Annotated in this window: 232 protein-coding genes, 2 pseudogenes and 1 riboswitch (2 of these 235 cut by a window edge); of the genes and pseudogenes, 114 read left to right on the forward strand and 120 right to left on the reverse strand. The window is 63.3% G+C overall.

All coding sequences use genetic code 11. The features are described 5' to 3' along the window. Window positions 1-85, reverse strand: the start of a protein-coding gene (locus ACPPVP_RS36850; protein ID WP_426528445.1) for a TonB-dependent hemoglobin/transferrin/lactoferrin family receptor. The gene continues 2207 nt to the left of window position 1, outside the view; the window shows 85 of its 2292 coding nt (coding positions 1-85); its start codon is at window positions 83-85; the stop codon falls past the left edge of the window. A gap of 322 nt (window positions 86-407) precedes the next feature. On the opposite strand from ACPPVP_RS36850, the gene ACPPVP_RS36855 reads away from it, so the two are divergent. The 5 genes from ACPPVP_RS36855 (at window position 408) to ACPPVP_RS36875 (ending at window position 4929) form a co-directional block, all read left to right on the forward strand. Next, window positions 408-614: a hemin uptake protein HemP gene (locus tag ACPPVP_RS36855; protein ID WP_426538255.1), complete on the forward strand. Its 207-nt coding sequence runs from the start codon at window positions 408-410 to the stop codon at window positions 612-614. A gap of 7 nt (window positions 615-621) precedes the next feature. Then, complete coding sequence (locus ACPPVP_RS36860) at window positions 622-1572, forward strand: heme/hemin ABC transporter substrate-binding protein (RefSeq protein ID WP_426528446.1); 951 nt, start codon at window positions 622-624, stop codon at window positions 1570-1572. After that, complete coding sequence (locus ACPPVP_RS36865) at window positions 1569-2666, forward strand: FecCD family ABC transporter permease (RefSeq protein ID WP_426528447.1); 1098 nt, start codon at window positions 1569-1571, stop codon at window positions 2664-2666. The genes ACPPVP_RS36860 and ACPPVP_RS36865 overlap by 4 nt, the downstream gene beginning before the upstream one ends. Beyond that, window positions 2663-3469, forward strand: a complete 807-nt coding sequence (locus tag ACPPVP_RS36870) for a heme ABC transporter ATP-binding protein (RefSeq protein ID WP_426528448.1) — start codon at window positions 2663-2665, stop codon at window positions 3467-3469. Before ACPPVP_RS36865 ends, ACPPVP_RS36870 begins: the two co-directional genes overlap by 4 nt. A 107-nt stretch (window positions 3470-3576) precedes the next feature. Next, complete coding sequence (locus ACPPVP_RS36875; protein ID WP_426528449.1) at window positions 3577-4929, forward strand: esterase-like activity of phytase family protein; 1353 nt, start codon at window positions 3577-3579, stop codon at window positions 4927-4929. 53 nt (window positions 4930-4982) lie between these two features. Here the strand turns inward: ACPPVP_RS36875 and ACPPVP_RS36880 are convergent, their stop codons facing one another. Then, window positions 4983-5849, reverse strand: coding sequence for a hypothetical protein (locus ACPPVP_RS36880; protein WP_426528450.1), 867 nt, complete (start codon window positions 5847-5849; stop codon window positions 4983-4985). Window positions 5850-6127: 278 nt separating this feature from the next. Between ACPPVP_RS36880 and ACPPVP_RS36885 the strand changes: the two genes are divergently transcribed. Beyond that, entirely contained in the window at window positions 6128-6703 is a 576-nt protein-coding gene (locus ACPPVP_RS36885) for an alpha-ketoglutarate-dependent dioxygenase AlkB (RefSeq protein ID WP_426528451.1), read from the forward strand. A gap of 78 nt (window positions 6704-6781) precedes the next feature. On the opposite strand, the gene ACPPVP_RS36890 is transcribed toward ACPPVP_RS36885, so the two are convergent. The 12 genes from ACPPVP_RS36890 to ACPPVP_RS36945 all read right to left on the reverse strand — a co-directional run bounded on the left by ACPPVP_RS36890 (window position 6782) and on the right by ACPPVP_RS36945 (window position 19304). Further along, window positions 6782-8464, reverse strand: a complete 1683-nt coding sequence (locus tag ACPPVP_RS36890) for a mucoidy inhibitor MuiA family protein (RefSeq protein WP_426528452.1) — start codon at window positions 8462-8464, stop codon at window positions 6782-6784. Between the two features lie 176 nt (window positions 8465-8640). Further along, window positions 8641-10230 (reverse strand): phosphoglycerate dehydrogenase, encoded by a 1590-nt coding sequence (serA, locus tag ACPPVP_RS36895; RefSeq protein WP_426528453.1) that lies wholly within the window; start codon window positions 10228-10230, stop codon window positions 8641-8643. Between the two features lie 18 nt (window positions 10231-10248). Next, window positions 10249-11019, reverse strand: coding sequence for an enhanced serine sensitivity protein SseB C-terminal domain-containing protein (locus ACPPVP_RS36900; RefSeq protein WP_426528454.1), 771 nt, complete (start codon window positions 11017-11019; stop codon window positions 10249-10251). A 181-nt stretch (window positions 11020-11200) separates the two neighbouring features. Continuing rightward, window positions 11201-12373: a phosphoserine transaminase gene (locus ACPPVP_RS36905; RefSeq protein WP_426528455.1), complete on the reverse strand. Its 1173-nt coding sequence runs from the start codon at window positions 12371-12373 to the stop codon at window positions 11201-11203. Window positions 12374-12452: 79 nt separating this feature from the next. Continuing rightward, window positions 12453-12644: a hypothetical protein gene (locus ACPPVP_RS36910; RefSeq protein ID WP_426528456.1), complete on the reverse strand. Its 192-nt coding sequence runs from the start codon at window positions 12642-12644 to the stop codon at window positions 12453-12455. A gap of 257 nt (window positions 12645-12901) precedes the next feature. Then, window positions 12902-13372 (reverse strand): GNAT family N-acetyltransferase, encoded by a 471-nt coding sequence (locus ACPPVP_RS36915; protein ID WP_426528457.1) that lies wholly within the window; start codon window positions 13370-13372, stop codon window positions 12902-12904. Between the two features lie 17 nt (window positions 13373-13389). Continuing rightward, complete coding sequence (locus ACPPVP_RS36920) at window positions 13390-13980, reverse strand: glutathione S-transferase family protein (protein ID WP_426528458.1); 591 nt, start codon at window positions 13978-13980, stop codon at window positions 13390-13392. Between the two features lie 81 nt (window positions 13981-14061). Continuing rightward, window positions 14062-14829, reverse strand: a complete 768-nt coding sequence (locus tag ACPPVP_RS36925) for an outer membrane protein (RefSeq protein ID WP_426528459.1) — start codon at window positions 14827-14829, stop codon at window positions 14062-14064. A gap of 212 nt (window positions 14830-15041) precedes the next feature. Then, window positions 15042-15875 carry an outer membrane protein gene (locus ACPPVP_RS36930; RefSeq protein ID WP_426528460.1) on the reverse strand — a complete coding sequence of 278 codons (834 nt, stop codon included), beginning with the start codon at window positions 15873-15875 and terminating at the stop codon, window positions 15042-15044. A 294-nt stretch (window positions 15876-16169) separates the two neighbouring features. Next, window positions 16170-17429, reverse strand: coding sequence for an MFS transporter (locus ACPPVP_RS36935; protein ID WP_426528461.1), 1260 nt, complete (start codon window positions 17427-17429; stop codon window positions 16170-16172). A 146-nt stretch (window positions 17430-17575) separates the two neighbouring features. Further along, the gene (gene glmM / locus ACPPVP_RS36940) at window positions 17576-18922 is read right to left on the reverse strand and encodes a phosphoglucosamine mutase (protein ID WP_214487732.1); all 1347 of its coding nucleotides are present in this window, start codon (window positions 18920-18922) and stop codon (window positions 17576-17578) included. A gap of 205 nt (window positions 18923-19127) precedes the next feature. Then, window positions 19128-19304 (reverse strand): hypothetical protein, encoded by a 177-nt coding sequence (locus ACPPVP_RS36945; protein ID WP_426528462.1) that lies wholly within the window; start codon window positions 19302-19304, stop codon window positions 19128-19130. 114 nt (window positions 19305-19418) lie between these two features. Here ACPPVP_RS36945 and ACPPVP_RS36950 point away from each other — a divergent pair, with 114 nt between their 5' ends. Then, window positions 19419-20555 (forward strand): alpha-hydroxy acid oxidase, encoded by a 1137-nt coding sequence (locus ACPPVP_RS36950; protein ID WP_426528463.1) that lies wholly within the window; start codon window positions 19419-19421, stop codon window positions 20553-20555. Between the two features lie 157 nt (window positions 20556-20712). Here the strand turns inward: ACPPVP_RS36950 and ACPPVP_RS36955 are convergent, their stop codons facing one another. The 8 genes from ACPPVP_RS36955 to ACPPVP_RS36990 form a co-directional block, all read right to left on the reverse strand. Then, entirely contained in the window at window positions 20713-21312 is a 600-nt protein-coding gene (locus ACPPVP_RS36955) for a hypothetical protein (RefSeq protein WP_426538257.1), read from the reverse strand. Window positions 21313-21416: 104 nt separating this feature from the next. Then, on the reverse strand, window positions 21417-22043 hold the full coding sequence (locus ACPPVP_RS36960) for a hypothetical protein (RefSeq protein ID WP_426528464.1): 627 nt from the start codon (window positions 22041-22043) through the stop codon (window positions 21417-21419). Between the two features lie 87 nt (window positions 22044-22130). Next, window positions 22131-22973, reverse strand: coding sequence for a shikimate dehydrogenase (locus ACPPVP_RS36965; RefSeq protein WP_426528465.1), 843 nt, complete (start codon window positions 22971-22973; stop codon window positions 22131-22133). An 83-nt stretch (window positions 22974-23056) separates the two neighbouring features. Beyond that, on the reverse strand, window positions 23057-25105 hold the full coding sequence (locus tag ACPPVP_RS36970) for an elongation factor G (protein ID WP_426528466.1): 2049 nt from the start codon (window positions 25103-25105) through the stop codon (window positions 23057-23059). A gap of 197 nt (window positions 25106-25302) precedes the next feature. Then, window positions 25303-25920 (reverse strand): TetR/AcrR family transcriptional regulator, encoded by a 618-nt coding sequence (locus ACPPVP_RS36975; protein WP_426528467.1) that lies wholly within the window; start codon window positions 25918-25920, stop codon window positions 25303-25305. Then, window positions 25913-26791 (reverse strand): class I SAM-dependent methyltransferase, encoded by an 879-nt coding sequence (locus ACPPVP_RS36980; RefSeq protein ID WP_426528468.1) that lies wholly within the window; start codon window positions 26789-26791, stop codon window positions 25913-25915. Before ACPPVP_RS36980 ends, ACPPVP_RS36975 begins: the two co-directional genes overlap by 8 nt. Before the next feature lie 89 nt (window positions 26792-26880). Further along, on the reverse strand, window positions 26881-27669 hold the full coding sequence (locus ACPPVP_RS36985) for an alpha/beta fold hydrolase (protein ID WP_426528469.1): 789 nt from the start codon (window positions 27667-27669) through the stop codon (window positions 26881-26883). Between the two features lie 152 nt (window positions 27670-27821). Beyond that, on the reverse strand, window positions 27822-28295 hold the full coding sequence (locus ACPPVP_RS36990) for a DUF992 domain-containing protein (protein ID WP_426528470.1): 474 nt from the start codon (window positions 28293-28295) through the stop codon (window positions 27822-27824). A 210-nt stretch (window positions 28296-28505) separates the two neighbouring features. Here ACPPVP_RS36990 and ACPPVP_RS36995 point away from each other — a divergent pair, with 210 nt between their 5' ends. Both ACPPVP_RS36995 and ACPPVP_RS37000 read left to right on the forward strand, forming a co-directional pair. Further along, entirely contained in the window at window positions 28506-28718 is a 213-nt protein-coding gene (locus tag ACPPVP_RS36995; RefSeq protein ID WP_426528471.1) for a hypothetical protein, read from the forward strand. Window positions 28719-28721: 3 nt separating this feature from the next. Then, the gene (locus tag ACPPVP_RS37000) at window positions 28722-30209 is read left to right on the forward strand and encodes a PAN domain-containing protein (protein ID WP_426528472.1); all 1488 of its coding nucleotides are present in this window, start codon (window positions 28722-28724) and stop codon (window positions 30207-30209) included. 86 nt (window positions 30210-30295) lie between these two features. Here ACPPVP_RS37000 and ACPPVP_RS37005 read toward each other — a convergent pair whose 3' ends face one another. Together ACPPVP_RS37005 and ACPPVP_RS37010 are read right to left on the reverse strand one after the other, a co-directional pair. Then, the gene (locus ACPPVP_RS37005) at window positions 30296-30811 is read right to left on the reverse strand and encodes a DUF992 domain-containing protein (RefSeq protein ID WP_426528473.1); all 516 of its coding nucleotides are present in this window, start codon (window positions 30809-30811) and stop codon (window positions 30296-30298) included. A gap of 236 nt (window positions 30812-31047) precedes the next feature. After that, window positions 31048-32250, reverse strand: a complete 1203-nt coding sequence (locus tag ACPPVP_RS37010; protein ID WP_426528474.1) for a pyridoxal phosphate-dependent aminotransferase — start codon at window positions 32248-32250, stop codon at window positions 31048-31050. Between the two features lie 667 nt (window positions 32251-32917). Between ACPPVP_RS37010 and ACPPVP_RS37015 the strand changes: the two genes are divergently transcribed. Continuing rightward, the gene (locus ACPPVP_RS37015) at window positions 32918-33568 is read left to right on the forward strand and encodes a glutathione S-transferase family protein (protein WP_426528475.1); all 651 of its coding nucleotides are present in this window, start codon (window positions 32918-32920) and stop codon (window positions 33566-33568) included. A gap of 192 nt (window positions 33569-33760) precedes the next feature. Here the strand turns inward: ACPPVP_RS37015 and ACPPVP_RS37020 are convergent, their stop codons facing one another. After that, window positions 33761-33934: a hypothetical protein gene (locus ACPPVP_RS37020; RefSeq protein ID WP_426528476.1), complete on the reverse strand. Its 174-nt coding sequence runs from the start codon at window positions 33932-33934 to the stop codon at window positions 33761-33763. A gap of 76 nt (window positions 33935-34010) precedes the next feature. Here ACPPVP_RS37020 and ACPPVP_RS37025 point away from each other — a divergent pair, with 76 nt between their 5' ends. Further along, a complete protein-coding gene (locus ACPPVP_RS37025) occupies window positions 34011-35171 on the forward strand; it encodes a PQQ-dependent sugar dehydrogenase (protein WP_426528477.1) in 1161 nt (386 codons plus the stop codon). 39 nt (window positions 35172-35210) lie between these two features. Here the strand turns inward: ACPPVP_RS37025 and ACPPVP_RS37030 are convergent, their stop codons facing one another. Continuing rightward, a complete protein-coding gene (locus ACPPVP_RS37030; protein WP_426528478.1) occupies window positions 35211-35564 on the reverse strand; it encodes a DMT family protein in 354 nt (117 codons plus the stop codon). Between the two features lie 203 nt (window positions 35565-35767). Here ACPPVP_RS37030 and ACPPVP_RS37035 point away from each other — a divergent pair, with 203 nt between their 5' ends. The 3 genes from ACPPVP_RS37035 (at window position 35768) to ACPPVP_RS37045 (ending at window position 38535) form a co-directional block, all read left to right on the forward strand. After that, window positions 35768-36580, forward strand: coding sequence for a PAS-domain containing protein (locus ACPPVP_RS37035; protein WP_426528479.1), 813 nt, complete (start codon window positions 35768-35770; stop codon window positions 36578-36580). Between the two features lie 264 nt (window positions 36581-36844). Next, window positions 36845-37306 (forward strand): N-acetyltransferase family protein, encoded by a 462-nt coding sequence (locus ACPPVP_RS37040; protein WP_426528480.1) that lies wholly within the window; start codon window positions 36845-36847, stop codon window positions 37304-37306. Between the two features lie 290 nt (window positions 37307-37596). After that, the gene (locus tag ACPPVP_RS37045) at window positions 37597-38535 is read left to right on the forward strand and encodes an aldo/keto reductase (RefSeq protein ID WP_426528481.1); all 939 of its coding nucleotides are present in this window, start codon (window positions 37597-37599) and stop codon (window positions 38533-38535) included. A 163-nt stretch (window positions 38536-38698) separates the two neighbouring features. On the opposite strand, the gene ACPPVP_RS37050 is transcribed toward ACPPVP_RS37045, so the two are convergent. The 3 genes from ACPPVP_RS37050 to ACPPVP_RS37060 form a co-directional block, all read right to left on the reverse strand. Beyond that, on the reverse strand, window positions 38699-39043 hold the full coding sequence (locus ACPPVP_RS37050; RefSeq protein ID WP_426528482.1) for an endonuclease domain-containing protein: 345 nt from the start codon (window positions 39041-39043) through the stop codon (window positions 38699-38701). Window positions 39044-39116: 73 nt separating this feature from the next. Next, entirely contained in the window at window positions 39117-40352 is a 1236-nt protein-coding gene (locus ACPPVP_RS37055; RefSeq protein WP_426528483.1) for a DUF1501 domain-containing protein, read from the reverse strand. Between the two features lie 5 nt (window positions 40353-40357). Beyond that, window positions 40358-41923, reverse strand: coding sequence for a DUF1800 domain-containing protein (locus ACPPVP_RS37060; RefSeq protein ID WP_426528484.1), 1566 nt, complete (start codon window positions 41921-41923; stop codon window positions 40358-40360). Window positions 41924-42036: 113 nt separating this feature from the next. Here ACPPVP_RS37060 and ACPPVP_RS37065 point away from each other — a divergent pair, with 113 nt between their 5' ends. From ACPPVP_RS37065 to ACPPVP_RS37075, 3 genes are all read left to right on the forward strand, one after another. Next, the gene (locus tag ACPPVP_RS37065) at window positions 42037-42240 is read left to right on the forward strand and encodes a cysteine-rich CWC family protein (protein WP_426538259.1); all 204 of its coding nucleotides are present in this window, start codon (window positions 42037-42039) and stop codon (window positions 42238-42240) included. Then, complete coding sequence (locus ACPPVP_RS37070) at window positions 42237-42917, forward strand: HAD family hydrolase (protein ID WP_426528485.1); 681 nt, start codon at window positions 42237-42239, stop codon at window positions 42915-42917. Before ACPPVP_RS37065 ends, ACPPVP_RS37070 begins: the two co-directional genes overlap by 4 nt. 210 nt (window positions 42918-43127) lie before the next feature. Continuing rightward, the gene (locus ACPPVP_RS37075) at window positions 43128-44441 is read left to right on the forward strand and encodes a serine hydrolase domain-containing protein (protein WP_426528486.1); all 1314 of its coding nucleotides are present in this window, start codon (window positions 43128-43130) and stop codon (window positions 44439-44441) included. 100 nt (window positions 44442-44541) lie between these two features. Here the strand turns inward: ACPPVP_RS37075 and ACPPVP_RS37080 are convergent, their stop codons facing one another. From ACPPVP_RS37080 to ACPPVP_RS37105, 6 genes are all read right to left on the reverse strand, one after another. Next, on the reverse strand, window positions 44542-44718 hold the full coding sequence (locus ACPPVP_RS37080; RefSeq protein WP_426528487.1) for a hypothetical protein: 177 nt from the start codon (window positions 44716-44718) through the stop codon (window positions 44542-44544). 205 nt (window positions 44719-44923) lie between these two features. Then, window positions 44924-45343, reverse strand: a complete 420-nt coding sequence (locus ACPPVP_RS37085; RefSeq protein WP_426528488.1) for a VOC family protein — start codon at window positions 45341-45343, stop codon at window positions 44924-44926. Window positions 45344-45351: 8 nt separating this feature from the next. After that, window positions 45352-46044 carry a glutathione S-transferase family protein gene (locus ACPPVP_RS37090; RefSeq protein ID WP_426528489.1) on the reverse strand — a complete coding sequence of 231 codons (693 nt, stop codon included), beginning with the start codon at window positions 46042-46044 and terminating at the stop codon, window positions 45352-45354. 335 nt (window positions 46045-46379) lie between these two features. Beyond that, window positions 46380-47087: a glutathione binding-like protein gene (locus ACPPVP_RS37095; protein ID WP_426528490.1), complete on the reverse strand. Its 708-nt coding sequence runs from the start codon at window positions 47085-47087 to the stop codon at window positions 46380-46382. A 131-nt stretch (window positions 47088-47218) separates the two neighbouring features. Further along, window positions 47219-47455, reverse strand: a complete 237-nt coding sequence (locus ACPPVP_RS37100; RefSeq protein ID WP_426528491.1) for a hypothetical protein — start codon at window positions 47453-47455, stop codon at window positions 47219-47221. A gap of 29 nt (window positions 47456-47484) precedes the next feature. After that, window positions 47485-48246: a TSUP family transporter gene (locus ACPPVP_RS37105; protein ID WP_426528492.1), complete on the reverse strand. Its 762-nt coding sequence runs from the start codon at window positions 48244-48246 to the stop codon at window positions 47485-47487. Window positions 48247-48557: 311 nt separating this feature from the next. Here ACPPVP_RS37105 and ACPPVP_RS37110 point away from each other — a divergent pair, with 311 nt between their 5' ends. The 5 genes from ACPPVP_RS37110 to uvrB all read left to right on the forward strand — a co-directional run bounded on the left by ACPPVP_RS37110 (window position 48558) and on the right by uvrB (window position 54312). Beyond that, window positions 48558-49463: a LysR substrate-binding domain-containing protein gene (locus ACPPVP_RS37110; protein ID WP_426528493.1), complete on the forward strand. Its 906-nt coding sequence runs from the start codon at window positions 48558-48560 to the stop codon at window positions 49461-49463. Further along, the gene (locus ACPPVP_RS37115; RefSeq protein WP_426528494.1) at window positions 49453-50673 is read left to right on the forward strand and encodes an NAD(P)-binding domain-containing protein; all 1221 of its coding nucleotides are present in this window, start codon (window positions 49453-49455) and stop codon (window positions 50671-50673) included. Before ACPPVP_RS37110 ends, ACPPVP_RS37115 begins: the two co-directional genes overlap by 11 nt. Before the next feature lie 119 nt (window positions 50674-50792). After that, complete coding sequence (locus ACPPVP_RS37120) at window positions 50793-51005, forward strand: hypothetical protein (protein WP_025589094.1); 213 nt, start codon at window positions 50793-50795, stop codon at window positions 51003-51005. A 68-nt stretch (window positions 51006-51073) separates the two neighbouring features. Beyond that, entirely contained in the window at window positions 51074-51229 is a 156-nt protein-coding gene (locus tag ACPPVP_RS37125) for a hypothetical protein (protein WP_426528495.1), read from the forward strand. A gap of 110 nt (window positions 51230-51339) precedes the next feature. Further along, on the forward strand, window positions 51340-54312 hold the full coding sequence (gene uvrB / locus ACPPVP_RS37130; protein WP_426528496.1) for an excinuclease ABC subunit UvrB: 2973 nt from the start codon (window positions 51340-51342) through the stop codon (window positions 54310-54312). Between the two features lie 54 nt (window positions 54313-54366). Here uvrB and ACPPVP_RS37135 read toward each other — a convergent pair whose 3' ends face one another. Further along, the gene (locus ACPPVP_RS37135) at window positions 54367-56148 is read right to left on the reverse strand and encodes an MASE1 domain-containing protein (protein ID WP_426528497.1); all 1782 of its coding nucleotides are present in this window, start codon (window positions 56146-56148) and stop codon (window positions 54367-54369) included. Between the two features lie 420 nt (window positions 56149-56568). Here ACPPVP_RS37135 and ACPPVP_RS37140 point away from each other — a divergent pair, with 420 nt between their 5' ends. After that, window positions 56569-57591, forward strand: a complete 1023-nt coding sequence (locus ACPPVP_RS37140; RefSeq protein WP_426528498.1) for a D-cysteine desulfhydrase family protein — start codon at window positions 56569-56571, stop codon at window positions 57589-57591. Window positions 57592-57672: 81 nt separating this feature from the next. On the opposite strand, the gene ACPPVP_RS37145 is transcribed toward ACPPVP_RS37140, so the two are convergent. Both ACPPVP_RS37145 and ACPPVP_RS37150 read right to left on the reverse strand, forming a co-directional pair. After that, on the reverse strand, window positions 57673-58047 hold the full coding sequence (locus tag ACPPVP_RS37145; protein ID WP_426528499.1) for a hypothetical protein: 375 nt from the start codon (window positions 58045-58047) through the stop codon (window positions 57673-57675). Window positions 58048-59175: 1128 nt separating this feature from the next. Then, entirely contained in the window at window positions 59176-59355 is a 180-nt protein-coding gene (locus ACPPVP_RS37150; RefSeq protein WP_426528500.1) for a hypothetical protein, read from the reverse strand. A gap of 133 nt (window positions 59356-59488) precedes the next feature. On the opposite strand from ACPPVP_RS37150, the gene ACPPVP_RS37155 reads away from it, so the two are divergent. The 6 genes from ACPPVP_RS37155 to ACPPVP_RS37180 all read left to right on the forward strand — a co-directional run bounded on the left by ACPPVP_RS37155 (window position 59489) and on the right by ACPPVP_RS37180 (window position 63941). Beyond that, entirely contained in the window at window positions 59489-60316 is an 828-nt protein-coding gene (locus tag ACPPVP_RS37155; protein ID WP_426528501.1) for a hypothetical protein, read from the forward strand. A gap of 195 nt (window positions 60317-60511) precedes the next feature. Beyond that, a complete protein-coding gene (locus ACPPVP_RS37160) occupies window positions 60512-60961 on the forward strand; it encodes a nuclear transport factor 2 family protein (RefSeq protein ID WP_426528502.1) in 450 nt (149 codons plus the stop codon). A gap of 449 nt (window positions 60962-61410) precedes the next feature. Continuing rightward, window positions 61411-61845 (forward strand): nuclear transport factor 2 family protein, encoded by a 435-nt coding sequence (locus ACPPVP_RS37165; RefSeq protein WP_426528503.1) that lies wholly within the window; start codon window positions 61411-61413, stop codon window positions 61843-61845. Between the two features lie 256 nt (window positions 61846-62101). After that, a complete protein-coding gene (locus ACPPVP_RS37170) occupies window positions 62102-63004 on the forward strand; it encodes a hypothetical protein (RefSeq protein ID WP_426528504.1) in 903 nt (300 codons plus the stop codon). Between the two features lie 182 nt (window positions 63005-63186). After that, window positions 63187-63603, forward strand: coding sequence for a hypothetical protein (locus tag ACPPVP_RS37175; RefSeq protein WP_426528505.1), 417 nt, complete (start codon window positions 63187-63189; stop codon window positions 63601-63603). Window positions 63604-63725: 122 nt separating this feature from the next. Beyond that, window positions 63726-63941 (forward strand): hypothetical protein, encoded by a 216-nt coding sequence (locus ACPPVP_RS37180; RefSeq protein ID WP_426528506.1) that lies wholly within the window; start codon window positions 63726-63728, stop codon window positions 63939-63941. On the opposite strand, the gene ACPPVP_RS37185 is transcribed toward ACPPVP_RS37180, so the two are convergent. The 3 genes from ACPPVP_RS37185 to ACPPVP_RS37195 all read right to left on the reverse strand — a co-directional run bounded on the left by ACPPVP_RS37185 (window position 63938) and on the right by ACPPVP_RS37195 (window position 65240). Continuing rightward, window positions 63938-64078 carry a hypothetical protein gene (locus tag ACPPVP_RS37185; RefSeq protein WP_426528507.1) on the reverse strand — a complete coding sequence of 47 codons (141 nt, stop codon included), beginning with the start codon at window positions 64076-64078 and terminating at the stop codon, window positions 63938-63940. The two genes, ACPPVP_RS37180 and ACPPVP_RS37185, sit on opposite strands and share 4 nt — an antisense overlap. A 218-nt stretch (window positions 64079-64296) precedes the next feature. Next, window positions 64297-64776 carry a MaoC family dehydratase gene (locus ACPPVP_RS37190; RefSeq protein ID WP_426528508.1) on the reverse strand — a complete coding sequence of 160 codons (480 nt, stop codon included), beginning with the start codon at window positions 64774-64776 and terminating at the stop codon, window positions 64297-64299. Window positions 64777-64778: 2 nt separating this feature from the next. Further along, the gene (locus tag ACPPVP_RS37195; RefSeq protein WP_426528509.1) at window positions 64779-65240 is read right to left on the reverse strand and encodes a MaoC family dehydratase; all 462 of its coding nucleotides are present in this window, start codon (window positions 65238-65240) and stop codon (window positions 64779-64781) included. A 206-nt stretch (window positions 65241-65446) separates the two neighbouring features. On the opposite strand from ACPPVP_RS37195, the gene ACPPVP_RS37200 reads away from it, so the two are divergent. Further along, window positions 65447-65740 (forward strand): DUF4282 domain-containing protein, encoded by a 294-nt coding sequence (locus ACPPVP_RS37200; protein ID WP_426528510.1) that lies wholly within the window; start codon window positions 65447-65449, stop codon window positions 65738-65740. Between the two features lie 132 nt (window positions 65741-65872). On the opposite strand, the gene ychF is transcribed toward ACPPVP_RS37200, so the two are convergent. The 4 genes from ychF to ACPPVP_RS37220 all read right to left on the reverse strand — a co-directional run bounded on the left by ychF (window position 65873) and on the right by ACPPVP_RS37220 (window position 68973). Next, window positions 65873-66970, reverse strand: coding sequence for a redox-regulated ATPase YchF (gene ychF, locus ACPPVP_RS37205; protein WP_426528511.1), 1098 nt, complete (start codon window positions 66968-66970; stop codon window positions 65873-65875). Window positions 66971-66997: 27 nt separating this feature from the next. Continuing rightward, window positions 66998-67612, reverse strand: coding sequence for an aminoacyl-tRNA hydrolase (gene pth / locus ACPPVP_RS37210; protein ID WP_426528512.1), 615 nt, complete (start codon window positions 67610-67612; stop codon window positions 66998-67000). A gap of 21 nt (window positions 67613-67633) precedes the next feature. Then, window positions 67634-68356: a 50S ribosomal protein L25/general stress protein Ctc gene (locus ACPPVP_RS37215; RefSeq protein ID WP_426528513.1), complete on the reverse strand. Its 723-nt coding sequence runs from the start codon at window positions 68354-68356 to the stop codon at window positions 67634-67636. Between the two features lie 323 nt (window positions 68357-68679). Further along, window positions 68680-68973 carry an accessory factor UbiK family protein gene (locus ACPPVP_RS37220; protein ID WP_426528514.1) on the reverse strand — a complete coding sequence of 98 codons (294 nt, stop codon included), beginning with the start codon at window positions 68971-68973 and terminating at the stop codon, window positions 68680-68682. Window positions 68974-69172: 199 nt separating this feature from the next. Between ACPPVP_RS37220 and ACPPVP_RS37225 the strand changes: the two genes are divergently transcribed. The 4 genes from ACPPVP_RS37225 to pgeF are packed head-to-tail and all read left to right on the forward strand — an operon-like array spanning window position 69173 to window position 72666. After that, window positions 69173-69907, forward strand: a complete 735-nt coding sequence (locus tag ACPPVP_RS37225; RefSeq protein WP_426528515.1) for a dienelactone hydrolase family protein — start codon at window positions 69173-69175, stop codon at window positions 69905-69907. A 13-nt stretch (window positions 69908-69920) separates the two neighbouring features. Continuing rightward, window positions 69921-70778 carry a prolipoprotein diacylglyceryl transferase gene (gene lgt / locus ACPPVP_RS37230; protein ID WP_426528516.1) on the forward strand — a complete coding sequence of 286 codons (858 nt, stop codon included), beginning with the start codon at window positions 69921-69923 and terminating at the stop codon, window positions 70776-70778. Continuing rightward, window positions 70775-71902: a class I SAM-dependent methyltransferase gene (locus ACPPVP_RS37235; RefSeq protein ID WP_426528517.1), complete on the forward strand. Its 1128-nt coding sequence runs from the start codon at window positions 70775-70777 to the stop codon at window positions 71900-71902. Before lgt ends, ACPPVP_RS37235 begins: the two co-directional genes overlap by 4 nt. Then, window positions 71899-72666, forward strand: coding sequence for a peptidoglycan editing factor PgeF (gene pgeF / locus ACPPVP_RS37240; protein ID WP_426528518.1), 768 nt, complete (start codon window positions 71899-71901; stop codon window positions 72664-72666). The genes ACPPVP_RS37235 and pgeF overlap by 4 nt, the downstream gene beginning before the upstream one ends. Here pgeF and ACPPVP_RS37245 read toward each other — a convergent pair whose 3' ends face one another. Then, a complete protein-coding gene (locus ACPPVP_RS37245) occupies window positions 72667-73668 on the reverse strand; it encodes an NADP-dependent oxidoreductase (protein ID WP_426528519.1) in 1002 nt (333 codons plus the stop codon). A gap of 133 nt (window positions 73669-73801) precedes the next feature. On the opposite strand from ACPPVP_RS37245, the gene ACPPVP_RS37250 reads away from it, so the two are divergent. Then, window positions 73802-74422 carry a hypothetical protein gene (locus ACPPVP_RS37250; protein ID WP_426528520.1) on the forward strand — a complete coding sequence of 207 codons (621 nt, stop codon included), beginning with the start codon at window positions 73802-73804 and terminating at the stop codon, window positions 74420-74422. A gap of 172 nt (window positions 74423-74594) precedes the next feature. Next, entirely contained in the window at window positions 74595-75548 is a 954-nt protein-coding gene (locus ACPPVP_RS37255; protein WP_426528521.1) for a ribose-phosphate pyrophosphokinase, read from the forward strand. A 180-nt stretch (window positions 75549-75728) separates the two neighbouring features. Here ACPPVP_RS37255 and ACPPVP_RS37260 read toward each other — a convergent pair whose 3' ends face one another. From ACPPVP_RS37260 to ACPPVP_RS37315, 12 genes are all read right to left on the reverse strand, one after another. Beyond that, window positions 75729-76538: an SDR family NAD(P)-dependent oxidoreductase gene (locus tag ACPPVP_RS37260; RefSeq protein ID WP_426528522.1), complete on the reverse strand. Its 810-nt coding sequence runs from the start codon at window positions 76536-76538 to the stop codon at window positions 75729-75731. 112 nt (window positions 76539-76650) lie between these two features. Beyond that, window positions 76651-77625, reverse strand: coding sequence for a Bug family tripartite tricarboxylate transporter substrate binding protein (locus tag ACPPVP_RS37265; RefSeq protein ID WP_426528523.1), 975 nt, complete (start codon window positions 77623-77625; stop codon window positions 76651-76653). Between the two features lie 244 nt (window positions 77626-77869). Continuing rightward, window positions 77870-78376, reverse strand: coding sequence for an SRPBCC family protein (locus tag ACPPVP_RS37270; protein WP_426528524.1), 507 nt, complete (start codon window positions 78374-78376; stop codon window positions 77870-77872). 10 nt (window positions 78377-78386) lie between these two features. Next, a complete protein-coding gene (locus tag ACPPVP_RS37275; protein ID WP_426538261.1) occupies window positions 78387-79223 on the reverse strand; it encodes an XdhC family protein in 837 nt (278 codons plus the stop codon). A gap of 12 nt (window positions 79224-79235) precedes the next feature. Continuing rightward, the gene (locus ACPPVP_RS37280; RefSeq protein WP_426528525.1) at window positions 79236-80438 is read right to left on the reverse strand and encodes a vWA domain-containing protein; all 1203 of its coding nucleotides are present in this window, start codon (window positions 80436-80438) and stop codon (window positions 79236-79238) included. Next, the gene (locus ACPPVP_RS37285; RefSeq protein WP_426528526.1) at window positions 80435-81307 is read right to left on the reverse strand and encodes an AAA family ATPase; all 873 of its coding nucleotides are present in this window, start codon (window positions 81305-81307) and stop codon (window positions 80435-80437) included. The genes ACPPVP_RS37280 and ACPPVP_RS37285 overlap by 4 nt, the downstream gene beginning before the upstream one ends. 143 nt (window positions 81308-81450) lie before the next feature. Next, window positions 81451-83871: an aerobic carbon-monoxide dehydrogenase large subunit gene (locus ACPPVP_RS37290; RefSeq protein ID WP_426528527.1), complete on the reverse strand. Its 2421-nt coding sequence runs from the start codon at window positions 83869-83871 to the stop codon at window positions 81451-81453. Further along, the gene (locus ACPPVP_RS37295) at window positions 83868-84368 is read right to left on the reverse strand and encodes a (2Fe-2S)-binding protein (protein ID WP_426528528.1); all 501 of its coding nucleotides are present in this window, start codon (window positions 84366-84368) and stop codon (window positions 83868-83870) included. The genes ACPPVP_RS37290 and ACPPVP_RS37295 overlap by 4 nt, the downstream gene beginning before the upstream one ends. 13 nt (window positions 84369-84381) lie before the next feature. Continuing rightward, window positions 84382-85245 (reverse strand): FAD binding domain-containing protein, encoded by an 864-nt coding sequence (locus ACPPVP_RS37300; protein ID WP_426528529.1) that lies wholly within the window; start codon window positions 85243-85245, stop codon window positions 84382-84384. 187 nt (window positions 85246-85432) lie between these two features. After that, window positions 85433-86647, reverse strand: a complete 1215-nt coding sequence (locus ACPPVP_RS37305) for an MHYT domain-containing protein (protein WP_426528530.1) — start codon at window positions 86645-86647, stop codon at window positions 85433-85435. A gap of 165 nt (window positions 86648-86812) precedes the next feature. Beyond that, window positions 86813-87394, reverse strand: a complete 582-nt coding sequence (locus tag ACPPVP_RS37310; protein WP_426528531.1) for a 6,7-dimethyl-8-ribityllumazine synthase — start codon at window positions 87392-87394, stop codon at window positions 86813-86815. Between the two features lie 78 nt (window positions 87395-87472). Further along, window positions 87473-87625: riboswitch (FMN riboswitch) on the reverse strand. 116 nt (window positions 87626-87741) lie between these two features. After that, window positions 87742-88038, reverse strand: coding sequence for a hypothetical protein (locus ACPPVP_RS37315; protein ID WP_426528532.1), 297 nt, complete (start codon window positions 88036-88038; stop codon window positions 87742-87744). Between the two features lie 190 nt (window positions 88039-88228). Between ACPPVP_RS37315 and ACPPVP_RS37320 the strand changes: the two genes are divergently transcribed. After that, entirely contained in the window at window positions 88229-89206 is a 978-nt protein-coding gene (locus tag ACPPVP_RS37320; RefSeq protein ID WP_426528533.1) for a Bug family tripartite tricarboxylate transporter substrate binding protein, read from the forward strand. Between the two features lie 10 nt (window positions 89207-89216). Here ACPPVP_RS37320 and ACPPVP_RS37325 read toward each other — a convergent pair whose 3' ends face one another. After that, window positions 89217-89912 carry a class I SAM-dependent methyltransferase gene (locus ACPPVP_RS37325; RefSeq protein WP_426528534.1) on the reverse strand — a complete coding sequence of 232 codons (696 nt, stop codon included), beginning with the start codon at window positions 89910-89912 and terminating at the stop codon, window positions 89217-89219. A 274-nt stretch (window positions 89913-90186) separates the two neighbouring features. On the opposite strand from ACPPVP_RS37325, the gene ACPPVP_RS37330 reads away from it, so the two are divergent. Together ACPPVP_RS37330 and ACPPVP_RS37335 are read left to right on the forward strand one after the other, a co-directional pair. Then, window positions 90187-91230 (forward strand): glycosyltransferase family 2 protein, encoded by a 1044-nt coding sequence (locus ACPPVP_RS37330; protein ID WP_426538263.1) that lies wholly within the window; start codon window positions 90187-90189, stop codon window positions 91228-91230. Then, on the forward strand, window positions 91230-91829 hold the full coding sequence (locus ACPPVP_RS37335; protein ID WP_426528535.1) for a class I SAM-dependent methyltransferase: 600 nt from the start codon (window positions 91230-91232) through the stop codon (window positions 91827-91829). Before ACPPVP_RS37330 ends, ACPPVP_RS37335 begins: the two co-directional genes overlap by 1 nt. A 9-nt stretch (window positions 91830-91838) precedes the next feature. On the opposite strand, the gene ACPPVP_RS37340 is transcribed toward ACPPVP_RS37335, so the two are convergent. Continuing rightward, window positions 91839-93353: a hypothetical protein gene (locus tag ACPPVP_RS37340; RefSeq protein ID WP_426528536.1), complete on the reverse strand. Its 1515-nt coding sequence runs from the start codon at window positions 93351-93353 to the stop codon at window positions 91839-91841. A gap of 242 nt (window positions 93354-93595) precedes the next feature. Here ACPPVP_RS37340 and ACPPVP_RS37345 point away from each other — a divergent pair, with 242 nt between their 5' ends. The 3 genes from ACPPVP_RS37345 to proC all read left to right on the forward strand — a co-directional run bounded on the left by ACPPVP_RS37345 (window position 93596) and on the right by proC (window position 97128). Continuing rightward, the gene (locus ACPPVP_RS37345) at window positions 93596-95155 is read left to right on the forward strand and encodes a glycosyltransferase family 87 protein (protein WP_426528537.1); all 1560 of its coding nucleotides are present in this window, start codon (window positions 93596-93598) and stop codon (window positions 95153-95155) included. A 475-nt stretch (window positions 95156-95630) separates the two neighbouring features. Beyond that, window positions 95631-96131, forward strand: a complete 501-nt coding sequence (locus tag ACPPVP_RS37350; RefSeq protein WP_426528538.1) for a YbjN domain-containing protein — start codon at window positions 95631-95633, stop codon at window positions 96129-96131. A gap of 172 nt (window positions 96132-96303) precedes the next feature. Continuing rightward, window positions 96304-97128 carry a pyrroline-5-carboxylate reductase gene (proC, locus tag ACPPVP_RS37355; RefSeq protein ID WP_426528539.1) on the forward strand — a complete coding sequence of 275 codons (825 nt, stop codon included), beginning with the start codon at window positions 96304-96306 and terminating at the stop codon, window positions 97126-97128. A 121-nt stretch (window positions 97129-97249) separates the two neighbouring features. Here proC and ACPPVP_RS37360 read toward each other — a convergent pair whose 3' ends face one another. The 7 genes from ACPPVP_RS37360 to ACPPVP_RS37390 all read right to left on the reverse strand — a co-directional run bounded on the left by ACPPVP_RS37360 (window position 97250) and on the right by ACPPVP_RS37390 (window position 103124). Then, entirely contained in the window at window positions 97250-97645 is a 396-nt protein-coding gene (locus ACPPVP_RS37360; RefSeq protein ID WP_426528540.1) for a thioesterase family protein, read from the reverse strand. 162 nt (window positions 97646-97807) lie between these two features. After that, window positions 97808-98011, reverse strand: coding sequence for a tautomerase family protein (locus tag ACPPVP_RS37365; RefSeq protein WP_025590867.1), 204 nt, complete (start codon window positions 98009-98011; stop codon window positions 97808-97810). Window positions 98012-98130: 119 nt separating this feature from the next. Then, entirely contained in the window at window positions 98131-99906 is a 1776-nt protein-coding gene (locus ACPPVP_RS37370; protein WP_426528541.1) for a histidine--tRNA ligase, read from the reverse strand. A 139-nt stretch (window positions 99907-100045) separates the two neighbouring features. Beyond that, a complete protein-coding gene (locus tag ACPPVP_RS37375; protein WP_426538265.1) occupies window positions 100046-100564 on the reverse strand; it encodes a YegJ family protein in 519 nt (172 codons plus the stop codon). A gap of 246 nt (window positions 100565-100810) precedes the next feature. Beyond that, entirely contained in the window at window positions 100811-101704 is an 894-nt protein-coding gene (locus ACPPVP_RS37380; RefSeq protein WP_426528542.1) for a branched-chain amino acid aminotransferase, read from the reverse strand. 125 nt (window positions 101705-101829) lie between these two features. Then, window positions 101830-102906, reverse strand: a complete 1077-nt coding sequence (locus ACPPVP_RS37385) for a branched-chain amino acid aminotransferase (RefSeq protein WP_426528543.1) — start codon at window positions 102904-102906, stop codon at window positions 101830-101832. 80 nt (window positions 102907-102986) lie between these two features. Continuing rightward, on the reverse strand, window positions 102987-103124 hold the full coding sequence (locus ACPPVP_RS37390; protein ID WP_426528544.1) for a hypothetical protein: 138 nt from the start codon (window positions 103122-103124) through the stop codon (window positions 102987-102989). Window positions 103125-103261: 137 nt separating this feature from the next. Between ACPPVP_RS37390 and ACPPVP_RS37395 the strand changes: the two genes are divergently transcribed. From ACPPVP_RS37395 to ACPPVP_RS37405, 3 genes are read left to right on the forward strand one after another with little or no spacing between them, the layout of a single operon-like run. Continuing rightward, complete coding sequence (locus tag ACPPVP_RS37395; RefSeq protein ID WP_426528545.1) at window positions 103262-103816, forward strand: MarR family winged helix-turn-helix transcriptional regulator; 555 nt, start codon at window positions 103262-103264, stop codon at window positions 103814-103816. A gap of 20 nt (window positions 103817-103836) precedes the next feature. Continuing rightward, window positions 103837-104553 carry a response regulator gene (locus ACPPVP_RS37400; RefSeq protein ID WP_426528546.1) on the forward strand — a complete coding sequence of 239 codons (717 nt, stop codon included), beginning with the start codon at window positions 103837-103839 and terminating at the stop codon, window positions 104551-104553. Window positions 104554-104555: 2 nt separating this feature from the next. Then, window positions 104556-105938, forward strand: a complete 1383-nt coding sequence (locus ACPPVP_RS37405; protein WP_426528547.1) for an ATP-binding protein — start codon at window positions 104556-104558, stop codon at window positions 105936-105938. 204 nt (window positions 105939-106142) lie between these two features. On the opposite strand, the gene ACPPVP_RS37410 is transcribed toward ACPPVP_RS37405, so the two are convergent. Beyond that, complete coding sequence (locus tag ACPPVP_RS37410) at window positions 106143-106688, reverse strand: DUF3617 domain-containing protein (RefSeq protein ID WP_426528548.1); 546 nt, start codon at window positions 106686-106688, stop codon at window positions 106143-106145. 106 nt (window positions 106689-106794) lie between these two features. Next, window positions 106795-107115 carry a hypothetical protein gene (locus ACPPVP_RS37415; RefSeq protein ID WP_426528549.1) on the reverse strand — a complete coding sequence of 107 codons (321 nt, stop codon included), beginning with the start codon at window positions 107113-107115 and terminating at the stop codon, window positions 106795-106797. 166 nt (window positions 107116-107281) lie between these two features. Here ACPPVP_RS37415 and ACPPVP_RS37420 point away from each other — a divergent pair, with 166 nt between their 5' ends. Then, window positions 107282-107743: a hypothetical protein gene (locus tag ACPPVP_RS37420; RefSeq protein ID WP_426528550.1), complete on the forward strand. Its 462-nt coding sequence runs from the start codon at window positions 107282-107284 to the stop codon at window positions 107741-107743. A 121-nt stretch (window positions 107744-107864) separates the two neighbouring features. Beyond that, a complete protein-coding gene (locus ACPPVP_RS37425; protein WP_426528551.1) occupies window positions 107865-108545 on the forward strand; it encodes a ribonuclease T2 family protein in 681 nt (226 codons plus the stop codon). Between the two features lie 157 nt (window positions 108546-108702). Here ACPPVP_RS37425 and ACPPVP_RS37430 read toward each other — a convergent pair whose 3' ends face one another. Then, entirely contained in the window at window positions 108703-109836 is a 1134-nt protein-coding gene (locus ACPPVP_RS37430) for a calcium-binding protein (RefSeq protein WP_426528552.1), read from the reverse strand. Between the two features lie 184 nt (window positions 109837-110020). On the opposite strand from ACPPVP_RS37430, the gene ACPPVP_RS37435 reads away from it, so the two are divergent. Together ACPPVP_RS37435 and ACPPVP_RS37440 are read left to right on the forward strand one after the other, a co-directional pair. After that, the gene (locus ACPPVP_RS37435) at window positions 110021-110881 is read left to right on the forward strand and encodes a 23S rRNA (adenine(2030)-N(6))-methyltransferase RlmJ (RefSeq protein WP_426528553.1); all 861 of its coding nucleotides are present in this window, start codon (window positions 110021-110023) and stop codon (window positions 110879-110881) included. A gap of 262 nt (window positions 110882-111143) precedes the next feature. Continuing rightward, complete coding sequence (locus ACPPVP_RS37440) at window positions 111144-111359, forward strand: cold-shock protein (protein ID WP_028350729.1); 216 nt, start codon at window positions 111144-111146, stop codon at window positions 111357-111359. A 176-nt stretch (window positions 111360-111535) separates the two neighbouring features. On the opposite strand, the gene ACPPVP_RS37445 is transcribed toward ACPPVP_RS37440, so the two are convergent. Continuing rightward, complete coding sequence (locus ACPPVP_RS37445; RefSeq protein WP_426528554.1) at window positions 111536-112159, reverse strand: outer membrane protein; 624 nt, start codon at window positions 112157-112159, stop codon at window positions 111536-111538. A 225-nt stretch (window positions 112160-112384) separates the two neighbouring features. Between ACPPVP_RS37445 and uvrC the strand changes: the two genes are divergently transcribed. The 10 genes from uvrC to ACPPVP_RS37495 all read left to right on the forward strand — a co-directional run bounded on the left by uvrC (window position 112385) and on the right by ACPPVP_RS37495 (window position 122596). After that, complete coding sequence (gene uvrC / locus ACPPVP_RS37450) at window positions 112385-114463, forward strand: excinuclease ABC subunit UvrC (protein WP_426528555.1); 2079 nt, start codon at window positions 112385-112387, stop codon at window positions 114461-114463. A 105-nt stretch (window positions 114464-114568) separates the two neighbouring features. Next, the gene (pgsA, locus tag ACPPVP_RS37455; RefSeq protein WP_426528556.1) at window positions 114569-115183 is read left to right on the forward strand and encodes a CDP-diacylglycerol--glycerol-3-phosphate 3-phosphatidyltransferase; all 615 of its coding nucleotides are present in this window, start codon (window positions 114569-114571) and stop codon (window positions 115181-115183) included. Beyond that, the gene (gene moaD / locus ACPPVP_RS37460; protein ID WP_426528557.1) at window positions 115180-115431 is read left to right on the forward strand and encodes a molybdopterin converting factor subunit 1; all 252 of its coding nucleotides are present in this window, start codon (window positions 115180-115182) and stop codon (window positions 115429-115431) included. Before pgsA ends, moaD begins: the two co-directional genes overlap by 4 nt. Window positions 115432-115499: 68 nt before the next feature. Continuing rightward, window positions 115500-115967: a molybdenum cofactor biosynthesis protein MoaE gene (locus ACPPVP_RS37465; protein ID WP_426528558.1), complete on the forward strand. Its 468-nt coding sequence runs from the start codon at window positions 115500-115502 to the stop codon at window positions 115965-115967. Then, the gene (gene prmB, locus ACPPVP_RS37470; RefSeq protein WP_426528559.1) at window positions 115967-116932 is read left to right on the forward strand and encodes a 50S ribosomal protein L3 N(5)-glutamine methyltransferase; all 966 of its coding nucleotides are present in this window, start codon (window positions 115967-115969) and stop codon (window positions 116930-116932) included. The genes ACPPVP_RS37465 and prmB overlap by 1 nt, the downstream gene beginning before the upstream one ends. Window positions 116933-117035: 103 nt before the next feature. Further along, a complete protein-coding gene (locus ACPPVP_RS37475) occupies window positions 117036-118382 on the forward strand; it encodes an aspartate aminotransferase family protein (RefSeq protein WP_426528560.1) in 1347 nt (448 codons plus the stop codon). An 85-nt stretch (window positions 118383-118467) separates the two neighbouring features. Then, window positions 118468-119049 (forward strand): phage holin family protein, encoded by a 582-nt coding sequence (locus ACPPVP_RS37480; RefSeq protein ID WP_426528561.1) that lies wholly within the window; start codon window positions 118468-118470, stop codon window positions 119047-119049. A 35-nt stretch (window positions 119050-119084) separates the two neighbouring features. Beyond that, a complete protein-coding gene (locus ACPPVP_RS37485) occupies window positions 119085-120134 on the forward strand; it encodes a YihY/virulence factor BrkB family protein (protein ID WP_426528562.1) in 1050 nt (349 codons plus the stop codon). Window positions 120135-120265: 131 nt separating this feature from the next. Then, window positions 120266-121726: an EAL domain-containing protein gene (locus ACPPVP_RS37490; RefSeq protein WP_426528563.1), complete on the forward strand. Its 1461-nt coding sequence runs from the start codon at window positions 120266-120268 to the stop codon at window positions 121724-121726. Between the two features lie 15 nt (window positions 121727-121741). Then, the gene (locus ACPPVP_RS37495) at window positions 121742-122596 is read left to right on the forward strand and encodes a TIGR01459 family HAD-type hydrolase (protein WP_426528564.1); all 855 of its coding nucleotides are present in this window, start codon (window positions 121742-121744) and stop codon (window positions 122594-122596) included. Between the two features lie 139 nt (window positions 122597-122735). Here the strand turns inward: ACPPVP_RS37495 and ACPPVP_RS37500 are convergent, their stop codons facing one another. Next, a complete protein-coding gene (locus tag ACPPVP_RS37500; RefSeq protein ID WP_057835874.1) occupies window positions 122736-123131 on the reverse strand; it encodes a response regulator in 396 nt (131 codons plus the stop codon). Between the two features lie 238 nt (window positions 123132-123369). Here ACPPVP_RS37500 and ACPPVP_RS37505 point away from each other — a divergent pair, with 238 nt between their 5' ends. From ACPPVP_RS37505 to arfB, 8 genes and pseudogenes are all read left to right on the forward strand, one after another. After that, window positions 123370-124341, forward strand: coding sequence for a bifunctional riboflavin kinase/FAD synthetase (locus ACPPVP_RS37505; RefSeq protein ID WP_426528565.1), 972 nt, complete (start codon window positions 123370-123372; stop codon window positions 124339-124341). After that, window positions 124338-124889, forward strand: a complete 552-nt coding sequence (locus ACPPVP_RS37510; RefSeq protein ID WP_426528566.1) for a sugar O-acetyltransferase — start codon at window positions 124338-124340, stop codon at window positions 124887-124889. Before ACPPVP_RS37505 ends, ACPPVP_RS37510 begins: the two co-directional genes overlap by 4 nt. A 194-nt stretch (window positions 124890-125083) precedes the next feature. After that, window positions 125084-128068: pseudogene (ileS, locus tag ACPPVP_RS37515) on the forward strand (isoleucine--tRNA ligase); the annotation flags it as partial. Between the two features lie 555 nt (window positions 128069-128623). Next, on the forward strand, window positions 128624-129139 hold the full coding sequence (gene lspA, locus ACPPVP_RS37520) for a signal peptidase II (protein ID WP_426528567.1): 516 nt from the start codon (window positions 128624-128626) through the stop codon (window positions 129137-129139). A gap of 91 nt (window positions 129140-129230) precedes the next feature. Then, window positions 129231-129944, forward strand: a complete 714-nt coding sequence (locus ACPPVP_RS37525) for a hypothetical protein (RefSeq protein ID WP_426528568.1) — start codon at window positions 129231-129233, stop codon at window positions 129942-129944. Window positions 129945-130124: 180 nt separating this feature from the next. Beyond that, entirely contained in the window at window positions 130125-131513 is a 1389-nt protein-coding gene (locus tag ACPPVP_RS37530) for a M16 family metallopeptidase (RefSeq protein ID WP_426528569.1), read from the forward strand. A gap of 11 nt (window positions 131514-131524) precedes the next feature. After that, window positions 131525-132880 (forward strand): M16 family metallopeptidase, encoded by a 1356-nt coding sequence (locus ACPPVP_RS37535; RefSeq protein ID WP_426538267.1) that lies wholly within the window; start codon window positions 131525-131527, stop codon window positions 132878-132880. Window positions 132881-133032: 152 nt separating this feature from the next. Continuing rightward, on the forward strand, window positions 133033-133452 hold the full coding sequence (arfB, locus tag ACPPVP_RS37540; protein WP_426528570.1) for an alternative ribosome rescue aminoacyl-tRNA hydrolase ArfB: 420 nt from the start codon (window positions 133033-133035) through the stop codon (window positions 133450-133452). A gap of 75 nt (window positions 133453-133527) precedes the next feature. Here the strand turns inward: arfB and ACPPVP_RS37545 are convergent, their stop codons facing one another. From ACPPVP_RS37545 to ACPPVP_RS37555, 3 genes are all read right to left on the reverse strand, one after another. Next, entirely contained in the window at window positions 133528-134061 is a 534-nt protein-coding gene (locus ACPPVP_RS37545; RefSeq protein WP_426528571.1) for an RNA polymerase sigma factor, read from the reverse strand. Then, window positions 134058-134282, reverse strand: a complete 225-nt coding sequence (locus ACPPVP_RS37550; protein ID WP_426528572.1) for a YgaP family membrane protein — start codon at window positions 134280-134282, stop codon at window positions 134058-134060. The genes ACPPVP_RS37545 and ACPPVP_RS37550 overlap by 4 nt, the downstream gene beginning before the upstream one ends. 182 nt (window positions 134283-134464) lie before the next feature. Beyond that, the gene (locus ACPPVP_RS37555) at window positions 134465-134755 is read right to left on the reverse strand and encodes a hypothetical protein (protein WP_426528573.1); all 291 of its coding nucleotides are present in this window, start codon (window positions 134753-134755) and stop codon (window positions 134465-134467) included. A 420-nt stretch (window positions 134756-135175) separates the two neighbouring features. Here ACPPVP_RS37555 and ACPPVP_RS37560 point away from each other — a divergent pair, with 420 nt between their 5' ends. From ACPPVP_RS37560 to ACPPVP_RS37575, 4 genes are read left to right on the forward strand one after another with little or no spacing between them, the layout of a single operon-like run. Beyond that, window positions 135176-135496 (forward strand): c-type cytochrome, encoded by a 321-nt coding sequence (locus ACPPVP_RS37560; protein WP_426538269.1) that lies wholly within the window; start codon window positions 135176-135178, stop codon window positions 135494-135496. Then, window positions 135497-135892: a VOC family protein gene (locus ACPPVP_RS37565; protein WP_426528574.1), complete on the forward strand. Its 396-nt coding sequence runs from the start codon at window positions 135497-135499 to the stop codon at window positions 135890-135892. Window positions 135893-135925: 33 nt separating this feature from the next. Further along, complete coding sequence (locus ACPPVP_RS37570) at window positions 135926-136474, forward strand: gluconate 2-dehydrogenase subunit 3 family protein (protein ID WP_426528575.1); 549 nt, start codon at window positions 135926-135928, stop codon at window positions 136472-136474. A gap of 37 nt (window positions 136475-136511) precedes the next feature. Beyond that, entirely contained in the window at window positions 136512-138080 is a 1569-nt protein-coding gene (locus tag ACPPVP_RS37575) for a GMC family oxidoreductase (RefSeq protein ID WP_426528576.1), read from the forward strand. Between the two features lie 67 nt (window positions 138081-138147). On the opposite strand, the gene ACPPVP_RS37580 is transcribed toward ACPPVP_RS37575, so the two are convergent. Beyond that, the gene (locus ACPPVP_RS37580) at window positions 138148-138465 is read right to left on the reverse strand and encodes a ribbon-helix-helix domain-containing protein (RefSeq protein ID WP_426528577.1); all 318 of its coding nucleotides are present in this window, start codon (window positions 138463-138465) and stop codon (window positions 138148-138150) included. A gap of 248 nt (window positions 138466-138713) precedes the next feature. Between ACPPVP_RS37580 and mutL the strand changes: the two genes are divergently transcribed. Both mutL and ACPPVP_RS37590 read left to right on the forward strand, forming a co-directional pair. Further along, entirely contained in the window at window positions 138714-140525 is a 1812-nt protein-coding gene (gene mutL / locus ACPPVP_RS37585) for a DNA mismatch repair endonuclease MutL (protein ID WP_426538271.1), read from the forward strand. A 187-nt stretch (window positions 140526-140712) separates the two neighbouring features. Beyond that, complete coding sequence (locus tag ACPPVP_RS37590) at window positions 140713-142353, forward strand: 3-(methylthio)propionyl-CoA ligase (protein ID WP_426528578.1); 1641 nt, start codon at window positions 140713-140715, stop codon at window positions 142351-142353. Here the strand turns inward: ACPPVP_RS37590 and rsmD are convergent, their stop codons facing one another. Both rsmD and ACPPVP_RS37600 read right to left on the reverse strand, forming a co-directional pair. Continuing rightward, on the reverse strand, window positions 142354-142911 hold the full coding sequence (gene rsmD / locus ACPPVP_RS37595) for a 16S rRNA (guanine(966)-N(2))-methyltransferase RsmD (RefSeq protein ID WP_426528579.1): 558 nt from the start codon (window positions 142909-142911) through the stop codon (window positions 142354-142356). 7 nt (window positions 142912-142918) lie between these two features. Then, complete coding sequence (locus tag ACPPVP_RS37600; protein WP_426528580.1) at window positions 142919-145105, reverse strand: pseudouridine synthase; 2187 nt, start codon at window positions 145103-145105, stop codon at window positions 142919-142921. Window positions 145106-145270: 165 nt separating this feature from the next. Here ACPPVP_RS37600 and ACPPVP_RS37605 point away from each other — a divergent pair, with 165 nt between their 5' ends. Then, window positions 145271-145717: a nucleoside deaminase gene (locus ACPPVP_RS37605; protein ID WP_426528581.1), complete on the forward strand. Its 447-nt coding sequence runs from the start codon at window positions 145271-145273 to the stop codon at window positions 145715-145717. Window positions 145718-145867: 150 nt separating this feature from the next. Here the strand turns inward: ACPPVP_RS37605 and ACPPVP_RS37610 are convergent, their stop codons facing one another. Beyond that, window positions 145868-146773, reverse strand: coding sequence for an alpha/beta fold hydrolase (locus tag ACPPVP_RS37610; RefSeq protein WP_426528582.1), 906 nt, complete (start codon window positions 146771-146773; stop codon window positions 145868-145870). Between the two features lie 102 nt (window positions 146774-146875). On the opposite strand from ACPPVP_RS37610, the gene ACPPVP_RS37615 reads away from it, so the two are divergent. Further along, window positions 146876-148108, forward strand: coding sequence for an acyl-CoA dehydrogenase family protein (locus ACPPVP_RS37615; protein ID WP_426528583.1), 1233 nt, complete (start codon window positions 146876-146878; stop codon window positions 148106-148108). Between the two features lie 150 nt (window positions 148109-148258). Next, window positions 148259-150430, forward strand: coding sequence for a hypothetical protein (locus tag ACPPVP_RS37620; RefSeq protein WP_426528584.1), 2172 nt, complete (start codon window positions 148259-148261; stop codon window positions 150428-150430). 9 nt (window positions 150431-150439) lie between these two features. Here ACPPVP_RS37620 and purD read toward each other — a convergent pair whose 3' ends face one another. The 4 genes from purD to ACPPVP_RS37640 form a co-directional block, all read right to left on the reverse strand. Further along, complete coding sequence (gene purD, locus ACPPVP_RS37625) at window positions 150440-151720, reverse strand: phosphoribosylamine--glycine ligase (protein ID WP_426528585.1); 1281 nt, start codon at window positions 151718-151720, stop codon at window positions 150440-150442. Window positions 151721-151828: 108 nt separating this feature from the next. Beyond that, entirely contained in the window at window positions 151829-152131 is a 303-nt protein-coding gene (locus ACPPVP_RS37630) for a winged helix-turn-helix domain-containing protein (RefSeq protein ID WP_426528586.1), read from the reverse strand. A gap of 1 nt (window position 152132) precedes the next feature. Beyond that, complete coding sequence (locus tag ACPPVP_RS37635; RefSeq protein ID WP_426528587.1) at window positions 152133-152684, reverse strand: hypothetical protein; 552 nt, start codon at window positions 152682-152684, stop codon at window positions 152133-152135. Window positions 152685-152709: 25 nt separating this feature from the next. Continuing rightward, window positions 152710-153720 (reverse strand): alpha/beta hydrolase, encoded by a 1011-nt coding sequence (locus ACPPVP_RS37640; RefSeq protein WP_426528588.1) that lies wholly within the window; start codon window positions 153718-153720, stop codon window positions 152710-152712. A 137-nt stretch (window positions 153721-153857) separates the two neighbouring features. Here ACPPVP_RS37640 and xseA point away from each other — a divergent pair, with 137 nt between their 5' ends. Next, the gene (gene xseA / locus ACPPVP_RS37645) at window positions 153858-155480 is read left to right on the forward strand and encodes an exodeoxyribonuclease VII large subunit (RefSeq protein WP_426528589.1); all 1623 of its coding nucleotides are present in this window, start codon (window positions 153858-153860) and stop codon (window positions 155478-155480) included. On the opposite strand, the gene ACPPVP_RS37650 is transcribed toward xseA, so the two are convergent. Continuing rightward, window positions 155477-156310: a dienelactone hydrolase family protein gene (locus ACPPVP_RS37650; RefSeq protein WP_426528590.1), complete on the reverse strand. Its 834-nt coding sequence runs from the start codon at window positions 156308-156310 to the stop codon at window positions 155477-155479. The genes xseA and ACPPVP_RS37650 overlap by 4 nt on opposite strands. Before the next feature lie 185 nt (window positions 156311-156495). On the opposite strand from ACPPVP_RS37650, the gene ACPPVP_RS37655 reads away from it, so the two are divergent. After that, the gene (locus ACPPVP_RS37655) at window positions 156496-156723 is read left to right on the forward strand and encodes a DUF2093 domain-containing protein (RefSeq protein ID WP_426528591.1); all 228 of its coding nucleotides are present in this window, start codon (window positions 156496-156498) and stop codon (window positions 156721-156723) included. A gap of 98 nt (window positions 156724-156821) precedes the next feature. Here the strand turns inward: ACPPVP_RS37655 and lpxK are convergent, their stop codons facing one another. The 6 genes from lpxK to ACPPVP_RS37685 all read right to left on the reverse strand — a co-directional run bounded on the left by lpxK (window position 156822) and on the right by ACPPVP_RS37685 (window position 162358). Next, window positions 156822-157817, reverse strand: coding sequence for a tetraacyldisaccharide 4'-kinase (gene lpxK / locus ACPPVP_RS37660; protein WP_426528592.1), 996 nt, complete (start codon window positions 157815-157817; stop codon window positions 156822-156824). After that, window positions 157810-159144, reverse strand: a complete 1335-nt coding sequence (locus ACPPVP_RS37665) for a 3-deoxy-D-manno-octulosonic acid transferase (RefSeq protein ID WP_426528593.1) — start codon at window positions 159142-159144, stop codon at window positions 157810-157812. The genes lpxK and ACPPVP_RS37665 overlap by 8 nt, the downstream gene beginning before the upstream one ends. After that, window positions 159107-159820, reverse strand: a complete 714-nt coding sequence (locus ACPPVP_RS37670) for a lysophospholipid acyltransferase family protein (RefSeq protein WP_426528594.1) — start codon at window positions 159818-159820, stop codon at window positions 159107-159109. The genes ACPPVP_RS37665 and ACPPVP_RS37670 overlap by 38 nt, the downstream gene beginning before the upstream one ends. Beyond that, the gene (locus tag ACPPVP_RS37675) at window positions 159817-160065 is read right to left on the reverse strand and encodes a DUF4170 domain-containing protein (protein ID WP_426528595.1); all 249 of its coding nucleotides are present in this window, start codon (window positions 160063-160065) and stop codon (window positions 159817-159819) included. Before ACPPVP_RS37675 ends, ACPPVP_RS37670 begins: the two co-directional genes overlap by 4 nt. Before the next feature lie 93 nt (window positions 160066-160158). Further along, on the reverse strand, window positions 160159-160968 hold the full coding sequence (locus tag ACPPVP_RS37680) for an inositol monophosphatase family protein (RefSeq protein ID WP_426528596.1): 810 nt from the start codon (window positions 160966-160968) through the stop codon (window positions 160159-160161). Continuing rightward, the gene (locus ACPPVP_RS37685; RefSeq protein WP_426528597.1) at window positions 160955-162358 is read right to left on the reverse strand and encodes a TldD/PmbA family protein; all 1404 of its coding nucleotides are present in this window, start codon (window positions 162356-162358) and stop codon (window positions 160955-160957) included. The genes ACPPVP_RS37680 and ACPPVP_RS37685 overlap by 14 nt, the downstream gene beginning before the upstream one ends. Window positions 162359-162645: 287 nt before the next feature. On the opposite strand from ACPPVP_RS37685, the gene ACPPVP_RS37690 reads away from it, so the two are divergent. Next, window positions 162646-163176 carry a DUF6101 family protein gene (locus ACPPVP_RS37690; RefSeq protein WP_426528598.1) on the forward strand — a complete coding sequence of 177 codons (531 nt, stop codon included), beginning with the start codon at window positions 162646-162648 and terminating at the stop codon, window positions 163174-163176. An 853-nt stretch (window positions 163177-164029) separates the two neighbouring features. On the opposite strand, the gene ACPPVP_RS37695 is transcribed toward ACPPVP_RS37690, so the two are convergent. The 6 genes from ACPPVP_RS37695 to ACPPVP_RS37720 all read right to left on the reverse strand — a co-directional run bounded on the left by ACPPVP_RS37695 (window position 164030) and on the right by ACPPVP_RS37720 (window position 169272). Then, window positions 164030-164611: a TetR/AcrR family transcriptional regulator gene (locus ACPPVP_RS37695; protein WP_426528599.1), complete on the reverse strand. Its 582-nt coding sequence runs from the start codon at window positions 164609-164611 to the stop codon at window positions 164030-164032. Between the two features lie 32 nt (window positions 164612-164643). After that, window positions 164644-164970: a hypothetical protein gene (locus tag ACPPVP_RS37700; RefSeq protein ID WP_426528600.1), complete on the reverse strand. Its 327-nt coding sequence runs from the start codon at window positions 164968-164970 to the stop codon at window positions 164644-164646. 67 nt (window positions 164971-165037) lie between these two features. Then, window positions 165038-166504, reverse strand: coding sequence for an amidase family protein (locus ACPPVP_RS37705; protein ID WP_426528601.1), 1467 nt, complete (start codon window positions 166502-166504; stop codon window positions 165038-165040). A gap of 350 nt (window positions 166505-166854) precedes the next feature. After that, on the reverse strand, window positions 166855-167781 hold the full coding sequence (gene ubiA, locus ACPPVP_RS37710; protein ID WP_426528602.1) for a 4-hydroxybenzoate octaprenyltransferase: 927 nt from the start codon (window positions 167779-167781) through the stop codon (window positions 166855-166857). Between the two features lie 10 nt (window positions 167782-167791). Continuing rightward, on the reverse strand, window positions 167792-168448 hold the full coding sequence (locus ACPPVP_RS37715) for a hypothetical protein (RefSeq protein WP_426528603.1): 657 nt from the start codon (window positions 168446-168448) through the stop codon (window positions 167792-167794). 245 nt (window positions 168449-168693) lie between these two features. Further along, window positions 168694-169272, reverse strand: coding sequence for a hypothetical protein (locus ACPPVP_RS37720; RefSeq protein WP_426528604.1), 579 nt, complete (start codon window positions 169270-169272; stop codon window positions 168694-168696). 195 nt (window positions 169273-169467) lie between these two features. Between ACPPVP_RS37720 and ACPPVP_RS37725 the strand changes: the two genes are divergently transcribed. The 6 genes from ACPPVP_RS37725 to ACPPVP_RS37750 all read left to right on the forward strand — a co-directional run bounded on the left by ACPPVP_RS37725 (window position 169468) and on the right by ACPPVP_RS37750 (window position 175454). Further along, a complete protein-coding gene (locus ACPPVP_RS37725) occupies window positions 169468-170235 on the forward strand; it encodes a 16S rRNA (uracil(1498)-N(3))-methyltransferase (protein ID WP_426528605.1) in 768 nt (255 codons plus the stop codon). A 151-nt stretch (window positions 170236-170386) separates the two neighbouring features. Then, complete coding sequence (locus tag ACPPVP_RS37730; protein ID WP_426528606.1) at window positions 170387-171553, forward strand: ATP phosphoribosyltransferase regulatory subunit; 1167 nt, start codon at window positions 170387-170389, stop codon at window positions 171551-171553. After that, complete coding sequence (gene hisG / locus ACPPVP_RS37735) at window positions 171550-172527, forward strand: ATP phosphoribosyltransferase (RefSeq protein WP_426528607.1); 978 nt, start codon at window positions 171550-171552, stop codon at window positions 172525-172527. The genes ACPPVP_RS37730 and hisG overlap by 4 nt, the downstream gene beginning before the upstream one ends. Before the next feature lie 75 nt (window positions 172528-172602). Beyond that, the gene (locus ACPPVP_RS37740) at window positions 172603-173649 is read left to right on the forward strand and encodes a glycosyltransferase family 2 protein (protein WP_426528608.1); all 1047 of its coding nucleotides are present in this window, start codon (window positions 172603-172605) and stop codon (window positions 173647-173649) included. Beyond that, entirely contained in the window at window positions 173646-174488 is an 843-nt protein-coding gene (locus ACPPVP_RS37745; protein WP_426528609.1) for a ChbG/HpnK family deacetylase, read from the forward strand. The genes ACPPVP_RS37740 and ACPPVP_RS37745 overlap by 4 nt, the downstream gene beginning before the upstream one ends. A 129-nt stretch (window positions 174489-174617) precedes the next feature. Then, window positions 174618-175454: a DUF2076 domain-containing protein gene (locus ACPPVP_RS37750; protein WP_426528610.1), complete on the forward strand. Its 837-nt coding sequence runs from the start codon at window positions 174618-174620 to the stop codon at window positions 175452-175454. A 160-nt stretch (window positions 175455-175614) separates the two neighbouring features. Here the strand turns inward: ACPPVP_RS37750 and ACPPVP_RS37755 are convergent, their stop codons facing one another. Then, entirely contained in the window at window positions 175615-176397 is a 783-nt protein-coding gene (locus ACPPVP_RS37755; RefSeq protein ID WP_426528611.1) for a L,D-transpeptidase, read from the reverse strand. 304 nt (window positions 176398-176701) lie between these two features. Here ACPPVP_RS37755 and ACPPVP_RS37760 point away from each other — a divergent pair, with 304 nt between their 5' ends. Continuing rightward, complete coding sequence (locus ACPPVP_RS37760; protein ID WP_426528612.1) at window positions 176702-177478, forward strand: protein phosphatase CheZ; 777 nt, start codon at window positions 176702-176704, stop codon at window positions 177476-177478. Window positions 177479-177656: 178 nt separating this feature from the next. Here ACPPVP_RS37760 and ACPPVP_RS37765 read toward each other — a convergent pair whose 3' ends face one another. After that, a complete protein-coding gene (locus ACPPVP_RS37765; protein WP_426528613.1) occupies window positions 177657-178169 on the reverse strand; it encodes a hypothetical protein in 513 nt (170 codons plus the stop codon). Window positions 178170-178510: 341 nt separating this feature from the next. Here ACPPVP_RS37765 and ACPPVP_RS37770 point away from each other — a divergent pair, with 341 nt between their 5' ends. The 4 genes from ACPPVP_RS37770 (at window position 178511) to ACPPVP_RS37785 (ending at window position 182851) form a co-directional block, all read left to right on the forward strand. Continuing rightward, window positions 178511-178807 carry a co-chaperone GroES gene (locus ACPPVP_RS37770; protein WP_092515237.1) on the forward strand — a complete coding sequence of 99 codons (297 nt, stop codon included), beginning with the start codon at window positions 178511-178513 and terminating at the stop codon, window positions 178805-178807. Window positions 178808-179011: 204 nt separating this feature from the next. Continuing rightward, on the forward strand, window positions 179012-180658 hold the full coding sequence (groL, locus tag ACPPVP_RS37775; protein WP_426528614.1) for a chaperonin GroEL: 1647 nt from the start codon (window positions 179012-179014) through the stop codon (window positions 180656-180658). 173 nt (window positions 180659-180831) lie between these two features. Further along, window positions 180832-182031, forward strand: a complete 1200-nt coding sequence (locus ACPPVP_RS37780; protein ID WP_426528615.1) for a hypothetical protein — start codon at window positions 180832-180834, stop codon at window positions 182029-182031. 145 nt (window positions 182032-182176) lie between these two features. Beyond that, entirely contained in the window at window positions 182177-182851 is a 675-nt protein-coding gene (locus ACPPVP_RS37785; protein WP_426528616.1) for a hypothetical protein, read from the forward strand. Between the two features lie 69 nt (window positions 182852-182920). Here ACPPVP_RS37785 and ACPPVP_RS37790 read toward each other — a convergent pair whose 3' ends face one another. After that, window positions 182921-183391 (reverse strand): GNAT family N-acetyltransferase, encoded by a 471-nt coding sequence (locus ACPPVP_RS37790; RefSeq protein ID WP_426528617.1) that lies wholly within the window; start codon window positions 183389-183391, stop codon window positions 182921-182923. 23 nt (window positions 183392-183414) lie between these two features. Continuing rightward, window positions 183415-183831, reverse strand: a complete 417-nt coding sequence (locus tag ACPPVP_RS37795) for an META domain-containing protein (protein WP_426528618.1) — start codon at window positions 183829-183831, stop codon at window positions 183415-183417. A gap of 204 nt (window positions 183832-184035) precedes the next feature. Here ACPPVP_RS37795 and ACPPVP_RS37800 point away from each other — a divergent pair, with 204 nt between their 5' ends. Then, window positions 184036-185490 carry an acetamidase/formamidase family protein gene (locus ACPPVP_RS37800; RefSeq protein ID WP_426528619.1) on the forward strand — a complete coding sequence of 485 codons (1455 nt, stop codon included), beginning with the start codon at window positions 184036-184038 and terminating at the stop codon, window positions 185488-185490. 75 nt (window positions 185491-185565) lie between these two features. Here ACPPVP_RS37800 and ACPPVP_RS37805 read toward each other — a convergent pair whose 3' ends face one another. Beyond that, complete coding sequence (locus tag ACPPVP_RS37805; RefSeq protein WP_426528620.1) at window positions 185566-187230, reverse strand: L-lactate permease; 1665 nt, start codon at window positions 187228-187230, stop codon at window positions 185566-185568. A gap of 287 nt (window positions 187231-187517) precedes the next feature. Here ACPPVP_RS37805 and ACPPVP_RS37810 point away from each other — a divergent pair, with 287 nt between their 5' ends. Continuing rightward, window positions 187518-189260, forward strand: a complete 1743-nt coding sequence (locus ACPPVP_RS37810) for an ABC transporter ATP-binding protein/permease (RefSeq protein ID WP_426528621.1) — start codon at window positions 187518-187520, stop codon at window positions 189258-189260. A gap of 9 nt (window positions 189261-189269) precedes the next feature. On the opposite strand, the gene ACPPVP_RS37815 is transcribed toward ACPPVP_RS37810, so the two are convergent. The 7 genes from ACPPVP_RS37815 to ACPPVP_RS37845 all read right to left on the reverse strand — a co-directional run bounded on the left by ACPPVP_RS37815 (window position 189270) and on the right by ACPPVP_RS37845 (window position 197147). After that, window positions 189270-189782, reverse strand: a complete 513-nt coding sequence (locus ACPPVP_RS37815; RefSeq protein ID WP_426528622.1) for an HPP family protein — start codon at window positions 189780-189782, stop codon at window positions 189270-189272. Window positions 189783-189849: 67 nt separating this feature from the next. Further along, window positions 189850-190863, reverse strand: coding sequence for a TorF family putative porin (locus tag ACPPVP_RS37820; protein WP_426528623.1), 1014 nt, complete (start codon window positions 190861-190863; stop codon window positions 189850-189852). Between the two features lie 432 nt (window positions 190864-191295). Continuing rightward, a complete protein-coding gene (locus ACPPVP_RS37825) occupies window positions 191296-191652 on the reverse strand; it encodes a hypothetical protein (RefSeq protein ID WP_426528624.1) in 357 nt (118 codons plus the stop codon). A 233-nt stretch (window positions 191653-191885) separates the two neighbouring features. After that, the gene (glcF, locus tag ACPPVP_RS37830; RefSeq protein WP_426528625.1) at window positions 191886-193199 is read right to left on the reverse strand and encodes a glycolate oxidase subunit GlcF; all 1314 of its coding nucleotides are present in this window, start codon (window positions 193197-193199) and stop codon (window positions 191886-191888) included. Further along, entirely contained in the window at window positions 193196-194434 is a 1239-nt protein-coding gene (locus ACPPVP_RS37835; RefSeq protein WP_426528626.1) for an FAD-binding protein, read from the reverse strand. The genes glcF and ACPPVP_RS37835 overlap by 4 nt, the downstream gene beginning before the upstream one ends. 11 nt (window positions 194435-194445) lie before the next feature. Further along, on the reverse strand, window positions 194446-195621 hold the full coding sequence (locus tag ACPPVP_RS37840; protein ID WP_426528627.1) for an acyltransferase family protein: 1176 nt from the start codon (window positions 195619-195621) through the stop codon (window positions 194446-194448). 32 nt (window positions 195622-195653) lie between these two features. Continuing rightward, window positions 195654-197147: an FAD-linked oxidase C-terminal domain-containing protein gene (locus ACPPVP_RS37845; RefSeq protein ID WP_426528628.1), complete on the reverse strand. Its 1494-nt coding sequence runs from the start codon at window positions 197145-197147 to the stop codon at window positions 195654-195656. Window positions 197148-197377: 230 nt separating this feature from the next. Between ACPPVP_RS37845 and cycA the strand changes: the two genes are divergently transcribed. Further along, window positions 197378-197770 carry a cytochrome c-550 CycA gene (gene cycA, locus ACPPVP_RS37850; RefSeq protein ID WP_426528629.1) on the forward strand — a complete coding sequence of 131 codons (393 nt, stop codon included), beginning with the start codon at window positions 197378-197380 and terminating at the stop codon, window positions 197768-197770. Between the two features lie 57 nt (window positions 197771-197827). Here the strand turns inward: cycA and ACPPVP_RS37855 are convergent, their stop codons facing one another. Then, the gene (locus tag ACPPVP_RS37855) at window positions 197828-198121 is read right to left on the reverse strand and encodes an antibiotic biosynthesis monooxygenase (protein WP_426528630.1); all 294 of its coding nucleotides are present in this window, start codon (window positions 198119-198121) and stop codon (window positions 197828-197830) included. 186 nt (window positions 198122-198307) lie between these two features. Further along, entirely contained in the window at window positions 198308-199270 is a 963-nt protein-coding gene (locus ACPPVP_RS37860; protein ID WP_426528631.1) for an alpha/beta fold hydrolase, read from the reverse strand. A gap of 263 nt (window positions 199271-199533) precedes the next feature. Here ACPPVP_RS37860 and ACPPVP_RS37865 point away from each other — a divergent pair, with 263 nt between their 5' ends. Further along, window positions 199534-199713, forward strand: coding sequence for a hypothetical protein (locus tag ACPPVP_RS37865; RefSeq protein WP_212417885.1), 180 nt, complete (start codon window positions 199534-199536; stop codon window positions 199711-199713). Window positions 199714-199763: 50 nt separating this feature from the next. On the opposite strand, the pseudogene ACPPVP_RS37870 reads toward ACPPVP_RS37865, so the two are convergent. From ACPPVP_RS37870 to ykgO, 3 genes and pseudogenes are all read right to left on the reverse strand, one after another. After that, a pseudogene (locus ACPPVP_RS37870) lies at window positions 199764-200045 on the reverse strand (hypothetical protein). Window positions 200046-200306: 261 nt separating this feature from the next. Continuing rightward, the gene (locus ACPPVP_RS37875) at window positions 200307-200921 is read right to left on the reverse strand and encodes a tetratricopeptide repeat protein (RefSeq protein ID WP_426528632.1); all 615 of its coding nucleotides are present in this window, start codon (window positions 200919-200921) and stop codon (window positions 200307-200309) included. A 152-nt stretch (window positions 200922-201073) separates the two neighbouring features. Further along, a complete protein-coding gene (gene ykgO, locus ACPPVP_RS37880; RefSeq protein WP_002718645.1) occupies window positions 201074-201199 on the reverse strand; it encodes a type B 50S ribosomal protein L36 in 126 nt (41 codons plus the stop codon). A gap of 333 nt (window positions 201200-201532) precedes the next feature. Here ykgO and ACPPVP_RS37885 point away from each other — a divergent pair, with 333 nt between their 5' ends. Further along, the gene (locus ACPPVP_RS37885) at window positions 201533-202558 is read left to right on the forward strand and encodes an acyl-CoA desaturase (RefSeq protein ID WP_426528633.1); all 1026 of its coding nucleotides are present in this window, start codon (window positions 201533-201535) and stop codon (window positions 202556-202558) included. A 184-nt stretch (window positions 202559-202742) separates the two neighbouring features. Next, window positions 202743-203159, forward strand: a complete 417-nt coding sequence (locus tag ACPPVP_RS37890; RefSeq protein WP_426528634.1) for a DUF1236 domain-containing protein — start codon at window positions 202743-202745, stop codon at window positions 203157-203159. Between the two features lie 117 nt (window positions 203160-203276). Here the strand turns inward: ACPPVP_RS37890 and ACPPVP_RS37895 are convergent, their stop codons facing one another. Together ACPPVP_RS37895 and ACPPVP_RS37900 are read right to left on the reverse strand one after the other, a co-directional pair. Further along, entirely contained in the window at window positions 203277-203711 is a 435-nt protein-coding gene (locus ACPPVP_RS37895; RefSeq protein WP_426528635.1) for a MaoC family dehydratase, read from the reverse strand. Between the two features lie 14 nt (window positions 203712-203725). Beyond that, window positions 203726-204217, reverse strand: a complete 492-nt coding sequence (locus ACPPVP_RS37900; protein ID WP_426528636.1) for a MaoC family dehydratase — start codon at window positions 204215-204217, stop codon at window positions 203726-203728. A 102-nt stretch (window positions 204218-204319) separates the two neighbouring features. Here ACPPVP_RS37900 and ACPPVP_RS37905 point away from each other — a divergent pair, with 102 nt between their 5' ends. The 4 genes from ACPPVP_RS37905 to ACPPVP_RS37920 are packed head-to-tail and all read left to right on the forward strand — an operon-like array spanning window position 204320 to window position 207332. Continuing rightward, the gene (locus ACPPVP_RS37905; protein WP_214487901.1) at window positions 204320-205204 is read left to right on the forward strand and encodes an amidohydrolase family protein; all 885 of its coding nucleotides are present in this window, start codon (window positions 204320-204322) and stop codon (window positions 205202-205204) included. 40 nt (window positions 205205-205244) lie between these two features. Next, window positions 205245-206087, forward strand: a complete 843-nt coding sequence (locus ACPPVP_RS37910; RefSeq protein ID WP_426528637.1) for a dienelactone hydrolase family protein — start codon at window positions 205245-205247, stop codon at window positions 206085-206087. After that, complete coding sequence (locus ACPPVP_RS37915) at window positions 206084-206830, forward strand: haloacid dehalogenase type II (protein WP_426528638.1); 747 nt, start codon at window positions 206084-206086, stop codon at window positions 206828-206830. Before ACPPVP_RS37910 ends, ACPPVP_RS37915 begins: the two co-directional genes overlap by 4 nt. Before the next feature lies 1 nt (window position 206831). After that, window positions 206832-207332: a YbaK/EbsC family protein gene (locus ACPPVP_RS37920; RefSeq protein WP_426528639.1), complete on the forward strand. Its 501-nt coding sequence runs from the start codon at window positions 206832-206834 to the stop codon at window positions 207330-207332. Here ACPPVP_RS37920 and ACPPVP_RS37925 read toward each other — a convergent pair. Beyond that, entirely contained in the window at window positions 207314-207685 is a 372-nt protein-coding gene (locus ACPPVP_RS37925) for a hypothetical protein (RefSeq protein WP_426528640.1), read from the reverse strand. The two genes, ACPPVP_RS37920 and ACPPVP_RS37925, sit on opposite strands and share 19 nt — an antisense overlap. Before the next feature lie 126 nt (window positions 207686-207811). Continuing rightward, a complete protein-coding gene (locus ACPPVP_RS37930) occupies window positions 207812-208801 on the reverse strand; it encodes a tripartite tricarboxylate transporter substrate binding protein (RefSeq protein ID WP_426528641.1) in 990 nt (329 codons plus the stop codon). Window positions 208802-209076: 275 nt separating this feature from the next. Between ACPPVP_RS37930 and ACPPVP_RS37935 the strand changes: the two genes are divergently transcribed. Continuing rightward, complete coding sequence (locus ACPPVP_RS37935) at window positions 209077-209517, forward strand: DUF1353 domain-containing protein (RefSeq protein ID WP_426528642.1); 441 nt, start codon at window positions 209077-209079, stop codon at window positions 209515-209517. A gap of 57 nt (window positions 209518-209574) precedes the next feature. On the opposite strand, the gene ACPPVP_RS37940 is transcribed toward ACPPVP_RS37935, so the two are convergent. After that, on the reverse strand, window positions 209575-210486 hold the full coding sequence (locus ACPPVP_RS37940; RefSeq protein ID WP_426528643.1) for a LysR family transcriptional regulator: 912 nt from the start codon (window positions 210484-210486) through the stop codon (window positions 209575-209577). A 116-nt stretch (window positions 210487-210602) separates the two neighbouring features. On the opposite strand from ACPPVP_RS37940, the gene ACPPVP_RS37945 reads away from it, so the two are divergent. From ACPPVP_RS37945 to ACPPVP_RS37965, 5 genes are all read left to right on the forward strand, one after another. Continuing rightward, entirely contained in the window at window positions 210603-211355 is a 753-nt protein-coding gene (locus ACPPVP_RS37945; protein ID WP_426528644.1) for an SDR family NAD(P)-dependent oxidoreductase, read from the forward strand. 71 nt (window positions 211356-211426) lie between these two features. Then, window positions 211427-212125, forward strand: a complete 699-nt coding sequence (locus ACPPVP_RS37950) for a pirin family protein (protein ID WP_426528645.1) — start codon at window positions 211427-211429, stop codon at window positions 212123-212125. A gap of 148 nt (window positions 212126-212273) precedes the next feature. Further along, a complete protein-coding gene (gene wrbA / locus ACPPVP_RS37955; protein ID WP_426528646.1) occupies window positions 212274-212873 on the forward strand; it encodes an NAD(P)H:quinone oxidoreductase in 600 nt (199 codons plus the stop codon). Between the two features lie 69 nt (window positions 212874-212942). Then, window positions 212943-213074: a hypothetical protein gene (locus ACPPVP_RS37960; RefSeq protein ID WP_426528647.1), complete on the forward strand. Its 132-nt coding sequence runs from the start codon at window positions 212943-212945 to the stop codon at window positions 213072-213074. A 75-nt stretch (window positions 213075-213149) separates the two neighbouring features. Further along, window positions 213150-214097 (forward strand): DUF5996 family protein, encoded by a 948-nt coding sequence (locus tag ACPPVP_RS37965; RefSeq protein ID WP_426528648.1) that lies wholly within the window; start codon window positions 213150-213152, stop codon window positions 214095-214097. Between the two features lie 106 nt (window positions 214098-214203). Here ACPPVP_RS37965 and ACPPVP_RS37970 read toward each other — a convergent pair whose 3' ends face one another. Further along, window positions 214204-214398 carry a hypothetical protein gene (locus ACPPVP_RS37970; RefSeq protein ID WP_426528649.1) on the reverse strand — a complete coding sequence of 65 codons (195 nt, stop codon included), beginning with the start codon at window positions 214396-214398 and terminating at the stop codon, window positions 214204-214206. Between the two features lie 350 nt (window positions 214399-214748). Beyond that, window positions 214749-215354 (reverse strand): 3-keto-disaccharide hydrolase, encoded by a 606-nt coding sequence (locus tag ACPPVP_RS37975; RefSeq protein ID WP_426528650.1) that lies wholly within the window; start codon window positions 215352-215354, stop codon window positions 214749-214751. 149 nt (window positions 215355-215503) lie between these two features. On the opposite strand from ACPPVP_RS37975, the gene ACPPVP_RS37980 reads away from it, so the two are divergent. The 8 genes from ACPPVP_RS37980 to ACPPVP_RS38015 all read left to right on the forward strand — a co-directional run. Then, a complete protein-coding gene (locus tag ACPPVP_RS37980) occupies window positions 215504-215929 on the forward strand; it encodes a hypothetical protein (protein WP_426528651.1) in 426 nt (141 codons plus the stop codon). Further along, entirely contained in the window at window positions 215926-217593 is a 1668-nt protein-coding gene (locus ACPPVP_RS37985; protein WP_426528652.1) for a glycosyltransferase family 39 protein, read from the forward strand. Before ACPPVP_RS37980 ends, ACPPVP_RS37985 begins: the two co-directional genes overlap by 4 nt. 141 nt (window positions 217594-217734) lie before the next feature. Beyond that, window positions 217735-218715 (forward strand): UbiA family prenyltransferase, encoded by a 981-nt coding sequence (locus tag ACPPVP_RS37990; protein ID WP_426528653.1) that lies wholly within the window; start codon window positions 217735-217737, stop codon window positions 218713-218715. Next, the gene (locus tag ACPPVP_RS37995) at window positions 218715-219401 is read left to right on the forward strand and encodes an HAD family hydrolase (protein ID WP_426528654.1); all 687 of its coding nucleotides are present in this window, start codon (window positions 218715-218717) and stop codon (window positions 219399-219401) included. The genes ACPPVP_RS37990 and ACPPVP_RS37995 overlap by 1 nt, the downstream gene beginning before the upstream one ends. A 240-nt stretch (window positions 219402-219641) precedes the next feature. Further along, the gene (locus tag ACPPVP_RS38000; protein ID WP_426528655.1) at window positions 219642-220109 is read left to right on the forward strand and encodes a cupin domain-containing protein; all 468 of its coding nucleotides are present in this window, start codon (window positions 219642-219644) and stop codon (window positions 220107-220109) included. 48 nt (window positions 220110-220157) lie between these two features. After that, window positions 220158-221261: an amidohydrolase family protein gene (locus ACPPVP_RS38005; RefSeq protein WP_426528656.1), complete on the forward strand. Its 1104-nt coding sequence runs from the start codon at window positions 220158-220160 to the stop codon at window positions 221259-221261. A 154-nt stretch (window positions 221262-221415) separates the two neighbouring features. After that, entirely contained in the window at window positions 221416-221655 is a 240-nt protein-coding gene (locus ACPPVP_RS38010) for a DUF2171 domain-containing protein (protein ID WP_426528657.1), read from the forward strand. Window positions 221656-221715: 60 nt separating this feature from the next. Further along, on the forward strand, window positions 221716-221845 hold the beginning of the coding sequence (locus ACPPVP_RS38015) for a hypothetical protein (RefSeq protein WP_426528658.1). Its footprint extends 212 nt past the window's final position; 130 of the gene's 342 nt are visible here — the first part of the coding sequence; it begins with the start codon at window positions 221716-221718; its stop codon lies off the right edge, out of view.

Here is a 221845-nt window from a genome sequence, read left to right on the forward strand (position 1 = left end):
TGGCCTGCTTCTGCTTTTTCTGTTCGGCAGAGCGCGTGACGGCCTCCGCTTCCAGCGCCTGCGTGAACGCAGCGCCTGACGACATCAATGCAAACGAAAATGCCGACGCGCCCACAACCAAGGCGCGCGAATGCCTAGCCCCGAAAGCCATACTGCCCCAACCTGTTATTTGTGTCTTGGGTTTGGCTGGCGGGCACCGCGGTGATGCGCGGCTGCTTGCTGGCTAACAATTTTCGCGACCGGGCACCCCCGCTCGTATCGCGTTCATCTTGGTTACGCCGCGTTGCGGGAACGGTCAATAACGGCACGGCGCAGTTTATATCGATTGTAAAATGCAGCAGTTGGATTGCGCGTCGATCGAATTATACAAGCAACTGGTTGGGAACAGCGGGGGCGCAACAGCAATTATGACGGCACCTTCAGAAGATAATATCGGAGGCGCCGGGAAAAATGCCGAAAATCCGCCGTCTGCGACGCGCCTTCTCACCATGAACGGCAGCCGAATCGACAGCCGCGAATTGTTCGCGACCGAGCGGGAAATCATTATCGCGCATGGTGGAGACAATTATCGCCTGCGGCTGACGTCGCAGAACAAGCTGATCCTGACCAAGTGAACCGACAATGACAATTTGTCGCACGCTCGCAATTTCGGCCGTCACGGGCTGCTTCATGCTCGGCGGCGCGGCCGTTGCCGCGGGCATTACCGTGCATGACGCCCGCAACCGCGACGTCACGATATCGGACCCCGCGCGGATCGTGTCGATCGGCGGCGCGATCACCGAAATCCTCTACGCGCTCGGTTTCGAAGGCCGCCTCGCTGGCGTCGACACCACCAGCCTCTATCCGGCCGCGGCGCGCGACAAGCCGAATGTCGGCTATATGCGCCAGCTTTCGGCCGAAGGCGTGCTCGGGCTCAATCCTTCGCTGGTGCTCGCCGTACAGGGCTCCGGGCCGAAGGAAACCATGGACGTGCTGGAAGCGGCCAAGGTGCCGCTGGTGCTGGTGCCCGAAACCTTTTCCGAACAGGGGTTGATCGAGAAGATCAAGCTGGTCGGCCACGCCATGGGCGCGGACAAGCAGGCCGAATGCCTGACCGCGGCGGTGACGGACGATCTGACGCAACTGCGCGAGCTGCGCGCCAAGGTGACGAAGCCGGTCCGCGTGATGTTCGTGATGTCGCTATTGAACGGCCGGGCGATGGCTGCGGGCCACAAGACCGCCGCCAACGAGATCATCGCGCTCGCCGGCGCCGTCAACGCGATCGACGGCTATGACGGCTACAAGATCATCAACGACGAGGCGATCGTCGCTGCAAAGCCCGACGTGGTGCTCTCGATCCAGCGCGGCAAGGATTCGGTGGAGGCGGAGACGGTGTACCTCCATCCGGCCTTCGCGCTGACCCCGGTCGCGGCCAACAAGACTTTCATCTCGATGGAAGGCCTCTATCTACTCGGCTTCGGGCCGCGCACGGCGGTCGCAGCGCGCGACCTCTCGATCCAGCTCTATCCGGCGCTGGCGCCGCATGCCGAGAAATTCAAGCCGGCGGCAGTCAACGCAAACTGCCGGCTGTGACGGCCCTCTCCGACAGCACGGAACGTGCCAAGCAGCGCAGCGGATACGCGTTCCGTCCGCCCGCGTCCCTCACCGTCATTTGCCTGCTCGCCGCGCTTGCCGCCGCGGCGCTGATCGCGCTGACGATGGGCGCTGCCGGCATTCCGCTGGCGCGGCTGCCGGCCGCGCTCGGCCTGTGGGCGGACGCTGCAGCGGGACCAAGCCTCGCGCGCGACCAGCTCGTATTGTGGTCGATCCGGATTCCGCGGATCGCGGCAGCCGCGATGGTCGGCGCCCTGCTCGCGACATCGGGCGCCATTATGCAGGGACTGTTTCGAAACCCCCTCGCCGACCCCGCACTGGTCGGCGTTTCCTCCGGCGGCGCGTTTGCAGCGGCGGCAGCGATCGTCTTCACCGACAGCCACCCCGGCGAGAGCCTCCGCTTCATGCAGAATCAGTTGCTGCCGATCGCGGCCTTCGCCGGCTCGCTGGGGACGACGATCGTTCTGTATGGGATCGCGAGCCGCTCGGGGCGGACGTCGATTGCGATCTTCCTGCTGGCCGGCATTGCGATTGCCGCCATCGCCAATGCCGGCATCGGGCTCCTGGTGTTCATCGCCGACGATCGCCAGTTGCGCGATATCACGTTCTGGATGCTGGGCTCGCTGAGCGGCGCGACCTGGCCCAAGCTCGCCACGCTGGCGCCGGTGCTGGGGCTTGCTTTGATTGCCTGCGTCTCGATCGCGCGCGGGCTTGATGTGCTGGTGCTCGGCGAGGCCGAGGCTTTTCACAACGGCGTCGACGTCGAGCGGCTGAAGCGGATTTCGATCGTGCTGGTGTCGGCGATGACCGGCGTTGCGGTATCGGTCTGCGGCGTGGTCGGCTTTGTCGGCATCGTGGTGCCGCATCTGCTGCGGCTGGTGATCGGGCCGGCGCACCGGCTGCTGCTGCCGACCTCGATGCTGTTGGGCGCGGTGCTGATGGTGGGCGCCGACACGCTGGCGCGCACCATCGTGGCGCCGGCGGAAATGCCGATCGGCATCCTGACGGCGGCGATCGGCGCGCCGTTTTTCTTAGGCATGCTGTTGCGCCAGCGCGGGCTGGTTCCGCTATGACCGCCATTCTCGAAGCCCAATCGATCTCGATGACGATCGGGGGCGCCACGCTGGTCGACGGCATCGACCTGCGCATCAAGGCCGGCGAGATGGTCGCGATCGTCGGTCCCAACGGCGCCGGCAAATCGACGCTGCTGCGGATGCTGTCCGGCGACCTCCGCCCGACGCGCGGCCAAATCCGGTTGAAGCAGCGCGAGATCCACCTCTATCCGCCGCGCCAGCTCGCCTATCACCGCACGATGCTGTCGCAGCATGTCAACGTCACCTTCCCGTTCACCGTCGAGGAGATCGTCCATATGGGCGCTGGCGACGCCGGCCGCTCCGCCGCGCAACGGCTGGTCGATGCCGCACTCGACGAGGTCGGACTGGCCCCATTCAGTCACCGGCAATTGCCGACGCTTTCCGGCGGCGAACAGCAACGCGCGCATTTTGCCCGCGTGCTGGTGCAACTCGCCTGCGGCGAACAACAGCACGGCCCCGGCCTGCTATTGCTGGACGAGCCGACTTCCAGCCTCGATATGCGCCACCAGATCGATCTGGTGGAGACGGCGCGGCGGCGCGCGCAGAACGGTACGGCCGTGATTGCCGTGCTGCACGACCTCAATCTGGCGATGCGCTTCGCCGACCGGATCGTGCTGCTGCATCGCGGCAAGCTTGCCGTCGACGGCGGCCGCGCGGAGGCGATCACGGCCGAGACCATCCGCCGGATTTTCGAGGTCGACGTCACGATCGACTATACCGACGGCGGCGTGCCGTTCCTGCTGCCGCAGACGATGCGGCCCGCAGGCCCGCCAACGGCATAACGCCGCAGCCTTATCCAACGGCGTTACAGGTTCTTCACAGAACTGTCAGCCAGCTGTAACAGCCGCTCCGCAAGACACTCCGCATCGTCATCATGAGGAGATCCGCCATGCGCGTGTCATTGCTCTGCTCCGTCGCGTCCATCTTTCTGGCCAGTGCTGCATTTGCACAGGGCGAAGGCGAGTTTCCCGCCACGCTGAAGAGCCACGCCGTGCTGCCGGCGCAGAGCTTCATCGATGCGCCCGTGGATGCGCCGGACGATCTCAAGACCGCGGGCAAATACACCACCGGCAAGCGCGTCGATACCGTCGGCAGCGTGATGGGCAAGTCTTACGAGCGCCCCACCGGCGTATCGCTGCCGTTCAAGGGCCAGCCGCTGCAGGGCCATTCCGGCATCAAGGTGATGCCGGACGGTTCGTTCTGGGTGCTCACCGACAACGGCATGGGCTCGCGCTACAACTCGGCCGACTCGATGCTCTATCTGAACCGCCACAAGATCGACTGGGCGAGCGGCAAGATCGAGCGACAGGAAACCGTCTTCCTGCACGATCCCGACAAGAAGGTGCCGTTCCGCATCGTGCATGAGGACACTGCAAAGCGCTATCTCACCGGTGCCGATTTCGACACCGAGGGCTTTCAGGTCATCGGCGACACCTTCTGGATCGGCGACGAGTTCGGACCCTATGTGCTGAAGGCCGACAGGATGGGCAAGATTCTCGCCGTGTTCGAAACCATCGCCGACGGCAAGCCGGTGCGCTCGCCCGACCATTGGTCGGTGCAGTCGCCGGGCGCACCCGGGGCGACCTACACCAGTGTCAATCTGCGCCGCTCCAAGGGCTATGAAGGTTTTGCGTCGTCGAAGGACGGCAAATTCCTCTATGGTCTGCTCGAGGGCCCGCTGTGGGATGCCGAGAAAAAGGACTGGGAAAAGCTCGACGGCAAGGAAGCCTCGCGGATTCTCGAATTCGACGTCGTGAACGAAAAATTCACCGGCCGCTACTGGCAATATGTGTTCGAGCAGAACGGCAACGCCATCGGCGACTTCAACATGATCGACGCCTCCAGCGGCCTGATCATCGAGCGCGACAATGGCGAGGGCACCGCCGACAAGGCCTGCCCGGCCGGCCAGCGCGGCGAGAACTGCTTTCCGGATCTCGCCAAATTCAAGCGCGTCTACAAGGTCGAACTGTCCGACGCCAATGTCGGCAAGCCGGTGCGCAAGATCGCCTATATCGATTTGATGAAAATCCGCGATCCCGACAACAAGGCCCGCAAGCCGCTTAACGACGGCGTGCTGACCTTCCCGTTCTTCACCATAGAGAACGTCGACCGCGTCGATGAGACGCATATCATCGTCGGCAACGACAACAACCTGCCGTTCTCGTCGAGCCGCGATCCCAACAAGGCGGATGATAACGAGTTCGTGCTGCTGGAAGTCGGCGAGTTTTTGAAGGCGAAGTAAAGGTGCTTCTCCCTCTCCCCGCTCTTTCGCGGGGGGAGGGAGAAGACCAAACGCTACGGCAGCACGGTGGCTCGCCGTCGGCCGAGTGCATTCGATCGATCCATCCACTCCGGCAGGGGCGCACCGTCGCGATGCCGTCCGCCGGCGCACGCCGCGGCCCAGGCAGCCACAGCACCGAGCAGGATCGCGGTCGCGACCGAGAAGGCGAGGATCACGGTGCTGCGCCGTGACCTTGCAATGGCTGTCGTGGCGCTCGCAATGACGCCATCGACCCTGCGTTCCGCGTCGGCTGCGGCGAGGCCGGTCAGCGCACCGACTTGCTGGACAAGGTAGGTTCGGTCGTCCGCGCTCATGCCGCTATGACTTGAAGTGGTGAGCAGGATCCGGCCGGCTTCGGCGCGCTCGGCGCTGAGATCCACGTTGGGTGCGCGGCGGCCGGCGCGAAATAGCCGATCCAGTTCATAGCTCAAGAGCGGCTCGGCCGCACTCGCCTGCGCTGCGCCACGCGCCGACGATGTCCGACTAACGGTAGCCGCGCCAATCCAGGTGACCAGAAGGGCACCCATGACAACGGCTAGTGCCCAGGTACCCAGCCCATGGGCGCCGTCAACGTGCTCTGTTTCGCCGACCGCATCCGTACCGATCGGGGTACGGGTATGCCCGGCGATGTAGCCGCCGACGCCGAAGCTGAGCACGGCCTGGATGATCAGATAGAGGCCCGACAGGATCGCAAGTGCCGTGGACGTGTCGCGCCAGGTTGGCGCCGTCGACGTGACGCCGAGGCCAATCGTGACTGCAAACGTCAGCAAAACCGAGGACAGCGCAGTGGCCGCGAGCGCGCCGAGCACGATCGGCGACCATTGCAGAAACCGTGGCGCGACATCGCTTCGCGTCCCCGGTGAGATATTTTCCATCGACATGTGCATGGCCTCAGCGGAGGCCGAAGAAGGACAGCACTGCCAGAATCACGACAACCAGGCCGACAAGATAGATAAGACCGTTCATGATTTTTCCTCCGTATGTCCCGCCGCCATTTCTCAAGCGACAATCTTCCCAAATCGGCAAAGTTCCCCGCGCGCACAGGAAAAACTTGCAAACCGTAATCCCCGGTTGCCGGGTCAACCCATTGGGGGCGTATCTTTATTTGCCTGCCTCGATCCCCATATCGGATTCACAATTACATTCCGAGGACGGCGGCGTGACGCAGCAGCTCGCACTTTTTCCGCAACAGAAGACTTCGCCGCAGGGCCTTGCGGTCGCTGAAGAGTTCATCTCGCCCGCGCTCGAGCGCGAGCTCATCGGCCATGTCTCGGCGTTGCCGCTGCAGCCGTTTCAGTTCGGCGCCTTCGAAGGCAAGCGCCGAGTGGCCTCGTTCGGGTTCCGCTACGATTACACGCTGCAGCGCTTGCAGCCGGCCGCGCCGATTCCCGGCTGGCTTCTTCCGCTGATAGAAAGCGTCGAGGCCTATGGCGGGCCGTCAACGCGAATTGCGCAGGTGCTCTGCACTGAATACGACGTCGGCGTTGGAATCGGTTGGCACCGCGACAAGCCGCATTTCGACCGGATCTTCGGCCTCTCGCTTGGGTCACCGTGCAAGTTCCGGTTTCGGCGCGCGGTCGGCGAAAAATGGCAGCGCTACACGCTCGAGGCCGCGCCGCGTTCGCTTTATCTCATGTCAGGCGAATCGCGGCGCATCTGGGAACACAGCATTCCCGCCGTCGAGGCGCCGCGATACTCCATCACCTTCCGCACCATGGCTGACGGAAAGGACTAGCGGCGCCCGAATTTGAGCTCCCTCCGCCCGTTCGCGGGGGGAGGGAGACCCGCGGTGTCAGCGAGCGTAAAGCAAGCTTCAGCCCGCCGGCACCATCACGACGCCCTTGTCCTTGGGCCAGCGTATCCGCCAGGCGAAGTTGATGTCCCTGACTTCACCTGCCTTGGCCTCAAACGCCCATTCCAGCACGCCGCGTTTATCGCGGATGTTGCTTGCGGTCGGCGCGGTCGTCGACGGCAGCATGTCGACCACGATGTCCTCGTGCTCGCTGACCGGCAACTGATCCTCGATCGCGATCCGGATCGGGAAGTCGTGGCCGTTGCGTACCGTGGTCTTGAACGCGCGTTCGTCGGTCTTCGACGTCGTCACGATCAGCCCGGCCGATCCCTCGTTGCGTTTGACGACGGCGCGCTCGATCTTGACCTTGTCGTCGGCGCCAAAGCCGAGCCGCACGGTTTCGTCCTTGCTGGCGGCCGCCATCTGGCCACGGCCGACGAACACGCCGTCGCGATAGATCGCGACCCGGCCGGGCAGCAGCGGCGCATCCTCGGTCTGCTTGAAGCTCGCTTCCAGGAACGCGGTCGGGTCGAGCACCGGCACGGCGCGGACCGCGAGGTCGGGCGCAATGCTCGCACTGGAGACACGCAGGCTCTTGGCGCCTTCGCTGGCACCAAGGCTGACGCGGCCCGGAATCTTGAACACCACCTGGAAGCCGCTGACATCGGCCGCAGCCTGTTGCTCGGCCGCCTTCTCCATCACGGGCTCCTCGCTCTTCCCCCCGCTGGAGCGGAGCAGCCTCTGCCTGTCCGGCGCGGGTGCCGCCGAGGGCATTGCAGAATCCAATAAGCCCGCCGCCATCGGACGCGGTACTTGCGGGTATTGAACGACGAGGGACTTCAGGTCGGGCGCGTGGCCGCCGCGTGCGGTTCGCACGGTGGAAACGGCGAGCGCGACATTCGACCAGTCCTCGCCGGTGTTTTGGGTGATTTCGGCGCGGCGTACCAGTTCGAGCGCGGGCTTGCGGTCGTTCGCGCCGGTGTCGAGGCGGGCGTCGTAGAGCGGCACCCAGCGCGCGTTGCGCACCGCATAGGTCACGCGCAGCGTCGCTTTGGTCGCGGCGGCAGCCGCGAGTTCGATCCGGACTTCCAGCTTGCCCGCCGGCTTCTGCGCCCGGTCCTGCTCGAGACGCGCAATTTCGCGGTCGAGTTCGCGCTGCTTGCGTTCGGCATCGCGGATGGCAGCCTCGGTGCTGGCGACTTCCTCGCCGACCGCGGCAAACGCCGCGCGCCATTCGGCGATCGGCCGCGCCTCGCCCTTGTCGCCGATCCCTACCGGAGAAATATTCGCGAATCGTTCGGCGAATTTACGCCGGGCGGTGGCGGCATCGATCGCGCCCTGCAGATTGACGCGCTCGTCCTTCAACGCCTCGATGCGCTTGTCGAGTTCGGGCAAATTGACCGGCGGCGCCGCGCGCGGCGGTCTTGCGTCGATCGCGCCGATCGTAAGTTTCGCGCCCGCCTCACCCTCCACCCGCAGCGAGGACGGATCGAGCGTCAGCGAAAAATCCTTCAGAACGGCGGAATTCTCGCCGGCCGGCAAATCGAGCGAGATGACCCGCGTGACGCTGGCGCCGTCGGGATAGACTGTGACCGCATCGACCGCCGAGCTGGCCGCTATGTCTGCCGCCCGCACCGGGCCGCCCGCAAGCGCCGTGAACACGACAAGGCTCGTCGTCCAAAAACCGTTCGTAATCAATCGCATGGATACCCTCCTGAACCGGTCGCCTGATGGCAACGCGCAATAGCCGCCCACCACTCCCGGTCATGAGACGCAGCGACGGAGAAACCGGTTCGATCGGAACTTCCATGTGACTTCGCCGCGGCGGGACCGCGGCGAAGGATAGGCAATCCCCTTGAAGGGAAAGAAACGACGCGTGGTTAGAACACCAGCGCCTTGGCCTGCTTTACCTGGGGCAAGGCTTGCACCTTCGTCAGCACGTCCGCCGGGACCGGCCCGTCGATCTCGACCAGCGCGATGGCGTCGCCGCCCTGCTTGACACGGCCGAGATGGAAGGTGGCGATGTTGATCCTGGCGTCGCCGAGCAGTCCGGCGAAGCTGCCGATGAAGCCGGGCTTGTCCTCGTTGGTGACATAGATCATCGACTTGCCGAACTCGGCGTCAACCCGGATGCCCTTGATGTCGACCAGCCGCGGCTTGCCATCGTGATAGACGGTGCCGGACACCGAGCGTTCCTGCCGTTCGGTGGTGACGGCCACCGTGATCAGGCTTTCGTAATCGCTCTGCGCCGCACGCACGATCTCGTCCACCACCATGCCGCGCTCTTTCGCGACAACCGGCGCGGAGACCACGTTGACGTCGCCGAGCATCGGCCGCAGCAGGCCCGACAGCACCGCCGAGGTGATCGCCTTGATCTTCATCTCGGCGACCTGCCCCTCATAGGTGATCTCGACTTTCAGGATGCCGCTCTCGGTGAGCTGGCCTGCGAACGAGCCGAGCTTTTCGGCGAGCTCGATGAACGGCTTCAGCTTCGGCGCTTCCTCAGCGGTGATCGACGGGAAATTCACCGCATTCGAGATCGCACCGGTCAGCAGATAATCCGACATCTGCTCGGCGACCTGAAGGGCGACGTTCTCCTGCGCTTCCGTGGTGGAGGCGCCGAGATGCGGGGTGCAGATCACGTTGGGATGGCCGAACAGCACGTTCTTGGTGGCGGGCTCCTCGACGAACACGTCAAAGGCGGCGCCCGCGACATGCTTGGAATTCAGCGCGTCGACCAGCGCCTGCTCGTCGACCAGGCCGCCGCGGGCGCAGTTGATGATACGCACGCCCTTCTTCATTTTCGCAATCGCTGCTGCGTCGATGATGTTCCTGGTCTTCTCGGTCAGCGGCGTGTGCAGCGTGATGAAATCGGCGCGCTTGAACAATTCGTCGAGTTCGACCTTCTCGACGCCGATGTCCTTGGCGCGCTCGGGCGACAGGAACGGATCGAACGCGATCACCTTCATGCGCAGGCCGAGCGCGCGGTCGGCGGCGATTGCACCGATATTGCCGCAACCGATCACGCCCAGCGTCTTGCCGGTGATCTCGACGCCCATGAAACGGTTCTTCTCCCACTTGCCCGCCTGCGTCGAGGCGTCGGCCTGCGGAATTTCACGCGCCAGCGCCAGCATCAAGGTAATGGCGTGTTCGGCGGTCGTGATCGAATTGCCGAACGGCGTGTTCATCACGATGATGCCCTTGGCGGTCGCCGCCGGGATCTCGACATTGTCGACGCCGATGCCGGCGCGGCCGATCACTTTCAACCTGGTGGCCTTGTCGATGATCTTGGCGGTGGCCTTGGTCGCGGAGCGAATTGCAAGGCCGTCGTAATTGCCGATGATCTCGGCGAGCTTGTCCTTGTCCTTGCCGAGATTGGGCTGGAAGTCGACCTCGACGCCGCGGTCTTTGAAGATCTGCACGGCCGCGGGAGACAGCGCGTCGGAAATGAGAACTTTGGGTTTTGTCATCTGGGTCTACCTGCAGAGCTAATGGAGAGAGCCGCGTTTGGCGGCGGTGACGGGAATTCCGGTACGCAAGGTGACGGCGAGTGAACTGCCGTCGAGAGGCATGGCATCGAGCACGCGTCCGCCGAGGATATCGCCGACGATGGCCCGGCCGATCGCATCGCGAACTTCCTGCCACGCCCCCGTGTGGTCGACGCCGAGCATCCAGCTTTGTTCGGCCTCGCCACCGCGCATCGCCAGCATCAGCCAGGCGCCGCGAACGGATTTGACGCCGGCGAATTCGCGCGCGAGCGCTTCGATCAGCGCGGTGGGGATTTCACTGGGATGTGCCAGCATGATCTGTTGCGGCGTCTGCGTCGTGACTGCCTGCGGGGCGCTCAGGTCGAAATCGCCGGCCAGCAGCCGTGCCACCTCGCCCGGCGTATAATCCTTGCCATAGTCGGAGCCGGGATTGAGCACGAACGGCGCGCCGGGGTAGCGGGCAAACAGATCGCGCGTCCGCTCCGGCACCGCAACGTGGTCATTCCTGTACCAGGCTTGCGCCCGCGATCGGGCGGTGAAGAACGGAATCAGCCGTTCCTCGCCGCGCACCGCGCTCGGCAAGACCATCTTGGTGCCCTCGGGGATAACGGCGTTTCCGTCCGGCCCGGGGACGATCGGATCACCGCCTTCCGGAACCAGCACCAGGACAATTTCCGCATCCATCAACGCGCGGGCGAAAGCCGGCCGTTCAGCCGGCTCCGCCGATGCACTCATCAGCAAGCGCTCGATGTCGTTCTCAGGTTCGAACATGGGATGGCCTGTGAGACCTGCTGCAATGGAGACGGAGCGAGTTCTTCTCCCTCTCCCCGTTCTTACGGGGAGAGGGTCGGGGTGAGGGGCGGCCACAAGCGAGGTGCGCGCGGAGAGAGCCCCTCACCCGGCGCCATGCGCCGACCTCTCCCCGTAAGAACGGGGAGAGGCAAAAAGAAAGCTAAGCCGCCTTCGGCAACGCGGCCTTGGTCTCGGCGAACGCCCAGTCGATCCACTGCGTCAGCAGCGCGACGTCGGAGGCTTCCACGGTGGCGCCGCACCAGATCCGCAGGCCCGCCGGCGCATCGCGGTAATACGCAAAATCGTAACCGGCGGCTTCCTTCTCCACCAGCGCGACCAGCTTCTTCGAGAAGTCCGCCTGCGCATCCGCCGTCAGCGAGGTGATAGCGGGATCTGTGAACTTCAGACACACCGAGGTGTTGGAGCGGATCGAGGTATCCTTTGCCAGGAAATCGATCCACGGCGTCTTTGCCTTCCAGTCCGACAGCACCTTGGTGTTGGCATCGGCGCGCGCGATCAGGGCCTTGAGGCCGCCGATCGATTTCGCCCAGTTCAGCGCATCGAGATAATCCTCGACGCACAGCATCGACGGTGTGTTGATGGTCTCGCCTTCGAAGATGCCCTGGTTGAGCTTGCCGCCCTTGGTCAGGCGGAAAATCTTCGGCAGCGGCCAGGCTGGCTTGTAGGTCTCGAGCCGTTCCACTGCGCGCGGCGACAGGATCAGCATGCCGTGCGCGGCTTCGCCGCCCAGCGCCTTCTGCCAGGAGAACGTCACCACATCGAGCTTTGCGAAATCGAGCGGCTGCGCGAAAGCGGCCGACGTCGCATCGCAGATGGTGAGGCCTTCCCGGGTCGCGCTGATCCAATCGGCGTTCGGCACGCGCACGCCGGAAGTGGTGCCGTTCCAGGTGAAGACGATGTCGGACGCCGGATCGGCCTTGGACAGATCGGGAAGATCGCCATAGCCGGCATGCAGCTTGGTGACGTCCTTCAGCTTCAATTCCTTGATGATGTCGCTGACCCAGCCCTCGCCAAAGGATTCCCAGGCGATGGTGGTGACGGGGCGCGCGCCGAGCAGCGACCACAGCGCCATTTCGACCGCGCCAGTATCGGACGCCGGCACGATCCCGATCTTGTAATCGGCTGGCACTTCAAGCACTTCGCGCGTCAGTTCGATCGCGAGCTTGAGTTTGGCCTTGCCGACCTTCGCACGGTGCGAACGGCCGTGAGCAGCGTCCTTGAGATTTTGGGGGTTCCAGCCGGGGCGCTTGGCGCAGGGGCCGGAGGAAAAATGCGGCACGTTCGGCCGCGAAGCGGGCTTCGCTACGGTCATAATCTATCCTTCCAGATAGTAAGCCTCCCGTTGGGGGGAGGTGTCCCGCCGCGGTGATTAAGGGAATCGTGCCCGATCGTCAAGGAACTTTGGGAGCTTCACGCTCCATTGATGGCTGTTCGTCCGTAGAAGGCGCCGGCTCCTGCTGCAGGAGTTCGGCGGCATCGACCAGTTTGGCCGCCTCCCGGCGGCTCGAAACCTTCAGAATGCTGGTCTCTCCGGCCTGAACGACATATTCGCTTCCGATCCGGATAATCGAATATTTTTTCATCGGAAATCCCCCAAGCTGCCCAAAGCCCCATGGGAGACGCTGGCATAGCGGAGACGTTCCGATCCGTAAAATCACGGACGCACGCGTAGTTTATCGGTTGTTAACCGGATCGCACAGTGACGACTACCTCAGGCATTCATCGCAAATTCGCTTCAACCGCAATTGGCCGACCTTCCTTCTGACGCGTTCTTTACGTGAACCGGATTCCACCCCCGGATCGAGTCCGAAGGCATGCTTCGCTCGAAACGCTATGCCGATCAAAATCGCATGGTCATTCCGACGTGGCTGCGCGCAAAGCCTAGCCGCTCGTAAAATCGCTGCGCATCGACGCGGGTGTGATGCGTCAGCAATTCGACCAGTTTGCATCCCTTGGCGCGTGCTTCCACGACCGCCCATTGCACCAACTGCTCGCCGATGCCGCGGCTGCGGCAGTGCTTGGCGACGCGGACATCTTCGATCAGGCCGCGCGAGGCACCTTGCGAACTCAGCCCCGGCAGGATGCAGAGCTGCAGGCACCCGACCACGGCGCCCTCGCCGTCCTCGGCAACGACGAGGAGGATATTCGGATCGTGGGCGAGCCGATCGAACGCTGTGAAATAGGATTGCGGCAGCGGGTCTTCGATCTGCTCACGGGCGCCGCCGAGCGGATCGTCCGCCAGCATGGCGACGATGACGCCGACATCCTCGCGGCGGGTACGGCGGATGGTAACCTCTGAAATGGCAGACATGATAATTTCCGGTGTCGTCAGCGCGCCGGCGGGAGCCTAAGGAATTTTTCGGTCGCGCCGATCCAGCGGCGCACCGCGGCGTAGCCGTCGAGGTGAAAGCCGCCTTCATGCGCAAGGCGCGTATAGGCCAGCAGCGAAATGTCGGCGAGCGAGACGGCATCACCGGCCAAAAATGGCGTCAGCGCGAGCTGGTGCTCCATCCGCGCCAGCGCCGCATAGCCGCGCTTGACCTTGTCGGCGTCGAGATCGGAGGCCGGCTTTTTCAGATAAAACATCTGGAAGCGGCATACGGCGACATAAGGCTCATGGCTGTACTGTTCCCAGAACAGCCACTCGTCCATCTTGCCTTCCGCATACCCATCTTGCGGGATGAGACGAGAACCGCGTGCGAGATAGCGGATGATGGCGTTGGATTGCGCCAGCGTGCGGCCGTCGTCGAGTTCGACCACAGGCACCTGGCCGGCGCCGTTGAGCTTGAGGAACTCCGCGGTACCCGTTTCGCCTTTCAGGGTGTCGACCGCGATCCAGCTGTAGGGCAGCGCGAGATGGTCGCACACCCACTTCACCTTCAGGCAATTGCCGGAATTGGTATCGCCGTAGACCTTCATGTGCCGCCCTCGTTACGACGACACTGCAACAGGCGGCGACAAATCTGTCAACGGCGCCGGATCGGCGCCGTTGCAAGGGGATCAGAATTTATAGCCGAGGCCGGCGCGGACGGTGTTGATGTTGGTTTCGATATCCGTCGTCACCCGGCGATATTCGTATTCGGCGCGCATGAACAAGCCGCCTACCAGCATCACATCGAGGCCAGCGCCCACGCTGTAGCCATAGACCAGCTTGGTCTTGCTGGCGGCGGTCGTTGGCGTCAGCACCGGATCCGGGAACGCCGAAACGGTACGATCGACGGTCTGGCTGCCGAGGCCGGTGCCGGCAAAGAGATATGGCAGGAAGCATCCCATGACATAGCCGGCGCGGATGCGCGCCGAGCCGAAATCGGAGAGCTTCACGATCGCGTTCGAATGGGTCAGGCTCTGCAGCGTGACGTTGTCGAGCTGATAGCGCAGCCCCACCGAATCCGAAATCGTACGGATTCCGTCATGGATGTAGTTCGCCTCGAAACCGACGACGACGTCTTCCCATTGCGAATTGTATCCGACAAAGCCGCCAAAGCCGGTGGGGTTGCTGTTGCCGATAGGCAAAGGCTGCCAGTTATAGTCGGCGTTAGGAGGACGGCGATATGTCGATTGCAGGTCGCTATTGGCGCCGGGCGCCACCTTCGAAGTGACCGAGCCGTAGCTCACCTGGCCACCGACATAGTAGCCCTGCCAGTTGACCTTGGCGCTGGTCAGGCCGTCGGTCAAGCCGCCGCGGAGAAACGGCAGGTCCGGCATATCCGCCGCCTGGGCGACACTCGCCGCTCCGCACATCACAGCCACCAGCAAAAATCGACGCATCGCAACGCTCCTTCAGACACTCTGAACTTGGCGTCGATCATCGCCTGTTAACCTTAACCAATCGTTGTCGCGTGCACCGTTTGGGCAAGATCTTGTCGGAAAGCCGGCAAAGATTTTGGCGCACCCGCAGCTCGCGCATCGCCACGCGCAAAAGCGAACGGCGCGGGAAGTGCCCGCGCCGTTCGGCAACCGTTAACGAATGGAAGTCGCGATTAACCCTTGGTCACCAGCGGCGGCGGCGCGTAGACCGGCGGGGTGCTCAGATCCCAGCGCACGCCGAGCTTCAGGTCATGCGACGTGAGGTGTTTGAAGGTCATCGGGTTGTTGACGTTGTTGGTGCCGTCGAACGTGCGGAGGTCGCCCGTCAGGCCATCACCCATATCGAGATAGCGATAGGCGAGTTCGACGGTAAAGTTCGGCGTGACCCTGTAGGCGAGACCGGCATGGGCCGCCCAAGCAAAATTCCACTTCGCCACATTGTCGCCGAAGGCGAGACCCGCCAGTGCGGGACCGGGCTGCACTGGATTGCTGGCGATGCCCTGGTCGGTGAAGCCGTTGATCGCAACCCGCGCGCCACCGACGCCGGCGCCGATGAACGGGGTGATGCACCACCAGGTGCCGAGATCGACATAGGCGTTGGCGAGAACGACCCATTCGTTCTTGGTGGCGTGATAGGTGTCGGTGCCGACGCCGCCCACATAGGTGATGCGGTCAGTGCCGAAGAAACTTGAATTGCCGCGATATTCACCGGTGACGTCGGCGCGGAACCAGTTGTTGACCTTGTAACCGACGCCGAGGCCGAAGATGCCCGCGGAGTTGAAGTTGTTGGTCTGAACCGACGAGGTGTTGTTGCGGTCGAGCACGTTGTTGAGACGATCGACGCGCTGGTTGCTGAAGCCGATGTCGCCGCGCAGATACCAGCCGCCGAATTCCTCGACCACGGGGGGCGCATAGGGCGGCGGCGCGATCGCCATGTCGGCAGCAAACGCCGCCGTCGACAACAGAGTCGCCGCTCCTGCGGCAAGCAGAGACTTAACGCTACGCATGGGCTTCGTCCTTTTGCACGGTGAGGCTGACTGCGACGAGCCCCACTTCAAAAACTCACGGGAGGACGATGGCATTAAATGTTTAAGCGCCGCTTAACCCTAATTATTAAGGTTGATAATCTGTGACCATTTCTCTGCGCGGTCGTTTGCAGCGTATGCGCTGAAACGTTTGCAACAAAGAATTAACCGCGGAAAAGCCGTCACATTTCCTAACCGGGTATTGACGGCAACTCGCTCGCGATCAGGGCATTAAGGTTTTGTTGATGGTGTCGCTGCGGCGCGCGCGTGTTGTGCTCAGCGAGAGTGCTTCGGCATCTTCGGCAGAAACACCGCGAGCAAACCGAGCGCGGGCAGGAACGCGCAGAGGTGATAGACGAACGCAATCCCGGTGTGATCGGCGAGCTTGCCGAGCACCGCGGCGCCGAGTCCGCCGATGCCGAAGGCGACGCCGAAGAACACGCCCGAGATCATGCCGAAACGGTGCGGCATCAATTCCTGCGCGAACACGATGATCGATGACGTCGCCGACGAGAGGATGAGGCCGATGAAAACGGTCAGCACCGCGCTTCCGGCCAGGCCGGCATAGGGCAGCGCCAGCGTGAACGGCAGCGCGCCGAGGATCGAGAACCAGAGAACGTATTTGCGGCCGTAGCGGTCGCCGAGAGGGCCGCCAAAGAATGCACCTGCCGCGTTGGACGCAAGGAAGATGAAGAGATAGAACTGCGCCGCCTGCGTCGACACCTGAAACCTGTCGATCAGATAGAAGATGTAATAGCTCGACAGGCTCGACACGTAGAGCTGCTTCGAGAACAATAGCGCGACCAGCACCGCGAGCGCGATTTTGACGCGCCGCGAATCCGGGTGGTCTGGATGGCGCTCAATCACCGCAGACTTCTTGGTCGCGATCTGCGGCTTGTACCAGACGCCGATCCGCCACAGGATCACGATTGCCAGAAACGCGATCGATGAAAACCAGGCAATGCTCGGCTGTCCGAACGGCACCACGATCAGCGCCGCGAGCAGCGGCCCCATCGACGTGCCAAAGCTGCCGCCGAGTTGAAACACCGACTGCGCAAAACCATAACGCCCACCCGAGGCGAGCCGCGCGATCCGCGCCGACTCCGGATGGAACACCGCCGAGCCGAGGCCGACCAGCGCGGCTGCGATCAGGATGATGGGATAGAGATGCGCGACGCTTAGCAGCAGCAGGCCGAAGAAGGTGAATCCCATGCCGATCGCCAGCGAGAACGGCTGCGCCTTCTTGTCGGTGAAATGGCCGACGACGGGCTGCAGCAGCGAGGCGGTGAACTGGAACGCCAGCGTGATCATGCCGATCTGCCCGTAGTCCAGCGCGTAAGCGTCCTTCAGGATCGGATAGACCGAGGCGATCAACGACTGCATGGTGTCGTTGAGGAAATGCGAGAAGCTGATGCCGGTCAGCACGACATAGGCCGGCCCCGCGACCGCCACCCTGGCGGCGAGGCCCGGCGCCGCGTCCTGCACGACCACCGGTGCGGTCGCGATTTCCTCAGAGACGATGACGGGCTTGTTCAAGGGCGCATTCCCGAAAAGAATCGCGGACAGGCAATGTCTCGTGTTCTACGGCCGGGCCATTGCTGCGACCAGCATCAATAGCTTATGGCTGCGATGCGTTGTCGCAGCACCAATCAGCGCCCCCGCGCCATCAGGATAAAGCTGGCTTATGCCGCCGCGGCGTGGCCGAGCGCGGTGACGATCTGATCGACGACGTCCTCGACCAGGATGCGGTCGTCGCCCTCGCCCATCACGCGGATCACGGGCTCGGTGCCGGACGAGCGGACCAGCAGCCGGCCGTGGCCGTTGAGGCGGTTCTCGCCGTCCATGATCGCCGATTTCACCTCGGCATGGTCGAGCGGCTTGCCTGAGCGATAGCGCACGTTCTTCAGGATCTGCGGCAGCGGATCGAAACGGTGGCAGACTTCCGACACCGGACGGCGAAGCTTTTGCACCACGGCCAGCACCTGAAGTGCTGCGACGAAGCCGTCGCCGGTCGTGGCGTAGTCGGAGAGAATGATATGACCGGAAGGCTCGCCGCCGAGATTGTAGCCCTGCTTGAGCATCTGCTCGAGCACGTAGCGGTCGCCGACCGGCGTGCGCACCATGCCGATGCCCTGCCCTTCGAGGAAACGTTCGAGCCCGAGATTCGACATCACGGTGGCGACGATGCCGGGCTTGGCGAGACGGCCGTCGTCCTTCCAGCTCTGCGCGATCACCGCGAGCAACTGATCGCCGTCGACGACATGGCCGCGCTCGTCGACCAGGATGACGCGATCGGCGTCGCCATCGAGCGCGATGCCGATATCGGCGCGCATCTCGCGCACCTTTTTCGCCAGCGCTTCCGGCGAGGTCGAGCCGCATTCCTTGTTGATATTGAAGCCGTCAGGTTCGACGCCGATCGCAATCACGTCCGCGCCCAATTCCCACAGCGCTTCCGGCACCACCTTGTAGGCGGCGCCGTGCGCGCAATCGATCACGACGCGCAGGCCATCGAGCGAGAGCTCGCGCGGCAGCGTGCGCTTGGCGAATTCGATGTAACGGTCATGCACGCCGTCGATGCGGCGGGCGCGCCCGAGGCTGGCGCTCTGCGCCAGTCGACGGTCGATCGGCTCGTCGAGCAACTGCTCGATCTGCTTTTCGACATCGTCGGACAGTTTGAAACCCTGCGGACCGAACAGCTTGATGCCGTTGTCCTCGAACAGATTGTGCGAAGCCGAGATCATCACGCCGAGATCGGCGCGCATCGACTTGGTCAGCATCGCGACCGCCGGCGTCGGCATCGGGCCGAGCAGCAGCACGTCCATGCCGACCGAGGTGAAGCCGGCCACCATGGCGTATTCGATCATGTAGCCGGAGAGCCGGGTGTCCTTGCCGATCACGACACGGTGGCGGTGATCGCCACGCTGAAACACCAGGCCGGCCGCCTGCCCCACCTTGAGCGCGAGCTCCGGCGTAATCAGACCATTGGCACGGCCCCGAATTCCATCGGTACCGAAATATTTGCGGCTCATGTAACCCCCACCGGGACTTCTTCCGGCCGTCAAAGCCGAATCCCCACGCCACCATCGTAGCGTGCAGCGGTTATAGTCCCTCGGCCGCTAAAATGGCTTCAAAAAATATGATGAATCATTACCGTCGCGGGCGACCGCGATTGGCGCATAACCATTTGTAAGGAATGGACATTTCCTCGAAAGCGACTGAACCCGCGCGGGGGCGCTAGTTCCGCCGCTTGACGTGGCTATCGCCCTTCGAGGGCGCCGGCTGGGTGACATTGACCGGGTCAGACCCCGGAAAGGTCTCTTCCAGCCCCTCCTCCAGGGCGTCGTCCAGCTGGCGCTTTTCCTCGCGATCAGAGCCGGTCTCGACGGGAGTAACGGTGCGCGGTCGGGTCATGGGATGTCCTCCCGTCGGAATGGCGCCGGAGATGGATGAGATGCGATTTGGCTGACCACCCAACCATGCTAGATGACAACGCAGCGAAGAAGTTCAAGAAGGGCCGGAACGTCCATGAAGCACATCACCTGCATTGAGGATCTGCGCCAGTTGCACAAGCGCCGGGTTCCCAAGGCGTTTTTCGACTACGCCGACCGCGGCTCCTACACCGAGGACACGCTGCGCGCCAATTCCGAAGATCTTGCGCAGATCAAGTTCCGCCAGCGCATCCTGGTCGACGTCTCCAAACGCGATCTCTCCACCACGATCCTCGGCGAGCCCGCGACGATGCCCTTGATCCTGGCCCCTGTCGGCCTGCTCGGCATGCAGCATGGCGATGGCGAGATTCATGCCTGCCGCGCTGCGCAGGCCGCCGGCATTCCCTTCACCCAGAGCACGATGTCGATCTGCTCGATCGAGGATATCGCCGCCGCCGTCGACAAGCCGTTCTGGTTCCAGCTCTACGTGATGAAGGACCGCGGCTTCATCAAGGCGCTGATCGAGCGCGCCATCGCGGCGAAATGTTCGGCGCTGGTGCTGACGGTTGATTTGCAGGTGATCGGCCAGCGCCACCAGGACATCAAGAACGGCATGTCAGTGCCGCCGGAATGGTCGCTGTCGAAACTGCTCGACTTCGCCAGCAAGCCGTCATGGGTCGCCGGCGTGCTGCGCGGCAAGCGCCGCAGCTTCGGCAACATCGTCGGCCACGTCAAAGGCACCGAGGATCTCACCAAGCTGTCGGAGTGGACGGCGTCGCAGTTCGACACCTCGCTGAACTGGAAGGACATCGACTGGATCCGCTCGATCTGGCCAGGCAAGCTGATCCTGAAAGGCATTTTGGACGTCGAGGATGCCGAGCTCGCGGCGAAAACCGGCGCCCAGGCGCTTGTCGTCTCCAACCATGGCGGCCGTCAGCTCGACGGCGCGCCGTCGTCGATCGAGGTGCTGCCCGAGATCGTCGACGCCGTCGGCTCGCAGATGGAGATCATGTTCGACGGCGGCATCCGCACCGGCATGGACGTGGTGCGCGCGCTCGCGCTGGGCGCCAAATCCTGCATGATCGGCCGCGCCTATGCCTATGGCCTCGGTGCCGGCGGCGAAGCGGGCGTCGCCAAGGCGCTCGACATCCTCGCCAAGGAAATGCTCACCACGATGGGATTGTGCGGGGTGAACACGGTCGCCGAAATCGACGATAATTTGCTCGCGGTGTAGGACGTGGACTTACTTCCTTCTCCCCTTGTGGGAGAAGGTGGCGCGCAGCGCCGGATGAGGGGCTCTCTCCGCGGAGACAGACCCCTCACCCGTCTCGCCGCCGCTACGCGGCGTCGATCCACCCTCTCCCACAAGTGGGGAGGGGAAGAAATATCCCTCACATCGGCGGCGTGATCCCGTCGCGGCCGACATTGACGCGATTGGCTTCGAGCGTGCCATCGTCCTTCTTCACCGCGCCGAAGATGATGATCTTCGCGCCCGGCTTCAGTTCGGACTTGTCACCGGCGACGAAGGTGACGATCGGCGTACCTTCCGGCACCACGACTTTCTTTTCGCCGTCCTTGTATTTGACCAAAATGTTCTGACCCTCGGTGCCCTTCACCGTCTGGGCGACGGTGGCATTCGTCATGGTGGAGTTCGGCCGCTGATCCCAGGGCCTGAAGCCTTCGGCCGCGCCGCGCTGGTTCTCCGGAAAAATATGCACCGCGACCGCCTTCTGGGTGCCGTCCGGCTCCGGCAATGCGGTGACGCCGATATAGGACCCTTCCTTGATCTCGGAGAGTTCGGTCTTGGCGACGCCGAACACCGCGACATTGTCGGTGAGGCGCACCTTCATGTCGGTGCCTTCGCGCGACTTGATCGACAGCGTGGGCAGGTCTACGGCCTCGATGGTGCCGCGAATCCGGACCGTCGGCGGCTGCTGCGCCCAGGCCCCCGATCCCAGCAGGGTGGCAATGGCCAGTGAAGCCGCGAGCATCCGCGGCCATGACGAAGATTTCAGCATGGTATTCCTCCCAGGGTGTATTTGGCGCCCAACTAAACGGAAACACCGCACGGGAGCGGGTATTCCAGCAGGCGAGATCACATCGGCGGGGTCAGCCCGTCGCGGCCGACGCTGACGCGGTTGGTCTCGAACGAGCCGTCCGGCAGCTTCTTCATAAAGGCGATCACCTTGGCGCCGGGCTTGAGGTCGGACTTGTCGGCGGGAACGTAGGTCACGACCGGCGTCTCCGGCGAGACCACGACTTTCTTCTCGCCGTCCTTGTACTTGATCATCAGGGTGTGACCGTCATTGCCGACCACGGAGTCCGCCACGGTGGCATTGGTCATGGTGGAGTTGGGACGGAGATCATAGGGCCGCGAGCCCTCGCCGGTGCCCCGCATGGCTTCCGGAAACACATGCACCTCCACCGCGTTCTGGCCGCCGTCCGGGCCCGGCACCGTAGTGGTGCCGATGAAGGAACCGACCTTGATGTCCGCCAGCGAGATTTTAGTGATCCCCACGACCCTGAGATCGCCGGTCATATGCAGCTTCACATCCTCGCCGCCGCGCGACTTCACGACAAGTACGTCGCCGTCGACGGCCTCAATGGTGCCGCGAACGCGTGTCGGTGTGGGCGGTTGCTGGGCGATGGCGTAAATCGTGGAGCCCGCGACCATCACGACGGCGGCAAGCAGGCGAACGAGTTGAAAGCGACGGACGGACATGGCGGGAATCTCCGGTGGCGGCAGTGACGTAACCATTGACCCCGGCCTTTCAAAAAAATTCCGGCTCAAGTCTCCGCGACCAGCCGATCATGTATTCGTGAGATCGGCCTCAACCAGGGCGCGAAGTTCTGCCGTCACCTCGGGACGCCGGCCAAACCACAATTCGAAGCCGCGCACCGCCTGGTGCAGCAGCATGCCGAGCCCGTCGGCCGTTTTCAGGCCATGGGCACGCGCGGCGGAGAGCAACGGGGTATCGAGCGGCACGTAGACGAGATCGGCAACGACGGCGTGTGATGGCAACCGCCCGACGTCGAGCTCGAGCGGTGGCTGACCCTTCGTGCCGAGCGAGGTCGTGTTCACCAGAAGCCCGGCGCGCGGCAGGATATCGCCCTGCGCATCCCACGCCACCGGCAGAACGCCCGCGCCGAACTGATCCGCCAGCACGCGGGCCCGCGCGATCGTGCGATTGGCGAGATGCACGCGCTTGATGCCGCGGTCGAGCAAACCGAACACCACCGCGCGCGCCGCACCGCCGGCGCCGAGCACCAGCGCATCCTCGCAACCGTCCCAGCCGGGCGCGCTGGCGTCGAGATTGTTGATGAACCCTTCGACGTCGGTGTTGGTCGAGCAGAGTTCGCCATTCTCGAACCACAACGTATTGGCCGCGCCGACCGCACGCGCCCGCTCATCCGGCGTCGACAGCGCAAGCGCGCGCTCCTTGTGCGGAATGGTGACGTTGGCGCCGACGAAGCCGCGCAGCGACAGGCGGAAGATGAAATCCTTGAACTCGTCGGGCGGCACCGCCTCGATGACATAGCCGCCCGCGATATCAAGCGTGCGCAGCCAGTAATGATGGATCACCGGCGAGCGCGAATGCGCAGCCGGCCATCCGATCAGGCACGCGGCGGGGGGGTTGGTGGCACTTGTCATGCCCGTCACATCGGGCAAGCGGCGCGCGCTGTCAATGACCATGGTCCGGAGACCACGATCATCGACATCTCATAAGCCGCACCTCACGCCGCGACACGGTGCGCGGCGATGATCTGATCGGCGGCGCGGCCGGTGACCTCGGCCATGCGATCGAACTGCCGCGTAAAGCTGCCGGCGCCGGCGGTGGCCGAGCGCAATTCCACGATCAGGTCGCCAATCTCGGCTTCCGGCATGGTGGCGCGGACGCAATCCCATCCCGGCCAGTTGTCGCGGGTGTCGAAGCCCAGGATCTGGCCGCGCCGCGCCGACAGGATGGCATTGACCTTCGCCGTCGCCTCCGTCGGACAGACGATCTCCACGATGTGGATCGGCTCCAGCAGCACCGGCTGGCACTGCGGCAGCGCTTCGCTCATGCCGGCCCGCGCCGCCGTACGGAACGCGAGATCGGAGGAATCGACGCTGTGGTAGGAGCCGTCCGTCAGCGTGACGTGGATGTCGATGACGGGGAAGCCGAGCGGCCCGCGCGCGAGACTGTCGACCACACCCTCTTCGACCGCGCCGATATAATTGCGCGGTACCGCACCGCCGACGACCTTTTCGTGGAATTCAAAGCCCGCGCCGCGCGGCACTGGCTTGATATCCAGCACCACATCGCCGAACTGGCCGTGGCCACCGGATTGCTTCTTGTGCCGGCCGCGCTGGGTAATCGATTTGCGAATCGTCTCCAGATAGCCGATCGCCGGTGGCTGCGATTTGACGTTGACGCCAAAACGGTCCTTGAGCCGCTCGAGCGCGACGCGCAGATGCATCTCGCCCTGCCCCCATAATACGGTATCGTGGGTACGCTGGTTCTGGATCATCGTCAGCGACGGGTCTTCCTCGTTGAGCCTGAGCAGGGCCTGGCCGAGTTTTACGTCGTCCTTGCGGTCGGCCGACGAAAGCGACATCGCCAGCACCGGCGGCACCGGTTCGACTTTCAGCAGAGACGATGGCGCAGTCTTGCCGCTCGACAGCGTATCGCCGGTCTTGATCGCATCCAGCTTGCCGAGGGCGACGGTATCGCCGGCCTCCGCCGCTGGACGCTTGCTGTCATGCGCGCCGCTGACCGCGAGGATGCCGGATACCCGCCCGGCTTCGCCGGAGGAAGATTGCAGCGTCGCGCCGTCATCAAGATGACCGGCCAGCACCCGCGTCAGCGACAGCTTGCCGCCGTGCTGCAAATGCACGGTCTTGAACACATAGGCCAGCGCATCCTTCTGTGAAGACGCACCGAGGCGTTTTGCGGTCTCGCCAATTCCCGGCGCTTCGTGCCGCAGCGCCTTCATCAGCCGCAGCACGCCGTTTTCCCGCGCCGCAGCACCCAGCAGCACCGGGCAGATCAGGCCTTCGCGCAATTCGCGGGCGAGATCGTCGAACACCGCGTCGCGCGGCGGCTGGATGTCCTCCAGCAACTGCTCCATCAGCGCGTCGTCATGGTCGGCGAGTTTTTCCAGCATCGAGAACCGCGCTTCCTTCTCGCGGTGGAGATTGCCGCCTTCCAGCGCCATGACTTCGGAAGGCTTGTGTTCGCGATAGACAAAGGCGCGCTCCAGCGCGAGATCGACAAAGCCTTCGATCAAGTCGCCGTTCCAGATCGGAATCTGCCGCAGCACCAGCGGCACGCGCGAGGCCGGCTGCAGCGTCGCCAGCGTCTCGCGGATGCGCTTGTTGGCGCGATCGATCTTGTTCAAAAACAGAAAACGGGGAATCCCGAGATCCTCGAGCTCACGCAGGATGATCTGCAGTTGCGGCAGCTTCTTCTCATCCGCCTCGCAGACCACGACGGCGGCATCGACCGCGGGCAACGCGGCGCGCATGTCATGCGCGAACTCGATCGAGCCGGGACAGTCGATAAAGGTGTAACTGTCGCCCATGAAGGTGGTGGTGGCGGCGGAGAGGCCCACCCCCATCTTGTGGTGGCGCGCTTCCGGGCTGGCATCGCCGACGGAAGTTCCGGCATCGACGCTGCCGGCATTTTTAATGGCCCCTGTTCGGGCCAATATGGCTTCTAGGAGTGTTGTTTTACCGCTCTGGAAAGGGCCCACCAGCGCTATGCACCGTGGACCGCGGGGACTTCTGACGTCTTGTCCCATTGCCGCCTCCTTATCTCTGGAGCTCGGCCCGTGATTGGGTCGGCGACTGCTGATGGTCCGCCTGTCCTGAGGATTTGGCAAGCGGGAAAAATTCGCTGCACTGCATCCAGTTGATTTCTCGACATCGACCTTGGGGACGTCGGATCATGTGGCCCCGCTACCGTCTCCCCGATCTGGAACTCAAAAGATAATTCCGCTCAGCCGGTCGCACCCACTCCGTCCGAACGCGGATCGAGCATGATGCGCAGCGCGACGGCGAAGCGCTCGATATCGACGCGCTCGTCCCAGGCAAGCTGTAACGAAATGCCTTGCAGAACCGCGACCATAACGCGGGCGGCCGAAGGCGGATCGAGATGCCGCGGCCAACGCTTCTGTCGTTGCGCCTGCGCGATCATCGGCGCCAGCACGTCGACGGCCTGGGAAACCCCCGCGAGCGCTTCGCGCTTCAATCGTGGATTGGAAAGGCTCTCCGCCCAAAGCTGCACGGCCAGATGACGCCATCGCCTTTCCTTCGGGTTGCGCAATTCGAGCACGAAGCCTTCGACGAGGCGCTGCAGGCCGGTGTCGATATCAGGCGCGGCCAGCGCAAATTCCATGCGTCGGCGTTCCATTGCGTGGCGCTCGGCAGCGATCGCCATCGCGATCTCGGTCTTGCCTTTGAAATAGCCGTAGATCGCGCCGGGACTAAGTCCAGACTCCTCGACGATGTCCTGCACAGTCGCGGCATGAAAGCCTTCGCGCGCAAAGCATGTCAGCGCGGCATCGAGGATGCGCCCGCGCTGCTCGTTGGCGCGCGCCGCCGATATCCTAGGCATCGCCTGTTTCCGCAAGCACCGTGTGATAGAAGCTGTAGCCCTGCATGTGGCGGCCGGCCTGCCCCATCACGCGCTCGCGGTATTGATCGGCGCCGAGATCGCTCACCAGTCTCAGCCCGCGCTCGCGCAGGAAGTCCGGCAATTCGCCCGGCAGCAAGCCGAACCGCCAGGGTTCGCCCGACCCGTCGACCTTGGCGATCACCTTGTCCGCGCCATCGAACGCGACGCTGCCGTCGATCGCGCCCTCATGAACATAGGTGAAGATGAAGCGGCTGCGCGGCGCAAGCCGGCCCGCCCAGCGCATCACGCCGCAAACCGCGTCGCCGGTCAGATACTGGCTGACGCCTTCCCACACCACCATCGTGCGCAGCAGCGGATCGAAGCCGGCATCGCGCAGACGCTGTTCGAAATCGTCGATCTCGAAATCGACGGCGACAAAGGTCACCCGATTCAGATCGGCACCGGCAGCCTGCAGCCGCTCCCGTTTCACCTTGGCCGTCGCCGGGTGATCCACTTCGAAAACCCTGACGGAATCCAGCGCGGCAAGCCGCCAAGCCCGCGTATCAAAACCCGCGCCGAGCAACACGACCTGCTCGGCCTGTCCGACCGATTCCCCGATCCAGTCGTCGATCAGCCGCGTGCGGGCGATGCCGGAGGTTCGCGCGCCCGGCCATTGCCGGTCGATGTAGCGGTTGAGCATTTCGCCCACGGGACGCACCGCGAGCAGTTTGGCCGGCAGCCGTAGGCTTCCCGGCAACAATGCCGCGGCCAGTGGATCGGTAAACACGCGTCGTCCGGCACCTTTCGCATGCTCTGACGCCCGGAACATGGCCATGTATTCGGCGGTCCGGCTGGGCTGATGCTGCAGCATTTCGCGGCCTCCACAAAAAGAACGTTTATTCTTTTTAAGACCAATCACGGTCGCAAGTCAAGACGCCCCGTGGCAAAAATGAAGTGCGGCTAACTCAGCGCGTAGCGCTGGCCGGAACAGCCATCGACGAACGCCGCGACGAGGTTCGTGATCTCGGCTGGTCGCTCCAGGCTGGGCAAATGGGCCGTGCCAGCCAACATATGGCCTGACCCGTTCGGCATCGTCATTGCGATATGACGGCATCGTTCCTGAATATGCGGGAAATCGAGGTCACCCCAGATCACAAGCGATGGCACCGATATCTCGCCCAGACGATGGAAGGCGGGCGCGGCATCGAGGTTTTGCCCGATCGGCGGCGACCGTAGCGCAATGTCGTTCATATCGAGGAACAACCGGCGCGCCTCACCTGTGACACGCCCCTCGGGCTGCAGTGGACCGTCGAGCCAATGATGCGCCTTGATGGCGTTCACGCGATCGAGATCACCGACTTGTTCGGTGTCCTTGAGCCTGGCCATCAGGCCCTCGATATCAGGCGGATGGATCGGCTCTGGCGCACCGCTTACGGCAGGCGCAATGAGAACGAGGGCGCGGACGTGGGATGGATGCAGGAGCGCTGTGTCGAGCGCGACCCGTCCACCCTGAGAGCATCCAACGAGGATCGCCGGCGCGCCGTTTCCTGCGGCGTCAATCACCGCAAGCAAATCTGCGACTGCAGAAAAGTCCTCCTTTTCCGCGCGAGTCTCGCCAAAGCCCCGCCGGTCATACGCGATCGCCTTGTTGCCTGCGCCGACTGCATCCAGTTGCGCGCTCCACATGCGGCTATCGCAGACCGCCGCGTGCAGAAAGACGACAGGGTCGCCGTCGCCGACGACTTTCACAGCCAGTCGGGCTTGGCCGGACGCAATTTTATGATTTGAACTCATGGTTCATGCTAGCCGGCGCCGGAGCGGACGGCCAGCAAGCAGCCCGCGTGAGCACAACGATATGCGCGTGGATCGCTTTGCTCGCAATGACTGAGAAGCAGCGTTAGCTACCGTCCCGGCCTCAGTTCCAGGCTTTCCAATCCGGCAGCAACGCTGACGCCGACCTGGCCCTGCACGCTCAGGGGTTGCAGCGCGATCGAATTGGCGGAGCCGCCGACCAGCACGTTGCCGCCGACACCGACGCCAAGCGTCGCGCTCCCCTGCGCACCGACATAGTCGCCGGACAGACCGCCCGGCCCGAGCCGCGCGACCGGCGCGAACACGCCCCAGGCCAGCGCCGATTCCTGGGTGATGCCGAGATCGAGCCCGACTTTCCGGATGGTGGCGATATAGCGGTCTTCCGGCATGCCCTCGGCGCGCAGCACGCAGCCGAGATTGGTGACGGAGCCGACGATGAAGCCGATGCTGGCACCGCCGCGGCACTCCAGCACGCCGACCTGCACGCGCTGCAACTGCTGTGCATTGGCGCCGATCGACGAAGCCAGCGTGGCGAGCGCGGCAAGGATGATAAAGCGACGCATGAAGTAATCTCCGGCTGAAAATGTGATGCGAGCAGAGAAGAAGAAGAACAAAGCCGTGCCCACGGCGCTCGCGTTCTATGCCACAGCAAGCCAGGCGGGACCATAATTTGCTAACGAAAAATCTTCGGACACACCCTTTCCCGTTCTAGCCGAACTCCTCATGCTGTGCCAGTATGGTTGCATGGCCCCAGTATTGCACGGAGGCTGATCATGTCGCGTATAATCCAGATTTTATTCTTTTTCCTGCTGGGAGCGCTCCTGTGGTGGACCTTCCAAATCACCAAGCCGCTCCCGGGCGTTGAGCCGAAGGGTGGACCCGAAAGCTGGATGCCGTGGCTCTCGCTGGCGGGTTCAATTGTCAGCTTGCTAACCGCCATCGTCACCCTCGCGCTCAAATTGATAGAAACGCGCAAGAAGGCCTGACATATGCGAATTATTCGCATCTTGGCGCTGCCAATCCTGTTGCTAGTGAATGGATCGGCCACGGCTGGCATAGACGAAACTTACAACAGGAGCGGCCCAACGATCTGGTCGACAGATTTCTATGCACGGCTTGTCGGACGCAATGCATTTCAAAAAAGCATCGCCGTCCTTGTCGGCGTAGGCAACTATGACAAATTCCCTTCGCTCTCGGCTCCGGCCGCAGACGCCTTGCGCGTTCGCGACTTTCTGCGCGACGAAGCTGGCTTCGATCAAATCATTACCCTGACCGACGAGAAGGCTACATACGCGCGGATCGCCGAGTTGATGGAAACGACCATTCCAAATGCGCTCGGTCAAAATGACCGTTTCTTGTTCTATTTTTCCGGCCATGGGGTTACGCGGGCTCTTGCGACAACAAAGCGCGGTTATCTCGTGCTGAAAAATTCGGGACGCGGCGAATGGCAAAACATGATCGACATGGAAAGAATGAAACAGTGGACTGAAAATGTCGCGCAAGCGCGACACTCCCTGTTCCTTCTCGATGCCTGCTTTAGCGGGTTAGCGGCCTATGAAACCAAAGCTGGAGACGTCAGAGAGAAAACGCTAAATCGCCTGATGCAGCCTGGGCACTACATAGTCACCGCTGGAACTGAAGGAGAAGAAACGTACATCTACAAAGGCGAGAGCCTTTTCACTCAAGCATTCCTGTCTGCAGCTCGTGGCGAGGACTTTGCGCCGAACGACGGCATAGTTCCCCTTAACGAAATGATGACGCGCATCAATCGCACGCTTGATGCCAAGCAGGCCGAGATTGGCGATCAGATTCGCATGACCCCACGCCAGTACCGTGCACGGATCACCAACAATGCCGGTGAGTTCTTTTTTCTGCCGAAGGAAAGACCAAGGAACTCCGTCGCGAATACTCCGGTCGCCTCCAGAATCGAACCCAAAACCGGCACTGATGTCGTTACCGCTGTTCCCAGGCTGACAGATCCACTACAGCAGACCGCTCCGCAAAGGGCGAACCCTGCATTCGAAATCAGGAGCGGGACGGAGGCCAACGGCCTCCAATTAGGCGCCGGATCCTACAACGGCTCGATAGGTGAGTGCGAGCAGAGATGCGCAGAGACGAAGAATTGCAGTGTCTTCACCTATAGTCGGGCCGCTCGAGCATGCTACCTCTACCCAAAAGCTGATTTTGTATCTAATCAGAACTTTGAGAGCGGGATTCGCAATCTGACGTCTTCATCTTCGCAGACCGCTCCGAAAACGGCGATCCCTGCATTCGAGATCAGGGGCGGGACGGAGGCCAACGGCCTCCAGTTGGGCGCCGGATACTACAACGGGTCGATAGGTGAGTGCGAGCAGAGATGCGCAGAGACGAAGAATTGCAATGTCTTCACCTATAGTCGGGCCGCTCGAGCATGCTACCTCTACCCAAAAGCCGAGTTTGTATCTAATCGCAGCTTTGAGAGCGGGATTCGCAAGTAAGGGTATTTGTTACAACGAGGGTGCTACGCGCCTCGCATCATGAAAAAAGGCCCGCTTGCGCGGGCCTTTTCCTCAACGTCTCATTCTCAGCCGCGACGGTGATGCCGGCGATGGTGGGGCCGGCGCGGGCCGAAATCGACCGGTTGAAGTTCGAGGCCGGCGATGCCGGCGGCGACGTTCAGGCCGGTCTGGCCCTGCACGCTGAGCGGCTGCAGCGCGTAGGCGTTGGCGGGACCGCCGACCAGGAAGTTGCCGCCGCCGCCGATGCCGATCGACGCATTTGCGCCGACGCCGCCATAGCTGCCGGCGAGTTCGCCGCGGCCGAGCCGGGTGTTCGGCGCGTTGACGGCCCAGGACAACTGGGTCTGCTCGGTGACGCCGAGGTCGAGACCGATGCGCTGCACCTTGGCGATGTAGGGTTCAGGCCGGCGGCCTTCGCTCTGGAACACGCATTCGAGGCTCGTCACCGAGCCGACCACGAAGCCGACATTCTGGCCGCCCTGGCATTGCAGGATACCGGCGCGAACCGGCGGCGCCGCGCTGGCGCTTGCGAGCGGCGCGATCAGCGAAAGCGTGGCGAGTGTCAAGGTCAGGAAGCGCATATGTCCCAGTCTCCGCATCATGTTGATGAACAAATTCAGCGGGGCGGACAGGATGGAAGCGCCGTGTCGAAAACATGGCGCTTCCCCAAAAAAAATGGCGCTTTGAGAAGAAGCGATCAAAACATCGCGAGGTTCACGTGTGATGTGGCGCGACACATTTTTTGCCGCGCTTTCCTTGCGCAAAAAAAGGCCGCCCCGCATCGGGTTGCGGGACGGCCCGGGTTGTAAAACGCGCCTTATCTCAAATTGCCGCAGAAGCGCTGAATGCGCTTGCAGGCTTCCTCGAGATCGGAGGTTTTGGTCGCGTAGGAAATCCGGAACGCCGGGCCAAGCCCGAACGCGGAACCCTGCACGACCGCGACCCCTTCGCTCTCCAGCAGTTCGGTGACAAAATCCTCGTCATTGCCGATCACCTTGCCGGACGGAGAGGTCTTGCCGATGGTGCCGGCGCAGGATGGATAGACGTAGAACGCGCCCTCGGGCCGCGGGCATTCGATGCCCTTGGCCTGGTTCAGCATCGAGACCACGAGGTCGCGCCGCTCCTTGAACACCTTGTTGTGCGCGGGGATAAAATCCTGCGGACCGTTCAGCGCTTCCACCGACGCCCACTGCGCGATCGACGACGGGTTCGAGGTCGACTGCGACTGGATCGTCTGCATCGCCTTGATCAGGTCGGCGGGGCCGCCGGCATAGCCGATGCGCCAGCCGGTCATGCAATAGGCCTTCGAGACGCCGTTCACCGTCAGCGTGCGCTCGTACAGTTTCGGCTCGACCTGCGCGGGCGTTGCGAACTGGAAGTCGTCATAGACCAGGTGCTCGTACATGTCGTCGGTCATCACCCAGACATGCGGATGCTTCACCAGCACGTCGGTGATCGCCTTCAGCTCAGCGCGCGTGTAGGCGGCGCCGGTCGGGTTCGACGGAGAACAGAGAATGATCCACTTGGTCTTCGGCGTGATCGCCTTTTCGAGATCCTCGGGCCGCAACTTGAAGCCGCTCGACGCCGGGCACACCACTGCGACCGGCTCGCCGCCGGCCAGCGCCACCATCTCGGGATAGCTGACCCAGTACGGCGCGGGAATGATGACCTCGTCGCCGGGGTTAAGCGTCGCCATCAATGCGTTGTAGAGCACCTGCTTGCCACCGGTGCCGACGATGATCTGGTTCGGCTTGTAGGTCAGGCCGTTCTCGCGCTGGAATTTCGCGATGATGGCTTCCTTCAACTCGGGAATGCCGCCGACGTCGGTGTACTTGGTCTTGCCGGCCTCGATGGCGTGGATCGCCGCCAGCTTGATGTTGGCGGGCGTGTCGAAATCCGGCTCGCCGGCGCCGAGGCCGATGACATTGCGCCCCGCCGCTTTCAGCGCGCGCGCTTTATCCGTGACCGCGATCGTCGCGGACGGCTTCACACGGTCGAGCGCAGCGGACAGGAAGGGCATCATCATCTCCTGGCAAACGTCGTGACCTCTGGAATTCACGACTCTTTTTGATGGGAACGCCGCACCCTAAGGCGCGGCGCGCTGCATCGCAAGAAGCTTGGCCGGATACTGGTCAAACTTTAGGGAACGTCGCGCAAGCCTCGGTACGATCGGTGCAATATCGGCGCAATATTCGCAAAGTTCCGCAACGATTGACTCATATCTGGCAAGGGCAGCGGGCGCTATTACGGGAAGCGGAGGCCCCTTCCAGGATATCCAGTCGTGTCCGTCGACTCAACGTCAGGATGTCTTACCGCGATTCGCATCCGTCTTGATCACGCTCGGCGAACATCACTTCCCGGTGTATGTTGGCGACCGTTCGCCGGACGCTGCGCAGCGCCGCAGAGCCTGAGCCCACACGCTGGATCCAATACTTGTCAGCTGAGGCGGCGTATTTCATCGAGAAGGCTTGAGCCGGCCAGTTCCTCCGCTCCCGACTACGTGATCCCTGACGCCGTGGCATGGCATGCTGCGCGCGTGCAGTGCAGTAGAGGTTTTCGACTTTTTCCATTCCGCGGGTCTTGCGACGCATTCGTAACGGCATCATTGTTTAGCCGCGTTGCGGCGCGAGAGCTTTCCGCAGTTCGCCCACCGCGTGCGCCCTTCGACTCCGAGTGACCCAACGACGATGTACAAACTTTATTCGATGCAGCGCTCCGGAAACAGCTACAAGGTCCGCCTTGCGCTGGCGCTGCTCAACGCTCCGTATCAGGCAATCGAAGTCGACATTCTCCGCGGCGAAAGCCGCACGCCGGATTTTCTGGAGAAGAATCCCAGCGGCCAGGTGCCGCTCTTGGAAGTCGCCGACGGGCGCTATCTTGCCGAGTCCAACGCCATCCTCTGGTATGTCTGCGGCGGCACGTCGCTGGCGCCGGAGTCACGGGTCGAACGCGCCGAAGCGCTGCAATGGATGTTCTTCGAGCAGCACGCGCTCGAGCCCAATATCGGTGCCGCCTATTTCTGGCTGTCGCTGGTCAAGGGCGGCCGTGACCTGCAGACGCATGCGCTCGAGGACTGGATGGAGCGCGGCTATGCCGCGTTGCAGGTGATGGAAAACCATCTCAAGACCCGCGCCTATTTCGCCGCGGGACAACTGACCGTCGCCGATATCGCGCTGTACGGCTACACCCATGTTGCCGACCGCTGCGACTTTGATCTGGCGACCTTCCCCGCCATCCGCACCTGGCTGCGGCGGGTCGAGCAGACCCCCGGCTTCGTCACCATGGACTCGCGGCCGGCCGAGGTCGACGACCAGGCCGGCGTCGCCGCCGGGGCATAACCGCCGCGACGCGCAGCCTCCTCACTTTCGCGCGAGCACGCCGCCAAAGGTTAACAATAGCGGGCACGACGTTAACCTTTGCCGCGATTCCGCCATTTTCAGCGTTCGGCCGCCGTATTGTTGCCAGTGAACGTTGCAAGAAGTTCCTGACGTCATGAGTCGCTGGGTGATTCGTCACCCACGTTACAAGGATCAGAAGATGATGCGGTCGCCCGGCACGGCCGGCTTCGAAAGCCGTCGTGCGCACATTGCTTCTTCCCGACTGGCTGGTGCCATCGCCACCTCGCTCGCGATCGGCACCCTGTCGCTTTGCTTGGTGGTCACCTTGACGATGCTATCGATCAGGGCAACCGTCGCGATGCCCATGCCATAATGGGTGCGGCTTTTTCGTTTGCATCATTAGCGAACGCGCGATGATCGACATCGCGATTGGACGACCAGGATGAAAACCCCTGTCGGCCTTGTGACCGCCGCCCTGGCGGTCGCGACCTTGCTTGCCGTCTCGTTCCTGATCGCCACCGGTACACGTGGCGAAGAGCCGGCGTTCGGCTCGTCGGCGGGCGAACTCGAGGTTCGCACCATCGCAAGGGGCCTCGTCAATCCGTGGGCGCTGGCGTTCCTGCCCGACGGCACGATGCTGGTGACGGAACGGCCGGGCCGCATGCGCATCGTAACGAGCGAAGGACAGGTCTCGCCGCCGCTCAAGGGCGTGCCTGACGTCTGGGCATCGGGCCAGGGCGGCCTGCTCGATGTCGTCACCGACAAAGCCTTTGCGCAGAACAAGACCGTCTATTTCTGCTTTGCCGAGCGGACCGAGGGCGGCGGACGTACCGCGGTGGCGCGCGCCAAACTCGACAGCGGCAGAGGACGGCTCGACGAGGTCAAGATCATCTTCCGCCAGCAGGGGCCGCTGTCATCGGGCAATCATTACGGCTGCCGCATCGCGCAGGCCGACGACGGCAATCTGTTCGTTACGCTGGGTGAGCATTTTACCCACCGCGACAAAGCGCAAGCGCTCGACAATCATCTCGGCAAAGTGATCCGCATCGCGCCCGATGGTTCGGTGCCGGCGGGCAATCCGTTCGCCGGCCGCGCCGACGCCAAGCCGGAGATCTGGAGCTACGGTCATCGCAATTCCCAGTCGCTCGGCATCCATCCCACCTCCGGCGAACTCTGGGAAATCGAGCATGGCCCGCGCGGCGGCGACGAAGTCAACCTGATCGGCAAGGGCAAGAATTACGGCTGGCCGGTGATCGGCTACGGCATCGATTACTCCGGCGCCAAGATCCACGATACGACCGCCAAAGACGGAATGGAGCAGCCGCTCAAATACTGGGTACCTTCGATCGCGCCGTCAGGCATGGCGTTCTATACCGGCAAGCTTTTTCCGAAATGGAACGGCAGCCTGTTCACCGGCGCGCTACGCGGCGAGATGCTGGTGCGGCTGACGCTGAACGGTAACGCCGTGACAGCGGAGGAGCGCCTGCTGGAAAATCTGCACGAGCGTATCAGGGACGTCCGCCAGGGGCCGGACGGCGCGCTGTGGCTGCTGACCGACAGTTCGAACGGACGCATCTTGCGGGTAGCGCCGGCCGCGAAGTGAGCGAAGCGTCCGCTGCCGTCCTCACCGGCCGCAGTTAACTCACCCCCATTTGTGGAAAATCAAAAACGCACCGATGGCGATGAAGAGAAAACCGAGCGCGTGATTCCATCCCAGCGGCTCCTTCAGATAGAGCACCGAGAAGCCGGCGAACACCACCAGCGTGATCACCTCCTGCATGGTCTTGAGCTGCGCCGCCGAATAGACCGCGCTGCCCCAGCGGTTGGCCGGCACCGCCAGCCAGTATTCGAAAAAAGCGATGCCCCAGCTTGCCAGCACCACGATCGGCAGCGAGCTCTCCTTGAATTTCAGATGGCCATACCAGGCAAAGGTCATGAAGACGTTGGAGGCGAACAGCATCAGGATCGGCAATATCGTCGGGGAAACGGTAGGCATCGATGTCCTCTTTGCAAAATGTCGTGCAGCTCAATCCGGGGGCACGGTACCCCGTTCCCTGCTTCGATAGCATTTGATTTCAAAAATGCGAAAACCCGCCGCATCCCGGCAACACCCGCTTAAGACTGGCGGCAGAAAGGCGTGCACAATCGCAACAATCAGGCATGCTCGCGTCTTATTCCCGGCAAGTGGCGAGAACGGGCATGCAGTTAAACTGGCACGCAATCTCCGGTCCGACTCTGACGGCAGCGACGGCGCTGCTCGCCTTCCTCGTCGACCGGCATTTCTTTCCAATCCCCAATCCCGCCCCGCTGTTCGTCTGCATCGTCGCGTTTGTCGCGTCCGTCAGCGGCATCGTCTCCGGGATGGCCAGCGCCGTCATTGCGGTGGCGGCTTCCGCGCTGTTCTTCCTCAACCACCGCGCCGCGCCCGGTTACGACCCGTCGGACCTGGCGCGCATGCTGCTGCTGGCGGCGACCGCGGGCGGCACCGCGCTCATCACCGGTCTCCTCCGGCAGAAATGGGTCGACGCCTTCGCGTGGGAGAAGAAGCATCATGCGACCGCCGACCGCCTGTCGGCCGCGCTCGATCAGGTTGACATCGGCATCGTGCTGCTCGATGCCGATACCCGCGCCGAATTCATCAACCGCGCCTTCCGGCATTACTTCAAGCTGTCCGACGAGCAGGCCGACAGCAAGCCGCCCTTCATCGCGCTGATGTATCACGGCCGCGACACCGGCGCCTGGCAATTGCCGGAAGACGAGCTGAACGCGTTCATCGCCAAGCGCACCGAAATGATCCGGACCGGCGATTCCACGCCGATCAACATCAATCTCGCCGACGGGCACGTGCTGCGCTTCATTTGCACGGCGCTGCCCGATGGCGGGCGCATGCTGAGCTATACGCCGGTCACCGATCTCGTTCGCCACAACGACGACCCCGGCAGCGGCGACTACTACCGCGCGCTGCGCGGCAGCGATCGCAGCCTCGCCCACCAGCTCGGCGCCGCGGAATAGCGGCGGCTCTTTCTCAACCTCGCCCCGCTTGCGGGGAGAGGTCGGATTGCGAAGCAATCCGGGTGTGGGGGTACAAGTCTATCGATCGAGATCAACTCGCGGAAGCAGCCCCTCACCCTACCCCTCTCCCCGTGAAGAACGGGGAGAGGGGTCGATCGAGCGCGCGACATTGATCCCCTCCTGCCCTGTCTGTAGTAAAGAGCGGGCACCGCTTCCGCGCATCATCCCTGAGCGCGTCACCTCTCACCAAATCGGAATCGCTCAATGTCCGGCGACCTCACCATCCGCTTCGTCACCCGTCGGGACTACGCGCAATGGCTGCCGCTATGGGACGGCTACAACGCCTTCTACGGCCGCTCCGGCGCGACCGCGCTGGCGCCCGAGATCACCGCGATGACATGGGCGCGCTTCTTCGACGCCTACGAGCCGGTGCATGCGCTGGTCGCCGAGAGCGGCGGCGCACTGCTTGGTCTGACGCATTATCTGTTTCACCGTTCGACGACCATGATCGAGCCGAACTGCTATCTGCAGGATCTGTTCACCGCCGCCGCCGCGCGCGGCAAGGGCGTCGGCCGCGCCTTGATCAACGGCGTGTACGAACAGGCCAGGCGTGCCGGAGCGTCGCGTGTCTATTGGCAGACGCATGAGACCAATCACACCGCGATGCAGCTTTACGACAAGGTGGCGGAGCGCTCCGGCTTCGTCGTGTACCGCAAGCTGTTCTGACACGGTTTCGTGAATATGGTCGCTGCGGACCGGCTGTGGATAAGTCCTGATGTCACGGCCGCGTAACAAAGCACGGATAGGTTGCGCCTGCGTTTGATCAGGCCCCCCGTCTCAGATCACGCGCCCCAGCGGCCCCCGTCAGTCGCCGCGTCTGACCGGGGCCGCTTCTTTTTTATATGCCGCATAGCTGCCAAGCGTGGCGGCCGATGGCTCCGCTGCTTGCGGGGCGAAGTGGCGCGGGCCACAATGCCGGCCTTCTCTCCCCGCGACCAATCCCACAGGATCGATCCATGCAAATTCGCAACCTCGGCGGCTCCGGCCTGCGTGTTTCCGCCGTCGGCCTCGGCTGCAACAATTTTGGCCAGCGCACCGATCTGGAGACCTCGCGCAAGGTGATCCACAAGGCGATCGACCTCGGCATCACGCTGTTCGACACCGCCGACATCTATGCCGGCATGGGCGGCTCCGAGACCGTGCTCGGCACCGTGCTCGGCGACCGCCGCAAGGACATCGTGCTGGCGACGAAATATTCCAAGCCGATGGCAACCGACGGCACCAAGCAGGGCGCCTCGCGCCGCTACATCATGTCCGCGGTGGAGGCCAGCCTGACGCGGCTGAAGACCGACTACATCGATCTCTACCAGCAGCATGACTACGATCCCCTGACGCCGATGGAAGAGACGCTGCGTGCGCTCGACGACCTCGTCCGCCAGGGCAAGGTCCGCTATATCGGCAATTCGAATTTTCCGGCCTGGCGGATCGCGGAAGCCGAAATGCTGGCGCGGCAGATGAACGTCAGCCGCTTCGTCTCCTGCCAAGACGAATACAGCCTCGTCGTGCGCGGCATCGAAACGGATCTGCTGCCGGCGGCAACCGAATACAAACTTGGCCTGCTGCCGTTCTTCCCGCTGGCGAGCGGGCTCCTCACCGGAAAATACAAGCGTGGCGCCGCCGTGCCCGACGACACCCGCTTCGCCAAGGCGCCGGCCTTGAAGGATCGCTACGTCACGTCGCGCAACGAGGACATCGTCGAAAAGCTGCAGACGTTCGCGCAGGCGCGCGGCCACACCATGCTGGAGCTCGCGTTCTCATGGCTGGCGTCGCGCCCGCAAGTCTCCAGCGTCATCGCCGGCGCGACGCGTGTCGAACAGGTCGAGCAGAACGTGAAGGCCATCGGTTGGAGCTTGAGCGCGGAGGAGATCGCGGAGATCGATCAGATTACGAAGTGAGCGGAAACGGCTCTCTCGCTCCCTCTCCCCGTCCTTCACGGGGAGAGGGTTGGGGTGAGGGGCTTTCTCCGCGAGCGGAGTTCTATCGATAGACCTGTACCCCCTCACCCGGCGCTGCGCGCCGACCTCTCCCCGCAAGCGGGGCGAGGTTAAAGACGCGGCGTTACATCGATAGCTCGATTTGAATCATGGTGAGCACGCCTTCCGTATTTCCGAGAACGTCGTTGTTCCAAAATCTGAGCACTCTATAACCTTCATCTATCAAGCGGCGATCGCGGATCGCGTCAGTGGCAGACTCATTGTGCTGCCCGCCGTCTACCTCAATAATCAGTCGCCTTTCACGACAAACGAAATCGCAGATATAACCAAGTATCGGTTCCTGCCTGACAAACTTATGCCCGTCGATCTGCCGGTTGCGAATGCGATTCCAGAGAACGGTCTCTGCGTCTGTCTGATTGACCCGTAACCGCCTCGCGATTCGGACGGTCTTTTCGTTGCGGCCGCGCATTGCCCTGCCCATCACCCGCCGCGCAAGAGCGCGGCGACCTCTCCCCGCAAAAGAGCGGGGAGAGGTTAAAAACTCACCCCACCAGCCCCTGCATCGGCTTCACAGCGCTGCTATCCGGAAACACACTCTCCGCCAGCGCCCGCTCCGCAATCCCAAACTGATCCTTCAGCACGCCTTTCATCACCGCGCGCAGATCGGTGGTCGGCGCGAGGTCGCGGCCCTGGTAGAGATTGGCGGACTTCAGCCCCGGCCAGTCCGCGATCACGCGGCCGCCCTTCACCGCGCCGCCAGCGAGCAGCGCGATGGTGCCGGTGCCGTGGTCGGTGCCTTGCGTGCCGTTGATGCGCGCGGTGCGGCCGAATTCGGTGGCGACTACGATCACGGTGTCGCGCCAGCGCGCCCCTAACCCGCTTTCGAACTCCGCCAGCGCGCCGTCGAGGCCGCCGAGCAGTTGCGCCAGCCGACCGACAGGCCCGCCTTCATTGGCATGCGTGTCCCAGCCGTCGAAGGCGAGCGCGGCGATCCGCGGGCCGTCATCGGCCGCCATCAATTTGGCGGCGCCGCGCGCCACCAGCCGCATCGCCCCGGTGCCATTGGTGCCGGGTTTCGGCTTCATGTCGTCGCCCTGCGCGGCCTTGTCGAGCGCAAGCCCCTGCTTCAACGCGCTCGCCAGCGCGGGATCGCGGTGTTGATAAAGCTCGACGAGCCGCATCGCGGTATCTTCCGCGGCCTGCGGCAGCGCTACCGGCGCCCAGCCGACGGTTGGCGCCGCGCCGCGCAACACCAAGGGCGTGGTCGGGCCGACCGCCAGCGCGCTCGTCACCCGCTCGCCTTTCGGCAGGCCTTCCAGCGCGCGGTTGAGCCAGCCGGACTGCACCCGGCCAGGCCCGGCAAAGCCGCTTTCGAGCACGTCCTGTCCGTCGAAATGCGAGCGGTCGCGATACGACGTCGCCACCGCGTGAACAACGGCCGCCTTCTTCTCGCGGTACATCCGCGCAAATTCCGGCATCGCCGGATGCAGCGAGAAGAAATTGTCGAGCCCCACGGCCGCGTTCGGCCCGCTCGACGTGAGCGCGATCGAACCATGCAGGCCCGCGTAGTCAGGGTCACCGATCGGTGCGACGGTGGCGAGCCCATCCAGTGCGCCGCGCAGGATCACGACCACCAGCCGCGGATCGCGGCCATCGCCAGCGCGCGCGAATTTCGGCAAATAGGCCCATGCCGCAAAGGAGGCGCCGCCGAGCAACACGCCACGCCGCGAAATCGCCGACGATCCGATGCCTTCGCAGCAATCCATTATCGTTTCCATGGACGTCATCTCCTCTGGAATTCCGGCGACATCAGCAACAGCGCCAGCGCCTGCTGCCGCGATTCCGCGCGCTCGATGGTTCGTCGTGTCTCCGATGACGCCGCATCCGCGGCAACGAGTTCGAGCAGGTCGCGCGGATCGATGCCGTCCGCGAGCCGGGAGGCGATCTGCGCCGAGATATCGAGCCGCAGTTTCATGCCTTCCGGCGCCGCCCAGGCCGCGTTGCTGTCGGGGAAACCATTCGGCCCGGCGGGGGACCATAATGGCTGGCCCAAGGTGTTGAGAGCGCCGAGATAACGGCCGGGATCGTTCGGGATCTGCGCCAGCAGCCGGCCCGACGCGACCATGAATTCGTAAGGAGAGCGCATTTTCGCAAGCGGCGCTTTCCAGGCATCTTCGGAATCCACCAGCGCCATCGCCAGCGCCTTGAGGTCGCCGTCGGTTCTCGCAAAGACATCGGCGAGCCGCGCCACCAGCGCCGGTGACGGATCGTCGGCCACGAAGTGGCGCGCGAATTTGCCGGCGATGAATTTCGCCGTCGAAGGATGGCGCGCGAGATCCGCCAGCACCGCCTCGCCCTGCGTTACGTCTGACGCGTCGTAGATCTTTCCCATCACCCGCTGCGCGCCGGGCTGATGCGCATTCGCGTTGAACACGAAGGTGCCCGGCGCACCCAATTGCCCGAGCCTTCCCGCATAACTCCAGCCCGTGATGATGTTCGCCAGCGATGTCACGTCCTCCTGCGAATAGCCGCCGCCGACGCCAAGCGTATGCAGTTCCATGATTTCGCGGGCGAGGTTTTCGTTCAGGCCGCGGTTGCGGTTTTTCCCGGCGCGCGAATCCGGGCCCAGCGATTGCTGGTTGTCGAGAAAGAACAGCATCGCCGGATGCTGCTCGACCGCCTTCAGCATGTCGCCGAAACGCCCGAGCACATAGGGGCGGATCGCTTCGCGCTCGAACGAGCCGGCCCACATCCGCGCCGGCCCGCCCTTGTTGGCGGAGATGCAGAAATGATTGGACCAGAACGCCACCAGCCGCTCGGTGAATCCGCAATCAGCGATGACGGCCCGCTGCAGCCGCGCCAGCGCTTCGGCACGAAAGGTTTTCTGGATGATGTTGAGCGGCGCCGGCGGCGATTTTGGCGCATTGGGCCGCATGGTCTCGGCGGCCGCCATCGCCGCATCGCGATTTTCCGGCGGCTTCGCCGGCGGTTCCGCCGATGGTTCTTTGGGCGCCATATCCATGGCGATGCGGTTGAGCGACAGGTTCCGCCGCTGCGCCTTTGCATCCGGCGGCGGTTGACCTTCGGTCGCGGGCGAAGGCGCAGCCTTGGCGGCGGCGTCGCGGGCCTGCTGAATCTCGAACTGATAGTCGAACACGGCCTTGCCGAGCGCCGCCGTCGACTGCAATCCCGGCACTTCGAGCAGCACGCCGTTGGGACGGCTGAGTTCCGCCTTGACGAAGCCGCGCGGATCGGAGGCTGCATTGAGGAAATCGCCGGATGCCCCGCCCCGCGCGCCCAGTCCGAAGCGATGGAGCGCAACAAGGGCAGCTTGCGAATCGCGGGCCATCGGATTTCCCTTGAGATTTCCCTTGGAATTTCACAGGCGTATAGTCGCTGCGAAGTATAACGCGGTTCGATATGAACCCGGGATTAATTCCGCGTCAGGATGTTGCTCCGTTGATGACAAATCGGTTGGAAAATCAGACCTCGCGCCGCCTCGCGTGCGCCAGATGCGGCACTGAATTCAGTTGCAGCCTGTCGGGGCCGTGCTGGTGTTCCGACGAGGCGTTCCGTCTGCCGATGCCCACCGACGGCGGCGATTGTTTGTGTCCAAATTGCTTGCGCAAGCTGGCGCAACAAAGCACCGGCGCAGGTGCAAGGTGACCGGAAGATGGAATGTCGGCGCCGTCCTGCTCGACATGGACGGCACGCTGCTCGACACCGAGCGGGTCTATTTCGACAGCCTGGTCGCGGCGCTCAATACGGGTGGCTACGCCGATGACGCCGTTACGCTCTGCCACGCCATGGTCGGTCTTCCTGGACCGGCCTGCGAGGCCATGCTGCTCGATCGCTACGGCAAGAACTTTCCGCTCGCCCAGATCAACCGCGCCTTCCTCGCCAATCGCGACAAGTTCATGGAGGCCGGTCTGCCGCTCAAGCTCGGCACGCTGGAACTGCTCGACGGGCTCGCCGCCGCTGATTGCCCGATGGCGATTGTGACCTCGTCGTCGCGCCGCTCCGCCGAGCGCAATCTTTCGCTCGCTGGAATCCGTTCCCGCTTCGATACCATCCTGACACTCGACGACGTAACATGCGGGAAACCGAGCCCGGACCTCTATCTCCTCGCCGCGACACGCCTTGGCTTCGCACCGCAGGTCTGCGTCGCAGTGGAAGATTCCAATCACGGCGTGACCGCTTCCCACGCCGCCGGCGCGATCACCATCATGGTGCCGGACATGGCGCCGCCGACCGACGAGACGCGCGCGAAATGCGCGGCCGTGCTGCCTGATCTTGGCGCGGTACTGGCCATGCTGCGCGAGCGCGGCGCGTTTGAACGGTAGTCACAGTACAACTGCCGTAGAGTGGGCAAAGGAGCGAAGTGACGTGCCCACCATCCAACACCGGTCGAACTGCGCATGGTGGGCACGCTTCGCTCTGCCCACCCTACGAGACGCCGCTCCCACCCATACGCCTCTTCATACGAAGCATCGGACGCGTTATGCTGACGGCGGAGATGAGAACTCCGCGAAGTCGGCAGGGGACGGAATGCCATGGCGTTGACGGCACTTGATCTTGGTTTCCGTGGCGCAGCCGTTGGCTTGGCTCTCAACCTGGTCATCGCCGGTTTGACGTCATCGGCACACGCGCAAGTCATGCCGGGCGCGGCGAACGACGGTGCGGCTGCGGCCGGGCCTGTGTTTTCGGATACCGGCCCCGACGCAGCCTCCTACGGCGCGGCGGCGGGCTTTCCAGTTGGTACCCGGACGACCTCAAGTCAGCTCGAAAACCTCGTCGGCTCCTACAGCCATTTCGGCGAAATATTCTCCTCGCGCCAGGTCCGGCGTGCGACCACACCCTGGCTGTTCAAGCGGGCGGCGGAGCCCGCGATCTCCTACAAGTTCGGATCCGAGCAGCGCTCGATCGCAGACTATCTCGGCCACAACCCGACCACGGGCCTCCTGATCGCGAAAGACGACACGATCCTGTATGAGCACTATCAATATGCCCGCACCGACCGCGACCGCTTCCTCTCACAGTCCATGGCGAAAACGATCACGTCGATGCTGATCGGCATTGCTGTCTCCGAGGGCAAGATCAAGTCGATCGACGACCCTGTCTCGACCTATGTTCCCGGCCTTGCGGAGGCGGAGTATGGCAAGACCTCAATCCGCGACCTCCTGCACATGTCATCGGGCGTTGCCTTTTCGGAGATCTATGACGGGCAGGACGACATCGCGCGACTCGCACGCGACCTGTTCATTGAGCCCGGAAAGAACCCCGTCACCAGCGTCGCCCAGTTCAACACGCGCGCTACTCCACCGGGGACCAAATGGCACTACGCCAGCGTCGAGACCGAAATCCTGGGCCTTGTGTTGCGCTCTGCCACGGGTCAGCCCGTCGCGGACTATCTGCACGACAGGGTCTGGGACGCAATCGGCGCGGAAGCCGACGCGGCCTGGGCCGTCGATAGTACCGGCCAGGAGATTGCCTTCTGCTGCTTTAACGCGACCTTGCGCGATTACGCGCGTCTGGGCCGGCTGCTCGCGCATGACGGCGCATGGGAAGGACGCCAACTGATTCCACGGCAGTGGGTGCTGGACGCCACCACGGTGAGGCCAGCCGACGGGCATCTCGCCCCGGGAACGGCAACTTCCTACTTCGGCTATGGATACCAGGTGTGGCTACTCCCCGGTGAGCAGCGCAGATTTGCGCTGCTTGGCATCCGGGGACAGATCATCCTGGTCGATCCGACCACCAAGCTCGTCATGGTCCATACGGCTGTTCGCAACCAACCGTCGGAACCGCGCGCTTATGCCGAGACGCTTGCGTTGTGGTTCGCCGTGCTCGGCCAGCTTGGACGATGACCGTCCATGCTAGCCGAACGCGTTGATGCCGCAGCGCGGGCAGAAGCCGGCGCGCCTTACCCTGTCAAAAGCTGTGACGGCGCGCCAACGAGGCAACGCGCTAAGCCGCATTTTTGGTCGCTATCACCGTCCGCATGTCATCGGCCAGTTCGCGGTAATGCTGGCCGAGACGCAGATACAACTGGCGCTTCGCCGCGTCCGCCGACAACTTGCCGATCAAATCGCATTCGGCAGCAAGAGTCTCAAACCGCTCCAACTTGGCTTCAAAGTCGGTCATGACGCCCCTCCCCTGATGGCCATCAAGGGAACAAGACTACGCCTTCAATTTACGTCACAGCTAACATCGTTATCGGATAGAACTAATTTACAGCCTCGGCGATAGACCGGACAGTCGCGCAATCACTGCCTGCTGATTTGCATCAGCGAACGTCACCATTGCTGCCGTTAATCAACGCACGAAGGTACCGACTGACATCGCGCCGTCACTCGGCCGGGCCTGCAAACAGCAAGAGGTTACCGTCGGGATCTCTGATGATGAAATCGCTGGCGCCCCACGGTTCGCGCTTAAGCGTCTGAAAGAACGTCGCGCCCGCAGCCTGGAACTCCAGGAAGAGTAGCTCGATCTCTTCCGCGCTCGCGACGGTGAGCGAGGCGGAAAGCAATTCCTCGCGGTCACGCAAAACCGGGTCGATCACGGATTGCTCGACGCATCGCAAATTCAGCCGTGCGCCATCGCGTGCGACCTGCGCGTAGAATGGCGGTTCGCCGTACGTGAACACGGTGGTGAAGCCGAGCGTCTTCACGAAGAAATCGCAGGACGCCTTGATGCCGGCGACGAAGAGTTGCGGCTCTGCGGCCATGATGACGGCCCCGGAGAATTTCGCATCTGCCGAACCCGACATCGGCGAACCTATCCGTGATAGCTTGGCGACTTTCGTGCCAGCCCGTCGAAGGCATCGAGCAGCCGCTCGCGCCAGGCATAGACCGGATCGTCTTCCACCAGCAGCTTGAACGGGCTGACCACCCGCGCCCACTGGAACGCGCCGAACACGATGTAGTCCGCATAGTTCGCTACGGTGCCGCCGAGGAAAGACTGCGTCCGCAATGTCAGCCGCAGCGGATCGAGCGATTTGCGAAAACCCTCGACCGCCTTGTCGCGGCTGGCCATGATCTCTTCCAGAGGCTTGCCGAAACGCGCCTCGCGGCTGTTGCGGAAATAGGCCGCGTCCTCCGGCTTCAGGTTGAGCGGGATGTCGGCGATGATGAGCGGAAACATGCCGCCGATTACGCCGTCGCCCCACCAGTTCAGCATCCGCCCCATGGCGCGGCCACCCTCGCCGCCGAACAGCGACAGCCGGTCCGGATAGGTGTCTTCGAGATAATTGGCGATGGTCCAGGAATCGACGATCGCACTATCGCCGTCGAGCAGTACCGGCACTTTCTCGGAGCCATGCGGCGCGATCGCGCTTTTCTCGGTGAAGCACCACGGGATGGTTTCCGCCGACAGTCCCTTATGCGCCAGCGCCATCCGTGTGCGCCAGCAGAACGGGCTGAACGGGCGGGAGGCGTCGGTGCCGACAAGTTCGTAGAGTTTGAGGGGCATGTCGTGGCCTGTTCCAAAGACGACTGCCAGCCTAGCCGTCATTGCGAGGAGCGCAAGCGACGAAGCAATCCATCTCTCCGTTATGCCGCGATATGGATTGCTTCGCTAACGTTCGCAATGACGGCGGGTGGTCGTGCTTGAAGGGGAATCTCGCCGCGTCTCCAACCTCGCCCCGCTTGCGGGGAGAGGTCGGATTGCGAAGCAATCCGGGTGAGGGGGTACAGGTCTCACGTCGCTCACAGCTCGCGGAGAGAGCCCCTCACCCCAACCCTCTCCCCGTAAAGGACGGGGAGAGGGAGTGGAGCAAGCGCCTTTACCACGAAGAGACGTGAATCCTACCGCACCACCGCCGCGGTCTGGCCGAACAGGATCCTGCGTTCTTCTTCGGTGCGATTAACGGGCTGGCCGAAATTCGGATTGACCTCTTTGGCCTTGGCGTAGGCGCGCACGGTAGCCGGCCGCGCCTGAATCGTTTCCAGCCAGCGCTTCAGATGGGGGAAGTCGTCGATGTTCTGGCCCTGGTTCTTGTGGCCCACGACCCAGGGATAGCTCGCCATGTCGGCGATCGAATAGTCGCCGGCAATGAACTCGCGGTCGGCAAGGCGTTTGTTGAGCACGCCGTAGAGCCGGTTGGTTTCATTGACGTAGCGGTCGATGGCGTATTTGATTTTTTCTACCGCGTAGTTCCTGAAGTGATGGTTCTGCCCGGCCATCGGACCGAGCCCGCCCATCTGCCAGAACGTCCACTGGATCGCGTCGTAGCGACCGTAGAGATCGGCGGGAAGGAATTTTCCGGTCTTCTCGGCGAGATACAACAGCATCGCGCCCGACTCGAAGATCGAGATCGGCTTGCCGCCGCCCTTCGGCGCATGATCGACCATCGCGGGAATCCGGTTGTTGGGCGCAATCGCCAGAAACTCCGGCGTAAACTGTTCGCCCTTGCCGATGTTGACCGGAAAGATCTTGTAGGGAAGCCCGGTCTCTTCGAGGAACATCGTGATCTTGTGGCCGTTCGGCGTGGTCCAGTAATGGAGATCGATCATGGAGCGTTTCCCGTCTTGCTGCGGCATGTCATCTGGATAGGATCGCCATTTGCATGCGATTGCATGAATTTGGCCCGATCGCTCCATGCGAGTCAATGCCGCCGGACGTCCCGCGCGCGAATGTGATTGCGTCAGCCGATGCGGCCGTGATCGCGCAAGAATTTTTCACCTGATGCCGTGATTGCGACATGAACGCCCTGACCGGCCGCCGCCTGCCGCGCCACATAGCCGCGATCGACCGCGTCCTCCCAGATGGTCAGGCGCGGGCATGAGGTGCGCCACGTCTCGATCACCTCGGCATAAAGCCGCGGCTCGCGGCCGATCCATTCGACGAGGTCGAGCACCAGTGCGTCCGTGGTCCCGGTCATCAGCGCCTCCGCATCCGAAGCGGTCAAACTCAAAACGCCATCGCGCTTCCGCGCGTGAACAACAGCCAGCCGCCGTAGAGGATGTAGTAGCCCGCGACGGTGGTGATCAGCCGGTTCGCCCAGCTGCGAAACTGCGCGTCGCTCATCGCTTCCAGGATGCGCCGCGCCAGCGTGGTGCCGAGCATCGAGGCGGCGATCGCGACGCCGGCCAGCACCGGATCGAGCGTCGCCGCCTGGTCGACGATGCCACCGAAATAGATCAGCTTTGTGAGATGGCTGGCGACCTGGCAGGTGGCCTTGGTGGCGACCACCTCGCGGCGGCCGAAATTGCCGCCGAGGAAGAACGTGTCCATCAAGGGGCCGGAGACGCCGGTCATCAGCATCAGGCCCATGCAGATGAAGCCGTAGAACGAGCCCTGCGCGATGCTGTCGGGATTGGGCTTGAGGTTCTTCGGCATCAGCCGCGCCATGAACGGCGTCACGCCGAGCAACAGTAATGCAATGGGCTTGTCCGGCACGTAGCGGATGATCGACCAGGCGCCGAGCGCGAGCGCGCAGCCGATCAGATAGACGAACACCGGCCGCCAGCGGATATGCGCCCGCCATAGAAAGGCGCGCCACCCGTTCGACGCCATCTGCGTGATCGCATGCAGCACCATCGCGGTCGGCAGCGGCATCAGCATCAGCAGCACGCCGATCAGGATCATCCCGCCGGCCATGCCGAACAGCCCCGACAGGAAGGCTGTCGCGACCATCAACACACCGAGGGCTGCAATCATGAGGGGCGTCAAGGAAAGTCTCCTGTATCGGCCAGGCTCGAATTGAAGCGGCGGCTGCCCTCTTCTCCCTCGCCCCGCTCTTGCGGGGAGAGGGTTGGGGTGAGGGGTGCTTCCGCAAACTCGCCAGCAGTCGGACTCGCGGAGAGAGCCCCTCACCCGGCGCTTCGCGCCGACCTCTCCCCGCAAGAGCGGGGCGAGGTTTGGAGCCAGCCGCACCAATTCAACGATTCACGACATCTATTCCTGTGCATTCTTCTGCCTCGCTTGTGACACGTGCGCAAACTGAGTTATCTTGCCCTGGCATCAGTTTTCCTGAGGGTTACGTGCGGCGGCTGCTCTTTCTCAACGGTATCAAGGCGTTCGAGGCCGCAGCCAGGACCGGCAGCTTTGCCGCCGCCGGCGCAGAGCTCAACGTCTCCGCCGCCGCGGTCAGCCGGATGGTGCACCTCTTGGAAGAGCGGCTGGGGGTCGCGCTGTTCGAGCGCAAGGCCAACCGCCTTGCCACCACGGCGGCCGGCCGTGCCTACCAGAGCGGACTGACGCCGATCTTCGACTCGCTGGCGAGCCTGACCGCGCAGGTCACCGCCCCCTCCAGCGTCCGGGTGCTGACCATCGGGGTCGGTCCCACCTTTGCGATGAAATGGCTGATTCCGCGGCTGACGGATTTCCGCAAACATGAGCCGGATATCGACGTCCGCATCACCACCGGCGGCGTCGCGGTGCCGTTTGGCGAGGACTGGAGCTGCGGCATCAAGCTCGGCGACGGCGAATGGCCCGGCCTGATCGCCGAACCGTTATTCGCCGCCGACCTGCTGCCGGTATGCGCGCCGCGCCTTGCCAACCCCCTCAAGCGCGCCGGCGACCTGAAGGGGCCGACGCTGCTCCGGGTGGCGCATTCGCCCGACGATTGGCCGTCATGGCTCGAGGCCGCCGGCATCCCCCGCGTCACCGCGCGCGGGCCGGAATTCGCCCAATACGGCCAGGCGTTGCAGGCCGCCGTTGACGGCCTCGGCATCGCCATGGGCATCCGCCCCTATATCGACGACGACCTCGCGGCCGGCCGGCTGGTCGCGCCATTTGCGTTAAGCGTGCCGAAAGGCATGCGCTGGTATTTGGTGTATCGGGGCTTCAGCACCGGGCAGCGCGATTTCGCCGCGTTCCGGCGCTGGATTATCCGCGCGGCGGTAGAGCCCGCCATGCGCCGCAGGGGCCAGAAACATGCCGGATGAAAAGATCGAAACGCTCGTGATCGGGGGCGGCCAGGCTGGCCTCGTGATGAGCCACCGGCTGAAGGAGCGCGGGCTTTCGCACCTCGTGCTGGAGCGCCACCGGATCGCCGAACGCTGGCGCAGCGAACGCTGGGACGGGCTGAAATTCCAGTTTCCCAACTGGTCGGTGCGGTTGCCGGACTTTCCGTTTCCGCACAGCGATCCGGATGCCTTTGCAGCGACCTCCGACATTATCAAATTCATCGAGGCCTATGCCGGCTTCGTCGACCCCCCGATCCGCTGCGGCGTCGCGGTGACGCGGCTGTTGCGGCGTGGCGGCGCAGGCTTCATCGCCGAGACCACCGACGGCACGATCGCGGCGGACAATGTCGTCGTCGCCACCGGTCCCTATCAGCGTAACCTCGTCCCGGATCTGCCGGGCGATCATCCCGTGTTTCAGGTCCATGCCGCCGACTACAGGAATCCCGGACAGCTTCCGCCGGGCGCGGTGCTGGTGGCCGGCGCCGGTGCGTCGGGCGCGCAGATCGCCGAGGAATTGTTGCAGGCCGGCCGCCGCGTCTACCTCTCGGTCGGACGGCACCGCCGGCTGCCGCGCCGTTACCGTGGCCGCGACCTGATCTGGTGGCTCGCCGAGATGAACCTCGATCAGGTCACGCCGGAGGAGCGCGGGCCGGCGCGCCTGGGCCCTGTCATTTCCGGCGCCTATGGCGGCCGCACCATCGATTTCCGCAACTTCGCCGCCGACGGCATGATCCTGGTGGGGCGCATCGAGGCGGCGCATGACGGCGTGTTCGAGATTGCACCCGGCCTTGCCGAAAGCCTTGCCAATGGCGACCTCGTCTACACCACCTTTCTCGATACGGTGGACGCCTATGTGAAACGCCGCCGCATGGAGCTGCCCGAAGACCCCGACGCCCGCGCGACGTTCGCCGCCCCGCCTTGCGTCACCGCACCGCTGACGCGCCTCGACCTCGCCGCGGAAGGCATCTCGGCGGTGATCTGGGCCACCGGCTACGGCGTCGATTTCGGCTGGATCGATCTCCCGGTCACCGACGCCAAAGGCGAGGCAGTGCACCGCAACGGCATATCCACCGAGCCGGGCCTGTATTTCCTCGGCCTGCAATGGCTGTCGAAGATGAATTCCTCGTTCCTGTCCGGCGTCGGCGACGACGCGGCCGTGCTCGCCGATCATATTCTCGGGCGGCGGTGACAAGCGACGCCGAATCCAGGCGCTGCCTCTCAAAAATCAGCTGACATGTGAACCCGTTCACAAAGTTCCCGACCCAGCCGTGCTCTCCTGCGGCGATGGGACAACCCGGGGGATACGCCATGATCTATGGCGGCTTTGAAATTCAGTCGTTCGAAGCAGGGAGAGGGCTATGGCACGCCAGGATTCAACGGGCCGACCAGGCGCCGGTGGTGATCGATGGGATGGCGTTTCCGACGCTCGAAGTCGGTTTCGCGTGGTCGGATCCAGAAGCGGCGATTGCGGACGCGAAGGCCCATATCGATCGTTTCAAGCCGCGGTTCGCGAACCCGTAAGCGCGAGCGGCGGAGCCGCCGGCCGAATCTCCCTGCCCCTTCCCGAACAGACCCTGCAGGCCACCCCGGTGCTCTCGAGCTGTCCGGATTGCAGCGCCGCGCTCGCGGTCCTGCGCATCATCCCCGGCCGCGCCGGCGCCGAATACTGGACCATGCGCTGCACGCGCTGCGGCGGGATCCATCTGGATATCGTCAACCCCTCGACGGCCCCGCTGACGGCGTAACGAGACGGTTCCGAGTCGGCTTGCTGACATCTGCTGACACAACACCCGCAGCATTGCGCGCGAGCCCGTTTGCCCTTTCCTCGCTGGCTGACTCATCCCATATTCGCCGGATGGCGAAGAAACCCGACACTCCCAAAAAATCAGGCAAAACTCCCAGATCCAAGGCGCCAAATTCCAAGGCGTCGAGGCCTGACGTTCAGCCGATCGGACCCGCGTTGGCGGAACTGCTCAATCCCGCGATCAACCGCGGTGACGCCGGCATGGGCTCGAGCACCGGCCTGCAGCCGCCGCCGGACAATTCGTGGGACCGCCGCGCCGGCGGCGAGGCCGCGGCGCATCGCGCCCGCGCCTCGACCAGGGGAACCAGCGATGATGTCGCCAAGCGCGATGCATCGACGCAGGGCCTCGAGGAAGCCCCCCAGGCCAACTACGGCACCTCGGCCACCATCCCGACGCTTGATCCCGAAATCGCGCGCCAGCTCGGCCTGCCGACGGCGGAAGACGACGACGAGGCCTTGGCCCGGCCGCCGCGCAGCAAGATGGAGGCATTCGGCGTCAAGGCCACCGCCGACGCGCTCGAAAATCTGATCCGCGACGGCCGCCCGGAGTTTAAGGACGACGACGGCCAGATCAGGATCTGGACCCCGCACCGGCCGCCGCGCCCGGAAAAATCCGAAGGCGGCGTGCGCTTCGAGATCAAATCCGAATACGAACCGAAGGGCGACCAGCCGACTGCGATCAAGGAACTCGTCGAAGGCATCAACCGCAACGACCGCACCCAGGTGCTGCTCGGCGTCACGGGCTCGGGCAAGACCTACACCATGGCCAAGGTGATCGAGGCGACGCAACGCCCCGCCATCATCCTGGCGCCGAACAAGACGCTGGCCGCCCAGCTCTATGGCGAGTTCAAGAGCTTCTTTCCCGACAACGCGGTCGAATATTTTGTCAGTTATTACGACTACTACCAGCCCGAAGCCTATGTGCCGCGCACCGACACGTACATAGAGAAGGACTCGTCCATCAACGAGCAGATCGACCGCATGCGCCACTCGGCGACGCGCGCGCTCCTGGAGCGTGACGACGTCATCATCGTCGCCTCGGTGTCCTGCATCTACGGTATCGGCTCGGTCGAGACCTATACCGCGATGACCTTCGCGCTGAAGAAGGGCGAGCGCATCGACCAGCGGCAGTTGATCGCCGACCTCGTGGCGCTGCAATACAAACGCACCCAGGCCGACTTTACCCGTGGCACTTTTCGCGTCCGCGGCGACGTCATCGACATCTTCCCGGCGCACTATGAGGACCGCGCCTGGCGGGTGAACCTGTTCGGCGACACCGTGGAAAATATTGAAGAATTCGATCCGCTCACCGGCCACAAGCAGGACGATCTCGAATTCATCAAGATCTACGCCAACTCGCACTATGTGACGCCGCGCCCGACCTTGGTGCAGGCGATCAAGTCGATCAAGAGCGAGCTAAAACTGCGGCTCGACGAGCTCAACAACCACGGCCGCCTGTTGGAAGCGCAGCGGCTGGAGCAGCGCACCACCTTCGACCTCGAAATGATGGAGGCGACGGGAAGCTGCGCCGGCATCGAGAACTATTCGCGCTATCTTACGGGCCGCCGCCCCGGCGAGCCGCCGCCGACGCTGTTCGAATACGTGCCTGATAACGCGCTGGTCTTCGCCGACGAAAGCCACGTCACCGTGCCGCAGATCGGCGGCATGTTCCGCGGCGACTTCCGCCGCAAGGCGACGCTCGCCGAATACGGTTTCCGCCTGCCCTCCTGCATGGACAACCGTCCGCTGCGGTTCGAGGAATGGGACATGATGCGCCCGCAGAGCGTCGCGGTGTCCGCGACCCCGAGCGGCTGGGAGCTGAACGAAAGCGGCGGCGTGTTCGTCGAGCAGGTGATCCGACCGACCGGGCTGATCGATCCGCCCGTCAACATTCGCCCCGCCCGAACGCAGGTCGACGACCTCGTCGGCGAAGTCCGCGCCACCGCGCAGGCGGGTTACCGCTCGCTGGTCACGGTGCTGACAAAACGCATGGCGGAAGACCTCACCGAATATCTGCACGAGCAGGGTATTCGCGTCCGCTACATGCACTCTGACATCGACACCATCGAGCGCATCGAGATCATCCGCGACCTCCGCTTGGGCGCATTCGACGCGCTGGTCGGCATCAACCTGCTGCGCGAGGGCCTCGACATTCCCGAATGCGCGCTGGTCGCGATCCTCGACGCGGACAAGGAAGGTTTTCTGCGCAGCGAGACCTCGCTGATCCAGACCATCGGCCGCGCCGCGCGCAACGTCGACGGCAAGGTGATCCTCTATGCCGACCAGATGACCGGCTCGATGGAGCGCGCCATCGCCGAGACCGACCGCCGCCGCGAGAAGCAGGTCGAATACAACACCGCGCACGGCATCACGCCGGAGAGCATCAAGAAGTCGATCGGCGACATCATGAACTCTGTCTACGAGCGCGACCACGTGCTGGTCGAGATCGGCGACGGCGGCATGGCCGACGACGTCATCTCCATCGGCCACAATTTCGAGGCGGTCCTCTCCGACCTCGAAACCCGCATGCGCGAAGCCGCCGCCGACCTGAATTTCGAGGAAGCCGCGAGACTCCGCGACGAAGTCAAACGCCTCCGCGCGACGGAAATGGCAGTGGTGGACGACCCCACCGCCAAACAACGCACCGTGCAAGGCAAGGCCGGCGCCTATGCCGGGACGAAGAAGTACGGCGAGGCCGCGAACTTGCCGACATCAGCGATGAAGAAGCGCGGTGGCCCTTCTTCTCCCTCGCCCCGCTCTTCGCGGGGAGAGGGTCGGGGTGAGGGGCATCCCTCCGCGAGTCGTGCCGGTTCAAAGGTCCACAAACCCCACCTCGACGAAATGCACGGCCCGGAATCCTTGCCCTTCCGCCCCGGCGGCGCCAAACCAAGCAAGCCCGAACTCCCCGGCGGCACCAAAATCTTCCAGCCCACTGACTCGCGCCAATCCGGCCCCGAATTCGGCCCCTCACCGCGGTCGAGCGGCGGCGCACCGGGACATCGCGGCGGATGGAAGAAGCGGTAGTCGATCAGCGATCGCAGCCGCAGTCGCCGTACCGCGCGACGGCAGCGCCATCGACTATGTGTTGAGGCGCCCGGCCGTATTGGTTGGCTCTGCCAGGCCGGGGGCGAGCACGGGAAGTGTCATGTAAATGGTCGTGCCTTTTCCCAAAGCGGAGACGAGCGTGATTCTACCGCCGAGCTGCTGCGTCACGAGATTATGGACGATATACAGGCCGAGCCCGGTACGGCCCTGCGCACGTCTGGTGGTGAAGAACGGATCGAAGACCTGACGCTGAACTTCCTCCGGAATGCCACTACCGTCATCCGAGAAAATGATCTCCACCTGTTCCATGCCGAAGCGACGCGCCTTGATCAGCATGTGTCCGCCAGGTCCATCGGTGAAGCCGTGGGTGACGGCGTTGAAGATGAGGTTGGTCAACACCTGCCCGTAGGCGCCCGGGTAGCTGTCGAGGGTGATGTCGGAGGGTATCTCGAGTGCAAGTGAAGCTCGGGATTTCGGCAGCCCCGGCAGCACACTGGCCACGATCTGCTCGGTCGCAAGCTTGAGGTCAAAGGTACGCCGATCAGCGTGGCTGCGATCGGCGGTGACCTGCTTGAATGATTGAACCAGTTCTCCGGCGCGCTGGAGGTTCGCGACGAGTTGGTTTGCAGCATCGCGACAAGAATCGGAGAACTCTGCGAGCAGGGAACGGCGCACCGGACCTGAGACGATCTGGTCGGCGAAGTTCGCGGAGCGGTGCGCGAGTGTCGAGGCCACCGTGAGGCTGATGCCGACCGGGGTATTGATCTCGTGTGCAACCCCCGCGACGAGACGGCCGAGTGCGGCTAACCTCTGGGTTTCGATGAGATAGCGTTGCGTTTCGCTGGCGAGCAGAGCCGCTTCGGCCAACCTCCTCTTCTCCCGGATTTCGGCAAACAGCGCGGCAAGAACCGATGCGCTGACCGTCACAAGTAGAATGCTGACTTGGGCCGCCATGACGCGCTCGGCCACTGAAAGAGCCGGATTACCGAAATAGCCAATGCCAAAGGTGGTCGTCCAGACGATTGAAAGGCTGACAATGAAGGCGGCTGCCGCAGCAAAAACCGGCCGGCAGCGAGCTGCAAGCCACAGCAGCGGCGCGAACAACACGGCGACCGGCCCAACGGTCGCCAACAGTTCCGAATGCAGGAAAATGCCAAGTCCACTTACCAGGGCTAGTGCGGCGACCGCCAAAGCACCTTCGGCGAGTTCGCTCGGCGACGGCCGGTCGCGCCAGGCTGAGGCAAGCTCGATCAGCAACGGTGCAACCGTGATTATTCCCAGGCCGTCTGATGCGAACCAGTGCTGCCATGTCGTCAGCATCGACGTCGTCGTACTGTGAAACAGTTTGTACGCTACGGCCCCCCCGATCCCCGAGACAGCGGTCCCAATGATCGCCGCCGCTGCCAATCCCAGCACGTTGCGCAGCTTGTCCAGTCTGAAATCCAAACCGAAGTAATGCTCAATGAGCCACGCCGCGAGCACAGCTTCCCCTGCATTGCATAAGGCAAATAGAACGGCGCTCCAGAGATTCCGGTCGCCAAAGAGATTCGCCGCGATGGTTGCAGCCATGGTGCCGACAACGACCGGCCATCGCGCCCGGGACCCGAGCGCGATCAGGACGCCGGCGGACACACCTGCGGCAGGCCAGAAAACGGCAACGCCCTCTGGTTTGGTCAGCAGGGCAAGGCTAAGCCGCGCTGCCACGAAATATACGATGCCGACCGCGACAGCGAGCCCAATCCAGCCAACCCACCGCGTCAGGTCGACGCCGGTAGAAAGCTCATGCTGAACCTGTCTTCGTAGATTCTGCCACACCGGGTGCTCCTTCCCCGCATGGGCCAATTTAGCACAAGAATCGCGTGACTTGCTGCTATCGCGGATGAAGAAGAACCCTCAAAACTGAACGAAGAAAATCATACACAGGACAAACCCCATCGCAAGAAACGACAATACAACGTTGAACCAGTTGTACTATATGCCCGCGTCTTGACGACGCCCCTGAGCGAACGTTGGGGCGGGTTGCGGTGGACGCAGCAGTGCCGGACGCGAACGTGATCGCAGGGCGGGCTTTCCGTGAGCGACTAGACGACGCGCAGGCTCAGCAGCGAAACGGCGCGATGGGCCACGAGGAGACTTCCATCGTTCGCTTGACTGATGCAGCTATCGTCGATTGGGCCATAATAGCGGCCGTCGGGCCATTGTCAGAACATCACGCGTGAGTCAGACCACAGAACGATGCAAACCAACCGCACCCCATTGTCCGACCGGCTCGCCGTCTTTCCCCGCCTGGGTCTCGCCACCCTGCCGACCCCGCTCGAGCCGATGAAGCGGCTGACGGCGCATCTCGGCGGACCGCGGCTGTGGGTCAAGCGCGAAGACGCCACCGGACTCGGCTTTGGCGGCAACAAGTTGCGCAAGCTCGACTACGTGCTGCACGAAGCCATTTCGAGCGGCGCCGATACGATCGTCTCTGGCGGCGTGGTGCAATCGAACAGCCAGCGGCAGGTCGCGGCGGTGGCGGCAAAGTTCGGCCTCGCCTGCCATCTTGCCGTCTACCACGGCCGGCTCGAACCGCCGACGCCGGAATACAAGACCTCGGGCAACGCGTTTCTCAACCGGCTGTTCGGCGCACATCTTCATGACGTGCCGTGGACCGGCGACCGCAATGCCGCCATCCGCGCACTGGTCGACGATCTCCAGGCAAAGGGCCACAAGCCCTACTTCGTGCCCTACGGCGTCTCGAATGCGTTGGGCGCGGTCGCCTATGCCACGACGATTGCCGAGATCGAACCGCAGGCCGCGCAGTCGGGTTTCGCGCCAGCCGCGATCGTCCACTGCACCGGCAGCGCCGGCACGCAGGCCGGCCTCGTCGCCGGCGCCGCCGTGGCGATGCCGGCGACGCGCATCGTCGGCATCGATATCGACGCCGAGCCCGCGCGGGTGCGCGCCGATGTCGTGGCGTTCGCGCAAGAAGCGTCCGATCTGCTCGACGTTCCCTTCGGCGAAGCAAGCGTGGAAGTCGTCGCTGGCCACGCGGGCCCTGCCTACGGCGTCCCGCACGAAGCCACCATCGAAGCGATCCGCCTTGCCGGCCAGCTCGAGGCGCTTCCGCTCGATCCCGTCTATTCCGGCAAGGGCCTCGCCGGCCTGATCGCCCTGATCCGCCAGGGCCGTTGGCGCAAGGACGACAATGTCATCTTCCTGCACACCGGCGGCGCACCGGCGCTGTTCGCCTATCAGAGCGCGCTCGGTATCTGAAGTGGCGAGCCAGACCCGCAGTTACCGGACCTCCCCGCAGTTGGGAGGTCGTCCAAGAAATAACGCACCCGTAGTGCACCCTCACCTCACACTCATCACGCCCACCGCCAGCAGCGACAGCAACAGCACGTTCGTCACCAGTTGAAGCGACGTCGTGGGCTGGGCGCGCCACTTCTCGATCTTTTCGACAAACGACAGGCCGGCGTTGAAGAACAGCGGCTCGTAGCCGTGCTTGAAGAATTTTGGAAACTTTGGCGCGAGCCAGGGCGTGAGCAGGGCATGGAAGATCGAGGCCAGCACGACGAACAACACGACGCCGCCGGCGATCTCGTGATGGGCGAGTTTCAAGAGCAAGGCTGCGCTGACGAAGGTCGGGAAGCCCTGCAGGAGGAATGTCAGCGCAAAGCCTTCGAGGCGGTTCAGCGCGGATGATTTTGGGGCGGCAATCGCGTTCATGGCGGCGGCTCCTGCGCTTTACGTCCTCGGCGAGGACGGTCATGAGCGCGAGAATGAAAGGTCGGGAAGCGGCATGCCGTGACGGGGATCACGCTGTCTGAAGCATGGGGGCGCATAACAAGAGCCCCTCACCCGCCGCTTCGCGCCGACCTCTCCCCGAACCCAGGGCGACGTTCGCGAGATCACCGCTACCGGTTGCGCTGTCCGTCGGGCAAATCACGCTTGCGGTTGGTCCAGCGCTCGCGGCAAAGATATTCCGCTTCGCGAATACCCCAAATCACCCCTACAAGCCCGCCATCCCGCACCCGCTAGAGGGGCGTATCGCGATCGTCACGGACGTTGGGCGCGGGATGCGATGGACGCGGCAGCGTCGGGCGCGCGACGTGTTCGCAGGGCGGGCTTCGGCCTGTGAGCGATCGAACGGCGCGCAGACGACCGGCGCTTAAACGCCTTCGCCGGAATTTCGGTCGGCAGCACATGAGCCGGTCGAAGCGTTTTGGTGGAGGAAGCCGCGGACGGTAAAGGCGTGTGGTTCTGGCACCCGTGGCTGGTGTCAAGCTGGCGGAGATGTGTCGAGCCCAACCGGGCTTCGGCGGATCAATTCGTCAGCGATGGAGGCAAGAGGAATTCGTCTCCAGGGAGAGCGCGCTATAAGCCGTAAAACCATTGCGCAGGGAAGGCCGGGTGTTCCGGCGCACCTTGCGGTCACCCGTGTGCACTTTGTGCGCACGATCGCGGGTGCTGAGGGCACCCGGCTTTCCCTGCGCCCTCTTCGTTTTCGAGGGCATCGCCGATCGCATCCCTCCGGGCGCTTCGCGCCGCGAGAATGCGAAGGCGTGTCTTGTAGGATGGGTAGAGCGAAGCGAAACCCATCGGCCGAATCCGCCTCATTGATGGGTATCGCTTCGCTCCACCCATCCCTACGGATCACCTTCGCGGGTGATGGCTGTTTGAAATTCGAAATCGAACGTGCGGCACACTCGCCGTCGTCCCTGCGAACGCAGGGACCCATAGCCACCGGCAGAGGTTTTGCGAAAGGCGTCCGCCGCACTGCCTTATCGATAGATCACGCGGTATGGGTCCCTGCGTTCGCAGGGACGACATCGAGAGTGCGGGGCTACCCTGCCCTCACCCCGACCGGCGGTTGCTCGTGTTCTGTGTCAGATTGCCGTGGCTGGCCTGTTCGCGAATGTTGTTCTTCTCGTCGTCGCGATGGCCCTTGGTGGTGTCGAGGGGGACGCTGGGCGCGCTGCCGGGGCCCTTGTGGCTCTGGTTGTCCTGCGGGATGGGAGGAACGGGTTTCGTCATCATGGTCTCCGTTAGCAACGGACGGAATCAACGCCGGCCGTGGCGGGATCGTTCCCCGGCGCCGCGGCATGCATTGTCGCCGGACGCAAAACCCGGTTTAGTGCCGGCACGGCGGCCACCACAGGAGACCCTCTTGAAAGCAATCGGCGCGGCGATCCTACTGGCATTCGGCGGCCTGAGCGGACCAGCCTTCGCGCAGACAAAAGACAAGGCGCCGAATGCGGACCGGCCGTTGCTCGCGACATTCTGCGATGCCGCCAACATCAAGGGATCGGCCTGCAGCCGGGCCAAGGGCTATCGCAGCGGCAAGCGTTGCGACGTCAAGCTGACGCCGGACCGGCACAGCGGCAAATTCCTCGCTGACGGCAGCACGCTTCTCGTCGTCAATTACGAAAGCGGCTGCGAGCCCCACGCCACGAATTTCGGCGGTGCGGTGATCTTCGAACAGAAGGACGGCGCCACCCTCTTCAGGGGATATCAGCCGGGCTTTCAGGCGAATGACTGCATCACCCTTGCGCGGAATGAGAAGCAGGATCGCCTGATCTGCATCACTGGCTATCTAGGGCAGGGCCATCTCGAATCCGGCGTCGCGGAAATGGTGTTCACGCAGGATTTCTCCGGCAACATCGCTGTGTCGCTGAACTATTTCGTGAGGGCGGAGGACGCGACCGGCGCCTATGGCTCCAACGTCGTCGACTGCAAGGAAACGTCGGTTTATTTCAGCCTCGCCAAACTCGGCACCGGGCCGGGGCGCGATACCGTCGCTGTCGACATCGCCCACGCCGACAAGGACACGATCCAGACCGCATGCACGAAAGGCTTTCCGCGCCCGAAGCAGATCTTCGGCGAGCTTGGGCCCGGCGAGGCCTATGTCCCGCCCGGCCATGAGAAGAAGGCAAGGTTCGTGATCGACCTCACAACCAGCAAGGCCGTGCCGGAAGCGGAATTCGGCAAGCCGTAACGTGTGCCGGTGTGATCGCCGTTCGCCGGCCGGAAGCGCAACCCGCGGCCTGAACCTTCTTCGCGGCGGCCGCGTCAGAATACCTTCAGAAACATACTTTCAGAAACTTTAAATCCTTTTGCTGATTGATAGCTCCGCGGTTCCGTTCACAATGGGTCCGGCAAGAGCCGGGTCGAGCACAGGCAGGATGGGCGAATGACCGAGGGACCAAATCGTCAGCACGTGCTGGATTTTCTCGACGTCCTGTATTCCGGCGACGTCGAAGCCACGCTGGAGCGCTGCACCGACGACATCGAATTCCTCGCCAACGCCCCGATTGACATCCTGCCGCATATGGGCCACCGCCGCGGCAAGGCCGAAATGCGCGAGATGTGGGACGCGGTCCGCGCCCGTTATTCCGAGCTGCGCTGCGAGGTGCCGATGCTGGTCGTCGACGGCGACAAGGCAGCCGCGTTCATCCGCGTGTTCTTTCGCAAGAGCATCAATCAGCGCATGGTGCAGTTCGACGTAGCCGGCTTCTATACCCTGCGCGACGGCAAGATCAGCCAGATCAGGGAAGTCATCGACACCTTCGATCTGGTCCAGCAGCTGCTCGAACGCGACGTCGCCGCGATCCTGACCGGCCGGCGGCCGGACCCGATCTAATCTGGCGTCGTCGCCTCGTCATTCCGGGACGCTGAGTGAAGCGGCGGCGATCGCGTAGCTGCACATCATAGGTGCACGCCAAAGCATCGCTCATTTTCCGTGCACCGTTGAACCTCAGCGCGCTTGCCGTGACACACCTCAGGGCTGTCTCCGGACACGCCGCCTGTGGCCGCGATCGCCGGTATCCGGGCGCCCTGCTGTTCGGCGTCATCGCGATTCGCGACGCCGAAATCGCCATCTTGCGCAGGCCGGCCGCCGGCCATGACGGTTAAGTGATCGTTAAAAGCACGGGCAAGTTGCATTTGTGCAATGCAAAAATCGCAATTGCGATTCGGCCGAAAGCACCTATTGTTAGTGTACGAACGAATTTAGCAATCTGGCACGGCGTCGATGCTGACGCCCGATGGGCCGTTGCTGTTTGAAATCCAGTTTTCAAGGACCAAACCAAAATGACAGAGCATTGTCTCTGGCGTTTTTCGCGCGCATTGCATCGCGCGATCAATGAACGCCAGCCCGCCGATCTCGAAGCCCTGCTCGACGAGGACGTCGACTGGGCGATCTATGGACCGATCGACATGTACCCGTTCTTCGGTTCGCGCCGCGGCAAGTCGGCCGTGATCGATGTGATCAGGCAGATCGCGGACAACTTCCGCGTCCACCGCTTCGACCGCGAATCGATCATGCTCGGGGTGGATTCGGCCTCCTCGATGATGCGCTATTCGCTGACCGCGCTCGATTCGAACAAGCCGATCTCCTTGCGGATCGCGCATTTCGCCCAGTTCAGGGCCGGCCGGCTGACCAACTTCCGCGTGCTGGTCGATACCTTCGATCTGGTCGAGCAGACCGTGGGCTATCCGATTAACCTGCCGCGGATGGCGGTGTAGCTCACGACGATCGATTCCCATCGTCATGCCCGGGCGCGCGAATTGCATTTCCGTGTCCGGGCATCCACGTCTTCCTTCACCAGCCCCAAGGAGGCGTGGATGGCCGGGTCACCTGGCGCGATGACGCGCTGTGCCCGGCCATGACGTTCGCGTTCGCGTGAAGTGAGAGCAAGATCGCACCACCCGCCATAATTTCGCAACAGAGCGAACGCATTCTGGACGCGACTTGGAATGCGGGCGGGCAATGATTCCCAAAATGCGATTTGGCTGGGCGCGGCTGCCAATGCTGGTGGCCGGCATCAGTGTAGTTTCGACACTGGCGGCAGCGGCACAAACGCCGCCGGCTAACGATGATCCAGACGAGCCTGCGGCGGAAGAGACCGAGGCGGCTCCCGGCGTCAACGACGTCGACATCATGAAGGACATCGACGTCAGCAAGCTCGACTGGAGTCTGCTCAGCGTCGATGCGTCGACCCTGAGCGGTCCGGCGCCGAAGGGAAGCGGCGCATCGAAAGCGGCTGGCGGCGTGGATACCGCGTGGTCCGCCAATGAAAGGGCGAACGGCACCTCCGCGGTGTCAGTCAAGCAATCCATCACGCCGTTCTGGGATACGCGCATCGGCGCCGACATGACGGTCGCGCGCCAGGGCACGGTGACGACGTCCGAACAGCTCTCGGAAAAACTCGCCAATGGCGGCAGCCTGCCGCAATCGTCCGGCACCGCCTGGGCGGCGGTCACGGCCCCCGGCGTGGCCTCGATCTGGGACAAGACGTCGGTCGAAGCCCGCGTCGATCCCGGATCCGAGCAGAGCAAGCTCGGTACGTCCCTGAGCAAATCGCTGCCGCTCGGCGAGCAATACTCGCTGACCCTGAAGAACGACTACAACCTGATTCAGCAGGGCCTTGTGCCGGTGCCCGGCATCATCAGCCATCCGGCGCGCAGCCACGAGACCGACCAGTCGGCGAGGCTCAGCATCGCCGACACCGGCACCAGCCTGATCGCGGGCCAGACGCTATCGACGTCGGACGACAAATGGCTGCGCAAGGTCGGCGCCGAGCAGAAGCTGTTCGATGGCGTCACCATCTCCGGCTCGATCGGCGAGACGCCGTCCGGCGCCGCCAACAAGAGCCTCAGCGCCGGGTTCAAACGCAGCTGGTAAAGGCGGGAGTTGTCTCAATTTGACGCGTTTTCAGCCCTGAAAGGGCCCTCCCGCGAGAATGATCCACCATTGCCGCAGATTGGCCCAGATGCGGCCAAAATCGGCGGTGCAGATGGGAACGATCTACTTCGTCGTGCGGGGGACTTCCGCGCTCGCCTGAAAGCGAAACAGAGGAATTGACGATGAACGCCACCACTCGCCCCGACCAGATTGATGAGACTCCGGAAGCCGAGGGCGATCTCGCCGCGGTATCCGAAGTCGAGGCCGGCATCCGCGAATTCGTTCGCAACGACATTGCCTATCTGCGCCGGCCGGCGGTTGCTGCCGAGACCGCGCCGCTCGAAGCCAATGCCGAAGCGACCGTCAACAACGTCAATTCGCTGATCCAGCGCGTCGCCGGTACTTCGCTGGCGGAAATCGAGAAGCTGATTTCCGAACTCGAAAGCCTCCGCGATCTCCTGCATGCCGAAGGCCAGCGCGTCCAGCGCGAGATCTCGGGCTATGCCCAGCTCAGCCAGGCCGCGATGAAGTCGACGCGCATGATCGCCGACAACGTCACGCAGTGGAAGCGTGCCGCCGACGGCCTGCGCAACAGCTAAACGCGATCGTTGCAAAAATCTGACACTCCGCCGTGTTCCGTCCAGGAGCGCGGCGGTTTCGTTTGGCAGGATTCGATCCGAACTTTATAAACACGGTCGCGTCCAGGGACGGATGTCGTCACGTGGCGACAGGCACCTTTTGGGGACACACCGGCGATGCAGAACGTTCAGCCAGACAACATGAATTCAATGCCGGTGCGGCAATCATCGTCGCAAAGCATGGGCACGATCGTGATCCGCTTCGTCGGGTTGCTGGCGGTTGCGGTCGTGGCAATGACGTTGATCTGGAGCCGCTGAACTTCTTCAGCGCTCACTTCTATTCGGTCCGCAACTACTAGCGGACGAACGCGGTGTCCTCGATCGTGTAGACACCATCGGCATAGGACTTCACCACCATCGTGGCGGTCAGCATCACCGCCATCGTGACGGTTGCAAAGACAAAACCGACGAATTTCAGGCCGCTGCGATCTGCCATGGTCATCCCCTCGGTACGTCCCCTATGACGCATATGGCAGGCAGAAAGTTCAAAATGCGTTAGCAAGAAATCCGTGCCGTTGCGTCATGGATTACGAAGCACTAACGGAACAATTCGCTAACCATGTGCCGGGCTTGGGGCGGAGCACGTAGCCCGGATGAGCGAAGGGGACCACTCCCCCACCACCCCGGATATCGCTGCGCTGATCCGGGCTACGATTAACCCGCATTCCGTCGCGGCACGAAGGCGGTTGCGAGGAACGAAAATACCACCTCGCCACGCTGGTTGATGCCGGTATTGCGGGCCTGCAGGATGCCCCATTCGGGACGCTTCTCCGAAGTCCGCTTGGTTTCGACCTGATTGGAAAAGCTGATGGTGTCGCCGGCCAGTACCGGCTTGATCCAGCGCAGCTCACGAAACCCAGGCGACGGCCCCCACACCGCGACCTTCTCGCCGCGCGCGACGGTCTCCGCCGTCAAGCGCTTGCCGTCGGCGACCAGCAGCTTCATGCAAACCGCGGCGACGTGCCAGCCCGATGCAGCCAGTCCCCCGAACAGGGATTTGCGCCCTTCCTCCTCATCGAGGTGAAAGCGCTGCGGATCGAACTGCGTGGCAAACTCCTTGATGTCGTCGGCGGTGAAGGTGAACGAGCCGAACTCGCGCTGCGCGCCGATCTCGATGTCCTCGAAGAAACGCATCGCTACTTCGCCCCCGCTTGGTCACGCCGGCGCACGATGATCGGCGACTCCATCTCGCACAGCACCATGCCGGCCGCGTTGCGGATCGTGCCCTTGAAGGTCACGATGCCGGTCTCGGGACGGCTGTTCGAAATCCTGGCTTCCGCCACGTAGACATCCAGCGTCAGGTCGTCGCCCGGCCGGAGCGGCGCCATCCAGCGCATCTCGTTGACGCCCGGCGAGCCGAGCGAGGCGGTACGGCCGATAAAGCCGTCAAACAGCATCCGCATCATGATCGAGCCGAGGTGCCAGCCCGAACCGGACAGCCCCTTCAGCATCGACGCGTTGGCGGCGGCCTCGTCCAGATGCATCGGCTGCGGATCATATTCGGCGGCAAAGGCCAAAATCTCCTCGCGCGTGACGTGGCGCGGTCCGAACGTGCCGAAGTGGCCGGGCGGGAAGTCTTCGAAGGTCAACGTTGTCATCTATCTACGATTTGGATTGAGGATTACGGCGGGGAAGCCCGAATGTGGCCGTTATTTACGGCAATCTCAACCCGTCCACCCGCATGGCTTGTTCGCCAGAGGCGAGTACCGCTCCCGGCGCTCACCCCTGACTTGCCCGAAACAATTTTCGGGGCTAGCCCTGTGCCGTCTGGAATCAGGTTTCTTGACTCGCCGGAGAACCATCGATGCTCGATTTTCAGGATCTGTTTCAGTGGGACCGCTTCATCACGCCCACGATCATCAAGACTTTCTACTGGCTGGTCATCGGCTTGATCGTGCTGTTCGGCCTGTCCGGAATCTTTTCGGCGCTTGCCACGATGGCGATCAGCCCATTCGGCGGGTTCATCCTGCTGTTGTCCTCGATCGCCGGTGTCGTGGTAGGCGTGGTGTTTTCGCGCATCGCCGCGGAATTCATCCTGATCGTCTTCCGCATCAACGAGCATCTCGGCGCAATCCGGGATCAGGGGCAGATGCGGTAATTTCACCGGTGCCGTAGGGTCGGCAAAGCGCCGCGTGCCCACCATTTCGCTCGTGCTGGCGGAAAGGTTGTGGGCACGGCGCGATGCGCCTTTGCTTACCCTACGGTGTCCGCATTCGCGGGAGCCAATATCTCAGTTATTAAACCGGAAATGCATCACGTCGCCGTCGGCGACGACATATTCCTTGCCCTCCAGCCGCAGCTTGCCGGCATCCCGGGCGCCGGCTTCGCCGTTCAGCGCGACATAGTCGGGATAGGCGATGGTCTCGGCCCGGATAAAACCCTTCTCGAAATCGGTATGGATCACGCCGGCCGCTGCAGGCGCCTTGGTGCCGCGATGGATGGTCCAGGCGCGGGCCTCCTTCGGGCCCACGGTGAAATAGGTGATGAGGTCGAGCAGCTGGTAGCCGGCGCGGATCAGGCGGTCGAGGCCGGCCTCTTCGAGGCCCAGAGTCTCCAAAAACTCGACGCGCTCCTCGCGTGACAGGGTCGCGATCTCGGATTCGATCTTGGCCGAGATCACCACGGCGACCGCGCCTTCTTTCTTGGCGTGCTCGAACACATGTTTTGAGAAGCTGTTGCCGTCCTTGGCCGAGCCCTCCTCGACATTACAGACATAGAGCACCGGCTTCGACGTCAGCAGGCCCAGCATATTGAACGCGCGCTCTTCCTCGGGCTTGCGCTCGAGAAATCGCGCCGGCTTGCCGTCGCGCAGCAGCACCAGCGCCCGGTTGACGAGGTCGAGCGCCTCCTTGGCGTCCTTGTCGTTGCCCTTGGCCTTCTTGGCGAGGTTGTCGACGCGCTTTTCCAGGCTGTCGAGGTCGGCGAGCATCAGCTCGGTTTCGATGGTCTCGATATCGGCCAGCGGCGCGATCTTGCCTTCGACATGGGTGATGTCGGAATCTTCAAAGCACCGCACCACATGCGCGACCGCGTCGACCTCGCGGATGGTGGCGAGGAACTGGTTGCCGAGGCCTTCGCCCTTCGAAGCGCCACGCACCAGGCCCGCGATATCGACGAAGGTCAGCCGCGTCGGGATGATCTGGGCGGACTTGGCGATATCAGACAGTTTGTCCAGCCGGGGATCAGGCACGGCGACCTCGCCGACATTCGGCTCGATGGTGCAGAACGGATAGTTCGCCGCCTGCGCCGCTGCCGTCTCGGTCAGCGCATTGAACAGCGTCGACTTGCCGACATTGGGCAGGCCAACGATACCGCATTTGAATCCCATAATACGTCCTGAAGTCCGTTCGCGATGTCAGCTGTCGCCCTTGGCGTCACCATCGCCCTTGTCGAAAATTCCCTTGGCCTGCAGAACCAGATGAACCTTGTTCTGGAACGTCGAGTCCTTGCCTGTCGTCAGCAGCCCGGCATTGTCGGCCACCGCCGCGCACAAGGCTTCCACCCAGGGGCGGTCGCTCTTGGCAAAATCCGACAGCACGTGGCTGTGCACCAGTTCCTTGATGCCGGGATGACCGATCCCGAGCCGCACCCGGCGGTAGTCGTTGCCGATATGCGAGGAGATCGAGCGCAGCCCGTTATGACCGGCGATGCCACCGCCGATCTTCACGCGTACCTTCGCCGGCGGCAGTTCGAGTTCGTCCTGAAACACGGTGATGTCGGAGGCAGCGAGCTTGAAGAAGTTCGCGGCTTCCTGAACCGCGCGCCCGGACTCGTTCATGAAAGTGGTCGGCCGAAGCAGAACGACCTTTTCACCATCGAGCGTGCCATCGGAAGCCTCGCCCTGAAAACGGCGGCGCCACGGTGCGAAACCGTGACGCCGCTGTATCTCATCGACGGCCATGAACCCGATGTTGTGCCGGTTGTTCGCGTATTTCGAACCGGGATTACCGAGACCGACAAACAGGCGCATGACGCGGCATCCCGCCGCTGTTTACTTCTTCTTGTCGCCGCCAGCCGGCGCTTTCGCGCCAGCCGCCGGAGCAGCAGCACCCGCCGCAGGGGCAGCAGCAGCCGGCGCGGCAGCACCCGCTGCCGGAGCAGCGGTGCCCGCAGCGGCCGCAGCCGCCGCAGCCTTCTGTTCTTCAGCGTAGCCCGACGGCGGCACGATGGTCACCAGCGTCGCGTCCTCACGCGACAGCGACTTCACGCCGGCCGGCAGCTTGATCTCGGACAGATGCAACGAATGGCTGATTTCCAGCGCGCCGACATCGGCCTCGATGTACTGCGGAATATTGTCCACCGAGCATTCGAGATCGATGGTGTGGGTGACGATATTGACGGTGCCGCCGCGCTTGACGCCGGGCGAGGCTTCGCCGTTCACGACGTGCAGGGGGACACTGACGCGGATGGTGGCACCTTCACCGAGGCGCATGAAATCGACATGCAGCGGGAAGTCACGTACCGGATCGAGGTGGAAGTCGCGCGGAATCACGCGGTGCTTCTTGCCCTCGAGATCGATGTCGTAAATCGTGGTCAGGAAGCGGCCGGCAAGGATGCGCTGGCGCAGTTCCTTGTCGTCGACCGAAATGGTCACGGGGGGCTGGTTGTTGCCATAGATCACTCCGGGCACTCTCCCGGCGCGACGCTCTGCCCGGGCGGCCCCCTTGCCGCTCTGCGGACGCGCGGTCGCCTTCAATTCCTTGACGGTCGCCATCGTGTTAAGTCCTTGTTTTCTAAAAGTTAAAGGCCGCATCGCGGCCCGTTGGCATCCTACAGCAAGCCTCCAGGGGTGCGGGGGCTGCGGACGTGGCGGGCTTTTAGCCCCAAAGGGACGAAATGACAAGGAAATGAAGGGATTTTTTGGCGGTTCAGGGCACATGGCGGCCCCAGAGCCGTCATGCCCGGCCGCAGCAGTCTGTTGTACGCAGACTGCGTAAACTTGTCTGCGATACCGGGCATCCACGTCCTTGCCGCCGCGACGAAGGTCGTGGATGGCCGGGAATGTACCCGGCCATGACGATGGGTGATTGAAATCCCCTAGCCGTCCGTCTTCGTACTGCCGGCATCCGGCGCGGCCGGCGAAATGCCGAGCTTGGCCTCCAGGGCCGCGATCCGGCCCTTCAGCGCCTCGTTCTCCTCGCGCGCCAGGCGGGCCATGTCCTTGACCGCGTCGAACTCCTCGCGCTTGACGAGATCGAGGTCGCGCAGGATGCGTTCGGCCTGGTTGCGCACGACCGTGTCGACCTCGCGCTTGACGCCCTGGGCGGCGCCGGCGGCGTCGTTCATCAAACGGCCGATCTCGTCGAAAAACCGATTGCTGGTCTGGGTCATCTCAAAACGCTCCGGTCGCTGCAAATTGATCGTCACCGGCATGACAATGGCGATCCCAAGGCCAAGGTTCAAGGCCAAGGTTCAAGAGCGCCGTTCAAGGCCGACGCAATCTCCCTTTGCCTTGTCATGCCCCAGTTTCCTTGCAATCGTATCAAGCGCTTAACCAGAAACCAGAATCACAACGCAAAAAGAAACGCCCATGATCGACCAGCAGATCGATATTGCGACCAAGGACGGCAAGACCACCACCTTCATCACGCATCCCGAACGCGGCGGGCCCTTTCCGGTCATCATCTTCTACATGGACGCGCCGGCGATCCGCGAGGAACTGCGCGACATGGCGCGGCGGCTCGGCACTTCGGGCTATTACGTGATGCTGCCCAACATGTATTACCGCTCAGGCGTCATGGAGATCGGGCCGATCAATCCGGATCCAAATTCGCCCGAACGCAAGAGGATGTTCGAACTGATGAACTCGATCAACATCCCCCTGGTGATGGAAGACACCAAGGCCCTGCTCGCCTACGCCGAGACGCAAGAAGCCGCGAATACCAAGATCGTCGGCACCGTTGGCTACTGCATGAGCGGCCGCTACGCGGTCAACGCGGCGACGCATTTTCCAGATCGCGTGAAGGCGGCGGCTTCGATCTACGGCACCCATCTGGCGACCGACCAGCCCGACAGCCCGCATCTGGCTGCAAGCAAGACCAAGGCTGAACTCTATTTCGCCTGCGCCGAGACCGACATTTATGCGCCGCAGGAGATTATCGACAAGGTCGCGGCCGGCATGAAGGGATCGAACAACGAGGTCGAGGTCTACCCCGGCACCCATCACGGTTTTGCCTTCCCGAAACGTCCGGTCTACCACCGCGACGCCGCTGAGCGGCACTGGGAGCGGCTGCTGGCGCTCTATCGCCGCAACCTCGTGCCGTAGACGTCAGGGCCCGATGCCGTTTCTCACCATCACCTTTCCGGCCATCGATCCCGTCGCCATCTCGATCGGACCGCTCGCGATCCGATGGTATGCGCTGGCCTATATCAGCGGCATCGTGCTCGGATGGATCTATGCGCGCGCGCTGGTCAGAAACGAGAAATTGTGGGGCGGACCGGCGCCGATCGCGCCGGTGCAACTCGACGACTTCATTCTCTGGGTCACCCTCGGCATCATCCTCGGCGGCCGCACCGGCTACGTGCTGTTCTACAACCTCCCCTTCTTCATCGAGCATCCGGCCGCCGTTCTCAAATTGTGGGAGGGCGGCATGTCCTTCCACGGCGGCTTTCTCGGCTGCGTCGCCGCGGTGATGCTGTTTGCGCTCAAGAACAAGATCTCCATCCTGTCGCTTGGCGACATCACGACCGCGGTCGCGCCGATCGGAATATTCCTCGGGCGCCTCGCCAACTTCATCAAGGGCGAGTTGTGGGGCCGTGAGGCGGATGCCAGCGTGCCCTGGCGAATGGTCTTTCCCGATGATCCGTCTCACCTTTTCCGTCATCCAAGCCAGCTATACGAAGCGGCGCTCGAGGGCGTCCTGCTGTTTGCGATCCTGGCGGTCATGGTGCGGATGGGTGCGCTGAAACGACCGGGCCTGATCCTCGGCAGCTTCATCGCGATCTACGCGCTCGCGCGCATTACCAGCGAGTTTTTCCGCGAACCGGACCCGCAGCTCGGATTTTTGTGGGGCGGGCTGACCATGGGTATGCTGTTGTCGGTGCCAATGATCATCGTCGGCGCCATCCTGATCGTGATGGCATGGCGCCGCGAGGCGCCCGAGCCTATACAGAAGTCGATTCAAGGCAGGCCGTGACCGAATTTTCACCGTTGCAGGCGGAGATCCAGAAGCTGATCAAATCGTCAGGACCGATGCCGGTCTGGCGATACATGGAACTGTGCCTGGCGCATCCCGAGCACGGCTATTACGTGTCGCGCGATCCACTGGGCCGCGAGGGCGATTTCACCACCGCGCCCGAGGTCAGCCAGATGTTCGGCGAGCTGCTCGGTCTATGGACGGCTTCGGTGTGGAAGGCGATCGGATCGCCGCCGTCACTGCGGCTGGTCGAACTCGGCCCCGGCCGCGGCACCATGATGGCGGACGCGCTCCGCGCGGTACGGGTGCTGCCACCGCTCTATGAATCGCTCCAAGTCCATCTCGTCGAGATCAATCCTGTGCTGCGCGAGAAGCAGCGGGCGATGCTGTCCGGTGTACGCAACATCACCTGGCACGACAACATCGACGACGTGCCGGAGGGCCCCGCGGTCATTCTCGCCAACGAATATTTCGACGTGCTGCCGATCCATCAGGTGGTCAAGCGCGAGACCGGCTGGCACGAACGCGTCGTCAACCTCGATGACAATGGCAAGCTGGTATTTGGAGCCTCGGACGAGCCGATGCCGCGCTTCGAGGTGTTGCTGCCGCCGCTGGTACGCGCGGCCCCTGTCGGCGCCGTGTTCGAATGGCGGCCGGATACTGAGATGATGAAGATCGCCGCGCGGGTGCGCCACCAGGACGGCGCGGCGCTGATCATCGATTACGGCCATCTGCGCAGCGACGCCGGCGACACCTTCCAGGCGATCGCCCGCCACAGCTTTGCCGATCCGCTGAAGAATCCCGGCCAGGCCGACGTCACCGCCCATGTCGATTTCCAGGCGCTGGCCCGCGCAGCCGAAGACGTCGGCGCGCGCGTTCATGGCCCGGTGACGCAAGGCGAATTCCTCAAGCGGCTCGGCGTCGAGACGCGGGCCGTCACGCTGATGGGAAAAACCACGCCGGAGGTTTCCGCCGAAATTTCCGCCGCGCTGAAGCGGCTGACCGACAGCGGCCGCGGCGGCATGGGATCGATGTTCAAGGTGCTTGCGGTCACCGAACCCAATCTCACCATGGTCGCGGGTCTCAGCGACGAACCGCCCGCGCGGGGAGACGAAACGGCATGACGTTCGGATCGTCGCTGCTATCAGCCATTCCGGGGCTGCGCCACGCCTTCTTCACCCGCGAGGGCGGGATATCCAGCGGAATCTACCAAAGCCTCAATGGCGGGCTCGGCTCCAACGACGATCCGAACAGCGTAGCGGAAAATCGCCGCCGGATGGCCGAGCAGATGGGCGTCGCGCCCGAGCGCCTGCTGAGCGCGCACCAGATCCATTCACCCGACGTCGTGGTGGCGAGCGGACCCTGGCAAGGCGACAAGCCGCGCGCGGACGCGCTCGTCACCCGCACGGAAGGCATCGCCATCGGCGTTACCGCCGCCGATTGCGGGCCGATCCTGTTCGCCGACGCCAGCGCGCGCGTGATCGGTGCGGCGCATGCCGGCTGGAAGGGCGCGTTGACGGGCGTGCTGGAATCGACCATCGACGCGATGGAGAAACTCGGCGCCGACCGCTCCGGCATCGTCGCCGCGATCGGCCCGCTGATCCGCCAGCACTCCTATGAAGTCGGCAGCGAATTCGTCGAACGCTTTCTGAATTCCGACGCGGAAAATGGGGCGTTCTTCATCCCCTCTCATCGCGCGGGTCATTCGATGTTCGACCTCGCCGGATTCATCCGGATGCGGCTGGAAAACGCCGGCGTGCTGATGATCGACGACATCGGCGTCGACACCTATTCCGATGAGCGCTTCTACAGCTACCGCCGCTCGGTACACCGGAAAGAGCCGGACTACGGCCGCCACGTCCACGCAATTGCGCTGGAGCGCGAGTAGTTACTTCACGCGCAGCACCACCTTGCCCCGCGCACGCCCTGTTTCGAGATAGCTGAGCGCCGCCGGCAATTGCTCGAAGGCGAATTCGCGGTCGATCACCGGCTTGATCGCGCCGCCGTCAACCAGGGCGGCGATGTCGCGCAACTGGTCGCCGTTGGATTCCGTGAAGGACCATTCGTATCGCGCCCCGGCGGCCGCGCTGGCGGCGTAGACCTTCCGTCCCATCAGCCAGACGGCGATGCCCACCAGCAGGCCAGCGCCTTCGCGCCGGGCGAAATCCCGATCCGGCGGCCCGCTGAGCGAGATCACCACGCCGCCGCGCTTCACCACCTTGAAGGCATCGACGGTGAATGCGCCGCCGAGCGTGTCGTAGACGATATCGTATTTGCCGTCCTGCTGAAGATAGTTCTCGCGGTCGTAGGCGATGACGCGGTCAGCGCCGAGGGAAGCGACGAAATCCGCGTTTTTCGCACTGGTCGTCGACGTCACGTGAAGACCGAGATGCTTCGCGTATTGAACCGCGAACGTGCCGACGCCGCCGGAGCCGGCATGGATCAGGATCCGCTGCCCGGACTTCGCACCGGCACGTCCGAACATCTGCACCGTGGTCAGCCCGACGAGCGGCAGCGAAGCCGCTTCCGCGTGTGAAATTGTGGCCGGCTTGAGCGCGACGAGATTCTCGCCGAGGGCGATCTGCTCGGCAAATGTACCGATCGTGTCGCGCGATGCGCGGACAAAGACCGCATCGCCCGGTTTGAATTTCGATGCCCGGGCACCCACCGTGGTCACGACACCACTGGCATCGAAGCCGAACGGGCGCGGCAGTTGATATTTCGAGACGCGCTTCAGGTCGCCGTGCGCGATCTTGAAGTCGATCGGATTGAGGCTGGCGGCATGGATTTCGATTCTGACGTCGCCGGGGCCGGGGACCGGATCGGCGATGTCGACCAGGCGGACATGGTCGGCGATCGCGCCATAGCCATCGAGAACAAAGGCTCGCATGGATCATCCAGCCGGGTTGAAGAATTCTGGCAACAAAAAGGAGAACGGGGGCGAAACCGACGCGATCTTTTTGGCGGGCCGGCGTACCCGCTGCCCTAGACCTTAACACATTTTAACGATATCGCAGGGAGCAATGAGCGACACCATTCCAGCTTCGTGCCTGCAAGCGCCGCGCGCCATGATCGCGGCGGTGCTGCTTGTCGTCGCCACGGCGCTCGGCGGCTGTGCCGGCGGTGGTGCAACGGGCAGCGGCTCGTATGCGATGGCTTCGACGGGCAGCGGACCGACCGTGGCGTTCGAATCGATCGACGGCCCGCCGCCGCAGGTTTTCGACCGGATGGTAAACGTGCTCGACAGCGAATCGAAGCTGCGCAACCTGTCGATCGTCTCCCGCGAGGGTGGGGCGGCCTACCGCGTGCGCAGCTATCTCTCGGCGCAAGTGGTGCGCGGCAAGACCATGATCGCCTGGGTCTGGGACGTCTACGACAACAACCAGCAGCGCGCGCTGCGGCTTTCCGGCGAAGAAGCGGCCGGCAAGGCCGGACGCGACGCCTGGGCGGCGGCCGACGACCTCGTCTTGCGAAAGATTGCGCAGGCCGGCCTCGCCGGCCTCACCGGCATGATCAACGGAACGCCGGACGCGGCGCCTACCCCCGCACCGGCCCGCGGCGGCCCCGCGGTGGCAAGTGCGGATGGGATCGTTCCCGCTCAGGATGCTCCCGCCGTCGCTGCGCTTGGCTTCAGCGCCCAATAAAGCGGTCGATAAGGTCCCGTAACGGCCCATTTTTGGTCGGGAAAACGGCGGCAATGGGTTGCCAGCCGCGCCCCTCGCCTGATATCTCCTCGCCCATCGAAAAGCGCCGGTTTCCCGAGGATTTCTCGATATGCTGAACGTCGTATCCAGCAAGGCGCGAGGAGAAGCGTCAATGTCGGCCAAGAACGGCTCGATCAAGCTGGTCGCCGGCAATTCCAATCCCGTGCTGGCCCAGGAAATCGCCAACTGGCTGCATATGCCGCTGACCAAGGCCAGCGTCCGCCGGTTTGCCGACAACGAGATTTTCGTCGAGGTTTTGGAGAACGTGCGCGGATCGGATGTCTACATCATCCAGTCGACGTCGTTTCCGGCCAACGACCATCTGATGGAATTGCTGATCATCACCGATGCGCTGCGCCGCTCGTCCGCGCGCCGCATCACCGCTGTCATCCCCTATTTCGGCTACGCCCGGCAAGACCGCAAGGTCGGCTCACGCGCGCCGATTTCGGCCAAGCTGGTGGCCAACCTGATCACCCATGCCGGCGTCGACCGCGTCATGACGCTCGATCTGCACGCCGCCCAGATCCAGGGCTTCTTCGACATCCCGACCGACAACCTCTTCGCCTCGCCAGTGATGGTGCGCGACATCAAGGAGCGCTTCGACCTCGCCAACGTCATGGTGGTGTCGCCCGACGTCGGTGGCGTGGTACGCGCGCGCGGGCTTGCCAAGCGCATCAACACTTCGCTCGCCATCATCGACAAACGCCGCGAGCGCGCCGGCGAATCCGAAGTCATGAACGTGATCGGCGACGTCGCCGGGTTCACCTGCATCCTGGTCGACGACATCGTCGACTCCGGCGGCACGCTGGTGAACGCCGCCGACGCGTTGCTCGCCAACGGCGCCAAGGACGTCTACGCCTATATCTCCCACGGTGTGCTATCCGGCGGCGCTGCGGCGCGCATCTCCGGCTCGCGGCTGAAAGAGCTCGTCATCACCGACTCGATCCTGCCGACCGATGCAATCAACAAGGCCCCCAACATCCGCACGCTGTCGATCGCGCCGCTGATCGCGGAAGCCATCAGTCGCACTGCGGCGGAAGAATCGGTGTCGAGTTTGTTCGACTGAGATGCCTTCGTAGGGTGGGCAAAGCGAAGCGTGCCCACCATTCTTCTTCCCTTACATGCCCCTGCCAGACCTCGTCCTGAGGAGCGCGTCTTCGCGCGTCTCGAAGGATGAATGGCACCAGCCGGGCTACATGGTTCGAGACGCGCGCAAATGCGCGCTCCTCACCATGAGGATCGATAATTATTCAAATCCTGGCCGCGGCACCAGATTCATCAGCATGTTCGCATAGCCGCCATCGACCATGATCTCGTCACCGTTAACGTAGGACGCGCGGTCGCTGGCGAGGAACAGAATCGCGTCGGCCATATCCTGCGGCATGCCCACCCGGCGCATCGGCACCACCGCCGAGCGCCGCTCGGTTACCCCCGGCGTATCGTAAAAGGCCTGGCTCATCGGCGTGATCACCATGCCGGGGCTGACGACGTTGCTGCGGATGCCGTACGGCCCCCATTCGTTGGCGAGCTGCCGCGACAGCATGATCACGCCGGCCTTGCTGACACTGTAGGCGCCGCTCTGCCCCTGCGCATTGCTGCCGGCGATCGACGACACATGAACCAGGCTGCCGCTGCGATGTGTGCGCATCTGCCGGCTGAAGGCTTGCGCGCAAAGGAAGTAACCGGTCAGGTTGACGGCGAGAACGCTGTTCCATTCGGCAAGCGACAAGGTGTCGAGCGCGCCGGGACGCAGGATGGCCGCGGTGTTGACCAGCACGTTGCATGGCCCGAGCGATTTCTCGATCGCCTCGGATGCGGCGGTGACGCTCTCGGCGCTGGTGGTGTCGCAGCTGACGACGAGATGGCCATCGCCCAGTTTGCGCAGCGCCGCTTGCGTCACTTCAAGCCCGCGTTCGTCGCGATCGATCGCCGCCACGCGAGCACCCGCACTGGCGAAACTGAGGGCCGTGGCACGGCCGATGCCGCCGCCCCCGCCTGTCACGACGCAAACGCGGCCTGACAGGCCGAGCCAATCCGACGAATCCGTCCCGGTCATGTGTGATCACTCTTATCTGGTGAACTGACGCCGAACAGCTTAACCGAAAGCGCAGGCAGACCAAGCGGGATTCGAAGTCTTGCCTCGTTGAGCTGGCGCATGACACGCAAGATCAGTTGCCGAGCTTGATGCCGGCGTCCTTGATCACCTTGGCCCACTCGGGCGTTTCTTTCTTGATGACCGCTGCAAACTCGGCTGGCGTGTTGCCCACCGGTTCTAACCCGAGTTCGTCGAACTTCTTGCGTACCTCCGGCATCGTGAGCGTCTTGACGGTCTCGCCGTGCAGTTTGTCCAGAACATCCTTCGGCGTACCCGATGGCGCGAGCAGGCCGAACCATGGCACGGCCTCGAAGCCGGGGAAGCCGGATTCCGCCATGGTCGGCAGGTCGGGCGCCAGCGCCGAGCGCTTGATCGAGGTGATGGCCAGCGCGCGCAATTTCCCCTCGCGCGCCAGCGGCACCACGTTCACGATATTGGCGAACGACATGGTGATGCGGTTGGCGAGCAGGTCCGGCATCAGTGCCGTGGTGCCGCGATATGGCACCGGCGCAATATCGACATGCGCCATGTATTTGAACAATTCGGCGCCGAGATGCTGCGACGTGCCCACCCCGGCATGGCCATAGGAAAGCTTGCCGGGCTGCGCCCTGGCGAGCGCCACCAGCTCCGCCACGGTCTTGACCGGCTGCTCGGGTGGAACGGCAAGCACGTTCGCCGCGATGAACACCTGCGAGATCGGCGCAAAATCCTTGATCGGGTCGAACGGCAGTTGCTCATAAAGGCTCGGACTGATGACGAGCGACGGATTGCCGCCCATCAGCAGCATGTAACCATCGGCGGCCGCCTTGGCGACGCGATCGGTGGCGATGTTGCTGCCGGCGCCGGGAACGTTCTCGACCACGAACGGCGTGCCCCAGACATCGGAAAACCGGTCGGCAAGAATGCGCGCCGCAAGGTCCGGCGCCGTGCCGGGTGTGAAGCCGACCAGGATTTTCACCGGCCGGTTCGGGTAACTGGATTGCGCGGATCCCGGCTGCGCCATCAACAACACAAGCGCCATGGCGAACAGGTTCGCAACGAGCCTCATCGTTCCCTCCGTCGCATCCAGCATGCCCGTTTGGCCAGGCCATTGCCGCAGGACTTGGAGGGAAGTCTGACACGCCAGTCGCGCGTCGTACAGATCAGGGCTGCGAACTGCGGCCCATCCACGTCATTGCGAGGAGCGACGCGACGAAGCAATCCATCTTGCCGCAAAGAAAGAATGGATTGCTTCGCTTCGCTCGCAATGACGGTGGAGCTCGCAGCGAAAGACGGGCAAGCTATACTGGTCGCTAGACCGCGCCAGTCAGCTTGCCCAACCACCCCTTGGGCGCCGCTTCCGCAGGAGCCGCCGAAGCCCCGCCAACAACTTGTCCAAACGACGCAAAGAATTCGCCCGCCAGTTTCCTTGCAGTGGAATCGATCAGGCGCGCGCCCAGTTGCGCGAGCTTGCCGCCGATCTGCGCGTCGACGTCGTAGAACAGCACGGTCACGTCAGGGCTCTCCGCGCTGAGCTTCACCACGGCGCCGCCCTTGGCAAAGCCGGCCACCCCGCCGGAGCCTTCGCCCGAAATGCGATAGCTGTTGGGTGGATCGAGATCGGACAGCGTCACCTTGCCGCCAAACGTCGCCTTCACCGGTCCGACCTTAAACACGACGGTCGCGGTCATTTCGGTCGGCGATGACATCTCGAGAGACTGACAGCCGGGGATGCACTGCTTCAATATCTCGGGATCGTTGAGCGCGGCCCAAACCTTTTCCTTTGGCGCCAGGATGCGCTGGCTGTCGTTCATCTGCATGATTAAGTCCTTATCTGCTGGAAACGGTATTGGCTGCGCGCTGGCCGCGCCGGCGCTCGATGGTGATTTCGGCGAGGATCGACATCGCGATCTCTTCCGGCGTGATGGCGCCGAGATCGAGCCCGGCGGGCGCCTTGATGCGATCGAGCGCGGCCGCCTCCGATCCGCCAGCCACGAGCTTATCGCGCAGCGCCGCCATCTTGCGGCGGCTGCCGACGAAGGCGTGGTACTCGGCCTTGATGGCGAGCGCCGCGCACAAGGCGGCTTCATCGCCCTTGCCCTGGGTCGAGACCACGACGAAACGCCGGGCTTCGTTGAGGTAGCGGGGCGCGAAGCCGTCGACGATGACATGAGCATCGGGCTCGGCGGCGATATCGGCGGCGGGCGCAGCCAGCGTGACGTGATAGCCGAGCTGGCGGGCCTGGGCAGCCAGCGACATCGCGACCGGGCTTGCGCCGAAGATCACCAGCGAGGGGTGCGGCAGCACCGGCTCGACGAAAATATCCATGGTGCCCTTGCTCGGACACATGTTGCTGGCGAAGCGGATGCCCTCGCGATGATCGCCCGGCTTGACGCCGAGTTCCGCGAGTAGATTTTCGGGCTGCACCGACACCATGCGCGGCTCCCCGTCCAGCAGCGCTTCGCGGGCGGCTTTCAGCACCGCGCCCCGCGCACAGCCGCCGCCGATCCAGCCCGCGACGATGCTGCCGTCCGGGCGAATGATCGCCTTGGCGCCGGCTTTGGCCGCCGTCACCGACACCGTACGCACCACGGTCGCCAGCACGAACGGCTGCTCGGCGGACTTCATCTGCGCGACCAGATCCATCACTTCGACATGCGCGCTCATCGGCTGGCCCATCTATAGTTTCGCCAAATAGGGTTCGAGCGCGGTCAGGCTGCTCAGCGTATTGGCCGGCGCGTAGAAATCGACATGCGGCAGCGCCGCCTTGATGCCCGCGGCTTCAGGCGCGTAGCCCTGCCACGCCATCATCGGATTGAGCCAGACGATGCGGCGGCAGCGGCGGCCGAGCGCCGCCATCTCGCGGCCCAACAGCGCGGCATCGCCGGTCTCGTAGCCGTCGGACACGATCATCACGACGGTGCGCGAATGAATGACGCGCGCGGCATGCCAGCGATTAAAAGTCTGCAGGCTCTCGCCGATCCTGGTGCCGCCGCCGGCCCCCTGCGCCAGGATCGAGAGCCGATCAAGCGCACGCGCGGCGTCCCTTTCCTTCATCGCGTCGGAAACGTGCGCCAGCCTGGTGTGGAACAGGAACGCCTCGGCCTCGCGAAACTGGTCCAGCACACCATGGATGAAACGAAGGAATACGCCCGTGTACATGCTCATCGAGCCGGAGGCATCAAGCAGCATGACAAGCCGCAGCGGCTTTGTCTTGCGCTGCCGCTTGACGAGGTCGATCGGCACGCCGCCATGGCTGATGTTGCCGTGAATGGTTCGCCTGAGATCGAGCCGGTAGCCGCGCCGCCGCGCCAGGTCACGACGGGTCAGCCGGGTGCGCATGGCCCGTGCGAGCCGGGCGGCCGCTTCATGCGCCTGCTCGATCTGCACGGGATCGGCCAGTTTACGAAAATCCACCTCGGCCAGGTTGTCGGCGCGTGAGGCCCCTTCCATGCGGCCTTCGCCGGCGCGATCGGAGCCGGCGTCGTCGGTGGACGGAACCTGATCCATCGCCGTCTCGCCGCCGGACCGCTGGCCGTCGGCCAGCGTCTTGAGCGACGGATTGTTTGCGGCCTTCGACGAGCCCGTGATCATCGACCGCGACCGCACGCGTTTGCCGAGCCAGAATGCGTCAAAAATGCCGTCGAATTTTTCCCAGTCGGATTTGCGCGCCGAAAACAGATGCTTGAACGCCGAACGCAGCAGGCCCGGCCTGGCCGCGTAGCCCGCCGTCATCAGTTCCGCCGCATCCTGGCCTTCGGCTAGGCCTACGGCGAATCCGCTGTCGCGCAGGGTTTTGAGAAATGCGGCGAGCCTTGACGAGACCAGGCGCGAAACCTCGTCGAGCTCTTCGTAACCGGGGCTGGTGCCGCAGCAGCTCATGCGACCTTCCCCAACAGGCGTTCACTGACCTCGCGCGTGACCCGTGACTTGTCCTCATGGGTCTTGAGCAGGCACATCAGGGTCTCGTGGACCGTTTCGGGCGCGTCGTGGAGATCGCGCACATCGAGGCCGACCAAGGCCGCCGCCCAGTCCAGCGTCTCGGCGACGCCCGGCACCTTGCGCAGCTCCTCTTTGCGGATGCCTTCGACCATCCGCGCGATCTGCAGCGACAGCGACGCGCTGGCGCCATCGATTCGGGCCACGATGATGCGCGCTTCGCGATCGACGTCGGGATAATCAACGTAATGATAGAGGCAGCGGCGGCGCAGGGCATCGGAGAGTTCCCGCGTCCCGTTCGAGGTCAGCACCACATGCGGGATCGCGGTTGCCTTGATCGTGCCGAGTTCGGGGATCGAGACCTGAAAGTCCGACAGCAATTCGAGCAGGAAAGCCTCGAACTCGTCGTCCGCACGATCGATCTCGTCGATCAGCAGCACCGGCGGCTTGTCGCGGCGGATCGCGGCGAGTAACGGCCGCTCCAGCAGGTATTTCTCCGAGAAGATCTGGTGCTCGACATCATCAGGGTTATCGCCGCGATGCGCCTGGATCGATAGCAATTGCCGCTGGTAGTTCCACTCGTACAGCGCGGACGATTGATCGAGCCCCTCGTAGCATTGCAAGCGGATCAATTCCGTCGCGTGCACGGTGGCAAGCGCTTTCGCCACCTCGGTCTTGCCGACGCCCGCCTCACCTTCCAGCAGCAGCGGACGCCGCAGCAATTGCATCAACGAGATCGCGGTCGCGAGTTCGCCGTCGGCGATATAGCCTGACGCCGCCAACGCTTGCGCGATCTCGTCACGATTCTTCATTGCTTCTCCCGTGGCCTTCATGGTTCGAGACGCGCGAAGACGCGCTCCTCACCATGAGGGGTCTAAAGCTGGTGGACCTCATCCTGAGGAGCGGCGCCTTCGCCGCGTCTCGAAGGATGAAAGCCCCCGCTCTGGCAACCGCCCTAAGCGAACACTCCCAGATCCTTCGCGGCCTTCCAGTTGCGCCAGTAGTCATGCGGCATCTGGATATGGGTGGAGCCAAGGAACGAGAAGGCGTCGTTGACGGCGTTGGAGAACGCCGGCACACCGCCGACATTCGGGCTCTCGCCGACGCCCTTGGCGCCGATCGGGTGATGCGGCGACGGCGTGACGGTGAAGTCGGTTTCCCAGTGCGGGGTCTCGACCGCGGTCGGCATGAAGAAATCCATGAACGAACCGGTCACCACATTGCCTTCGTCGTCGTAGCGGATTTCCTGGCCCATCGCGATCGCGAAGGCTTCGGTGAGGCCGCCGTGCACCTGGCCCTCGATGATCATCGGGTTGATGCGGGTGCCGCAATCGTCGAGCGCATAGAAGCGCCGGACCTTGTAAACCCCCGTATCGACGTCGATGTTCATGACGCAGATATAGGCGCCGAACGGATAGGTCATATTGGGCGGATCGTAGTAGCTCACCGCCTCCAGCCCCGGCTCCATGCCCGGCGGCACCGAATTGTAGGCCGCCCAGCAGATGTCCTTCATCGACATCGTCTTCTCCGGCAGGCCCTTGACGCGAAAACCGTCGATATCCCATTCGAGGTCGTCTTCGTGGACTTCGAGCTTGTACGCCGCGATCATCTGCGCCTTGGCTTTGATCTTTCGCGCGGCCATGGCGATTGCCGCGCCAGCAACCGGCGTCGAACGCGAGCCGTAGGTGCCGAGCCCGTAGGGCGCGGTATCGGTGTTGCCCTCCTCGACCATGATATCGTCGGCGGGAATGCCGATCTCGGTCGCGATGATCTGCGCCCAGGTGGTCTCGTGGCCCTGGCCCTGGCTCTTGGAGCCGACGCGCGCGATGCCTGCACCGGTCGGGTGCAGGCGGATCTCGCAGGAATCGAACATCGCAATGCCGAGAATGTCGCAGTTCTTCGACGGCCCGGCGCCGACGATCTCGGTGAAGAACGACACGCCGAGCCCCATGATCTCGCGGGTCTCGCCGCGCTTGAACGCCGCGCGCTGTTCCGCCTGCTCCTTGCGCAGGCCGGCATAATCAACGGTCTCCATCATCTTGCGCATGGCGGTGTGGTAGTCGCCGGAATCGTATTCCCAGCCGAGTGCCGAGTGATACGGGAACTGCTCCGCCTTGATGAAATTCTTCAGCCGCAGTTCGGCCGGATCCATGTTGAGCTTCTGCGCCAGAATATCCATCGCGCGCTCGATACAGTACGCCGCCTCAGTAACGCGGAATGAGCATCGATAGGCGACGCCGCCCGGCGCCTTGTTGGTGTAGATGCCGTCGACCGCGAGATGCGCGGTCGGGAAATCATACGACCCCGTGACGATATTGAAGAAGCCGGCCGGCCATTTAGACGGATCGGCGCAGGCATCGAACGCGCCGTGATCGGCCAGCACATGCACGCGCAAGCCCGTCACCTTGCCCTCCTTCGTGGAGGCGATCTCGGTCGTCATGTGGTAATCGCGCGCGAACGAGGTCGCGGTCAGGTTCTCGATGCGATCCTCGACCCATTTCACCGGCTTGCCGGTAACGATCGAAGCCACCGCCGCGCAGATATAGCCGGGATAGGCGCCGACCTTGTTACCGAAGCCGCCGCCGATATCGGGCGAGATCACATGGATCTTGTGTTCCGGAATTTTGGCGATCAAGGCTACGACCGTGCGGATCACATGCGGGGCTTGAAAAGTGCCCCAGATCGACAACTCGCCCCTGATCTTGTCGAACGAGCAGACGCACTGGCATGTCTCCAGCGGCGACGGATGGGTGCGGTGATAGGAGAGCATCTCCTTGATCGTCACATCCGCCTTCTTGAACGCGGCGTCCGTCAAGTCCTTGTCGCCGACGGTCCACTCGAAGACGTGGTTGTGATGCTTGCGCGGGCCATGCGCGCCTGACGTCTTGCCGGCGAGATCCTCGCGCAGCACCGGCGCATCCTTGTCCATCGCCTTGAACGGATTGATCACGACCGGCAGCGGCTCGTATTCGACCACCACCTTGTTGATGCCGTCGTCGGCCGCATAGCGGTCGGTGGCGACGACGAAGGCGACTTCCTGATTCTGGAACAGTACCTTGCCGTCGGCCAGCACCATCTGCACGTCGCCGGCGAGCGTCGGCATCCAGGCGAGATTGACGGTCTTCAGCGTCTCGGCGGTGATGACCGCGAGCACGCCGGGCACTTTCAGCGCTTCGGTGTCGTCGATCTTCTTGACGCGTGCATGCGCGTGCGGCGACCTGACGAAATCGCCGTGCAGCATGCCCGGCAGTTTCAAATCGTCGACGTAATTGCCCTTGCCTTGCGTGAAGCGGATATCCTCGACCCGCTTGCGCTTGCAGCCCATGCCTTCGAGTTTTGCTTCGCGTTGTTCCCGCGTGGGAGTCATGTCGTTCATTCCGCAGCCTCCTTGAATTCGACGCCATTGATCTTGTCGGCAGCGTATTGAATGGCCTTGACGATGTTCTGGTAGCCGGTGCAGCGGCAGATGTTGCCTGAAATGCCCATCCGGATTTCCGCCTCCGTCGGTGACGGGTTCTCCTGGAGCAGGCGGTGCGCGCGCAAAATCATGCCGGGCGTGCAGAACCCGCATTGCAGGCCGTGCATCATTCGAAACCCTTCCTGCAGCGCCGACAGCGAGCCGTCAGCATTGGCGACGCCCTCAATGGTCATGATGTCGGAACCCTGGGCCTGCACCGCGAACATGGTGCATGACTTCACTGACATGCCGTCGATATCGACGGTGCAGGCGCCGCAATGGGTGGTCTCGCAGCCGATATGGGTGCCGGTGAGCGAGAGATTTTCGCGGATGAAATGCACCAGCAGCGTGCGCGGTTCGACGAGGCCTTCGACCTCGGCACCGTTCACCTTCATGGTGACGTGAGTCTTTGCCATTGTTGTCTCTCCCCTATCTTGCGCGGCCGGCGGCGCGCTGCAGCGCGCGCATCACCATGATGCCGCCGACATGTTTGCGGTATTCGACGGGGCCGCGGGCATCCGCGGCCGGCGACATGATCGCTTCCGCCGCAGTGGCAGCCTTTTTCAGCGAGGCCGGATCGAGGCTGGTGCCGATCACCGCTTTCGCGGCGTCCTCGGCCAGCAGCGGCGTTTCCGAGAGATTGGTCAGGCCGATCTTGCAGGTGGCAACCTTGCCGCCCGCCATCGTCAGCACGACCGCAGCGGCCGCGGTGGCGTAATCGCCGACCTTGCGCTTGAGTTTCTCGTAGGCATAGCCGTGACCGGCGGCGGGTACGGGGATGGAGATCGACGTCAGGAGTTCGCCGGGCTCCAGCGCGGTGAAATAGGCGCCCTGGTAGAACTCGCTGGCAGCGACCTCGCGTGCGCCGGACGCGCCTTCGAGCCGATAGCTCGCGCCCAGGGTCATCATCAGCGCCGGCATGTCGTTGCCGGGATCGCCATTGGCGACGTTGCCGCCGATGGTGCCGCGGTAGCGGACCTGGGGATCGGCGATCAGAAGTGCGGTTTCGTCCAGAATAGGCAAAGACATGCCGATCTCGTCGGACGCCAGCAATTCGTGCTGGGTGGTCATCGCGCCGATCACGATGGTGTTGCCGTCGCAGTGGATGCCCTTGAGACCGGCGACACCATGCAGGTCGACCAGATGCTCAGGGCTCGCGAGCCTGAGCTTCATCATCGGCACCAGGCTGTGGCCGCCGGCCAGCGGGCGGGCCTCGTCGCCCAGGGTCGAGAGCAGTTTGACCGCGTCGGCCACCGTCGCCGGCCGATGATAGCTGAATGGGCAAGGGATCATGGGTCTCCTCCATTCGTCCTTGGGGCGCTTCTCTTTGGCGCGTGGACGTTGGTGGGAGGCTGGTTGGAGTGATTCTAAAACGCAATCACGCGGGCACAAGGTCGGAAAAAGCGCACGAAATGCGGATAACCGCGCACGAAATGCGTCAGCCTTGTCTACCTATTGGCGATCTGGTGGCGCGATGCGGTCAAGCGTGGCGCCGTGCGAGACCAAGCCGGGCTTTGACTTCGGCGATCTTGGCGCGGCTAACGGGGACCCGGTGCGGCGACGGGCCGTCGAGTTCCACGATCGCGCCGTCGCCTTCCTTGCGGACGAGCGTGACGTGCGCCATCGCCACGATGTGGCTGCGGTGCACCCGGACGAACAGTCCGGGGTCGAGCTGGGCTTCGGCTTCCGATATCGACCACGGGCACATCCGCTCCCGGGTTCCGTCATGCACCTTTGTATAGTGAGCGTCGGCCCGGACGCTCCGGACGTCGGCGCTGTCGATGAAATGGGTGCCGTCGGCGCCTTCGACCGGCAATCGTGGTGCCGGTGGGGCGCGGGGCGGCTGTCCGATGCCGCCGAGCGGCGTCGGCCGGAGCCGCGGGCTGGTCGTGGCAGCGCCGGAGTCCGCCGGCGGGATATCTGCGACGAAGGCGACTGCCCCGGGAATGGCGGCGACCACATCCGTCGTCGCTGCGGCCTTCTTGCGCGGATCCGGCACCAGCGACAGCAGGAAGCCGGCCGCAATCACGAAGCAGAGCAAGGCTACGACCAGCGACAGGATTTGCGGCGACGCAGCCAGCCCGTCGACGTGCTGATGCGAGCCTTGCGCCGGCGGAACCAGATGCATGCCGGCCATCGCGGTATAGTGCATGCCGGCCACCGCGAAACCGTAGGCGACCGCACTCAGTGCCAGCTGCACGCCGCCCTGCCGCGCCAGAAATGCACGCAGGCCGCCATAGGCCGTGGCGATCGCAATCAGGACCGACAGGAGGACCATGGCGCCGTCATGTGTCATGGCGAAATTGCCTGACAATCCATGCATGCCGACATAGTGCATGCTGGCGATACCGACCCCGAGCAGCACCGCCGAGGACACCACGCGCAGCATGGACGGCTCGCCGACGCTGACGAAGAACAGGGAAATACCCACGACCAGCGCGCAGATCAGGAACGACACGATGGTCGGCAGCACCAGATAGACGGCGCCCGCCGGCAATGGCGCCGCCAGCATGCCGACGAAGTGCATGGTCCAGATGCCGATGGCGAGAAAGAAGGCGGCGCCCGCCAGCAGCAGGCGATGACTGGCATCCGGCGTCCCGCGGATGCGCGCGGCGAGGCCGAAGCCGGTGTATCCTCCCAGGATCGCGATCACCACCGAGAGCGCGACGAGATAGGGATCGTGTCCTTCGAACATGATCGTCTCGGCCGCCCGTCTCCACGGGCGTGCCTCCTCCCACCGCCGAGTTTATAGACGCGGCGGGGGAATTGACAATCAGCCGATCGTGACTTGACCCGCGGCCCAGCCAGGCTGGACCGCGACTTGGTGTTTGACGCGCTTTCGCTGGAAATCGTGACGATCTTACACGATCCCCGCGGCCACCTGTCCGCGCAGTCTTTCCAGACTGTGCAGCGTGTTGGCGCAGGCCTCCGCGACCTCGATGCCCTTGATGACAAAGTGCTTGCGGAAGAAGTCGTGGTGTACGGCGCTGTCGTGGAATTGCTGCGGCGTCAGCACTGCCGAGAATATCGGTACCTCGGTTTTGAGCTGTACGTCCATCAGCGCCTTGATCACGGTGTCGGCGACGAATTCGTGGCGGTAGATGCCGCCATCGACCACGAGGCCGGCGGCCACGATCGCGGTGTAGCGCCGCGTCTTGGCAAGCAACTGCGCATGCAGGGGTATCTCGAACGAACCCGGCACCTCGAACAGATCGACCTGCGCACGCGTGATATGACGCGCCTCGATCTCCTCAAGGAAGGCGATGCGGCATTCCTCGACCACGTCACGATGCCAGGACGACTGCACGAAAGCGATGCGCTGCGGCTTGACAAAACGCGGATGCACGGGCGCCGGCGGACGCTCCGGGACGTCATGAACGCCACCCGCTTCGACAGTTTGGGCTTGGGATTGGACTTCAGGCTCTTGCAACATCTGATTCATGGCTTTCCTCTTTCAGGACCAGAATCAGGGCATACGGAACGACGTCAGCCCACGCGCAAACGCGCGAAGGCCGCCGCAAACCGTTCTCTTTCATCCGGACTGTAACCGTCGGCTTCGGAATCACACCGAATCTGCTGACCCTTCTTCTCGGGAGAGAAGAAGGCGCTCGCGGGCTCGGGCTACGTCACCCTTACCGCCGGTGGGGATTTTCACCCCGCCCTGAGAACATCGGCCGCCCGGAATGGACGACCTGCCAAGGAATATGGCCAAACACCGGGGCGTCAGCAAGCACCTTTGGCATGGGGTTTCGGCATGTCCCCATGCCCCCGGAACAGGGCAGCTGCGCGCTATTCGATGTCCGTTCTCTCCGGCTGACCGGCAGCACGAAAGCCGACCTGCATCCGCGATCTCTCCTGCGCGGCCTCGTCGAGACCGAAGTCGATCTGCGAGCGGTAAAGCCCAAAGTCCCTCAATTCCCGGTCATTGAAGCGGCGCAGCACGACCAGCGCCGCGTGACGCTCGCGGCGCGCGATCTCGGCAGCAATCAAGCGGTTGATAAGACGGCGCGTGCGCGCCAGGAACACGGTGGTTCGGCGCCAGGCAATCGGTCTGGTAGCTGTGGAAAAAGCCTCGAGCACAGTCATCGGCGTATCTTTCAAGTGGCTGGAGCTCGGGCGAACTGTCTTCACTCCAGCGCCGTGGGAACGTCTCAACATGCTCCATTGAAAAACCTGAGACTTTCAGACAGCAGTGATTTATCGTCCAGACCTTCTTGAGATATGCCGAGGGCTCCCAAGGGCCGCAGCACCGGCAAACTGCGAAAGCCTTCGCTTCATGAAACTTCTTCGCCGGCAATTTCTGAAATTCGTCGCCGCCACGATCGCTGCTCCCGTTTTGCCGCGACCCGCCTCCGCGCTCGATTATCCGACACGGCCGACGAAAATCGTCGCCGGTTTCGCCGCCGGCGGCGGCGTCGACATCACCGCGCGCCTGATCGGCCAATGGCTGGCCGACCATCTCGGCCAGCCCTTCGTGGTCGAGAACCGCACCGGCGCCGGTGGCAACATCGGCACCGAAGCGGTGGTGAACGCCGCTCCCGACGGCTACACACTGCTGCTGGCAACCGTCCCGAACGCGGTCAACGCTTCGCTCTACGAGAAACTCAACTTCAATTTCGTCCGCGATATCGCACCCGTCGCTGGCGTCATCCGCGTGCCGATGGTGGTGCTGGTCCACCCCTCCGTGCCTGCACAAACGCTGGCCGAATTCATCGCCTACGCAAAGGCCAATCCCGGAAAGGTCAACATGGCCTCGGCCGGCAGCGGCAGCGCGCCGCACATGGCGGGCGAGCTGTTCAAGATGATGGCGGGTGTCGACATGGTCCACGTCCCCTATCGCGGCCAGGGGCCGGCGCTATCGGATTTGCTCGGCGGCCAGGTGCAGATCCTGTTCGCGGCTGCGCCCGGCACCGTCGATTACGTCAAGACCGGCAAGCTGCGCGCGCTCGCGGTGACCACGGCAACGCGCATGCCGGATCTGCCCGAGGTGCCGACGGTGGCGGATACCGTGTCGGGTTATGAAGCGAGCCAGTGGTACGGCTTCGCCGCGCCAAAAAACACGCCGGCCGAGATCGTCGACAAGCTCAACAAGGAAATCAATGCGGCGATCGCCGATCCCGGCATGAAGGCAAAGCTTGCCGCCATCGGCGGCGACCCGATGCCGGGCCCGGCGGCCGATTTCGGCAGACTGATCGCAGACGAAACCGAGAAGTGGGGCAAGGTGGTGCGCGCGGGCGGCCTCAAGCCGGAGTAATATCTACGCCCTACGTCCTGCGCGCGAAGGCCACATATTGCGCGCCGAACGGAAGCCAGCCGAGGCTGGCTTCGAGCGGACGTAGTCGCGCGAGGCCGCGCGGGAAAAACAGATTGTATTGAATGCGGGGCGATGCCCATCCCGCGGCACGCAACCGCGTCGCCAGACTGCGCGCAAAGATCAATTTAGCGTTCTCGTCGAACGGACACGTATTCACCGCATGAACCGTCAGCGGGTTCAACGGATTGTGCTCGAAGATCGCGATCAGGCCACCCGCACGCGTGATCCGGTGCAGTTCCTTCAGCCATTTCACATGCTCCTCGTGGGGGATGTGATGAAACACGCAGGCCGAGAATGCGACATCGAACGCGCCGGCTTCGCAGGGGATGCGGCTGTCCTCGATCAGAACATAGTTGCCGTCGCCGGGGTAACGCTGTTTGCCCAGCGTGAGGCTGCGTTCCGACACGTCTGATGATGTCAGCGCCGCATCCGGAAAGTATTTCCGGAAGAACGGAATTGAATTGCCGATGCCCGAACCGAAGTCGCAGATCCGCGACACGCCGATCTGCTCGCGCTCGACGATCTGCCGGAGCTGCCTGATCTTGTATTCGGCGAAATATTCCGGGCCCTCGCCGGTGACCGCAACGTTCTCACGATGCTGATCGTAATAGGCGTCGGCAAAGCGATCGAACTCGGCCTTGTCCATGTCAGATATCCAGGTTCCGTAAATGCCGCCGGCCTTCCGAGCAGCTGCGAGAGGACCGGTATTCCATCGTGACGCAACGTTTAGATAGCGCCTAAACATTTGATTAAGTTAGCCGCAGCCGGCTTCGACGAATCGTATCCCGGCCGGTCTAAAAATTGATGAACAATTAACCGGGCTTCATCGATTATCGCAGACTGCGAGTCGAACCAATTTCATTGCCGGACAGGCTGCCAAACTCATGGAAATTCAGGACGGGACGCCACGCCCTGGCAAGATGTTTCTGTCCATCGTTGTACCCTGCTACAACGAAGAGGAAGGCCTGCGCGAATTCCATCACCGGATGACGGCCGCGGCGCGTGCGCTGTGCGGCCAGCGGTTCGAGCTGATCCTGATCGATGACGGCTCGACCGACGACACCTGGAAGCTGATCAACCAGCTCTCGGCGGAAGACCGCAATGTCGTAGCCGTACGGCTGTCCCGCAACCACGGACATCAACTGGCGCTGACCGCGGGGCTGTCGACAGTGCGCGGTGACCTGGTGCTCGTCATCGACGCCGACCTGCAGGATCCGCCGGAACTGCTGACGCCGATGTACGAGATGATGGCGCAGGAAAGCGCCGACGTCGTTTACGGCCTGCGGCGCAGCCGCGCCGGTGAAACCCGCTTCAAGAAGAAGTCGGCCGAAGCCTTCTATCGCCTGCTCGCCCGGATCACGCGGGTCCAGATCCCGGTGGACACCGGCGATTTCCGGCTGATGAGCCGGCGCATTTCCGACCAGCTTGTGCAGATGCCGGAGCATGACCGCTTCATCCGCGGCATGGTGGCATGGCTCGGCTACAAGCAGGTCGCCTATGAATATGACCGCAATCCGCGTTACGCCGGCTCGACCAAATATCCGCTGGCGAAGATGATCAGCTTTGCGGGCGACGCGCTGATCAGCTTCTCGATGGTGCCGCTGCGGATCGCGACCTATGTCGGCGCGCTCCTGACCGCCGTCCTCACCTTCGTCGGCATCGGCGCGGTGATCAGCTGGATCCTGTCGGGCACCGTTCCCGGATGGACCAGTCTGACGCTGTTGGTGGTGATGATCTCCTCGGTCCAGCTTCTCGTGCTGGGGCTGATCGGGGAATATATCGGCCGCATCTACATCCAGTCGAAGAACCGTCCGCTGTTCGTGATCTCGCACATCCACCGGCGCGGACGGCTGCCGCACAGCGCGGCCGACGCTGAAGGCGACATGGAAACGACAGCGTTCAAAACCCTGCTGGCCCAGTCGGGACCGAAGGTGCGCAGCCACGCCTACGACGAGGCCTCCTGATGAAAGCAATCCTGAGCCATCCCGCGCTCTATCAGGCCTACCAGAATGCCGGTGGATTCTTCGGCGCCCGTATCAAGGCGATCGCCGATTACCTGACGCTGCGGCCGGGAATGCGGGTGATCGATATCGGATGCGGGCCCGGCCATATCCTGCGCCATCTGCCTGATGGCATCGAATATACCGGCTTCGACATCGACGAGGCCTATATCGCCTATGCGCAGCGCACATTCGGCCATCTCGGCACCTTTCATTGCCGCCATTTCGATGCGACGGCCGCCCGCGAATTCGCCGGCGCCGACGTCGTCATGATGAACGGCGTGCTGCATCACCTTGCGGATGACGGCCTGCAGGTCACGCTCGCCGACATCCGCGACGTCCTCAAGAGCGACGGCGTTCTGTTCACCCTTGACGGCTGCTACCGCGAAGGCCAGTCGCGCATCGCCAAATGGCTGCTCGACAATGACCGTGGCGAATTCGTCCGAAATCGGGACGGCTACGACCAGGTGCTTCGGCGCGCATTCGGAAAAGTGAACCTCGCCATTCGCGATGACTATTCGCGCGTGCCTTACACGTTCATCATCGGCGTCTCGCAGAAATAGCCGAAGCGGCTAGTCGCTCCGGCGCAGGATGTCGATCCCCTCGACCGAACGCACCAACGTGTACGGCTTGAGCAGCTGCGATATTTCGGCGTCGGCACGCGCCCAGGCGCCCCACTTGTTGCGCAGATTGTCGACCAGGACGAGGTCGGGCGGGAGCTTCTTGAAATCCTCGATCAGCCATTTGCGCTCCAACGCGAGATAGTCGTTCAGCTTGGCATCGGTCGCGGCATCGACAACGGTCCTCTCGCGCGTCAGCCGCACAAACTCGCGGATCCAGAGATTCTCCTGGCGGGAAACCCAGACGCCGTTGACATCCCGCACCAGCGGGTGACCGATGGCGGCCTCGCCGCTCAGCACCAGTATCCGGGGATGCTGTTTGAGACCCTCGACCGCCTGCCTGACCGGGCCGACATAGACGCCGGCATAGAACCACTGCATGCCGACGATGAAGGCCACCGCCAGCACCACCGCCGAAAGGGCTTCACTGCGGCGCGAACGCGATCCCGCGGTTCCTGTCAGCGCGTAGCCCATCGCCAGCAACGCCACCGCGACCATCGGATAGGAGTGATAGGCCCAGCCGCGCCGCTGCAGGAAGAACGAGATGGCAAATCCGGCGGCGGCCAGCATCGTGACCAGCAACAGCGGATCGGACGTTCGGTTCTGCCGCGCCAGCAGCACCGAAACCATCGCGATCGCGAACACCAGCGTGGCGTCGTTCAGGAAGATGACCGAGGCGGGCATCGACCACGACAAATAGGTGTCGCGAACCAACGGATAGGTGACCGTGAAATATTCGGGGTAAAAGAGGTAGGTGCTGACACTGACTGTTATCACCAGCACGCCCGTGATGATGTTCTCCGGCGCAAACAGCATGAGCCAGGAGCGCGAGCGGATGGCGGCGAACAGGATGCAGAATGCCGCCGGCACCGTGAAGAACGGCTTGAAGGCGAGCGTGATGCCGGCACCCACGCCGGCGATCAGGATCGCCCATAGCGGCACCGGCTCGCGGTTGCTGCGCAGCGCATAGACGGCCAACGCGGGAAGAAATGTCAGCAGGGCCATGTGTTCGCGCTGGGCGAAGACGTGCATCGGCAGGATCGTGACGACGGCCGCGGCCCAGATCGCCAACGGACCCCAGTTCAATCCAGACAGTGACGGCGACAGACGCAGGATGCGCGACACCGCGAACAGGGATGCTGCGGCCAGCAGCAGAAGCTGGGCATCGATCACATGCCGCGGATCGACGCCGAGAAGCCGCGCCAGCGCCACGCCTGGCAGATAGGCGAACGGCGCCATCGGCGGATTGATCTCGATGATGTCGCGAAACAGCCGCTGGCCGTCCAGCATGCGTTCGCTGATGACGAGCAGCCAGCTCACATCGGTGTTGAGGGGAACGACCTGCCTGAGCCCGATGGCAATGGCGAAGACGACGCCGATCAGAAGCAACGGCATCGGCGTCAGCCCTTCCCGCGTCGTCGGAGCCGACGGCGAGCGGAGGGGAGCGGCAGAGAATTCCGAGGTCATGGACCCATCCTGCGAGGAAGCTGTGCGACGCTAGCGAATGAGCGTTAACGCGCGATTTGCGAACCATCCGGGAACGGATCGATGCATGGCGAAACATTCACGGATCCTTAAAGCCGGCATCCTAGAGGTGTCTATTGTGCCCAGCTCCAGATCGCACGGGCGACACACGGGGGACACGCGTGACGCACGCCGCCGACGCTGCCGGAGTGGATGCAGGAAGGCCCGCGAACCGGGCCTGGCAAATGCCGCTTCTTCAAACCAGCGTCGTGGTGCCGATGGCCATCGCGCTCGGTTCGCTTTTGGCCGGCGCAATCTACACCTGGTTCATCGGCGAAGACGTCAACTGGGATTGGCTGAACTACCACGAGTACAATGTCTGGGCGGTCCTCAACGACCGCTATGGCATCGACGCGCTGCCGGCCGGCTTCCAGACCTATTTCAACCCGGCGGTCTATTTCCCGGTTTATTATCTGCGCCATTGGCTGCCGCTGCCCTACGGCATGATGATCATGGGCGCGGTGCACGGCCTCAATCTACTGCTGATCTATTTTCTGATCCGGGTGCTGCTGCGCGAAACGACGACGGCGAGCGCGATCGGTGCGTCGATCCTGATTGCCGCGGTCGGACCGATGACGCTTTCGGAGCTGGGCACCAGCTTCGCCGACATCCTAACCGCGCTTCCTATACTGGCCGGCTGTGTCCTGATCCTGTCGGCGGATCGATCGCATCACGGACGCTACGTTCTCGCAGGCCTGCTGATCGGCGCGTCCGTCGGGCTGAAGCTGACCAATGTCGTCTATGCGCTCGGCGCCGCCGCCGCCGTGCTCGCTGCCAGCCGGCCGATCCTTGCGACGCTCTGCCTTGGTGCCGGCGGTGCGATCGGCGCACTGGCGACGGGCGGCGCGTGGGGGCTGATGCTCTGGCGCGAGATGGGTAATCCGATTTTCCCGCTCTTCAACGCCGTGTTCCAGTCCCCGGAATTGGTCCCCATGAACATCATGGACTGGCAATTCCTGCCACGGGGCTTGCTCGACGCCCTGGCCTATCCCTTCTATTGGCTTGTCGGCGACAACAGGAGCTCGGAATATCCGTTCCGCGACGCGCGGTTCGCGGTCGCGACCGTGTTGATCGTGCTCGGCATCGGCCGCGGACTCGTCACGCGCACCGATATCTTCACCCGCCGCGACACCCAGTTCCTGCTGTTCTTCGCTGTCTCCTATGCGGCATGGCTCGCCGTGTTTTCGATCCAGCGCTACGCGGTCGTGCTGGAACTGTTGTGCGCGCCGCTGATCGTTTTGCTGATTGCACGCTGCATGGCCGGCGCGCCCGGATCTGCCCCGCTCCGCATATCTGCGCTGCCCCTGAATGCGGTGATGGTCGCCGTTGCCCTCGCCATCGCGCTGTGGTCGCAACCGGGGGACTGGTTCCGCCGCCCCTGGTCCAATCCGTACAACCCGGCGATTTCGAAATCGCTCGAGCAGCCTGCGATCTATCTCATTCTCGACAAGCCGCTAGCCTATGTCGCCCCGTTGCTGCCACCGCAGTCGCGGTTCTATCTGATCGCCGACATTGCATTGCCGATCATGCCCGACGGCAGGTTCGACCGCCGCATCCGCGCCGGATTGAACAATCCGCCGCCGGGCGGCACTTGGGGATTGCACACGCGCGACAAGCCGATCCGCGAAGGTTTGCTGGAGCGCTATGGTCTCCAGATCGACGCTTCCCGCGCCTGTGTCGAAATCGAGGGCGCATGGCTGGGAACAGCCGTCAACGCTTGTCCGCTGATTGCCCGCGGGAAGTAGGGCCGCCGCGTGTTCGCGGGCTCTTCAAGCCGTCTGTCGATCTGCTTTCTTGGATGCCGTCGGCGTGGAGGCGGAAACCAGCCTCTACCCTTCTTATGCGGGCGTATCGGCGACGGCGACGCGAAATGGGGCTATCCCGACGGAATTAACGGTCTATTAACCATCACGATCTATTAACTATTGTGGCGGACCGGCCTGATTTCACCGGCCGCCGGACTCCGCGGCGCTCGAATCCGATTCCGGTTTGTTCTCTGATTAATAACTGAAGCTGCGATCTGCTGTGGACGACGCCGCTTTGGCCTGTGGACGGACTCAGGGGCGAGTTGCGTGGATTCCGCAAATCACATCAGTTGAGCTTCGACACCCCGGGAGGATCAGCGATCGGGGGGAGTGCAACCGGCGCCGACGCATCAATTCAACGAGCGCCGTGCTCCGAGTGCGTATCAGAAGAATTCAAAAACAAGGTCGAGACGGCATGTCCCTCCTCGAAGGCATTATCGATTCCCGGAACAACCCGTTGGCGGCGGTCGAGGACATTGCCGCCGAAAACAACTGGGCGTTCGAGCGCTCCGGCGAAGACGAAGTCACGATCGTCTCCAAGGGCAGCTGGACGGACTATCAGCTCTCGTTCACCTGGATGGCGGAGATCGAGGCCCTGCACCTGGCCTCCGCCTTCGACATGAAGATTCCGGCTGCGCGCCGCCCCGAAGTGCAACGGCTGATCGCCGCGATCAACGAGCAATTATGGGTCGGCCATTTCGACATCTGGACCCATACCGGCATGATCATGTACCGGCAGGCGCTGGTGCTGCCGGGCGGGCTGACCGCCTCCGGTGCTCAGTGCGGGGTCATGCTGGCCGGCGCCATCCACGCCTGCGAGCGCTATTACCCCGCATTCCAGTTCGTTGTCTGGGCCGGCAAGACCGCGCCGGAGGCGATGAGCGCGGCGATGTTCGACACCGAGGGCGAGGCGTAGGCTCCGCCGCCTCCACATACTCCGCGTCGTTCCTGCGAACGCAGGAACCCATGCGCCGTGACCTCAGGGCTTAAGCAAACTGCTTGTGGCCTCTCTTCCGCTTCACTAGAACCGCCTGTGGTTATGGGTCCCTGCTTTCGCAGGGACGACGGCAGAATCTGCGGTGACGATTGTGAGCAACAACACCCTTCAAAACGTCCACGGCACGATTGCACTCGCCGGCGCCGGCAAAATGGGCGGCGCGATGCTGACCGGCTGGCTGGCCGGCGGCCTCGACGGCAGGCGCGTGGTGGTGATCGAACCCCATCCTTCGCCCGAGATCGGCGCGCTGGCGGCGCAGGGAATCCGGCTCAATCCGGCCGCGCAAGATACCGGCGAGGTCGACACGCTGGTGGTTGCGGTGAAGCCCCAGTCGTTCCGCGAGACCGGCGCCACATTCAAGCCGTTCACCGGCCCGTCGACGCTGGTGGTCTCGATCATGGCCGGCACGACCATCGCCTCGCTCGAAGCGGTCTGCGGCGGCAGCGTGGTTCGCGCCATGCCCAATACGCCGGCCGCAATCGGCCGCGGCATCACGGTCGCGGTCGCCGCCAAGCGTGTCAGTACCGCGCAGCGCGCGATTGCCGATGCGCTGTTGCGCGCCACAGGCTCGGTGGAATGGGTCGACAAGGAAAGCCTGATGGACGCGGTGACCGCGGTCTCCGGCTCCGGTCCGGCCTATGTCTTCCTGCTCGCCGAAGAACTGGCGCGCGCCGGCATCGCGGCCGGCCTGCCGGCGGAGCTTGCCGCCCGCCTCGCCCGCGAAACCGTCGCCGGCTCCGGCGAACTGCTGCACCGTTCGGAACTGGCTCCCGCCACGCTGCGCCAGAACGTCACCTCGCCAGGCGGCACCACCGCCGCCGCGCTCGATGTGCTGATGGGACCGAACGGCCTTCAGCCGCTGCTGACGCGCGCGGTAGCCGCGGCCACGCAGCGTTCGAAGGATCTGGCGAAGTAGGTGAAGTGCAAGGAATCGTAGGGTGGGCAAAGCGCAGCGTGCCCACCATCTTTTTTACACCGAGAGAATGGTGGGCACGGCGCTTCGCGCCTTTGCCCACCCTACGGCTCCGAACGAGCCACTACTTCCCTGCAAGCCGCTTCGTAAACGTCTCGGCATTGACGAGGCCGCGGGCGTGGCGGCCGTCGCCGATTCTGCGCTCGCCCTCGAAGGCCTCGACCTCGAAGCGGATCACGCGCCGCTCAACCGCGACGACTGTTCCGGTGACGCGCACGATCGCGCCGACCAGCGACGCGCCGAGATGGCGGATATAAACCTCGGTTCCGACCGTGATCCAGCCCGGCTGAAGATACGGCCGGATGGCGTCGCTGGAGGCCATCTCCATTTCCAGGATCATCATCGGCGTCGCATACACCATCGGCATGCCGGGCACGAAATGCCCGACCGTGCGCTCGGCCGGCACAACCAGCGTCCGTTCGGCGCTCATGCCGATCTTGATGAAGTCGCGTGCGTCCATGGATTGCTTTCGCGAAACCGGTGTCGTCCCGGCCTTGCGCCGGGACCCATACCGCGTGATGCCTCGATCAAGGCAGCGATGCCGGACGCCTGCCGTAAACGACTAGCGCCGGTGGTTATGGGTCCCTGCGTTCGCAGGGACGACGAGAGATGGGAGCCAGCCTTACTTCTTCGCCGCCGCCGCGCGCTCCACAAATGTCTTGCCGCCCTTCATCTTGTGGGCCAGCGGCGCTTCGTTGATCTGGATCACCACCGCATCGGCGTCGACGCCGAGGTTTTTCACCAGCGCCTGCGTGATGTCGCGCATCATGCCGGCCTTCTGTTCATCGGTGCGGCCGGCGGCCATGCTCACGGTAATCTCAGGCATTGGGTCTCTCCCTTTTTGTTTTCGTCATGGTCGGACTTGTTCCGGCCATCCACGACCTTTTCTATCAAACAAGACGTGGACGCCCGGCACAAGGCCGGGCATGACGCTGGAATGAATGGCTATCCCCACGTCACATCATGGCGCGCCAGCACTTCGCGCACGGCATCGACGAGCTTGGCCTGATCGACCTCGTATTGGGCCTCGGCCTGCTTCTTCAAATACTCTTCGCGGTCCTTGATCTCGGTAAGTCCCGCGCCAAGGATGAGATCCTTGATCTGAATCTTGCCGTTCGCCCTTTCATTCGATCCCTGGATGATTACGCAAGGCGAGTTGCGGCGGTCGGCATATTTGAGCTGGTTGCCCATGTTCTTGGGATTGCCAAGATAGAGCTCCGCGCGGATGCGAGGTCCATCCGGCTTTTCCGGATCGACAAGAGCGTTGCGGAGTTGCGCAACCATCTTCTGGTAGTCGCCAACTCGGTCACTGTCGAACACGGTGACGACGACGGGACCGAACTCCGGGCGCGTGTCGAGTTTGCCGAGCATCGCTAGCGCGGCCTGAAGGCGCGACACACCAATGGAGAAACCCGTTGCCGGCACGGGCTCGCCGCGAAAGCGCGAGACCAGCCCGTCATAGCGACCGCCGCCGCCGACCGAGCCGAAGCGAACCGGACGGCCCTTTTCGTCCTTAGTGTCGAGGGTGAGTTCGACCTCGAGTATTGGACCGGTGTAATACTCTAAGCCGCGAACGACCGATGGATCGACGCTAATTCTAACGTCGTCAAGTTCTATCCTTTCCACTTCCCCCGACGCAGCATCGCTGAATGGAACGGTTTCAACATAACCTGCGACCTGGAAAACTCGCTCCATCTCTGCGAGTTCATTTAGACCAGCGGCCAACGTTTCGTTCATCTCAAATATGAGAGCAACACGCCAAAGTACGTCTAAATTAAAGCTCCAATCATACCTTCTGCCGGTTGGATTGATGTCCTTCCACTCAATCGCCTTCCGAGCCAAGCGCCCATGATCTGCTATATTGGTATCCCAAGTTGATGGAGGATCACAAAACGGATTTGGAAAAGCAGTATCGATGTCGATATCTTCTTCTTCGAAAACACCTTGCTCAATCTCTGAAAAGATATCACCAAACCTTAGGAACCGCAGAAGGGGCTTGATCTGCCAATCGCGCAACCCGGCTCCCTTTGTAACGTCGCCGCTCGCATCGGTCCGCCCCGGCCCCAAGAGTTCCGCCACAGCCTCCAAACCAAGTCGATCATATTTATCCAACGCACGAAGTACGGCTAAGCGCCTCTGCGCGTTGTCATCACCGTCCAAATCGACCGATACTAAGACCCCATCGAGAATCTTCCGGTTATTTATCTTCACGACATACTGATTGCTCTCAATGCCGAGCGCCTCCATCGTGTCCGCCGCCATCATGCACATCTCGGCGTCCGCCGCCGGCGAACCGCTGCCGACCGTATCGGCATCGAACTGCATGAACTGGCGGAAGCGGCCGGGGCCGGGTTTTTCGTTGCGGTAGACGTAGCCGGCGCGGTAGCTGCGATACGGCTTCGGCAGTGCGTCGAAATTCTCCGCCACGTAGCGCGCCAATGGCGCGGTCAAATCGTAGCGCAGCGAAATCCACTGTTCGTCGTCGTCCTGGAACGAGAACACGCCCTCGTTCGGCCGGTCCTGGTCGGGCAGGAATTTGCCGAGCGCGTCGGTGAACTCCATCGCCGGCGTTTCAACCGGCTCGAAGCCGTAGCGCTCGTAGACTTCGCGGATTTTCTCGACCATCTGGCGCGTGGCGGCAATCGCCGCCGGGCCACGATCTTCCAGCCCGCGCGGCAGGCGGGCGCGGAGCTTCTGGGTTTTTTTGGGTTTTTCAGCCATGGGGCGCGTTGGTACCAGCCAAGGCCCGGCCGGGCAACCGTGTCGCACGGCCAACACCAGACCCCGTCATGGCCGGGCTTGACGGAGGATTGCGACCTGACCGAACCGGTCCTTGCGCCGCGGCCTTGCCCTTACCGGCCTACGGGGTTTCCAGCCGCGCGCGAAGCGCGTCGGCGTCGGCCTTCGGCAATGATTTCAGGAGCGGCCTGATGGTCTCGCCACCGACGATCTTGCCGTTGCGCATGAACATCCAGTCCGAGATGTCGGCCTCCTTGAACAAGGCCACCTCGCCGGCCTTCTTGCCGGGCAGATCGCGCGGCGCGTTGGCGAACCGTCCCGAATAGCGGCCATCCGCGGTCTTCTTCACGTCGGCCATCCAGATGTGCTCGCCATTGTTCCTCGGATTGGGAAACCGCACCTTGAGCGAGTGACCGGTCTCCGACGGCTTTGGCGCTTCATAGGAGGCCCAGAACGTCGGCAGTGTCGCCCGCCCCTTTGCGATCGCGGCGTTCATCTCCGCGTTGCCGGAACTGAGGTCGATCACCGGCGAGCGATCCTGCGCCCTGACGGCCCCCGTCGGAGAGCCAAGAACCGCGAGTACCGCCGCGACGGCGGCCGCCACCACGCATTTGGAGCACATTGAGAAGGCCGAGGTCATTGCCGCCATTTCACACACCGAATTCCATTCGCAATCCGGGGAGTTGGTCGCACGAAGCGGCGAGTGCGTTCATGCGCGAAAAGATTTCGAGGCATGACTTTCTTACCTCGCCCCGCTTGCGGGGAGAGGTCGGATCGCCCTTGCGATCCGGGTGAGGGGGTACAGGTCTCACGCCGTTCAGAACCCGTGGAGAGAGCCCCTCTCCCCGCGAAAAGCGGGGCGAGGGAGCGAGAGAGCGTGCCCATCTTACGCCGCCGCAGTCTTGTTGTCCTTCAGCTGCACTTCTGCGGTGTAATCCGCCATCAACTGCTCGGAGATCTTGCCGGGCGTGAACTTCCAGTTCGCAATCTCGGACACCGGCGTCACCTCCGCCGCCGTGCCGGTGATGAAGCACTCGGTGAAATCAGAAAGTTCCTCCGGCATGATGCGGCGTTCGATCACCTCAATGCCTCTGCGCCCGGCGAGATCGATCGCGGTGGCGCGGGTGATGCCGGCGAGGAAGCAGTCGGCGATCGGCGTGTGGATCTTGCCGTCCTGGATGAAGAAGAGGTTGGCGCCGGTGCATTCGGCGACGCGGCCCTGCCAGTCCAGCATCATGGCATCCGCATAACCGGCACGCTCCGCCTTGTGCTTACTGATGGTGCAGATCATGTAGAGACCGGACGCCTTCGCCATCGCCGGGATCGTCGCCGGATCGGGCCGCCGGTATTCGGCAAGACACATCCGGATGCCCTTCAGCTTCTCGGCCGGATCGAAATAGCTCGGCCAGTCCCAGGCGGCGATGGCGAGGTGGATGGTGTTGGTCGGCGCCGAGACGCCCATCATCTCCGAACCGCGCCAGGCGATCGGGCGGAGATAGGCATTCGGCAAGTTGTTCCTGTCGATCACAAGCTGCTTTGCTGCATCGATTTCGGCGACCGACCAGGGAATCTCGAAATCGAGGATGTTGGCCGAGTTCTTCAGCCGCTCGGAATGCGCGGTGCTCCTGAAGACCTTGCCGCCATAGGCGCGCTCGCCCTCGAACACGCAGCTGGCGTAATGCAGCCCGTGGGTCAGGATATGCACATTGGCCTCGGCCCACGGCACCAGCCTGCCGTCGTACCAGATCACGCCATCGATCTTGTCGAATGAAACTCCCATGGTCTCTCTCCTCGATTAAGCCGTTTCAATGGGACAAGCGTCAGCCGTCGCGCGACTCGACAAGTCGCACGCATCAAGGCGCTTAAGTCGTTATTGCTAGCGCAGCGAAATTATTCCGCCGCCAGTCACAAGACCTTCTTGATCCAGTCATGCGGGTCTTCCGCACGGCCGTACTGGATATCGACCAGCTGCTTGCGCAGGCCCATCGCAACAGGACCCGCAGCACCGCCGCTGATCTCGAAATTGCCGCTCGCCGAACACACCTTGCCGATCGGCGAAATCACCGCCGCCGTGCCGCAGGCGAACGCTTCCTTGAGCCTGCCGCTGGCGGCATCCTTGCGCCACTGCTCGATCGTGTAGGGCTCCTCGCGCACAGGCGTGCCGGAATCCTTGGCGAGCGCAATGATCGAATCGCGGGTGATGCCCGGCAGGATCGTGCCGAGCGGCGGCGTCGAGAGCGAGCCGTCGTCGAACACGAAGAAGACGTTCATGCCACCGAGTTCCTCGATATAGCGGCGCTCGACCGCATCGAGGAAAACCACCTGATCGCAGCCGTGCTCGATCGCCTCGGCCTGCGCGCGCAGGCTCGCCGCATAATTGCCGCCGCACTTGACGGCGCCGGTGCCGCCGATCGCGGCGCGCGTGTAGTTCTCCGACACCCAGATCGACACCGGCGCTGGTCCGCCCTTGAAATAGGAACCGACCGGCGAGGCGATGACGGCGAAGATGTATTCCGCTGATGGCTTGACGCCGAGGAAGACCTCGTTCGCGATCATGAAGGGCCGCAAATAGAGACTGCCCTCGCCGCCCGGGATCCAGGCGCTGTCGATGCGCACGACCTGTTCGACCGCTTCGATGAACAGAGGCTCGGGCACCGGCGCCATGGCCATACGTTCCGCCGAATTCCGGAAGCGCCTTGCATTGGCGTCGGGGCGGAACAGGTTCACGCCGTTGTCGCGCTTGTAGGCCTTGAGGCCCTCGAAAATCTCCTGCGCGTAGTGCAGGACGGCCGCGGCCGGATCGAGCGAGAAATTGGCGCGGGCTTCGACGCGCGCGTCATGCCAGCCCTTGGCCTGGTTGTAGCGAACGATCGCCATGTGATCGGTGAAAATCCGGCCGAAGCCCGGGTCCGCGAGCTTTGCCGTGCGCTCCTGCTCAGGGGTTGGATTCGCCGCCGGCTGGATTTCGAATTTCAAACTCATGCCCTTGCTTCCTGCCCTTGCTTTCCGCTGCCGGAATCGGCGCGATTCTGGCGCCGGCCGGCCTCTCCGGGCCGGCTGGCTCAATAGATCTGGACTTCGCAGGCCTGGACTTCACCACCACCAGCCTTGCGGCCGGTTTCCTGCGCTGCCATGTCCGTGACGACATGCTTTTGCGGGATGCCGAAGTCCAGTATGTTTGCCGAAATACCGCTCGACAATCGCACGGTAGTCCATTTGCGGCCGTTGCCGCCATCGCTGGCTTTTTCCGACTGCCTGACACGTCACCAGGTTCGAAACGACTTAAAGTTTCGTCGTGGCTGGCAGTTTTGTAACATTGAACCCAAGATATGTCAACATGACTGACATAAATTTCTCAAGGGGACCCGCCGACCCTGATTCGCAAGGGAACGCAGGCACATCCCCTGCCCCGCGGGCCGGCGAATTGCGCTGGGACATCATTGAATTGTTGTTCTTCGCCTACCGCGACTTCGTCGGCGATGCCGACCATGAGCTCGAGGCCTTCGGCTTCGGCCGCGCCCATCACCGCGTGATGCATTTCGTCTACCGCTATCCCGGCCTCAAGGTCGCCGACCTGCTGGACGTGTTGCGGATCACCAAGCAATCGCTTGGCCGGGTGCTCAAGCAGTTGCTCGACGAGGACTACATCATCCAGAAGACCGGCAATAACGACCGCCGGCAGCGCCTTCTTTACGCCACCCCCAAAGGCGAAGCCTTGGTGGCAAAGCTCGCAGGGCTGCAGACCGATCGCATCACAAGCGCGCTCCGGGACATCAATCCCGAAGGCGTCGCGGCGATTAGCCAGTTCCTCCGCGCGATGATCGATCGCGAGGACCCCGACAAGGTGTTAGAGGCGATCTTCGGGACCGGCAGCAAGAAGCCAAGGGAGTAATCGTGGCGCAAGGAGCAACCATGGCGACGGCCGCCGCGCGCGCAACGCAGCAACTGGCCGACGACGCCCCGCACCTCCTGCTGGTCGACGACGATCGCCGTATCCGCGACCTGTTGTCGCGGTTTCTGTCCGGCGAGGGTTATCGCGTCACCACCGCCTCGAGCGCGAACGACGCGCGCGCAAAGCTGCTCGGCCTGCATTTCGATCTGCTGATCCTCGACGTCATGATGCCCGGCGAAACCGGCTTCGACCTGGCCCGCTTCATTCGCACCTCTTCCTCGGTGCCGATCATCATGCTGACGGCCCGTCATGAAGCGGAAGCGCGGATCGAGGGCCTGCAGATCGGCGCCGACGATTATGTCGCAAAACCGTTCGAGCCCCGCGAACTGATCTTAAGGATCGGCAACATCCTCAAGCGCAGCGCGCCACCGCCGGTGGAGGCGCTGGAGCAGATCGCGTTCGGCCCTTACGTGTTTCATCTCGACCGCGGCGAATTGCGCCAGGGCGAGGAGATCATTCACCTGACCGACCGCGAGCGCGAAATGCTGCGCATTCTGGCGGTCGCACCCGGCGATACCGTACCGCGCGCGGCGCTGACCGGCGGCGGCACGGTGAACGAGCGCGCGGTCGACGTGCAGATCAACCGCCTGCGGCGCAAGATCGAGCGCGATCCCGCCAATCCGCTGTTCCTGCAGGCGGTGCGCGGCATCGGCTATCGCCTGGTCGCGTCGCCCTGAGCATGAGTACGATCGACACCGGCCTGACGTTCATCCGCAATGCGTCGCAACGCGTGTCCAGAGCCAATGGCTGGATGGGCAACGCGTTCAAGAGCTGGATGCCGACCGGCCTCTATGCCCGCGCGCTGCTGATCATGATCGTGCCGATGGTGATCCTGCAGACGGTCGTGGCGTTCGTGTTCATGGAGCGGCACTGGAACACGGTGACGCGGCGGCTGTCGGCGGCCGTGGTGCAGGATATTGCCAGCCTGATCGACGTCTACAAGTTCTATCCGCAGGACAAGGAGCGCGCGCAATTGCGCCGCGTCGGGCAGCGGCTGCAGCTCGTGGTCGATTTTCTTCCCGTCGGCGACATGCCGCCGCCGGGGCCAAAACCGTTCTTCTCGCTGCTCGACCAGACGCTCTCGAAGAGTCTGCGCCAGATCGGCAGGCCGTTCTGGATCGACACCGTCGGCAAATCCAACCTGGTCGAAATCCGCATCCAGCTCGACGATTCCGTGATGCGGGTGTTCGCGCAGCGCAACGCCGCCTACGCCTCGAACTCAGAGATCTTCATCTTCTGGATGCTGGGCACTTCCTCGATCCTCTTGATCGTCGCGGTGCTGTTCCTGCGCAACCAGATCAGGCCGATCCTGCGGCTGGCCGAGGCCGCCGAAAGCTTTGGCAAGGGACGCGAGGCGCCAAACTTCCGTCCCCGCGGCGCGCGGGAAGTGCGGCAGGCGGCGCAGGCGTTCCTGGAAATGAAGGCGCGCGTCGAGCGCTCGATCGAGCAGCGCACCGCGATGCTGGCCGGCGTCAGCCACGACCTGCGCACCATCCTGACCCGCTTCAAGCTCGAACTCGCACTGATCGGCGACAGCCCCGAAGTCGACGGCATGCGCAAGGACGTCGACGAAATGGCCGGCATGCTGGAGGCCTATCTCTCCTTTGCGCGCGGCGACAGCGGCGAGATCGCGCAGCCGACCGACATGGAGATAGCGCTGGAAGATCTGCGCAGCGACGCCGAGCGCAACGGTCACACCGCGACGGTGACGTTCCACGGCCTGCCCGTGGTGACGGTGAAGCCGGCCTCGTTCAAGCGCTGCATCGCCAACCTCGTCTCCAACGCGGCGCGCCACGCCAACACGGTCGCCATCACCGGCCACCGCGATCACCGCTATCTGACGGTGACGATCGACGACGACGGACCCGGCATTCCCGCCAATATGCGCGAGGAAGTGTTCAAGCCGTTCCTGCGGCTTGACGATGCCCGCAACCAGGACGAAGGCGGCACGGGCCTGGGGCTGGCCATCGCCCGCGACATCGCCCGCTCGCATGGCGGCGACATCACGCTCAGTGATAGCCCGATGGGCGGCCTGCGCGCGACGGTAAGGGTGCCGGTGTAGGTCCCGCGCGTAGCCCGGATGGAGCGCAGCGCAATCCGGGACGTCTCGCCCCGCACAGAGCCCCGGATTGCGCTGCGCTCCATCCGGGCTACAGGCTGACCCCGTTCTACTTTGCATGGGGTTGTTTTCGATATTTTGTGTCAGGGCCCTGCAGCGCACCGCCGAAGCCGACGGCAAAACCGAGTCCCGATCCGCTCCGGATTACTACTTCGGCGGCGTCTTCGGAATCAGCGCCTTCAGCTTTTCCATGTCCTTCATGTTTATCTTCATGCCACCGGGCATCAGGATGTCGCCGGCCTTTTGGTCGGCCTTGCAGGCGCCGAGCCATTTGGCCTCGATGGTCGTGGCGCTGTCGCGCGGCCCGCCCCCCGGGCCGCCCTCGCTGTGCGAGGTCGATTTCACGGTGTAGGCGGAATTGAAGTCGCCGATGATCTCGGCGTGCGACTTGATCGTCATGCCCGCAACACCGCAGACGGAATCGCTGACATAACCGGTCGCCGTCTTCTGGATGTCCTGCTTCGAGCAGATATCCTTGGCCATCGGCGCCATCGCCGTGCTCATGTCCTTGTCGGTGGTCTCGTCGGTGCATTGCTGCATCGTCATTTCGGGCGATGGCGATCCTGCGCGCAGCACCTTCATTTCCCATAGTCCGGCCTTGCGCACCGGCAGCTCCACGGCCGCGGCGCCGCCGACCTGCAACAGGGCAACCAAACCAACGGCCGAACAAGACACAAGAAGTGATCGTCTCATACACAGGCTCCCGCTGAATTCTTCCACAATATCGTGGCGCGCGAAGTGAACACACGCCCCGCGTGGCAAAAACATGTCCAGCCGGAAAACCGGGTAGCGGTTGTGCTCAGTAAAGCGTGCGCAGCGGCCGCTCAGCGGCGCCATAGGGCACCCAGCGGCAGGCAAAGGAAACGTAGCCGCCGTAATTGGGCTGCAGGCCGAGGAATTTCACCACCTTGCCGTAGCGCGCGCAGTGGTCGACGGCGAGCTGGCGGGCATCGGCCTGCATCGCCAGCGGATAGGCGATGATGCCGCCGGTGTCATTGCCCTTGAACGACGGCACCGTGTCGATGTCCAACCATTGCGCCTGCGCCGGCGTACCCGCCAGCATTCCGCCCATGACTACCAGAGACATGGCAACCAGGCACGCGGCCACAATTCTTCGCATCGCAGACTCCATTTCGCTCGAAGCCCACCATAGTGTGCGCCGATGGCCATGAAAAGAATGCTTGCAGCACGAGGCGGACTTGGCCGTCAGGTGTTGCCGCGCTGCACTTGACCTCGTCAGGGCTTCGCGGCACCGTCTCGCGCGTTGGCTTACCGACGGATTCCCCATGCGCAACCTGTTCACATCCTTGAGAGCACTCGGCCTGATGACGGCGGCGCTCGCCTTGCTGGCCTCCAGCCCTGCCGCCCAGGCCGCCAACCCCCTGGAGCTGAATTTCGGGCTGTTCGGCCCGAAATATGACGGCCGTGTCGCCGAATGCGAGCGGGCGCTGTCGACGATCTCGTCGCAATTCCAGGAGAAGGAAGGCAAGTTCTGGAATTCGGCGCTTGTTATCACCGGCTTCGGACGTATCCGCGAGACCGCGTTTCGGCCTTGGCAGTCCGACAACATCCCGCGCCGCTACTGCAGCGGTGACGTTATGTTGAGCGACGGCAAGATGCGCACCGTGCACTACTCGATCATCGAGGATGGCGGCTTTGCCGGCTTTGGACAGGGCGTCGAATGGTGCGTGACCGGCCTTGACCGCAACTGGGCGTACAGTCCCGGCTGCCGGGCAGCCAGGCCCTGATTCCCTGACCGGGCCGATCGAATCAGGCCTTCCGCGGCTGCATTTCGCGACCACCCAATTTTGTTCTTGAAATGTTCCGGCTCCCTGCTAGGCTCCAAGTAGTCGAGTGGAGGGGCGTTCGATGTACCGATCCGTCATTATTTCGCGGCTTCTGATTTCGCTGGCGCTTGTTGTCGTCTCCGCCGGGATGGCGTGTGCGCAGGACCGCCGGCAGAACGCCCCGGGCGAGTTCGATTTTTATGTCCTCGCCCTGTCATGGTCGCCCTCGTTCTGCGAGGCCGCGGCTGAGCGCGGCAATAGCGGGCGCTCGCAGGTCCAGTGCGAACGGCCCTATTCCTTCGTGGTTCACGGCCTGTGGCCGCAATATGAGCGCGGCTTTCCCGAATATTGCCAGCGGCCCTCGCCGCGGCTCGATCGCAACATCATGACCTCGATGCTGGACCTGATGCCGGCGCCCGGCCTGATCTTCAACGAATGGGACAAGCACGGCACCTGTTCAGGCCTCGGCGCGCGGGCCTATTTCGAGGGCATCCGCAAGGCGCGCGCGGCGGTGAAGATCCCCGAGGAATTCCTGCAATTGTCGGAGCCAAAAACCATCGCGCCGGGCGATCTCGAAGCTGCCTTCATCAAGGTCAACCCCGGCCTGAGCAGTTCGGCGATTTCGGTGACCTGCTCAGGCCGGCGCCTGAGCGAGGTGCGGGTCTGCCTGAGCAAGGACATGCAATTCCGCGCCTGCGAGGAAACCGACCGCCGCGCCTGCCGGCGTGATGAGGTGGTGATGCCGCCGGTGCGCGGCGGCTGAAGATCCTGTTCCGCCGTGCCAGGCAGTATGCCAGGGCATGGCAGCCCACCACCTAGCGCAGACTACCCAGAGTTGTCTGCGTTCCCGGCCATCCGCGCCATTTTCGTCGTCTGCAAGGTGCGTGGATGGCCGGGACCCCCTCCACGCCAAGGCTGCGTCAGGCGCTAATGTCCAGGCTGGTGCGATCGGCGAAGCTCAGTCGTGCCGGTCCATTGAACGCAAGGGAATCGTTCGAGCCCTTGAAGTTTATTGTGGTCCTGCCGAACTGCTGGGTGACGATAACGTCATTCAGCGAATAACCACTGATCGATAAATCGACACTGCCGCTGCCGTTGTCCACCCAAACGACATCGTTGCCGTCGCCCTTGGCAAAATTGATCGTCGAGTTATCACCCGTTACCTTGATGTGATCGTCACCGGCGCCGCCCGTCACCGTCGAGTATCCACCGACCTGGATAATATCGTCGCCAGCGCCACCATCGACGACGGAATAATCATTGGTCCGCACATGGTCGTCACCGTCGCCAGCTGAGACAATCGCATGTGAGTAGGTGTGGACGCTGTCGTTACCGGTGCCGGCGTCGACAACCGCATGGCCATAGGCGTCGATGATATCGTTGCCCGCACCGCCGCTCAGGTTGGCGTGATCGTAGGCGCGGAGGCTGTCATCGCCGGCGCCGCCGTCAAGGGTGGAATGGTCGTAGGCCGTGAGTATGTCGTTGCCGTTACCACCCGAAACATTCGAATACGCATAGGTGCTGATGTAATCATTGCCGTCGCCGCCGGTGGCCGTTGAATGATCGTACGTGCGGATATGATCATTGCCGGCGCCGCCATCCACGGTCAAATAACCATAGGTGCTGACGGTATCGTCGCCGTCGCCGGCGACGACGTTGGCCCGGCCATCGACATCGATTATATCGTTGCCCGCGCCGGCATCGATCGTGGCGTTGCTGGCCTGAACCCTGATGACGTCGTTCCCGCTACCGCTGGTAATCTTGAAAAAGTCTATGCCGGCGGACGACCCGGCATCACGGCCGTGACGTCTGTAGCTCTGAAAGGCGTCAACCTGCGCCTGCAACCGATCGACCGCAGATCGTTCTGCCGACGCCCGCGCCAGCATCTGTTTGGCGCGGTGCGAAATACTGACCGTGGTCACCGACACGGACACCGATGACGATACGGTGCTTGCTGCACCGTCCCCGCTGGTGCCGGCACCCGCTACGGCGGTGCTGGTCTGCGAAATCGACCAGGTCGTGTAGGATAAATAGGCGGCAGCAATTGTACTCATGGGCAACTTCCTCGTCTATTCTGGACGGAACCGGAAAATACACCCGAGACCGAAATGATCGGTTAAGGCGAGCCGTCGAAAACTCCGGCAATCCCGCCAACCCAATTGCAGACGCCGTCCCGCCGCGCGCATCTTCGGACGATATGGGTTACTTTCCGGGCCCCGATGTCGTAACCCCTCCCCCATGAACTACCGACACGCCTTTCACGCTGGCGGCTTCGCCGATGTCATCAAGCATATCGTGCTAGTGCGCATGCTGGCCTATCTGCAAGAGAAGCAGGCCCCGTTTCGCGTCATCGACACCCATGCCGGCGCAGGCCGCTACGATCTCACAGGCGAAGAGGCGCGCCGCGGCGGTGAATGGCTGACCGGCATTGCGCGGGTGCTGCAGGCGCGGTTTTCGGAAAACACACTGCCGCTGGTGACCGGCTATCTCGACATTGTCCGGGCGTTCAACTCCCCGGGCAAGCTCGAGGCCTATCCCGGATCGCCCCTGATCGCCCGTGCGCTGCTGCGGCCGCAGGACCGTCTCACCGCCTGCGAACTTGAACCCGGCGCCCGCAGGCAACTGATCGACGCGCTGCGCCGCGACAGCCAGGCGCGGGTGGTCGATCTCGACGGCTGGACCGCGTTACCGGCCTTCGTGCCACCCAACGAGCGGCGCGGCCTGGTGCTGATCGATCCATCGTTCGAGCAAAAGGACGAATTCGACACGCTGGCCGGCGGGTTCGCCGAAGCCTATGCGAAATGGCCGACCGGCAGCTACCTGATCTGGTATCCGGTCAAGAGCCGGCGGGCCACCGACACCCTGGCGCGCCTTGTCGCCGGCGCTGCCGCCGCCAGCAAGCCGGCGGGCAAGTGTCTGCGGCTCGAATTTTCGGTCGCGCCGCAGGCGGCGGGCGGCCCCCTCACCTCCACCGGCCTCCTGATCGTCAATCCACCATGGACGCTGGCGGCCGAGCTAAAGACAATTCTACCCGAACTTGAAAAGCCGCTCGGCCAGGGCGGCGCCGCCCGGTTCAGGCTGGAGACGCCCAAGCCCTGAGGCCCCGGCCGGTCAGGTGAAAGTTACGAATCGCCATAGGCAATTCGCGCAAATCCGTATTATGCTCAGGCCGTTGGGACTGGCTTTACGTTCCGCTTCCGCGAATGGTTGCGGCGGAGTGATCAAGGCCGAATAAAATCCAGGTCGGTCGGGACGTAAGCCCGATCGGCGAAGGTGGCCAAAGCTTCCGGCAGCGAATGTCCGGTCGGCCGGTACGCGAATTACGCGTAGCGGCAGAGCAATACGGGGGAGGAGTTTCCCGATGGCCATGACTGGAACAGTCAAGTTCTTCAATGGAGAACGCGGCTACGGCTTCATCAAGCCCGATGATGGCGGCCGCGATGTGTTTGTGCATATTACCGCCGTTGAGCGGGCCGGACTGAAGGATCTGACAGAAGGACAGCGCATTACGTTCGAGGTCGAACCGGACAAGAAGGGCAAAGGCCCCAAGGCGGTCAACCTGGTGATTTCATCGTAAACCGACGCTCGCGTTGGACGCGGACTGAATTTTTGGCTGGCGAAGATTTCGCGGGGCACGGCATCGCCGCCCAGAGCGTCGAGCCGCGCGGCATCCACACGCGTACCCTGCCTGAAGACAAAAAAATCCCGGCGACTTACTGCCGCCGGGAGGTGGTAACCAACCGTTTCTTTGTTCTAGAAGCGATAGTTTACGCCGGCGCGGATCAAGCCGAACCGGTATCCGTTTGACGCGCCTGTAACGACGAAGTTGCTGTTGGCCAGATCGACATAGAGATATTCGATCTTGGCGCTCCAGTTCGGGGCGAAGCCCATCTCGGCGCCGGCGCCGAGCGTCCAGCCCGCATTGGTGTGGGATTCCGACAAGCCGAAGGTGGTGGCGCGCAGTTCGCCGAAGGCGAGACCGCCCGTGCCGAAGAACATGATGTTGTTGAAAGCAAAGCCGGCGCGACCGCGAACCGTGCCGAACCAGGGGTTGGAGAATTTCCACGGTGCGAAGGTCTCTTCGGCGCCGGTCGCCTGGATGTCGCCTTCGAGACCGAATACCCACGGGCTCCCGGGCTGCTGCCAATTGTACCCAGCTTGAACGCCGCCCACGAATCCTGACGGCTTGGTCGGGTTGTTGGCGACCGAGCCCCAGGAATAGCCCAGGTTGCCGCCAAGATAGGGACCCGCCCAGCTAAAGGAATCGAACCGCTGGTTGCTGGTGTAGGTGCGTCCGTAATTGAGGTCGGCTGCCTGTGCCGACATGGTCCAGCCGGCACCGATCAGCGCCAGTGCGCCCAATACAAACCTGCTCATCACGCCACTCCACGCAACTGCCGCGACCAATCCCGGGGGGGACACCGGCTTGGTTACGGAACTCGACTTTTTCCTGTAAGATTTATCGAGAGTTTTAAGTTAAAGGGTTGTTAAGCCGGGTTACCGCCCGCTCATCATTCTTAAGGAAGCGTTACCGGCGCCTTTCCCCCGGCAAGGCGTGCCCGAGCGCTGGCGATGCCGCCCGGCAGCGCTTAATTTAGGCCCATGGATCACGATTCTACCGACCATCCGGAGCCCCCGCGCAAGGCGCGGCAGGGTTCCCAGCCGGATCTGCCTCCGCAGGACCTGATCGCCGCCGACGTCGACCCCGCGACATCCGCCGCCGAGGAGGACGACGAGGCGCGCCTGCCGGAAGCCGCTGAGGACGCTGCCGAGGCGATTGCCGAAGGCCCGCTGGCGGTCGGCCACGCGGCCATCGAAAACGCGGTGCGGCTGGCGCCGACCTCTCCCGGCGTCTACCGCATGCTCAACGCCGGCAGCGACGTGCTGTACGTCGGCAAGGCGAAAAACGTCCGCAAGCGGCTCTCCTCCTACGCCCGCGTCAACGCACCGCTGCCGGCGCGCATCCTGCGGATGATCGCGGCGACCGTGACGGTCGAGATCATCTCCACCACCACCGAGACCGAAGCGCTGCTGCTGGAAGCCAACCTGATCAAGCAGCTGCGGCCGCGCTTCAACGTGCAGCTGCGCGACGACAAGTCGTTTCCCTACATCCTGATATCAGGCGACCATTGGGCGCCGCAGATCCTCAAGCATCGCGGCGCGCAATCGAGGGCCGGCCGGTATTTCGGACCGTTCGCATCCGCCGGCGCGGTCGGCCGCACCATCACGGCGCTACAGCGCGCCTTCCTGATCCGCTCCTGCACCGACGGCTTCTTCGAGAGCCGCACCCGGCCCTGCCTGCTCTATCAGATCCGCCGCTGCTCGGGCCCCTGCACGCGCGAGATCGACTTCCCCGGCTATACCGAGCTGGTGCGCGAGGCCACCGATTTCCTGTCCGGCCGCAGCCATGCCGTGAAGCAGCTGCTCGCCGGCGAGATGGAGAAGGCGTCCACTGAACTCGAATTCGAGACCGCGGCGCTGTATCGTGATCGCCTCGCCGCGCTGTCGGCGATCCAGTCGCAGCAGGGCATCAATCCGCGCACCGTGGAAGAAGCCGACGTGTTCGCCATCCATCAGGAGGGCGGCTATTCCTGCGTCGAAGTGTTCTTCTTCCGCACCGGCCAGAACTGGGGCAACCGCGCCTATTTCCCGAAGGCGGAGAAGTCGTTCACGCCAGAGGAAGTGCTGGCCTCGTTCCTCGCGCAATTCTACGACGACAAGCCGCCGCCGAGACTCATCCTGCTATCGCATGAGATTGAGGAAAGCGCGCTGCTGGCCGATGCGCTCTCGGTCAAGGCCGGCTTCAAGGTCGAAGTCTCGACGCCGAAGCGCGGCGAAAAGAAAGAGCTGATCGCCCACGCGCTGACCAATGCGCGCGAGGCGCTCGGCCGCAAGCTGAGCGATACCGCAACCCAGAGCCGCCTGCTGCAGGGCATGGCGGCCACGCTCGCACTGCCGCAGGTGCCGAAGCGCATCGAGGTCTATGATAACAGCCACATCCAGGGCACCAACGCCGTCGGCGCGATGATCGTGGCGGGACCGGATGGATTCATCAAGAACCAGTATCGCAAGTTCAACATCAAGTCCGAGGGACTGACACCCGGCGACGACTACGCGATGATGCGCGAGGTGCTGGAACGGCGCTTCAAGCGGCTGCTGAAACCGCCGGAGGGCGATGCCGCCCAAACAAAACCTGGCGCGAAGGCCGACGATGATTCGTTTCCGCAATGGCCCGATCTCGTCATCATCGACGGCGGTCGCGGCCAGCTCAACGCCGTCAGGGAGATTTTCGAGGGTCTCGGATTGACCCAGGTCGCCCTGATGGCCGTCGCAAAAGGCCCGGACCGCGATGCCGGGCGGGAGACCCTGTTCATGCCGGACCGCGAGGCCATCAAGCTCGAGCCGCGCGATCCCGTGCTGTATTTCATCCAGCGGCTGCGCGACGAGGCGCATCGCTTCGTGATCGGCTCACACCGCAAACTGCGGAAAAAAGACATCAGGGAAGCGGGCTTACAGGAAATCCCGGGCATCGGCCCGTCACGCAAACGTGCCTTGCTGCATCACTTCGGAACACTGAAGGAGATCGAGCGGGCCTCGATCGCGGACCTCGGCAAGGTTCCCGGCGTCAGCGCCGAAAGCGCCCGCAAGATTTTCGAGTTTTTCCATGCACAGCCGGGGTAAGGGGACTTCGGGTCGAAAGGCATGTGTCATTTGGACGTCGCCTCCGGCAGATGATCTAGGGTCCGCACGGTTGACCTTCACGCTCCAGCGGTATTGGTAAGACGGATGAACATCGCAACAACGAGGGGACAGCCCAAGAGCCTGTCCTTGCCGAATATCCTGACCTACGCCCGTATTGCCGCCATTCCGGTGGTTGTCGGCTGCGTTTTCGCCCAGTCCATCCTGGACGGCCCGCTGTGGCTGCGCTGGGTGGCGCTGGCCGTCTTTATCGCCGCGGGGGTGACCGATTACCTCGACGGCTACTATGCGCGAATCTGGGATCAGCAATCCGCCTTTGGCCGGATGCTCGATCCGATCGCCGACAAACTCCTGGTGGCGTCCTGCCTGTTGATGCTGGCGGCCGACAACTCGATCCACGGCTGGACCCTGTGGGCCGCCATCGTGATCTTGTGCCGCGAAATCCTGGTCTCGGGCTTGCGGGAATATCTGGCGGCCTTGCGGGTCAGCGTCCCCGTGACCAAGCTGGCGAAATGGAAGACCACGATCCAGCTGGTCGCGATCGGCTTCCTGATCGCCGGCGAGGCGGGGGAGCAGATCCTGCCCGCGACCACCCTGATCGGGATCGCGCTGTTGTGGATGTCGGCGCTCTTCACGATCTACACCGGCTGGGATTATTTCCGCGCCGGCATCCATCACCTCATCAAGGAGGATGAGGGATGAGGGTCAAATATTTCGCCTGGGTACGCGAGCGGGTCGGCGTCGCGGAGGAAACCGTCGAGCCGCCGGCCGACGTGCGCACGGTGAACGATTTGATCGGCTGGTTGTCCGGCCGCGGCGAGGCTTATGCCTACGCCTTCGAAAAGCCGAAGGTGATCCGCGCCGCGATCGACCACACCCATGTCAAGCCGGACGCTGCAATCGCCGGCGCACGCGAGATTGCGTTCTTCCCGCCGATGACCGGCGGTTGACAAAGCGTTTTCGAGCGAAGTGGGTACCGGTTCGCGTGAAGAAAACGCGTCAAACAAAAGATGATCACATGGCTGTCACGGCGACCATTCGCATTCAGCAAGCGGATTTCGACGTCGCGCAAGAAATCGCGGCGCTGAGCAAAGACCGTACCGATGTGGGCGCCGTCGTCACGTTCAGCGGCATCTGCCGTGGCAGCGAGAACGGCGAACCGATTGCCGCGCTGACGCTGGAGCATTATCCCGGCATGGCCGAAGCCGAGATCGGGCGCCATGCCGACGAGGCGCTGTCGCGCTGGCCGTTGCAGGGCCTCACCATCATTCACCGTTTCGGCCGCATCGCGCCGGGCGAGAACATCGTCCTGGTCGTGACGGCGTCGTCGCATCGCCAGGCCGCGTTCGAGGCCGCGGACTTCCTGATGGACTACCTCAAGACCAACGCGCCGTTCTGGAAGCGCGAGGAAAGCGGAAAAGGCACCAGCTGGGTCGAGGCGCGCGACCATGATGATGCGGCCGCCGCGCGCTGGGCCAAACCCTGATGGCCAAACGTACCAAGCCGGCAGCCAAGCGCGGCCAGACCATCTCGAAACTTCCAAAAGTCGGCGCGGGCGAATTACTGACGCTGCTCGATTTCGTCCGCTACGCCGTCAGCCGTTTCACGGAAGCCGAGTTGGTATTCGCGCATGGCACCACCGATCCCGTTGCCGAGGCCGCCTTCCTGGTCTGCGAGGCGCTGCATCTGCACCCTGACCAGTTCGAGGCGTTCGCCACCGCGCGCGTCACCGCTGCTGAGGGCAAGAAGATCCTCGACCTGATCGTGCGGCGTGTCACGACGCGAAAGCCCGCAGCCTACCTCGTCAACAAGATCTACATGCGCGGCCTGCCGTTCTATGTCGACGAGCGCACCATCGTGCCACGCTCGTTCATCGGCGAACTGCTGGAGCAGCATTTCGGCGGCGACGGCGATGAGGAGGCCGGCTCGCTGATCTCGGACCCCGGCATGGTCGAAAGCGTGCTCGACCTCTGCACCGGTTCGGGCTGTCTTGCCATCCTGGCCAGCCGGAATTTTCCGAATGCCGAAATCGACGCTGTGGATATTTCAAAGGACGCACTGGAAGTCGCCGCGCGCAATGTCCGGGATTATGGGCTAACGAACAGGCTCACGCTGTACCGCGGAGATCTGTTCCAGCCGCTGAACGGCAAGCGCTACGACTTGATCATTTCCAATCCGCCCTATGTCGACGCGGAAGGCATGGCCGACCTGCCGAGCGAATGCCGCGCTGAGCCGAAGCTTGCTTTCGACGGCGGCGCCGACGGGCTCGACATCATCAGCCGCATCCTCGACGAAGCCGAAGCGCACCTGACGCCGCAAGGCGGTCTGTTATGCGAGATCGGGCGCTGCCGTCCGCAACTCGAGGCCGCCTATCCACAACTGCCGCTGCTCTGGCTCGACACCGAGGATTCCGAGGGCGAAGTGTTCTGGATCGCCGCCGCCGATCTCTGATCCGGCCTATTGCGCGGAAATATCACGGCCCGTTGACGTTCCTGTTTGGCGGCGAAGCTGATATTTTGGGGCAAATCCGTTTCAAACCGAAAAGAGGCCGCCCATGCTGGACAAGAGCCCCCGCCCCAATTCCGTCAACGTGCCGAACGATCTCGCCGCGCACTGGATGCCGTTCACTGCGAACCGGGCGTTCAAGAAAAACCCGCGGATGCTCGCCGCCGCCAAGGACATGCACTACTTCACCGTCGACGGCCGCAAGATCATCGACGGCGCCTCGGGCATGTGGTGCACCAATGCCGGCCACGGCCGCACCCAGATTTCGTCGGCGATCGCCAAGCAGGCCGAGGCGCTGGACTATGCGCCGCCGTTCCAGTTCGGCATTCCGCAGGCCTTCGAACTCGCCAGCCGCATCGCGGAACTGGCGCCGGCAGGCCTCGACCACGTGTTCTTCTGCAATTCCGGCTCGGAAGCGGCTGATACGGCGCTCAAGATCGCGCTGGCCTATCACCAGATCAACGGCCACGGCAGCCGCATCCGCCTGATCGGCCGTGAGCGCGGCTATCACGGTGTCGGTTTCGGCGGCACTTCCGTCGGCGGCATCGTCGGCAACCGAAAGATGTTCGGCTCACTGCTGACCGGCGTCGATCATTTGCCGGCGACTTACGATCGCGACAAGCAGGCCTTCAGCAAGGGCGAGCCGGAATATGGCGCGCATTTCGCCGACGAACTCGAACGCATCGTCAATTTGCACGGCGCCAACACTGTCGCGGCCGTGATCGTCGAGCCGATGGCGGGATCGACCGGCGTGCTGCCGGCGCCGAAGGGCTATCTCAAGCGGCTGCGCGAGATCACCCAGAAGCACGGCATCCTGTTGATCTTCGACGAGGTCATCACCGGCTACGGCCGGCTCGGCTTCGCCTTTGCCGCCGAACGCTATGGCGTGGTGCCCGACATGCTGACCTTCGCCAAGGGCATCACCAATGGCGCCGCGCCGATGGGCGGCGTGCTGGTGCGCGACACCATCCATGACGCCTTCATGAGCGGACCGGAACATGCGGTCGAACTGGCGCATGGCTACACTTATTCAGCCCATCCACTGGCCTGCGCGGCGGGTCTCGCTACGCTCGACATCTACCGCGACGAGAAGCTGTTCGAGCGCGCTAACAAGCTGGAGCCGAAATTTGCCGACGCGGTGATGTCGCTGCGCAGCGAGCCCGGCGTGGTGGATATCCGCACCGTCGGCCTGACCGCCGGCATCGATCTCGCACCGATCGCGGATGCGCCAGGCAAGCGTGGCTTCGCCGGGCTCAACAGCGCCTTCCACGACAATGATTTGATGGTGCGGGTAGCGGGCGACACCCTGGTGCTGACCCCGCCGCTGATCATCACCGAAGACCAGATCGGCGAGGTCATCGAAAAGGTCACCAAGGTGATCCGCGCGACGGCGTAAGCGCGTTCAGGAACATTCGAAACAACGAAGCGTTCATTCCAGCGACGGAGGCGATCATGCCTCTGCCGGTGGAGGATGGCGAAAGATGCTCGCGCCCGCGAATAGCCTGCTGCGCGCCGGGATCGGACTGAAGCTCAGCCAGATCAAGATAGCGACGCGGTCATATCTGCGCGACCGGACCGATCAGGCGACCGGGACCATGGCGTCCTATGCGATCGCCGCTGCGCTGTTCGCCACGGCGGGCGTTTTCCTGATCGCCGCTTGCCTCGTCGGGACCGTGGCGCTGTATCGCTGGATTGCGATCCACTACGGACAGTTTTGGGCGTTCGGCGCGATCGGCGCGCTACTGGTGACGATTGCTGCCATCTGTGCCGGTCTGGCCATGGCCAGATTGAAGCGACCGCCACCGCACTTTCCAACGCTCACCAGCCGGCTTCGCGTGGCGATCAAGGCCAATCCGCTCGAACGGCACCAGATCGAAGCCGCGCGAGATACCGCGGCCTCCATCCTGCTGTCGCCTGCGGCGCCACCGTCCCAAGCTCGGGCGCGGCGATCACGGCCGGCGCAGAACAGCAGGAACATTCAGGCCGGCCTGATCGTGATGGTGACGCTGCTGGGTTGGGCGGCCACGCGGCGGCGATCGCACGCGCGCCAAACGGGCGCGTGATGCCGCGCGCCCGATCTGAGGATAATCTTCTTCTGATGGCGGCCACCGCCATTCTCATCCTGACGGCGCAGCATTTTTTTCAGCCCGGTGCGCGAGCTGGGTCGGCAAGTTCGGCCGCCGCGCCCGCCGGCTCCCTGCCACACGAGCACTCCGCGCGATCCAACGACCCTCCCGCGGTCCGGCGCCCGAATTGGAAAACCACCCTGTGGCGCATCTACGAGCGTTCCAACGATGACCGTTTGCTTGCCACCGCCGCAGGCGTCGTGTTCTTCGGACTGCTTGCGGTGTTCCCGGCTGTGACGGCGCTGGTCTCCTCCTACGGCCTGTTCACCGATCCCGTAACCATTGGGGCCAACCTGCAAACGCTGGCAATGATGCTGCCCGAGGGCTCGTTCCAGATCGTGCAGGACCAGATTGCCCGGGTGCTCGCCAAGGGCCCCGCCGCGCTCGGCGGAACATTCCTGTTCGGCCTTGCCCTCGCCCTCTGGAGCGCCAATGCCGGCGTCAAGGCGATCATCGACGCGCTCAACGTCGTCCATGAGGTGCGGGAAACGCGCAGCTTCATCCGGCTCAACCTGCTGTCGTTGGCGTTGACGACCGGCGGTATCGCGGCCCTGCTGCTGATGGTGAGCGCGGTGGTGGCCTTTCCGCTGGCGTTCAATCACATCGGCCTCAGTTCAGAGGGCCGCCTCATCCTGGGTCTGGCCCGCTGGCCGTTGTTGTTTGTGATCCTGCTCGTCGCGCTGAGCGTGCTGTACCGGTTTGGACCGGACAGGCCTGCGGCGCGGTGGGAGTGGACGGGCGCCGGCACGCTCGCCGCGGCGCTGCTCTGGATCGCCGGCTCGGCCGCGTTGTCCTGGTATCTCTCGAATTTCGGCAACTACAACGCGACCTACGGCTCGCTGGGCGCCGCCATCGGCCTGATGGTGTGGATGTGGATGTCGGCCACGATCGTGCTGTTCGGGGCCGAGCTCAATTCGGAAATCGAGCGTCAGACCGCGGCCGGCGGCGCACGTCCCTCGGTGCCGGTACAGCCGTTGCGCGCCACCGCTTCGGCCGGAGCGATCAGTTCCGACCGTGCCTAAAGAACACTAGCTCGGCGAATCAACATTGATGCTAAGGTTGCGCCGCTCGGGGAGCGCGAGGCGGACCGTGCCTGAAACCTCCGTGTTTTCCCGGGTGAATACAGTTCCGACCTGAGGGCGTAGCGCGCGACATGATTCGCATTTCGACGATTTTCATCGCCATCTGCATGGTGCTGGTCGCAGCCTCCCTCGGCCTCGTCCTGCATGCGGTGGCCGGCTTCAGCGGCACCGAATCCGCGATCGTGGCGCTCACCGCGCTGACCTTCCTGATCCTCTACAATGCCGTGTCGATGCGGCTGCGCGATCGCTCCGACGTCGGCGGCCAGATCGCCGATCTTTCCCGCGGCACCGCCGACCTCGCCCGTCAGGTCGCCGAATTCGGCCGCCGGCTCGCCGCGGTCGAAGGCCGGGTGGTGTCGGCGAATTCGGCAAGCTCCGACCGCATCCAGGCCGTCCTCGGCGAGATCAACGAGCTCGGCGGGCTGGTCAAGCAGCTGGCCGTCTCGGTGGCGAGCCATGAGGATCTCCTGGCCTCGGGCGCGGCGGCCGCGCCCCCTGCCTCGTCGGGCAGGCCGCATTCCGAACCGCCGGAACAACCGGCGATCGCCCCGGAGCAAGCGGCGTATCCTGTCAGGGCCGCGCCGGTTGCCGCCGCCAGGCCGGCGCCTTCAGCGGAGGCCGCTTCGCCCTCGCGCAGCCAGCCGCAGCTGCTTGCTGCGGTGAAGAATGCGGTCGAGGAAAGCCGGCTCGATATCTACCTGCAGCCGATGGTGACGCTGCCGCAGCGCAAGGTGCGCTTCTACGAGGCGGTGACGCGACTGCGCGACGAGAAGGACCAGATACTCGCCGCCGATGATTTCATTCCCACCGCCGAAGCCGGCGGGCTGATCGGCAAGATCGATCACATGGTGATGCTGCGCTGTATCCAGGTGTTGCGCCGCCTGATGGTGCGCAACAAGGACGTCGGCGTGTTCTGCAACGTCTCGGCGGCGACGCTCAGCAATCCCGCCAATTTCGCGCAATGCCTCGACTTCCTCGAGGCCAACCGGGCGCTGGCGCCGTCCTTCGTACTCGAATTCAAGCAGGCGACGTTCCGCCACCTCGGCCCGACCGAAATCGAGCATCTCGCCGCATTGTCGCAGCGCGGTTACCGCTTCTCGATCGATCACGTCACCGACCTGCGGATCGAGCCGCGCGACCTCGCCGACCGCGGCGTCCGTTTCATCAAGGTGCCGGCGGCATTGCTGCTCGATCCCAAACAGAGTTCGACCTCGGATATCCACCCGTCCGATCTTTCCGACCTGCTTGGCCGCTTCGGCATCGACCTGATCGCCGAAAAGATCGAGGGCGAGCGGGCGGTGGTGGACCTGCTCGACTACGACGTGCGGTTTGGCCAGGGTTTTCTGTTTGCGCCGCCGCGACCGTTGCGGCCCGAGGGGGCATCTGCTACCGGCGGGGCGACAGCGAACAAGGACTCCGGCACCCCCAATGGCTCCAGCAGCACCGTTCCCATCGCCGGCCCGGCCGCGGAGCCCGCGATGCGGGCAACCGGCAATGCCGCCCTGGCGCGCCGTGCCGCAGGACCCGGCTAACAGGCTTCCCAACGCATGACCTCATTGCATTTTGCGGAGAGGCTGAGCGACCTCGTCGACGGCGTAGAGGTCATCCTCTCGGACATCTGGGGCGTGGTGCACAACGGGCTGGAGTCGTTTCCCGAAGCCTGCGAGGCGCTGCACACCTATCGCCAGCGCGGCGGCACCGTCATCCTGATCACCAACGCGCCGCGGCCGGCCGATTCCGTGCAGCGTCAGTTGCGCAAGCTCGGCGTTGCCGACGAAACCTACGACGCCATCGTCAGTTCCGGCGACCTGACCCGGAATTTCGTCGCCGACCACCCCGGCAAGAAGATCTTCTGGATCGGTCCGGAGCGGGACTCCTCGATCCATCGCGGGCTCGACGCCGTCATGGCGCCGCTGGAGCAGGCCGATTACATCATCTGCACCGGCCTGTTCGACGACGAGACCGAATCGGCGGAAGACTATCGCGCGATGATGCTGCAGGCGCGCGAGCACAAGCTGCCGCTGATTTGCGCCAACCCCGACATCGTCGTCGAACGCGGCGATCGGTTGATCTATTGCGCGGGCGCGATCGCCGAGCTCTATCGCGAACTCGGCGGCGAAGCGATCTTCTATGGCAAGCCGCACCGGCCGATCTATGAACGCGCCATGGCGCTCGCCACCGAGCGCCGCGGCCGGCCGACCTCGCTCGACCGCGTGCTGGCGATCGGGGATTCGGTACGTACCGACCTCACCGGCGCGCTCGGTTTCGGAATCGACTGTCTTTTCCTCACCCGCGGCATCCATTCCGAGGAATTCGAGGGCCTGGACCAGCTCGATCCGGCGTCGGTGAAAGAGCTGTTCGGCCATCCGCCGCGCGCGCTGATGCGGGAGCTGCGCTGGTAGCCGCCAGCGAGACCGTCGCGACGAGCGGCAGCGTTATGAAAACCCAGACTGATAAGTCTGTTGAAGTTCTTCATTTGAAAACACAAATGCCCGGGACAAAGCCCGGGCATGACAAATCAATTTATGATGGTGCCGGCGTTTACGCCGTCGCCATGTCCGGGAAGACCGCCTCGATCTTGGTCTTCAGCGTCGCCGCGTTGAACGGCTTGACGATGTAATTGTTCACGCCGGCCTTCTTGGCGGCGATCACGTTCTCGGTTTTGGATTCCGCCGTGATCATGATGAAGGGCGTGGTGGCCAGATTGGGGTCGGCGCGGACTTCCTTGAGCAGGTCGTAACCGGTCATCGGCTCCATGTTCCAGTCGGAAATCACGAGCCCGTATTTCTTGCCGCGCATCTTGTTCAGCGCCGCCGAGCCGTCGCTGGCATCGTCGATGTTGTCGAAGCCGAGCTGCTTCAGAAGATTTCGGATGATGCGGATCATGGTGCTGTAGTCATCGACCACCAGTACCGGCATGGACAAATCAACCGCCATCTTTTCCCCCACTCAACGCTCACGCAACAAACTATCGGCAGGCCTGCGCGATCCGCAGTCCTCCCCCAAGCAGTAGCAGCAGCCGTTAAACAGCGCGTTAATCGGGAAACGCCGGATTGCATCCGTTTTGGTCCGACCCGTCCGGCTTGACTTCGATGGGGGCGCCGCGTCACGGTCCGGCCTGCGCCAAGACCCGAGAATCTCTGAAAATCCCTGAAGAATCCGCAGAATCCCTGAAATGACCACTGCTTTTACCGTTATCCGAGACACCACGCCTGCCGCCGAGATCCCCCGGGGGGCCGTGGTCGCCATGGGCAATTTCGACGGCGTCCATCTGGGGCACCGGGCCGTGATCGACGCGGCCTTACGGATGGGCCGCGCCCACGGCAAGCCGGCGTTCGCCGTTACCTTCGAGCCGCATCCGCGCAGCTTTTTCAGCCCGAACAGCCCGCAATTCCGTCTCTCCGACGAGGCCAACAAGCTGCGGCTGCTGGCCGGAACCGGGCTGGACGGTGCCGTGGTGATGACCTTCGACAAGACCCGCGCCGGAACCTCGGCGCAAGATTTCATTCACCATGACCTGATCAAGCGCCTCGGCATCAGCGGCATTGCGGTCGGCTACGACTTTCATTTCGGCAAGGGCCGTGCCGGCTCGCCGAGCCTCCTGGTCAGCGAGGGGCCGCGGCTCGGCATCGAGGTCGACGTCCAGGCCCATGTCGATATCGAGGAGCGGCCGGTGTCCTCCAGCGCGATCCGCATGGCGCTGGCAGAGGGCCAGATCGACGAAGCCACCGCCATGCTGGGCGGGCCGTGGTTCGTCAGCGGCGAGGTGATCCATGGCGAGAAGCGCGGCCGCGATCTCGGCTACCCCACCGCCAATATCCGCCTCGACAAGAATTGCAGCCTCAAGCACGGCATCTATGCGGTGCGGGTCGGCCGCGGCACCGAGCGTTTCGATGCGGTGGCAAGCTTCGGTCGCCGTCCAACCTTCGACAACGGCGCGCCGCTGCTCGAAGTATTCCTGTTCGACTTCAAGGGCGACCTCTATCGCACCGTGCTTGACGTCGCCTTCATTCGTTTCATCCGTGACGAGCTGAAATTCGACACCATCGAAGCGTTGATACGCCAGATGGATGACGACAGCGCAAAGGCGCGCGCGGCACTGGCCGCGGCGCCGGACGCCTTTCCGAGGCTCGGAGCGATCGGTTGAACAAAACTGAAAAGCAGAAAATGCTCGCGGGCGAACTGTATCGCACCGACGAGGAACTCGGCGCCGAACAGGCCGCCGCCAAGGCGTGGATGGTGCGGTACAATGCGGCGCTGGCATCGCCGGTGGCCGAGCGGCATACCCTGCTCCGCGAACGGCTCGCCCGCGTCGGCAAGGGCGCCGTCATCCGTCCGCCTTTCCACTGCGACTATGGCTACAACATCAGTCTCGGCGACGGCGTCTTTCTCAACTTCAATTGCATCATCCTCGACGTGGTGGAGGTTGTGATCGGCAACGGCACCCAAATCGGGCCGGCCGTGCAAATCTACACCGCGGACCACCCGCGCGACGCCGAAACGCGAAAGACCGGCCTGGAGTTCGGCCGCCCCGTGCGAATCGGCAGCGACGTCTGGATCGGCGGCGGCGCCATCATCCTGCCCGGCGTCACGATCGGCGACGGCGCGGTGATCGGCGCCGGCAGCGTGGTCACGCGGGATGTCGCAGCGGGCGTCACCGTTGCCGGAAATCCGGCCCGGCCGCGGCAGGTCTGATACGGCCGTCTCCAGCCTTTGCGCTTCTGCCCTCCCCCTGCTATGGAAAGCCCCCATGTTTGCGCGGCGCACCATCAGCATTAGCGGCCCGGCTTCCGCCTGAGCGTTCAGCTCGGCGCAAGACCGGGATTTTCGTGTTCACCCGCTATTCCCCAGCGCCTCTCGCGCCGTCTTCGAGCCAAACCAGAGCGTTCATGTCCCAAAATCCGCAAAAGTCCGAAGCTGCCGACTATTCCAAGACACTGTTCCTGCCGCAGACGGAATTCCCGATGCGCGCCGGCCTGCCGCAGCGCGAGCCGGAAATCCTCAAATACTGGAATGAGATCGACCTCTACGAAAAGCTGCGCCAGGACGCCGCCGGCCGCGCCAAATTCGTGCTGCATGACGGCCCGCCCTACGCCAACGGCAACATCCATATCGGCCACGCCCTGAACAAGATCCTCAAGGACGTCGTCACCAAGAGCCAGCAGATGCTGGGCTTCGATTCCAACTACGTGCCGGGCTGGGACTGCCACGGCCTGCCGATCGAATGGAAGATCGAGGAAGAGAACTACCGCTCCAAGGGCAAGCCGAAGCCGGATTTCCGCGATTCCACCGCGATGGTGGCGTTCCGGAAAGAATGCCGCGCCTATGCAACACACTGGCTCAACGTGCAGCGCGAGGAGTTCAAGCGGCTCGGCATCATCGGCGACTGGGATCATCCCTATGCCACCATGAGCTATCCGGCCGAGGCGCAGATCGCGCGCGAGCTGATGAAGTTCGCCTCCAACGGCACGCTCTATCGCGGCTCCAAGCCCGTGATGTGGAGCGTGGTCGAGAAGACCGCGCTGGCGGAGGCCGAGGTCGAGTACGAGGACTACACCTCCGACATGGTGTGGGTGAAATTTCCGGTCACCTCGCCGGCGCATGGCGTGCTGGCCGAGGCGTGCGTGGTGATCTGGACCACCACGCCGTGGACGCTGCCCGGCAACCGCGCCATCTCGTTCTCGCCGAAGATCGCCTATGGCCTCTACAAGGTCACCGATGCGCCCGCTGACAATTGGGCAAAGACCGGCGATCTCCTGATCCTCGCCGATGCCCTCGCAGCAGAAGTGTTCAAGCAGGCGCGCGTCACCGCCTATGAGAAGGTGCGCGATCTGCCGGGCGACACGCTAGACGCGGTGGAATGCGCCCATCCGTTGCGAGGCTTCGGCGGCGGCTACGAATTCACGGTGCCGCTGTTGCCCGGCGACCACGTCACCGACGACACCGGCACCGGCTTCGTGCATACCGCGCCGGGCCACGGCCGCGAAGACTTCGACGTCTGGATGGCGAACGCGCGTGATCTGGATGCCCGTGGCATCAACACCGCCATCCCCTACACCGTCGACGAGAACGGCGCCTATACCGACCACGCGCCAGGCTTTACCGGCAAACGCGTGATCAACGACAAGGGCGAGAAGGGCGACGCCAACGAGGCCGTGATCAAGGCGCTGGTCGAGGCCGGCAGGCTTCTGGCGCGCGGCCGGCTCAAGCATCAATATCCGCATTCCTGGCGCTCGAAGAAGCCGGTGATCTTCCGCAACACGCCGCAATGGTTCATCGCGATGGACAAGGACATCGCGGACAAAGGCAGTTCGAAGGCCGACGATACCTTGCGCGACCGTGCACTGCGCGCGATCTCGGTGACGCAATGGGTGCCTGAGTCGGGCCGGAATCGTATCAACGGCATGATCGACAGCAAGCCCGACTGGGTGATCTCGCGACAGCGCGCCTGGGGCGTGCCGATCGCGGTGTTCGTGCGCGAGAAGGGCGACGGCTCAGCCGAGATCTTGCAGGACGCTGATGTCAACAAGCGCATCGCTGACGCGTTTGAAGAGGAAGGCGCCGACGCCTGGTACATGGAAGGCGCGCGCGAACGCTTCCTCGGCTCGCTTGCCAACGAGGAATGGAAGAAAGTCGACGACATCTGCGACGTCTGGTTCGATTCCGGCTCGACGCACGCCTTCGTGCTGGAAGATGCCGTGCATTTCCCCGGCCTCGCCGGCATCAAGCGCACGGTCGATGGTGGTCGGGATACCGTGATGTATCTCGAAGGGTCCGACCAGCACCGCGGCTGGTTCCAGTCCTCACTGCTGGAAAGCTGTGGCACCCGCGGACGTGCGCCGTTCGATATCGTGCTCACCCACGGCTTCACGCTGGACGAGAACGGCCGCAAGATGTCGAAATCGGTCGGCAACACCGTCGAGCCGCAGAAGGTGATGAAGGATTCGGGCGCCGATATTCTCCGCCTCTGGGTCTGCGCCACCGACTATGCCGACGACCAGCGCATCGGGCCGGAGATCCTCAAGAACACCATCGAGACCTATCGCAAGCTGCGCAACTCGATCCGCTGGATGCTCGGCACGCTGCATCATTTCGATCCGGCCGACGCGGTCGCGCATGCCGACATGCCCGAGCTGGAACGCTTGATGCTGCACGAGCTGGCGAAACGCGCCGCGATCGTGCACCAGGCCTATGCCGAGTTCGACTACAAGACGGTCGTCGCGACGCTGGCGGCGTTCATGAACACCGAACTGTCGGCGTTCTATTTCGACATCCGCAAGGACGCGCTGTATTGCGATCCGCCGTCCTCGGTCACGCGCAAGGCGGCGCTGACAGCGATCGACATCATCTGCGATGCGATCCTGCGCTGGCTGGCGCCGGTGCTCAGCTTCACCTGCGAAGAAGCATGGCGGATGCACAATCCGAATGCCGAACCGTCGGTGCATCTCACGCTGTTTCCGGAAGGGTTCGAGAATTTCAGCGACGACGCGCTCGCCGCCAAGTGGGAAACCATCCGCGACGTCCGCCGCGTCGTCACCGGTGCGCTTGAACTCGAACGTGCCGCCAAGAACATCGGGTCCTCGCTGGAGGCGTCGCCTTTGGTCTATGTGTCGGACACGAACATCTTCACCACGCTGTTCGACATCGATCTGGCCGAAGTCTGCATCACCTCGAATGCGATGGCGACCAACGACGCCGCGCCGGCCGGTGCGTTCACGCTCGCCGACGTTCCAAACGTCGCTGTCGTGGTCGAGAAGGCCGTGGGCACCAAATGCGCCCGGTCGTGGAAGATCCTGCCCACTGTCGGCGAAGACGCCGAATATCCCGACGTCTCGCCGCGCGATGCGCAAGCCTTGCGCGAATGGAAAGCGCTTGCCCGGGGCGAGAAGCCGGTTGGTGCGGTCGAAGTGCCCGCCGCGCCTGTCGGGTTGATCGAGACGCAACGCGTCGAACAAGCGCAGCCATCAAACGAAACGCCTGCGCAGGCCGCATCGGAAAACGTGACGGCTGCCAAACCCGACAAGAAGATCAGAGCCACGAAGACTTCAGAAGGCACGGAGCCTGAGCAAGCCAAGCGTCCCGTTAAAGCCAATAAGGTCGCAGCGGCCAAGAAGGCCGTCGAAGCCGAGAAGACCGTCGAAGCCAGGAAGTCCAATACCAAGAAGCCCGATACCGAGAAGCCTAAGCCCAATAAGGCCAAAGCCAAAAAGGCCAAAGCCAAGAAAGCTACAGCTAAGAAAGCCGTAGCCAAGAAAACCAAGGCCAAGAAGGCGGCCAAATCGAAGAAAGCTTCTGCGGCAGCGAAGGGGACCAAGAAGGTGGCTGCAAAGACGGCAGCCAAGAAGGCAAGCAAGAAAAAAGCGGCCAAGACGCCGAGAAGCAAGCCACCGGCGACCAAGGCAAAGAAGAAGAAAAAGAAGGCCAGATAAGTGTCTGGCCTCGAACGTCCGCGAACGCCTCACCTCCGCGCCGGCATCGTTGCCGCTGTCGCGACGCTGGTGCTCGATCAGGCCTCGAAGTTGTGGCTGCTCTACGTGTTCGACCTCGGCAAGGACGCCGTCAGGGTCACGCCGTTCTTCGATCTGGTGCTGGCCTGGAATGTCGGGATCAGCTTTGGCTGGTTCCAGACCGACAACCAGCTCGCCCAGCTAGCCCTGATGGCGATCAAGGCGATTGCCGTGATCGTGCTGGGGATCTGGATGGCGCGCTCCAGCACGCTCGTGGCGACGCTGGCGCTCGGCCTGATCATCGGCGGTGCGGCTGGCAACGGCATCGACCGCTTCCTGCACGGCGCGGTGGTCGATTTCGCCCTGTTCCATATCGAGATCGGGGGAAAAACCTTCAATTGGTACGTGTTTAACCTGGCCGATGTGGCCATTGTTGCCGGGGTAGCGGGCCTATTGTATGACTCGTTCCTGGGGGTACCCGCCGCAAAAGCGCCCTGATCCCGGCCGATACGGACCGCTGCGGTACGGAGCCAGTTCGCCCCCAAGCCGGCCCCCGCGTGTTGCAGAAATGATGAATGGGAACAGCGCGATGCGCGAGACCGACGCCCGCTTCTGGATGCTGCAGAATACCTCGCTGAGCCGGGCCCTGCGGCTTGCCGCCGTTACCCTCGGCATTGGCCTCGTGATGGCCGCCGGGCCGGTGCGCGCGGCCGACGACGAAGACGAAGATGACAAGACCTTCGAGGAAAAGATCATCGAAGGCATCATGCGCGGCATCGGCGGCACCAACATGGAAAACCGCGGCATCGAGTACCGCGAACGCTCCCCCCTGGTGGTCCCTCCCAAGCTCGACCTGCCCCCGCCGGCCGGGACTGCGGCTGAAGTGAAGGCGCCGAACTGGCCAAAGGATCCCGACGAGCAGCGCCGGAAGGCAGCCGTCGCGGCACGCAAGAAAGAGAACAAGGATCCGCGCGAGCAGGCCCGCATCCTGACGCCGGCCGAACTCGCGGTGGGTAAGACCGCGGCGACCGCGCGCAAGGACAACGATCCGGTGCAGCCCGGCACCTCGAACAACAATCCGATCCTGAGCCCGTCGCAGCTCGGCTATAGCGGCGGCTTCAGCGGCCTGTTCGGCGGCAACAAGAGCGAGACGGCCACGTTCAAGGAAGAGCCGACGCGGGATTCGCTGACCCAGCCGCCGCCCGGCTACCAGACGCCGTCGCCGAACTTTGCCTATGGCACCGGGCCGAAGGAATCGCTCAACAAGGAATACAACCCTGCCAAGGGCAAGTATGGCGAATAGTTAAGCATGGCGATTAGTTAAGCTGATCTCTCGCCTTCGTGACGATTGTTGGTACCGGCGCGGTGTACGATGCCGCAGCTTGATCCCGAACGGTTTTGTCGGGTTACTTCTAACGTTTGCGCGAATTCCCGTCGCAGGGCCGGTCACCGGTTTTGCGGCATGCGCGCCAGATAGGTCATGATGTCCGCACACCGTTTTGCCGCTTCTCTCGCCGCAGTTCTCCTCACAACATTCGCATTTTCCGCCGGCAGCGCCTCCGCCCAGACCACGGTCACGTCGGAACGACCCGCCAGCTTCACGCTGGACAACGGCCTGCAGGTGGTCGTGATCCCGGATCACCGCACGCCCGTCGTCACGCAGATGATCTGGTACAAGGTCGGCTCCGCCGACGAGACGCCGGGCAAATCGGGACTCGCGCACTTCCTCGAACATCTGATGTTCAAGGGGACGGCCAAACATCCCGCCGGTGAATTCTCCCAGACCGTGCTGCGGATCGGCGGCAACGAGAACGCCTTCACCTCGCTCGACTACACCGGCTATTTCCAGCGCGTGCCGCGCGAGCATCTGGCGAAAATGATGGAGTTCGAGGCCGACCGCATGACCGGCCTCATCCTCAAGGATGAGAACGTACTGCCCGAGCGCGACGTCGTGCTGGAAGAGTTCAACATGCGCGTCGCCAACAATCCGGACGCGCGGTTGACCGAACAGATCATGGCAGCGCTGTATCTCAACCATCCCTATGGCCGGCCGATCATCGGCTGGCGCCAGGAGATCGAGAAGCTCGACCGCGAGGATGCATTGGCGTTCTACAAGCGCTTCTACGCGCCGAACAACGCGATCCTGGTGATCGCGGGCGACGTCGACGCCAAGGAAGTCCGCCCGATGGTGGAAAAGGCCTATGGCGGCATCCCGGCGCAGCCGGCAATATCAGCGCAGCGCATCCGTCCGCAGGAGCCGGTGCCCGCCGCGCCGCGCACGGTGACGCTGTCCGATCCGCGCGTCGAACAGACCGGCCTGCGGCGCTATTACCTCGTCCCCTCCTCCACGACGGCTGCAGCCAGCGAAGGCCCCGCGCTCGACGTGCTCGCGCAGTTGATGGGCGGCGGCTCCAACTCCTATCTCTACCGCGCGCTGGTGGTCGACCGTCAGCTCGCGATCAGCGCCGGCGCCGGTTACCAGGGTACCTCGCTCGATCCCTCGCAGTTCTCGATCTCGGTTTCGCCAAAGCCCGGCGTGGAGTTTTCGCAAGTCGAGCAGGCAATCGACGGCGTGATTGCGGACGTCATCAAAAATCCTGCCCGCGCCGAGGATCTCGAGCGGGTCAAGACCCAGTTGATTGCAGAGGCGATCTACGCCCAGGACAATCAGGCCACGCTGGCGCGCTGGTATGGCGGCGCGCTGACAACGGGGCTTTCCATCGACGACATCAGGAGCTGGCCGGACCGGATTCGCGCCGTTACGGCCGAACAGGTCCGCGACGCCGCACAGAAATGGCTTGAAAAGAACCGCTCGGTGACCGGCTATCTCATCAAGGACGCCACGCCGAAGCGCGAGGAGAAGCGATCGTGATCCGTCTTTCGATTGGCGCGAAGCGCCTCGCATCCGGCCTGATCGCCGGCGCCGTGCTGCTGTCGCTCGCAGCGAGCCCCTCACACGCCGCGGCAAAGATCCAGCGGCTGATCTCGCCTGGAGGCATCGAGGCCTGGTTCGTGCAGGACGCCACCGTGCCCCTGATTGCGATGGAATATGCCTTCAGCGGCGGCGCCGCCCAGGACCCATCAGACAAGTCCGGCGTCGGCAACATGGTCGCCGGCCTGCTCGACGAGGGCTCCGGCGATCTCGATTCCAAGACCTTTCACGAGCGCCTCGAGCGCCGCGCCATCGAACTGAGCTTCTCCTCGACCCGCGATACTTTCCGCGGCTCGCTCCGCATGCTCAAGGACAACAAGGACGAAGCTTTCGACCTGCTGCACCTGGCGCTGACCTCCCCGCATTTCGACGCCACCGACGTCGAGCGCATTCGCGCGCAGGTGCTCTCCGGGCTGCGCCGCGACACCACCAACCCGACCTCGCTGGCGAGCCGCAAATTCCTCGAAGTCGCCTTTGGCGATCATCCCTATGGCAGGCAGGGCAACGGCACGCTCGACGGCGTGCCGAAGATCGACGTCGCCGACATGAAGGATTATGTTCGCCGCGTGATTGCCAAGGATAGCTTGCGCATCGCCGTGGTCGGCGATGTCGATGCCGATACGCTCGGCAAGCTGCTGGACAAGACATTCGGCGCACTGCCGGCCAAGGGCAGCCTGACGGCGATCGCCGAGGTCGAAGCCACCAAGCCGCCGCAGCGAGCGTTCGTGCCGCTCGACGTGCCGCAGACCGTGGTGACGTTCGGCGGCCCCGGCGTTCGCCGCCACGATCCGAATTTCATGGCGGCCTATGTCGTGAACCACATCCTCGGCGGCGGCGGATTATCGTCGCGGCTCTACAAGGAAGTGCGCGAGAAGCGTGGCCTCGCCTATTCGGTCTATGAATCCCTGCTCTGGATGGATCGCTCCGCCCTGTTCATCGGCAACACCGGCACCCGCGCCGACCGCGCCGGCGAGACCGTCGACGCCATCGAGAAGGAAATCCGCCGCATCGCCGAGGAAGGCCCGACCCAGAAGGAACTGGACGAGGCCAAGTCCTACCTCAAGGGCTCGCAGATGCTGGCGCTCGATACCTCCTCGAAGCTCGCGCAGGCGCTGCTGCAGTACCAGCTCGACAAGCTGCCGATCGATTACATCGAAAAGCGCAACGCCATCGTCGACGCGGTGACGCTCGACGACGCCAAGAAGGCCGCGCAGCGGCTGTGGGGCCAGGGCCTGCTCACCGTCATCGTTGGCCGCGCCCCGCAGGCGGCCGCCCAGCCCGCCGCGGCGGCGCCGAAGGCGAACTAGGACCGGCACCATTCTTCGTCATGGCCGGGCTTTGTCCCGGCCATCCACGTTTTCTTTTTTTCAGACACTGGTAAGACGTGGATGCCCGGGACATCCGGCGCGAAGACGCGCTTCGCGCTATTGCCCGGGCATGACGACTACCGGTGAACGCCATGCTGCGGGTTTCCCGCGACCTCACGATTGACGAAAATGATATTGAGATCGGCTTCGTCCGCGCCTCCGGCCCGGGCGGGCAGAACGTCAACAAACTTTCGACCGCAGCCCAGCTCCGTTTCGACACGCGCAAGATCACGCTGCCGGAGGACGCAAGTCTGCGACTGAACCGGATTGCCGGCCAGCGCATGACCAAGGAAGGCGTGATCGTGATCCACGCCCAGCGCTTTCGCACCCAGGAGCGCAACCGCGCCGACGCCATCGATCGCCTGCTCGAAATACTGCGCGAAGCCATGGTCAGGCCGGTCCCGCGGCGCGCCACCAAGCCGACCTTCGGCTCGAAGCAGCGGCGGCTGGAAGGCAAGAAGCGCCGCAGCGACGTCAAGGCGAAGCGCAACATCGCGCGCTTCGACGATTGAGGGCTGCCGCCGATCTTTTGATCGACGCGTTTTCTTGACGCGAACCGGTATCCACTTCGCTTGAAAATGCTCCCCTCAATCCCGCACCAGATACTCCCGGATCATCAATCGCGCGCGGTGAATGCGCGCCTTGACGCTTTCGCGCGTCAGCCCAAGAACACCCACGATTTCGTCGATCGACAATTCCTCGATATCGCGCAGCAGGATCACCTCGCGATAATGACCGGGCAGCGACTGGATGGCGCGGGACAGGTCGATGCGAATATCTTCGGGCGCGAGATGCGCCAGACGCGCCTCCGCCTCGTCGGCCGAAGCGTCGTCCGTTCCCGTCGACCGGCGCAGCAGGCGGAGACAGGCGCGGCGCGCCACCGCAAACAGCCATGCCGAAAACGACGTCACCGCGCGCAATGTGCCGAGGCGCCGGTACAGCAGCAACAGCGTTTCCTGAACCGCATCGTCGATATCGGCCGCGCGGCAATTGCGCGCAGCATAACGGCGGATGTCGGGCTGGGCGATCGCGATCAGCGAGACCAGCGCGTTCGTGTCGCCGCCGCGCGCAGCCTCGATCAGCGAGGGATCGCAGCGCCCTGCGCCCGCCCGTGTGATCATGGCGAAGGAAGCCTCCGGCCGACCATGGCGCACATCGGGCAAAAGCCGAAAAAGCCGGTCAGAATCGCGACTGCGCCGGTGCCCGCGATCACATAGCCGGCCATCGCACCGGGCATGCCAAGCAGCCCGCGCATGCCGAAAAGCCCGTACGCGATCATCACAACACCCCCGACCGACCGCATTACCCGCTCCCAGCCCGGCAAATTCTTGCGATAAAACATAACAGCTCCCTTTGGTTCAGTGAGAGAACTTCAACGCGTTCTCGTCAGATAGAGCCGTCCGGCCGGGCTTTCGGTTCGCGGAGCTCCGGCCAAAACACAAAAAAACTCCGGCCGCCCACGGCGACCGGAGTTCTGTTTGGAGTGCAACCCGATGGAGGACGCGGGCTTCCTCCAGACCGCGGTTACCGGCTGCTGGCCGGAGGGATGGCCGCGCCGCCCGTCACCTTGGGCGCGCCGCTGCCGGCGCCGACAGTGCCCTTCATGCCGGTCTTCGCGCCAGCCCTCTGGCTGGCCGCGCCTGCCGGCGCGCTGGCGTCCTCGTCGATGCTGCCCGCGGCGCCGCCCTTCATCTGGGTCTTGCCCTGCGCGCCGCCGCGGATCTGCGTGTCGGATGAGGCGCCTTGCGCCAATACCGGACCGGCAAGCAGAGCCGAGATGGCAACCGCGATCGCCGAGGTTTTCACTAGCTTCATCCAATTCTCCCAATTTCTGGTTGGCGATGAACGGCTCGGTGACGTCAGGCGCCGTTCGACACCCGAACATGCTCATCGCCGGATCAGTCGTTTCGCGAACGGCGCATTGGCCATGCAAGCCGCGCGATGTGGTGATCGTGCAGGGATTTCGGGGTCATTTTGCGAATCCTTGGCCATGGACCGACCGCATATGCGGCGACGGGAACTTCGCACCTGCGATCTGAAAATTGAGATCCGGCCTGAAGCACGCGGCCGCTTTTGTTCTGCCGTGAAACAGCCCGCTACTACCACCGCTGATTTTCCGCGACCTACAGTCTGTGAACGCCAACGGTGAAGCATATGACGAAGCTGCACACGCTACGGGCAATCGGGCTGGGACTTTGCGCCACGCTGCCTGTCGTCACGTTGGCCGGCGCACAGATGCCACTATCCGCCGCCAAGCCACCGGATGGTGCGACGCTGTTCAAGCAGCAATGCGCGACCTGCCATACCACCAACACCTCCGACCCGGCCCGCCAGGGGCCGTCGCTGTTCAAGATCGTCGGCAGGCCGGCGGGCAAGGCGGACGGCTTCCACTACTCCGCCGGTTTCGCCACGGCCGATTTCGTCTGGGACGACTCCAGGCTTGATGCCTACCTCGCCAATCCGCAGGCGATGGTCCCGGGCTCGATCATGGCCTACCGGCAGCCCAAACCGGAGAACCGCGCTGCCATCATCGCCTTTCTGAAGGAGCTGAACTGAATGGCAAAGCCCGTTCACTCGATGATCCGCGTGTTCGACGAGGCGAAGTCGCTGGACTTCTATGCGCGCGCCTTCGGGCTGGAGATCGCCGACCATCTCAAGTTTGCGGATTTCGCGCTGATCTATCTGCGTCATCCCTCCTCGCCGTTCGAGATCGAGCTGACCGTCAATTTCGATCGCAAGGAGCCCTATTCGCTGGGCGACGGCTACGGCCATCTCGCCGTCGTGGTCGATGATCTCGACGCCGAACACGCAAGGTTCACGCGCGAAGATCTCGCGCCCGGGCCGCTGCGCGACTTCAAGCATGACGGCAGGACACTGGCGCGCTTCTTTTTCGTCTCCGACCCCGATGGCTACAAGATCGAAGTGATTCAACGAGGTGGCCGCTTCGGTTAATCGCAACCAACAAGCATTTAATGGAGGACACCAATGAGAGAAGTCGATCGTCGAAGCAAATATGACCGTCGCGTCTTCCTGAAGGGCGCGGCCACGGCGGTGCCGACCGTCGCGATCGCGACCAGCGCGGGCCTTACTGTCAGCGACGCCTGGGCCGGCGACGCCACTACGCTGACACCGGCGACGCTCAAGACGCTGCTGAAGGTCGCGCGCGATATCTATCCGCACGACTTCCTCGGCGACAGTTACTACATTACCGCGATCCAGCCATGGGACGGCAAGGCGGCGAAAGACCCGGCCACAAAGTCGCTGATCACTGATGGCGTCGCGCGCCTCGATAAGGAAGCCAACGATCGCCACAAGACGCCTTACGCCCAGGTGGCGTGGGAAAACGATCGCGTCGCACTGCTGCAGCGCATCGAGACGACCGACTTCTTCCAGAAGGTCCGCGGCGACCTCATCGTCTCCCTCTATAACCAGAAAGAGCTCTGGCCGAAGTTCGGCTACGAAGGCTCCTCCGCCGAGCACGGCGGCTACATCAAGCGCGGCTTCGCCGACATCGATTGGCTCCCGAAGGCGTAAACAGCCGCGGTCAACGAACAGCAGGGAGGAATTCAACATGGCAAAATTCGATCTGAATGACAGCGGCGTGGTCGTGATCGTCGGCTCCGGCGCGGGCGGCGGAACGCTCGGCAACGAGCTTGCGCAAAAAGGCGTCAAGGTCGTGATCCTGGAAGCCGGTTCGCGCATCGAACTGCAGGACTTCGTCAACGATGAATGGGAGAGCTTTACCCAGCTCGCCTGGACCGACATGCGTACCACGTCGGGAAGCTGGCGTGTCGCCAAGGACTTCGCCAACCTGCCGGCCTGGATCGTCAAGGCGGTCGGTGGCTCGACGACGCACTGGGCTGGCGCCTCGCTGCGCTTCGACGAGCACGAGTTCAAGGACAAGACCACCTACGGCAACATCCCCGGCGCCAATCTGCTGGACTGGCCGATCACGCTGGCCGAGATGGAGCCGTGGTACGCCAAGGCCGAGGACAAGATGGGCGTCACCCGCACCAACGGCATTGCGGGGCTGCCCGGTAACAACAATTTCAAGGTGATGGAGGCTGGTGCGAAGAAGCTCGGTTACAAGAGCGTGCACACCGGCAACATGGCGATCAACAGCGCGCCACGTGACGGGCGCGGCGCCTGCCAGCAGATCGGCTTCTGCTTCCAGGGCTGCAAATCAGGCGCCAAATGGTCGACGCTCTATACTGAAATTCCCAAGGGCGAGGCGACCGGCAATCTCGAAGTGCGCCCCAACAGCATGGTGATCAAGATCGAGCACGACGCCTCCGGCAAGGTGACGGGCGTGGTCTATGCCGACGAGAGCGGCGCGATGCAGCGCCAGAAGGCGCGGGTGGTGGCGGTCGCGGGCAACTCGATCGAGAGCCCAAGGCTATTGCTCAACAGCGCCTCGACCATGTTCCCGGACGGTCTTGCCAACTCGTCCGGTCAGGTCGGCCGCAACTACATGCGGCACATGACCGGCAGCGTGTACGCGGCGTTCGAGAAGTCGGTGCACATGTATCGCGGCACCACCATGGCCGGCATCATCCGCGACGAAGCCAAGAACGACCCCAAACGGGGCTTCGTCGGCGGCTACGAGATGGAGACGCTGTCGATCGGCGTACCCTTCATGGCGGCGTTCCTGAACCCCGGCGCGTGGGGACGTTCCTTCACGTCAGCGATGGAATCCTATCCGCGCATGGCCGGCATGTGGCTGGTCGGCGAGGACATGCCGCAGGAAACCAACCGCATCACGCTGGATCCTAAGGTCAAGGACAAGGTCGGCATGCCGGTGGCGAGCGTGCATTTCGACGATCATCCCAACGACGTCGCGATGCGCGATCATGCCTACAAGCAGGGCGCCGCCGTCTACGAGGCCGTCGGCGCCACCGTGACCTATCCGACGCCGCCCTATCCGAGCACGCATAACCTCGGCACCAACAGGATGAGCGAAAAGCCGAAAGACGGCGTGGTGAACAAGTTCGGCCAGGCCCATGACGTCAAGAACCTGTTCATCTCCGACGGCAGCCAGTTCACCAGCGGCGCGGCCTGCAATCCGACGCTGACGATCGTCTCGCTGGCGATCCGGCAGGCAGACCACATCGCCGGGGCGATGCAGCGCAAGGAAATCTAGTTGCACAAATGGAAGCGGCTCGGTCCGGAACGGATCGAGCCGCTTTTGCTTTCCGATGGAATGGAACCTATTCGGCCGCGTCGAGCATGGCGGACGCACTGCCACGAAATTCCGGCACGGCGACCGCGCTCTTGGCGCGATAGATCAGGCAGGAGCAGCGCAACAGCGAGGCGAAATTCTTGACCTCGCCGTGATGGTCGAGGACCTCGTCATGCAGCGTGGTCAGGAACTTGGCGAGGCTCATCCCCTCTTTCGCCGCGATCTCCTCCAGCGTGTCCCAGAACGACATTTCCAACCGGATCGAGGTGGAATGGCCGCCCATCCGCAGCGACCGGGTCTGCGATTCATAGTCGCGTTGGGGCTGGTGCGCGAATAGACTGCACATGGCGTTCCTCCGGGCAGATTATAATTTTTCTAAACGATATACCTGCCCGCGCGACCTCACAATCCCAAGGGCCATCCCGGGTCCGTTCCCAAGCCGCCGCGCGGCGCCGAGAACGAAGCTGAGCATCTTCAAGGCGATAGTCTGCCTTCATCCCCAGCCGGGCATCGTTTCGGCTTCTTCCCATGCATTTGCCGTCCCGGGGGCCTACAATGGCGGCCCAGCCTCGAATCGACGCATCAGCCTTTCCCATGCCCGTCCGCCAGCTCCCCGAACAGCTCGTCAACCGCATCGCCGCCGGCGAGGTGGTCGAACGTCCCGCGAGCGTGGTCAAGGAACTGGTTGAAAACGCCGTCGACGCCGGCGCCAGCCGCGTCGACATTTTCACCGATGGCGGCGGCAGGCGGCGGATCGGCATCACCGACGACGGCAGCGGCATGACCCGTGGCGACCTCGCGCTCGCGGTCGACCGCCATGCCACCTCCAAGCTCGACGACGAGGATTTGCTGCGCATTCGCACGCTGGGCTTCCGCGGCGAGGCGCTGCCCTCGATCGGCGCGGTGGCGAAGCTCGGCCTCACCACGCGGCATGCCAGCGAGCCGCACGCCTGGTCGCTGTCGGTCGAAGGCGGCGCGAAATCCGACATCATGCCGGCGGCGCTGTCGCAAGGCACCCGCGTCGAGGTTAGCGATCTCTTTTACGCAACGCCGGCGCGACTGAAATTCCTCAAGACCGACCGCACCGAGGCCGAAGCGATCCGCGAAGTGGTGCGGCGGCTGGCGATGGCGCGGCCCGATATCGCTTTCACATTGGCCGGCGAAGAACGCGCGCCGGTGACCTGGGCCGCAGCCCTGCCCGGCGGCGCAGGCCGGCTGACACGGCTCGGCGATATCCTGGGCAGCGATTTTCGCTCAAGTGCGATCGAGGTTCGCGCCGAACGTGAAGGCGTCGTGGTCGAAGGCTTTGCGGCCGCGCCCTCGCTGACGCGGGCGAACGCGCTCGGCCAATATCTCTTCGTCAACGGCCGCCCGGTCCGCGACAAGCTGATCCTCGGCGCGGTGCGCGCGGCCTATTCGGATTACCTGCCGCGCGACCGCCATCCGGTCGTGGCGCTGTTCGTGACGACGGATCCGCAGGAAGTCGACGCCAATGTGCATCCCGCCAAGACCGAGGTGCGCTTCCGCAACGCCGGCCTCGTCCGCGCGCTGATCGTGCATGCGCTGAAGGACGGCCTCGCCCGCGAGGGCCGGCGCACCGCCGCCAATACCGACGGCGCAGCGCTGTCGGCGTTCCGCCCGTCGTTTGCGCCGCGCCCGACCAACTGGGACTGGCGCAGTTCGCCGTCCTATCCGGTCAATTCAGCGCCGTCGTTCGGAGGCGCAGCGGCAACGGCGCTCGCCGAAGCGGGGCAAGCCGCCTTCGATGTCGGCACGCCAACTGCCGACGTGCGCTTCGAGGCGCAGCCGTCCGCCGACCTGCTCGACCGCCCGCTGGGCGCGGCGCGGACGCAGATCCATGAAACCTACATCGTGTCGCAGACCCGCGATGGCCTGATCGTCGTGGATCAGCACGCCGCGCATGAGCGCATCGTCTATGAGAGGCTGAAGGCGTCGCTGGCGAAGAATGGCGTGCAGCGGCAGATCCTGCTGATCCCCGAGATCGTCGAGCTCGATGAGGCGACGGTCGAGAGGCTGCTGGACCGCGCCGAGGAGCTCTGCTCCTTCGGCCTTGCGATCGATTCCTTCGGCCCCGGCGCGGTCGCGGTACGCGAGACGCCGTCGCTGCTCGGCAAGGCCAACGCCGCGGGCCTGCTGCGCGATCTCGCCGAACACATGGCCGAATGGGACGAGGCGCTGCCGCTGGAGCGGCGGCTGATGCATGTTGCCGCCACCATGGCCTGCCATGGCTCGGTCCGCGCCGGCCGCCGCCTCAAGCCGGAAGAAATGAACGCGCTGCTGCGCGAGATGGAAGACACCCCGAATTCCGGCCAGTGCAACCACGGCCGGCCGACCTATGTGGAATTGAAGCTCGCCGACATCGAGAAGCTGTTCGGGCGACGGTAGGACGAAGATCGTCGGATGCCTACGGCGTTCCGGGTCGCTGCACAACCGGACCATACTTGTCGCTGTCCCGAGTTTAGTTTAGTATTTTGCCCATCAATTTTACGGCCCGTCGATAGTCGGCGACTCTGTTCGTCGCCCAAAAAAACTCCCCAAGATTACGCCGTCTTTTTTTTGGGAGGATTTTTTGATGCTTGGCTTGATGATGAAGACGCCGCTGCTGCTTTCTTCGATCCTGACCCACGCGGCCCATGCTCACGGCGATGTCGAAATCGTATCTCGAACACCCGACAGTGCGGATCACCGCACTACTTACAGGGGTCTCTACAGGCGCAGCAGTCAGTTAGCCCACGCACTTGTCGCGCTTGGGGTGAAGCAAGGCGATCGGGTGGCGACATTGGCCTGGAATGGCTATCGGCATCTGGAGCTCTACTACGGCATTTCTGGACTGGGCGCAGTATGCCACACCGTCAATCCGCGGCTGTTTGTCGATCAAATCGTCTACATCATCAATCACGCCGAGGACCGCTTCATCTTTTTCGATCAGTCATTTGTCGGCCTGGTCAAGGAACTGATGCCACGCTGTCCGGTCGTCGAGCAATGGATCCTGCTCGGCGACGCCCAACAGGCAAAGGCCGCTGAAATTGCGGACCTGCCTGCCTATGAAGATTTGATGGCCGACCGGCCGGACGAGTTCGACTGGCCGATTTTCGACGAGAATACCGCGTCGGGCCTCTGCTACACATCAGGCACGACAGGAAATCCAAAGGGCGTGCTCTACAGTCATCGAAGCGGCGTATTGCATTCGTTCGCCGCAGCATTGCCGGACGCCTGCAACGTTTCTCTCGACGATACCGTCGCGTTCATCTCGCCGATGTTTCACGCCATGTCCTGGGGCATGCCCTATTGCGCACCGGCCATGGGATCAAAGCTGGTGATGCCCGGCCAGAAAGTCGATGGCGAGAGCCTGCACAGGTTGTTCGAGCAGGAAGGCGTGACGTTTGCGAACGGCGTCCCGACCGTCTGGCTCGGCTATGTGCAGTATCTCGAACAAGCCGGCGTGAGACCGACGACCCTCAATCGCGTATTGATGGGAGGCACCGCATGCCCGCGCTCGCTGATGGCGAAGCTCGAGGACGACTATGGCGTCGAAGTGCTGCATGTCTGGGGTATGACCGAGACGAGCCCGGTCGCCACGCTCGCCAAGCTGAAAGCAAGCCACGCCAAGCTTCCGGCGGAAGAGCGCCGCGACCGCAAGGTCAAGCAGGGGCGCCCGGTGTTCGGGGTGGAAATCTGTATTCGTGACGGCGAAGGCGATGATTTGCCGCACGATGGCAAGGCGTTTGGCGATTTGATGATCCGGGGGCCCTGGATCGCGCGCTCCTATTTCAAGATGGACGGCAGCGAGCGTCCGGACGGCTGGTTCTTCACCGGCGATGTCGCGACCATCGACGCGGAAGGGTTCATGCAGATCACCGATCGCTCCAAGGACGTGATCAAATCGGGCGGAGAGTGGATTAGCTCCATCGAACTCGAGAATATCGCGATGGCCCATCCCGAGATCGCGGAAGCGGGAGTGATCGGTGTATCTCATCCGAAATGGGACGAACGGCCGCTGGTCGTCGCCGTTCGCAGGGCCGGTTCCAAGCTGACGACCGGAGAATTGCTGGCGTTCTATCAAGGCAGGATCGCAAAGTGGTGGATGCCCGATGACGTCCTCTTTGTCGACGAATTGCCGCACGGCGCGACCGGCAAACTTCTCAAGACCAAACTGCGCGAACTTTACGGCAACCATCAACTCCCCAGCCAACCTCAATCGTCGGCGGGGTGATCAACCTGTCGATTTCAGGATCGTAAATTCCGTATCGTCATACGCGCGACGCTCCAGCTCCTCGAAGCCATCGGGCGCGACGAACACCGCCGCCTTCGCCTCCTCCACCACCGCAAGCGCACCCGGCGTCAGCCAGCCGCCATCGCGCAACGAGGCCAGCGCCTTGTCTGCAAGTCCCTTGCCATAGGGCGGATCGAGGAACGCCAGCGAGAACGGCTCCATTGGATGCGCCGGGCCGAGATTGGTGGCATCGCGGCGATAGACCTTTGTCACCCCACCCAGGCCCAGCGCCTCGACATTGTTGCGCAACAGCGCACGGGCTTCGGCGCCGTTGTCGACGAACAGCGTGAACGCCGCCCCGCGCGAGACGGCCTCGATGCCGAGCGCGCCGGTGCCGGCGAACAGGTCGAGCACGCGTGCGTCTTGAACCGGATTGTCGTAGGCGTGGATCAGAATGTTGAACACGGACTCCCGCAAGCGATCCGCCGTCGGGCGGATCGCTTGCGAGGAAGGCGAGGCCAGATTACGGCCCTTCAATCGTCCACCGACGACACGCATCGCCCAACTACTCGTCCCGTGGCGTCAGGTCGCGTTTGCCGTGATAGCCGCGCTTGGGGCGGCGCGGCGGGCCGTAGCCGTTGGCCTCTTCCTCGTTGCGAGCGCGGGCCTCCTCGCTGCCGGTACGCTGCACCAGCACGCGGCGGCCCTTGCGGTCGGCGATCAGCGCGCTTTTCCCGGCCGGCTTGAACGGCTTCTTGCCGCGCGGCGCGTCGGTCTCGTCGTCGTCTGACTTTTCGTCGGATTTTTCACCCGGCATCGGCCGGTTGAAATCGGCGCCGGCGAGCGTTGCGATCTTTTCGCCGAGCTGCTCGCGCAACACCCGCGTCTTGACTTCCTCGACCGTGCCCTCGACGAGTTCGCCGAGCTGGAACGGGCCGTAGGAGACGCGGATCAGCCGGTTCACCTCGAGGCCGAGATGCGCCATGACGTTGCGGACCTCGCGGTTCTTGCCTTCGCGGATCGCAAACACCAGCCAGACATTGGCGCCCTGGTCGCGCTCCAGCGTCGCGTCGATCGAGCCGTATTTGACGCCGTCGACCTCAACGCCTTTCTTGAGCTCATCGAGCTGCGCCTGCGTGACCTCGCCATGGGCGCGAACGCGATAGCGCCTGAGCCAGCCGGTGTCGGGCAGTTCGAGCGCGCGCGCCAGCCCGCCATCGTTGGTCAGCAGCAGCAGGCCCTCAGTATTGAAATCGAGCCGGCCGATCGAGATCAGCCGCGGCAGGCCCTCGGGAAGATTGTCGAACACCGTCGGCCGCCCTTCGGGATCGGCATGCGTGGTCATCAGGCCGCGCGGCTTGTGGTACATGAACAGCCGCGTGCGCTCGCGCGGCGGCAGCACCTTGCCATCGACGGTGATGGTGTCGTTGGCGGTGACGTCGAGCGCCGGCGAATTGATGACGCGGCCGTTGACGGAGACGCGGCCCTGCGTGATCCATTCCTCGGCATCGCGGCGCGAAGCAAGACCGGCGCGGGAAACCACCTTGGCGATGCGCTCGCCGGATTTCTTGACGCGCGGCGGCTGCGGCGCGCGCTTGTCGAATTCAGGCTGGCGCTCGCGATAGGCGCCCCGGCCACCGAACGCCGGACGCTTTGCAAAAATCTTGCTGTCGTCCTCGTTCTCGCGGCGCGGCCGATCGTCGCCCGCTTCACTGCGCGGATGCTCCTGCCAATCGGTGCGGCCTGCCGGTCTCTCGCGGGGACGGTCGAATTTCGGGCGATCCTCGCGCGAGCGCGAAAAGCGCGGACGCTCGTCGCCGCCGCGGTCGTCGCGCGAGCGATCAAACCGCGGCTTGTCGAAATTGCGCGCGCCTTCGCGGGCGGGACGGGAATCGCGCTCGCCGCGATCCTCGCGCTTCTGCCACGGTTTTGAGTCGCCGCGGTCGCGACCACGATCGGAACGGTCACCAAAATCCTTGCGGGGTCCTCTATCGGGCGCCCCGCGCGAGAACTTCTTGTCACCGCCAAATTTTCTCTCAGGCCGATCGCCACGGGGACGGTCGCCACGGGGACGATCGCCATCACGCGACGGCCGGGCGCTGAAGGGACGATCGCCACGCGGACGGTCGCCATCCTTGCGAAAACCTTCCCCGCGCGGCGTATAGGGCCGCTTCTCGCCGCCGCCTTCGCGCGGGGCGTAGGGCTTCCTGTCGCCAAACTTCCGGTCGGAAGAACGCCCGGCGGGGCGCGCATCATCGCGATTCCCAGGGTCGCTCTTGCGATCCCGGCGTGGCGGGCGGTCGTCGCGATTGAAATTTGGACGGTCACCGCGCGGCTTGAACGGGCGCTTGTCGCCACCGCCACGATCTTCACGCGGCTTGAACGAACGCTTTTCGCCATCGTCACCGCGTGACGGACGGCCAGCAAATGGCCTGTCGCCGCGCGGGCGCGGCGCATCGCCAAAGTCCCGGCGCGGCGGACGATCATCCCCGTCGCGCTTGCCGGCATAAGGCTTTCGATCACCGGAATAAGGCTTCTTGCCGAACGATTTCGCGCCATCGGACTTCCCGGCATAGGGACGCCGCTCGCCGTCGCCTTCACCCTTTCCGGCAAACCCGCGCTTGGCGAACTTCTTCTCCGGTCCCCTCGCCGCCCCGGAGCGGCCCTTGCCACCGCCAGCGCGGCCCGTGCCGCTGCCGGGGCGGTCGCGCCGGCCGCGGGAATCGTTGTTTTTGTCGCTATCGCGGGGCATGAATGGTCTCTCGGGTACAAATGAATTGGCTATCAGGCTTATGCGGATGGGCTGTCATAGCGATAACGCGCGCGCACTTTGCTCAAGGCGCATTCTCACGCAAAACTGGTATCCGCGTTTGCTGAAGGCGGCTCTCTTAGCAGGTTTCTTGCGATGATACGAGGCATGACTGTCCCTTCTTTCATGGATTTGGCACTCAAAACGGCCGAAAACGCCGGAAAAGCCGGCGAAGTTCCGATCGGGTGCGTCATCGTCAGGGGTTACGAGGTGATCGCGACCGCCGGCAACCGGACGCTGGCCGACCGCGATCCGACCGCGCATGCCGAAATTCTCGCGATCCGGCAGGCGGCCGAGGCCATCGGGACCGAGCGGCTGGTCGATTGCGACCTCTACGTCACCCTGGAGCCCTGCACCATGTGCGCGGGCGCGATCTCGTTTGCCCGAATCCGGCGGCTCTATTACGGCGCCGCCGATCCCAAGGGCGGCGCAGTGGATTCCGGCGTGCGGTTCTTCGCGCAGCCGACCTGCCACCACGTGCCGGAGGTTTATTCGGCGGTCGGAGAGACCGAGGCGGCGACGCTGCTCAAGGAGTTTTTCAAGGTGCGGCGGTAAGGGATCGTCGCCGCCCGACCCTCGCTGTCATCATCCGCGAAGGCGGATGATCCAGTATTCCAGAGACGCCTGTGATTGACCGAGAGGTCACGGCGTACTGGATACCCGCCTTCGCGGGTATGACGAGTTGGGCTCATCCGGGCTACGAGTTCACTCCGCCAGGAAAAACTCCCGCAACAACCTCGCCGTCACCTCCGGATTTTCCTCTGGCAGAAAATGCCCGGAATCCACCGGTGACCCTTCCACATTCGTGGCCCATTTCTTCCACGTATCAAGCGGTGTCGTCGCCGCGCTCGCAACGCCGGCATCGCCCCATAGCGCCAGCATCGGGATCGTGATCTTCTTGCCTGCCGCGACATCCGCCTTGTCGATCTCGTAGTCCGCATAGGCGCCGGCACGATAATCCTCGCACATCGCATGGATCCGGGAAGGATCGCGGAACGGCGCGAGATAATGCTCCAGCGCGCGCGGATCGATCGCGTCCAGCGTTTTCGTCTTCGTCTGGCTCGCCATCTTCTGCCGAAGGAAGAAGTCTCCGTTGCCGGAGATCAGCGTTTCCGGCAGCGGGTATGGCTGCGCCAGAAACGCCCAGTGGTAGATCTTCAGCGCCGAAAGCCGGTTCAGCTTCTCCCAGTAGTCATAAGTCGGCGCGATATCGAGCACCGCGAGTTTCGACAACCGCCCCGGATGATCGAGCGCCAGCCGGTACGACACCCGCCCGCCGCGGTCGTGGCCGGCGAGCGCGAAATGCACGTGGCCGAGCTGCTCCATCGCCTCCACCATCACCTTCGCCATCGCGCGCTTGGTGTAGGGCGTGTGGTTGTCGTCGCTGCGGGGCATGTCCGACCAGCCATAGCCCGGCAGATCGGCGATGATCAGCGTGAACTTGTCGGCCAGTTGCGGCGCGACCGGGTGCCACATCACGTGTGTCGACGAAAATCCGTGCAGCAGCAACAGCGGCGGCCCCTTGCCGCCGACGCGGGCAAAGATACGGCCCGACGAGGTGTTGATCCATTCGGAGGCGTATCCGGGAAACAGATCAGCGAGGTCGGGCATAGGCGTTCCTTCCGCTTCAAACTTTGTTTGTCGTTGCCGCTAGCAGACCGCAGGTTTATGCCATCTCCGAAGCCCGACCAACAGGAACCGAGGAAACTGCAGATGTCGATCGATTTCGAAATCCCGGCTGAAGCCAAGGCAATCCGCGAAAAAGTCCGCAAATGGGTGCATGACGAGTGCATTCCCGCGGAAAAGGAACTGGACTCCAAGCCGCTCGCCGAAGTGCTCGGCCCGCTGCGTGCAAAAGCCCGCGCACGCGGCCTGTGGTGCCCGTGGGTGCCGAAGGAATATGGCGGCATGGGGCTGGGCCCGCTGGCGAATGCGCTGGTTCAGATGGAGCTGGGCGAGAGCATGCTCGGCGCACTGTCGATGAACACGCAGGGCCCCGACGACGCCTCGATGATGACGATCCTGGCCCACGGCACGGAATATCAGAAGGAAAAGTTCCTCAAACCCCTGCTCAACGGCGACAAGCGGATCTGCTTCTCGATGACCGAGAAAGCGGCCGGCGCCGACGCCACCGGCATGCAGACCACGGCGGTGAAGGACGGCAACGAGAACTATGTCCTGAACGGCGAGAAGTGGTTCTCCTCCTCCGCCAGCGTCGCCGACATGGCGCTTGTCATGGCCAAGACCGATCCGAACGCGCCGCGCCACAAGCAGTATTCGACCTTCCTCGTCGAACTGCCGAACCCCGGCTACAAGATCAAGCGCAACGTCGCCAACATGGCGATCGAAGGCCCGCATGACCATGCGATTCACGGCGGCCATTCCGAGATCGAGATCAAGGATCTGAAAGTGTCCGCCGACAATCTGGTCGGCGGCGAAGGCAACGGCTTTGCCATGGGCCAGCACCGCCTCGCCTATGGCCGGCTGCGCCATGGCATGCACAACGTCGCCAAGGCGCAGCGCGCGCTCGACATGGCGGTCGGCCACATCACCAAGCGCTCGACCTTCGGCCAATTGATCGCCGATCGGCAAGCCGTCCAGTTCATGCTCGCCGACTGCGCCGAACAGCTCTACATCGGCCGCCTGATGCTGCTGCACATCGCCTACAAGGCGGAAAAGGGCCTCGACATCCGGCAGGAGAACTCGATCGCAAAGATATTCCATGCGCATATGGTGCACAAGGTGATCGACACCGCGATCCAGCTCCACGGCGCGCTCGGCTTCAGCCAGGATACGCCGCTGGCGAAATGGTACACGCAAGTGCGCGCGCAGCGACTGGTCGACGGTCCCGACGAAGTGCACAAGTGGAAGATCGGCAAGAACGTCATCAAGGCGTTCCGAGAACATGGCACGACGGCGAGCGCCGTGGGCGGGGATTTGCTGTAACGATTGCGCAGCTGCGTAGGGTGGGCAAAGGCGCGAAGCGCCGTGCCCACCATTGCGGACGGAGATCCAGGTGGTGGGCACACTTCGCTTTGCCCACCCTACGCGAGTGCCCAAATTGTAAAACACCGTCTGCCATAGTACAGATGCGGGATGCGCGCCCTTTCGATCATCTGTTTGCTGGTCCTCGCCCTTTCACCCTGCTTCGCCCAGTCTCCGCAGGTTTCCGCTGACGTCACAACCCTGATCAGCCAAGCGCCGCTGCTTGCGGTGCTCGATCATGACAATTCCTCGCCGCTGTCTCTCGTCACGCTGTTCAAGAAGGTCCACACCGCACAAAAGCAGCCGCTGCCGAGCGTGGCGACAGGGCCGACACGCGCCAGCGACCTGTCCGGCTTTAAAGAGACCTACACGCAATTCGCCAGCGTGATGTCCGCCGACATTAATCGAATTACCGCAGGCCTCGGCATCGACTGGGAAAAGGAAATCCTCAAAACCTACGATCCGAAGTCTGCCAGAACGGAGGCGGGGAAGACGTTGCGCCTGAACGGCAATGTCGCCCGCGTGTTCAATGAGAAATGGCTCGGCTCGAGCGACGGAATGTTCATTCTGTCGGGCGTGGTCAATCGCATCGATCGCCGCGATTTCGATCCCGCAAACTGCGGCGAACTGCGGTTCATCTACCGGCTCGGCTACGAAGTCCGAATGAACGGCAAGACCTACGCGTCGCGCATGCCGTTCACCGTGAACATGGTATTCAGTTACGCGGATGACGGGAGGAAGTGTCAGGACATCGCATCCCTCTGGCGCATCCAGGGCATCGACAGCGACGATCCGGCCGTTATTGCCCAACGCCTGCTGCAGGGACCACTGGATTTTTCAAGACTGACGTTCAAGCAGATGGAGATTAATGCGCAGGTGGTGCGCTTTCCGTCTGACCTGGAGAACATGGAGAACCGCAAATTCGCCGGCCAGGCGATCTACTGGATGCGGATCTTCGCATTCAGAGATGGGAAATTTCAGCCGGCAAAACTGGAAAATACGCCCGACGTCCAGGCGATCCTAAAGGATCCCGCCAAGCAGAAGCAGTTGCAGGACTACCTTTCAAGCCACATCGCCGAGATCGACAACGGCGTATTCAGGATGCCGGAGAACCTGCAAGCCGACATCGCGCTGAGTTACTCGACCGCCAGAAGCGCGCGCGTGGCCAACCGGCCATTCGATCTCGTGGTCGGCAAGGAGCAGGCGGCGGAGCTCGTCGCTGCGGCAGGAGCTGCGGCAAAGCCGCCCAAATTCGTGCAGTCTGGCGCGGGCCTGCTCGAACGGCTGAATATGTCGTCCTGCATGGGCTGCCACCAATCGTCGTCGACCGCCGGCTTCCATTTCCTCGGCGTGGACCGGTTCGATCTCGGCCGCGATGCGGATGCGGTCAAGGCGGCGCTTGACGGCAACACGCTGCAACTGCCGTTCTCGCCTCATGTCTATGCGGAACTGGTCCGCCGCAAGGATTACGTCGAGCGCGTTTCACGGGGACAGCCGCCGAACATTTTTCGCCCGCATCCATCCGCACCCGCCGCAGGCTGGGAGAAGGCAAACCCGGCCTACACTGCCGCCGGCGACAACATGCCTTGCCCCGTGAATACGGATCTGGCGAACGCCGCAAAATGGAGCTGTGATGCGGCGCGCAATCTCAGCTGCCAGCCGGTGGTGACAAACGCTTCGGCCTCCTCCCATCTCGGCCAGTGCGTGCCGGCCGCCCGGAATATCGCGGCGGGCCTGAGCTGCCGCTCGAACGCCATCGACGACTCGACCGCGAAGAATGCGGCAAGGGATCCGCTCGCCTTCAACCTGCGCTCGTTCACCGATCGCGTCGGCAAGGAAGAGTTGCTCTACAAGGTCCCCGAAGGAAAACTGAGCGGATACGACTACAATTGCCGGCCGACCAAGATCGGCGTGCCGCTGGGCCGCATCACCCGCCCCTGCAAGCCCGAAGAGGCGACGTTATCCGCCATCCGGTCAGGCAGCATGCCCAACGAAATCTGCGCGGTGGTCGGCGGCAAGGGCTTTGAACAGATGGCCAAGGGCTATTTCGACAGCAACATCTTCGCCGCCGGAGTCGGCCGCGGCCTCCTCAGCACCTGCACGCCATCGCGGTTTTGCCGCGAAGACTATATCTGCCAGGAGATGCCTGATTTCGTGACCGGCGCGAGGTTCAACGTCAGTGCGCAAGCGCTGAACAGCTTGAGAAGCCGCAAGATCGGATTTTGTACGCCGACCTACTTCGTCTATCAGCTTCGCCTCGACGGTCACCCCAATCCAAGATGACGTCGAGCTCTAGCCTGCCTTTTCCTGCTCTACGGCCTGCCAGGCGATGTCACGGCGGCAGAAACCATCCGGCCATTTGATGCGGTCGACAGCTTCATAGGCCCGCTGCTGCGCCTCGCGCACGGTCTTCCCCATTGCGCACACGTTCAGCACGCGTCCGCCATTGGCGAGAACGGTGCCGTCCTTCGCCACCGTGCCGGCATGAAAGATCTCGACACCCTCGATCTGGGCGGCGTCCTCGAGGCCGTCGATGCGCGTGCCCTTCTTGTAATCGCCGGGATAGCCCTTCGCCGCCATCACCACCGTGAGCGCGGGCTCGGGAAACCAGCGCAGGTCGAAATGCTTCAGTTCGCCGTCACAGGCCGCCAGAAAGGCCGGCACGATATCGGACATCATCCGCAGCATGTGCACCTGGCATTCGGGATCGCCGAAGCGGACATTGTATTCGAACAGCTTCGGTCCCTGCGCCGTCAGCATCACGCCGGCATAAAGCACGCCGCGAAACGGCGTGCCGCGCTTCTTCATGCCGGCGATGGTCGGCAGGATGATCCGCGCCATGATCTGGTCATGGATCTCAGGCGTCACGAACGGTGTCGGCGAATAGGCGCCCATGCCGCCGGTGTTCGGTCCCTCTTCATGGTCGAACACGCGCTTGTGGTCTTGCGCGGAGGCCAGCGGGATCGCGGTCTCGCCGTCACACAGCGCGAAGAAGCTGATCTCGCGGCCTGCGAGAAATTCCTCGATCACGACTTCCGTGCCGGCCGAACCGAACGCGCCGTCGAACATCATGGCGATGGCCGTCTCGGCTTCATCAAGCGTTTGGGCGACGACGACGCCCTTGCCGGCGGCGAGGCCGTCAGCTTTGACCACGATCGGCGCGCCTTGCTTGCGCACATAAGCCAGCGCATCACCAGCCGTCGTGAAGCGGCCATACGCGCCAGTCGGAATGTTGAATTCGGTGCAGAGCGCTTTGGTAAATCCCTTGGAGCCCTCGAGCTGCGCCGCCTGCTTGCCCGGTCCGAACGCCTTGATACCGGCTTTCGCAAGGTCGTCGACGATGCCGGCCACCAGCGGCGTCTCCGGGCCGACCACGACGAGATCGACGGCGTTTTTCTTGCAGAAATCGATCACCGCCGGATGATCGGCGGTATCGAGCGCGACGCATTCGGCTTCTCGCGCGATCCCGGCATTGCCGGGCGCACACCACAGCTTGGTCAGCAGCGGAGAAGCGGCGATCTTCCATGCGAGAGCGTGTTCGCGGCCGCCGGAACCGAGCAGAAGAATGTTCATGACAGGAGCCAGATGCGGGAATGAGATGCCGCTTCGGTCGCACAAAACGCCCCCCCGCCGCAAGGGGACCGGCCGGCGGAACAGCCGTTGTGCAGAGGTGATTCCGCGCTATTTGCCGCCTGAGGCGGCGATGATTTCCTGCAGCATTGCGACATGGCGGGCGAAGGCGCCCCGCCCGGCGGCAGTGGCGGTCACCGTGGTCTGCGGCTTCTTGCCGACAAAGGCCTTCTCCACCGCGACGTAGCCCGCCTTCGACAGCGTCTCGATATGGGCGCCGAGATTGCCGTCGGTGGCGCCGGTCAGCTGTTTCAGCTTGGCGAACTCGAGCCCCGCGCCCGACGGCAACGCGTTCAGCGCCGCCATGATGCGCAGCCGCAGCGGTTGATGAATGATGTCGTCGAGCCCGGCCATGTCAGCTCCGGCGCATCCAGAGGCCGCCGATCATCAGCCCGCCGCCGTCGACAAAGGCCATCCAGAGCTCGAACCAGTCGCCGGCCCAGAAATAGCCGGCCAGCGCCAGCGCGCTGATGGAGAGACCGATCGCGACAAAGGCGTGGCCGAACCAGAGGCCGGCGATGACATAGAGCAGCATGAAATAAATCGGCCAGAACGTGCCCAGCTGGCGCGGCGTAAAGTGGCCGAGCACGCTCGTACAGACAAAGCCAAAGGCGAAGAACAGCACGAACGCGATCAGCATCCTGAAATCGAAGGTGCGAATGCCGGTCTTGCGATATCCGGAGGCGCTGATTGCGAACGACCCCGCGACTCCAGCGGCGTTCAGCGCGGCCCAGAGATACCCGGCCTGGCGCGGCGCCAGAAACGCGCCGAGATAGCCGGCAAATACCAGCGCGCCCCACATGATCAGCATCAGGCTGGCGAGATTGTAGATCCGTGATTGCCGGACGCGGCGCGTCATCTCGTTGATGTCGGCGAGCGCCTCAGAGGCCTCCCGGCTGTCGATCATGTTGCCCATTCCAGCCCCATCGCCGCTATGACCCCGCCATGGCGCGCGTGGCGACATCTTCGGCGACGATGGATATCGCCTTCGGCGCGGCGACGATACCCATGTGGTTGATGCCGTCGAGCACCTTGACGTCGACCGCGACCTTCGCGCCACGCACGGCCTCCATGTATTTGTCCGAAAACATCAATTCGTCGTCGGCGCCGGAGATGATCGTGAGCGGCTTTGCCACGGCGGCGAGGTCGCGGCGGAAATCGCCCCGCACCGCAAAGTTGCGCATCAACCGGTCGGTATAGGTCGACACCAGCGTCTTCTCGGAATTCGGTGGCACCGCGAGCGACAGCACCGGCAGCGCCTCGCAGCAATTGATCCCGAACTCACGCAGCGCGATCAGGCCGAGGATGCGCGGGATATCGGCACGGGCCCAGCCGCCGGAACTCGGCCGGGTGGAGGGAGCGTCGTAGCCGAGATAGGGCGCAAGCAGCACGAAGCGCTCGAACAGGTTCTGGATCGGCGAGCCCGCCACGCGCAGCCCAAAGCCGCCGCCGGAGGAATGGCCGACCAGTGTCAACGGCGCCGACGGCACGGCCTTGCGCAATACCGCGACGAAATCGGCGAGATCGTCCTCGAGCTGGCCGACATAACCGATATCGCCGCGCGTGCCTGACGTGCCATGGCCACGCATGTCGACCGCAAAGGTTTCCACGCCATGCGTAGCCAGCCCCTGCGATAGCGCATGGATGGTGCCGCCGCTGGAGCCTGAGGAGCCATGAATCACGATCGCCGCGCGGCCGGTCGGCGTGCCACCCGCGCCATAGTGGCGGAAGCCGAGCCATGTGCCGTCGCGGGCCTGGAAGCGCTCAACCGCGGGCAGGCTGGAAAGATCGACGGTGGCTCGCGCCCGCGAGATCGATTGCAGTTCCGGCACCGGTTGCAGCGGCGTTGCCAGCAGCGCCAGCACCCCCAGCGCCAGCACACCGACGCCGCACAGGACCCATTTCAGGAGGCTCAGAGAGCCGCGGATCAGGGTTTTCAGCATCGATCTTACCTCGCGTCAGAGTGAATGCAGAGAACTCTGTACCACAGAGTATAGAAGTTCCACAAGGGTCGGATTGGCGGGGATGGTCAAAAATCCCTACGTTGCGGCAACGCCTCCAACACCCGAATCAGTTGCCGATGCCTGCTGCCGAAAACCTGATCAACGCGCCCGAATTCACCGTTTCCGAACTGTCCTCCGCGCTGAAGCGGACGGTCGAGGACGCCTATGGGCATGTCCGCGTCCGCGGCGAGATCTCAGGCTTTCGCGGGCCGCACTCCTCCGGCCACTGCTATTTCGCGCTCAAGGACGAGAGTGCCAAGATCGAGGCGGTGATCTGGAAGTTTGCCCACGCCCGGATGCGGTTCAAGCCGCAGGAAGGGCTCGAGGTCATCGCCACCGGCAAGCTCACCACCTATCCGGGCTCGTCGAAATACCAGATCGTCATCGAGGCGCTGGAGCCCGCCGGCATCGGCGCGCTGATGGCGCTGATGGAGGAGCGCAAGCGGAAGCTCGGCGCCGAGGGCCTGTTCGACGAGGCGCGCAAGCAGTTGCTGCCTTGGCTGCCGGAGGTGATCGGGGTCGTGACCTCCCCGACCGGGGCGGTCATCAGAGACATCCTGCATCGATTAGAGGACCGCTTTCCCCGCCGCGTGCTGGTGTGGCCGGTGAAGGTGCAGGGCGAAGGCTCCGCCGAACAGGTCGCTGCCGCCATTCGCGGCTTCAACGCCCTGCCTGAAGGCGGGCGGATTCCACGGCCGGATCTGCTGATCGTCGCGCGCGGCGGTGGCTCGCTGGAGGATCTGTGGTCGTTCAACGAGGAGATCGTGGTTCGCGCCGCCGCCGACAGCATGATCCCGCTGATCTCGGCGGTCGGCCACGAAACCGACATCACGCTGATCGATTTCGCCGCCGACAAGCGCGCCCCGACGCCGACGGCGGCCGCTGAAATGGCCGTGCCCGTCCGCAGCGAATTGTTCGTCGAGGTCGAAAGCCTGGCGCGGCGCACGATGGTGTGCTGGCAGCGCGGCCAGGAGAGCCGACGCAATGAATTGCGCGCGGCGGTTCGCGCGCTGCCAGGTTTAAGCGAACTGCTCGCGATCCCCAGGCAACGGCTGGATCATCTCGGCGCCGCCCTGCCCCGCGGCTTGAAGGCCAATACGCACGCCCATCATCGCCGTTTCTCGCATCTCAGCGCCGGCCTGACGCTGAAGGTGTTGCGCGGACAGGTTGCCCAAGCCAATCACCGCCTCACGGTGTCGGGCGAACGCATCCGGCTATCCGCCCGCGCCCTGCTGCGCAGCCGGCGCGACCGCTTTGCCGGGCTGGAGGTCAGGCTGAAGGCCTCAAAGCACTCCAACGCCCAGGCGCAGCGCAACGCTATTGCGCGCGACCGCGAGCGCGCGCAACGGCTGGCGGAGCGCGCCCGCCGCGCGCTGCTGACCGCCCTGCAGCGTTTCGACGCACGCGTCGCCCATAGCGGCCAATTGTTGTCGGCGCTGTCGTACCGCGGCGTGCTCGCGCGCGGCTTTGCCCTGGTGCGCGACGAACATGGCCACGCCGTCCATGCCGCTGCCGCGATTGGTCCGAGTGCGCATCTGACGATCGAATTCGCCGACGGCCGCGTCGGCGTCACCGCAGACGCGGATCGGCCGGAGGCCACGGCGCCGGCCGCGAGCGCGCCGAAAGCAGCGACCCACGAGGCGAAGCCGGCGGCGCCGAAGCGCGTCGGAAAGCCGGTCGATCAGGGAAGTCTGTTTTAGCGCGCCAGCCACTCCGTGACGCGCCGCTGCGCGTCCTTGCGCGCGTCCGCATCCGTGCCGATATGACCGCGTTCGGGCAACGCGGCGTCGGCGCCTGCGATCGCCCGCAGCGGCAGGTTGGCGCGGTCGAAATCGTGGGCTGCGCCGGGATAGACCACGATCTGCGCCAGCGCGCTGCGGCCGCGGGCCCCCTCCACCACCTGGCGGCAGGCGGACGGCGAACTGACGTCGTCCTGCGCGCCGATTAGCAGCAGCGTCGGCACCCGCGTGCTCCAGCCGAGGCCGGAGGAGATCCGGCAATCCGGATAGAATGCGATGGCCGAGCGGAAATCCGACTCGATACCGCGCGCTGACGATTGCGGACGCACCGACCACAGCACCGCGCTGGCGCCGTGCGCCCACCCGATCAGGCTGATCCGGTCACGCGCGGCCCAGGGTTGCTGCAACAGCCATTGCCGCGCTGCATTGACATCGGCCACCCGCTCGCGGCGGGCGAGCACACGGCGCTCCTTGACGCGGCATTGCGGGCCGAGCTCGCGCGAACCGTAACTGTCCGGCAGCAGCACCGCATGGCCGGTCTTCAACAGCTGCTCCGCCCAGTCGCGATAGCGCGACTGCACCGGCTCCGATGGTCCACCCAGTCCGCCGCAGCCGTGCAGCGCGATCACGGTGGGAAACGGGCCGTCACCGTCAGGCTTGTAGAGCTGGGCGTGCAGGGCCAGGCCGTTCGCCGGGATATCGACCTGGTGCGGGGCCGGCAATTGCCCGGCACCGGCCGTGCAGACCGCAGCGAGGAGCGTCAGGGATAGCGTTGCTGACAACAGGCGCATCGGTCTCTGTCGGATCGGTATGACGCTGCGGGCACGGTAAAATTCACGCTATCATGCAGGTCGGCACAAAATCATCACAAGTAGGTCAGTTTCCGGGGCGGACACTACGACCTATTTATGATAGATCGAATTTGGAAAATATACTTAAGGCCGGCCCGCGGACCGGCCGATCGGAGAATTTGACGGTGCTTAATAAATTCGGCCCCTCGGGCCATGGCGAAGCGCAGGTGCAGTATCTGGATGGCGATTTCCGCGTGATCTCGCCCGGAACCTATGTGCGTTGCGCCATCACCGACGTGCGGATTCCGCTCGACGAATTGAAATACTGGAGCGTCGACCTGCAGGAGGCCTATTCGGTCCCCAGCGCCGTGCTGCAACGGCATTTTCCCGGCGCGCTGAAGACACAGGATTGAGCGTGGTTTCGTAGGGTGGGCAAAGGCGCATCGCGCCGTGCCCACCATCTATCGTCGAATATCGTCTTGAATGGTGGGCACGCTTCGCTTTGCCCACCCTACGGTTTCTCTCGGGCTTTGAATAACCGATCGGCCACGAACTTCCGCAGCAGCGCTGGGTCGTTGAACTCCAGCGTCACAGGAAACGGCACGATTTGCTGCGACCAATGCCGCAGCCGCACCAGATCCTTTTCCGTCGTCACCAGGGTCAGTGCTTCGCGTTTGGCCTCGGCAATCAGCCCTTCGATCTCGGCTTGCGAATACGGGTGATGATCGGCGAAGGCGCGCTGCCCGGCCACGTCGATGCCGCTGGCGCGCAGCGTGTTGAAGAATCGCGTGGGGTCGCCGATGCCGGCAAACGCCAGCACGCGCTTGCTCCGAAGCTGTGCGACCTGCGCCTCATCCGGCTTCAGATGCGCTGATAACACCGGCTTGCCTTGCGCTGCGACCTCGGCCGCCACGGCCTCGGCGGCCGTACCAGTACCGACAACGATCAGCGCGTCGGTGCGCGCCAGTTGCGGCCGCAGCGGCGCGCGCAGGGGGCCGGCGGGAAACACCTGCCCGTTGCCGAGCCCGCGTTCGCTGTCGATCACGATCAGCGACACATCCTTGACGACCGAAGGATTCTGAAAACCGTCGTCCATCAGGATCACGGTCGCGCCTTGCGCGCGCGCCAGCGGCACGCCGTCCGCGCGCTTGCGCGACACCACCGCCGGCAACGCACCCGCCAGCATCAAGGGTTCGTCGCCGACATCGGAAGCCGCATGCCTGGCAGGATCGACTTTGACCGGCCCGCGTAACTTACCGCCATAGCCGCGGCTCAGCACCACCGGCGTTTCGCCGAGGTCGCGCAGCAGCCTTGCCAGCGCCAGCACGGTCGGCGTCTTGCCGGCGCCGCCAACGTGATAGTTGCCGACGCAGAGCACCGGAATGCCGGCATTCAATCCCTGGCGCCGCAGGCGCTGTGCGGCGATGGCGCCGTAAAGGGCGGCGAGCGGTTTCAGCAGATGCGCGTTGAGCGAGGCCGGGCCGTGCCAGAAGCCCGGCTCACGCATTGGCGGCTCCCATCTCGATCCGCAATTGCAGCAAATACGGCTCGAGCGCGGAGAGCGTGCGCTCCAGCGCGCCGCCGAGCTGCCCGACCACGCGCTCGGACGCAGTCAATACGGCTTCACGCGCCCTGGGATCGGCGAGCATCTGCCCGAACTGCTTGACCAGCGCTTCCTGGGTATCGGCCCGCCGCGCGCCGCCGGCGGCATCGAGGGCTTCATAGACGTCGGCGAAATTGAAGACGTGGGGGCCGTGGATGACCGACGCACCGAGCTTGATCGCCTCGATCGGATTCTGCCCGCCGTGCGCGACCAGCGATCCGCCCATGAACACGATCGGCGCCAGCCGGTAGAACAGCCCCAACTCGCCCATAGTGTCGGCGACATAGATGTCGGTCGTAGCGGTCGGCAAGTCCTCGTGCGACCGCAGGGTCGGATTGAGGCCGGAACCCGAGATCATGCGCGCGATGGCCTCGCCGCGATCGGCATGCCGCGGCACGATCACGGTCAACAGGCCCGGAAAATAGCCGGCAAGCGCCCGGTGGGTTTCCGTCACGATCTCTTCCTCGCCGGGATGCGTGGAGGCCGCGAGCACGACTGGGCGGCCGCGCGTCATCGACATCAACATATCCAGCTTGTTGGCATCGGCCGGCGGGGCCGGAACGTCGAGCTTGAGGTTTCCCGTGACCACGACGTTGCGGCTGCCCAGCGTCGCAAAGCGATCCGCGTCGGTCTGTGACTGCGCCAGGCAGACGTCGAACTTGTCGAGCAGCGCCGAGATGGTTCCTGCGACCCGCTGCCAGCGCGGAAACGAGCGCTGCGACATCCGTCCGTTGATCAAGACCATCGGCAGCCGCCGCGCGGCGCTCGACAGGATCAGGTTCGGCCACAGGTCGGATTCGATGAACAACGCCAGCGAGGGCCGCCAGTGATCGAGAAACCGCGCGACGTAGCGCGGCGAATCATACGGCACATATTGATGGATGACATCGGGCGGGAACCGCTTGGCGACGATCGCAGCCGAGGTCACCGTGCCCGAGGTCAGCAGGATGCGCAGGTTCAAGGCCCGCAGCCGCTCGATCAGGGCCGCGGCCGCCAGCACCTCGCCGACGCTGGCACCGTGAATCCACACCAGCGGCCCGGTGGGGCGGATATCGGCGCTCAAACCGCGGCGTTCGCCAAAGCGCGCCGGGTCTTCCTTACCGAGCCTCAACCGCCGGCTGATCAACGCGGGCGACAACGGCACCATCGCGTATGACAGTTTCCGGTAGACGCGCAACGTCATCGGCAGCGAATTAGCCAAGAGCGGCCTCCGGGCGCCCGACCGCCTCATAGGCGCGACGAGTCGCTTCGTTCAGTAAAGCTTCTACCTGAAGGCGCAGCTTTTCCATAGTCTCGGCATCGGCATCCGGCGGCACGTATACATGCTCAATGCCAACCAAAGCACCGCGCCCGAATGGCAAATTGATGGTAGTGGAGTCCCAGTTCTTCAACCGGATGAACCTGGAGGTCACCATCGCAAACGGCATGATCGGCCGGCCGGACTCCCGCGCCAGCATGATGATGCCGAGCCCCACCACCCGCGCGCGCTTCGGCACGTCGGCGGTGGTCGCGACATTCCAATGGTCCTCCAGCGCCTGCAGCATTTCCCGGAAAGCGCCGACGCCGCCCTTGCGGTGAAAGGCGCCGCCGTGATCGCCGGAGCCGCGGATGGTTCCAATGCCGAGCCGCTCGGCAGCGATCGCGTTGAACTCGCCGTCGCGATGCCGCGAGATCAGGACCTTGGCGCGGTAGCTCTTCTTGGTCTTGATGAACGGCGTCATGAAATGCTGGCCGTGCCAGAACGCGAAGATCGCCGGCATCTCCGGCTCGACCCGCTCATAGACATCGGCCGGGTCGTAGCTGAAGCGGTTGGTCACCCAGACCAGCCGCAGATATTCGGCCGCAAGCACACCCAGCGCACGCTGAACCCAGCTGCTGCGCAGCAAATCGCGAAGGAATCGTTTCAACTGGAGGACTTCGTGTCTTGACCTGGATCGAGCAGCCGATGGAGGTGAACCACGAAGTAGCGCATGTGGGCGTTGTCCACCGTCTGCTGTGCCTTCGCCTTCCAGGCCGCGTGGGCGGATGCGTAATTGGGATACACCCCGACGATCTCGACCTGGTCGAGGTCCTTGAACGTGGTGTGTTCGAGATCGGTCAGTTCGCCGCCGATGACGAGGTGAAGCAATTGCTGCGGGGCACTATCTGGCATGATAATCTTTCCTAACGAGATGCCCGGCAAGCAGAAACGATAGCTGATATCGCGGCGTCGACGGAATGATTTGTGGCACGGATTTCGACCGATTCAGGGCAGCGGACGATTTCGGAAATGCTCGACAATGCGTGCATGTCGATCCTGTCCCGCCGCCACCAGCACCCCGTGCACCACCTCCCGGCGATTATACTCAATCGCATCCCCCGAGAGCGCGGTCATTCTACCATTCGCTTCCTGCACGATCAAATTCGCCGCGGCAAGATCCCAGTCGCGGCTCTGACCGCCTGCAAAAGCGGCATCGAGGCTGCCGTCGGCAACCCGGCACAGCCGCAGCGCCAGCGATCCGATCCGCGGATGCAGCGCGATCTCCTCCGGTGACGAACTCAGCCGCTGCACCAGCGGCTTCGGGCCGGCCATGCGGGGAAAATCAAGTTCAGTGCCCCCGGTCGCCTGCACCGGCCTTTCGTTGCGTGTGGTACCTTGCCCGCGCACGGCGAAGAAGAACTCGTCGCTGGAGGGAGCGAACACCGCCCCCAGCACCGGCGCCGAACCGGCGACCAGCGCCACGCTCACGCACCAGTCTTCACGGCCGGCGAGATAGGCGCGGGTGCCGTCGATCGGGTCGACGATCCAGACCAGTTCCTTGCCGAGACGGCTGTCGTCGTCGACACTCTCTTCCGACAGCCAGCCATAATCCGGCGTCGCCGTGCGCAGCCGGCGCTCGACGAGGTCGTTGACGGCGATGTCGGCTTCGGAGACCGGCGACGAAGCGCCCTTGGTCCAGTTCTTCAGCTCGGTGCGAAACAGCGACAAGGCCAGCGCGCCGGCCTCGCGCACGGTGTCCCGCAACAGCGCGGCATCGCGCGCCCAGATCCTGTCGGCCGTGTCAGCGTCCGCCAAGCGTCAGGCCCTCGATGCGCAGCGTCGGCGCGTTGACGCCGTAGCGGAATTCCAGATCGTTGGCCGGGACGAGCGACTTGAACATCGGCAGCAGATGGCCCGCGATCGTCACCTCGCTGACGGGATAGGTGATCTCGCCGTTCTCGATCCAGAAGCCGGAGGCGCCGCGGCTATAGTCGCCGGTCACGCCGTTGACGCCGGAGCCGATCAGGTCGGTGACGTAAAAACCCTGCTTGATATCGGAGATCAGCTCTTTCGGCGTCATGGCGCCGGGTTCGAGATGCAGATTATACGATCCCGGCGACGGCGAGGACGAGACGCCGCGATGGGCATGTCCGGTCGTGACCAATCCGAGTTCGCGCGCGGTCGCGCAATCGAGCAGCCACGTGGTCAACACCCCTTCGTCGATCAACGCGATCTTCTTCACTCTGACGCCCTCGGCGTCGAAGGTCTGCGAGCGCAGGCCGCGCACCCGCAACGGATCGTCGATGATGCGGATGTTGTTCGCGAACAGCTGCTCGCCCATCCGGTCTTTCAAGAAGCTGGTCTTGCGCGCAATCGAGGCGCCGTTGATGGCGCCGACGAGATGGCCGACCAGCGATCCCGACACCCGGGGATCGTACACCACCGGCACCTTGCAGGTTTCGACCTTGCGCGGATTGGACCGCGCCACGGTGCGTTCGCCCGCCTTGCGGCCGACGCTTTCAGGCGACGCGAGGTCGGAAGCATGCGGGGCCGAGGTGAAATCGTAATCGCGCTCCATGCCGGTGCCTTCGCCCGATATCGCGGTCATCGAGATGCCGTGGCTGGAGCGCAAATAGGAGCCGTGAAAACCCGTCGAGGTCACCAGCACCATGCCGCCGATGCCGCTCGAGGCGGACGCGCTGCCTGATTTGGTCACGCCCTTGACTGCAAGGCCCGCGGCTTCGGCTTCGCAGGCGCGGCGCTCGAGTTCGGCCGTCGAGGGAACTTCGCGGTCGAGAAGATCGAGATCAGCGAACTCGTGCGCCAGCAGTGCGGGGTCGGCGAGACCGACATATTTATCGTCAGGCGCGACGCGGGCCATCGCGACCGCCCGCTCGGCGAGCTTGGCGATGCCATCGCCGGAAACATCGTTGGTCGAGACCACCGCCTGGCGTTGCCCGACCAATACGCGCAATCCGACATCGTCGCCTTCAGAGCGCTCGGATTCCTCGACCCGGCCATCACGCACTTCGACACCTTGCGAGACGCCGCGCACCGCAACGGCGTCGGCGGCATCCGCGCCCGCGCGCTTGGCGGCCTCCACCAACCGCTGCGCCAGCGTCGAGAGCGCCGATTGATCGAACAGGTCGGAGGTCGCACCGGAAGTCTTCGAGAGCGGCGAAGTGCTGGATGGTGAAGAGTTCACAAACAAAATCCCTGACATTGAAGAGAGCGGGAACGCAAACCGGCAACGCCTCTCAGATGTGCCTGATTCACAGGATTTTCAAGCATTTTGCGACGCCAAATGCCAAACAATTTCGACATTTGCGCAAGGTCTCGTCAATCATGTGCGCCAAGGTCTTGTCAATCATGCTGCCAAATGCAGGGCGGGTGACTTCTCCTTAACCAGGCTTTTTAAGGCGAAACGGAAATCGCTCGGCTAGGGTCTCGCCTATCGACCGGGAGCATAATCCCGGCGGGGAGATGAGAACTGTGGGGCGTCAAATAGCAACAAGCGGGATCAACCCCGCCGGGTCGGGCCGCATACCGCGGCTCGACCCTCTTTCTCTTCCGCTCAGCTTCCATGCGCACGACACCCGTGCGGACGGCGGCGTGCGAAGGGTAGAACTTCATCGCGAACGCGTCGTGCTGCACCGTGCCGTCAAGGGCATGCGGATGGCGATCAACGTCCGCGTCAGCGACTTTCTCGGCATCGCGCTGCGTGGTCTCGACGATGACGCGCAGATGCTGGTGCTGGCGCATCGCGACCCTTCGCTGAACATTCCCCTGTGCGTGAGCTCCGATCACGAGGAGATCGCTTCCGCATGGCAGATGTGGAGCGACATCCTCGCGCTGCCGCTCCTGGCGGAAGATGATCATCAGAGCGAACCGGCCGCCCGCCGCCGCCGCCACAACGCCATCCGCGCCCGCCGCCCGAAATTCCTGGTGCGCCGCCGGGGCGGTAACCTGGTCAATCTTGAGAACATCCATCAGGACGAACGCGAGATCATCGCGCGAGATTGAGTTTGTCTCAGAAGCCTCTCTCCTACACACACCGTGGCCGTCATACCCCGCGCAGGCGGGGTATCCAGTACGCCGCGGCTTCTCGGTTCGGTCATTGCTGTCTCTGGAATACTGGATCACCCGCCCCAGTGCGCAATTGCGCACAAGGCGGGTGATGACGACTGAATATGCGTTCGCGATCTCGCGACGCTTTCGCCCGAGGTTTGCCAGAAACTTCCCGCCCTCCTCGAAAATCAGAGGGCGCAGGGAAGACCGGGTGCTTGCTGCACCCGCGGTCTCGCGTGCGATTTGCGCAAACAAAAACTGCACACGAGCATACAGGGCAGCTGGAGCATTCCGGCCTTCCCTGCGCAATGGCTTTACGGCTTACTTCGTGCTCTCCCCGGAGAACGGCTCTTTTGCCTCCGTCGCCGCGAGAGAAGCCTTGCCTCTCCCGGACTTAGCGCCAGCACCGCGGCGCCCGAACCACACGACTTCGCCGTACGCTTCCGGCGCGTACGTCTATCGCGCCCTCAGCGTCCATCGCATCTCACCGCGCGTTCGTGACGATCGCGAGCGCCCCTCATCTGCCGTGAGACGAGCGGAGTTGTGCGACTGATTTGGGTGAGAACGAAAGCGGAATATTTTTGATTCCCGGGCTTGACACGATTTCGGAAAATCAGAAGTGATTTGCCGTCGTGTTGATTTGTCGCGATTACGCATCGCGATTGTGCTTGCGCGCGAAGCAAACCCGTTCGCAGCAAGTAGCCCGCGTGAGCGCAGCGATATGCGGGAGTCGGGAAAATGACGAAGGCCCCGGATGTCGCGACGCTCATCAGGGCTACGCTGGTGTCCGCTCTCCCGGCTTGCTAATCTATGAAGATGGAACTCGTGCCAAGTGCAAGGCGGCCTCAACGCCGCCTTCAAGGATCTGCTCCGCCTGCGTAGCATTGGGCACTGCCCGCGCGAACTGAAGGGTGCCCACCATGAGGCCGAAGATGGCGGTCGCGCGGCGGCTGCTTGCGGCTGCATCTGCGTCAGGAAGCAGTGCGGCCAACGTCGCAACGTAGCTTCGCAGCCCTTTCTCGTAGTCTCTCCTGGTGGTCAGGGGCTGTCGGGCGATTTCGGGGAGCAACGCCGCTGACGGGCACCCGCTCGTCGGGTCTTCGAGGTGAGCGGGGTTCAGGTATCTCCGGATCGCGCCCTCAAGGTCCATGCCCCTCCGCTGATCCTCATCGAGGCGATGTTTCTGGTCGTCGAGCGCGCTCACCAGCGCCTCGCGAACGAGCGCGTCTTTGGACTCGAAGTGCGGAGAGAATGCCCCTTTGGTCAGGCCGGCCTCGCCCATGATCCCGGCGATCCCGGCGGCGGAGATGCCGTCTCGGCGCATGCACTTCGAGGCCACATCGATGATGTGCCGTCGCGTCGCTGCCTTATGACCTTTCTCGAAGCGCATCTTCTCTCCTCTCGACCAATATTCCGCGGCCCTTACACTGCAGCCGCTTCCAACAAAGCTTGGAGGTCGCGATCAAGCTGCTGGGCTTCTGCATCGACATTGTCGCTGCCAAACTGATCGAAAACAGATGCTGGTCGATCATATTCAAACGCGACACCGCCATCGTCATCCTCGCGCAGTAGGACGCAGATGGGCGCATTGTGCGCGCCTTCCCCGTACCGCAGGAGAGTGGAGATCCCGTCATCGATTCGGGGGGCCAAGCTCGCGAGCTTGGCGCGAACGTCCTCGAACGGCTTTGTTGAGCGGATGGTGACGTGCTCGACCGGAACAGCGCGCGTTGAGTGCGGTGCATCAGCCATCTGTTGATCCCCTCATCGGTTGTCGTTGTTGCAGGGGGACCCTTCGCCACGCGAAGCGGCCACGACGTTAAATCGCGCTCGACTTGGCGCCCAAGATGCCTTCTATGCCGCGAGCAAGGGTTAGAAGCCTCCGGTCGCTCCCTAAGGGGGCATCCAGCTCGAGCCCAATCGGCAGCCCCGCGCGAGACAAGCCAACAGGAAGGCTTACACCGGGCAGCCCTACGCTGCTTGCCGACAAGGTGTGGTTGGCTAACGCGAGGTAGCTGACTTCCTGCCCCGCGATATGGACGGTCGCCTGCTCCTCAATCAAAGGCGCCGTGCAGGGCGTCGTCGGTTGCAGAATGACCAGCGCCCCATGAGAGACGAACGCCGTGTTGAGCCGGCGCTGGATTTCAGGCCGGCTCACGTCGAGCGCCGTCTGATAGACCCCTGCCGAGGTAGCACCTGCACCACCCGGAAGTACGATGTGCCCCCACGCCTGCCGAAGTTGGGGCTTGAGGCCTTCGTAAATGGCCTCGAACGTGGTCGGAATGTCATGGCGACGAAGAAATTCCGAAATTGCGCCCATCGTCTCATGAGCGAAGATGCCCCATGTCGCGGTTTGGACGAGGGAATTGAAATCGTCGCCAAGGTTTACTTCAACGACCTCGGCGCCTGCATCCTGCAGCCGCCGAACCACCTCGCGGAAGCGGCTCTCGACTTCCGCGTCCACCAGATCCAGGAACTGTCGCGGCGCGAAGGCCAGCCGAGCTCCCTTCAGGCCGTAGCCGCCGTCGGACGACTCCGCATCCTGTTCACCAGTCACGACCTGATCCACCAGAATGCAGTCCTCAACACTTCGGGCGAATACGCCCGTCGTGTCGAGCGTATGGGAGATCGGCGCAACGCCGTAGCGCGGCCAACGCCCGGTGGTTGGCTTGAATCCCACGACGCCACAGAACGATGCGGGTACCCGGATGGACCCAACGGTGTCACCGCCCAAGGATGCGGGAACGAGCCGAGCGGCCACGGATGCGGCGGAGCCGCTCGAGGAGCCGCCCGACACGCGATCTCGTGCGTGCGGATTCTTCACCTGGCCGTAACGTGCGTTATGACCGGTCAAGCCGTACGACATCTCGACGAGGTTGTTCTTGCCGAAGACCAAAGCGCCCGCACCCTTAATGGCCCGGACAACGTCGGCATCTTCGCGCGGCACGAAGTGAGCGAGGCCTTCGATGCCCAGGCTGGTAGGTAGTCCTTTCGTCAAATAACTGTCCTTCACCCCGAGCGGCACGCCAAGGAGCGGAGCCGCCGATCCGGCCGAACGCGATTTGTCCGCCTCCCTCGCGGCCGCCAGCACCGCGGCCTCGTCGATGGTGATGAAGGCGTTCAGCTCGGCAAGCGCTCGGGCGCGCTGTAAAAGCGCCGCAGTGTAGGTCTCCGAGGTGATGTCGCCGTTGCGAACCGCTGCTGCAGCCGTTGCGAGCCCAAGCGAGTCGATATCTGTGGTTTCCCGCGAAGCGATGCGGCGCGAAGCTGTGGTCGTGTCGTCCATGAAATCCTCGCAAAGAGTGGCGGCACCCCGCCGTGGCCCAACGGCGGATTAGCTCAATGCCATGATGATCATCATATTAAATTACGGTCGTAATTCAATATGAAATGGCGACCTCGGTGGACACATGAACGTGAGGTGCCGACGGACGCACCGATGGATTGCGGGCAATCGTTGGTTTCAACAGCGACTTCTGCGTCGGATCATTCGCGACCGGATCGAACCGGCAGCACGTCCGGCGATGCCCGTTATGCCGCTGAAAGCGGAAGTCGGCGGAGCTGTAGCGTGCCTGCCCTCACGAGCGGAATGCTTGACGGTGGGCTTGCTCACGCGTCTTTGCCCACCCTACGAAGTCAGCGCATCACCGCATCGACCAGCAATCCCGCGAACAACAACAGCCCCGTATCGCGGTTCGACTTGAATACCCGCAGGCACAACGCGGGATCGCTGATGTCCAATCGCGTGATCTGCCAGGCGAGATGCGCGGCGAAGGCGATCAACCCGATCCAGGCCGGCCAGTGCGCGCCGCCCAGCACCAGTGCTGCGCCGATCAGCACCACGGCGAGCGAGTAAAACACCGCGAGCGCCCGGTGGGTGCGTTCGCCGAACAGGCGTGCCGTGGATTTGATGCCGATCAGCGCGTCGTCCTCGGCGTCCTGATGGGCGTAGATGGTGTCGTAGCCGATCACCCAGGCGATCGAGCCGGCATAGAGCACGAGCGCGGTCAGATCGATCCGGCCGAGCATGACGGCGAACCCCATCAGCGCGCCCCATGAGAAGGCGAGGCCCAGCACGACCTGCGGCCACCAGGTGATGCGCTTCATGAAAGGATAGACCGCGACGATGACGAGCGAGGCGATGCCGGTCATGATCGCAAAGCGGTTGAACTGCAGCAGCACGGCGAGTCCAATCAGCGCCTGCAGAACCAGGAAGGCAAACGCCTGCGTCACGCTGACCTGGCCGGCGGGCAACGGCCGCGACCGCGTCCGCTCGACGCGCGCGTCGAGATCGCGGTCGGTGATGTCGTTCCAGGTGCACCCCGCCCCGCGCATGACAAAGGCGCCGATGAAGAACAGCATGATCACCAGCGGCAATTGCGAGACGTCGCGGGCGACGCCGGCGGCCAGCGCCGCCGACCACCAGCACGGCATCAGCAACAGCCACGATCCGATCGGACGGTCGAAACGGGAAAGCCGCAAATAAGGCCGCGACCAGGCCGGCGCGCGCGTATCGACCCAGTTGCCGGTCGCGTCGGCAACGCGGGCGGTCACCTCGCTCATCGGAGCGGGATCATCGCGCGAGGACGTTGCCGTTCAGCGTATCGAAGGTGCTGCCGCCCTTCTTGACGGCCTGTGCCTCGGGCAGCGCCGCCGAGGAGCCGAGCACTTCGCTGAGACTCGGACCCGCCGGACCTCGCGTTGCCGCCTGCTGCGCGACGTTGCAGACCTGTGTCTGCATCTTCTCGGTGTTCTTGTGGCCGTTCTTGAGCTGGTCGGCGATCTGCGGCGGAATTCCGCATTTGGCCGAATTGGTCTGGACGTAAGCGATCATCTTCATTTCGGCCTGGCCGAAATTTTTGATCAGCTTGCAGGCCTCGTCCGGCGGCGCCTTGCGGTCGCTCGCGGCCTTGATCATCTTGCCGCGCCGCTCGGCTTCCTCGCGCAGGGGAACGAAGCCTTTCATGCAGGCGTCTGCCCCACCGCCCGCTTGCGGCGGACCGCCCGCTGGCGCCATTCCGCCCGTTGGCGAGGCACCGCGATCGAAGACCGAGCCGCCGGAAGCCGGCGCCGCACTCTGGACCGGCGCGCCACCAACGCCATTCACCGGCGGAAACGGCGAAGCATTCTGGTTCGGCAATGGCGCCGGAAACGCGCCCTGCGCAAAGACGTGGCCCGCGTGAAGGCTCACGACGGCAGCGGTCAACGGCACAATCAGGCGGCGGATCATCAAGGGCGGTTCTCCGGCAAGGTCAGGCAAACCCCAACGTGTCCGAACGAAGCAAATTTGCGACGGGCTTTTTACGATTCCTGCCGACGCTTAACAACCCGTCGATTTGGGCAGCAGCGCGGCGCGGGCAGGGTCGAATCATTAAATCAGCCTCGGATTCTAACCCTTTAGGCAAAAAGCGCACGAATCAGAGCGAAATAAATGCCCAATTCGGCTTTTGCACGCGCTCGTAACACGAATGCGTGTCATGGAACTTGCCTGTTAATCCAGTGACCGAAGTCCCCAACCGGGCCGGCAGGCACGCGCCGCGTCGCGTCGCCCGGCACCGAATTCGGGCCGCTCGCCTGCGCCAGTTGCGCGCCCGCGCAGACCTGCTTCTGCATCTTCTCGGTGTTCTTGTGGCCGCTCCTGAGCTGGTCGGCGATCCGCGGCGGAATTCCACATTTGGCCGAGTTGGTCTCGATATATTTGATCATCTTGATTTCCGCCTGGCCGAAACTCACGATCAGCATGCAGGCCTCGTCCGCTGGGGCCTTGCGGTCGCTGGCGGCCTTGATCAGCCTGCCCCGTTCCTGCGCCTCTTCGCGCAAGGGGGCAAACTCGTTCATGCAGGCATCGGCCCGACTGCCCGACGGAAACGCCGCGGAAACACCTGGCGACGCCGACGGCGCCGCGCCGTTCGCGTGCGGCACCGGCGAAGCGTTGCTGGCGGGCGCTTCGGCCTGCCCTGGCAGCGGCGCGGGAAACGCAGCTTGCGCAAAAACCTGCCCGGCATCGACGATCGCCACGGCCAAGATCGATGCAACAATCAGGCGGCGAAGCATCAAGGGGTTTCTCCGTCGAGAACCATGGAATCTGAAATGTCTGCCGCGCGAAGCGTAATCTTCGATGATGCAACCCAAAACAGCCCGTGGAATGAGGCATTAGTTAGCACGTCGTGGAATGATGCCGACAAGCAAAAATAGCCTCCGGATTCTGACACGTTGGGCTAAAAGCAGGCCCGGTTTGGATCATCAGACATGCCTGAATTCGACTTCTCCGCCCCCCGCCTGTTCGTCGACGCGCCCTTGCGCTCGGGCGAGAAAATCGTGCTGGAGCGCAACCAGAGCAATTATCTGGGCAACGTGCTGCGGCTCTCCGCCGGCGAAAACATCCTGGTGTTCAACGGCCGCGACGGCGAATGGCAGGCGCAGATCGAGGGCCGCAAGCGGCCCGATAGTTTGAGCATCCTCGCGCGGACACGGCCGCAGGATCGCCTGCCCGACATCGCCTATGTCTTTGCGCCGTTGAAACACGCCCGCCTCGACTACATGGTGCAGAAGGCGGTCGAGATGGGGGCCTCGGCACTTCAGCCGGTGTTGACGCGGCATACCCAGGTCTCAAGGGTCAACGTTGAGCGGATGCGCGCCAATGTCATCGAGGCCGCCGAGCAGTGCGGCATCCTGAGCCTTGCCGCGGTCGCCGAACCTGTTGCGCTCGACCGCTTTCTCGACGGGCGCGAGACCAGCCGCCTGCTGGTATTCTGCGACGAGGCGGCCGAGATCGACAATCCGATCGAGGCCCTGCAACAGGGCTTGACCGCCACTGAGGGGATCGACGTCGTGATCGGCCCCGAGGGCGGATTTGCCGAGGAGGAACGCGCGCTCTTGCTGCGGCAGCCAAGGACGCTGCGGCTGTCCTTGGGCCCCCGCATCCTGCGCGCAGATACCGCCGGCGTCGCCGCCCTGGCGCTGGTGCAGGCGGCGCTGGGGGACTGGCGGGGGCCGGGCCAGCCAACGGACGGCTGACCGTTAAGCCACCGCCCATTAATTCAGTTGGCCAATCCCTGTCGAAACGCTGCCCCGGCCATGCTAAGGCCTGCGCCCACGAGGCCCCCGGAACTCCGGGGAACCCCAAACCAACCCTGAAACCCGGTTTTTCCGGATATTTGGACGTCAAATGACCGCGACTGCTGCCGTCAGAGGTGCCGCCGGATCCGCCGCCTGGGCGGATGCGCTGCTATTGTCGTTTGCACAAGGCGGCTACGTCCAGGCCCACCCGGGCATCCTGCAACCGGCCGAGCCGTTCCTCGACCTCTCCGGCGAGGACATTCGCAAGAGCCTCTACCTCACCACCGACGCGTCAGGCGAGGAACTCTGCCTGCGTCCCGACCTCACCATTCCGGTGGCGCGCGATTATCTCGCCTCTGCCAGCGCCGGAAAGCCCGCGGGCTTTTCCTATCTCGGGCCGGTGTTTCGCTATCGCGGCGGCCAGCCCAGCGAGTTCCTGCAGGCCGGCATCGAGTCCTTCGGCCGGCAGGACCGGGCCGCGGCGGACGCGGAAATGCTGGCGCTGGCGCTGGGGGCGACCTCGGCGTTCGGATTGAAGGACGTCGAAATCCGCACCGGCGACGTCGCGCTATTCACTGCGCTGATCGACGCGCTCAATCTCTACCCGGTGTGGCGGCGACGGCTGATCAAGGACTTCAACCGCAAGGTCAGCCTCACCGACGATATCGAACGGCTGACGCTCGCCACCGCGCCCGGCCGCAACGAATATGAGGGCGTGTTGGCGGCGCTGGCCGGCTCCGACCGCAAGGCGGCGCTGGCGCTGGTCACCGACCTGATGTCGATCGCCGGCACCACCAATGTCGGCGGACGCACGGTTGCCGAAATCGCCGACCGCTTCCTCGAACAATCGACGCTGAAGGGCGGCGCGCTGCCGCGCGATGCGCTCAACATCATCAAGCGCTTCCTTGCGATTGCAGGCGATCCCGATGAATCGGTGGCGCAACTACGGGCGCTCGCCGCCGATGCCAAGCTCGATCTCGCAGCCGCCATCGACCAGCTCGAAAGCCGCGTCGGCTTCATGGCCGCGCGCGGCATCGACACCAAGCGCGTGCGCTTCTCCACCTCGTTCGGCCGCGGGCTCGATTACTACACCGGCTTCGAATTCGAACTGCACGCCAGGGGCAACGGCGTCGAGCCGCTGGTGGCGGGCGGGCGCTATGATGGCCTGATGACCCAGCTCGGTTCGCCGACGCCGATTCCCGCGGTCGGCTTCTCGGTGTGGATCGAGGCGCTGACGCAACACGGAAAACCCGTCTCGCAAGGGAGCGTCGCATGACCGCCCCCTTCGTTCTCGCCGTTCCCTCCAAGGGCCGCCTGCAGGAAAACGCCGAAGCGTTTTTCACGCGCGCCGGGCTCTCGCTGGCGAAGCCGCGCGGCGCGCGCGACTATCGCGGCACTATTCCGGGCCTCGACAATGTCGAGATCGCCTATCTCTCGGCGAGCGAAATCGCTTTCCAGCTCTCGCGCGGCATGGTGCATCTCGGCGTCACCGGCGAGGATCTGCTGCGCGAAAGCATTCCCGATGCCGACAAGCGCGTGCTGCTGATCGACAGCCTCGGCTTCGGCAGCGCCAATGTCGTGGTCGCGGTGCCGCAGGCCTGGATCGACGTCCGCACCATGGCCGACCTCGACGACGTTACCACCGGCTTCCGCGCCCAGCATAACCGGCGGATGCGGGTTGCGACCAAATACATCAATTTGACGCGCAACTTTTTCGCCGCCCACGGCGTGGTCGATTATCGCATCGTCGAAAGCGCCGGCGCCACCGAGGGCGCGCCCGCCGTCGGCACCGCCGAGATGATCGTCGACATCACGACGACAGGCGCTACCCTTGCTGCCAATGGCCTCAAGGTGCTGGACGACGGCGTGATCCTGCGCAGCCAGGCCAACCTCGTGGCCTCCCGCGATGCCGACTGGTCGGCTGACGCCCGCGAGACCGCGCGCGTCATCCTGGATCACATCGCCGCGCGGGCGCGGGCCAACCAATACCGCGAAGTGCGAACGCGCTTCGCCGGCTGCAACGATGCGTTGCTGGCGGAGACGCATAGCCGCTTTGGCGTTGTGGCACCGTTTGGCGGGCCGACCTCGTCGGGCATGCTCACCCTGCACTGCCCGCCGATGCAGCTTTACGCGCTCGGCAGTTTCCTGCGCGAACACGGCGCCGACACGGTGTCGATCGCCTCGCTCGACTATGTGCTCGACCGCGAAAACCCGCTGTTTGCCAGGCTCGAGGCGTTCTTGCGGCAATAAGGCTGCCGTTTCGTTCATCGTTGCGACAGCCGGCGTCAGGTAGCATATATGGTTGGATAATCTGGGACCTGATCGATGATGCTCGGCTCTGACGTTTCCCGCCTGTCGACGACCACGGCCAGCGCCGCGACGCAGGGCCTGTCGATTGTCGTGCCGCTGTACAACGAGGCGGCGGGGCTCGCCATTCTGCACGAGCGGCTGACCGGCCTCGCCCGCACGCTGAAGGCGCGTTACAGCCTCGAATGCGAAGTGGTCTATGTCGACGACGGCAGCGCCGACAATACGCTTTCGATCGCGCGCACGCTGGGCGCGGATGCGCTCGACGTCCAGGTGGTGTCGCTGTCGCGCAATTTCGGCAAGGAGGCTGCGCTGATGGCGGGGCTGGACCATGCCCGGCGCGGCGCAATATTGTTCATGGACGGCGACGGCCAGCATCCGCCGAGCCTGGTCGAAAAACTGGTCTCGCACTGGATCGATGACGGCTACGACGTCGTCTATACGGCAAAGGCTAATCGCGACAATGAGACGTTCCTGCGCCGCCAGGCGGTGCATGGCTTCTACGCACTGATCAACTGGGGCGCACGGCAGAAGATCCCCGAGGACGCCGGCGATTTCCGCCTGCTGTCGCCGCGCGCGGCTACCGCGCTGCGCCAGCTTCCCGAGCGCAACCGCTTCTTCAAGGGCCTGTCGAACTGGATCGGCTTCCGCCAGATCCGCGTCGACTATGAGCCGGCCGCGCGCGCGCACGGCGTCACCACGTTCAGCCCGGGCCGGCTGATCGGGTTGTCGATCGAGGGATTGACGTCGTTCTCGGTGGCGCCGCTGCGCTTTGCCAGCCTGCTCGGCGTACTGCTCGCGTTTACTGCCTTCGTGTTCGGCCTGACCATTCTCTGGGAGGTCTGGACCACCGGCAAGCAGGTCCCCGGCTATCCATCGCTGATGATCGGGTTGATGACGATCGGCGGCGTGCAGCTCATCATGATCGGCATCGTCGGCGAATATATCGGCAAGATCCTCTCCGAGCTGAAGGCGCGTCCGATCTACTTCGTCGCCGAACATTCCGAAAAGCGCGCCGATGGCGAAACGTCGGCGAGCGCGACTGAGCGGACCGCCGCCGAATGAACGACGCTGCGCTGCGCCGGATCTGGCTGTGCGCCGACGATTACGGGCTGGCCGATGGCGTCAACCGCGCCATCCGCGATCTGATCTCCCTCGGCCGTCTCAATGCCACCTCGGTGATGGTGGTCGGCGCAGCGATCGGGCGCGCCGAGGTCGCCGCGCTGCAGGACGCCGCAGAGAACAGCCCACGCTGCGCGATCGGCCTGCACGCGACGCTGACCGCGCCGTTTCGTCCGCTGACGATGTACTTCCGGCCACTCAATGGTGGGCTGTTCCTGCCGTTTCCGGCCATGCTGCGATCGGGCCTGTTGCGGCGGCTGGATCCTGGCCTGATCGAAGACGAACTTTTGGCCCAGCTCGCGGCCTTCAAGGAGCTGTTCGGCCGTCCGCCCGATTTCGTCGACGGCCACCAGCATGCGCAACTCTTCCCACAGGTGCGCGACGCTTTTCTGCGCGCGGTGAAGCAAGCTGCCCCCGCCGCCTGGGTTCGTCAGGGCGGTCGCCTCCAGCCGCTGGCCAGGCGGCTCGGCGCGCCCAAGGCGCTGGTGCTCGACGTTCTCAGCGCGCAATTCCGCAAGCGCGCCGCGATGGCCGACATCCCGTTCAACCCCGCCTTTGCCGGCGCCTATGATTTTTCGAAAGCGCCCGATTTCGGCGTGCTGATGGGAGGGTTCCTCGATCGATTGCCGGAAGGCGGGTTGGTGATGTGCCATCCTGGTTTTGTCGACGAAACCCTCGAAAGCCTCGATCCCTTGACGACCCAGCGCGAAGCGGAACACGCGTATCTCGCAAGCGATCGATTCCCGGCATTGCTGGCGGCGAATAAAGTTACATTGAGTTGATAAGACTCGGGAAAAGCCGGCGTTTTGTCGCATACCAAAATTTAATTCGGCCACCCACTACTTGCGACACAAAGCCGGCCCTACATCTCTGCCGCGCGTTGACGACGATCCGACGCGAGGGAGAGGGCTATGACACCGCAAGAACGCCAACTGATTGACGATCTTTTCGAGCGGCTCGCCAAGCTGGAAAGCGCCAAGCGCGATCCGGAGGCGATGTCAGCGATCATGCAGGGCCTGCGCAACGCGCCCAATGCGGTCTACGCACTGGTGCAAACCGCGCTGGTGCAGGACGAAGCGCTGAAGCGCGCCGACCAGCGCATCCAGGAGTTGGAAGCGGGCCCAGGTCAGCAAGCTCAATCCGGCGGCTTCCTCGATTCGATGCGCGACGCGATCTTCGGGCAGAACCAGCAACATGGCCAAAACCAAGGCTCCGTGCCCAACGTGCGCGCGCCCGAGATGGCTGGCGGCAGCCGGCCGGCCTGGAACACCGGACAGGTTTTGCAGCAGGGCCAGCCTCCCGGACAATATGGCCAGCCGGCCTACGGCCAGCCATATGGCGGCGCGCAGCAACAGCCGTCTGCGTTCGGCGGTGGCGGCTCGTTCCTCGGAACGGCCGCGGCGGCCGCGGCCGGCGTGGTCGGCGGATCGCTCCTGGCCGGCAGCATCCGCTCGATGATGGGCGGCGGCGGCAACCACCAAAGCTTCGGCGACACGGCCGGCCAAAGCGGCGGAATTGAAGACCGCAGGCCCTGGGGCGACCAGTCCGGCGGAAGCCTGGCAAAGGACGCCGGGATCAACGACATCGGTTCGTCAGGCCGGCGCGCCGACAACAACGATAATGATTCCGGTTCGCAGCAGGGCTTCTTCGATCAGGCCTCGCATGACGATGATAACGATGACGACCACGATTCCGACGGCTTCGACGGCGACGGCGACGGCGACGATGGCGGCAGCGATTACGCGTAATCGACGCGAGGGTTGAAACGACAACGGCCGCCCCATCGGGCGGCCGTTTTGTTTTGTAGCCCGGATGGAGCGAAGCGCAATCCGGGAAAGGTGACTCCGCGGTGAGATCGCTCCCGGATTTCGCTGCGCTCCATCCGGGCTACGGCTACTACGCAGGAACTCAGATCACCACGACCTTCGCGCCGACGCCGACGCGGCCGTAGAGATCGATGACGTCTTCATTGCGCATCCGGATGCAGCCGGAGGAGACATTGGTGCCGATGGTCCAGGGCTCGTTGGAGCCGTGGATGCGATAGAGCGACGACCCCAGATACATTGCGCGTGCGCCGAGCGGATTTTGCGGGCCGCCTTCCATGTGCCGCGGCAAATCCGGACGGCGCGCCAGCATTTCCGGCGGCGGCGTCCAGGCCGGCCATTCCTTCTTCGCGGAGACGGACTTAACGCCCGACCAGGTAAAGCCGGGGCGGCCGACGCCGACGCCGTAACGCAGCGCCTTGCCGTCGCCCTGCACCAGGAACAGGAACTTGTTCGGGGTATCGATCACGATAGTGCCCGGGCTTTCCTTGCCGTAATACTCGACCATCTGCTTTTCGTATTTCGGATCGATCCGTTGCTGCGCGGGGTCAATCATCTCCTCTTCCCGGCGCATCGACTGCTGCGGATCCATCGGCGGCAGCAGCGCGCGCCGCCCATATCCGTAATCGGGCTGCGTCTGATAGGCCGGCGCTTGCTGATAGCGCCCGCCCTGCGGCGCATCGCCGAACAGGAATTCGATGAAGCCGCCGCCCATATTGGAGCGCTCGGCAGAAACCATGCGCGCCGGCTCACGGCCGTAGATCACGGCGGGTTCGGTTATTTGCGAGGCGTCGATCGCAAAGGCCTCACTGGCGAAGCAAAGGCAAGACGCGCTCGCAAGGAGCGCAAGGGAGATTTTTCCGGACATCGACGTACTCTGTACTGTTCGTCACTGCGGGTCGGCGGCGGCGCGACGAACGCCGCTGCATGCGATCAATACAAATCAAAACCTAATCGGTTTGGTAAACGGATCAGGCGTTTCGATTCACCATTTCGGCAATCGCGCTCGGATTTGTCCGGTAGCGTTTATTTTGCATGAACGCCGCCCCCTCATGGTTAATTGTTGGTATGCGGCCGCGGTCAAATCCGTGCCACGACGTGTTCCGGCGTGAACCTCACGTTAAATCGCATCGGTTTAAAACACACGTGAAGTGAAGGGGTGGGAAAAACTCATGTCGGTCAATCGCAAACGTTTTCGTATCGAACAGGCCCTTCTGGGCGACGCGTCAATTGCCATGCCTGCCGTCGAAGGCGGCGAGATCGGCCCGATGCATCGTGAGATCATGGCCGAACTGCGCACGATCCGCGCACAGATGGCGGGCTTCGGCCACGCCCGCGACGGTTCGGCTGTCGCCACGGATATCGCGCGCGAGACCGCCGATGCCCACGCGTTGCTGGAAACCTATCGCGCCCAGATCGAGCAGTGCGCGAAGCTGAAGGTCGAGCTAGATCTCATTCACGACGCCATCAACCGCACCAAGCGCGAAATCGCCACCCTGCACGGCACGAGCTTTGACGGCCAGGAGATGGCCAAGGTCAACGGCGAACTCGGCGCTGTCGTCGGCGGCACCGAGCAGGCCACGCAGCAGATTCTCGAGGCCGTCGAGGCAATCGACCAGGCCGCCACCGCGCTGTCCAAGAACATCTCGCCCGACCAGCAGAAACTGCTCAGCGAGGAAATCCAGGAACGCGTCGTCGCGATCTTCGAGGCCTGCAACTTCCAGGACTTGACGGGCCAGCGCATCAGCAAGGTGATGAACACGATGAAGTTCATCGAAAAGCACATCATCGAGATGATGGAAATCTGGGGTGGTGTCGACGCCATCAAGGCGCACGCCCCGCCGATCGTCGATACCCGCGAAGGCGACGCCAAGCTGCTGAACGGCCCGAAGCTGGACGGCGACGACGGTCACGCCTCGCAGAACGACATCGACGCCCTGTTCGATTGATCGGACTGGTTAACGCAGAATAAATAAAAACGCCGGCTAGACGCCGGCGTTTTTTGTTTTGCGATGGCCCAACCACGTCATCGCGAGCAGAGCGAAGCAATCCATCTATCGGTTATGCCGCACTATGGATTGCTTTGTCGCTTCGCGCCTCGCAATGACGGCGAGCGTGTCAGCCGCCTCACGCCCGCGGCGCACAGCGAACATAGACCATGTTGCCGTAACGGACCGCGGCGTCCTTGTCGATGAAGCGGGTGATCAGCACGCGGCCGTCGAACGAGACGATCTCGCGGTCCTGTTCGCCGGGCGTCGGTCCCGCCGGGCCGATATAGTTCTTGCCGCTCGGGCTGCCCTTGAGGCGCAGTTCCTGCGGGGTGGCCTGGTCGGCCAGATGCATGACGACGCCACCGCTGGTGCCGGCGCCGATCACATAGGGCTGCTTGCACTGTCCGCGCGCCGCGGCCTCGGTCCGGGCGCGGTCGTTGGGATTCTGGAACGAGGCAAGGCCCCAGCGGCCGACGATCTCGTCGGCGCGAATGGTCGCAGGCATTTCGGGCGCTTCCCCGGGCTCGGTTGGGGGCGCCGAACTGGACGACAGCGACGGCAGCGTGCTGCTGCAGGCCCCCAGGAAGATCGTCAGCGCTGACGCGGTCGCCAGACTGGCAACCGTACGCGCATTACATGAACTGATCATCGTATTCCCCCGAGCAATTCCTTCAGCCGCTCCCGTCAAGCAGCCAAGCGCAAAACTCCTGCCGGAGCAATGACGTCCATCAATCTACGCCGCGGCTCCGATTTGGTTTCCGTGGCAGCATCCTATATTGGCCTCAAGAAGGCCTTAACCCCCTTGTTTGCTTGACAGGATCGACGCCAAGCCATATTCCCCGGCTCCACGTTTAGCACTCAAATGCGATGATTGCTAAGGGCTAAGCCTTCCCGCCCGGGACGGCTTCGAATACCCGGCATTTCAGCCAGTTTCAATGGCAACCAGTTCGGAACCCCAGCCTCCCAAGAGGAACTTCAAGAGGAGACGTCATGTCGAAGTCCAAATTCCGTCCGCTGCACGACCGCGTCGTCGTCAAGCGCATCGATGCCGAAGAGAAGACCAAGGGCGGCATCATCATCCCCGACAGCGCTAAGGAAAAGCCGTCGCAGGGCGAAATCACCGCCGTGGGACCGGGCGGCCGCGACGAAGCCGGCAAGCTGATTCCGATCGACCTCAAGGTCGGCGACCGCGTGCTGTTCGGCAAATGGTCGGGCACCGAGGTCAAGCTCGACGGCGAGGAACTCCTGATCATGAAGGAGTCCGACATCATGGGCGTGCTGAGCTGACGCACGCTTGCTTTCTTCCTTCTCCCCTTGTGGGAGAAGGTGGCGCGCAACGCGCGCCGGATGAGGGGTTCTTTCCGCGGAGACATACCCCTCACCCGTCCACGATGCTTCGCATCGCGGCCACCCTCTCCCACAAGGGGAGAGGGGAAGAGACCGGGCCGTAACAGCGATCAACCGTTTCCATTCATTCAGGAGTAACTTCACATGGCTGCCAAAGACGTTAAATTTTCCGGCGACGCCCGCGACCGCATGCTGCGCGGCGTCGACGTCCTCGCCAACGCGGTGAAGGTGACGCTCGGTCCGAAGGGCCGCAACGTCGTGATCGAAAAGAGTTTCGGGGCACCCCGCATCACCAAGGACGGCGTCACCGTCGCCAAGGAAATCGAACTCGAAGACAAGTTCGAGAACATGGGCGCGCAGATGCTGCGCGAAGTCGCCTCCAAGACCAACGACACCGCCGGCGACGGCACCACCACCGCTACCGTGCTGGCGCAGGCGATCGTGCGTGAAGGCGCCAAGTCGGTCGCCGCCGGCATGAACCCGATGGACCTCAAGCGCGGCATCGACATCGCGGTCCACGCCGTCGTCAAGGACATCGAAAAGCGCGCCAAGCCGGTCGCCTCCTCCGCAGAGGTCGCCCAGGTCGGCACCATCTCGGCCAATGGCGATGCCGCCATCGGCAAGATGATCGCGCAGGCGATGCAGAAGGTCGGCAATGAAGGCGTCATCACGGTCGAGGAGAACAAGTCGCTCGATACCGAGGTCGACATCGTCGAGGGCATGAAGTTCGACCGCGGCTACCTGTCGCCCTACTTCATCACCAACGCCGAAAAGATGACCGCCGAGCTGGAAGACGTCTACGTGCTGCTGCACGAGAAGAAGCTGTCCGGCCTGCAGTCGATGCTGCCGGTGCTGGAAGCCGTGGTGCAGTCCGGCCGCCCGCTGTTGATCATCGCCGAGGACGTCGAGGGCGAGGCTCTGGCGACGCTGGTGGTCAACCGCCTGCGCGGCGGGTTGAAGGTCGCCGCCGTCAAGGCGCCGGGCTTCGGCGATCGCCGCAAGGCCATGCTGGAAGACATCGCGATCCTGACCGGCGGTCAGCTGATCTCCGATGAACTCGGCATGAAGCTCGAAAGCGTCACCGTCAACATGCTCGGCCGCGCCGGCAAGGTGGTGATCGACAAGGAGAACACCACGATCGTCAAGGGCGCCGGCAAGAAGAAGGACATCGAAGCCCGCGTCACGCAGATCAAGGCGCAGATCGAGGAAACCACCTCGGACTACGACCGCGAGAAGCTGCAGGAGCGCCTTGCGAAACTGGCCGGCGGCGTCGCCGTGATCCGCGTCGGCGGTGCGACCGAAGTCGAGGTCAAGGAAAAGAAGGACCGCGTCGAGGACGCTCTCAACGCGACGCGTGCGGCCGTGCAGGAAGGCATCGTGCCGGGCGGCGGCGTGGCGCTGCTGCGCGCCAAGAAGGCCGTCGGCCGTATCCCCAACGACAATTCCGACGTCCAGGCCGGTATCAACATCGTGCTGAAGGCGCTGGAAGCTCCGGTCCGTCAGATCTCGGAAAACGCCGGTGTCGAGGGCTCGATCGTGGTTGGCAAGATCCTCGAGAACAAGTCCGAGACCTTCGGCTTCGACGCCCAGACCGAGCAATATGTCGACATGGTCGAGAAGGGCATCATCGACCCGGCCAAGGTGGTGCGTACCGCCCTGCAGGATGCTTCGTCGGTCGCAGGCCTTCTGGTGACCACCGAAGCCATGGTCGCGGAACTGCCGAAGGAGCCGGCAGCCCCGATGCCCGGCGGTGGCGGCGGCATGGGTGGAATGGGCGGCATGGGCTTCTAAAAGCCCGGTTTTCCCAATCAATCAGTCGAAGGCCGCCTCCGGGCGGCCTTCTTTTTTGGCTTTTTTTGCAATGAAGCGCACCCGATAGGTTCGGGACATGCTTGGCTCGAAAACACTGCCGGGGTTTGCTACTTACGACCCCTGCCCATTCCATTCGTTTCAGGGAAATTCATATGCGCGCGCGCTTCCTTCTCCTGCTCGGTCTGATCACGGTCTCCCCGAGCCTCGCTTTCGCCCAGATGAAGCTTCCCTCCAAGACGGCGCCGGGCGCGGCCGAGACACGCTATTTCACCGCGATCGACGGCCTGATGGACGGCAACGCCGACGTCATCCTGAAGGAAACCCGGCAGGGCAAGACCGTCACCGCGGCGACCCTCGACGTCTGCTACCCCGCCACAAAAGGTTCCGACCGCAAGGACCGCTTTGTCGCCAATCTCACCGTCAACGGTCAGAACCTGACCGGCACCGCGCAGAGCCTCGGCGACAAGCTGCCGGTCACCGTCAGGCTGGCCCGCAAGCCAACCGGCGACACGTTCGAATTCCGCGGCCAGATCACGATTGGCCAGGCCGTGACCGAAGTGACCTCGACCGACAATTCCGATCTCAGCGAGAAGGAGTTTTTGGACAACCAGACCAGCGACGACGGCATTACCCCGGCGCCGAAGGATTTTACCGAGGTTTCGCCGGAGGCGTTCGGCGTGCGGGTCAAGCTCGACGCCGCGCTCGATTTCCTCAAGAGCCTGAAGGGCGAGGCCGTCGAGGTCGGGCTGTCGAGTCTTTCGATCTCCTGCGATGCGCTGCGCGCCGGCGAGCAGACCATCAACCTCACGGCCGATCCGGAGCGCACTGCGGCACTGATCGCGAAGGCCAAATCGATGCCGGGCGTGGTCGCGGCGGGATGGACCAGCGGCAGCGTCGAGATGGACCGCACCATCCGCTTTGCTGCGGCTGAATGGCGCGACGGCGACAAGATCAACAAGGACAAGATCGCATCGGCGATATCAGCCGTGCTCTCCAGGACGCTCGCCGCCAAGGCGTCAGGCAGCGAATGGGACGCCAATACCGGAAAGCTGACATTGACCTTGAAGCGGCCGAGCCCGGTCTATCCGCCGCTCGGCCTCACCGAAAGCGTCGAGGTCACCGCGCTGGTCTCGCCGGACAAACCGGGCGCGTCGGACAGGCTGATGCTGTGGATCTCCAGCCCGGTTATCACCACAGCGGATGAAGGCACCGGTGCGAAGCTGAACCTGTCGGAAGAATCCACTGGCGACGAGGAAGGTGGCGAGCCGAAGGATGACAATGGCTCGGTCGAGGCCTTGGCGAAAGAGTTCAAGGGCCAGCGCTGGGATGCGGACAAGAGCATGTGGAAGTGATCCGCGTGCCGCTGAACATGTAACGGATGAGACGCTGCTCTCCCGCCGCAGACCGGCGCGCAATGATCTGGCGCCGGGCCTTGATTGTTAAGATTCGATTCAGCTTAGAGGGACATCATCGGTTCTCCGAAACGAGAGCCACGCCATGCAAGACCGCGAGCCGGGTACCTTTGAAATTTGGTCGGGGCATGTGGTTCGCCGCCAGCGGCTGCAGCAGTCCGCGCACCTGTGGAGTTTCCTGAAGGCCGATCGCGACGCGGTATTGGTGGTGCGGGAGCCATTTGGCGATCGGGCACGCGCCGCTGTGCTGGTCACCGCGGCGGTAATAGCCAGCTTTGGACTGGGTTGGGCCGGCGGCTTGAATTGGCCGCAGTTCGCAACCGAACTCGGTCTTGTGACCGTTGCGCAGAAAGAAACGCCCTCGCCGCGAATTGCTGAAGTACGATCGAGCGGCAGGATTGAGGGCCCGCGAAAGACGGCATCCGCGTCCGATTCACCCGCCATCGTCGGAAGCATTCCCAAGCCACCCGCCCTGTTGCCGAGCGGTGCACGACCGGTTTCCCAGGCTAATGCCGGCCCTTCCGCTGCGATCGCGATGCGCCAGCCCCTGGTGGCGGCGCCGGAAACAAAGCCGGCGACGATTCCCGGCTGGACGGTTGTCGACGTTCGGGACGGCACCGCCGTTCTCGAAGGTCCCGACGGGATTCGGATGGCCGCACGCGGCGACAGCATTCCCGGAGTAGGACGCGTGGAGTCCATCGTGCGCTGGGGCAGCCGCTGGGTCATTGCCACCGCCGGCGGATTGATTGCGACGCCGTAAGCTCGCGGAAACGAGGCCGCGCGGTTTGCGCTGCCGGTGGTCAATGCGCGTTGGCGCGAAATGCCGCGCTCAGGGCCGCAGGCGCTTGGTCATGAACAGGCTGAGCGGGTCAGGCGTGTAAGTGCCGAACGGCGGACAGTCGCGATAGCCGGACGCGCGATAGAGTTCGATGGCTTCGGGCTGCTTGATTCCTGTCTCCAGACTGATGCGATCGACGTTCCGCTGGCGCGCCGCCTCTTCCAGCGCCTCCAGCAAACGCCGCCCTACCCCGTTTCCACGGGCTTGCGTACGCACGAACATACGCTTTATTTCGGCATGTCCGGGCGCGATGATCCGAAATGCGATCGATCCGAGAAGTTCTCCGTTACGGCGCGCGACGAGAAAGAGCGCGTCGGATGCCGCGAGCGCGTCGACGTCCACGAGGTGATTGCTTTCGGATGGATACAGCGCCTGCAGGTACGCGCCCGATTCGGCGATGATGCGCCGCACGTCCGCCTGCCGCGGGTCTTCGGCCCCTATGCTGATCTCAGGCTTGCTCATCCCCGGCCATTCTTCACACCCGGCTAGTTCGTGTTGATGCGAAACCGCAGCGTCTTCGCGCCGACGAACGAAACGAATTCGCCCTGCCGCTTCCAGGTGCCCGCGTCGGTCAGCGCCGCGATCAACTCGTCATCGGCCTGCGCCCGGTCCGGCGGACAAGGCCGATTTTCCATCGCGCCGGCGACGAAGATCACGGTGTTGCCCGCCACCGAAAACTGGCCCTTGCCGCCCTTGCACCAGAGCTCGAGAACCACCTCGCCGGCCTCGCCGATCTCCAGATTGGGGATCCGCTTCGATCCTGGCATGCGGTTCACGTCGAGCTGCATCTGCGTTTCGAAGGGAAAACCGTCATCGGCCCGGGCCGGGGTGAAATGCAGGGCGGTGGCGATCAGCAGGAGCGAAGCGGCGCCTGCCCGAGACATATGTGCGAACGAAACCATGCGACCTCTCGAATACCAGACCTACCGCGCCGCGCGCCGTTCTATTGGACAACGACGTGATTGGCTAGGGCGCAAGGCTGAATCAATAGGCAAGGAAGCTATTTTTCGTTCACGTCGTGCTGCAGCAACGCTTTGACAGTTGAGAACAACCGAGATGGAATCAGGCGTGCGCCTCAATGCGCTTTCAAATCGGGGAGAGACACCATGTGTGCGGGTGACGACAAGAACTGTCCGGATTTTGAATTGCACCACCGCAGCTTCAAGGAAACGCTTGATCGGGAACGTCGATCGTTCCTGAGGTCCGGCTTCGCCGCGGCCGGGGGCGTCGCCGCGATGACCGCGGGCGGCATTTCCCTGGTGACGCCGCAGATGGCGGCTGCGGCCGAAAAGAATCAACCCGCCAAGCGCTCCTATCATCATTTGCCGGCGAATGCCGACACCGTGCATTGGGGCTATTTCAGCAAGAAACTGAAACCGCAGGTCGAGATCGATTCCGGCGACTTCATCACCATCGAGGCGTTGACCCACCATGCCAATGACGACGCCGAGCGCATGGTGAAAGGCGATCCCGGCGCCGAAAGCGTGTTCCTGTGGACCAAGGAGAAGAAGGGCGTCAACCGCCGCGGCGCAGGGCCGATGGACGCCTCGCTGTTCGGGCGCGGCGCCGGCGAGGGCCTTGGCGTGCACATCTGCACGGGCCCCGTCTACGTGCGCGGCGCCCAGGAGGGCGACGTGATCGAGCTGCGCATCATCGACGTCGCGCCGCGGCCATGCGCCAATCCGCAATATCGTGGAAAGACTTTCGGCAGCAACGCCGCGGCCTGGTGGGGTTTCCATTACAAGGATCTGTTGACCGAACCCAAGCCGCGCGAGGTGATCACGATCTACGAGGTCGACGCGTCAGGCGAACGCAACTGGGCGAAAGCCGTGTACAATTTCCAATGGACTCCACAGACCGATCCTTCGGGCGTGGTGCACAAAACCATCGACTATCCCGGCGTTCCCGTCGATCACGCCACGATCAAGGAGAACCACGGCATCCTGAAGAATGTGCGGATTCCGATCCGTCCACATTTCGGGGTCATCGGCCTGGCGCCAAAGGAGGCCGATATCGTCGACTCCATTCCGCCGAGCTATACCGGCGGCAACATCGACAATTGGCGGATCGGCAAGGGTGCCACGATGTATTATCCGGTCGCAGTCGAAGGCGGCCTGCTTTCCGTTGGCGATCCGCACGCGTCGCAGGGAGATTCCGAGCTGTGCGGCACGGCCATCGAAAGCTCGCTGAACGGCACCTTCCAGATCATTCTGCACAAGAAAGCCGATCTCGTTGGGACCGCGCTCGAAGCGCTCGACTATCCGATGCTGGAAACCAGGGATGAGTGGCTGGTGCACGGCTTCAGCTTCGCCAACTATCTCACCGAACTGGGAGACAAGGCGCAGTCGGACATCTACTCGAAATCGTCGGTTGACCTCGCTTTGCGCGATGCGTTCCGCAAGATGCGCAAATTTCTGATGACGACCAAGAAGCTGACGGAAGATGAGGCGATCTCTTTAATTACCGTTGGCGTCGACTTCGGCATCACCCAGGTGGTTGATGGAAATTGGGGCGTCCATGCGGTCATCAAGAAGGATATCTTCGCCGGTGGCGAGACCTGACCGAATCCCGTGCCTATGAAAAATCCCCGCGGCGCCGGCCGCGGGGATTGTTGGCGGATCGCTTTAATCGCGACCTTATTTCAAGACCATCGCCGTAAACGGGTAGACGTAAGCCTGCAACATAACGAAGAGGCCGACGAGACAGGCCAGCGCGATCGAGTGCTTGAACACGAAGCGCAGGATCGTGCTTTCGTGTCCGTACCAGTTGGTCGCGGTGGAGGCGACCACGATCGATTGCGCGTCGATCATCTTGCCCATCACGCCACCGGAGGAGTTGGCGGCAGCCATCAGCACCGGAGACAGGCCGAGTTGTTCGGAGGTAATCTTCTGCAGATTACCGAACAGGATGTTCGACGCCGTATCCGATCCCGTCAACGCCACGCCGAGCCAGCCGAGCAGCGTCCCGAAGAAGGGATAGAGCACGCCGGTTGCAGCGAAGGCGAGACCGAGTGTCGCATCGACGCCCGAGAGCCGCGTCAACGTGCCGATCGCCAGCATCGCCGAGATCGTGATCAGCGAGATCGCGCACAGCCTGATGGTTCGGCCATATTCCCCGATCATCCTGGCCGGACTGAAGCCCGCCAGCAGGCCGGAAACGATCGCGGCAATCAACATGCCCGTGCCGGTGAACGACAGGTAGGTGAACGCGAACACCGCCCCTTCCGGTGTCGGCTTGGCCGCCACCGGCGGCACCTTGTTGATCATGTTGTGCAGGTCGGGAACGGGATAATTCCAGGTGAAGATCGAGTTCGCCCAGGTCTTGAACCCGCCATTGCCCCAGACCAGCATCACGACGCAGACGATGATCCACGGCAACAACGCGCTCCAGAGCTGGCTCTGGGTCAGCGGCGTCTTGTCCATGGGTTTCGGCGCAGTCATGGTCGCCGCCGATTCATCGCGGCCGCGCAGCGCCGCCGACAGCCAGAGTGTCTTGGGTTGCCACACCCTGAGAAACAGGATCAGGCAGCCCATCGAGATCAGCGAGGCGCCGATATCGACGATCCAGGGGTTGATGTAGTTCGAGATCACGAATTGCGGGATCGCGAACGAAAGCCCAGTCACCAGAATGGCCGGCCAGACCTCCTTCATGCCCCGCCAGCCGGCGAAGGCCCAGACCACCCAGAACGGCACGATCAGCGAGAACACCGGCAATTGCCGGCCGACCATCGCGCCGAGGATATAGGGATCTAATCCCGTGACCGAGGCGAGACCCTGGATCGGCGTACCGAGCGCGCCATAGGCCACCGGCGCCGTATTGGCGATCAGCGACAGGCCGGAGGCGGCCAGCGGAGAGAAGCCGAGGCCGATCAGGACCGAGCCGGTGATGGCGACCGGCGTACCAAAGCCGGAAGCCCCCTCGAAGAACGCACCGAACGAAAACGCGATCAACAGCAGTTGCAGGCGCCGGTCCTCGGTGACGCCGCCGACCGCGCGTTTCAACAATTCGAATTGGCCGGTTGCAACCGTGAGCTGGTAGAGAAAGATGACGTTCAGCACGATCCAGCCGATCGGGAAGAACCCGGCAACAACGCCGAGCGCGGAGGCACGGATCGACATGCCCGCGGGCATGGTGAAGATGAAGATCGCTATCAGGTTGGTCAGGATCACCGCGACGATAGCGGCGATGTGCGCCTTGACCTTGCCGCTGGCGATCAGGACCAGCAGCGTCACCACAGGCACGGCGGCGGCGATCGTCGACAGCGCCGGGTTGTTGAGCGGATTGTAGATTTGATCCCACATTTGCGATTCTCCCAAATTGTTATTGGCGCACCCGCCGGCGTGGAGCAGCGGGGCGCATGTCGAGCGATTGCGGGGGCAAGCCTGCAAGGCGCGAGGTCGGCCTCGCCAACACTCACAACCTCGCGAAGTTCGATGGCTGCCGCCCGTCGCCGTCGCAGCCATGCTAGGGTCTAGCCTACCGCTGCGACAAGCCGCCGCAGTCGGCCAACTCCATAACCTTAGTAGTAGGCCCGCTGGTTCTTCCATCCTTTCAGGGCCTTAAGCCCTATTCCCGGAGACGGTGATCTGTGAAAAATATCCGCTCGACGCTCGCGACGGTGTGGCGCATCGCCGCCCCGTATTTCAATTCCGAGGACAAATGGGCCGGCCGCGGCCTGCTTGCCGCGGTGATCGCCATCGAGCTGGCGCTGGTCGGCAACGCCGTGCTGATCAATCTGTGGCGCGCCCGCTTCTACAATGCGCTGCAGGACAAGAACTGGGACAATTTCGTCCACGAAATGCTGGTGTTTTGTGTACTGGCCACGATCCTGGTCGCGCTGCAGGTCTATCAGCTCTATCTGAACCAGTGGCTCCAGATCCGCTGGCGCAGCTGGATGACCAAGAAATATCTCGGTGATTGGATGCATGACGCCAATCACTACCGCATGCAGCTACAGGGCGACGCCGCCGACAACCCCGACCAGCGCATGAGCGACGACGTCAAGCTGTTCGTCAGCCAGACGCTGACGCTGGGGGTGGGACTGCTCAGCTCGATCGTCTCGCTGGCGTCGTTTGTCGTCATCCTCTGGGGATTATCAGCGGCAGCACCGCTGGTGCTGTACGGCATCGATTTCACGATCCCCGGCTATCTGGTGTTGGCCGCGCTGATCTACGCCATCTTCGGCACCGCGTTGACGCAATGGATCGGCTCGCCGCTGGTCACCCTCGATTTCAACCAGCAGCGGCTGGAGGCGGACTTCCGCTTCAACCTCGTGCGTGTGCGCGAGAACTCCGAGCAGATCGCGCTGCTGAAGGGCGAGCCCGCCGAACGCCAGCGGCTGTCGGAGCGCTTTTCCCGCGTCATCGCCAACTGGTACGGCATCATGAGCCGCACCAAGCGGCTCACCGCCTTCACCCAGAGCTATGGACAGGCGGCGGTGATCATTCCCTTCGCGCTGGTCTCGCCCGCTTTTTTCGCCAACAAGATCCCGCTCGGTGCGCTGACCCAGACCGCGGAAGCCTTCGGCCAGGTGCAGGACGCTTTGTCCTTCTTCGTGTCAGCCTACCGCACCATGGCGGAATGGCGCGCGGTGGTCGCCCGTCTCGACGGGTTCGAGGGCGCGATTGCAAGCGCCGTCGCGCTGCCGACCGAACCCGGTTCGATCGGCATGGCCCAGACCACAACCGACGAGATCAGCCTGCAACAGCTTCTGGTGAACTTGCCCAATGGCAAACCGCTGGTTTCCGCCGACGGCTTCAGCCTTCGCGCCGGCGAACGCACGTTGCTGACCGGACCGTCGGGGTCCGGCAAGTCGACGCTGTTCCGCGCCGTCGCGGGCATCTGGCCGTTCGGCGACGGCGCGATCAACGTTCCCGCCAATGCATCCCTGATGATGCTGCCGCAACGGCCGTATTTCCCGATCGGATCGCTGCACGCGGCGATCGTCTATCCCGGCGAAACCGAAAGCTTCAACCCGACCCAGATGAGAGACGTGCTCGCCATGGTAGGCCTGCCGCAGCTTGGTCCGCGGCTGGACGAGGAAGCGCACTGGAATCGCATGCTGTCGCTGGGCGAGCAGCAGCGTCTCGGGCTGGCGCGCGCGCTGCTGCACAGACCGGACTATCTGTTCCTCGACGAGGCAACCGCCTCGCTCGACGAGCCATCGGAAGCCGCGCTTTACAGCCTGCTTGAGGAAAAGTTGCCGGACACCACCATCGTCTCGATCGGCCACCGCTCGACGCTGGACGCATTCCACCAGCGCAACATCAGCATGGTGCGCGACAACGATCGCTTCACGCTGAAGGACGGCAAGCTGGCGCCGGTACAGTAGGGCGCGGACTCATAGCCAACGCCGCGGCCATGGCTGGCGGCGCACCCCGCGGTGCCAGAGATAGGAGAACGCGGTCAAAAGCACCGCGCCGGCCAGCACCGGCGCCAGCAGGAACGTCGATGGCAGATTGCCCGATACCACCAGCAGCGGATTGATGCCCGCCGGCGGGTGAAAGGTACCGGTCACATACATCGCCAGAATCGAAAGTCCGACGGCCGCCGCCGCGGCCCAGGCATGCGGACCGGTCAGCTTCAGCACGGCGAGGCCGACCAGCGCCGATATCAGATGGCCGCCGATCAGGGCGCGCGGCTGCGCCGGCTCGACGTCCGGCGATCCGATCACCAACACGATCGAGGTCGCAAACGGGATCACCGCGAGCGGGTAATGCGCAGCGAACGAGAACAACTCCATGACGCCGATCGCAATCGCGCCGCCCAACCCTGCGACCGCGCCGGCCACGACGTTGCGGTGATCGTTGCGGGAGATCGCCTTCCGCAAGCTCCGCTGCCAATCCCGTTTCATCTGGTCCACCCAAAAGAAAGGGGGCGGCAGATCGCTCTGCCGCCCCCTTGTCTTCGACGAGAAGATCTTACTTCAGGTTGGTCATCGCGGTCAGGTCAGCCGAGAGCTTGACGATGCCAGCCGCGCCGCACCAGTTCGAGCCGACGCCCGACGGATTGATCGGGGTTACGAAGGTACCGAGGTTGGTTCCGTTGACGTTGCCACGGGCCGCGAAGTCGCTGGTGAAGGCGTTGCAATCACCCTTCGACAGGTTGGTGTCGGAGTAACGGAAGTCCAGCGTGAACACCTTGTAGGTGAAGCCGATGCCGATGTTCCAGGTGTTGTAGTCGGCATAGTTGATGCCGTTCGGGAACGCCGCAACGCCGTAGAAGGAGTCTGACGTGCCCAGCCACTGGCGGCCGAACTCACCCGACACGTACATGCCGATGCCGCTGGTGCCGAACCAGGTACTCGGCGCGATCGCCTTGCCGACGATCGAGGCGTAGGTGCCTTCGGCGCCGCTGTTGAGGAAGCTCGGCGTATAATAGATGTTGCCGCCCATCGAGAAGTTGTCGTTGAAGGTGTAGTTCACCTTGCCATACACTTCGAAGAAGCTGACATCCTTCTTCAGGACGTTGCCGTTGACCAGCCCATTGAGGGCACACTCGGCACCCTGAAACTTGCCACTGAAATCGATGCCGGGAGCGCCGAATTGGCAAGTTCCGCCCGGATACAGGTAGCCCCAGGCGCCGACGTCGAAGGCGAACTGGCCGACCGTCAGGCGCGCGCCGCCGTAAGCGTCGATTTCGGCTGCGGCACGGTTGGGAAAGGAAATGCTTGCGCCGCCGAGGCCGACATAGAGCTGGAAGTCCTTGGTGACGTTGTAGCGCGGCTCGAAATAGGCGCTGACCGACGGCTTGTGGTTGGACTGGGTGATGCCGCGGAAGATGTAGTCGTTGGTGATCGCGCTGCCGAAGGCGATGTCCCAGGGATCGAACGCAGCCGGAGGCGGAGCCTTGACAGCCTTGACGGCCATATCCGCAGCGAAAGCCGAACTCGATACCATTGCCAGCGCCGTTGCTAACAAAGCTACTTTCTTCATGACGATCCCCATTCCACCCTTATTGACAGTCCCGTTCCGGCGCCCCCCAAGGGCAAACGACAACCGACTGCGGCCAAATGTCTTAACGTGGTCACACAGTGGTCTGCGGTGGCATGATCGTGAAGCAAAAAAGGCAAGCATCTGCCGCCTTTTTAGGCGTTCTGACCCTTTCGATAAATGTTCTGCACGTGTGTTGCATTCTCACAACAATTTTTGGGGTTTTCGCGCCACCGGCACGGTATCGGGAACGGAAAAAGCAGCAGCGGCGACAAACCGGCGGAGACATTTTGCGAATCAACTTCCCCGTGAAAACACGGCTTCGATCGCCTCGGAAAGCCCTCACGAACCAAAGGATAGCGCGCACGAAAAAGGCCGCAACGCGGGACGCTGCGGCCTCTCGAAACACTGTACGCGGCGCGAAGCCGTGCGGTTCTATTCTTCGCCTTTGCCTGCCCCCTCCCATGAGGGTGCGGACGGTTCCGGGGTCGCCCAGCTCGGCGCCGGAGCGGGCTCCGGTTCTGCCGCCATTTCGGGCTCTGGCGCAGGAGCGGCGGGCTTGGCAGCCGCCTTCCTTTTCTTCGCCGGGCTCTTCTTTGCTGCCTTCTTCGGCGCGGCAGCCTTTGACTTCTTGGCCGCCTTCTTGGCGGATTTCTTAGCGCCCTTCTTTGCAGCTTTCTTCGCCGATTTCTTCGCGGCCTTCTTCGACGCCTTCTTGGCGGACTTCTTCTTCGCCACTACGGCCTTCTTGGCCTTTTTAGCCTTCTTGCCCTTCTTACTCTTCTTCGCCATCTGGTCCTCCTGTTGCGGCTGTCCATGCCTGTCGAGCGCTTCGAATAGTCCGTGGGCCAGATCGGGGCGGCACTTCTTCGAAGTGCCCTCCCGCTCCATCCCTTGTCCGGGGCGCTATCTCCGGGCGAACGCTTCGCGTTCGATCCCGAGGAAACCGGATGCCGATCCCGCCATCCACATGCGGGGCAGACGCTCCGGATCACGCCCTTAGGCCAATCGATCAATTCAATCCTTTAGAACGATCCAGGCTTTGGACCTCCTGTCGCCCAATCGAGAAGCTCAATCGTGTGCACCACAGGAACTGACGTACCGCCGGCAATTTGAACCATGCATCCAATATTGCCCGCAGCGATCATGTCCGGTTTGACTGTCGCAAGATTGGCGATCTTCCGATCGCGCAATCTGCTCGCAATGTCAGGCTGGAGAATGTTGTAGGTCCCCGCCGAACCGCAACACAAATGGCTCTCGGGCACATCTTTCACCACGAATCCATTCTTGGAAAGCAATTCTTTCGGAAGCCCCGTGATTTTCTGGCCGTGCTGCAGCGAACAAGCCGAGTGATAGGCCACGGTTACGTCGCCTTTCTGGCTCGATGGGATGAGGGTGAGGCCCGCGAGATACTCGGTGATATCCTTTGCCAGCGCGGAGATCTGCGCCGCGGGGCCAGCGAAATCGCGGTCCTCGCGCAGCATGAAACCATAGTCCTTGATGACCGTGCCGCAGCCCGATGCCGTGATCAGGATGGCGTCGAGGCCGCCTCGTTCAGCCTCCTTTTGCCACACACTGATGTTGGCGCGTGCCCGCGCCAGCGCGTCGCCGTCCTGCCCGAGATGGTGGGTGAGCGCGCCGCAGCATTGCTCGTCCCTGACGAGGACGACCTCGATGCCATGGCGGGTCAGCAGGTTGATGGCGGCCTGGTTGATGCGCGGCGCCAGCACCTGCTGGGCGCAGCCCTGCAGCAGCGCGACCCGCCCGCGCCGCTCGCCCATGGCCGCAAAGACGCTGCCGCCCGCGGGTCCCAGTGCCGGCAGGCGCTTCGGCGCCAGCGCCAGCATGGCCTTGATTCGGCGCAACAGGCCGGGAGTTGCCGCCGCACTTGAGGCCGGCAGCAGGGCCGCAAACGGCCGGGCGAGCCGCGCCATAATCATGCCGGCACGAAACAGCTTTGGCCGCGGCAGCACCAGCGCCAGCACCGCGCGCAAGGCCCGCTCCGCCAGCGGCCGCGAATAGTCGCGCTCGATCCGGACCCGCGCCTGATCGACCAGGTGCATGTAGTGCACGCCCGACGGACAGGTGGTCATGCAGGCAAGGCAGGACAGGCAGCGGTCGATATGCTTGACCACCTCCGCGGTCGGCGGCTTGTCCTTTTCCAGCATCTCCTTGATCAGATAGATGCGCCCGCGCGGGCTATCGAGCTCGTCGCCGAGCAGCACATAGGTCGGACAAGTCGCGGTGCAGAAGCCGCAATGCACGCAGGCGCGCAGGATCTTGTCGGCTTCGGCGATATCAGGGTTGGCGAGTTGAGCGAGCGAGAATTCGGTTTTCATGTCGCAGTCCTGCGCAGCATCCGGCCGCGGTTGAGGACGACCTTGGGATCGAAGCTGTGGCGCACGCGCTCGCTCAGGGCGGCGAGCCCGCCGGCCTGCGGATGGAAGACGTCGACATTTCGCCTGACCTGCTCGGACGCCCGGATCAGCGCGGCGTGGCCGCCCGCGGCGTCGACCCGCGCGCGGACTAACGCTGCTTGCGCGTCCGGCTTCGACGGCATCGCCGCCCAGATCAGGCCGCCGCCCCAATCGTAGATCACGTCGCCTTCGGACTCGCGCGCCAGCACCTGGCCAAGCGCGCCACCCGAGGCCGGCGGGCAGACGATCCGCCATACCGGCCACAGCCCGCGCGCGCCGCTGGCGGCGAACGGCTCGACGTCGCGGATCTCTGCCCAGACCGCTGCCGAGGCGCCATCCTGCAGCATCTCCACCGCGCCGAATGCCGCCAGCGCCTTGCCGAGCGATCCGGCGCGGTCCGCCACCGAAGCCGCGATGCCCTCCAGCCGAAGCAGGGTCAGCGCCCGGCCCGTCGCCCCAAGGCGCGCCAGCGCCCCCGCCGCGGAGCCGAACACCGAACTCGGCAGATGCGCCGCGCCCGAGACGTCGTAGGGCGAGCCGAGCGCCGCGGTCATCGCCCGGTTCGCGGTCACGTCGTCGAGCCCGGAGAGCATCAGCGTCCGCTCGCTCTCGGGCTTCGGCATCACCTTCAGCGTCACTTCCGTCATGACCGCCAGCGTGCCCCACGACCCCGCCAGCAGCTTGCAGAGATCGTAGCCGGTGACGTTCTTCACCACCCTGCCCCCGGTCTTGAAACTGTCGCCAAAGCCGGACACCGCATGCGCGCCGAGCAGATGATCGCGCGCCCCGCCAGCCCTGATGCGGCGGGGACCGGCGAGGCCGGCGCCGATCATGCCGCCGATGGTGCCGTTGCCCGACACGCCCAGCAGGACGGAAGTGTCCATTGGCTCGAAGGCGAATTGCTGGTTCTTGGAATCGATCAGCGACTGCACGTCGGCGAGCGGGGCACCGGCCTGCACGGTGATGATCAGCTCGTTCGGCTCGTAGGCGGAGACGGCGTTCAATGCCGACACATCGAGCACGGCATTGGTCGCCATCGGATGGCCGATGGCGCGTCTGGTGCCATGGCCGATGATCTCGAGCGGCTGCTCGCTGGCGATCGCCGCGCGCACCACCTCTTCGACGTCCCTGGCGTCACGTACTCTTGGGGTATCCATCGACAATCACTCTAGACGATCGCACGCAGCGGCGATTTCTTCAGAACGAGCGCGGAGGCCGCGAAACTGCCGGCGGCCGCCAGCGCGGTCAAAAGCAGCGCCTTGGCAATGGCATTCAATGCGAGCGCGTGCAACAGGATGGCGGAGCCGATCAGGATCGGTGGGTGAATCAGATAGACGCCGAACGCATTCTCGGACAGCCATTTCGAAACCGGACCCTGCCAGTCGAAGCTACGCCGATAGACCGCCAGCACCAAAAGCCCCATCCCGACACAGACCAGCGCCTCCCACAGGCATTTGCCGGCGCTGACCCAGTTGAAGCCGCCGGAATATTGCTGTGTCTCGCCCTGGAGGCCGCCGCCGAACAGGATCAGGGCTGCGATCAGCGGGACCGAACCCGCAAGCGCCACAGCCCCAAAGCGGATGCAAAGGCGTTCGGGGAACCCGGTCATCCAGTTGCCGCGACAGCCGAGCGCGCCGGCGGCAAACATCAGGACATATTGCGGGAAGTCGGCGGGGTGGACGTTGAGGACCGAGGCCCCCTCGTCGACCGCGATACGGACCAGGAAAGTCGATGCGGCCATCACGATGACGAAGCCGGCCAAGCCGAGGCCAAGCGCTCGATCGTCACCCAGCGACACCTTGGGCTCGCTCCAGCCGCTCCGCCGGATCAGGCCGTAGACGATCGAGAATAGCAGCAGCGCCGCGCAAAACCACATCGGCCCGGTTTCCGACAGCCACTCGCCGTCCCTGACATGCTTGAGCCATTGATGGCCGAAACCACCGCTGCCCCAGGTCCATGACAGAAAATACTGCGTCAGCGGACCGATGACGAACATGTAGAGCAGGGTCGGCACACCAAGCCGCAGAAGGCGGTCGCGCACAAACGGCGCGAAGCCCTTGCGATCATAGGCAGCGGCCGAAAAATAGCCGGCGATGAAGAACAGTAGGGCCATGAAGAAGGCCTGCAGGAAACTCTGGTAGACGCCGAAAAACAGCGTCGTGCCGAGCCCGGTCGGGCGTCGGTCGACATAGTACCAATTGCCGAACGGGCTATAGGTGTCGCAGGCGTGCATGCTGAGCACGAGGATGATCATCGACCAGCGGACGTTGTCGATGAACAGCAGCCGCGGCGCGCGATGCGCATTCACTGTGGCGGCCGAAGTGCCGAGAGATGTGTCAGCCATCGCGCCCCACCCGGATCGGCATCCTCAAATCCTCAAAAGCGCGGGATGTCCGGAAACGCCAGCTTGCCGCCGTGCACATGGACGCGGCCGAGTTCGGCGCAGCGATGCAGCGTCGGAAACACTTTTCCGGGATTGAGCAGCCCCTGCGCGTCGAAGGCGCATTTCAGCCGCTGCTGCTGGTTGAGGTCTATTTCCGAAAACATCTCCGGCATCAGATCGCGCTTCTCGATGCCGACGCCATGTTCGCCGGTCAGCACGCCGCCGAACTCGACGCACGCGCGCAGGATGTCGGCGCCGAAAGCCTCCGCCCGTTCCATCTCGCCGGGCTGGTTGGCGTCATAGAGGATCAAGGGATGCAGATTGCCGTCGCCGGCGTGAAACACGTTGGCGACGCGCAGATCGTATTTCACCGAGAGGTCGCGGATCCGCGCCAGCGCCTTCGGCAGCGCGCCGCGCGGAATGGTGCCGTCCATGCAGAGATAGTCGGGCGAAATCCGGCCCACCGCCGGGAATGCCGCCTTGCGGCCGGCCCAGAACAGATTGCGCTCGGCCTCCGATGTCGAAATCTGGCACGTCGTCGAGCCGCAGCCTTGCGCGATCGCCTCGACGCGCTTGATCAGTTCGTCGACTTCCACACCCGGACCATCGAGTTCGATGATCAGGAGCGCCTCGACATCGAGCGGATAGCCGGCGTGAACAAAAGCTTCGGCGGCGTGGATCGCGGGCTTGTCCATCATCTCCATGCCACCCGGAATGATGCCATTGCCGATGATTCGCGCCACGCATTCGCCGGCCGCCTCGACCTCGGCAAAACCGACCATCAGGGCGCGGGCCGTCTCCGGCTTCTGCAGGATCCGCACCGTGATCTCGGTGATGACGCCGAGCAGCCCTTCCGAGCCGGTGATGATGCCCATCAAATCGTAGCCTGAGTTCTCCGCGGCCTTGCCGCCGATGCGCAGGATCTCGCCCGACATCAGCACGATCTCACAGCCGAGCACATTGTTGGTGGTCATGCCGTATTTCAGGCAATGCACTCCGCCGGAATTTTCCGCGACATTGCCGCCGATCGAGCAGGCGATCTGCGACGACGGATCCGGCGCGTAGTAGAAGCCGGCATGCGCCACCGCCTGGCTGATGGCGAGGTTGGTGACGCCGGGTTCGGTCACCACCACGCGGTTGTCGAAATCGATCTCGCGGATGCGCTTGAACTTGCCTAGGCCCAGCAGCACGCCGTCGGCCAGCGGCAGCGCGCCGCCTGACAGCGAGGTGCCGGAGCCGCGCGGCACCACCTTGATGCCCTGCTCGAAGCAGTATTTCAGGACTTTTGAGACCTGTTCCGTGGTGTCGGGCAGCACCACGACCATCGGCGGCTGGCGGTAGGCCATCAGGCCGTCGGACTCGTAGGGCAGCATTTCGGCCGCGCTGTCGATCACGCCCTCGCCCGGCACGATCGCGCGCAGCGCTGCGACGATGGCGTCACGACGACCCAGGACCGCCTGATCGGAAGCCGGCATCATGATGGCCATGCGTATCCTCGAAACTTCGCGAATGATCAATTTGTGGTGCCAAATCAAGCACGTCTATCAAGGTTTGGGTAGGCCATCCGAAGGTCGGATTGCGGTTCTGCAAATGATGAGTTCTCTCTCGGACAAGCCGACCATGGTCAAAACTGTCAAAGTTTCGTGGCTTGTCCATTCCAAGCGGGCCTGCCACAAGAAATCCGCCTCTCTCCCTGGGAAGAAACGAAGAGCACCACATGAAAACATCGACTTTGAGCGCGCTGGTTGTCGTTACCTCATTGGCCACCGCATCCAGCGCGCTGGCGCAGGACGCCGCCGCCGGCAAGACCTCGTTCAACAAATGCCTGGCCTGCCACGCGATCGGCGACGGCGCCAAGAACAAGGTCGGCCCCATACTGAACGGTCTCGACGGCCGCAAGTCCGGCACCGTCGAGGGCTATTCCTATTCCGACGCCAACAAGAATTCCGGTGTCACCTGGGGCAAGGATGTATTCCTCGAATACATCAAGGACCCGAAAGCGAAGATTCCCGGCACCAAGATGGTGTTCGCCGGCATCAAGAACGAGAATGAGGCCAACAACCTCTGGGCCTATGTTTCCTCGTTCGACAAGGACGGCAAGCAGAAGTGAGAGCTACGTTTCTTCACCCTCCCCTGGAGGGTGAAGAAAGCGCTCGCGGTCCCCTCATCAAGCCAGCGTGTGCACGATCACCGGCCCGGCCAACGCGGTCGCCGGTCCGGTCAACAGCGGCGCCAGATCGTGTTCGATCCATGCCAGCGCCCGCTTGTTGGATTCCTCGGCGGCCGCAAAATTGTTGAACAGGCTGATCGCGATCACGGTGTCGTCGGGCGCATAGACCACGTAATAGCCCATGAACCCGTCGACCCCGCTGATGACGGGAATTGCACCCTCCTTGATCCTGCGTGTGAGTTCTTCGGCCTTGCCGGCCTTGGCCTTGCCCTGACGAATGGCGGCGTACATGGCGCTCTCCCTCGAAGGTCGGCTGCCCGATATCGCAACTCTTGAGCTTCATTCACGGCGGGACGAGCAGCGCAATCCCGCGCCCATCGATCGTATCCCATTCGGAGCCGTCAGGCCACGTGCGGCGTCACCATCGTGCTGATCGCTCAAAACGAACGTCGGTGAGAGCCCCGGCTCCCGCGCGCCTCAATGAGCCGCCGCGGCAGCACCCGGCGGGATCGCGCCGATCATCGCCTCGACTTCCGCAATGACGAGATCGGGCGCGGCCTGCTGGATCATGTGGCCGACGCCCGGCAGCACGATCAGCTTTGCGTTCGGCGCGGCAGCCGCGAACGGCCGTGAGTGGATGTTGGTCGACACCGTCTTGTCGGCATCGCCGGCGATGATGGTGACCGGCGCCTTGATCTGCGCATAGCGCGGCGCCTGCTCGGCCACCGCCGCCTTCAGCGTCACCAGATCGCGCGCATTGGCGATGAATTCGCGCGGCCGCAGCAATAGCGGCGTGGCGGTGTCCCGGACAAATCCGTCCGGCATCGTCTGCGGCAGGAAGACGCCGCGCACGCCCGGTTCCGTGAGCAACAGGCCGAGCGGCAGCGTGACGGTATAGGCGAATAGCGGGCCGATCACCGGCGTGGCGATCAGATTGTTGTAACGCCCGACGCCGCCGGGCCATGGATAGGCCACCGGCGCCAGCATCACGAGACCAGCGACGGCATGCGGGTAATCCAGCGCGATCCGCGCGCCCAGTGCGCCGGACCAGGAATGCACCACGAAGATCGCCCTGTTGACGCCGATCTGAGCCAGCGCGTCGGCGATCATGCGGGCCTGAATTTCGGGGGTTGAATCCTCAAGGCGGGCGCGCGTGCTCCAGCCGTGCCCGGGACGGTCGATCAGGATCACGCGGTGCTTGCTGGCAAGCCGCTCCCCGACCGGCTGCCGCATCACCTCGAGATTGGAACTCGCGCCATGGAGCATTACGATCGGCGGACCGGCCGCATCCCGCGGGCCGATATCGAGGACGTGGAGGGTGCCGCCCATCACCTCGACCATCCTGCCTTGGGCGGGATGGGCCCGCTGCGCCAAAAAAACGCCGGCTTGCGTGACCAGCGCCAGCACCGCCAGCGTCGCCACGAAAATCACCACTACCATCGAGGATTTCCGGCTGATTTTCTGCACCCGCGAGCTACGGCCCGGATCGATGCTGGTTTCGGAGGTTGTCCACAGGGCCGCGATTCTGTGGATAGCGGGGTCATACTGATGTCATCGGCAAATTTGTACAGTGCCGCTGCCACTTTCGCCATGTGTGCGCGTGTCTGATTGAGGAGTAGTTGGACGCCAGCACTGTACCCAACATCCACAGGAGCAGGGGCGCTCACTACAAGTTGTTCCAGCGTAGATTCGGAGAAGTACCCATGATTTCCGACGCAAGCGAAGCCGCCATCGATCAGATCGTAGCGAGTTGCAATGGCGACATCCGCGGCGCCCTCAAGGCGCTGTTGCGTGTCAACGAGCAGCTTGAAGCGGAATTGGCGCAGTTCTATGCGGCAGTAGGTCTCGACGGCATGGCCCGCGGCAGCAACGCCGTGCACTAAGGCCTTTTGGGTCGACGCGTTTCCCGACGCGAAACGATCCGAAAACGGATCTAATCGGATTTTTTCTCGTCATCCTGCGTGCTTGCGGGCGGCTCTTCCACCGCTGGGCAACTGGAGATGGTCGAACGGGCCAGCTTGGCGTCGTCCAGCGACTGATACGGTCCGGTTCCGAACCAGATATTGCCCCCGAACTGGGCGTTGATGACGGGATTGCTCGTGACGATCTCGCATTTGCTGGTCGCCCGGTTGCCGACCACTCAATATCCACCTTGCGCGGAAGCGCAGGTTCCGGTCGCGACAATCATCGCGCCGGCGAGCAGCAATGGTTTCATGGCTCGCTCCTGTAAACGCATCCGCCAGTAATAGCGCGTTGGCGGCGCCACGTTCCCTTCCGAAGCAAAGCGTCGGGAAACCGCGATCCCCTTGATTAGAGCGTTTTCGAGCGAAGTGGGAACCGGTTCGCGTCAAGAAAACGCGTCAAAACAGCATCCGGAGTTCGGTTCTGATTGAATCAGAACCGAACTCCGGACGCGATCTTATCGGTGTCCGCTTTTGCGCTTACGTGGGCCCCTGCGGGCGGGATCAGGCGCGCATCAGATATCGCGGCCTTCGACCTTTTCGGTCAGCGACTTGACCAGTTCCGGCACCTTCTCGAGATGCGGATTGACGGCCAGCGCCTTGCGGAACGCTTCCAGCGCGCGCCTTTCGTCACCGATGTCCTGCATGATCATGCCGAGGCCCGCCAGCGCGCCGAAATGCCGGGGTTCGCGGATCAGCACCTGCCGGATGTCTTCCAGCGAATGGGTGTAGTCGTTCTTCAGGTAATACAGCGTCGCACGCCGGTTCCATGCCTCGACATAATCGGGACGCAGCTTGATGACGGCATCGAGCAGTTTCAGCGCGACGTCGACCTTCTGCGCGTCAATCGCGGCCTTGGCGCGCAGCATCAATAGCGCAGCCGTGTCGCTCGGGGTCTGCATCCACAGCGCCCAGATCCGCGCCTCGACATGCTTGGCGCTGGCTTCATCGGGGGCGGCCTTCAGGGCGCCGAACAGGAAATCCAGCCCGCGGGTGCGATCGGCGCCAACCTTGGGAAGCTTGCTTGGCGCTTCCGGCAGTTTCTTTTGGGCTTTCGGCGGGGGAACAACCTGGGTGTTGTTCTGGGCGAAAGCGGCCGCCGGCACGGCTGTCAGGACAGCAGCTGTCATCACAATCCGGCAGTTACGGGCGCCCGGGAATCTCAAAATCATGGGCCAAGTCTAGACGCGCAAAATCGCACTGCAAGCAGCACGTCGTCAAAGACCTGTGAAAGGTGGAAGAAAAAGCCGGCTCAACGCCCAGGACGTAAACCTTGGCGGCCTTAACCCTGGCGGGCCTTGAAGCGGCGCTGCACCTTGTTGATCACGTAAACCCGGCCCTTGCGGCGGACCAGACGGTTGTTGCGGTGGCGACCACGCAGCGATTTCAACGAGTTACGGACCTTCATGGGACAATCCTGATGCTTTGAAAGGCCGTGTTGAAGGCCGAACCTGAGCTACCCGAAAGCGGCAAAATGGGATTTATCCCGAAAGCGGCCAACCGCCCGGGACGGGGCGGTTTCTAAGCCATGCCATGGCCGGATGTCAATAAACCCCTTGCGACGTGGGGGATCCGCCGGGCTTCGCCGGTATGGAACTGATTCCAAAGCTATTTTTCGCAGCAGCCTGCGCCAAATAGCCTCAAATGTTTGGACCCCAAACGGAGTCTAGTGCGTATACGAAGAATCAGCCCTGCGCACCATCCCGCCAGGCTTCCCCATACAGATGGAACCCATTTCGGCATGACGACCGCTCGCCGGCCGACCGCAAGAACTGCGGTACTCGACACCGACTCCCTGCCCGCCCCGCTCACGGGATCCCGCATTTCGTTGCCTACGGGGGTATGGCCGTTCAAGCTCAACTGGCCGTACATCATCGTCATCGGCACCTATCACGCCCTCGCCGTGCTGGCATTCATGCCCGGTTATTTCAGCTGGAGCGGTCTGGCCGTGGCCATCCTCGGCACGCATTTGTGCGGGCTGTTCGGCATCAACCTTTGCTACCACCGGCTGCTCACCCATCGCGGGCTGATATGTCCGAAATGGCTCGAGCACACGATGGTCGTCATCGCGATGTCCTGCCTGCAGGAGACCCCTGCCCGCTGGGTCGCGATCCACCGCCGGCATCATCAATACGCCGACGACCAGCCGGACCCACATACGCCGCTGGCCGGTTTCTTCTGGAGCCATGTCGGTTGGATCCTGGTGCATCAGCCGGAATTGGCGCGGCTCGGAATCTACGAGCGCTACGCCAAGGACATTCTGCGCGACAAATTCTACGTGGCGCTCGAGCGCCACAACTGGCTGGCCTGGATCAATCTGCTGCAGATGCCGCTATTCTATGCCGCGGGCTTCGCCGCCGGATGGCTGTGCGGCCAGGCGCCTGCCGATGCGGCGACGAATGGCCTCAGCATCCTGATGTTCGGCGTGTTCGTCCGCACGGTGCTGGTCTGGCACATCACCTGGGCGATCAATTCGGTGACCCATGTGTGGGGCTATCGCAACTACGAGACCGACGAGGACAGCCGCAACAACCTCGTGGTCGGGCTGATCTCAAACGGCGAAGGCTGGCACAACAACCACCACGCCGATCCGCGCTCGGCACGGCATGGCCATCGCTGGTGGGAGTTCGACAACACCTGGCTCACGATCCGGTTTCTGGCCTTTGTCGGCCTTGCAAAGGACGTCGTGCCGCCGAGCGCGCATCTCGCCAGGCAGACGACGGGCGGCAAACTGACGACCCGCGGCGCTACGGGCGTCCCCGATTAGGCTCCTGATCCAAAATCGCGAAAACAACCCCATGCAAAGTAGAAAAAGGCCGGCTCACGGTAACGGGGGGCTGGGTCAGTCCGGGCCACGGCCTGACCTGGCGGGACCAACAACCCGAAAAAGCAGGGAACGTAATCCGCTCTCGTTGCTTGTCACGCGCTCACATTCTTACATTGGAGATATCATGATCCGCCGTTTTATCGGAATTGCTGTCGTTGCCGCCAGCGTGGCGCTGCCGGTTGCCGTGCAGGCGCAGGGCGTCCCCGGAGGCGTCGAACGAGGCTCCCGGGAGGGCGAGCGGGCCGCGGGTCCGGTAGGCGCCATCGTCGGCGGTGTGGTCGGTGGTGTCGTCGGCGGCGTGAACGGCGTCCTCGGCGTCGACGCGCGTCCGCGTTTTCGCACTTACGTCGTCGAACAGCGGCGCCCGTCTTATCAGTACCGCGAAGATCTGCGGGTCGGTGCCGTCTTGCCGGAAGAAGGCGTCACCTACTACGACGTACCGCAAGAATATGGCGTTCGCGACTACCGTTACACGGTCGTCAACGGCCGCACGGTTCTGGTCGAACCGCGCAGCCGAAGGATCGTCGAGATCGTCGAATAAAGGCGCTACAACGAACGGATCAAGGGCCACCTTACGGGTGGCCCATTTTCTTTGGAACGTGCGAAGCGCAGCCGTTCCAAATGGGTGTCGCCACCGTCGCGTTGCTTCCCGGCAATATTAGTTCGGAAACTCCACCATCGCCTCGCCGGTCGCCACCTTCTCCCCGGCCTGGTTCTTGACCATTACGTCGATCAGCACCCAGCGCGAATTCTGCGTGGTCTGCTTCGACTTGATGATTCCGGTGGGCTGGATGGTGTCGCCGGGCTTGACCGGTTTGACCCACCGCGTCTCCAGCCGGCGGTGGATGGCGCCGGCGGGGTACGCCCAGTCGGTAATCATCCGTGAGATCAGCCCGAAATTGTTCATGCCGTGCATGATGATGCCGCCGAAATTGGTCTTGCCGAAATTGCCCTTCATGTAGTCGTCGTCGAGATGCAGCGGGTTGTAGTCGAGCGAGGCATCGCAGAACAGGCGGATCGATTCGCGTGAGACGGCGAATTTCGGACCGTCGATGACGTCGCCGGCGGAGAGATTGTCGAACGTAGCGGTCATTGATCGTTCCCCTCTCACATCGGCCGAATCGTCCAGCCGCGGCCGGAACAGATTACATCGCCCTTCTGGTTGAAGAAGACGTTGTCGTGCACCACGAACAGCCGTTCGCGCTTGATGAACTTGTCGAGCGCGCGGGCCTGCAAGGTGATGACGTCGTTGGGGCGCGCCGGGATGTTGTAGCTCCAGGACTGCCCGGCATTGACGGTTCCCGGCGAGCGCATCCAGTCATCCGCCGGCGTGCAGGAGAACATCAGGAGGATATGGATCGAGGGCGGCGCGATCAGCCCGCCATAGCGGGTGGCCCTGGCATAGGCTTCGTCGAAATAGATCGGATGATCCTCGCCGACCGATTTGCAGTACAGTTCGATGGCCTGTCGGGTCAGCGTGTAGGGAATTGTCTTGCGCGGCTCGCCGGGAACGATGTCGTCCCAGACCTTGCGCAGATTGGCGTCTTTCCAGAAATCGGTCTCAAAGGCCTCCGTGCCCTCAGACGAGACTTTGGCCATGCCACGCTCCCTGTTCTTGCTCTTTTGCTTCTGCCGTCTTGCGGAATTTGTTATATAGTATAATCAATTTTCCAGACCCAAAAATCAAGCCGGGGAAGCCCAATGCCCAAGCTCAAATTGCCGGATATCGAGAAAGTCGTCGCGATCGACATCCACACCCATGCGGAAGAACCCTGCGGCATGCATGGCGACGACGGCTATGACGATTTTCAGGAGCGCATGGCTGACTATTTCAAATCGCCGCACAAGCATCCGCCGACCGTGCCGGAAACCGCGGCCTATTACCGCTCCAAGAATATCGCGGCCGTGATCTTCCCGGTCGATGCCGAACGCGAGACCGGTTTCCGCCGCTACAACAATTACGAAATGCTGGAAGTCGCCTCCGACAATCTCGATGTCCTGATCCCCTTCGTCTCGATCGATCCGCACAAGGGCAAGCTCGGCGTGCGCGAAGCGCGCAAGCTGATCGAGGAGTACGGCGTCCGCGGCTTCAAATTCCACCCGACCATGCAGGGCTTTTACGCCAACGACCGCATGGCCTATCCGCTCTATGAAGCCATCAATGACGGCGGCGCGATCGCGCTGTTTCACACCGGACAGACCGGCGTCGGTTCCGGCATGCCCGGCGGCATGGGGATGCGGCTGAAATATTCGAATCCGATGTACATGGACGATGTGGCGGCGGATTTCCCCGACCTGAAGATCATTCTCGCCCATCCCTCCTTCCCCTGGCAGGAAGAGGCGCTATCGGTCGCGACCCACAAGCCGAACGTCTATATCGACCTCTCCGGCTGGTCGCCGAAATATTTCCCACCGATTCTCGTCCGCTACATCAATTCGATTTTGCAGGACAAGATGCTGTTCGGCTCGGACTGGCCGGTGATCACGCCGGACCGCTGGCTGGCGGATTTCGCAAAACTCGACATTCGCGAGGAAATCAGGCCGAAGGTATTGAAAGCCAACGCGCGGAAGATTTTGGGTATATAATCGCCGGGGGCGGGCCGCAGAGCGAAGATGGTGGTGCGTGATGAAGCTCGCCAAAGCCGCTGTCTTCACCACTGCATTCCTGATCGGATATGCGGTCGTATGTCCCGCGGCTCGATCTCAGTCCGGCGGCACCATCGTTGAACTCGAAACGCCACTGGCGAGTTCGCATCCGCTGCAGGGGTATCTGAGGCATCCGAACGGGACAAGCCCGTCGCCAGCGGTGGTCCTGCTACATAGCTGCAGCGGCAATTGGCGACATATCGACGAACGTTGGGGCACGCGGATCGCGTCCTGGGGCTTTGCTGCGCTCTCGGTCGACAGCTTCGGTCCGCGCGGCATCAAGACCACCTGCAGAGACAACAGCATATCAACCGATTTTGGCTCCGACGCCTACCGGGCACTGGACTTTCTGGCGCAGCAACCGTCGGTCGATCCTGCGCGCGTCGCTGCAGTCGGCTTTGCGATGGGCGGCTACTTCGTTCTGTCATCGGTCGAACGTGGTTTTGCCGAGCAAGCGTCGACAAACAAGTTCCGCGCCGCAGTTGCGTTCTACCCACCTTGCGGCGGATTAAAGGGAGACCTGACCGTTCCCGCGCTGATTCTGATCGGCGAACGCGACGATTTGAATTCGGCGGAAGAGTGCCGCAACCTGGTGGTCGGACGCGACGGTTGGGGGATATCCCGCCCGAAGGACCGCGTCATTCCGATCAAACTTGTCGTCTATCCCGACGCCTATCACGCATTCGACGTGCCGGGCCTGAAGACCCCGCGGGAAATTTTGGGTCATCATCTCGAATTCAACCAATCTGCGGCGGATCAGGCGGCCGTGGCGCTGCATGAGTTTCTTGACGCGACAATCGGCGGGAAGGTGCAGGGCCAGTGACCATCAAAGCCATCGTCTTCGACGCCTATGGAACGCTCTGCGACGTCCAGTCGGTGGCCGAAATCACCGAGGATGCGTTTCCCGGCTATGGCGACATCATCACCCAGGTCTGGCGTATCAAGCAGCTCGAATACACCTGGCTGCGCTCTCTGATGCGGCGCTACCGGGATTTTTCCGAAGTGACGCGCGACTCACTGGCCTACACGCTCGATAGCCTCGGGCTCGAATATGACGACGACACCTTTGCGCGCATCGTCGACAAATATTTGCATCTCGATCTCTATCCGGATGCGCTCGCTGCACTGTCGGCGATGAAGGACCGCAAGCTTGCGATCCTGTCCAACGGCAGCCCCGGCATGCTCGACGCGCTGGTACGCAACAGCGGGCTCGACAAGCTGCTCGATGCGGTCATCAGCGTCGATGCCAAAAAGATTTTCAAGCCGAGTCCCGAAGCCTACATGCTGATCGAGGAGGTGCTGCACATACCGCCCGCCGAGGTGCTGTTCATCTCGTCCAATCCCTGGGACGCCTGCGGCGCCAAGACGTTCGGGCTCAACGTCGCCTGGATCGAGCGGGTGACGCCGGAAGCGATGGCGCTGGCCTGCCTCGAAAGCGAGACGCTGCCGCCATTGACGATGTTTTGGGCGTTGCGTACCCAGATGGATGAACTCGGCGTCGTGCCCGATCACCGTATCCACGGCCTCGCCGAACTGCCCGCCCTGGTGTCCCGCATAAGGTCCTGAAATGAGTCTTGAGTCCGTCCGCGCCTTCTTCGCAGAAAAGGCGCCCGATATCTCCGTGATCGAATCCAGCATGAGCTCCGCCACCGTCGCGCTGGCCGCCGAAGCCTACGGCGTCGAGCCGGCGCGGATCGCAAAAACGCTGAGCTTGCGGATCGGCGAGCGCGTGGTGCTGATCGTGGCCGCCGGCACCTCGCGGATGGACAACAAGAAGGTGAAGGCGCTGTTCGGCGGAAAACCGAAGATGCTCGGCCTCGAGGAAGTCGCCGAGATCACCGGCCACGAAGTCGGCGGCGTCTGTCCGTTCGGATTGAAGACGCCGCTGCCGGTCTATTGCGACGTCTCGCTGAAGGCGTTCGACATCGTGGTGCCGGCCGCAGGCTCGACCCACAGCGCGGTGAAGATTAGGCCCGCGCGCATGGCGGAGCTGACCGGAGCCGAATGGGTCGACGTCTGCGAACTCAGGCCCGCACCGGAAACGCCGGCCTATTCGTCTTCCTCATAGTACGGTCTCGGCTGGGGCTGCACCGCCTGCGGCTGCATTTGTTGCGGCGCGCGGCCGCGTGGCGCGGTCTGCTGCGGCATACGCTGCGCCGGCGCGCGATTGGCCTGCTGCTGTTCCGCGCTCGATTCGAACACCGCGCGGCAACCGTTGGAGAGCTGCGGCGTGTTCTGCCGCAAGCAGGCCACGATGCGGCCGGCATCCGGGATCTGGTCGCCACAGAGTCGCCAGACATCGGGCGTGCAGGCCATCTGCTGCTCCCAGGTTCCGCGATATTCTTCCGACGATGCGGGAGCGATTACGCCTGATGCGCCGATCGCGATGGCAAGGCCGAGGACAATCCGCTGCATTCGCATGTCCGGGTCCTTTCGTTCGATTTACAAGACAGACGCGAAAAATTTCGCGCGGCGATGCGCGCAAGCCTGTCAAAGGAATGCGGCCATGCGACGTTGGTGCGAACAAAAAAATGTGAAGCGGGTTCCCTACTCTACCTTGCCGATCTTCTTCACCGCCGCGACCAGCCGCGCGCTGTCTTCCGCAACGAACTTTGAAAATTCCGGCGCGTCCTGATAGGCGACGGGGCTGCCGGCGGTTTCGAACGTCTTGATTACCTCGGGTGCTTTCACCGCTTGCGCCATCGCTTCGCGTAGTTGCGTCATGATCGGCGCGGGCAGCGCTGCTTGCGCAAACAGTCCGGCCCAGATGTAGAACTCGACATCCTTGTAGCCGAGTTCCTTGAACGTAGGCAGGTCGGGGAAACTCTTGACGCGCTCGGCGCCCCAGTTGGCCAGCACGCGCATCTTCCCGTCATCGACCTGCTGCTTCAGCGTGCCCGGCGCTGACGCCATCGCCTGCACGGTGCCGCTCAATAGCGCTGTCAGCGCGGGGCCGGCGCCGCGGAACGGCACGTGCAGCAGTTTGATGCCGGCGCTCGACGCGAACATCTCCATCGCCACATGCAGCGTGCCGTAGGGACCGGACGAACCATAGGGAATTTGCCCGGGACGTTTTTTGGCGTCTTCGACGAATTCCTGCAGCGTCTTCCACGGCGCCGACGCCGGCACCGCGAGCAATGTCGGATCGGCCAACACGCGCGCGATCGGCGCGAACTGCGAAACTTCATAGGCCACCGGGCGATCGAACAACCGGTCGGCTTCCGGCAGCACCGCGAGCGAGGACAGCGTCATCAATAGCGTATGACCATCAGGCTCGGCGCGCGCCGCGGCCGCATTGCCGACCGATCCACCGCCACCGCCGGCGCGGTTGTCGACGATGACGGGCTTGCCAAGGATCCGCTCCAGCGCCTGTGCAATCGGCCGCGCCGCGAGATCAGCCTGGCCGCCGGGCGGGAATGGGACAATCATGGTGATGTTGCGCGAGGGATACGTGCTTTGCGCTGACGCGGCGTGCGAGAGTGCGGTTTGCGCCAGCGGCAGTGCAGCGGCGGCCTTCAGAAGTTCGCGTCGGTTCATTAATAGTTTCTCCCTCGGGATTTTGTTTTGGTTGTTGGAACGCAGCCTAGCCGGAAGCCGACGGCGATGCGATAGCCAGGCTCTCTACCCTTCTGAGGGCCCGAGACGAGCGAAGCTCGCTCGTGTATCGGCTCACAGCGAGCGCCGCGGATCAGTCATCGCAGTCAAGCTTGGAGCTTAGTGACGCCCATCACAGTCTGACGAGTTCATCCCCCTTAGCGTCCTCGCATCATCAACTGACGGGATCGCTTAATCGACGAAGGGGAGGAAGAGCTGTGGGTGCATTCACGAGCGAACTGACCATTACGCATCTCTCCGGTAACGATAGGTACAGCTGGCGCCGATGGCGCTTGGCAGAGCCCCTCATCTATGAGGTCGGAGGCCGCGGCTCCGGTCGCGTCATCGTCGTTTGGAAGGGCTTCGTCACCGACGGTCCATCCATTCCTCGACCACTGTGGTCTATCCTACCAGTTTGGGCGAGCTACAGCCGCGCGGGCGTCATTCATGACTGCTTGTGCTGCCTAATCGCGGGCAACAATCCCCATCCTGAAGCTCCGACGCGCGACGATGCCGACCGAATTTTCTTCGAAGCCATGACGGTCCTCAATGTCGGCCGGGTTCAGAAGTACGCACTCTACTTGGGCGTTCGCTTGGCGACCTGGTTTAACTTGAGGACCACCATGATCGACTACAACACCACCCTCAACGCTACGTAAATAGTTTGGCGGTAGCAAAACCGCCCCCTCCGGGGCAGGGTGAACGCGAAATCGCCACTACTTCCGCTTCTTCGCTTTCGCGAAATGCTTGGCGAGAAAATTCGCCAGCACCTCCACGCGTGCCGGCCGCGGGCCGCCCGGTGGAGTTACAAGATGCACGGCGCCTTCCGGCTGGTGCCAGCCTTTCAGGATCACTTCGACTTCGCCTGATGCGATGGCGTCGCCGACGATGAAGTCCGGCAGGTCGGCGATGCCGAGGCCGGCGATGACCGATGGCAACAGCGCCTCGCCATTGTTGACGCGGAGCTGGCCTGCGGGGCGGACGCTGGCCTGCTCGCCGGACGCGTTGGTGTAGTGCCAGACACCGGGTGTCGAGAGATAGGCGTAGCCGAAGCATTTGTGCTCGGCGAGATGCATCGGATGCGTCGGCCTGCCATGGCGCTTCAGATAGGAAGGCGCGGCCACGGTGTAGCGCGGCATCGCACAGAGCCGCCGCGCGATCAGCGAGGAGTCCGGCAGCCGCGCGATGCGCAGGCCGGCATCAAAGCCCTCGCCGATCAGGTCGACGGTCGCGTCGCTCAGATGAAGATCGATCGAGACCTCCGGGAAGGCGGCGAGAAATTCCGGCAAGATCGGCGCAACGGCCTTCACGCCGAACGTCATCGGCACCGCGAGCCGCACCAGCCCGCGCGGCGCCATCGATTGCGACAGCGCCTCGTTTTCCGCCGCCTCGCCATCGGCCAATAACTGCGTCGCGCGCTCGGCGAGCTTTTGCCCGGCATCGGTCAGCGCCAGCCGCCGCGAGGTGCGGTTGAACAGCCGCGCGCCGAGCCGCTGCTCCAGCCGGCTGACGGCCTTGGACACCGTGGCCTTGGACAGCGCCAGTTCGGTCGCGGCCGATGCAAACGACCGTAACTCCACGACTTTTGCGAAAATCGCGAGCGCCTCGAAATCCGGGAGCTTTGCCATTCGGATCGCCTCCATGGCGTGTTTTTGGAAACAATGAGTTTCAATAGTTTCTATTTCTATACCACACCGGACGGCATATCCAACGACCATCGGAATTCAAGCAACGGAGAAATCCAATGACCAAGAAGCTCTCAGGCAAGGTAGCCCTCGTCACCGGCGGTTCGCGCGGCATCGGCGCGGCCTCTGCCCGCGCCCTCGCAGCAGAAGGCGCCAACGTCGCGATCAGTTATGTCGCCTCCCCGGACAAGGCCGAGGCCGTCGTCGCCGAACTGAAGGCCAAGGGCGTCAATGCCCGCGCCTACAAGGCCGACCAGGCCTCCGCTGTCGATGTCGATCAACTGGTGAAGAATGTCGCCAAGGATTTTGGACGGCTCGACATCCTCGTCAACAATGCCGGCGTGGCCGTCGGCGGCCCGATCGATGACGTCAATACCGACATTGCGGCGCTCGCCCGCCAAGAGGAGATCAACGTGCACGGCGTGATATCAGCGATTCGCACCGCGTCGAAGCTGATGGGTAACGGCGGCCGCATCGTCACGATCGGCTCCGGCATTGCCACCCGCGCTTCGTTTCCCGGCCTTGCCGACTATGCCGCCACCAAGGCTGCAATCGTCGGCTATTCCAAGGGCGCATCGCGCGACCTCGGACCGCGCGGCATCACGGTCAACGTGCTGCAGCCGGGATCGATCAACACCGACATGAACCCGGACGACGACCGCGAATTCGCCGACGCCCAACGCAAACAACACGCGCTGCAGCGTTTTGGCACCGCGGAAGAGATTGCAGCCGGCGTGCTGTTCCTCGCAAGTCCTGAGGCCTCGTTCGTGACCGGCACGGTGCTCAACGTCGATGGCGGCTTCGGCGCCTAACCAACCACCAGACACAAGGCCGGGCGCCACCGCGCCCGGGACATCGCGAAAACTCAACAAAGGAATATCCCATGATCGAACTCAGACCTTTTGCAAAACTCGGCGGCGCCGACCACGGCTGGCTGAAGGCGAAGCACCACTTCTCGTTCGGCAGCCACTACGATCCCGACAATATGGGCCACGGCTCCTTGCGGGTGTGGAACGATGACGAGATCGCGCCGAACACCGGGTTTCCCGCCCATCCCCACGCCAACATGGAAATCATCACCTATGTCCGTGAAGGCGCGATCACGCACCAGGACTCGCTCGGCAACAAGGGCCGAACCGAGGCCGGCGACGTGCAGGTGATGAGCGCTGGCAGCGGCATTCGTCACTCCGAGTACAATCTGGAGCCTTCGAAGACCAAGATCTTCCAGATCTGGATCGAGCCGACGACGAAGGGCGGTCAGCCGACCTGGGGCGCAAAGCCGTTTCCGAAGTCGGATCGCTCGGGCAAGCTCGTCACCATCGCCAGCGGCATTGAAGGCGACCAGGATGCGCTGCCGATCCGAGCCGATGCACGGGTGCTCGCCACCACGCTGAAGGCCGGCGAGAGCGCTGAATACGAACCGCACAAGGCGCGTCACCTCTATCTGGTGCCGGCGGCCGGCAGCGTCGAAGTCAACGGCGTGCGCGTCAACGCCCGCGACGGCGCCGCGATCCGCAACGAGGCGAAGCTGACGATCACCGCGCTGGAAGATTCCGAGCTGGTGCTGGTCGACGCGGCGTAAGCCTCAACTTCCGAACCGTCATGGCCGGGCTTGACCCGGCCATCCATCCTCTTCGCAAGACTCTTTCCAAGGCGATGGATTGCCGGGTCAAGCCCGGCAATGACACCTCAAAAACAACACGCACTTTCAAACCCAAAGGAAAACCATCATGGCCAAAGTACTCGTGCTCTATTATTCCGCCTACGGTCACATCGAGGCGATGGCGAATGCCGTCGCCCAGGGCGCGCGCGACGCGGGCGCGACCGTCGACGTCAAGCGTGTGCCGGAGCTGGTGCCCGAAGCGGTCGCCAAAGCTTCGTATTACAAACTCGATCAGGCCGCCCCGGTCGCCAAAATCGAAGACCTCGCCAACTACGATGCCATCGTCGTCGGCACCGGCACCCGCTTTGGCCGGATGGCATCGCAGATGGCGAACTTCCTCGACCAGGCAGGCGGCCTCTGGGCCAAGGGCGCGCTGCACGGCAAGGTCGGCGGCGCGTTTACGTCATCGGCGACCCAGCACGGCGGACAGGAAACCACGCTGTTTTCGATCATCACCAACCTGCTGCATTTCGGCATGACCATCGTCGGCCTGAACTACGGCTTTGCCGGCCAGATGAAGCTCGACGAAGTCACCGGCGGTTCGCCCTACGGCGCGACCACGATCACCGGCGGCGACGGCAGCCGCCAGCCGAGCGAAAATGAACTCGCCGGGGCGCGCTATCAAGGACGGGTGATCGCGGAAACGGCCAATAAACTGCATGGCTGATGCGACAAGGGCGGCATTCTCCGCAGAGATTGCCGCCCTATCTATCGTTCAGGGGACGATGGATCAGGCATGGTCGAAATTCTGTTTATCGCTCAACTGGCACGGCGGCCGCTGCAGGCGATGGCGCGGCGGTGGTGGTGCAAGAGCCTGTTCCGCGCCTCGCGCGGAGCGCGGCGCTGCCCGGAATGCACGAAATCGTGAGGCCTGGTTTCTAGAGACCTCGTGAATTCGTGGTACGCCTTCCGCCTACAGGGGCGGCACGCGCAGGGGTCTGACGTGAGCAACGATTCGCAAAACCCGTGGCCGGAATTGTCGACCGCGTCGTGGCGTGACACCTGTGCGACGCTGCAGCTCTGGACCCAGATCGTCGGCAAGATCCGGCTCGCCAAGTCGCCATGGCTCAATCATTCCTGGCATGTGGCGCTTTATGTCACGCCGCGAGGATTGACGACATCGCCGGTGCCCGACGGCGCGCGGACCTTCCAGATCGATTTCGATCTCATCGATCATCGGTTACGAATCTCGACCAGCGACGGCACGCAGCGGCACTTCGCGCTGGGAGACCATTCCGTCGCAAGCTTCTACGCCGCCACGCTTGCCGCGCTCAGTGAACTCGGCATTGCCGTTGCCATCGACGAGACACCGAACGAGCTGCCCGATCCGATAAAATTCTCCGAGGACACCACGCACGCTTCCTACGATGCCGACGCCGTCAGGCGCTTCCTGCAAATCCTCGTCAATGCCGACCGCGTCTTCAGGCAATTCCGCACCGGCTTCCTCGGCAAGGCCAGCCCGGTGCATTTCTTCTGGGGCAGCTTCGATCTCGCGGTAACGCGCTTCTCGGGCCGTCGCGCGCCGCGTCACCCGGGCGGCGTGCCGCATTTGCCCGATGCGGTCGCCCATGAGGCCTATTCACACGAAGTCAGCAGCGCCGGCTTCTGGCCAGGCGGTGGCGCGATCGATTATCCCGCGTTCTATTCCTATGCCTATCCCGAGCCATCGGGCTTCCGCGCGGCGAAGGTGCGCCCCGACGCGGCGTTGTTCAGCGAAGCGCTCGGCGAGTTCATCCTGCCCTACGATGCCGTGCGCACGGCTGCCGATCCCGACAAGGCGCTGCTCGATTTCCTGCAAAGCACCTATGAGGCCGCGGCGAACGCCGCGAAGTGGGATCGCGACGCGCTGGAATGCGATCCGGGCAAGCCGGGTGTGGTGCGGCAGGTTTGATTTGGGTTCGTAGGGTGGGCAAAGCGCAGCGTGCCCACCATCAGCGTACAGCTGTCGAGACGGTGGGCACGCTTAGCTTGCCCACCCTACGAAGCTACGATTCCCGCTAATGCCGTACTTCCGGCTTCACCACGGTCTGGCGAACTTCGGCGCCGCAGTCGGCGCATTCATACGTGAAGTCGATCTTCGCCATGCTCCAATGCGGCTCGACGTCGCGCACAAACATTGGAATTCCGACGCAGCTCGGACAGATGACGAAGGCCGGTTCGATATCGTCGTGCTGATGGATATAGGCTGGCATGTCGGCTCTCCCCAAGAAAACCACCCAAGAAAGCATTCACCAGTAGTCCCTGACCCGAAGCGGAGCCTATCCCTCTGGCACGCCTGCGATCATGAACTCTCGCGAACACAGGGGGAACGTCCGCAAAATCCCGGCATGTGTGACAGATTTGCACGGCCGTGGAACTGCCTCCACAACGCGTCAATTTTCTTCGTCTGATATTGGCTGACCGTGCGCGCGCCAGGGCCTTGCGTCGGGCACCGGAATGGCACGCACGCCGCGTGAGAGTGGCACAAGTAGGCCCGCCCGCTGAAGGCGGGTGAGCCGGTTCGTGGGTCAGGCGGAGCTGCGCGGGCGATCCCTCAACGGGTCTATAGCGGCTTGATCTGCACCTTGCGGAACTTGACCACGCCGGAGCCGTACTGAAGCGCGAATGGCCCTCCGGCATTGTGCTTGCTGTCCTGGACATCGGCCGTCTTCTGGCCGTTGAGCACGACGACGAGATGCGAGCCTTGCGCGGTGATATCGAACGTATTCCATTTGCCTGCCGCTTTCGGCATCGGATCAACCTTGGCGACGTCGACGATCGCGCCGGTGCCGTAGCTCGGGTCCGGCCGCTTGTCGAAGATGTTGACCTCGTAGCAGATCTTGGAATCGATCTTGTCCCTGACGTCGCAGCGGATGAAGATGCCGCTATTGGCCTCCTCGTCGGTCCAGAACTCCGCCTTGATCTGGAAATCCTTGTAGGAATCCTTGCTGACGAGGTAGGACAGAACCTTGGCGTCGTCGAGCTTGTCGGCCACCAGCGCGCCGTCCTTCATCGCCCAATTGGCTTTGCCGACCTCGGTCCAGTCACCCATCTTGGTGCCGTCGAGCAGCGTTATCCAGCCATCGCTTTGGCCCGACGCCCCGCTCGAAAATTGAACGGCGGCGGCGCCGATCAACAGACCGGCGGCAAGTATCGACAAACGCTTCATGAACGTAGCCCTCCCATGGCTGCTTTTGGTTGGGCGGAAACCTAATCACCGCGACGCGCCGCGTAAATCCAGTTTTTTCATGCTGCAGCTGCGTTGTGCGACATGTCGCTTTCCGCTGCCGCGGATCGCGAATGCATCGACGCGCGCCGATGCCGGCCGATCAGGTGCATTGGGATGGCGCCAGGGATGAGCACGCCATTCTGCCGATCGTGGGAGAAGGCCCGGCGACCTTCCCCAGTGAATCGAAACGATTCCATGGCACAACCGCCAGGACGATAACGACCTACGGAACGGAGAAGACGCTCGGCCTGCAAGGCGCGGGGGCGCGGCTCGCTTCATGTCAGCCTGGCTCGGCCGCACAGCCAAGCCAGGTATTCAATCTTAAGTTCCGTTTAACGCTGATGCGTTTTATATGCCGCTGGGCGCACCATTTTGACGGTCCTGTTGTCGGGGTAACCGAGTTTTACCCGTTATATCCAACAAATAGCGACACCACCGCGACGATGAGCCGGCGGTCAACAGGCATGAGCTTCCGACGCTTGATGTTGCTTTTGGTTAATTGGGGTGGCGCTTGAAAAGCGAGGTTGCGGTGACAGAAGTCTCGGTCAGCACGAAAGCGGATGCCGGAGAATCCCGAACGACCGATCAGTTGCTCGGCTACGTGGTCACCCGGATACTGCCCTTTCTGGCCTGCCTGCTCGTTATTTGGCTCGCGCTAAGTCTCACGGACTTCTACTACGTCCATGCCTGGGCCAGTGCCCACTTCGCGACAATCGCCGAGGCCTTTGCCAGCCATGGAATCATCGGCCTTCACGGCGCGCCAATCGAGAACTTCGACCCGTTAACGTCCCAGCCGGACAATTATCTGCATTTTCCGCCGCTCTTCTTCTACGTCCTGAGTCTGGTTGTGCAGGCATTTCCGGATTCCATTCGGGCAATGCACCTCTTTATGGCGCTCGTTGCCATCGCGAGCGCAGGTGTAATGTGGCTCATCGCCTCGATGTTTTTCAAGCCCAGAGCAGCGATCGTTTGCGGCTGCGCTTTCTTGCTCATGCCCGCCACACTTCGGTACGGCCTGCTTCTCCTGCCGGCCAACCTGAGCGTGCTGGCCGTTTTGGTGGCGCTGCTGTTTATGTTGCGCTACCTGCAAGGTGCTGATGCCGGCCGCGAAAGGTTGCGGGACCTCGGACTGAGTGCGTTCGCCTTTTTTCTCGCCTGTTTTACCTCGTGGGAGCCGTTTCTGGCGCTGCCTGGGCTGGTGCTCGCCTACGCTTTCAATCGCCGCCCGGAGCTCCTGAAGGCATGTTTTTGTTGGGCGATGGCGGCAGGTGCAGCCGGCGCGAGCACGCTGGCCATCTTTGCCTTGTCTGACCCCGAATTTTTTGCGGACCTGTGGTCGATCTTCACGTTTCGTCTGGGGCTTACGCAGTATTTGCCTCAGTCGACGCGCATTCACCCCGTGGAAGGCCATCTGGAAGCCGTCGATGGCCTTAACGCATTTTCCTCATCCCTCCACTTTTTTGACGCCTACATCGTCCGTACGCAATTGTTCTGCGGATCGCTCGGCATCATCGGCATCTTTGCGCTGTACTTAACCGCGGCTCGCCGCCGCCGGGCCAACGCCAACAATTCATTTGCCGTGCTCGTGCTGCCGCTCTGCACATTCTGGCTGGGTTGGGCGGTCATCATGCAGGGGCATTACATCATCCACGAGTATCAGTTGATTCTCGCCAGCCCCCTGCTCGCCATCGGCGTGACGTGCATTTATGTGCTGCTCGACGAGGCTGTCTCAGCCATGCAGGACTCCTGGTCGCGAGATAATCTCAAGATGCTGACAAATCTTGCGTTGCCCTGCGCGATATTTTTTCTGGGCGTTTCCGCGGCTGCCGTCACGGTTCGGGTTGAAGCGGAGCCCTGGCAACTTGCAAATTTCGGACGCCGTATCAAGGCCGAGGTTCCAGCAGGCGCGATGGTCGTCACGAACGAGATGAGCATGGTGCAGACCTATTATGCGAAGCGGCATGTTATCCGCGGCGTTCCCGACGGCGCTCACCTGGAAAGCAAGTTGGGAATGATGCGGGACATTTGCCGGGCCTGTGACCTGTATCTTGCGGTGCGGCGCCAGAATGCCGAAAAATTCCGTGGCGTGCTCGATCGCCTGCAGCCGGTCTTTGAGGATGACAATTTCATCATCAGGAAAATCAGCCTGGTCGGACACGACCGTAAAACAATCGGATAATCCCAACCAGGCTAACGCGCGATCTAAATCGACCATCGATTGATACCCTCGTCGCAATGAACGCTCCGCATTGCGTCAGGGCTGCCTCAAACGTCTGACGGCTGGGCGCGCCAAGGAGCAAGGGTCACGTGGTGTTATCTCATGAATAAGAGCACCGGCATTGCCGCAGTGAAGTTGCAGGACACCGCCCTGGCCTACCTGGCCATGGCTCGCCTGGACCACAGCACCAAGCACATCTTCATCGTTCCCGGGATCATGCTCGCCTATATGCTTCGGGGCGTTCACACGGATTCGTTGCAGGTTTCCGTCGCGCTCGGCCTGATGACGGCGATATGCGTCGCGTCGGCCAACTACGTCATCAACGAATGGCTCGACCGGGATTTCGACAGGTTCCACCCGACCAAGGTCCAGCGATCCGCGGTGCAGAACCAACTGGATCGAAACATCGTTCTTATCGAATGGGCCGCCCTTCTTAGCGTCGGGCTGGCTTGCGCATTTGCGAATAGCCGGTTGATGTTCGTCATTGCGAGCATCTTCGCCCTGCAAGGCGTCGTCTACAACGTTCCGCCACTGCGAACCAAGGACAAGGCGTATCTCGACGTCATCTCGGAATCCATCAACAATCCTCTGCGGTTGATGATCGGATGGGCCATGGTGGATCCGACGACTTTGCCGCCCTCCTCGGTCATCCTGACGTATTGGGCAGGCGGCGCATTTCTGATGGCGGCGAAGCGGCTTTCAGAGTTTCGCGAAATCGTGGCGTCGCACGGCAAGGATCTATTGGAACGTTACCGAGCCAGCTTTGTCAGTTACTCGGAGACGTCTCTTGCCGTCTCATGCCTGGTTTATGCGCTTTGTTCTGTCTTCTTCCTCGCGATCTTTCTCATCAAGTACCGGATCGAATATGTGCTGATGGTACCGATCGTCATCGCGCTGTTCGCGAAATACCTTGCGCTTTCGATGCAACCGGGATCGTCCGCACAGAAACCGGAGAAATTGTTCAGGGAAAGCGGCCTGATCGTTTTGGTTGTCTGGTTGGTCGCGCTGTTTTCGATCACGACATTCACCAACATTCCTGATCTCGAAGTCTTCACGACGCAGCAGTTTATTCGAGTTCAATAATGCCGTTGGACTGGGATAATGTGCATCTCGTCGTGTTCGATGTGGATGGCACGCTCTACCGACAGCGGCCATTGCGGATAAAAATGGCGCGGGACATCCTGCTCCATACGCTTCTGAAACGGGACCTGAACGTTGTTGCCGTGCTCGCCAGGTACCGCCGTATTCGAGAGCGGCTGGGCGATGAAGAGGCAATCGATTTCGAACGTGCGTTGATCTCGCAGACAGCTGCGGCGACAGCCAATTCCCCGGATCGGGTGCGCGCTATCGTGTCCGAGTGGGTTGAACGACGGCCCCTAAAATATCTTGCCGCTTGTCGTTATCCAGGTCTGCCCCAACTGTTTGCGGGTTTGCGGCGCAGTGGCAAATCCATCGGCATCCTCTCGGACTATCCGGCGGAAGCAAAGCTCGAGGCGCTGGGTTTGAGCGCAAATTACGTCGTATTTGCCGGAGACGAGGGCATCGGAGTGCTGAAGCCACATCCCCGAGGTCTTGAGTCGCTGATCGCCACTGCGGGCGTGAAGCCGCAGCAAACCGTGCTGATTGGCGACCGCGCAGATCGCGATGGGATTGTCGCGCGACGGGCTGGAGCGCAGGCTTTGATCAGGTCTTCAAAACCCATTGAGGGATGGCGGACCTTCGCCAGGTTTGACGACGCATTGTTCTCTCCCTTTCTTGTATCTTCTTGACGGCTGTTGCTCGCGTCCGATGCAGGTACGGCCTCACGCCAAGCCGGCCCGCGCTCTGACATCGCATTGCACGGCGTAGTCCGCTTTCCATGCTGCAGTTGCGTTGTGCGCAGTGTACGCGTGGCAACCGCCGGTCACGTATGCACCTGCGGCGCCTTGCTCCGCGGGAACGAGACCGGCTAGCATCGTGGCAACAGAGATGAGCCCATCCCAGCTCACGAGACGGCAACGGAGAAAACCATGAAGGCGATATTCCGGTCCTGGCGATACCTCATGACACCGCTGGTTTTCGCCGGCATGCTGGGCATCTCCTCCGCGGCCGAACTCAATCCGGCCGCCGTCATCTACAAATTGCCGGACCAGATTCCCTGGGGCCCGGTCAACGCCGCCGGCGCACAAAGCGCCGTCGTGGTCGGCGATCTCGCCAAGCCCGGCTTCTACATGGTCTACAACAAGTGGACCAAGGGCAATCATTTCAGCCGTCCGCACTTCCACCCCAACGATCGCTACATCGTCGTGCTGCAGGGCACTTGGTGGGTCGGCTCGGGGCCGAAATTCGATCCCGCCAACACGACGCCGATGCCGGCCGGCAGCTTCGTCACCCATTTCGGCAAGCAGGTGCATTGGGACGGCGCCAAGGACGAGGAGACCATTCTCCTGATCATTGGCGAAGGCCCGGCGACGGCGACGGCGGCGGAAGAGAAATAACTCCCGAGCCGCCAATCCATTCCCGAAACTATTCCCACGGCGCATCTCATGCTGTTTCAATGCCAAGTCTGCGGCCCCGCGACCGATCATGGCAGCGCGCCAAAGCGCTCCGGCAAAACCAAACCATCGCGAACCATCGACATCCATTGCCACTGCATGGTGCCCGAAGCGAACGCGATGGTGCTGAAGGCGACCGGCATTCCCGGCGGCGGCGAAACACCCAACGCCAACGCCCATGTCAACGCGCTCACCAAAAGCATCCAGCCGCAGCGCGGCAAGATCGATTTTCCGAAACTGACCGACCTCGACACCCGCCTTGCCGATATGGACCGCGACGGCATCGACGTGCAGGTAATCTCGCCCTATCCCGGCCATTTCGTCTATGCCGCGCCGCCGGAAGTGGCGCGCGATAGTTGCCGCATAGTCAACAACCACATCGCCGGCATGGTCGCGAAACACCCCGACCGGCTGATGGGCATGGGTACCGTGCCGCTGCAGGACCCCGGCATGGCCGTCGCTGAGCTGGACCGCACCGTCAAGGAGCTCGGCTTCCGTGGCGTCGAACTCTGCACCAACGTCAGGGGCGTCGATCTCACCCGCGCCGGGCTGGAGAAATTCTTTGCCCGCGTCGAGGAGCTCGGCGTGATGATCTTCCTGCATCCGTTCGGCACCAGCCTGGTCGGCCGCATGGAGGATCATTATTTTCCGAACACCGTCGGACATCCGCTGGATTCCGCGCTGTGCATAGGCCACCTGGTTTTCGACGGCTATCTCGAACGCTTCCCCGAACTAAAAATCTGCATCGCCCATGGTGGCGGCTACATTCCGGGTTATTGGGGACGTTTTGATCACGCCTTCGCGCATCGCGAGGACTGCCGTGTCACTATCAAGAAGCCGCCATCGGAATATCTGAAAAAGCTCTATTTCGACACGGTCGTGTTCGACGAGCGCGAGCTGAAACATTTGATCGAGATCTGGGGCGCCGATCACATCATGCTCGGCACCGATTATCCGTTCGACATGGCGGAACCGGACCCGGTCGGCTTGCTCGGCCGGATCAAGGGGGTCAGCAAAAAGGACATGGCGCTGGTAGCCGGCGGCAACGCCGCCCGGCTCCTGGGCCTGTCAACGGATGCTCGTTCCGCAACCTAGGGCGCGGTTCTGATTGAATCAGAACCGGGCTCTAGATTCTTGTTTTGACGCGTTTTCTTGACGCGAACCGGTGTCCACTTCGCTCGAAAACGCTCTAGCAACCATTTCGGCGGCGGCGCGTTTCATGTCCTCAACCACATCAGGGATGTGAAACATGGCTTCTGCTTCAGAGATCCGGGAACATATGGACGTCATCTCGTCGGACAAGAAAACGGTTGGCAAAGTCGACCATCTGGAAGGCACCGACAAGATCAAGCTGACCAAACAGAGTTCGCCTGACGGGCAGCATCATCACTTCATTCCGATGTCCTGGGTGGACCACGTCGATCAGCACGTTCATCTCAACAAATCAGGCGCCGATGTGACGTCGCACTGGCAACACGGCCGGCAATAACCTGCCGCCCTGCATTGCGCTGGCCGTGGATGCCGATATCATCGAATGTCAGGAGATCGAATGCATCCAGCGGCGGTACTGCAACTTGAACGTATGATCGGCGAATACAACACGTGGCGTGCCGTTCCCGAAGGGGAACGCTCGCCGGCGCCGGCGTGGTGGTGGGGACCGGCGATCGAGTTGCGCGCCT

Origin of the sequence: Bradyrhizobium sp. McL0615 (assembly GCF_049993905.1) — a bacterium.
Classification (GTDB): Bacteria; Pseudomonadota; Alphaproteobacteria; order Rhizobiales; family Xanthobacteraceae; genus Bradyrhizobium.

What these genes read in the sequence shown, in the direction of transcription:
- ACPPVP_RS37970 (WP_426528649.1), bottom strand. Translation starts at nt 214,398, where the DNA reads ATGCCAGCCTATATCCATCAGCACGACGATATCGAACCGGCCTTCGTC.
- ACPPVP_RS36925 (WP_426528459.1), bottom strand. Translation starts at nt 14,829, where the DNA reads ATGCGTCGATTTTTGCTGGTGGCTGTGATGTGCGGAGCGGCGAGTGTC.
- mutL (WP_426538271.1), top strand. Translation starts at nt 138,714, where the DNA reads ATGCCCGTCCGCCAGCTCCCCGAACAGCTCGTCAACCGCATCGCCGCC.
- ACPPVP_RS36970 (WP_426528466.1), bottom strand. Translation starts at nt 25,105, where the DNA reads ATGGGACAAGACGTCAGAAGTCCCCGCGGTCCACGGTGCATAGCGCTG.
- ACPPVP_RS36990 (WP_426528470.1), bottom strand. Translation starts at nt 28,295, where the DNA reads ATGCGTCGCTTTATCATCCTTGCCGCGCTCGCCACGCTGGCTTCGTCG.
- ACPPVP_RS37280 (WP_426528525.1), bottom strand. Translation starts at nt 80,438, where the DNA reads ATGAGCTGCTGCGGCACCAGCCCCGGTTACGAAGAGCTCGACGAGGTT.
- ACPPVP_RS37750 (WP_426528610.1), top strand. Translation starts at nt 174,618, where the DNA reads ATGACACCGCAAGAACGCCAACTGATTGACGATCTTTTCGAGCGGCTC.
- ACPPVP_RS37310 (WP_426528531.1), bottom strand. Translation starts at nt 87,394, where the DNA reads ATGAATCAGATGTTGCAAGAGCCTGAAGTCCAATCCCAAGCCCAAACT.
- ACPPVP_RS37865 (WP_212417885.1), top strand. Translation starts at nt 199,534, where the DNA reads ATGATTTCCGACGCAAGCGAAGCCGCCATCGATCAGATCGTAGCGAGT.
- ACPPVP_RS37325 (WP_426528534.1), bottom strand. Translation starts at nt 89,912, where the DNA reads ATGGACAAGGCCGAGTTCGATCGCTTTGCCGACGCCTATTACGATCAG.
- ACPPVP_RS36900 (WP_426528454.1), bottom strand. Translation starts at nt 11,019, where the DNA reads ATGTTCGAACCTGAGAACGACATCGAGCGCTTGCTGATGAGTGCATCG.
- ACPPVP_RS37255 (WP_426528521.1), top strand. Translation starts at nt 74,595, where the DNA reads ATGTCGGCCAAGAACGGCTCGATCAAGCTGGTCGCCGGCAATTCCAAT.
- ACPPVP_RS37150 (WP_426528500.1), bottom strand. Translation starts at nt 59,355, where the DNA reads ATGACGAAACCCGTTCCTCCCATCCCGCAGGACAACCAGAGCCACAAG.
- ACPPVP_RS36960 (WP_426528464.1), bottom strand. Translation starts at nt 22,043, where the DNA reads ATGTCCGTCCGTCGCTTTCAACTCGTTCGCCTGCTTGCCGCCGTCGTG.
- ACPPVP_RS36855 (WP_426538255.1), top strand. Translation starts at nt 408, where the DNA reads ATGACGGCACCTTCAGAAGATAATATCGGAGGCGCCGGGAAAAATGCC.
- ACPPVP_RS37225 (WP_426528515.1), top strand. Translation starts at nt 69,173, where the DNA reads ATGATCGACCAGCAGATCGATATTGCGACCAAGGACGGCAAGACCACC.
- ACPPVP_RS37790 (WP_426528617.1), bottom strand. Translation starts at nt 183,391, where the DNA reads ATGAGCAAGCCTGAGATCAGCATAGGGGCCGAAGACCCGCGGCAGGCG.
- ACPPVP_RS37675 (WP_426528595.1), bottom strand. Translation starts at nt 160,065, where the DNA reads ATGCCAGATAGTGCCCCGCAGCAATTGCTTCACCTCGTCATCGGCGGC.
- ACPPVP_RS37465 (WP_426528558.1), top strand. Translation starts at nt 115,500, where the DNA reads ATGGCTGTCACGGCGACCATTCGCATTCAGCAAGCGGATTTCGACGTC.
- serA (WP_426528453.1), bottom strand. Translation starts at nt 10,230, where the DNA reads ATGACAAAACCCAAAGTTCTCATTTCCGACGCGCTGTCTCCCGCGGCC.
- ACPPVP_RS37030 (WP_426528478.1), bottom strand. Translation starts at nt 35,564, where the DNA reads ATGCCTACCGTTTCCCCGACGATATTGCCGATCCTGATGCTGTTCGCC.
- ACPPVP_RS37560 (WP_426538269.1), top strand. Translation starts at nt 135,176, where the DNA reads ATGCCACTATCCGCCGCCAAGCCACCGGATGGTGCGACGCTGTTCAAG.
- ACPPVP_RS37400 (WP_426528546.1), top strand. Translation starts at nt 103,837, where the DNA reads ATGGCGACGGCCGCCGCGCGCGCAACGCAGCAACTGGCCGACGACGCC.
- ACPPVP_RS37085 (WP_426528488.1), bottom strand. Translation starts at nt 45,343, where the DNA reads ATGTCGGGTTCGGCAGATGCGAAATTCTCCGGGGCCGTCATCATGGCC.
- ACPPVP_RS37575 (WP_426528576.1), top strand. Translation starts at nt 136,512, where the DNA reads ATGGCAAAATTCGATCTGAATGACAGCGGCGTGGTCGTGATCGTCGGC.
- ACPPVP_RS37370 (WP_426528541.1), bottom strand. Translation starts at nt 99,906, where the DNA reads ATGGCTGAAAAACCCAAAAAAACCCAGAAGCTCCGCGCCCGCCTGCCG.
- ACPPVP_RS36880 (WP_426528450.1), bottom strand. Translation starts at nt 5,849, where the DNA reads ATGTCGATGGAAAATATCTCACCGGGGACGCGAAGCGATGTCGCGCCA.
- groL (WP_426528614.1), top strand. Translation starts at nt 179,012, where the DNA reads ATGGCTGCCAAAGACGTTAAATTTTCCGGCGACGCCCGCGACCGCATG.
- ACPPVP_RS37950 (WP_426528645.1), top strand. Translation starts at nt 211,427, where the DNA reads ATGATCGAACTCAGACCTTTTGCAAAACTCGGCGGCGCCGACCACGGC.
- pth (WP_426528512.1), bottom strand. Translation starts at nt 67,612, where the DNA reads ATGCGCCTGTTTGTCGGTCTCGGTAATCCCGGTTCGAAATACGCGAAC.
- ACPPVP_RS37840 (WP_426528627.1), bottom strand. Translation starts at nt 195,621, where the DNA reads ATGGCTGACACATCTCTCGGCACTTCGGCCGCCACAGTGAATGCGCAT.
- ACPPVP_RS36910 (WP_426528456.1), bottom strand. Translation starts at nt 12,644, where the DNA reads ATGAAAAAATATTCGATTATCCGGATCGGAAGCGAATATGTCGTTCAG.
- ACPPVP_RS37555 (WP_426528573.1), bottom strand. Translation starts at nt 134,755, where the DNA reads ATGAAGCTAGTGAAAACCTCGGCGATCGCGGTTGCCATCTCGGCTCTG.
- ACPPVP_RS37045 (WP_426528481.1), top strand. Translation starts at nt 37,597, where the DNA reads ATGCAAATTCGCAACCTCGGCGGCTCCGGCCTGCGTGTTTCCGCCGTC.
- ACPPVP_RS36860 (WP_426528446.1), top strand. Translation starts at nt 622, where the DNA reads ATGACAATTTGTCGCACGCTCGCAATTTCGGCCGTCACGGGCTGCTTC.
- ACPPVP_RS37945 (WP_426528644.1), top strand. Translation starts at nt 210,603, where the DNA reads ATGACCAAGAAGCTCTCAGGCAAGGTAGCCCTCGTCACCGGCGGTTCG.
- ACPPVP_RS37700 (WP_426528600.1), bottom strand. Translation starts at nt 164,970, where the DNA reads ATGGCTGATGCACCGCACTCAACGCGCGCTGTTCCGGTCGAGCACGTC.
- ACPPVP_RS37545 (WP_426528571.1), bottom strand. Translation starts at nt 134,061, where the DNA reads ATGATCACACGGGCGGGCGCAGGGCGCTGCGATCCCTCGCTGATCGAG.
- ACPPVP_RS37290 (WP_426528527.1), bottom strand. Translation starts at nt 83,871, where the DNA reads ATGAACGACATGACTCCCACGCGGGAACAACGCGAAGCAAAACTCGAA.
- ACPPVP_RS37825 (WP_426528624.1), bottom strand. Translation starts at nt 191,652, where the DNA reads ATGGCGAAGAAGAGTAAGAAGGGCAAGAAGGCTAAAAAGGCCAAGAAG.
- ACPPVP_RS37200 (WP_426528510.1), top strand. Translation starts at nt 65,447, where the DNA reads ATGCTCGATTTTCAGGATCTGTTTCAGTGGGACCGCTTCATCACGCCC.
- ACPPVP_RS37245 (WP_426528519.1), bottom strand. Translation starts at nt 73,668, where the DNA reads ATGCGAGCCTTTGTTCTCGATGGCTATGGCGCGATCGCCGACCATGTC.
- ACPPVP_RS37975 (WP_426528650.1), bottom strand. Translation starts at nt 215,354, where the DNA reads ATGAAGCGTTTGTCGATACTTGCCGCCGGTCTGTTGATCGGCGCCGCC.
- ACPPVP_RS37770 (WP_092515237.1), top strand. Translation starts at nt 178,511, where the DNA reads ATGTCGAAGTCCAAATTCCGTCCGCTGCACGACCGCGTCGTCGTCAAG.
- ACPPVP_RS37550 (WP_426528572.1), bottom strand. Translation starts at nt 134,282, where the DNA reads ATGTTTTATCGCAAGAATTTGCCGGGCTGGGAGCGGGTAATGCGGTCG.
- ACPPVP_RS37100 (WP_426528491.1), bottom strand. Translation starts at nt 47,455, where the DNA reads ATGACCGGGACCACGGACGCACTGGTGCTCGACCTCGTCGAATGGATC.
- ACPPVP_RS37435 (WP_426528553.1), top strand. Translation starts at nt 110,021, where the DNA reads ATGAACTACCGACACGCCTTTCACGCTGGCGGCTTCGCCGATGTCATC.
- ACPPVP_RS37785 (WP_426528616.1), top strand. Translation starts at nt 182,177, where the DNA reads ATGCAAGACCGCGAGCCGGGTACCTTTGAAATTTGGTCGGGGCATGTG.
- ACPPVP_RS38005 (WP_426528656.1), top strand. Translation starts at nt 220,158, where the DNA reads ATGCTGTTTCAATGCCAAGTCTGCGGCCCCGCGACCGATCATGGCAGC.
- ACPPVP_RS37860 (WP_426528631.1), bottom strand. Translation starts at nt 199,270, where the DNA reads ATGGTAGTGGTGATTTTCGTGGCGACGCTGGCGGTGCTGGCGCTGGTC.
- ACPPVP_RS37760 (WP_426528612.1), top strand. Translation starts at nt 176,702, where the DNA reads ATGTCGGTCAATCGCAAACGTTTTCGTATCGAACAGGCCCTTCTGGGC.
- ACPPVP_RS36995 (WP_426528471.1), top strand. Translation starts at nt 28,506, where the DNA reads ATGTCGCGTATAATCCAGATTTTATTCTTTTTCCTGCTGGGAGCGCTC.
- ACPPVP_RS37565 (WP_426528574.1), top strand. Translation starts at nt 135,497, where the DNA reads ATGGCAAAGCCCGTTCACTCGATGATCCGCGTGTTCGACGAGGCGAAG.
- ACPPVP_RS37095 (WP_426528490.1), bottom strand. Translation starts at nt 47,087, where the DNA reads ATGATCGATCTCCATTACTGGACCACGCCGAACGGCCACAAGATCACG.
- ACPPVP_RS37445 (WP_426528554.1), bottom strand. Translation starts at nt 112,159, where the DNA reads ATGAGCAGGTTTGTATTGGGCGCACTGGCGCTGATCGGTGCCGGCTGG.
- ACPPVP_RS37875 (WP_426528632.1), bottom strand. Translation starts at nt 200,921, where the DNA reads ATGACAGCTGCTGTCCTGACAGCCGTGCCGGCGGCCGCTTTCGCCCAG.
- ACPPVP_RS37145 (WP_426528499.1), bottom strand. Translation starts at nt 58,047, where the DNA reads ATGAACGCGATTGCCGCCCCAAAATCATCCGCGCTGAACCGCCTCGAA.
- ACPPVP_RS37375 (WP_426538265.1), bottom strand. Translation starts at nt 100,564, where the DNA reads ATGACCTCGGCCTTCTCAATGTGCTCCAAATGCGTGGTGGCGGCCGCC.
- ACPPVP_RS37320 (WP_426528533.1), top strand. Translation starts at nt 88,229, where the DNA reads ATGAAACTTCTTCGCCGGCAATTTCTGAAATTCGTCGCCGCCACGATC.
- ACPPVP_RS37895 (WP_426528635.1), bottom strand. Translation starts at nt 203,711, where the DNA reads ATGACCGCTACGTTCGACAATCTCTCCGCCGGCGACGTCATCGACGGT.
- ACPPVP_RS37900 (WP_426528636.1), bottom strand. Translation starts at nt 204,217, where the DNA reads ATGGCCAAAGTCTCGTCTGAGGGCACGGAGGCCTTTGAGACCGATTTC.
- ACPPVP_RS37190 (WP_426528508.1), bottom strand. Translation starts at nt 64,776, where the DNA reads ATGCGTTTCTTCGAGGACATCGAGATCGGCGCGCAGCGCGAGTTCGGC.
- ACPPVP_RS37940 (WP_426528643.1), bottom strand. Translation starts at nt 210,486, where the DNA reads ATGGCAAAGCTCCCGGATTTCGAGGCGCTCGCGATTTTCGCAAAAGTC.
- ACPPVP_RS37885 (WP_426528633.1), top strand. Translation starts at nt 201,533, where the DNA reads ATGACGACCGCTCGCCGGCCGACCGCAAGAACTGCGGTACTCGACACC.
- ACPPVP_RS37600 (WP_426528580.1), bottom strand. Translation starts at nt 145,105, where the DNA reads ATGCCCCGCGATAGCGACAAAAACAACGATTCCCGCGGCCGGCGCGAC.
- ACPPVP_RS37650 (WP_426528590.1), bottom strand. Translation starts at nt 156,310, where the DNA reads ATGCGCCTGTTGTCAGCAACGCTATCCCTGACGCTCCTCGCTGCGGTC.
- ACPPVP_RS37805 (WP_426528620.1), bottom strand. Translation starts at nt 187,230, where the DNA reads ATGTGGGATCAAATCTACAATCCGCTCAACAACCCGGCGCTGTCGACG.
- ACPPVP_RS37025 (WP_426528477.1), top strand. Translation starts at nt 34,011, where the DNA reads ATGAAAACCCCTGTCGGCCTTGTGACCGCCGCCCTGGCGGTCGCGACC.
- ACPPVP_RS37820 (WP_426528623.1), bottom strand. Translation starts at nt 190,863, where the DNA reads ATGAAGAAAGTAGCTTTGTTAGCAACGGCGCTGGCAATGGTATCGAGT.
- ACPPVP_RS37170 (WP_426528504.1), top strand. Translation starts at nt 62,102, where the DNA reads ATGCGATTTGGCTGGGCGCGGCTGCCAATGCTGGTGGCCGGCATCAGT.
- ACPPVP_RS37605 (WP_426528581.1), top strand. Translation starts at nt 145,271, where the DNA reads ATGACTGTCCCTTCTTTCATGGATTTGGCACTCAAAACGGCCGAAAAC.
- ACPPVP_RS37705 (WP_426528601.1), bottom strand. Translation starts at nt 166,504, where the DNA reads ATGGACGACACGACCACAGCTTCGCGCCGCATCGCTTCGCGGGAAACC.
- ACPPVP_RS37365 (WP_025590867.1), bottom strand. Translation starts at nt 98,011, where the DNA reads ATGCCTGAGATTACCGTGAGCATGGCCGCCGGCCGCACCGATGAACAG.
- ACPPVP_RS37730 (WP_426528606.1), top strand. Translation starts at nt 170,387, where the DNA reads ATGACCGCGACTGCTGCCGTCAGAGGTGCCGCCGGATCCGCCGCCTGG.
- ACPPVP_RS38010 (WP_426528657.1), top strand. Translation starts at nt 221,416, where the DNA reads ATGGCTTCTGCTTCAGAGATCCGGGAACATATGGACGTCATCTCGTCG.
- ACPPVP_RS37335 (WP_426528535.1), top strand. Translation starts at nt 91,230, where the DNA reads ATGAAAGCAATCCTGAGCCATCCCGCGCTCTATCAGGCCTACCAGAAT.
- ACPPVP_RS37495 (WP_426528564.1), top strand. Translation starts at nt 121,742, where the DNA reads ATGACCTCATTGCATTTTGCGGAGAGGCTGAGCGACCTCGTCGACGGC.
- arfB (WP_426528570.1), top strand. Translation starts at nt 133,033, where the DNA reads ATGCTGCGGGTTTCCCGCGACCTCACGATTGACGAAAATGATATTGAG.
- ACPPVP_RS37780 (WP_426528615.1), top strand. Translation starts at nt 180,832, where the DNA reads ATGCGCGCGCGCTTCCTTCTCCTGCTCGGTCTGATCACGGTCTCCCCG.
- ACPPVP_RS37765 (WP_426528613.1), bottom strand. Translation starts at nt 178,169, where the DNA reads ATGATCAGTTCATGTAATGCGCGTACGGTTGCCAGTCTGGCGACCGCG.
- ACPPVP_RS37855 (WP_426528630.1), bottom strand. Translation starts at nt 198,121, where the DNA reads ATGTACGCCGCCATTCGTCAGGGCAAGGCCAAGGCCGGCAAGGCCGAA.
- ACPPVP_RS37015 (WP_426528475.1), top strand. Translation starts at nt 32,918, where the DNA reads ATGTACAAACTTTATTCGATGCAGCGCTCCGGAAACAGCTACAAGGTC.
- moaD (WP_426528557.1), top strand. Translation starts at nt 115,180, where the DNA reads ATGAGGGTCAAATATTTCGCCTGGGTACGCGAGCGGGTCGGCGTCGCG.
- ACPPVP_RS37665 (WP_426528593.1), bottom strand. Translation starts at nt 159,144, where the DNA reads ATGAGGCGGTCGGGCGCCCGGAGGCCGCTCTTGGCTAATTCGCTGCCG.
- ACPPVP_RS36945 (WP_426528462.1), bottom strand. Translation starts at nt 19,304, where the DNA reads ATGACCCGACCGCGCACCGTTACTCCCGTCGAGACCGGCTCTGATCGC.
- ACPPVP_RS37440 (WP_028350729.1), top strand. Translation starts at nt 111,144, where the DNA reads ATGGCCATGACTGGAACAGTCAAGTTCTTCAATGGAGAACGCGGCTAC.
- rsmD (WP_426528579.1), bottom strand. Translation starts at nt 142,911, where the DNA reads ATGCGTGTCGTCGGTGGACGATTGAAGGGCCGTAATCTGGCCTCGCCT.
- ACPPVP_RS37740 (WP_426528608.1), top strand. Translation starts at nt 172,603, where the DNA reads ATGATGCTCGGCTCTGACGTTTCCCGCCTGTCGACGACCACGGCCAGC.
- ACPPVP_RS37930 (WP_426528641.1), bottom strand. Translation starts at nt 208,801, where the DNA reads ATGAACCGACGCGAACTTCTGAAGGCCGCCGCTGCACTGCCGCTGGCG.
- ACPPVP_RS37395 (WP_426528545.1), top strand. Translation starts at nt 103,262, where the DNA reads ATGACTGACATAAATTTCTCAAGGGGACCCGCCGACCCTGATTCGCAA.
- ACPPVP_RS36930 (WP_426528460.1), bottom strand. Translation starts at nt 15,875, where the DNA reads ATGCGTAGCGTTAAGTCTCTGCTTGCCGCAGGAGCGGCGACTCTGTTG.
- ychF (WP_426528511.1), bottom strand. Translation starts at nt 66,970, where the DNA reads ATGGGATTCAAATGCGGTATCGTTGGCCTGCCCAATGTCGGCAAGTCG.
- ACPPVP_RS36980 (WP_426528468.1), bottom strand. Translation starts at nt 26,791, where the DNA reads ATGCTGCAGCATCAGCCCAGCCGGACCGCCGAATACATGGCCATGTTC.
- ACPPVP_RS37195 (WP_426528509.1), bottom strand. Translation starts at nt 65,240, where the DNA reads ATGACAACGTTGACCTTCGAAGACTTCCCGCCCGGCCACTTCGGCACG.
- ACPPVP_RS37305 (WP_426528530.1), bottom strand. Translation starts at nt 86,647, where the DNA reads ATGTTCGAAGGACACGATCCCTATCTCGTCGCGCTCTCGGTGGTGATC.
- ACPPVP_RS37815 (WP_426528622.1), bottom strand. Translation starts at nt 189,782, where the DNA reads ATGAAACGGGATTGGCAGCGGAGCTTGCGGAAGGCGATCTCCCGCAAC.
- ACPPVP_RS37410 (WP_426528548.1), bottom strand. Translation starts at nt 106,688, where the DNA reads ATGAGACGATCACTTCTTGTGTCTTGTTCGGCCGTTGGTTTGGTTGCC.
- xseA (WP_426528589.1), top strand. Translation starts at nt 153,858, where the DNA reads ATGCCTGCTGCCGAAAACCTGATCAACGCGCCCGAATTCACCGTTTCC.
- ACPPVP_RS37330 (WP_426538263.1), top strand. Translation starts at nt 90,187, where the DNA reads ATGTTTCTGTCCATCGTTGTACCCTGCTACAACGAAGAGGAAGGCCTG.
- ACPPVP_RS37415 (WP_426528549.1), bottom strand. Translation starts at nt 107,115, where the DNA reads ATGCGAAGAATTGTGGCCGCGTGCCTGGTTGCCATGTCTCTGGTAGTC.
- ACPPVP_RS36875 (WP_426528449.1), top strand. Translation starts at nt 3,577, where the DNA reads ATGCGCGTGTCATTGCTCTGCTCCGTCGCGTCCATCTTTCTGGCCAGT.
- ACPPVP_RS37725 (WP_426528605.1), top strand. Translation starts at nt 169,468, where the DNA reads ATGCCTGAATTCGACTTCTCCGCCCCCCGCCTGTTCGTCGACGCGCCC.
- ACPPVP_RS37285 (WP_426528526.1), bottom strand. Translation starts at nt 81,307, where the DNA reads ATGAAGAATCGTGACGAGATCGCGCAAGCGTTGGCGGCGTCAGGCTAT.
- ACPPVP_RS37485 (WP_426528562.1), top strand. Translation starts at nt 119,085, where the DNA reads ATGGCGGCCACCGCCATTCTCATCCTGACGGCGCAGCATTTTTTTCAG.
- ACPPVP_RS38000 (WP_426528655.1), top strand. Translation starts at nt 219,642, where the DNA reads ATGAAGGCGATATTCCGGTCCTGGCGATACCTCATGACACCGCTGGTT.
- ACPPVP_RS37505 (WP_426528565.1), top strand. Translation starts at nt 123,370, where the DNA reads ATGACCACTGCTTTTACCGTTATCCGAGACACCACGCCTGCCGCCGAG.
- ACPPVP_RS37380 (WP_426528542.1), bottom strand. Translation starts at nt 101,704, where the DNA reads ATGGGAGTTTCATTCGACAAGATCGATGGCGTGATCTGGTACGACGGC.
- wrbA (WP_426528646.1), top strand. Translation starts at nt 212,274, where the DNA reads ATGGCCAAAGTACTCGTGCTCTATTATTCCGCCTACGGTCACATCGAG.
- ACPPVP_RS37590 (WP_426528578.1), top strand. Translation starts at nt 140,713, where the DNA reads ATGCTTGGCTTGATGATGAAGACGCCGCTGCTGCTTTCTTCGATCCTG.
- ACPPVP_RS37530 (WP_426528569.1), top strand. Translation starts at nt 130,125, where the DNA reads ATGTCCGCACACCGTTTTGCCGCTTCTCTCGCCGCAGTTCTCCTCACA.
- ACPPVP_RS37270 (WP_426528524.1), bottom strand. Translation starts at nt 78,376, where the DNA reads ATGCAGATGAACGACAGCCAGCGCATCCTGGCGCCAAAGGAAAAGGTT.
- hisG (WP_426528607.1), top strand. Translation starts at nt 171,550, where the DNA reads ATGACCGCCCCCTTCGTTCTCGCCGTTCCCTCCAAGGGCCGCCTGCAG.
- ACPPVP_RS37960 (WP_426528647.1), top strand. Translation starts at nt 212,943, where the DNA reads ATGGTCGAAATTCTGTTTATCGCTCAACTGGCACGGCGGCCGCTGCAG.
- ACPPVP_RS37425 (WP_426528551.1), top strand. Translation starts at nt 107,865, where the DNA reads ATGTACCGATCCGTCATTATTTCGCGGCTTCTGATTTCGCTGGCGCTT.
- ACPPVP_RS37040 (WP_426528480.1), top strand. Translation starts at nt 36,845, where the DNA reads ATGTCCGGCGACCTCACCATCCGCTTCGTCACCCGTCGGGACTACGCG.
- ACPPVP_RS37920 (WP_426528639.1), top strand. Translation starts at nt 206,832, where the DNA reads ATGAGTCTTGAGTCCGTCCGCGCCTTCTTCGCAGAAAAGGCGCCCGAT.
- ACPPVP_RS37635 (WP_426528587.1), bottom strand. Translation starts at nt 152,684, where the DNA reads ATGATCGACAGCCGGGAGGCCTCTGAGGCGCTCGCCGACATCAACGAG.
- ACPPVP_RS37480 (WP_426528561.1), top strand. Translation starts at nt 118,468, where the DNA reads ATGCTCGCGCCCGCGAATAGCCTGCTGCGCGCCGGGATCGGACTGAAG.
- ACPPVP_RS37000 (WP_426528472.1), top strand. Translation starts at nt 28,722, where the DNA reads ATGCGAATTATTCGCATCTTGGCGCTGCCAATCCTGTTGCTAGTGAAT.
- ACPPVP_RS37715 (WP_426528603.1), bottom strand. Translation starts at nt 168,448, where the DNA reads ATGATCCGCCGCCTGATTGTGCCGTTGACCGCTGCCGTCGTGAGCCTT.
- ACPPVP_RS37620 (WP_426528584.1), top strand. Translation starts at nt 148,259, where the DNA reads ATGCGCGCCCTTTCGATCATCTGTTTGCTGGTCCTCGCCCTTTCACCC.
- ACPPVP_RS37610 (WP_426528582.1), bottom strand. Translation starts at nt 146,773, where the DNA reads ATGCCCGACCTCGCTGATCTGTTTCCCGGATACGCCTCCGAATGGATC.
- ACPPVP_RS37005 (WP_426528473.1), bottom strand. Translation starts at nt 30,811, where the DNA reads ATGCGCTTCCTGACCTTGACACTCGCCACGCTTTCGCTGATCGCGCCG.
- ACPPVP_RS37525 (WP_426528568.1), top strand. Translation starts at nt 129,231, where the DNA reads ATGCGCGAGACCGACGCCCGCTTCTGGATGCTGCAGAATACCTCGCTG.
- ACPPVP_RS37055 (WP_426528483.1), bottom strand. Translation starts at nt 40,352, where the DNA reads ATGGAAACGATAATGGATTGCTGCGAAGGCATCGGATCGTCGGCGATT.
- ACPPVP_RS37350 (WP_426528538.1), top strand. Translation starts at nt 95,631, where the DNA reads ATGTCCCTCCTCGAAGGCATTATCGATTCCCGGAACAACCCGTTGGCG.
- ACPPVP_RS37475 (WP_426528560.1), top strand. Translation starts at nt 117,036, where the DNA reads ATGCTGGACAAGAGCCCCCGCCCCAATTCCGTCAACGTGCCGAACGAT.
- ACPPVP_RS37615 (WP_426528583.1), top strand. Translation starts at nt 146,876, where the DNA reads ATGTCGATCGATTTCGAAATCCCGGCTGAAGCCAAGGCAATCCGCGAA.
- pgsA (WP_426528556.1), top strand. Translation starts at nt 114,569, where the DNA reads ATGAACATCGCAACAACGAGGGGACAGCCCAAGAGCCTGTCCTTGCCG.
- purD (WP_426528585.1), bottom strand. Translation starts at nt 151,720, where the DNA reads ATGAACATTCTTCTGCTCGGTTCCGGCGGCCGCGAACACGCTCTCGCA.
- uvrB (WP_426528496.1), top strand. Translation starts at nt 51,340, where the DNA reads ATGGCGAAGAAACCCGACACTCCCAAAAAATCAGGCAAAACTCCCAGA.
- cycA (WP_426528629.1), top strand. Translation starts at nt 197,378, where the DNA reads ATGAAAACATCGACTTTGAGCGCGCTGGTTGTCGTTACCTCATTGGCC.
- ACPPVP_RS37420 (WP_426528550.1), top strand. Translation starts at nt 107,282, where the DNA reads ATGCGCAACCTGTTCACATCCTTGAGAGCACTCGGCCTGATGACGGCG.
- uvrC (WP_426528555.1), top strand. Translation starts at nt 112,385, where the DNA reads ATGGATCACGATTCTACCGACCATCCGGAGCCCCCGCGCAAGGCGCGG.
- ACPPVP_RS37345 (WP_426528537.1), top strand. Translation starts at nt 93,596, where the DNA reads ATGCCGCTTCTTCAAACCAGCGTCGTGGTGCCGATGGCCATCGCGCTC.
- ACPPVP_RS37250 (WP_426528520.1), top strand. Translation starts at nt 73,802, where the DNA reads ATGAGCGACACCATTCCAGCTTCGTGCCTGCAAGCGCCGCGCGCCATG.
- ACPPVP_RS37035 (WP_426528479.1), top strand. Translation starts at nt 35,768, where the DNA reads ATGCAGTTAAACTGGCACGCAATCTCCGGTCCGACTCTGACGGCAGCG.
- ACPPVP_RS37020 (WP_426528476.1), bottom strand. Translation starts at nt 33,934, where the DNA reads ATGGGCATCGCGACGGTTGCCCTGATCGATAGCATCGTCAAGGTGACC.
- ACPPVP_RS37065 (WP_426538259.1), top strand. Translation starts at nt 42,037, where the DNA reads ATGACAAATCGGTTGGAAAATCAGACCTCGCGCCGCCTCGCGTGCGCC.
- ACPPVP_RS37695 (WP_426528599.1), bottom strand. Translation starts at nt 164,611, where the DNA reads ATGCGCTTCGAGAAAGGTCATAAGGCAGCGACGCGACGGCACATCATC.
- ACPPVP_RS37140 (WP_426528498.1), top strand. Translation starts at nt 56,569, where the DNA reads ATGCAAACCAACCGCACCCCATTGTCCGACCGGCTCGCCGTCTTTCCC.
- ACPPVP_RS37745 (WP_426528609.1), top strand. Translation starts at nt 173,646, where the DNA reads ATGAACGACGCTGCGCTGCGCCGGATCTGGCTGTGCGCCGACGATTAC.
- ACPPVP_RS37265 (WP_426528523.1), bottom strand. Translation starts at nt 77,625, where the DNA reads ATGAGGCTCGTTGCGAACCTGTTCGCCATGGCGCTTGTGTTGTTGATG.
- ACPPVP_RS37640 (WP_426528588.1), bottom strand. Translation starts at nt 153,720, where the DNA reads ATGCTGAAAACCCTGATCCGCGGCTCTCTGAGCCTCCTGAAATGGGTC.
- ACPPVP_RS37060 (WP_426528484.1), bottom strand. Translation starts at nt 41,923, where the DNA reads ATGGCCCGCGATTCGCAAGCTGCCCTTGTTGCGCTCCATCGCTTCGGA.
- ACPPVP_RS36975 (WP_426528467.1), bottom strand. Translation starts at nt 25,920, where the DNA reads ATGCCTAGGATATCGGCGGCGCGCGCCAACGAGCAGCGCGGGCGCATC.
- ubiA (WP_426528602.1), bottom strand. Translation starts at nt 167,781, where the DNA reads ATGAGCGAGGTGACCGCCCGCGTTGCCGACGCGACCGGCAACTGGGTC.
- ACPPVP_RS37275 (WP_426538261.1), bottom strand. Translation starts at nt 79,223, where the DNA reads ATGAGCGCGCATGTCGAAGTGATGGATCTGGTCGCGCAGATGAAGTCC.
- ACPPVP_RS37315 (WP_426528532.1), bottom strand. Translation starts at nt 88,038, where the DNA reads ATGACTGTGCTCGAGGCTTTTTCCACAGCTACCAGACCGATTGCCTGG.
- ACPPVP_RS37890 (WP_426528634.1), top strand. Translation starts at nt 202,743, where the DNA reads ATGATCCGCCGTTTTATCGGAATTGCTGTCGTTGCCGCCAGCGTGGCG.
- ACPPVP_RS37120 (WP_025589094.1), top strand. Translation starts at nt 50,793, where the DNA reads ATGATCTATGGCGGCTTTGAAATTCAGTCGTTCGAAGCAGGGAGAGGG.
- ACPPVP_RS37500 (WP_057835874.1), bottom strand. Translation starts at nt 123,131, where the DNA reads ATGGCGGTTGATTTGTCCATGCCGGTACTGGTGGTCGATGACTACAGC.
- ACPPVP_RS37080 (WP_426528487.1), bottom strand. Translation starts at nt 44,718, where the DNA reads ATGACCGACTTTGAAGCCAAGTTGGAGCGGTTTGAGACTCTTGCTGCC.
- ACPPVP_RS37630 (WP_426528586.1), bottom strand. Translation starts at nt 152,131, where the DNA reads ATGGCCGGGCTCGACGACATCATTCATCAACCGCTGCGGCTGCGCATC.
- ACPPVP_RS36965 (WP_426528465.1), bottom strand. Translation starts at nt 22,973, where the DNA reads ATGACAAGTGCCACCAACCCCCCCGCCGCGTGCCTGATCGGATGGCCG.
- ACPPVP_RS37800 (WP_426528619.1), top strand. Translation starts at nt 184,036, where the DNA reads ATGTGTGCGGGTGACGACAAGAACTGTCCGGATTTTGAATTGCACCAC.
- ACPPVP_RS37115 (WP_426528494.1), top strand. Translation starts at nt 49,453, where the DNA reads ATGCCGGATGAAAAGATCGAAACGCTCGTGATCGGGGGCGGCCAGGCT.
- ACPPVP_RS36920 (WP_426528458.1), bottom strand. Translation starts at nt 13,980, where the DNA reads ATGAAGGTCTACGGCGATACCAATTCCGGCAATTGCCTGAAGGTGAAG.
- ACPPVP_RS37405 (WP_426528547.1), top strand. Translation starts at nt 104,556, where the DNA reads ATGAGTACGATCGACACCGGCCTGACGTTCATCCGCAATGCGTCGCAA.
- lgt (WP_426528516.1), top strand. Translation starts at nt 69,921, where the DNA reads ATGCCGTTTCTCACCATCACCTTTCCGGCCATCGATCCCGTCGCCATC.
- lpxK (WP_426528592.1), bottom strand. Translation starts at nt 157,817, where the DNA reads ATGCGTGAGCCGGGCTTCTGGCACGGCCCGGCCTCGCTCAACGCGCAT.
- ACPPVP_RS37580 (WP_426528577.1), bottom strand. Translation starts at nt 138,465, where the DNA reads ATGTGCAGTCTATTCGCGCACCAGCCCCAACGCGACTATGAATCGCAG.
- ACPPVP_RS37925 (WP_426528640.1), bottom strand. Translation starts at nt 207,685, where the DNA reads ATGCGAATGCAGCGGATTGTCCTCGGCCTTGCCATCGCGATCGGCGCA.
- ACPPVP_RS37340 (WP_426528536.1), bottom strand. Translation starts at nt 93,353, where the DNA reads ATGACCTCGGAATTCTCTGCCGCTCCCCTCCGCTCGCCGTCGGCTCCG.
- ACPPVP_RS37570 (WP_426528575.1), top strand. Translation starts at nt 135,926, where the DNA reads ATGAGAGAAGTCGATCGTCGAAGCAAATATGACCGTCGCGTCTTCCTG.
- ACPPVP_RS37090 (WP_426528489.1), bottom strand. Translation starts at nt 46,044, where the DNA reads ATGCCCCTCAAACTCTACGAACTTGTCGGCACCGACGCCTCCCGCCCG.
- ACPPVP_RS37990 (WP_426528653.1), top strand. Translation starts at nt 217,735, where the DNA reads ATGAATAAGAGCACCGGCATTGCCGCAGTGAAGTTGCAGGACACCGCC.
- ykgO (WP_002718645.1), bottom strand. Translation starts at nt 201,199, where the DNA reads ATGAAGGTCCGTAACTCGTTGAAATCGCTGCGTGGTCGCCACCGCAAC.
- ACPPVP_RS36870 (WP_426528448.1), top strand. Translation starts at nt 2,663, where the DNA reads ATGACCGCCATTCTCGAAGCCCAATCGATCTCGATGACGATCGGGGGC.
- ACPPVP_RS37010 (WP_426528474.1), bottom strand. Translation starts at nt 32,250, where the DNA reads ATGCCCTTCCTGTCCGCTGCGCTCGACCGTGTGAAGCCGTCCGCGACG.
- ACPPVP_RS37360 (WP_426528540.1), bottom strand. Translation starts at nt 97,645, where the DNA reads ATGGACGCACGCGACTTCATCAAGATCGGCATGAGCGCCGAACGGACG.
- glcF (WP_426528625.1), bottom strand. Translation starts at nt 193,199, where the DNA reads ATGAAAACCGAATTCTCGCTCGCTCAACTCGCCAACCCTGATATCGCC.
- ACPPVP_RS36905 (WP_426528455.1), bottom strand. Translation starts at nt 12,373, where the DNA reads ATGACCGTAGCGAAGCCCGCTTCGCGGCCGAACGTGCCGCATTTTTCC.
- ACPPVP_RS37165 (WP_426528503.1), top strand. Translation starts at nt 61,411, where the DNA reads ATGACAGAGCATTGTCTCTGGCGTTTTTCGCGCGCATTGCATCGCGCG.
- ACPPVP_RS36915 (WP_426528457.1), bottom strand. Translation starts at nt 13,372, where the DNA reads ATGTCTGCCATTTCAGAGGTTACCATCCGCCGTACCCGCCGCGAGGAT.
- ACPPVP_RS37430 (WP_426528552.1), bottom strand. Translation starts at nt 109,836, where the DNA reads ATGAGTACAATTGCTGCCGCCTATTTATCCTACACGACCTGGTCGATT.
- ACPPVP_RS37490 (WP_426528563.1), top strand. Translation starts at nt 120,266, where the DNA reads ATGATTCGCATTTCGACGATTTTCATCGCCATCTGCATGGTGCTGGTC.
- ACPPVP_RS36890 (WP_426528452.1), bottom strand. Translation starts at nt 8,464, where the DNA reads ATGCGATTGATTACGAACGGTTTTTGGACGACGAGCCTTGTCGTGTTC.
- glmM (WP_214487732.1), bottom strand. Translation starts at nt 18,922, where the DNA reads ATGAGCCGCAAATATTTCGGTACCGATGGAATTCGGGGCCGTGCCAAT.
- ACPPVP_RS37215 (WP_426528513.1), bottom strand. Translation starts at nt 68,356, where the DNA reads ATGGCGACCGTCAAGGAATTGAAGGCGACCGCGCGTCCGCAGAGCGGC.
- ACPPVP_RS37835 (WP_426528626.1), bottom strand. Translation starts at nt 194,434, where the DNA reads ATGGATACCCCAAGAGTACGTGACGCCAGGGACGTCGAAGAGGTGGTG.
- ACPPVP_RS37175 (WP_426528505.1), top strand. Translation starts at nt 63,187, where the DNA reads ATGAACGCCACCACTCGCCCCGACCAGATTGATGAGACTCCGGAAGCC.
- ACPPVP_RS37980 (WP_426528651.1), top strand. Translation starts at nt 215,504, where the DNA reads ATGCCGGCCGATCAGGTGCATTGGGATGGCGCCAGGGATGAGCACGCC.
- ACPPVP_RS37845 (WP_426528628.1), bottom strand. Translation starts at nt 197,147, where the DNA reads ATGGCCATCATGATGCCGGCTTCCGATCAGGCGGTCCTGGGTCGTCGT.
- ACPPVP_RS37910 (WP_426528637.1), top strand. Translation starts at nt 205,245, where the DNA reads ATGAAGCTCGCCAAAGCCGCTGTCTTCACCACTGCATTCCTGATCGGA.
- ACPPVP_RS37220 (WP_426528514.1), bottom strand. Translation starts at nt 68,973, where the DNA reads ATGACCCAGACCAGCAATCGGTTTTTCGACGAGATCGGCCGTTTGATG.
- ACPPVP_RS37300 (WP_426528529.1), bottom strand. Translation starts at nt 85,245, where the DNA reads ATGATCCCTTGCCCATTCAGCTATCATCGGCCGGCGACGGTGGCCGAC.
- pgeF (WP_426528518.1), top strand. Translation starts at nt 71,899, where the DNA reads ATGACGTTCGGATCGTCGCTGCTATCAGCCATTCCGGGGCTGCGCCAC.
- ACPPVP_RS37385 (WP_426528543.1), bottom strand. Translation starts at nt 102,906, where the DNA reads ATGAGTTTGAAATTCGAAATCCAGCCGGCGGCGAATCCAACCCCTGAG.
- ACPPVP_RS37160 (WP_426528502.1), top strand. Translation starts at nt 60,512, where the DNA reads ATGACCGAGGGACCAAATCGTCAGCACGTGCTGGATTTTCTCGACGTC.
- ACPPVP_RS37755 (WP_426528611.1), bottom strand. Translation starts at nt 176,397, where the DNA reads ATGTCCGGAAAAATCTCCCTTGCGCTCCTTGCGAGCGCGTCTTGCCTT.
- ACPPVP_RS37185 (WP_426528507.1), bottom strand. Translation starts at nt 64,078, where the DNA reads ATGGCAGATCGCAGCGGCCTGAAATTCGTCGGTTTTGTCTTTGCAACC.
- ACPPVP_RS37075 (WP_426528486.1), top strand. Translation starts at nt 43,128, where the DNA reads ATGGCGTTGACGGCACTTGATCTTGGTTTCCGTGGCGCAGCCGTTGGC.
- ACPPVP_RS37050 (WP_426528482.1), bottom strand. Translation starts at nt 39,043, where the DNA reads ATGCGCGGCCGCAACGAAAAGACCGTCCGAATCGCGAGGCGGTTACGG.
- ACPPVP_RS37720 (WP_426528604.1), bottom strand. Translation starts at nt 169,272, where the DNA reads ATGCTTCGCCGCCTGATTGTTGCATCGATCTTGGCCGTGGCGATCGTC.
- ACPPVP_RS37260 (WP_426528522.1), bottom strand. Translation starts at nt 76,538, where the DNA reads ATGACCGGGACGGATTCGTCGGATTGGCTCGGCCTGTCAGGCCGCGTT.
- ACPPVP_RS37795 (WP_426528618.1), bottom strand. Translation starts at nt 183,831, where the DNA reads ATGGTTTCGTTCGCACATATGTCTCGGGCAGGCGCCGCTTCGCTCCTG.
- prmB (WP_426528559.1), top strand. Translation starts at nt 115,967, where the DNA reads ATGGCCAAACGTACCAAGCCGGCAGCCAAGCGCGGCCAGACCATCTCG.
- ACPPVP_RS37295 (WP_426528528.1), bottom strand. Translation starts at nt 84,368, where the DNA reads ATGGCAAAGACTCACGTCACCATGAAGGTGAACGGTGCCGAGGTCGAA.
- ACPPVP_RS37995 (WP_426528654.1), top strand. Translation starts at nt 218,715, where the DNA reads ATGCCGTTGGACTGGGATAATGTGCATCTCGTCGTGTTCGATGTGGAT.
- ACPPVP_RS37905 (WP_214487901.1), top strand. Translation starts at nt 204,320, where the DNA reads ATGCCCAAGCTCAAATTGCCGGATATCGAGAAAGTCGTCGCGATCGAC.
- ACPPVP_RS36955 (WP_426538257.1), bottom strand. Translation starts at nt 21,312, where the DNA reads ATGCTCGCGGCTTCACTGGCCATTGCCACCCTGCTGGGATCGGGGGCC.
- ACPPVP_RS36950 (WP_426528463.1), top strand. Translation starts at nt 19,419, where the DNA reads ATGAAGCACATCACCTGCATTGAGGATCTGCGCCAGTTGCACAAGCGC.